222 protein-coding genes, 1 tRNA gene, 1 other RNA gene and 2 pseudogenes (2 of these 226 running past the window's edge) are annotated in these 227,523 nt (G+C 66.3%); 116 read left to right on the forward strand and 110 right to left on the reverse strand.

Annotated features, from left to right (window positions below; translation table 11 throughout):
• From C1A30_RS13905 to ssrA, 8 genes are all read left to right on the forward strand, one after another.
• Positions 1 to 387 carry the 3' end of a mechanosensitive ion channel family protein gene (locus C1A30_RS13905; RefSeq protein ID WP_101948852.1) on the forward strand. 594 nt of this gene lie to the left of the window's left edge, so 387 of the gene's 981 nt are visible here — the last part of the coding sequence; its start codon lies off the left edge, out of view; its stop codon occupies positions 385 to 387.
• Positions 384 to 830 carry a hypothetical protein gene (locus C1A30_RS13910; RefSeq protein ID WP_101948853.1) on the forward strand — a complete coding sequence of 149 codons (447 nt, stop codon included), beginning with the start codon at positions 384 to 386 and terminating at the stop codon, positions 828 to 830. Before C1A30_RS13905 ends, C1A30_RS13910 begins: the two co-directional genes overlap by 4 nt.
• 46 nt (positions 831 to 876) lie before the next feature.
• Complete coding sequence (ftsE, locus tag C1A30_RS13915) at positions 877 to 1,566, forward strand: cell division ATP-binding protein FtsE (protein WP_101948854.1); 690 nt, start codon at positions 877 to 879, stop codon at positions 1,564 to 1,566.
• Positions 1,567 to 2,463 carry a permease-like cell division protein FtsX gene (ftsX, locus tag C1A30_RS13920; protein ID WP_101948855.1) on the forward strand — a complete coding sequence of 299 codons (897 nt, stop codon included), beginning with the start codon at positions 1,567 to 1,569 and terminating at the stop codon, positions 2,461 to 2,463.
• Between the two features lie 2 nt (positions 2,464 to 2,465).
• Positions 2,466 to 2,963 carry an SsrA-binding protein SmpB gene (gene smpB / locus C1A30_RS13925; RefSeq protein ID WP_101948856.1) on the forward strand — a complete coding sequence of 166 codons (498 nt, stop codon included), beginning with the start codon at positions 2,466 to 2,468 and terminating at the stop codon, positions 2,961 to 2,963.
• Positions 2,963 to 3,814, forward strand: a complete 852-nt coding sequence (locus tag C1A30_RS13930; RefSeq protein ID WP_200828354.1) for an EamA family transporter — start codon at positions 2,963 to 2,965, stop codon at positions 3,812 to 3,814. Before smpB ends, C1A30_RS13930 begins: the two co-directional genes overlap by 1 nt.
• Before the next feature lie 56 nt (positions 3,815 to 3,870).
• The gene (locus tag C1A30_RS13935; protein ID WP_101948858.1) at positions 3,871 to 4,704 is read left to right on the forward strand and encodes a maleylpyruvate isomerase family mycothiol-dependent enzyme; all 834 of its coding nucleotides are present in this window, start codon (positions 3,871 to 3,873) and stop codon (positions 4,702 to 4,704) included.
• A gap of 93 nt (positions 4,705 to 4,797) precedes the next feature.
• Positions 4,798 to 5,166, forward strand: a transfer-messenger RNA (tmRNA) gene (gene ssrA, locus C1A30_RS13940).
• Positions 5,167 to 5,217: 51 nt separating this feature from the next.
• Here ssrA and C1A30_RS13945 read toward each other — a convergent pair.
• Entirely contained in the window at positions 5,218 to 5,475 is a 258-nt protein-coding gene (locus tag C1A30_RS13945; protein ID WP_101948859.1) for a hypothetical protein, read from the reverse strand.
• Positions 5,476 to 5,480: 5 nt separating this feature from the next.
• Positions 5,481 to 5,615, reverse strand: a complete 135-nt coding sequence (locus C1A30_RS36345; protein ID WP_255413218.1) for a hypothetical protein — start codon at positions 5,613 to 5,615, stop codon at positions 5,481 to 5,483.
• 290 nt (positions 5,616 to 5,905) lie between these two features.
• On the opposite strand from C1A30_RS36345, the gene C1A30_RS13955 reads away from it, so the two are divergent.
• From C1A30_RS13955 to C1A30_RS13965, 3 genes are all read left to right on the forward strand, one after another.
• Entirely contained in the window at positions 5,906 to 6,433 is a 528-nt protein-coding gene (locus C1A30_RS13955) for a helix-turn-helix domain-containing protein (RefSeq protein ID WP_101948861.1), read from the forward strand.
• 188 nt (positions 6,434 to 6,621) lie between these two features.
• Positions 6,622 to 7,146, forward strand: a complete 525-nt coding sequence (locus C1A30_RS13960; protein ID WP_101948862.1) for a DUF302 domain-containing protein — start codon at positions 6,622 to 6,624, stop codon at positions 7,144 to 7,146.
• A gap of 22 nt (positions 7,147 to 7,168) precedes the next feature.
• Complete coding sequence (locus tag C1A30_RS13965; protein ID WP_101948863.1) at positions 7,169 to 7,579, forward strand: hypothetical protein; 411 nt, start codon at positions 7,169 to 7,171, stop codon at positions 7,577 to 7,579.
• A gap of 26 nt (positions 7,580 to 7,605) precedes the next feature.
• Here the strand turns inward: C1A30_RS13965 and C1A30_RS13970 are convergent, their stop codons facing one another.
• From C1A30_RS13970 to C1A30_RS13980, 3 genes are read right to left on the reverse strand one after another with little or no spacing between them, the layout of a single operon-like run.
• Positions 7,606 to 8,358 carry an enoyl-CoA hydratase/isomerase family protein gene (locus C1A30_RS13970; RefSeq protein ID WP_160112742.1) on the reverse strand — a complete coding sequence of 251 codons (753 nt, stop codon included), beginning with the start codon at positions 8,356 to 8,358 and terminating at the stop codon, positions 7,606 to 7,608.
• Between the two features lie 19 nt (positions 8,359 to 8,377).
• Positions 8,378 to 9,190 carry an SDR family NAD(P)-dependent oxidoreductase gene (locus C1A30_RS13975; protein ID WP_101948865.1) on the reverse strand — a complete coding sequence of 271 codons (813 nt, stop codon included), beginning with the start codon at positions 9,188 to 9,190 and terminating at the stop codon, positions 8,378 to 8,380.
• 24 nt (positions 9,191 to 9,214) lie between these two features.
• Positions 9,215 to 10,036, reverse strand: coding sequence for a fumarylacetoacetate hydrolase family protein (locus C1A30_RS13980; protein WP_101948866.1), 822 nt, complete (start codon positions 10,034 to 10,036; stop codon positions 9,215 to 9,217).
• Between the two features lie 192 nt (positions 10,037 to 10,228).
• On the opposite strand from C1A30_RS13980, the gene C1A30_RS13985 reads away from it, so the two are divergent.
• Positions 10,229 to 11,083 (forward strand): SDR family oxidoreductase, encoded by an 855-nt coding sequence (locus C1A30_RS13985; protein ID WP_101948867.1) that lies wholly within the window; start codon positions 10,229 to 10,231, stop codon positions 11,081 to 11,083.
• Positions 11,084 to 11,458: 375 nt separating this feature from the next.
• Positions 11,459 to 12,562, forward strand: coding sequence for an alpha/beta hydrolase (locus C1A30_RS13990; protein WP_369974157.1), 1,104 nt, complete (start codon positions 11,459 to 11,461; stop codon positions 12,560 to 12,562).
• Here C1A30_RS13990 and C1A30_RS13995 read toward each other — a convergent pair.
• Positions 12,559 to 13,992 carry an MFS transporter gene (locus C1A30_RS13995; RefSeq protein WP_369974158.1) on the reverse strand — a complete coding sequence of 478 codons (1,434 nt, stop codon included), beginning with the start codon at positions 13,990 to 13,992 and terminating at the stop codon, positions 12,559 to 12,561. The genes C1A30_RS13990 and C1A30_RS13995 overlap by 4 nt on opposite strands.
• A 116-nt stretch (positions 13,993 to 14,108) precedes the next feature.
• Between C1A30_RS13995 and C1A30_RS14000 the strand changes: the two genes are divergently transcribed.
• Genes C1A30_RS14000 through C1A30_RS14010 form a run of 3 tightly spaced genes read left to right on the forward strand, consistent with a single transcriptional unit; the run spans position 14,109 to position 16,871 of the window.
• Positions 14,109 to 14,429, forward strand: coding sequence for a DUF732 domain-containing protein (locus tag C1A30_RS14000; protein WP_101948869.1), 321 nt, complete (start codon positions 14,109 to 14,111; stop codon positions 14,427 to 14,429).
• Positions 14,430 to 14,488: 59 nt separating this feature from the next.
• Entirely contained in the window at positions 14,489 to 15,682 is a 1,194-nt protein-coding gene (locus tag C1A30_RS14005) for an acyl-CoA dehydrogenase family protein (protein WP_101948870.1), read from the forward strand.
• Entirely contained in the window at positions 15,675 to 16,871 is a 1,197-nt protein-coding gene (locus C1A30_RS14010) for an acyl-CoA dehydrogenase family protein (RefSeq protein WP_235009888.1), read from the forward strand. Before C1A30_RS14005 ends, C1A30_RS14010 begins: the two co-directional genes overlap by 8 nt.
• A gap of 3 nt (positions 16,872 to 16,874) precedes the next feature.
• Here C1A30_RS14010 and C1A30_RS14015 read toward each other — a convergent pair whose 3' ends face one another.
• Positions 16,875 to 17,390: a nuclear transport factor 2 family protein gene (locus C1A30_RS14015; RefSeq protein WP_101948872.1), complete on the reverse strand. Its 516-nt coding sequence runs from the start codon at positions 17,388 to 17,390 to the stop codon at positions 16,875 to 16,877.
• Positions 17,391 to 17,449: 59 nt separating this feature from the next.
• On the opposite strand from C1A30_RS14015, the gene C1A30_RS14020 reads away from it, so the two are divergent.
• Entirely contained in the window at positions 17,450 to 18,388 is a 939-nt protein-coding gene (locus C1A30_RS14020; RefSeq protein ID WP_235009890.1) for an alpha/beta fold hydrolase, read from the forward strand.
• Here the strand turns inward: C1A30_RS14020 and C1A30_RS14025 are convergent.
• Positions 18,328 to 19,395 (reverse strand): DUF2855 family protein, encoded by a 1,068-nt coding sequence (locus tag C1A30_RS14025; protein WP_101948874.1) that lies wholly within the window; start codon positions 19,393 to 19,395, stop codon positions 18,328 to 18,330. The two genes, C1A30_RS14020 and C1A30_RS14025, sit on opposite strands and share 61 nt — an antisense overlap.
• A gap of 9 nt (positions 19,396 to 19,404) precedes the next feature.
• Positions 19,405 to 21,120 (reverse strand): serine/threonine-protein kinase, encoded by a 1,716-nt coding sequence (locus C1A30_RS14030; protein ID WP_101948875.1) that lies wholly within the window; start codon positions 21,118 to 21,120, stop codon positions 19,405 to 19,407.
• A gap of 93 nt (positions 21,121 to 21,213) precedes the next feature.
• On the opposite strand from C1A30_RS14030, the gene C1A30_RS14035 reads away from it, so the two are divergent.
• Complete coding sequence (locus C1A30_RS14035; protein ID WP_101948876.1) at positions 21,214 to 22,584, forward strand: FAD-dependent oxidoreductase; 1,371 nt, start codon at positions 21,214 to 21,216, stop codon at positions 22,582 to 22,584.
• Here the strand turns inward: C1A30_RS14035 and C1A30_RS14040 are convergent.
• Both C1A30_RS14040 and C1A30_RS14045 read right to left on the reverse strand, forming a co-directional pair.
• Positions 22,577 to 23,707: an ABC transporter substrate-binding protein gene (locus C1A30_RS14040; RefSeq protein WP_101948877.1), complete on the reverse strand. Its 1,131-nt coding sequence runs from the start codon at positions 23,705 to 23,707 to the stop codon at positions 22,577 to 22,579. The genes C1A30_RS14035 and C1A30_RS14040 overlap by 8 nt on opposite strands.
• A 67-nt stretch (positions 23,708 to 23,774) precedes the next feature.
• Positions 23,775 to 24,620, reverse strand: coding sequence for a mycofactocin-coupled SDR family oxidoreductase (locus C1A30_RS14045; RefSeq protein ID WP_101948878.1), 846 nt, complete (start codon positions 24,618 to 24,620; stop codon positions 23,775 to 23,777).
• A 71-nt stretch (positions 24,621 to 24,691) separates the two neighbouring features.
• Between C1A30_RS14045 and C1A30_RS14050 the strand changes: the two genes are divergently transcribed.
• Positions 24,692 to 26,062, forward strand: a complete 1,371-nt coding sequence (locus C1A30_RS14050) for a wax ester/triacylglycerol synthase family O-acyltransferase (RefSeq protein WP_101948879.1) — start codon at positions 24,692 to 24,694, stop codon at positions 26,060 to 26,062.
• Positions 26,062 to 26,787 carry a TIGR02206 family membrane protein gene (locus C1A30_RS14055; RefSeq protein ID WP_101948880.1) on the forward strand — a complete coding sequence of 242 codons (726 nt, stop codon included), beginning with the start codon at positions 26,062 to 26,064 and terminating at the stop codon, positions 26,785 to 26,787. Before C1A30_RS14050 ends, C1A30_RS14055 begins: the two co-directional genes overlap by 1 nt.
• Positions 26,788 to 27,049: 262 nt before the next feature.
• Here C1A30_RS14055 and C1A30_RS14060 read toward each other — a convergent pair whose 3' ends face one another.
• From C1A30_RS14060 to C1A30_RS14095, 8 genes are all read right to left on the reverse strand, one after another.
• Entirely contained in the window at positions 27,050 to 28,246 is a 1,197-nt protein-coding gene (locus tag C1A30_RS14060) for an MFS transporter (RefSeq protein ID WP_142392603.1), read from the reverse strand.
• Positions 28,243 to 29,436, reverse strand: a complete 1,194-nt coding sequence (locus tag C1A30_RS14065; RefSeq protein ID WP_101948882.1) for an ATP-grasp domain-containing protein — start codon at positions 29,434 to 29,436, stop codon at positions 28,243 to 28,245. The genes C1A30_RS14060 and C1A30_RS14065 overlap by 4 nt, the downstream gene beginning before the upstream one ends.
• Entirely contained in the window at positions 29,433 to 30,092 is a 660-nt protein-coding gene (locus C1A30_RS14070) for a GNAT family N-acetyltransferase (RefSeq protein ID WP_142392604.1), read from the reverse strand. The genes C1A30_RS14065 and C1A30_RS14070 overlap by 4 nt, the downstream gene beginning before the upstream one ends.
• Positions 30,076 to 32,502 carry an acetyl-CoA carboxylase biotin carboxylase subunit family protein gene (locus C1A30_RS14075; RefSeq protein WP_160112743.1) on the reverse strand — a complete coding sequence of 809 codons (2,427 nt, stop codon included), beginning with the start codon at positions 32,500 to 32,502 and terminating at the stop codon, positions 30,076 to 30,078. Before C1A30_RS14075 ends, C1A30_RS14070 begins: the two co-directional genes overlap by 17 nt.
• Before the next feature lie 2 nt (positions 32,503 to 32,504).
• Entirely contained in the window at positions 32,505 to 33,956 is a 1,452-nt protein-coding gene (locus C1A30_RS14080; RefSeq protein WP_101948885.1) for an FAD/NAD(P)-binding protein, read from the reverse strand.
• A gap of 102 nt (positions 33,957 to 34,058) precedes the next feature.
• The gene (locus tag C1A30_RS14085) at positions 34,059 to 36,365 is read right to left on the reverse strand and encodes an ATP-binding cassette domain-containing protein (RefSeq protein WP_101948886.1); all 2,307 of its coding nucleotides are present in this window, start codon (positions 36,363 to 36,365) and stop codon (positions 34,059 to 34,061) included.
• A gap of 63 nt (positions 36,366 to 36,428) precedes the next feature.
• Positions 36,429 to 36,755 carry a GNAT family N-acetyltransferase gene (locus tag C1A30_RS14090; RefSeq protein ID WP_101948887.1) on the reverse strand — a complete coding sequence of 109 codons (327 nt, stop codon included), beginning with the start codon at positions 36,753 to 36,755 and terminating at the stop codon, positions 36,429 to 36,431.
• Complete coding sequence (locus C1A30_RS14095; RefSeq protein ID WP_101950189.1) at positions 36,752 to 38,371, reverse strand: cyclic nucleotide-binding domain-containing thioredoxin-disulfide reductase; 1,620 nt, start codon at positions 38,369 to 38,371, stop codon at positions 36,752 to 36,754. The genes C1A30_RS14090 and C1A30_RS14095 overlap by 4 nt, the downstream gene beginning before the upstream one ends.
• 120 nt (positions 38,372 to 38,491) lie before the next feature.
• On the opposite strand from C1A30_RS14095, the gene C1A30_RS14100 reads away from it, so the two are divergent.
• The gene (locus tag C1A30_RS14100; protein ID WP_235009892.1) at positions 38,492 to 39,343 is read left to right on the forward strand and encodes a PHB depolymerase family esterase; all 852 of its coding nucleotides are present in this window, start codon (positions 38,492 to 38,494) and stop codon (positions 39,341 to 39,343) included.
• Between the two features lie 3 nt (positions 39,344 to 39,346).
• On the opposite strand, the gene C1A30_RS14105 is transcribed toward C1A30_RS14100, so the two are convergent.
• Genes C1A30_RS14105 through C1A30_RS14120 form a run of 4 tightly spaced genes read right to left on the reverse strand, consistent with a single transcriptional unit; the run spans position 39,347 to position 42,520 of the window.
• Positions 39,347 to 39,700: a VOC family protein gene (locus tag C1A30_RS14105; protein WP_101948889.1), complete on the reverse strand. Its 354-nt coding sequence runs from the start codon at positions 39,698 to 39,700 to the stop codon at positions 39,347 to 39,349.
• Positions 39,701 to 39,702: 2 nt separating this feature from the next.
• The gene (locus C1A30_RS14110) at positions 39,703 to 40,578 is read right to left on the reverse strand and encodes an alpha/beta fold hydrolase (RefSeq protein WP_101948890.1); all 876 of its coding nucleotides are present in this window, start codon (positions 40,576 to 40,578) and stop codon (positions 39,703 to 39,705) included.
• Positions 40,575 to 41,336 carry a DUF1906 domain-containing protein gene (locus C1A30_RS14115; protein ID WP_101948891.1) on the reverse strand — a complete coding sequence of 254 codons (762 nt, stop codon included), beginning with the start codon at positions 41,334 to 41,336 and terminating at the stop codon, positions 40,575 to 40,577. The genes C1A30_RS14110 and C1A30_RS14115 overlap by 4 nt, the downstream gene beginning before the upstream one ends.
• Positions 41,330 to 42,520, reverse strand: coding sequence for a thiolase family protein (locus C1A30_RS14120; protein ID WP_101948892.1), 1,191 nt, complete (start codon positions 42,518 to 42,520; stop codon positions 41,330 to 41,332). The genes C1A30_RS14115 and C1A30_RS14120 overlap by 7 nt, the downstream gene beginning before the upstream one ends.
• Before the next feature lie 101 nt (positions 42,521 to 42,621).
• Here C1A30_RS14120 and C1A30_RS14125 point away from each other — a divergent pair, with 101 nt between their 5' ends.
• The 5 genes from C1A30_RS14125 to C1A30_RS14145 all read left to right on the forward strand — a co-directional run bounded on the left by C1A30_RS14125 (position 42,622) and on the right by C1A30_RS14145 (position 46,079).
• Positions 42,622 to 43,029, forward strand: a complete 408-nt coding sequence (locus C1A30_RS14125) for a Zn-ribbon domain-containing OB-fold protein (RefSeq protein ID WP_235010068.1) — start codon at positions 42,622 to 42,624, stop codon at positions 43,027 to 43,029.
• Positions 43,026 to 43,457 (forward strand): VOC family protein, encoded by a 432-nt coding sequence (locus C1A30_RS14130; protein ID WP_101948894.1) that lies wholly within the window; start codon positions 43,026 to 43,028, stop codon positions 43,455 to 43,457. Before C1A30_RS14125 ends, C1A30_RS14130 begins: the two co-directional genes overlap by 4 nt.
• A gap of 23 nt (positions 43,458 to 43,480) precedes the next feature.
• Positions 43,481 to 43,873 (forward strand): DUF4267 domain-containing protein, encoded by a 393-nt coding sequence (locus C1A30_RS14135; RefSeq protein ID WP_101948895.1) that lies wholly within the window; start codon positions 43,481 to 43,483, stop codon positions 43,871 to 43,873.
• 112 nt (positions 43,874 to 43,985) lie between these two features.
• The gene (locus tag C1A30_RS14140) at positions 43,986 to 45,197 is read left to right on the forward strand and encodes an HNH endonuclease signature motif containing protein (protein WP_369974159.1); all 1,212 of its coding nucleotides are present in this window, start codon (positions 43,986 to 43,988) and stop codon (positions 45,195 to 45,197) included.
• Positions 45,198 to 45,287: 90 nt separating this feature from the next.
• Positions 45,288 to 46,079 (forward strand): maleylpyruvate isomerase N-terminal domain-containing protein, encoded by a 792-nt coding sequence (locus tag C1A30_RS14145; RefSeq protein WP_101948897.1) that lies wholly within the window; start codon positions 45,288 to 45,290, stop codon positions 46,077 to 46,079.
• A gap of 113 nt (positions 46,080 to 46,192) precedes the next feature.
• Here the strand turns inward: C1A30_RS14145 and C1A30_RS14150 are convergent, their stop codons facing one another.
• Complete coding sequence (locus C1A30_RS14150; RefSeq protein ID WP_101948898.1) at positions 46,193 to 46,630, reverse strand: hypothetical protein; 438 nt, start codon at positions 46,628 to 46,630, stop codon at positions 46,193 to 46,195.
• A 138-nt stretch (positions 46,631 to 46,768) separates the two neighbouring features.
• On the opposite strand from C1A30_RS14150, the gene C1A30_RS14155 reads away from it, so the two are divergent.
• Positions 46,769 to 48,112 (forward strand): adenylate/guanylate cyclase domain-containing protein, encoded by a 1,344-nt coding sequence (locus C1A30_RS14155; protein ID WP_101948899.1) that lies wholly within the window; start codon positions 46,769 to 46,771, stop codon positions 48,110 to 48,112.
• 7 nt (positions 48,113 to 48,119) lie between these two features.
• Here C1A30_RS14155 and C1A30_RS14160 read toward each other — a convergent pair whose 3' ends face one another.
• The 4 genes from C1A30_RS14160 to C1A30_RS14175 all read right to left on the reverse strand — a co-directional run bounded on the left by C1A30_RS14160 (position 48,120) and on the right by C1A30_RS14175 (position 52,256).
• On the reverse strand, positions 48,120 to 49,058 hold the full coding sequence (locus C1A30_RS14160; protein WP_101948900.1) for a R2-like ligand-binding oxidase: 939 nt from the start codon (positions 49,056 to 49,058) through the stop codon (positions 48,120 to 48,122).
• A gap of 19 nt (positions 49,059 to 49,077) precedes the next feature.
• A complete protein-coding gene (locus C1A30_RS14165; RefSeq protein WP_101948901.1) occupies positions 49,078 to 49,746 on the reverse strand; it encodes a TetR/AcrR family transcriptional regulator in 669 nt (222 codons plus the stop codon).
• 242 nt (positions 49,747 to 49,988) lie between these two features.
• Entirely contained in the window at positions 49,989 to 51,383 is a 1,395-nt protein-coding gene (locus C1A30_RS14170) for an amidohydrolase family protein (RefSeq protein WP_235009894.1), read from the reverse strand.
• Positions 51,384 to 51,536: 153 nt separating this feature from the next.
• Entirely contained in the window at positions 51,537 to 52,256 is a 720-nt protein-coding gene (locus C1A30_RS14175; RefSeq protein ID WP_369974125.1) for a TetR/AcrR family transcriptional regulator, read from the reverse strand.
• A 57-nt stretch (positions 52,257 to 52,313) separates the two neighbouring features.
• Here C1A30_RS14175 and C1A30_RS14180 point away from each other — a divergent pair, with 57 nt between their 5' ends.
• From C1A30_RS14180 to C1A30_RS14195, 4 genes are read left to right on the forward strand one after another with little or no spacing between them, the layout of a single operon-like run.
• A complete protein-coding gene (locus C1A30_RS14180; RefSeq protein WP_235009896.1) occupies positions 52,314 to 53,156 on the forward strand; it encodes an alpha/beta fold hydrolase in 843 nt (280 codons plus the stop codon).
• Positions 53,153 to 54,046, forward strand: coding sequence for an alpha/beta fold hydrolase (locus tag C1A30_RS14185; RefSeq protein WP_101948902.1), 894 nt, complete (start codon positions 53,153 to 53,155; stop codon positions 54,044 to 54,046). The genes C1A30_RS14180 and C1A30_RS14185 overlap by 4 nt, the downstream gene beginning before the upstream one ends.
• 3 nt (positions 54,047 to 54,049) lie before the next feature.
• Positions 54,050 to 55,624: an FAD-dependent monooxygenase gene (locus C1A30_RS14190; RefSeq protein WP_101948903.1), complete on the forward strand. Its 1,575-nt coding sequence runs from the start codon at positions 54,050 to 54,052 to the stop codon at positions 55,622 to 55,624.
• A complete protein-coding gene (locus C1A30_RS14195; protein ID WP_101948904.1) occupies positions 55,621 to 56,853 on the forward strand; it encodes an MFS transporter in 1,233 nt (410 codons plus the stop codon). Before C1A30_RS14190 ends, C1A30_RS14195 begins: the two co-directional genes overlap by 4 nt.
• 153 nt (positions 56,854 to 57,006) lie before the next feature.
• On the opposite strand, the gene C1A30_RS14200 is transcribed toward C1A30_RS14195, so the two are convergent.
• From C1A30_RS14200 to C1A30_RS14210, 3 genes are read right to left on the reverse strand one after another with little or no spacing between them, the layout of a single operon-like run.
• On the reverse strand, positions 57,007 to 57,711 hold the full coding sequence (locus C1A30_RS14200) for a TVP38/TMEM64 family protein (RefSeq protein ID WP_101948905.1): 705 nt from the start codon (positions 57,709 to 57,711) through the stop codon (positions 57,007 to 57,009).
• Between the two features lie 38 nt (positions 57,712 to 57,749).
• Positions 57,750 to 58,238, reverse strand: coding sequence for a universal stress protein (locus C1A30_RS14205; protein ID WP_101948906.1), 489 nt, complete (start codon positions 58,236 to 58,238; stop codon positions 57,750 to 57,752).
• A gap of 41 nt (positions 58,239 to 58,279) precedes the next feature.
• The gene (locus C1A30_RS14210) at positions 58,280 to 58,474 is read right to left on the reverse strand and encodes a hypothetical protein (RefSeq protein WP_235009898.1); all 195 of its coding nucleotides are present in this window, start codon (positions 58,472 to 58,474) and stop codon (positions 58,280 to 58,282) included.
• A 163-nt stretch (positions 58,475 to 58,637) separates the two neighbouring features.
• Between C1A30_RS14210 and C1A30_RS14215 the strand changes: the two genes are divergently transcribed.
• The 3 genes from C1A30_RS14215 (at position 58,638) to C1A30_RS36055 (ending at position 61,690) form a co-directional block, all read left to right on the forward strand.
• Positions 58,638 to 59,456 (forward strand): methyltransferase domain-containing protein, encoded by an 819-nt coding sequence (locus C1A30_RS14215; RefSeq protein ID WP_160112744.1) that lies wholly within the window; start codon positions 58,638 to 58,640, stop codon positions 59,454 to 59,456.
• Between the two features lie 43 nt (positions 59,457 to 59,499).
• A complete protein-coding gene (locus tag C1A30_RS14220) occupies positions 59,500 to 60,387 on the forward strand; it encodes a LysR family transcriptional regulator (protein ID WP_101948908.1) in 888 nt (295 codons plus the stop codon).
• A gap of 82 nt (positions 60,388 to 60,469) precedes the next feature.
• Positions 60,470 to 61,690, forward strand: a complete 1,221-nt coding sequence (locus tag C1A30_RS36055) for an MFS transporter (protein WP_101948909.1) — start codon at positions 60,470 to 60,472, stop codon at positions 61,688 to 61,690.
• Positions 61,691 to 61,764: 74 nt separating this feature from the next.
• Here C1A30_RS36055 and C1A30_RS14230 read toward each other — a convergent pair whose 3' ends face one another.
• Entirely contained in the window at positions 61,765 to 63,342 is a 1,578-nt protein-coding gene (locus C1A30_RS14230; protein WP_101948910.1) for a PTS transporter subunit EIIC, read from the reverse strand.
• A gap of 95 nt (positions 63,343 to 63,437) precedes the next feature.
• Here C1A30_RS14230 and C1A30_RS14235 point away from each other — a divergent pair, with 95 nt between their 5' ends.
• The 4 genes from C1A30_RS14235 to C1A30_RS14250 are packed head-to-tail and all read left to right on the forward strand — an operon-like array spanning position 63,438 to position 66,169.
• Entirely contained in the window at positions 63,438 to 63,908 is a 471-nt protein-coding gene (locus C1A30_RS14235; protein WP_101948911.1) for a PTS glucose transporter subunit IIA, read from the forward strand.
• Positions 63,909 to 64,694 (forward strand): glucosamine-6-phosphate deaminase, encoded by a 786-nt coding sequence (gene nagB, locus C1A30_RS14240; protein ID WP_101948912.1) that lies wholly within the window; start codon positions 63,909 to 63,911, stop codon positions 64,692 to 64,694.
• Positions 64,695 to 65,837 (forward strand): N-acetylglucosamine-6-phosphate deacetylase, encoded by a 1,143-nt coding sequence (nagA, locus tag C1A30_RS14245; protein WP_101948913.1) that lies wholly within the window; start codon positions 64,695 to 64,697, stop codon positions 65,835 to 65,837. It begins immediately after the preceding gene.
• A 41-nt stretch (positions 65,838 to 65,878) separates the two neighbouring features.
• Positions 65,879 to 66,169: a hypothetical protein gene (locus tag C1A30_RS14250; RefSeq protein ID WP_101948914.1), complete on the forward strand. Its 291-nt coding sequence runs from the start codon at positions 65,879 to 65,881 to the stop codon at positions 66,167 to 66,169.
• Here the strand turns inward: C1A30_RS14250 and C1A30_RS14255 are convergent.
• Positions 66,157 to 66,714 (reverse strand): TetR/AcrR family transcriptional regulator, encoded by a 558-nt coding sequence (locus C1A30_RS14255; protein ID WP_101948915.1) that lies wholly within the window; start codon positions 66,712 to 66,714, stop codon positions 66,157 to 66,159. The two genes, C1A30_RS14250 and C1A30_RS14255, sit on opposite strands and share 13 nt — an antisense overlap.
• Before the next feature lie 167 nt (positions 66,715 to 66,881).
• Between C1A30_RS14255 and C1A30_RS14260 the strand changes: the two genes are divergently transcribed.
• The gene (locus tag C1A30_RS14260) at positions 66,882 to 68,117 is read left to right on the forward strand and encodes a cytochrome P450 (protein ID WP_101948916.1); all 1,236 of its coding nucleotides are present in this window, start codon (positions 66,882 to 66,884) and stop codon (positions 68,115 to 68,117) included.
• On the opposite strand, the gene C1A30_RS14265 is transcribed toward C1A30_RS14260, so the two are convergent.
• The gene (locus C1A30_RS14265; RefSeq protein ID WP_101948917.1) at positions 68,076 to 69,902 is read right to left on the reverse strand and encodes a DUF1214 domain-containing protein; all 1,827 of its coding nucleotides are present in this window, start codon (positions 69,900 to 69,902) and stop codon (positions 68,076 to 68,078) included. The two genes, C1A30_RS14260 and C1A30_RS14265, sit on opposite strands and share 42 nt — an antisense overlap.
• Before the next feature lie 62 nt (positions 69,903 to 69,964).
• Between C1A30_RS14265 and C1A30_RS14270 the strand changes: the two genes are divergently transcribed.
• Complete coding sequence (locus C1A30_RS14270; protein WP_101948918.1) at positions 69,965 to 70,555, forward strand: TetR/AcrR family transcriptional regulator; 591 nt, start codon at positions 69,965 to 69,967, stop codon at positions 70,553 to 70,555.
• 184 nt (positions 70,556 to 70,739) lie between these two features.
• Complete coding sequence (locus C1A30_RS14275; protein ID WP_067807906.1) at positions 70,740 to 71,003, forward strand: hypothetical protein; 264 nt, start codon at positions 70,740 to 70,742, stop codon at positions 71,001 to 71,003.
• Between the two features lie 14 nt (positions 71,004 to 71,017).
• Here C1A30_RS14275 and hutH read toward each other — a convergent pair whose 3' ends face one another.
• From hutH to hutU, 5 genes are read right to left on the reverse strand one after another with little or no spacing between them, the layout of a single operon-like run.
• Complete coding sequence (gene hutH, locus C1A30_RS14280; protein ID WP_369974126.1) at positions 71,018 to 72,562, reverse strand: histidine ammonia-lyase; 1,545 nt, start codon at positions 72,560 to 72,562, stop codon at positions 71,018 to 71,020.
• Complete coding sequence (hutI, locus tag C1A30_RS14285; RefSeq protein ID WP_101948919.1) at positions 72,559 to 73,755, reverse strand: imidazolonepropionase; 1,197 nt, start codon at positions 73,753 to 73,755, stop codon at positions 72,559 to 72,561. The genes hutH and hutI overlap by 4 nt, the downstream gene beginning before the upstream one ends.
• Positions 73,752 to 75,098 carry a formimidoylglutamate deiminase gene (locus C1A30_RS14290; RefSeq protein WP_101948920.1) on the reverse strand — a complete coding sequence of 449 codons (1,347 nt, stop codon included), beginning with the start codon at positions 75,096 to 75,098 and terminating at the stop codon, positions 73,752 to 73,754. The genes hutI and C1A30_RS14290 overlap by 4 nt, the downstream gene beginning before the upstream one ends.
• The gene (locus tag C1A30_RS14295) at positions 75,095 to 76,321 is read right to left on the reverse strand and encodes an allantoate amidohydrolase (protein ID WP_101948921.1); all 1,227 of its coding nucleotides are present in this window, start codon (positions 76,319 to 76,321) and stop codon (positions 75,095 to 75,097) included. The genes C1A30_RS14290 and C1A30_RS14295 overlap by 4 nt, the downstream gene beginning before the upstream one ends.
• On the reverse strand, positions 76,318 to 77,979 hold the full coding sequence (gene hutU / locus C1A30_RS14300; protein ID WP_101948922.1) for a urocanate hydratase: 1,662 nt from the start codon (positions 77,977 to 77,979) through the stop codon (positions 76,318 to 76,320). The genes C1A30_RS14295 and hutU overlap by 4 nt, the downstream gene beginning before the upstream one ends.
• A gap of 120 nt (positions 77,980 to 78,099) precedes the next feature.
• Here hutU and C1A30_RS14305 point away from each other — a divergent pair, with 120 nt between their 5' ends.
• The 3 genes from C1A30_RS14305 to C1A30_RS14315 are packed head-to-tail and all read left to right on the forward strand — an operon-like array spanning position 78,100 to position 79,896.
• The gene (locus C1A30_RS14305) at positions 78,100 to 78,891 is read left to right on the forward strand and encodes an IclR family transcriptional regulator (protein ID WP_101948923.1); all 792 of its coding nucleotides are present in this window, start codon (positions 78,100 to 78,102) and stop codon (positions 78,889 to 78,891) included.
• Between the two features lie 47 nt (positions 78,892 to 78,938).
• Positions 78,939 to 79,382: an SRPBCC family protein gene (locus tag C1A30_RS14310; protein WP_101948924.1), complete on the forward strand. Its 444-nt coding sequence runs from the start codon at positions 78,939 to 78,941 to the stop codon at positions 79,380 to 79,382.
• Positions 79,366 to 79,896: a helix-turn-helix domain-containing protein gene (locus tag C1A30_RS14315; RefSeq protein ID WP_101948925.1), complete on the forward strand. Its 531-nt coding sequence runs from the start codon at positions 79,366 to 79,368 to the stop codon at positions 79,894 to 79,896. Before C1A30_RS14310 ends, C1A30_RS14315 begins: the two co-directional genes overlap by 17 nt.
• On the opposite strand, the gene C1A30_RS14320 is transcribed toward C1A30_RS14315, so the two are convergent.
• Both C1A30_RS14320 and C1A30_RS14325 read right to left on the reverse strand, forming a co-directional pair.
• Positions 79,893 to 80,294, reverse strand: a complete 402-nt coding sequence (locus tag C1A30_RS14320) for a hypothetical protein (RefSeq protein WP_235009899.1) — start codon at positions 80,292 to 80,294, stop codon at positions 79,893 to 79,895. The two genes, C1A30_RS14315 and C1A30_RS14320, sit on opposite strands and share 4 nt — an antisense overlap.
• Entirely contained in the window at positions 80,291 to 80,575 is a 285-nt protein-coding gene (locus C1A30_RS14325; protein WP_142392606.1) for a hypothetical protein, read from the reverse strand. The genes C1A30_RS14320 and C1A30_RS14325 overlap by 4 nt, the downstream gene beginning before the upstream one ends.
• A 168-nt stretch (positions 80,576 to 80,743) precedes the next feature.
• Between C1A30_RS14325 and C1A30_RS14330 the strand changes: the two genes are divergently transcribed.
• The gene (locus C1A30_RS14330) at positions 80,744 to 81,049 is read left to right on the forward strand and encodes a hypothetical protein (RefSeq protein ID WP_101948927.1); all 306 of its coding nucleotides are present in this window, start codon (positions 80,744 to 80,746) and stop codon (positions 81,047 to 81,049) included.
• A 79-nt stretch (positions 81,050 to 81,128) separates the two neighbouring features.
• Here C1A30_RS14330 and C1A30_RS35380 read toward each other — a convergent pair whose 3' ends face one another.
• The 5 genes from C1A30_RS35380 to C1A30_RS14355 are packed head-to-tail and all read right to left on the reverse strand — an operon-like array spanning position 81,129 to position 86,237.
• Positions 81,129 to 81,371, reverse strand: a complete 243-nt coding sequence (locus tag C1A30_RS35380) for a hypothetical protein (RefSeq protein WP_142392607.1) — start codon at positions 81,369 to 81,371, stop codon at positions 81,129 to 81,131.
• A gap of 29 nt (positions 81,372 to 81,400) precedes the next feature.
• Positions 81,401 to 83,827, reverse strand: coding sequence for a phosphoenolpyruvate--protein phosphotransferase (gene ptsP / locus C1A30_RS14340; protein ID WP_101950195.1), 2,427 nt, complete (start codon positions 83,825 to 83,827; stop codon positions 81,401 to 81,403).
• Between the two features lie 5 nt (positions 83,828 to 83,832).
• Complete coding sequence (dhaL, locus tag C1A30_RS14345) at positions 83,833 to 84,465, reverse strand: dihydroxyacetone kinase subunit DhaL (RefSeq protein WP_101948929.1); 633 nt, start codon at positions 84,463 to 84,465, stop codon at positions 83,833 to 83,835.
• On the reverse strand, positions 84,466 to 85,464 hold the full coding sequence (gene dhaK, locus C1A30_RS14350) for a dihydroxyacetone kinase subunit DhaK (RefSeq protein WP_101948930.1): 999 nt from the start codon (positions 85,462 to 85,464) through the stop codon (positions 84,466 to 84,468).
• A gap of 11 nt (positions 85,465 to 85,475) precedes the next feature.
• Positions 85,476 to 86,237 (reverse strand): MIP/aquaporin family protein, encoded by a 762-nt coding sequence (locus tag C1A30_RS14355; protein ID WP_101950196.1) that lies wholly within the window; start codon positions 86,235 to 86,237, stop codon positions 85,476 to 85,478.
• A 119-nt stretch (positions 86,238 to 86,356) separates the two neighbouring features.
• Between C1A30_RS14355 and C1A30_RS14360 the strand changes: the two genes are divergently transcribed.
• Positions 86,357 to 87,103, forward strand: coding sequence for an IclR family transcriptional regulator (locus C1A30_RS14360; RefSeq protein WP_101948931.1), 747 nt, complete (start codon positions 86,357 to 86,359; stop codon positions 87,101 to 87,103).
• An 18-nt stretch (positions 87,104 to 87,121) separates the two neighbouring features.
• Positions 87,122 to 87,949, forward strand: coding sequence for an oxidoreductase (locus tag C1A30_RS14365; protein ID WP_101948932.1), 828 nt, complete (start codon positions 87,122 to 87,124; stop codon positions 87,947 to 87,949).
• Between the two features lie 73 nt (positions 87,950 to 88,022).
• Here the strand turns inward: C1A30_RS14365 and C1A30_RS14370 are convergent, their stop codons facing one another.
• The 3 genes from C1A30_RS14370 to C1A30_RS14380 form a co-directional block, all read right to left on the reverse strand.
• Positions 88,023 to 88,886: an endonuclease domain-containing protein gene (locus C1A30_RS14370; RefSeq protein ID WP_101948933.1), complete on the reverse strand. Its 864-nt coding sequence runs from the start codon at positions 88,884 to 88,886 to the stop codon at positions 88,023 to 88,025.
• Positions 88,887 to 88,974: 88 nt separating this feature from the next.
• Positions 88,975 to 89,505: a YbaK/EbsC family protein gene (locus C1A30_RS14375; protein WP_200828261.1), complete on the reverse strand. Its 531-nt coding sequence runs from the start codon at positions 89,503 to 89,505 to the stop codon at positions 88,975 to 88,977.
• Positions 89,502 to 89,696 carry a hypothetical protein gene (locus C1A30_RS14380; protein ID WP_101948934.1) on the reverse strand — a complete coding sequence of 65 codons (195 nt, stop codon included), beginning with the start codon at positions 89,694 to 89,696 and terminating at the stop codon, positions 89,502 to 89,504. Before C1A30_RS14380 ends, C1A30_RS14375 begins: the two co-directional genes overlap by 4 nt.
• A gap of 19 nt (positions 89,697 to 89,715) precedes the next feature.
• Between C1A30_RS14380 and C1A30_RS14385 the strand changes: the two genes are divergently transcribed.
• From C1A30_RS14385 to C1A30_RS14395, 3 genes and pseudogenes are all read left to right on the forward strand, one after another.
• Positions 89,716 to 90,075 carry a DUF488 domain-containing protein gene (locus C1A30_RS14385; protein WP_101948935.1) on the forward strand — a complete coding sequence of 120 codons (360 nt, stop codon included), beginning with the start codon at positions 89,716 to 89,718 and terminating at the stop codon, positions 90,073 to 90,075.
• 8 nt (positions 90,076 to 90,083) lie between these two features.
• Positions 90,084 to 90,440, forward strand: a pseudogene (locus C1A30_RS14390) (LLM class flavin-dependent oxidoreductase); the annotation flags it as partial.
• Between the two features lie 152 nt (positions 90,441 to 90,592).
• Positions 90,593 to 91,195, forward strand: coding sequence for a GNAT family N-acetyltransferase (locus C1A30_RS14395; RefSeq protein WP_101948936.1), 603 nt, complete (start codon positions 90,593 to 90,595; stop codon positions 91,193 to 91,195).
• Between the two features lie 6 nt (positions 91,196 to 91,201).
• On the opposite strand, the gene C1A30_RS14400 is transcribed toward C1A30_RS14395, so the two are convergent.
• From C1A30_RS14400 to crcB (C1A30_RS14410), 3 genes are read right to left on the reverse strand one after another with little or no spacing between them, the layout of a single operon-like run.
• Positions 91,202 to 92,257, reverse strand: coding sequence for a DUF190 domain-containing protein (locus C1A30_RS14400; RefSeq protein WP_101948937.1), 1,056 nt, complete (start codon positions 92,255 to 92,257; stop codon positions 91,202 to 91,204).
• Positions 92,254 to 92,619, reverse strand: coding sequence for a fluoride efflux transporter CrcB (gene crcB / locus C1A30_RS14405; RefSeq protein ID WP_101948938.1), 366 nt, complete (start codon positions 92,617 to 92,619; stop codon positions 92,254 to 92,256). Before crcB (C1A30_RS14405) ends, C1A30_RS14400 begins: the two co-directional genes overlap by 4 nt.
• A complete protein-coding gene (gene crcB / locus C1A30_RS14410) occupies positions 92,616 to 93,014 on the reverse strand; it encodes a fluoride efflux transporter CrcB (RefSeq protein WP_101948939.1) in 399 nt (132 codons plus the stop codon). Before crcB (C1A30_RS14410) ends, crcB (C1A30_RS14405) begins: the two co-directional genes overlap by 4 nt.
• Before the next feature lie 71 nt (positions 93,015 to 93,085).
• Between crcB (C1A30_RS14410) and pgm the strand changes: the two genes are divergently transcribed.
• The 3 genes from pgm to C1A30_RS14425 all read left to right on the forward strand — a co-directional run bounded on the left by pgm (position 93,086) and on the right by C1A30_RS14425 (position 96,121).
• Positions 93,086 to 94,732: a phosphoglucomutase (alpha-D-glucose-1,6-bisphosphate-dependent) gene (gene pgm, locus C1A30_RS14415; RefSeq protein ID WP_101948940.1), complete on the forward strand. Its 1,647-nt coding sequence runs from the start codon at positions 93,086 to 93,088 to the stop codon at positions 94,730 to 94,732.
• The gene (locus C1A30_RS14420) at positions 94,729 to 95,991 is read left to right on the forward strand and encodes an MFS transporter (protein ID WP_101948941.1); all 1,263 of its coding nucleotides are present in this window, start codon (positions 94,729 to 94,731) and stop codon (positions 95,989 to 95,991) included. Before pgm ends, C1A30_RS14420 begins: the two co-directional genes overlap by 4 nt.
• Positions 95,992 to 96,048: 57 nt before the next feature.
• A tRNA-Ala gene (locus C1A30_RS14425) sits at positions 96,049 to 96,121 on the forward strand.
• A gap of 186 nt (positions 96,122 to 96,307) precedes the next feature.
• Here C1A30_RS14425 and C1A30_RS14430 read toward each other — a convergent pair.
• The 3 genes from C1A30_RS14430 to C1A30_RS14440 all read right to left on the reverse strand — a co-directional run bounded on the left by C1A30_RS14430 (position 96,308) and on the right by C1A30_RS14440 (position 99,336).
• Complete coding sequence (locus C1A30_RS14430; RefSeq protein ID WP_160112745.1) at positions 96,308 to 96,865, reverse strand: TetR/AcrR family transcriptional regulator; 558 nt, start codon at positions 96,863 to 96,865, stop codon at positions 96,308 to 96,310.
• Positions 96,811 to 98,127 carry an MFS transporter gene (locus C1A30_RS14435; protein ID WP_101948943.1) on the reverse strand — a complete coding sequence of 439 codons (1,317 nt, stop codon included), beginning with the start codon at positions 98,125 to 98,127 and terminating at the stop codon, positions 96,811 to 96,813. The genes C1A30_RS14430 and C1A30_RS14435 overlap by 55 nt, the downstream gene beginning before the upstream one ends.
• Positions 98,128 to 98,253: 126 nt before the next feature.
• Positions 98,254 to 99,336, reverse strand: coding sequence for a dipeptidase (locus C1A30_RS14440; protein ID WP_101948944.1), 1,083 nt, complete (start codon positions 99,334 to 99,336; stop codon positions 98,254 to 98,256).
• A gap of 163 nt (positions 99,337 to 99,499) precedes the next feature.
• Between C1A30_RS14440 and C1A30_RS35385 the strand changes: the two genes are divergently transcribed.
• The 11 genes from C1A30_RS35385 (at position 99,500) to C1A30_RS14490 (ending at position 109,708) form a co-directional block, all read left to right on the forward strand.
• Positions 99,500 to 99,730 carry a hypothetical protein gene (locus C1A30_RS35385; RefSeq protein ID WP_142392608.1) on the forward strand — a complete coding sequence of 77 codons (231 nt, stop codon included), beginning with the start codon at positions 99,500 to 99,502 and terminating at the stop codon, positions 99,728 to 99,730.
• Between the two features lie 115 nt (positions 99,731 to 99,845).
• Positions 99,846 to 101,240, forward strand: coding sequence for a DNA-binding protein (locus tag C1A30_RS14445; protein WP_101948945.1), 1,395 nt, complete (start codon positions 99,846 to 99,848; stop codon positions 101,238 to 101,240).
• A 27-nt stretch (positions 101,241 to 101,267) separates the two neighbouring features.
• Positions 101,268 to 103,493, forward strand: a complete 2,226-nt coding sequence (gene katG, locus C1A30_RS14450) for a catalase/peroxidase HPI (RefSeq protein WP_101948946.1) — start codon at positions 101,268 to 101,270, stop codon at positions 103,491 to 103,493.
• 300 nt (positions 103,494 to 103,793) lie between these two features.
• Positions 103,794 to 104,255 (forward strand): MSMEG_3727 family PQQ-associated protein, encoded by a 462-nt coding sequence (locus tag C1A30_RS14455; protein WP_101948947.1) that lies wholly within the window; start codon positions 103,794 to 103,796, stop codon positions 104,253 to 104,255.
• A gap of 14 nt (positions 104,256 to 104,269) precedes the next feature.
• Complete coding sequence (locus C1A30_RS14460) at positions 104,270 to 105,955, forward strand: PQQ-dependent dehydrogenase, methanol/ethanol family (RefSeq protein WP_101948948.1); 1,686 nt, start codon at positions 104,270 to 104,272, stop codon at positions 105,953 to 105,955.
• A gap of 28 nt (positions 105,956 to 105,983) precedes the next feature.
• Positions 105,984 to 106,100: a pyrroloquinoline quinone precursor peptide PqqA gene (gene pqqA / locus C1A30_RS14465; RefSeq protein ID WP_101948949.1), complete on the forward strand. Its 117-nt coding sequence runs from the start codon at positions 105,984 to 105,986 to the stop codon at positions 106,098 to 106,100.
• Between the two features lie 83 nt (positions 106,101 to 106,183).
• Positions 106,184 to 107,074, forward strand: a complete 891-nt coding sequence (gene pqqB, locus C1A30_RS14470; RefSeq protein ID WP_235010071.1) for a pyrroloquinoline quinone biosynthesis protein PqqB — start codon at positions 106,184 to 106,186, stop codon at positions 107,072 to 107,074.
• A 20-nt stretch (positions 107,075 to 107,094) separates the two neighbouring features.
• Positions 107,095 to 107,778 (forward strand): pyrroloquinoline-quinone synthase PqqC, encoded by a 684-nt coding sequence (gene pqqC / locus C1A30_RS14475; RefSeq protein ID WP_235009900.1) that lies wholly within the window; start codon positions 107,095 to 107,097, stop codon positions 107,776 to 107,778.
• A complete protein-coding gene (gene pqqD / locus C1A30_RS14480) occupies positions 107,762 to 108,052 on the forward strand; it encodes a pyrroloquinoline quinone biosynthesis peptide chaperone PqqD (RefSeq protein ID WP_101948952.1) in 291 nt (96 codons plus the stop codon). Before pqqC ends, pqqD begins: the two co-directional genes overlap by 17 nt.
• Positions 108,045 to 109,172 carry a pyrroloquinoline quinone biosynthesis protein PqqE gene (pqqE, locus tag C1A30_RS14485; RefSeq protein WP_101948953.1) on the forward strand — a complete coding sequence of 376 codons (1,128 nt, stop codon included), beginning with the start codon at positions 108,045 to 108,047 and terminating at the stop codon, positions 109,170 to 109,172. Before pqqD ends, pqqE begins: the two co-directional genes overlap by 8 nt.
• Complete coding sequence (locus C1A30_RS14490; RefSeq protein ID WP_101948954.1) at positions 109,169 to 109,708, forward strand: manganese efflux pump; 540 nt, start codon at positions 109,169 to 109,171, stop codon at positions 109,706 to 109,708. Before pqqE ends, C1A30_RS14490 begins: the two co-directional genes overlap by 4 nt.
• A 221-nt stretch (positions 109,709 to 109,929) precedes the next feature.
• On the opposite strand, the gene C1A30_RS14500 is transcribed toward C1A30_RS14490, so the two are convergent.
• Both C1A30_RS14500 and C1A30_RS14505 read right to left on the reverse strand, forming a co-directional pair.
• Positions 109,930 to 110,340: a YkvA family protein gene (locus C1A30_RS14500; protein ID WP_101948955.1), complete on the reverse strand. Its 411-nt coding sequence runs from the start codon at positions 110,338 to 110,340 to the stop codon at positions 109,930 to 109,932.
• Positions 110,341 to 110,508: 168 nt separating this feature from the next.
• Positions 110,509 to 110,847 (reverse strand): hypothetical protein, encoded by a 339-nt coding sequence (locus C1A30_RS14505; protein WP_101948956.1) that lies wholly within the window; start codon positions 110,845 to 110,847, stop codon positions 110,509 to 110,511.
• 278 nt (positions 110,848 to 111,125) lie between these two features.
• On the opposite strand from C1A30_RS14505, the gene C1A30_RS14510 reads away from it, so the two are divergent.
• Both C1A30_RS14510 and C1A30_RS14515 read left to right on the forward strand, forming a co-directional pair.
• Positions 111,126 to 111,683, forward strand: coding sequence for a hypothetical protein (locus C1A30_RS14510; protein WP_235009902.1), 558 nt, complete (start codon positions 111,126 to 111,128; stop codon positions 111,681 to 111,683).
• Positions 111,680 to 113,053: a hypothetical protein gene (locus C1A30_RS14515; protein ID WP_101948957.1), complete on the forward strand. Its 1,374-nt coding sequence runs from the start codon at positions 111,680 to 111,682 to the stop codon at positions 113,051 to 113,053. Before C1A30_RS14510 ends, C1A30_RS14515 begins: the two co-directional genes overlap by 4 nt.
• Here C1A30_RS14515 and C1A30_RS14520 read toward each other — a convergent pair.
• From C1A30_RS14520 to C1A30_RS14530, 3 genes are all read right to left on the reverse strand, one after another.
• Positions 113,050 to 113,445 (reverse strand): hypothetical protein, encoded by a 396-nt coding sequence (locus C1A30_RS14520; protein ID WP_142392609.1) that lies wholly within the window; start codon positions 113,443 to 113,445, stop codon positions 113,050 to 113,052. The two genes, C1A30_RS14515 and C1A30_RS14520, sit on opposite strands and share 4 nt — an antisense overlap.
• 94 nt (positions 113,446 to 113,539) lie before the next feature.
• The gene (locus tag C1A30_RS14525) at positions 113,540 to 114,142 is read right to left on the reverse strand and encodes a hypothetical protein (RefSeq protein ID WP_101948959.1); all 603 of its coding nucleotides are present in this window, start codon (positions 114,140 to 114,142) and stop codon (positions 113,540 to 113,542) included.
• Between the two features lie 82 nt (positions 114,143 to 114,224).
• Positions 114,225 to 114,911 (reverse strand): hypothetical protein, encoded by a 687-nt coding sequence (locus tag C1A30_RS14530; protein ID WP_142392611.1) that lies wholly within the window; start codon positions 114,909 to 114,911, stop codon positions 114,225 to 114,227.
• 28 nt (positions 114,912 to 114,939) lie between these two features.
• Between C1A30_RS14530 and C1A30_RS14535 the strand changes: the two genes are divergently transcribed.
• Entirely contained in the window at positions 114,940 to 115,599 is a 660-nt protein-coding gene (locus C1A30_RS14535) for an HAD family hydrolase (protein WP_160112746.1), read from the forward strand.
• On the opposite strand, the gene C1A30_RS14540 is transcribed toward C1A30_RS14535, so the two are convergent.
• Positions 115,588 to 116,640, reverse strand: coding sequence for a pyridoxal-phosphate dependent enzyme (locus C1A30_RS14540; protein ID WP_235009904.1), 1,053 nt, complete (start codon positions 116,638 to 116,640; stop codon positions 115,588 to 115,590). The two genes, C1A30_RS14535 and C1A30_RS14540, sit on opposite strands and share 12 nt — an antisense overlap.
• A gap of 106 nt (positions 116,641 to 116,746) precedes the next feature.
• On the opposite strand from C1A30_RS14540, the gene C1A30_RS14545 reads away from it, so the two are divergent.
• From C1A30_RS14545 to C1A30_RS14595, 11 genes are all read left to right on the forward strand, one after another.
• Entirely contained in the window at positions 116,747 to 117,661 is a 915-nt protein-coding gene (locus C1A30_RS14545; RefSeq protein ID WP_142392612.1) for a LysR family transcriptional regulator, read from the forward strand.
• A 42-nt stretch (positions 117,662 to 117,703) separates the two neighbouring features.
• Positions 117,704 to 118,462 (forward strand): LamB/YcsF family protein, encoded by a 759-nt coding sequence (locus tag C1A30_RS14550; protein WP_101948963.1) that lies wholly within the window; start codon positions 117,704 to 117,706, stop codon positions 118,460 to 118,462.
• Positions 118,459 to 119,097: an allophanate hydrolase subunit 1 gene (locus C1A30_RS14555; protein WP_235009906.1), complete on the forward strand. Its 639-nt coding sequence runs from the start codon at positions 118,459 to 118,461 to the stop codon at positions 119,095 to 119,097. The genes C1A30_RS14550 and C1A30_RS14555 overlap by 4 nt, the downstream gene beginning before the upstream one ends.
• Positions 119,094 to 119,960, forward strand: a complete 867-nt coding sequence (locus C1A30_RS14560; protein WP_101948964.1) for a biotin-dependent carboxyltransferase family protein — start codon at positions 119,094 to 119,096, stop codon at positions 119,958 to 119,960. Before C1A30_RS14555 ends, C1A30_RS14560 begins: the two co-directional genes overlap by 4 nt.
• Positions 119,961 to 120,090: 130 nt before the next feature.
• Positions 120,091 to 121,044, forward strand: a complete 954-nt coding sequence (locus tag C1A30_RS14565) for an LLM class flavin-dependent oxidoreductase (protein ID WP_101948965.1) — start codon at positions 120,091 to 120,093, stop codon at positions 121,042 to 121,044.
• The gene (locus C1A30_RS14570) at positions 121,041 to 122,006 is read left to right on the forward strand and encodes a CoA transferase subunit A (protein WP_101948966.1); all 966 of its coding nucleotides are present in this window, start codon (positions 121,041 to 121,043) and stop codon (positions 122,004 to 122,006) included. The genes C1A30_RS14565 and C1A30_RS14570 overlap by 4 nt, the downstream gene beginning before the upstream one ends.
• Positions 122,003 to 122,848 carry a CoA-transferase subunit beta gene (locus C1A30_RS14575; RefSeq protein ID WP_200828262.1) on the forward strand — a complete coding sequence of 282 codons (846 nt, stop codon included), beginning with the start codon at positions 122,003 to 122,005 and terminating at the stop codon, positions 122,846 to 122,848. Before C1A30_RS14570 ends, C1A30_RS14575 begins: the two co-directional genes overlap by 4 nt.
• Complete coding sequence (locus C1A30_RS14580; protein ID WP_101948967.1) at positions 122,845 to 123,753, forward strand: xanthine dehydrogenase family protein subunit M; 909 nt, start codon at positions 122,845 to 122,847, stop codon at positions 123,751 to 123,753. Before C1A30_RS14575 ends, C1A30_RS14580 begins: the two co-directional genes overlap by 4 nt.
• Positions 123,750 to 124,241, forward strand: coding sequence for a (2Fe-2S)-binding protein (locus C1A30_RS14585; RefSeq protein WP_101948968.1), 492 nt, complete (start codon positions 123,750 to 123,752; stop codon positions 124,239 to 124,241). Before C1A30_RS14580 ends, C1A30_RS14585 begins: the two co-directional genes overlap by 4 nt.
• On the forward strand, positions 124,238 to 126,625 hold the full coding sequence (locus C1A30_RS14590) for a xanthine dehydrogenase family protein molybdopterin-binding subunit (RefSeq protein ID WP_200828263.1): 2,388 nt from the start codon (positions 124,238 to 124,240) through the stop codon (positions 126,623 to 126,625). The genes C1A30_RS14585 and C1A30_RS14590 overlap by 4 nt, the downstream gene beginning before the upstream one ends.
• The gene (locus tag C1A30_RS14595) at positions 126,622 to 127,227 is read left to right on the forward strand and encodes an SRPBCC family protein (protein ID WP_101948969.1); all 606 of its coding nucleotides are present in this window, start codon (positions 126,622 to 126,624) and stop codon (positions 127,225 to 127,227) included. Before C1A30_RS14590 ends, C1A30_RS14595 begins: the two co-directional genes overlap by 4 nt.
• 3 nt (positions 127,228 to 127,230) lie before the next feature.
• Here C1A30_RS14595 and C1A30_RS14600 read toward each other — a convergent pair whose 3' ends face one another.
• Positions 127,231 to 128,889 (reverse strand): PucR family transcriptional regulator, encoded by a 1,659-nt coding sequence (locus C1A30_RS14600; RefSeq protein ID WP_160112747.1) that lies wholly within the window; start codon positions 128,887 to 128,889, stop codon positions 127,231 to 127,233.
• Positions 128,890 to 129,067: 178 nt separating this feature from the next.
• Here C1A30_RS14600 and npdG point away from each other — a divergent pair, with 178 nt between their 5' ends.
• On the forward strand, positions 129,068 to 129,754 hold the full coding sequence (npdG, locus tag C1A30_RS14605) for an NADPH-dependent F420 reductase (RefSeq protein WP_200828264.1): 687 nt from the start codon (positions 129,068 to 129,070) through the stop codon (positions 129,752 to 129,754).
• Between the two features lie 2 nt (positions 129,755 to 129,756).
• On the opposite strand, the gene C1A30_RS14610 is transcribed toward npdG, so the two are convergent.
• The 4 genes from C1A30_RS14610 to C1A30_RS14625 all read right to left on the reverse strand — a co-directional run bounded on the left by C1A30_RS14610 (position 129,757) and on the right by C1A30_RS14625 (position 132,748).
• Positions 129,757 to 130,251 carry a RidA family protein gene (locus C1A30_RS14610; protein ID WP_101948972.1) on the reverse strand — a complete coding sequence of 165 codons (495 nt, stop codon included), beginning with the start codon at positions 130,249 to 130,251 and terminating at the stop codon, positions 129,757 to 129,759.
• Positions 130,252 to 130,368: 117 nt separating this feature from the next.
• Positions 130,369 to 131,025: a GntR family transcriptional regulator gene (locus C1A30_RS14615; RefSeq protein ID WP_160112748.1), complete on the reverse strand. Its 657-nt coding sequence runs from the start codon at positions 131,023 to 131,025 to the stop codon at positions 130,369 to 130,371.
• Between the two features lie 65 nt (positions 131,026 to 131,090).
• Positions 131,091 to 132,041 carry a PDR/VanB family oxidoreductase gene (locus C1A30_RS14620; RefSeq protein ID WP_200828265.1) on the reverse strand — a complete coding sequence of 317 codons (951 nt, stop codon included), beginning with the start codon at positions 132,039 to 132,041 and terminating at the stop codon, positions 131,091 to 131,093.
• A 14-nt stretch (positions 132,042 to 132,055) separates the two neighbouring features.
• The gene (locus tag C1A30_RS14625; protein ID WP_101948975.1) at positions 132,056 to 132,748 is read right to left on the reverse strand and encodes a hypothetical protein; all 693 of its coding nucleotides are present in this window, start codon (positions 132,746 to 132,748) and stop codon (positions 132,056 to 132,058) included.
• A 202-nt stretch (positions 132,749 to 132,950) separates the two neighbouring features.
• On the opposite strand from C1A30_RS14625, the gene C1A30_RS14630 reads away from it, so the two are divergent.
• Both C1A30_RS14630 and C1A30_RS14635 read left to right on the forward strand, forming a co-directional pair.
• Positions 132,951 to 134,381: a cytosine permease gene (locus tag C1A30_RS14630; RefSeq protein ID WP_160112749.1), complete on the forward strand. Its 1,431-nt coding sequence runs from the start codon at positions 132,951 to 132,953 to the stop codon at positions 134,379 to 134,381.
• A gap of 70 nt (positions 134,382 to 134,451) precedes the next feature.
• The gene (locus C1A30_RS14635) at positions 134,452 to 135,255 is read left to right on the forward strand and encodes a mycofactocin-coupled SDR family oxidoreductase (RefSeq protein ID WP_101948977.1); all 804 of its coding nucleotides are present in this window, start codon (positions 134,452 to 134,454) and stop codon (positions 135,253 to 135,255) included.
• On the opposite strand, the gene rnhA is transcribed toward C1A30_RS14635, so the two are convergent.
• A complete protein-coding gene (gene rnhA / locus C1A30_RS14640) occupies positions 135,256 to 135,723 on the reverse strand; it encodes a ribonuclease HI (protein ID WP_101948978.1) in 468 nt (155 codons plus the stop codon).
• Positions 135,724 to 135,804: 81 nt separating this feature from the next.
• On the opposite strand from rnhA, the gene C1A30_RS14645 reads away from it, so the two are divergent.
• Complete coding sequence (locus C1A30_RS14645) at positions 135,805 to 136,611, forward strand: crotonase/enoyl-CoA hydratase family protein (RefSeq protein ID WP_101948979.1); 807 nt, start codon at positions 135,805 to 135,807, stop codon at positions 136,609 to 136,611.
• On the opposite strand, the gene C1A30_RS14650 is transcribed toward C1A30_RS14645, so the two are convergent.
• Genes C1A30_RS14650 through C1A30_RS14660 form a run of 3 tightly spaced genes read right to left on the reverse strand, consistent with a single transcriptional unit; the run spans position 136,608 to position 140,298 of the window.
• Positions 136,608 to 137,027: a hypothetical protein gene (locus tag C1A30_RS14650; RefSeq protein ID WP_101948980.1), complete on the reverse strand. Its 420-nt coding sequence runs from the start codon at positions 137,025 to 137,027 to the stop codon at positions 136,608 to 136,610. The genes C1A30_RS14645 and C1A30_RS14650 overlap by 4 nt on opposite strands.
• Positions 137,024 to 139,858: an RND family transporter gene (locus C1A30_RS14655; protein WP_200828266.1), complete on the reverse strand. Its 2,835-nt coding sequence runs from the start codon at positions 139,856 to 139,858 to the stop codon at positions 137,024 to 137,026. Before C1A30_RS14655 ends, C1A30_RS14650 begins: the two co-directional genes overlap by 4 nt.
• Positions 139,855 to 140,298 carry an MmpS family transport accessory protein gene (locus tag C1A30_RS14660; protein WP_101948982.1) on the reverse strand — a complete coding sequence of 148 codons (444 nt, stop codon included), beginning with the start codon at positions 140,296 to 140,298 and terminating at the stop codon, positions 139,855 to 139,857. Before C1A30_RS14660 ends, C1A30_RS14655 begins: the two co-directional genes overlap by 4 nt.
• 276 nt (positions 140,299 to 140,574) lie before the next feature.
• Here C1A30_RS14660 and C1A30_RS14665 point away from each other — a divergent pair, with 276 nt between their 5' ends.
• Positions 140,575 to 142,251, forward strand: coding sequence for a serine/threonine-protein kinase (locus C1A30_RS14665; RefSeq protein ID WP_101948983.1), 1,677 nt, complete (start codon positions 140,575 to 140,577; stop codon positions 142,249 to 142,251).
• A 3-nt stretch (positions 142,252 to 142,254) separates the two neighbouring features.
• On the opposite strand, the gene C1A30_RS14670 is transcribed toward C1A30_RS14665, so the two are convergent.
• The 4 genes from C1A30_RS14670 to C1A30_RS14685 form a co-directional block, all read right to left on the reverse strand.
• Positions 142,255 to 144,099 (reverse strand): serine/threonine-protein kinase, encoded by a 1,845-nt coding sequence (locus C1A30_RS14670; protein ID WP_235009907.1) that lies wholly within the window; start codon positions 144,097 to 144,099, stop codon positions 142,255 to 142,257.
• A gap of 66 nt (positions 144,100 to 144,165) precedes the next feature.
• Positions 144,166 to 146,094 carry a serine/threonine-protein kinase gene (locus C1A30_RS14675; RefSeq protein WP_101948984.1) on the reverse strand — a complete coding sequence of 643 codons (1,929 nt, stop codon included), beginning with the start codon at positions 146,092 to 146,094 and terminating at the stop codon, positions 144,166 to 144,168.
• Between the two features lie 52 nt (positions 146,095 to 146,146).
• Complete coding sequence (locus C1A30_RS14680) at positions 146,147 to 146,830, reverse strand: response regulator (RefSeq protein ID WP_101948985.1); 684 nt, start codon at positions 146,828 to 146,830, stop codon at positions 146,147 to 146,149.
• Positions 146,812 to 148,500: a sensor histidine kinase gene (locus C1A30_RS14685; protein WP_200828267.1), complete on the reverse strand. Its 1,689-nt coding sequence runs from the start codon at positions 148,498 to 148,500 to the stop codon at positions 146,812 to 146,814. Before C1A30_RS14685 ends, C1A30_RS14680 begins: the two co-directional genes overlap by 19 nt.
• 411 nt (positions 148,501 to 148,911) lie before the next feature.
• Between C1A30_RS14685 and C1A30_RS14690 the strand changes: the two genes are divergently transcribed.
• From C1A30_RS14690 to C1A30_RS14700, 3 genes are all read left to right on the forward strand, one after another.
• Complete coding sequence (locus tag C1A30_RS14690; RefSeq protein WP_101948986.1) at positions 148,912 to 149,931, forward strand: alpha/beta fold hydrolase; 1,020 nt, start codon at positions 148,912 to 148,914, stop codon at positions 149,929 to 149,931.
• Positions 149,932 to 150,065: 134 nt separating this feature from the next.
• Positions 150,066 to 151,004, forward strand: a complete 939-nt coding sequence (locus C1A30_RS14695) for an alpha/beta fold hydrolase (protein ID WP_369974127.1) — start codon at positions 150,066 to 150,068, stop codon at positions 151,002 to 151,004.
• Positions 151,005 to 151,084: 80 nt separating this feature from the next.
• Complete coding sequence (locus tag C1A30_RS14700) at positions 151,085 to 151,336, forward strand: hypothetical protein (RefSeq protein ID WP_101948988.1); 252 nt, start codon at positions 151,085 to 151,087, stop codon at positions 151,334 to 151,336.
• 68 nt (positions 151,337 to 151,404) lie between these two features.
• Here C1A30_RS14700 and C1A30_RS14705 read toward each other — a convergent pair whose 3' ends face one another.
• The gene (locus C1A30_RS14705) at positions 151,405 to 154,344 is read right to left on the reverse strand and encodes an RND family transporter (protein ID WP_101950206.1); all 2,940 of its coding nucleotides are present in this window, start codon (positions 154,342 to 154,344) and stop codon (positions 151,405 to 151,407) included.
• Positions 154,345 to 154,644: 300 nt separating this feature from the next.
• Between C1A30_RS14705 and C1A30_RS14710 the strand changes: the two genes are divergently transcribed.
• The 3 genes from C1A30_RS14710 to C1A30_RS14720 all read left to right on the forward strand — a co-directional run bounded on the left by C1A30_RS14710 (position 154,645) and on the right by C1A30_RS14720 (position 159,438).
• A complete protein-coding gene (locus tag C1A30_RS14710) occupies positions 154,645 to 156,099 on the forward strand; it encodes a condensation domain-containing protein (protein ID WP_101948989.1) in 1,455 nt (484 codons plus the stop codon).
• 30 nt (positions 156,100 to 156,129) lie between these two features.
• Positions 156,130 to 157,476 (forward strand): hypothetical protein, encoded by a 1,347-nt coding sequence (locus tag C1A30_RS14715; protein ID WP_101948990.1) that lies wholly within the window; start codon positions 156,130 to 156,132, stop codon positions 157,474 to 157,476.
• Positions 157,477 to 157,680: 204 nt separating this feature from the next.
• Positions 157,681 to 159,438, forward strand: coding sequence for a cellulase family glycosylhydrolase (locus C1A30_RS14720; protein ID WP_235009909.1), 1,758 nt, complete (start codon positions 157,681 to 157,683; stop codon positions 159,436 to 159,438).
• On the opposite strand, the gene C1A30_RS14725 is transcribed toward C1A30_RS14720, so the two are convergent.
• Genes C1A30_RS14725 through C1A30_RS14760 form a run of 8 tightly spaced genes read right to left on the reverse strand, consistent with a single transcriptional unit; the run spans position 159,439 to position 166,090 of the window.
• Entirely contained in the window at positions 159,439 to 160,041 is a 603-nt protein-coding gene (locus tag C1A30_RS14725; RefSeq protein ID WP_255413221.1) for a TetR/AcrR family transcriptional regulator, read from the reverse strand.
• Positions 160,042 to 160,046: 5 nt separating this feature from the next.
• Positions 160,047 to 161,222, reverse strand: a complete 1,176-nt coding sequence (locus tag C1A30_RS14730; RefSeq protein WP_101948992.1) for a lipid-transfer protein — start codon at positions 161,220 to 161,222, stop codon at positions 160,047 to 160,049.
• The gene (locus C1A30_RS14735; protein ID WP_101948993.1) at positions 161,219 to 161,659 is read right to left on the reverse strand and encodes a MaoC family dehydratase; all 441 of its coding nucleotides are present in this window, start codon (positions 161,657 to 161,659) and stop codon (positions 161,219 to 161,221) included. Before C1A30_RS14735 ends, C1A30_RS14730 begins: the two co-directional genes overlap by 4 nt.
• A gap of 12 nt (positions 161,660 to 161,671) precedes the next feature.
• A complete protein-coding gene (locus C1A30_RS14740; protein ID WP_101948994.1) occupies positions 161,672 to 162,775 on the reverse strand; it encodes an acyl-CoA dehydrogenase family protein in 1,104 nt (367 codons plus the stop codon).
• Positions 162,776 to 162,784: 9 nt separating this feature from the next.
• On the reverse strand, positions 162,785 to 163,195 hold the full coding sequence (locus C1A30_RS14745; protein WP_101948995.1) for a Zn-ribbon domain-containing OB-fold protein: 411 nt from the start codon (positions 163,193 to 163,195) through the stop codon (positions 162,785 to 162,787).
• Positions 163,195 to 163,731, reverse strand: coding sequence for a MaoC family dehydratase N-terminal domain-containing protein (locus C1A30_RS14750; RefSeq protein WP_101948996.1), 537 nt, complete (start codon positions 163,729 to 163,731; stop codon positions 163,195 to 163,197). The genes C1A30_RS14745 and C1A30_RS14750 overlap by 1 nt, the downstream gene beginning before the upstream one ends.
• Positions 163,728 to 164,924, reverse strand: coding sequence for an acyl-CoA dehydrogenase family protein (locus C1A30_RS14755; RefSeq protein WP_101948997.1), 1,197 nt, complete (start codon positions 164,922 to 164,924; stop codon positions 163,728 to 163,730). Before C1A30_RS14755 ends, C1A30_RS14750 begins: the two co-directional genes overlap by 4 nt.
• 2 nt (positions 164,925 to 164,926) lie before the next feature.
• The gene (locus C1A30_RS14760) at positions 164,927 to 166,090 is read right to left on the reverse strand and encodes a cytochrome P450 (RefSeq protein ID WP_200828358.1); all 1,164 of its coding nucleotides are present in this window, start codon (positions 166,088 to 166,090) and stop codon (positions 164,927 to 164,929) included.
• A gap of 190 nt (positions 166,091 to 166,280) precedes the next feature.
• On the opposite strand from C1A30_RS14760, the gene C1A30_RS14765 reads away from it, so the two are divergent.
• A complete protein-coding gene (locus C1A30_RS14765; RefSeq protein ID WP_101950208.1) occupies positions 166,281 to 168,632 on the forward strand; it encodes a CaiB/BaiF CoA-transferase family protein in 2,352 nt (783 codons plus the stop codon).
• Between the two features lie 3 nt (positions 168,633 to 168,635).
• Here C1A30_RS14765 and C1A30_RS14770 read toward each other — a convergent pair whose 3' ends face one another.
• Complete coding sequence (locus C1A30_RS14770) at positions 168,636 to 170,147, reverse strand: PE-PPE domain-containing protein (RefSeq protein ID WP_160112750.1); 1,512 nt, start codon at positions 170,145 to 170,147, stop codon at positions 168,636 to 168,638.
• Between the two features lie 296 nt (positions 170,148 to 170,443).
• Here C1A30_RS14770 and C1A30_RS14775 point away from each other — a divergent pair, with 296 nt between their 5' ends.
• Together C1A30_RS14775 and C1A30_RS14780 are read left to right on the forward strand one after the other, a co-directional pair.
• The gene (locus C1A30_RS14775; protein WP_101949000.1) at positions 170,444 to 170,848 is read left to right on the forward strand and encodes an MmpS family transport accessory protein; all 405 of its coding nucleotides are present in this window, start codon (positions 170,444 to 170,446) and stop codon (positions 170,846 to 170,848) included.
• Positions 170,845 to 173,703, forward strand: coding sequence for an RND family transporter (locus C1A30_RS14780; protein ID WP_101949001.1), 2,859 nt, complete (start codon positions 170,845 to 170,847; stop codon positions 173,701 to 173,703). The genes C1A30_RS14775 and C1A30_RS14780 overlap by 4 nt, the downstream gene beginning before the upstream one ends.
• On the opposite strand, the gene C1A30_RS14785 is transcribed toward C1A30_RS14780, so the two are convergent.
• Positions 173,664 to 174,128: a hypothetical protein gene (locus C1A30_RS14785; protein WP_101949002.1), complete on the reverse strand. Its 465-nt coding sequence runs from the start codon at positions 174,126 to 174,128 to the stop codon at positions 173,664 to 173,666. The two genes, C1A30_RS14780 and C1A30_RS14785, sit on opposite strands and share 40 nt — an antisense overlap.
• Before the next feature lie 116 nt (positions 174,129 to 174,244).
• Between C1A30_RS14785 and C1A30_RS14790 the strand changes: the two genes are divergently transcribed.
• Positions 174,245 to 175,408, forward strand: coding sequence for an LLM class flavin-dependent oxidoreductase (locus tag C1A30_RS14790; RefSeq protein ID WP_101949003.1), 1,164 nt, complete (start codon positions 174,245 to 174,247; stop codon positions 175,406 to 175,408).
• A 3-nt stretch (positions 175,409 to 175,411) separates the two neighbouring features.
• Here C1A30_RS14790 and C1A30_RS14795 read toward each other — a convergent pair whose 3' ends face one another.
• The 4 genes from C1A30_RS14795 to C1A30_RS14810 all read right to left on the reverse strand — a co-directional run bounded on the left by C1A30_RS14795 (position 175,412) and on the right by C1A30_RS14810 (position 180,054).
• Positions 175,412 to 177,724 carry a xanthine dehydrogenase family protein molybdopterin-binding subunit gene (locus tag C1A30_RS14795; RefSeq protein ID WP_101949004.1) on the reverse strand — a complete coding sequence of 771 codons (2,313 nt, stop codon included), beginning with the start codon at positions 177,722 to 177,724 and terminating at the stop codon, positions 175,412 to 175,414.
• Entirely contained in the window at positions 177,721 to 178,200 is a 480-nt protein-coding gene (locus C1A30_RS14800; protein ID WP_101949005.1) for a (2Fe-2S)-binding protein, read from the reverse strand. Before C1A30_RS14800 ends, C1A30_RS14795 begins: the two co-directional genes overlap by 4 nt.
• A complete protein-coding gene (locus C1A30_RS14805; RefSeq protein WP_101949006.1) occupies positions 178,193 to 179,059 on the reverse strand; it encodes a xanthine dehydrogenase family protein subunit M in 867 nt (288 codons plus the stop codon). The genes C1A30_RS14800 and C1A30_RS14805 overlap by 8 nt, the downstream gene beginning before the upstream one ends.
• A 101-nt stretch (positions 179,060 to 179,160) precedes the next feature.
• The gene (locus C1A30_RS14810; protein WP_101949007.1) at positions 179,161 to 180,054 is read right to left on the reverse strand and encodes a DMT family transporter; all 894 of its coding nucleotides are present in this window, start codon (positions 180,052 to 180,054) and stop codon (positions 179,161 to 179,163) included.
• 18 nt (positions 180,055 to 180,072) lie between these two features.
• Here C1A30_RS14810 and C1A30_RS14815 point away from each other — a divergent pair, with 18 nt between their 5' ends.
• Entirely contained in the window at positions 180,073 to 180,537 is a 465-nt protein-coding gene (locus C1A30_RS14815; protein WP_101949008.1) for a YbaK/EbsC family protein, read from the forward strand.
• A gap of 82 nt (positions 180,538 to 180,619) precedes the next feature.
• Here the strand turns inward: C1A30_RS14815 and C1A30_RS14820 are convergent, their stop codons facing one another.
• Both C1A30_RS14820 and C1A30_RS14825 read right to left on the reverse strand, forming a co-directional pair.
• Positions 180,620 to 181,729 carry an acyl-CoA dehydrogenase family protein gene (locus C1A30_RS14820; protein ID WP_101949009.1) on the reverse strand — a complete coding sequence of 370 codons (1,110 nt, stop codon included), beginning with the start codon at positions 181,727 to 181,729 and terminating at the stop codon, positions 180,620 to 180,622.
• Positions 181,730 to 182,968 (reverse strand): acyl-CoA dehydrogenase family protein, encoded by a 1,239-nt coding sequence (locus C1A30_RS14825; protein ID WP_101949010.1) that lies wholly within the window; start codon positions 182,966 to 182,968, stop codon positions 181,730 to 181,732.
• A gap of 244 nt (positions 182,969 to 183,212) precedes the next feature.
• On the opposite strand from C1A30_RS14825, the gene C1A30_RS14830 reads away from it, so the two are divergent.
• On the forward strand, positions 183,213 to 183,575 hold the full coding sequence (locus C1A30_RS14830) for a PAS domain-containing protein (protein ID WP_200828360.1): 363 nt from the start codon (positions 183,213 to 183,215) through the stop codon (positions 183,573 to 183,575).
• Here C1A30_RS14830 and C1A30_RS14835 read toward each other — a convergent pair whose 3' ends face one another.
• Both C1A30_RS14835 and C1A30_RS14840 read right to left on the reverse strand, forming a co-directional pair.
• The gene (locus C1A30_RS14835) at positions 183,576 to 184,235 is read right to left on the reverse strand and encodes a ScbR family autoregulator-binding transcription factor (protein ID WP_101949012.1); all 660 of its coding nucleotides are present in this window, start codon (positions 184,233 to 184,235) and stop codon (positions 183,576 to 183,578) included. It lies immediately after the preceding gene.
• A 59-nt stretch (positions 184,236 to 184,294) separates the two neighbouring features.
• Entirely contained in the window at positions 184,295 to 184,975 is a 681-nt protein-coding gene (locus tag C1A30_RS14840) for a TetR/AcrR family transcriptional regulator (RefSeq protein WP_101949013.1), read from the reverse strand.
• Between the two features lie 568 nt (positions 184,976 to 185,543).
• On the opposite strand from C1A30_RS14840, the gene C1A30_RS14845 reads away from it, so the two are divergent.
• Positions 185,544 to 186,473, forward strand: coding sequence for an FAD-binding protein (locus tag C1A30_RS14845; protein WP_101949014.1), 930 nt, complete (start codon positions 185,544 to 185,546; stop codon positions 186,471 to 186,473).
• On the opposite strand, the gene C1A30_RS14850 is transcribed toward C1A30_RS14845, so the two are convergent.
• The 3 genes from C1A30_RS14850 to C1A30_RS14860 are packed head-to-tail and all read right to left on the reverse strand — an operon-like array spanning position 186,420 to position 191,159.
• Complete coding sequence (locus C1A30_RS14850; protein ID WP_369974160.1) at positions 186,420 to 188,249, reverse strand: putative bifunctional diguanylate cyclase/phosphodiesterase; 1,830 nt, start codon at positions 188,247 to 188,249, stop codon at positions 186,420 to 186,422. The two genes, C1A30_RS14845 and C1A30_RS14850, sit on opposite strands and share 54 nt — an antisense overlap.
• 58 nt (positions 188,250 to 188,307) lie before the next feature.
• Entirely contained in the window at positions 188,308 to 190,422 is a 2,115-nt protein-coding gene (locus C1A30_RS14855; protein ID WP_101949016.1) for an Rv1355c family protein, read from the reverse strand.
• Positions 190,422 to 191,159, reverse strand: a complete 738-nt coding sequence (locus C1A30_RS14860; RefSeq protein ID WP_101949017.1) for a hypothetical protein — start codon at positions 191,157 to 191,159, stop codon at positions 190,422 to 190,424. Before C1A30_RS14860 ends, C1A30_RS14855 begins: the two co-directional genes overlap by 1 nt.
• 500 nt (positions 191,160 to 191,659) lie before the next feature.
• Here C1A30_RS14860 and purU point away from each other — a divergent pair, with 500 nt between their 5' ends.
• Together purU and C1A30_RS14870 are read left to right on the forward strand one after the other, a co-directional pair.
• Positions 191,660 to 192,565 carry a formyltetrahydrofolate deformylase gene (purU, locus tag C1A30_RS14865; protein WP_369974161.1) on the forward strand — a complete coding sequence of 302 codons (906 nt, stop codon included), beginning with the start codon at positions 191,660 to 191,662 and terminating at the stop codon, positions 192,563 to 192,565.
• Between the two features lie 19 nt (positions 192,566 to 192,584).
• Positions 192,585 to 193,037 carry a MaoC family dehydratase gene (locus C1A30_RS14870; protein ID WP_101950210.1) on the forward strand — a complete coding sequence of 151 codons (453 nt, stop codon included), beginning with the start codon at positions 192,585 to 192,587 and terminating at the stop codon, positions 193,035 to 193,037.
• 19 nt (positions 193,038 to 193,056) lie between these two features.
• Here the strand turns inward: C1A30_RS14870 and C1A30_RS14875 are convergent, their stop codons facing one another.
• A complete protein-coding gene (locus tag C1A30_RS14875) occupies positions 193,057 to 193,878 on the reverse strand; it encodes a mycofactocin-coupled SDR family oxidoreductase (protein ID WP_101949018.1) in 822 nt (273 codons plus the stop codon).
• Positions 193,875 to 195,041 carry an acyl-CoA dehydrogenase family protein gene (locus C1A30_RS14880; protein WP_101949019.1) on the reverse strand — a complete coding sequence of 389 codons (1,167 nt, stop codon included), beginning with the start codon at positions 195,039 to 195,041 and terminating at the stop codon, positions 193,875 to 193,877. Before C1A30_RS14880 ends, C1A30_RS14875 begins: the two co-directional genes overlap by 4 nt.
• A 178-nt stretch (positions 195,042 to 195,219) precedes the next feature.
• Between C1A30_RS14880 and fabG the strand changes: the two genes are divergently transcribed.
• From fabG to C1A30_RS14900, 4 genes are read left to right on the forward strand one after another with little or no spacing between them, the layout of a single operon-like run.
• The gene (gene fabG, locus C1A30_RS14885; protein ID WP_200828268.1) at positions 195,220 to 195,960 is read left to right on the forward strand and encodes a 3-oxoacyl-ACP reductase FabG; all 741 of its coding nucleotides are present in this window, start codon (positions 195,220 to 195,222) and stop codon (positions 195,958 to 195,960) included.
• Entirely contained in the window at positions 195,960 to 197,174 is a 1,215-nt protein-coding gene (locus C1A30_RS14890; protein ID WP_101949020.1) for an acetyl-CoA C-acetyltransferase, read from the forward strand. The genes fabG and C1A30_RS14890 overlap by 1 nt, the downstream gene beginning before the upstream one ends.
• Positions 197,171 to 198,364, forward strand: coding sequence for an acyl-CoA dehydrogenase family protein (locus C1A30_RS14895; protein WP_101949021.1), 1,194 nt, complete (start codon positions 197,171 to 197,173; stop codon positions 198,362 to 198,364). The genes C1A30_RS14890 and C1A30_RS14895 overlap by 4 nt, the downstream gene beginning before the upstream one ends.
• A gap of 1 nt (position 198,365) precedes the next feature.
• The gene (locus C1A30_RS14900; protein WP_101949022.1) at positions 198,366 to 199,034 is read left to right on the forward strand and encodes a GntR family transcriptional regulator; all 669 of its coding nucleotides are present in this window, start codon (positions 198,366 to 198,368) and stop codon (positions 199,032 to 199,034) included.
• A 52-nt stretch (positions 199,035 to 199,086) separates the two neighbouring features.
• On the opposite strand, the gene C1A30_RS14905 is transcribed toward C1A30_RS14900, so the two are convergent.
• From C1A30_RS14905 to C1A30_RS14930, 6 genes are read right to left on the reverse strand one after another with little or no spacing between them, the layout of a single operon-like run.
• Entirely contained in the window at positions 199,087 to 200,577 is a 1,491-nt protein-coding gene (locus tag C1A30_RS14905; protein ID WP_101949023.1) for a class I adenylate-forming enzyme family protein, read from the reverse strand.
• Positions 200,570 to 202,054 (reverse strand): class I adenylate-forming enzyme family protein, encoded by a 1,485-nt coding sequence (locus C1A30_RS14910; RefSeq protein WP_101949024.1) that lies wholly within the window; start codon positions 202,052 to 202,054, stop codon positions 200,570 to 200,572. Before C1A30_RS14910 ends, C1A30_RS14905 begins: the two co-directional genes overlap by 8 nt.
• Entirely contained in the window at positions 202,044 to 203,465 is a 1,422-nt protein-coding gene (locus C1A30_RS14915) for a class I adenylate-forming enzyme family protein (protein WP_101949025.1), read from the reverse strand. Before C1A30_RS14915 ends, C1A30_RS14910 begins: the two co-directional genes overlap by 11 nt.
• Positions 203,465 to 204,250: an enoyl-CoA hydratase/isomerase family protein gene (locus tag C1A30_RS14920; protein WP_101950212.1), complete on the reverse strand. Its 786-nt coding sequence runs from the start codon at positions 204,248 to 204,250 to the stop codon at positions 203,465 to 203,467. Before C1A30_RS14920 ends, C1A30_RS14915 begins: the two co-directional genes overlap by 1 nt.
• Positions 204,247 to 205,044, reverse strand: coding sequence for an enoyl-CoA hydratase/isomerase family protein (locus tag C1A30_RS14925; RefSeq protein WP_101949026.1), 798 nt, complete (start codon positions 205,042 to 205,044; stop codon positions 204,247 to 204,249). The genes C1A30_RS14920 and C1A30_RS14925 overlap by 4 nt, the downstream gene beginning before the upstream one ends.
• Before the next feature lie 2 nt (positions 205,045 to 205,046).
• Positions 205,047 to 205,820, reverse strand: a complete 774-nt coding sequence (locus tag C1A30_RS14930) for an enoyl-CoA hydratase/isomerase family protein (RefSeq protein ID WP_235009912.1) — start codon at positions 205,818 to 205,820, stop codon at positions 205,047 to 205,049.
• Between the two features lie 99 nt (positions 205,821 to 205,919).
• Here C1A30_RS14930 and C1A30_RS14935 point away from each other — a divergent pair.
• From C1A30_RS14935 to C1A30_RS14955, 5 genes and pseudogenes are all read left to right on the forward strand, one after another.
• Positions 205,920 to 206,569, forward strand: a pseudogene (locus C1A30_RS14935) (hypothetical protein).
• Entirely contained in the window at positions 206,569 to 207,351 is a 783-nt protein-coding gene (locus C1A30_RS14940) for a FadR/GntR family transcriptional regulator (protein WP_101949028.1), read from the forward strand. Before C1A30_RS14935 ends, C1A30_RS14940 begins: the two are co-directional and overlap by 1 nt.
• On the forward strand, positions 207,348 to 208,211 hold the full coding sequence (locus C1A30_RS14945) for an enoyl-CoA hydratase/isomerase family protein (RefSeq protein ID WP_101949029.1): 864 nt from the start codon (positions 207,348 to 207,350) through the stop codon (positions 208,209 to 208,211). The genes C1A30_RS14940 and C1A30_RS14945 overlap by 4 nt, the downstream gene beginning before the upstream one ends.
• A gap of 83 nt (positions 208,212 to 208,294) precedes the next feature.
• Positions 208,295 to 209,470: a thiolase family protein gene (locus C1A30_RS14950; protein ID WP_101949030.1), complete on the forward strand. Its 1,176-nt coding sequence runs from the start codon at positions 208,295 to 208,297 to the stop codon at positions 209,468 to 209,470.
• An 86-nt stretch (positions 209,471 to 209,556) separates the two neighbouring features.
• Positions 209,557 to 210,771 carry a branched-chain amino acid ABC transporter substrate-binding protein gene (locus C1A30_RS14955; protein ID WP_101949031.1) on the forward strand — a complete coding sequence of 405 codons (1,215 nt, stop codon included), beginning with the start codon at positions 209,557 to 209,559 and terminating at the stop codon, positions 210,769 to 210,771.
• Here the strand turns inward: C1A30_RS14955 and C1A30_RS14960 are convergent.
• On the reverse strand, positions 210,768 to 211,526 hold the full coding sequence (locus C1A30_RS14960) for a TetR/AcrR family transcriptional regulator (RefSeq protein ID WP_101949032.1): 759 nt from the start codon (positions 211,524 to 211,526) through the stop codon (positions 210,768 to 210,770). The two genes, C1A30_RS14955 and C1A30_RS14960, sit on opposite strands and share 4 nt — an antisense overlap.
• A 199-nt stretch (positions 211,527 to 211,725) precedes the next feature.
• Here C1A30_RS14960 and C1A30_RS14965 point away from each other — a divergent pair, with 199 nt between their 5' ends.
• The 8 genes from C1A30_RS14965 to C1A30_RS15000 all read left to right on the forward strand — a co-directional run bounded on the left by C1A30_RS14965 (position 211,726) and on the right by C1A30_RS15000 (position 220,322).
• Positions 211,726 to 212,523 (forward strand): SDR family NAD(P)-dependent oxidoreductase, encoded by a 798-nt coding sequence (locus C1A30_RS14965; RefSeq protein ID WP_101949033.1) that lies wholly within the window; start codon positions 211,726 to 211,728, stop codon positions 212,521 to 212,523.
• A 10-nt stretch (positions 212,524 to 212,533) separates the two neighbouring features.
• A complete protein-coding gene (locus C1A30_RS14970; protein ID WP_101949034.1) occupies positions 212,534 to 213,538 on the forward strand; it encodes a dihydrodipicolinate synthase family protein in 1,005 nt (334 codons plus the stop codon).
• Positions 213,539 to 213,617: 79 nt separating this feature from the next.
• The gene (locus C1A30_RS14975; protein WP_101949035.1) at positions 213,618 to 214,436 is read left to right on the forward strand and encodes an enoyl-CoA hydratase; all 819 of its coding nucleotides are present in this window, start codon (positions 213,618 to 213,620) and stop codon (positions 214,434 to 214,436) included.
• On the forward strand, positions 214,433 to 215,635 hold the full coding sequence (locus tag C1A30_RS14980) for an amidohydrolase family protein (protein WP_101949036.1): 1,203 nt from the start codon (positions 214,433 to 214,435) through the stop codon (positions 215,633 to 215,635). Before C1A30_RS14975 ends, C1A30_RS14980 begins: the two co-directional genes overlap by 4 nt.
• A 7-nt stretch (positions 215,636 to 215,642) precedes the next feature.
• Positions 215,643 to 217,250: an acyl-CoA synthetase gene (locus C1A30_RS14985; RefSeq protein ID WP_101949037.1), complete on the forward strand. Its 1,608-nt coding sequence runs from the start codon at positions 215,643 to 215,645 to the stop codon at positions 217,248 to 217,250.
• Positions 217,247 to 218,083, forward strand: coding sequence for an amidohydrolase family protein (locus C1A30_RS14990; protein ID WP_101949038.1), 837 nt, complete (start codon positions 217,247 to 217,249; stop codon positions 218,081 to 218,083). The genes C1A30_RS14985 and C1A30_RS14990 overlap by 4 nt, the downstream gene beginning before the upstream one ends.
• The gene (locus C1A30_RS14995; RefSeq protein ID WP_101949039.1) at positions 218,083 to 219,120 is read left to right on the forward strand and encodes an acyl-CoA dehydrogenase family protein; all 1,038 of its coding nucleotides are present in this window, start codon (positions 218,083 to 218,085) and stop codon (positions 219,118 to 219,120) included. Before C1A30_RS14990 ends, C1A30_RS14995 begins: the two co-directional genes overlap by 1 nt.
• An 8-nt stretch (positions 219,121 to 219,128) precedes the next feature.
• Entirely contained in the window at positions 219,129 to 220,322 is a 1,194-nt protein-coding gene (locus tag C1A30_RS15000) for an acyl-CoA dehydrogenase family protein (protein ID WP_101949040.1), read from the forward strand.
• A gap of 65 nt (positions 220,323 to 220,387) precedes the next feature.
• Here the strand turns inward: C1A30_RS15000 and C1A30_RS15005 are convergent, their stop codons facing one another.
• From C1A30_RS15005 to C1A30_RS15015, 3 genes are all read right to left on the reverse strand, one after another.
• Entirely contained in the window at positions 220,388 to 221,533 is a 1,146-nt protein-coding gene (locus C1A30_RS15005) for a thiolase family protein (protein ID WP_101949041.1), read from the reverse strand.
• A gap of 51 nt (positions 221,534 to 221,584) precedes the next feature.
• Positions 221,585 to 221,962, reverse strand: a complete 378-nt coding sequence (locus C1A30_RS15010) for an NYN domain-containing protein (RefSeq protein ID WP_101949042.1) — start codon at positions 221,960 to 221,962, stop codon at positions 221,585 to 221,587.
• A gap of 93 nt (positions 221,963 to 222,055) precedes the next feature.
• Positions 222,056 to 223,270: a CaiB/BaiF CoA-transferase family protein gene (locus C1A30_RS15015; RefSeq protein WP_101950213.1), complete on the reverse strand. Its 1,215-nt coding sequence runs from the start codon at positions 223,268 to 223,270 to the stop codon at positions 222,056 to 222,058.
• Between the two features lie 183 nt (positions 223,271 to 223,453).
• Here C1A30_RS15015 and C1A30_RS15020 point away from each other — a divergent pair, with 183 nt between their 5' ends.
• Positions 223,454 to 224,917 carry an aldehyde dehydrogenase family protein gene (locus C1A30_RS15020; protein WP_369974162.1) on the forward strand — a complete coding sequence of 488 codons (1,464 nt, stop codon included), beginning with the start codon at positions 223,454 to 223,456 and terminating at the stop codon, positions 224,915 to 224,917.
• Here C1A30_RS15020 and C1A30_RS15025 read toward each other — a convergent pair.
• Together C1A30_RS15025 and C1A30_RS15030 are read right to left on the reverse strand one after the other, a co-directional pair.
• Positions 224,914 to 226,110 (reverse strand): cytochrome P450, encoded by a 1,197-nt coding sequence (locus C1A30_RS15025; RefSeq protein WP_101949044.1) that lies wholly within the window; start codon positions 226,108 to 226,110, stop codon positions 224,914 to 224,916. The genes C1A30_RS15020 and C1A30_RS15025 overlap by 4 nt on opposite strands.
• Positions 226,111 to 226,200: 90 nt before the next feature.
• Positions 226,201 to 227,523: the 3' portion of an acyl-CoA synthetase gene (locus C1A30_RS15030; RefSeq protein WP_101949045.1), read on the reverse strand. 336 nt of this gene lie beyond the right edge of the window; only the last 1,323 of its 1,659 coding nucleotides appear in the window; its start codon lies beyond the right edge, outside the window; its stop codon occupies positions 226,201 to 226,203.

Here is a 227,523-nt window from a genome sequence, read left to right on the forward strand (position 1 = left end):
TCCAAGGACTGGGCACGCGCGGTGATCGACATCCCGGTTCCCGCCTCGGCCGACCTGAACCAGGTGAACGACGTGCTGCACGGGGTAGCCCAGAAGGCGATGCAGGATCCGAGCCTCGAGGCGCTGCTGTTGGACGCGCCCCAGTTGATGGGCGTGGAGAGCATCGAGTTGAACACGGTGAACCTGCGGATGGTGGCGCGCACGCTGCCCGGTAAGCAGTTCGAGGTGGGACGGCGGATCCGGGTGCTGGTGGTGCGCGCGCTGCGCCGTGCAGGCATCGTGTCACCGAGTGACGGCCACACCCCGCTGGTCGAGGCCATCGTGCATCCCGCGACCGCAGGCGGTGCGGAGGAAAGCCAAGCGCCGCCGGAGCAGGCTAAGTCATGAAGTCGTGGTTCAGCGCCCGTCTCGGCCGGATGCGGGTCTCGACGATCGTGCTGGTCGTCGCGTTCGTGGCGCTGTTCTGGGTCTACCACAACTTCGAGCCCCAGCCGACGCAGCCGCAGGCGCCGCCGACCGCGGTCGTGCCCCCGGGGTTCGTGCCGGACCCGAACTACACCTGGGTGCCGAGGACCAACGTGCGCAGGCCGAAGGAGCCCGAGTACACCACCACGACGACAACCACGACGACGACGCCGACCACCACCAGCCCGACGGACACCACGACACCGTCGCCGGAGGACACCAGCCCGCCGCCGCTCACACCGACCACGACGGTGGTGCCGGGGCCGTTCGGTCCGCAGACCATCACCCAGACGCCGACGCTGACACCGGCTCCGCCCTTACCGGGGTCAGGACCGGCGCCGACGACGCCGGCGCCGCCGAGTTAGCGTTGAGCGGCTTACAGACCGGTCACCGCTACACTGGCGTGCCGTGATGATCACCCTCGACCATGTGTCAAAGCAGTACAAGTCGTCGGCGCGGCCGGCGCTCGACAACATCTCGGTCAAGATCGACAAGGGTGAGTTCGTCTTCCTGATCGGTCCGTCCGGATCGGGCAAGTCGACGTTCATGCGGCTGCTACTGGCCGAGGAACATCCGTCGTCGGGCGACATCCGGGTGTCCAAGTTCCACGTCAACAAGCTCAGCGGGCGACACATCCCGAGCCTGCGTCAGGTGATCGGCTGCGTCTTCCAGGACTTCCGGCTGCTGCAACAGAAGACGGTGTTCGAAAACGTCGCGTTCGCACTGGAGGTCATCGGCAAGCGCGGTGAGGTGATCAACCGGGTGGTGCCCGACGTGCTGGAGATGGTCGGGCTGTCCGGTAAGGCCAACCGGCTGCCCGGCGAACTGTCCGGCGGCGAGCAGCAGCGCGTCGCGATCGCCCGCGCGTTCGTCAACCGACCGCTGGTGCTGCTGGCCGACGAGCCGACGGGCAACCTGGACCCCGAGACCAGTAAAGACATCATGGATCTGCTCGAGCGGATCAACCGCACCGGGACCACGGTGCTGATGGCCACCCACGACCACCACATCGTTGACTCGATGCGTCAGCGCGTCGTCGAACTCGAGCTCGGCAGGCTCATCAGAGACGAGCAGCGCGGCGTCTACGGAATGGACCGCTAAGTGCGCTTCGGCTTTCTCGTCAATGAAGTTCTGACCGGACTTCGCCGCAACGTCACCATGACGATTGCGATGATCCTGACCACCGCGATCTCGATCGGGCTGTTCGGCGGCGGGCTGCTGGTGGTGCGGCTGGCCGATCAGTCGCGCAAGATCTATCTCGACCGCGTCGAGAGCCAGGTCTTCCTGACCAACGACGTGTCGGCGAACGACCCCACCTGCGACGGCGATGCGTGTAAGGCGTTGCGCGCGAAGATCGAGGCCCGCGACGACGTGAAGTCGGTGCGGTTCCTCAACCGCGACGACGCCTACAACGACGCGATCCGCAAGTTCCCGCAATACAAGGACGTGGCGGGTAAGGAGGCATTCCCGGCGTCCTTCATCGTCAAGCTCGACAATCCCGAGCAGCACAAGGACTTTGACGAGGCGATGGTCGGGCAGCCGGGCGTGCTCAACGTGCTGAACCAGAAGGATCTGATCGACCGGCTCTTCGCGGTGCTGGACGGCATCAGCAATGCGGCGTTCGCGGTGGCGTTGGTGCAGGCGGTCGGCGCTGTGCTGTTGATAGCCAACATGGTTCAAGTCGCGGCCTATACACGTCGCACCGAGATCGGCATCATGAGATTGGTGGGCGCCACCCGCTGGTACACCCAGCTGCCGTTCCTGGTGGAGGCCATGCTGGCCGCGTTCATCGGGGTGGTGATCGCGATCGTCGGCCTGATCGTGGTGCGCGCGCTGTTCCTGGAGAACGCGCTCAACCAGTTCTACCAAGCGAACCTGATCGCCAAGGTCGACTACGCCGACGTGCTGTACTTCAGCGCCCCGTTGATGTTGTTCCTGGGCCTGGCGATGTCCGGCATCACCGCCTACGTCACGCTACGTCTGTACGTTCGAAGATAGCCATGGCCAAGGCAAAGAAAGCCGACCCGTCGAGGTCCAACAACAAGGTCGTCGCGACGAATCGCAAAGCGCGGCACAACTATTCGATCCTCGACACCTACGAGGCCGGCATCCAGCTAGTGGGTACCGAGGTGAAGAGCCTGCGTGAGGGGCAGGCGTCGCTGGCCGACGCGTTCGCCACCGTCGACGACGGCGAGATCTGGCTGCGCAACCTGCACATCCCGGAGTATCACCACGGCACCTGGACCAACCATCCGCCGCGGCGCAACCGCAAACTGCTGTTGCACCGCAAGGAGATCGACAATCTGGTCGGCAAAGTCCGCGACGGCAACCTCACGCTGGTGCCGCTGTCGCTGTACTTCACCGACGGCAAGGTCAAGGTCGAACTCGCGTTGGCCCGCGGTAAGCAGGCCCACGACAAGCGGCACGACATGGCCAAGCGGGACGCTCAGCGCGAAGTGACACGAGAACTCGGGCGCCGCGTCAAGGGCATGCGCTGATCGGCCTCGAGGGGCCGGCTTTCGCGCTGACCTCGGCAGTCGGTTACGGCGTCAGCGATTTCATCGGTGGTTTGGCGTCCCGTCGGGTGGCCGCACTGCGCGTGGTGCTGGTGTCCTATCCGCTCGCGCTGCTGATTCTGACGGTGTTGGCGACGATCGTCGGCGGACACATCGACCACCGCGCGGTGTTCTGGGGCAGCCTGTGCGGTGTCAACCAGGCGTTCGGCATCTGGTGGTTCTACGCGGCGCTCGGCTCGGGGCCGATCTCGGTGGTGTCGCCGCTGACCGCCATTCTGGTGGCGGGCATCCCGGTCGGGGCGGGCCTGGCGCTGGGGGAGCGGCCCGGCCTGACCGCGGCCGCGGGTGTGGTGGTCGCACTGGTCGCGGTCGTGCTGGTGTCGCGGCAGGCCACCGACGAAGACGCGACGCCGCACCGGTTCACCCCGACCGTGGCGTGGCTGACCGTGGGATCCGGTGTCGCGTTCGGCCTCAACTTCGTGATGATCCACCAGGCGCCGGTCAGCGCCGAGTTGTGGCCGTTGGTGTTCGCGCGCCTTTCGGCCAGCGTGGTGATGTTCGTGATCGCCGCCGTCAGCGCGAATCTGCGCCCGCCGACCGGCACCCCGTTGAAGCTCGCTGCGCTGGCGGCGGTGCTGGACGCGACGGCCAACATCGCGATGTTGTTGGCGCTGCATGCGTCGTTGTTGTCGTTGGCAGGCGTGCTGATGTCCCTGTATCCGGCGGTGACGGTGATGCTGGCGATCGTGGTGCTGCGCGAACGGGTGACGTTCTGGCAGGCGGTCGGGATGGTGCTGACGGTCGTCGCGGTCGCGATGATCGCCATCGGTTGACGCTCCCTTGCTTCTTGCCTTGCTTGCCGCGAGCCGCGAGGGCTACGTTCTGCCCAATGAGCCCCCGACACGTCACGACTCTCGACAAGTCCGACGTCCTTGCCGGCCTGTTCGCGGTGTGGGAGGAGATCGACACGGTCCTCGCCGGCCTGGCCGACGAGCAGTGGCGAGCGCACACCCCGCTGCCCGGCTGGACGGTTCACGACGTGACCGCGCACCTGATTGGCACCGAGTCGATGATGCAGGGCGCCGCGCCGCCGGAACCCGACATCGACCTGTCGACGCTTGACCATGTCCGCAACGACATCGGCGCATTGAACGAGCGGTGGGTCCGCAAGCTGCGCGGCGTTGGCCCCGCCGATCTGCTCGAGATGTTCCGCACGACGACCGGCCACCGCCGCGAGCAGTTGACGGCGATGAGCGACGACGACTGGAACCAGGTCACCGTGACGCCTGCGGGCCCGGACACGTACGGGCGGTTCATGCGGGTGCGGGACTTCGACTGTTGGATGCATCTGTACGACGTCCGCGACGCCCTCGACCAGCCGGCAGCGGATCCGACGGGCCCGGCGTCCTCACTGGCGCTCGACGAGCTGGGCGCCAGCATGGGCTTTGTGGTCGGCAAGCTCGGCGGGGCGCCGGAGGGGTCGCGGGTGGCCATCGAGCTGACGGGTCCGCTGGCCAGGACGATCAATGTCGCCGTCGAAGGCAGGGGTCAGGTGGTCGACGACTTCGAGGGTCGGGATCCGACGGCGACCATCACCTTGGATGGCCTGCTGTTCACCCGGTTGGCCGGGGGTAGGACGGCCGTCGACCATGGCGCGGTCGCGTACGGCGGTGACGAGGCCCTGGGCAGGCGCATCGTCGAGCACCTCAATTTCGTGATCTAGGTGGGATTATTTAATCGCTGGCCTGCGTTGTAGCGCCCGGTAGAATGGAATGTCCTGCCGAGAGTCGGCAGGGTCGCCCAAAAAATCAGACAGGGGGCTGAACGGTTTCGACTTCGCGCATCGAATCAAGGGAAGCGTGCCGGTGCAGGCAAGAGACCACCGTAAGCGTCGTTGCAACCAATTAAGCGCCGATTCTCATCAGCGCGACTTCGCACTCGCTGCCTAAGCGACTGTGAGTCCGTCAGTCCGGGAACGCCCTCGACCCGGATCCTGGCGTCATCTAGAGGGATCAACCGATGAGTTCGGTCGCGGGACTCATCGGGACACCAAACAGCGACTGGGATCGTCATCCTGACTTGTTCGCGTGATCAGGAGATCCGAGTAGAGGCATAGCGAGCTGCGCACGGAGAAGCCTTGAGGGAATGCCGTAGGACCCGGGTTCGATTCCCGGCAGCTCCACCAGAGAAGGCCCAGATCATGATCTGGGCCTTTCTTTGTCAACTCGGATGCTGATCACATTCGCCCAAACTGGTTCGCCGATCCGCGCCGGGACCAACAGCTGAGGCACACGCCGCCGGTCAGCACGAGTTGATTCAGGTAGCGCCATTCGCGGCATTCCATGCAGCGACCACGTTCCATGGCGTCCTCGGCAGGCAGGTCGGTGTGTTGCTGCCATTGGCTGAGCATGGCCCGCAGCAGCAGGTAGGTGAGCAGACCGGCGACGAGAATGGCGACGGCAACGCCGACAACAAGGCGGATCCCCTCGCTCACGTCTGTCAGCGGTCCTCGTCATATTCAGCCCAGTCGTCGTACGGATCGTGTCCGTACGTCTTCACGGCGCGTATCGCGGCCAAGGCCCGGAACGGCGTCGTTACGGCAAGCTCTACAGCGCGTATCAGGACAGTGACCATGTTTCCTCGCTCTTTGCTCAGAACCGGCTCCGCGCTTCGGTGGCTCACTTTCGACCTACGGAAACTCCACGATCGAGCCGGGTTTGCATCTGAGAGTGACGTGAGCCGATCATGATCACATTGAGGCTGGCCGCAATTGTCGACCCCCTGCTAGCCGGAGGCTGGCCATCCAGGCAGGTGAGCTGACCGCTGGCGGCGCAGGCACCCCGACCGCCGCAGAGATGCGGCCCCCTTCGTCTCACCAGCGCGTCCGGTTCGGTGAATGAATCATCGGCCCCTACACTTGTAGCATGGCCTTGAAGCGCGAGTACGAGAAAGAGATGTGTCCCGTCGCACGCACACTCGAAGTCATCGGCGAGCGATGGACACTGCTGATCATCCGGGACGCGTTCTACGGGGTCGTACGGTTCAGCGACTTCCGCACTCACCTCGACATTCCACCGGCCGTCTTGACCGAACGCTTGAGGCTGCTCATCGAGCACGAGATCATGACGACGTCGATCGGCGCAAGCGGTAGAGACGAGTATTCGTTGACCCCGAAGGGGGAGCAGCTGTGGCCGATCGTGTGGTCAATGATGCACTGGGGCAACGAGTACTACGTGACCGAAAAGTTGCGTCGGCCGATCGTTCATCACGGGTGCGGCGGTGAACTGACCCCTCTTGGAAACTGCGGACGTTGTGGCACTGTGCCCAGGCCGCGTGACCTCGAGGTGCACCCGCGAGCGTCCAGGTCCGCGGATTCCGATCGCGATGACCGGATAAGCAGGCTGCTGACGCGTCCACACCGAATGCTCGAACCGTTCGCCGACGCAGCCTGATCTGCTGACCCCGCCTCGCGTGCCTCGTCACAGAAAAACTTCGGAACTTCTTATAGAAGTTCATTCACTGAACTTGTACGGTGAAGTTGATAGGCCCGTACGCCCAAGACATTTCGACGTGCGGCTCGGTATGTGGTGGATCAGCCATGCTTCGCCACACGAATGCTCGCGGAAGGAGTACACGAAGAATGGGACAGGTAAATCTCACCGAACACCTGATACGGCGATTACATCTGCCACTTGGCCGGGCGTTCGACGACGCCATCGCAACCTTCGAACGCGTGGTACCGCCGATCGAGCCCGAACGCTTCCACTCCTTGGAAAGCTGGTCTGAGAACATCGCGCTCTTCGACACCCTTGCGCCATTGGGACTCATGCGGTTCGGCTCGATTGATGCACGGGCGTATATGCGCACATCAGGCACCGACCGGCCGGGCGTCGAGTACCTCATGGGCAATCACACGATCGCCGAGCGGATGTATCGCCGCGAGCCCGCGGCGATGCTGTACGCGCCCCTACGGCTGTTCATCTACGCCGACGACGACGGTCAGGGCGTATTGGTCATCGACCAGCCAAGCATGCTGTTCGGCAGCTTGGGCAGCAGAGTAGAAGTCGCCGCAGTCGGACGAGAACTGGACCTCAAGGTCGCCGCGGTGTTGTCCGCAATGGGCGTCGACGTGCCACGAGTTCTGACGCACATGCCGACCCCCTGAAACCGAACCGAAGGATCTGGTGATGCATCCATTACGCGCACTGCGCGAACGGGGAAACAACACCCCAGAGGAAGTTTCAGCTCTGCTGTCCGACGACATCGAGTTCCACACTCCGATCTTGACAAAGGTCGTCACCGGCCGCGAACTCATCGGCCGCATCTGGGCGCTGTCGTCGCACGTCCGCTCCGGCCACTACGTGCGCGAAGACAGACTCGACGAAAGCACTACGTTCTTGCAGTGGCAGGGCCAGATCGATGGGCGCGACCTCGAAATCCTGGAACTCATCGAGGACGACGACCACGGACTGATCAGGAAGCGGATTGCTGCATATCGGCCGCTACCAGCGGTCGAAGCGTTCCGCGCGGCGATGTACCCCACCGTCAAGGACTGGCTGGGTCCCGAGTACTTCAGCTATCCGCCCGAAAGGCCGTGACACCCAAAGGCAGTCCGCACATCCGATCATGTCTTCCGGCCGGGTCGATATTGCGCAATAGCCTGCAGCGTTGCCGGGTGGGCGAACACATCAGCGAAAACATCGACGCTGGTGTCGATTCCATGCTGTAGACCGTAGTTGAGCCAGGTCTCGAACAATCCTTTCTGCGCCGCCATCACCTGCGGTGTATACGAGCCCAGCTGGTTGGCAAGTTCGAGTGCCGTCGCACGCAGCTCGGACAGAGCGACGATGCGGTTCGCGATTCCGGTGTGCGCCAGGTCCTTCAACGGATACATGTCGCCGGTGAGGATGATCTCCTTGGCCTTGGACAATCCCACGAACTGCTGCAGCAGCGCCGCGTCCACAACTGAGGGGATGCCGAGCTTTATTTCGGGGAGGCCGAATTGCACTTCTGGGTGCGCGACCCGAAGGTCGCACGCCAAGGCCATCTCGAAGCCCGCCCCCAGGCAGTATCCGTTGATGACGGCGACCGTGGGTCGCGGACACAGTCGGATGGCGCCGAGGCAATCACGCACCCGCGTAATGCTCGTTCGCGCACTCTCCGGTGTCGCATCGGCGAAGGTGTCCACGTGCATACCCGCCGAGAAGGCGCGATCTCCCGCGCCGGTCAGGACGATCGCGCGAAGATCCGGTCCGGCCGACCGAACCGCCTCGGCGATATGGTCGAGATCCTCGACCTGCAACGCGTTCCGGATCTCGGGCCGGTCGATGGTGATCCAGCGGATCCCGTTGTCGTCATCGATCAGCGGCAGTCCCATTTCGAGCTCCTTCCGTCGCTCACCCGCCCGCCGGTCCGAGCACGTAGTCGCCGCTGTACGGATGGTGATACCACCCCGACGCCGCCTGCGTGCCGCCGTCCACATGGATCGTCTGCCCCGTGATGTAGCTCGACAGATCCGACGCGAGAAACACTGCCGCACCGGCCATCTCGTCGACATGGCCCGCGCGTCCCATCGGCACTGTGCGGCCGAACCGGTCTTCCGACCCGACAGGGGCCATCGCGATGATGCCTTCGGTCAACGTGATGTCGGGTGCCAGCGCGTTCACCCGGATGCCGTGCGGCGCAAGCTCGAGCGCCGCTGTCTTGGTGTAGTTGATGACGCCGGCCTTGGCCGCGGCGTAGGTCGCGTAACCCGGTGCGGCCCTGACCCCCTCGATCGATGTCACGCTGATGATGCTTCCCGGCAGCTTCTTCGCGACAAGCTGTCGCGCCACTCGCTGGCTGCACAGGTACACGTGGCGTAGGTTCGCCTTGTACATTGCGTCCCAACCGTTCTCGCTGGTGTCGAGCAGTCCGGAGTGAAACACCCCACCGGCGTTGTTCACCAGGATCGTCACCGGGCCCAATTGCTCGACGGTCCGCGCAAGCGCGTCATCGACCTGCGCACCGTCCCTGACGTCGACCGGGATGCCGAGCGCGCCGATTTCGTCGGCAGCGGCCGCGCAGGTTTCGGGGTTTCGCTCCCAGATCGCGACGTTGGCGCCGAAGGCCGCCAGGCCTGCCGCGACGCCGCGGCCGATGCCCGCACCGCCGCCGGTCACAACAGCGACGCGGCCCGTCAGCAGGATCTTCGAGGGGTCGATGCTCATGGCACGACCCTATAAAGCCCCGCCCTATTTGATGATCGTCTTGTTCCTGACGGCGCCGAGCCCCTCGATGCTCACCTCGACGGTCTGCCCGTCGCCGATGTAGCGAGCGGGCTTACGCGCATGCCCGACGCCTCCGGGGGTGCCGGTGACCACGACGTCGCCGGGCCGCAGCGTGACGATGTGGCTGATGTAGGACACCAGCGCCTCGGGGCCGAACACCAGGTCATCGGTGGTGGCGTGCTGCATGACCTCGCCGTCGAGGCGGGCCTCGATCGTGGTGCCGAGTTGATAGTCTGTGACCAGGAAAGGTCCGAAGCCACTGGCCTTTTCCAAGTTCTTGCCCTGATCCCACTGCAGTGTGCGGAACTGATAGTCGCGCATCGTGTAGTCGTTGAACACCGAGTAGCCGGCGATGTAGTCGGCCGCATCGGCCTCGGCCACCTGGTAGGCGGTCTTGCCCATCACAAACGCCAGCTCTGCTTCCCAATCCAGTTGCTGCGCAGCGTATTTGGGCACCACGATGTCGTCGTACGGGCCGGTCAGGGCGTCGGCGAACTTCGCGAACAGCGTCGGATACTCCGGAAGTTCGAGACCCAACTCCTTGATATGGCTCGTGTAGTTCAAGCCGACGCAGACGATCTTGCCGGGGCGCGGTACCACCGCCGCATACTCGACCGAGTCGAGGCTCACCGAATCACCGTCGGCCTGGTCGGCGATGGTGCGCCAGTTGGGCTCATCGAGCAGTGCGGAGAGGTCCGCGTAGCGGGGAATGACGGTGGCGCTCTCGGCGCTGTCGACCCGTGCGGCGACGGTGCCGCCTGCGGTGCGCAGGGTGGCTAGTTTCATATCGGGCTCCTTGGCGGATGTGGGCGGGCACGGGCGACCGAAGCGCTGTTCGAGTCGTTCAACGGTATCCGTCAAACGAAACTTCCCTTTGCCGACACACACCCCCGGCCGCCGACCGGTGGCAGGTCCGTTTGCCCGCGTCGATACGCTCCCGACGACGCTGTCGCGTCAGCAACGAGAGGGGACAGGGGAATGGGCGTGTACGCGGTCACCGGATCGGCGTCGGGCATGGGGCGGCAGGCCGCCGAGAAGCTGAAGGCCGCGGGCCACACCGTGATCGGCGTCGACGTCAAGGAAGCCGACGTCGTGGCGGATCTGTCGACTCCCGACGGTCGCCGATCGGCGGCGGACGCGGTGCTGACCGCCGCGGGCGGCCGACTCGATGGCGCCGTGTTGGCGGCCGGTATCGGGCCGACACCCGGCCCGGACGGCCCGCGCCGCATCTTCGAGGTCAACTACCTCGGCGTGGTGGACCTGCTGCAGGTGTGGCGGCAGGCGCTGGCCGCGACCGGGCGCGCCAAGGTGGTGGTGATCGGCAGCAATTCAACGACCACGACCCCGGTTGTCCCGCGGCGGACGGTGCGCGCGTTGCTCGCAGGCGATGCCGACAGGGCCGCGCGCTCGGTACGGCTGCTCGGGCCCGCCGCACCGTCGCTGTCGTACGCGGCGTCGAAGATCGCGGTGTCGCACTGGGTCAGGCGCACCGCGGTGACACGCGACTGGGCAGGCCAAGGCATTCGACTCAACGCGCTGGCGCCGGGCGCCATCATGACGCCTCTGCTCGAGAAACAGCTGTCGATGCCGCGCGAGGCCAAAGCCGTCCGAGCGTTCCCCGTCCCGATCGGCGGATTCGGTGACCCGGGCCAGCTCGCCGACTGGATGCTGTTCATGCTGTCGGACGCCGCGGACTTCCTCTGCGGCAGCGTCATCTTCGTCGACGGCGGATCCGACGCCTACTTCCGCGCGAACGATTGGCCGCGAAGTGTCCCGGCGCGGCGCCTGCCCACCTACCTGTGGCGGTTCGCCAGATCCGCCCGCTCGAACTGACACCGGCGCGGCCGCCAGCGTCTTCCCAGGAAGTGCTCCGAGACTGGCGGAGTGCCGCCGACCGGTCCCTCGATCACGCCTCCGACGCCGACCCCGATGCCGCCGCTACCCGACCCGGATTTCAGCAAGTTCGGCCACGGCGTCTCGCTGTTGGCCGGTTGGCTGCCCCTGACCGTGGAAATCGTCGCGGTCGTCGTGCTGGTGATCGCGATCGGCTGGCGAACCCGTCGGTGGCGGATCATCTGGGTACCGGTCGCCGCCGCCGTCGGGGTCGCGGTGGCGCTGGGAGCCCGCGCATACATGAATTCCGAAGGGCTTTCCTCGGATCCCGCGCCGTTGCGGCTGTGGGTGTGGACGGCGGTGTTCGCGGCGTCGATGGCGGTGGCGCTGTTGGGCTTTCGCGGTGCGCCGTGGTGGCGCCGGGGCGTGTCGCTCCTGGCGGTTCCGTTGACGCTGCTGTGCGCCCTGCTGGTGCTCAACAACTGGGTCGGCTATTACCCGACCGTGCAGAAGGCGTGGGGAGACCTGACGTCCGGTCCGCTGCCGGACCAGACCGACGTCTCCGCACTCGCAGGCCTGCGCAACACGCACCCTGACACGGGGAAGCTTGTCGGCGTAGACATTCCCGACGACGCAAGCGAATTCAAACATCGCCGCGAATTCGTCTACCTCCCACCGATCTGGTTCGCAGGCGCGGCACCGCCACAGCTTCCGGCGGTGATGATGATCGCGGGCGAGTTCAGCAACCCGACCAACTGGATGCGGACCGGCAACGCGATATCGGTGATCGACGACTTCGCCAAGGCCCACAACGGCGCTGCCCCTGTCTTCGTCTTCGTCGACTCCAGCGGGAACTTCAACAACGACACCGAATGCGTCAACGGTCCGCGCGGCAACGCCGCCGACCACCTGACCAAAGATGTTCGCCCGTACGTGGTGTCGCACTACGGCGTCTCGCCGGATCCCACCCGGTGGGGCGTGGTGGGCTGGTCCATGGGCGGCACGTGCGCCATCGACCTCACCGTCATGCATCCCGACCTGTTCACCACGTTCGACGACATCGGCGGCGATCGCGGGCCCAACTCCGGTACCAAGCAACAGACGATCTCGCGACTGTACGGCGGCGACGCCGCGGCATGGGCGGCGTTCGACCCGCGCACCGTGATGGCCAAACACGGACCGTACACCGGCATCGCGGGATACTTCGACGACTCGCAGGAGCCTGCCGACGACAAGACGAAGAACCTGCCCGATCACCACGTAAAGCGCGACGCCCCAGTGGGATTCGGCGGCCACGACGACGCCGACGTGTTCCGGGAGAAGGGTGCGTTACCGGATCTGTGCGCTGCCGCGGTCGCGGTGAACATCGGATGCTCGTTGCGGGTGTATCCGGGCTATCACACTTGGCAATTCGCCGCCACGGCCTTCTCCAACGCGTTGCCGTGGCTGGCGCAACGAGTGCACTCGCCAGGGGCCTAGGCCGAGACGTCGGCCGCGTGCGGCGGTGTGCGCGGCATCGCCAGCACGGCGACGGCGGTGGCCACCGCGACAACGAGCACGCCGGCGAACACCGCCGCCGAACCCGCCTTGATGGCCGCCGGGCCCACCGAGTGCACATCGCCGGGGCCGAAGATCGAGTTGGCGATCGCGCCGTAGACGGCGACGCCGACGGCGCTTCCCAGCGAGCGGGCGAACATGTTGTTACCCGTCACGACGCCACGCTCACTCCAGTCGACACTGGACTGGGCCGCGATGAGGGTCGGCACGGCAAGCAGACCCATGCCGCAGCCGATGACCAGACACACCACTGCCGCGACCGCCACGTTCGGTCGGTGTGCCGCCGCCGCGAGCACCGCTGCTCCGATGATCACCAGCACGGCCCCGAGGACGGCGGTGTTCTTGAATCCCCACCGCAGATAGAACCGGCCCGCGACGCTCGCCGCTGCAGGCCACCCCAGCGTCAACGCGGCAAGGGCCAGGCCGGCGATCACCGGTTGGACCCGCAGCGAGCCCTCCAGAAACGTTGGCACATATGACGTCAACCCCATCAGGATGGCCCCGACACCGAACGCGACGATCGTGGTCGCGCACAGCAGCCGACGGGAGAAGACCCACAGCGGCAGTATCGGCTCGGCAGCCCTTCGCTCCACGATGACGAACGCCACCAGCAGCACCGCGCCCGTCGCGAAGGCGGCGATGCTGGGCGCCGACGCCCACGCCCACGTCTGGCCGCCGCCGAGGATCGCCAGGATCAGCGCCGTCATCGCGCACGCCGACAGCACCGCGCCGACGACGTCGACCTTCCGACGGCGGTGGGCGACCTGCTCGCGGAAGTGCCTGCTGAACATCCACGCCGCCAGCAGACACAGCGGGATGTTGATCAGGAACACGCCGCGCCACACACCCAGTTGCGAAAAGATGCCGCCGAGAAGCGGACCGATGACCGACGAGATCGCCCACACGCTCGCCAGATAGCCCTGCACCCTGGCCCGCTCGGCCACGGTGTAGATATCGCCGACGATGGTCATCGCAGTGGGCTGGACCGCGCCCGCGCCCAGACCCTGAACGGCTCGAAAGACGATCAGCGCGGGCATGTTCCACGCCGCCGCGCACAGAATCGACCCAGCGAGGAACAGCGCGATCCCCAACAGCAGGATGGGCTTGCGGCCGAAGATGTCGGAGAGCTTCGCGTAGACCGGCACGGTGACCGCCTGCCCCAGCAGGTATGCCGAGAACAGCCACGGGAACTGACTGAAACCACCCAGTTCACCCACGATGGACGGCACCGCCGTTGCCAGCACAGTCGAATCGATGGCGACCAGACCGGTGCTCAACATCACCGAGATGAGAACAGGTCCCCGTTCGGAGCGGAAGCCGACAGCCTCCTTCCCGGGGATGTCACTCTTCAGAGACAACGCCGAGGTCCCTTCCACCAGTAAGCCGAAGCGCTCAGCCTAGTGCTCGTTACCTGACGGTTTCCTGGGCGGCGCAGCCGTTGGGGCGGGCCGCGAATTATGGTGTTCCCGTGAAACGCGTGTTCGTATCGTTCGTGGCCGCAGCGGCCATGGCGCTGGCGTTCGCGGGACCGGCCAGCGCAGATGCCACTGACGACAACTACCTCGGATTGATCAAGTCCAGCGGGCTCGGATGCGGCCAGGGGCCGTTCGAATGCCCGACCGGCGACAGCGACATGATCCAGATCGGGCGCGCGATCTGCCGACAACTCACCCATGGCAACTCGTCGATCGCGGTGTCGCAGGCGATCCTGCGCCAGAAGCCCGGTGTGCAGCCCGAAGTGGTGGCCCGTCTGGTCGCCATCGCCAAGGCCAGCTATTGCCCTAGCTGATCACCGCTACCTGGGGGCCGCTGATTCTCGACGGGTGTCGAGTTTCTATCGTGACTGGCATGAGCAACGATGCTGATGCCGAACGGGTCGCCGAGCTGGCGCGCACGGTGGTCGCGGATCACGACCCCAAGAAGGTGCCTGTCCAGGAGTATCTGGGCGCCTGTTACGACGCCGGGCTGTCCTGGGTGCACTTTCCGGAGGGACTCGGCGGGTTGGGGGTGTCGCGCGGTCTGCAGGCGGTCGCGGACCGCGTCCTGCAGGGCGCTGGTGGACCGGTGCCGCTCGGGCTCAACCCGATGGGATACGGCATGGCCGCGCCGACGATCCGCGAGCACGCCCAGAGCGAGGACGTGAAGCGGCAATGGCTGCGGCCGCTGGCGACCACCGAAGACCTGTGGTGCCAACTGTTCTCGGAACCGGGCGCCGGGTCCGACCTCGCCGGGCTGGCCACCTCGGCGGTCCGTGACGGGGACGAATGGGTGGTCAACGGTCAGAAGGTGTGGACCAGCCTCGCCCACCGCGCGCGCTGGGGACTGTTGCTCGCGCGCACCAACCCGGATGTGCCCAAGCACAAGGGGCTGACCTACTTCGTCATCGATATGCACGGCGCGGGCGTCGAAACGCGGCCGCTGCGCCAGTTGACCGGCCAAGCCGAGTTCAACGAGGTGTACTTCTCCGACGCTCGCATCCCGGACAAACACCGCCTCGGCGACGTGGGCAACGGCTGGAACGTGGCGATGACGACGCTGATGAACGAACGAACCGCCCTCGGCGGCAGCGGCAGCCGTCGCGGTGCGGGGACCATCGCCGACGCCACCGCGCTGTGGGCGTCGCGCCCAGAACGGCGCACACCGGTGCTGCGGGACCGGCTGACGCAACTGTGGCTGCGTTCGGAGGCGCAGCGCCTGACGTCGGAACGCTCGCGCGCGGCTGCGACGGTCGGCGGACCCGGTCCGGAGGGCTCGATCGGCAAGCTGGTCGGGGCCGAGCTGAATCAACACATCTACCAGTGGTGCATGGATTTCCTTGGCCCAGAAGGACTTCTGTATCGCGGCTATGGGCAGGGCAGCGCTACCGGCGAGCGCGACTGGCAGGGGCCCATCCAACAGAAGTATCTGCGCAGCCGGGCCAACACCATCGAAGGCGGCACATCCGAGGTGATGCGCAACATCCTCGGCGAACGCATTCTCGGACTGCCGGGCGATCTGCGCGCGGATGCCGGGATGCCGTGGAAGGAGATCCCCCGTGGCTGAGAAGCTTGCGAATCAGCCCAATAGCTCGGCTGATTCGGCTGAGTTCAGGTTCACCGACGAGCAGCACCAACTGCGTGACGCGGTGCGCAAGTTCAGCGCCGAGTGCTTCGCGGAAGAGAAGATCCGGCGGCTGATGGAGTCCGACCCACCGTTCGACCCGAAGGTGTGGGCCCGACTCGGCGGCGAACTGGGTGTGCTCGGCCTGTCCGTACCCGAGGCCGACGGTGGCGTCGGCGGCACCCTCGTCGACCAGGCGGTGGCCATCGAGGAACTCGGCGCCAAGCTGGCGTGTGGGCCGCTGTTCGGCACGGTCTACCTGGCGATTCCCGCCCTGGTCGCCGCGTCGCCGGGCGCCGAGCGTGACCAGTTGCTCGGCGACTTGGTCGAAGGGCGGCGCACCGCCGCCGTCGCGGCGGCCGACAACGGCGGGGTGTTCGATGCGGACGCGGTGACCGTGACCGCCGACGGCGACGCGCTGTCGGGCACGGTGACGCAGGTGGTCGACGGTGGCATCGTCGACGTCTTGCTGGTCGCCGCCCGCGGGTCCGACGGTGTCGCCCTGTACGCCGTCGACGCCACCGGCGAAGGGGTGCAGCGCACCGCGCTGGCCACCCTCGACCTGACCCGGTCGCAAGCCAGCATCACGCTGTCCAACGCCCGCGGTGTGGTGATCGCAGATCCGGCCGAAACCGCGCGCGTCGTCGATCACGCGCTGCAGGTGGGTGCCGCGCTGCTGGCCGTCGAGCAGGTCGGCGCCGCGCAGCATCTGCTGGACCTGTCCGTCGAGTACGCGAAGTCGCGGCTGCAGTTCGGCAGGCCGATCGGATCGTTCCAGGCGGTCAAGCACCGGCTGGCGGATCTCCTCGTCGACGTCGAACACGCCAGATCGACTGCCTACCATGCCATTTGGGCGTTGACCGACGGCTCCGACGATCCGGCGCTTGCGACAGCCATCGCGCAGGCGGTCTGCTCGGCGGCCTTCAGCCATGTCGCCACCGACACCATCCAGGTGCACGGCGGCATCGGCTTCACCTGGGAACACCAGGCGCACCTCTACTACAAGCGCGCCGCCACCGACGCCGTGCTGTTGGGTGGCGCCGAGCAGCATCGGGACCGGGTGGCGGCGATGGTGCTCGACGACGCCACCGTGGACCGCGTGCCATGGGTGGCCGACGGCGTACGGGTCTGATCGCTAGAGCAGCGAAAAGAACTGGTGCGACGGATCATCGGGCCCTGGACTGCCGTGCAGTGTGCCCCTGGTGATCGGATGGCTCAGGTCGACTGACGACGGGTCGTGCACGTGTGCCCAGTCGGTCACGATGGCCCGTTCGAGGATCTTCCAGACGCCGTCGCGCTTCGCGTACTTGTCGAGGTAGCGACCGCCGACGATGACCTCGACATCGCGGTCGCCCGCCGCGAACGTGTGCGTCGCGATCGTGTAGATCTCGCCCTCGGCGCGGGCACCGTCGACGGCGAAATTCACGGTGGTGATGTGGTGCTGCATCGAGCGCAGGTGCGGGCGGGACGCCTCGAGCGTGGCGAGGAACGCGTCGACGGACCCGGTGGAGAACGTGCCGTGCGCATCCTGGGCGTCGCGATGGTAGAGGCCGCGTAGCGTCGCGAAGTCGCCGCGATCGACCGCGCGGCAGTAGGAGTGGACGAGTTTCCGCAACGCGAACTCGTCGAGCATCTCGTCGGTCGCAGGCATCTCGTCAGTCAAGCAGGTCAGGGGCGGCGACCCGTCGACGGACCGTAAGATTGCCGCTCGTGGAAGCGGGATCTGGCATCGAGCCACCCGTCGACCGGCGGGTGCGCCGGGCGTTGGGGCTGCTCGAGCGGTTCGCGCCCGCGATCGGGTCGCGGTGGGCCGTCGGGGTGTGGTGCACCCCGCCGGACGTGGACGCCAGTCTGCGGATGCCGCCGGGGGTGCCGCCGAGTGAACCCGTCGAGGCGACGTGGTCGGGCCACCGGGTCGCGGGGGAGGCCTGGGGTGAAGGCCCGACGGTGTACCTGGTGCACGGCTGGGGTGGGTGCCGCGCGCACCTCGGTGTCTTCGTCAAGCCGCTGGTCGAGGCGGGGCACCGGGTCATCGCCTTCGACCTGCCCAGTCATCACGACTCCGCGCCCGGTGACCTCGCGCCAGGACGCACGACGATCGTCGAGTGCGCCGAAGCGGTGAAAGCCGTTGTGCGCGCGCACGGACCGGCGCGCGCGATCGTCGGCCATTCCCTCGGCGCCAAGGCGGCCGCGTTGGCGGTGGCTCGCGGCACCGAAGCCGAACGCCTGGTGTTCCTGGCGCCGATGGGCGACTTCTCCTGGTATCTGGACATTTTCGCCGACCGTCACGGATTCGGCCCCCGCATTCTCGGCGGCCTGCACCGCCGCCTCGACCGACGGCTGAACATGCCGCTGTTCGACACCGACATCGCACGCATCGCGGCCACCCTCGACGATGCGCCGCCGCTGCTGGTGGTCCACGACCCCGACGACCCCGACAGCCCGTATGACATGAGCGAAAAGATCGTTCAAGCCTGGCCCGGCGCGAAACTCGTCACCACCCGCGGGCTGGGCCGGTTGGCGCACTACCGCATCCTGCGGCATAGGCCGGCGATCAACGCCGGCCTGCAGTTCATCGGGCGCGCGGCTCACACCTCGACGATGCAACCCGAGGCAGGGTCCACCTTACCGTCGAGCAATTCGAGGTAAGCCCGCTTGATATCGTCTTCGCTCGAAATCCTCTCGACGCGAAGCCAATTCGACGACCAGGCGGCGAAGGGTTGCCACGCCTCGGCCAGGCTCTGATCCAGGCGCGCCGGACCCCAATCCGCGCCGCGCTTGACGATGCGGTCGGGTGCGAAGAAGAGCACGGGGCTCGGCCCGACGAGTTCGCCTGCGCCGGCGCCCATCTCGGTCCAATGGGTCGCGCCGACGATGGCGCTGTGGCCAAGACGGTCGCCGTACCGCGTATGGACGGCCGCGCGGACCGTGCCGCTGCCCGAGATGTCGATGTAGACCGCACGCTCGCCCGGCAGCGCCGAAATGTCGTCGTACACCATCACCGAGTCGTAGACGTCCAAACTCTCGACGAACTGTTTGTTGCCCGCAGAAGTCAGTCCGACGGTTGTCACGCCGTCGCGCTTCGCGAGAAGGTAGGCCGCGATGAGCGCCGTCTTGGCCGAGGCGCTGGAGATCACCACGGTGTCCGCACCGAAGAAGTTTTCGTCGGCGAGGAAATCGTCGATCAGGAACGCGGTGAAGAACAGCGGGAAGAACACTAGGTGCGCGGCCTCGTGGTCGGCCGAGTAGAAGGCATCGGCAGCGAGGTTGCGGTAGCCCTGATACACCGACGGAAGGCCGGCGCGGTGCGGGGCGGCGTCGACGAAACCCTTCTCGTCGACCCGGTCGGGTTGTACGAGCAGATGATCCCCACAGGGCAGATACCCGTAAACCCGCGTGCCGGTCGGCAGATCCGGATGCCGGGAATCCTCGACGTGGGCATAGCCCCACACGTTCAGCCTGCCCCAGTCGGATTCGGAAGCCGGGAAGAAGTCCCAATACCTCATCGCCTCGCCGAACACCGCGTAGGTGATGTTGTTCGACGTCAGTCCGAAGGATTCGATGCGCAGCAGAGCCTGCCCGTCCGCGGGCGTCGGCGCGTCGTTGTGCAGGAACCGGGTCTGATGCAAGTCCTTGCGGTGCAGTTCGAGGATCACCCGTCCAGCCTATTTGGCGGCCTGCAGGGTGATCTCGGAAATCGAGGTCCTGCTCTGGCCGTCGGTGGTGCCGAGTTTGGTGATCCACACCAGCACATTGGACGTCTGGGTGTCGTCGTGCACTTCGATCCGGTTGTGTCCCGGTTGCAGGGGCGTGGTCGGCGTCAGTTCGGTGGTGTCGGCCAACTTGGCGGGGTGTTCGGACTGCGACGCGCGGATCTGCACCTCGGTACCCGTGCTCGACAAGTCGATCGTCACGGCGCTGAGCGCGGTGGGCTGTTCCAGGTGCAGCAAAAGCCCTTCTCCCTCAATGAAAGTCGGGAAGGGCACCGGGTCGCGATAGGTGACGGTGGACCACGCGGTGTCCGGATTGCCGTCGATCGCCAAGCCCGCCTTGTCGGGATTGTCCGGTGCGCCGCTCGGCGAGAACACCGTCGCACTCACCGGTTTGACGATCGGTCCCGGGCCGCCGGTCCAGAGGCCGAAGCCATTCGTGAGCCACAACGCCACGGCCAACGCCACCACGAGCACACCGGCGAGCGCGGCGAGCGCGATAGTGCGCATTCTGCCGCGATCATGCGACCGCGTCGGACGCTTGCCCGCCGAGACGTTGACGACGGTGTCCGCGTCCAGGGTGCCGCCGTCCCAGACGCCGCTGACCTCGACTTGATCCCCATCGGCGAGTTGGCCCGAGACCAGCTGGGTGTGTATCTCGACGGGGATCGGGGCGCTCGGCGTGTCGATCGAGTCGTGCGGCACGACATGAAACGACAACGTCCCGACCTCGCCGGGTGCGCCCGCGCGCTCGCGGATCCCGCGGGCGGTGCCGTGCAGCACCACCCGCTCGAGTCGCTGGGTGACTGGGCGGTCACCCGGGCTCGGCGCCGCACGCGGCGGCTGCTGGGTGAGGGCGCGGGCGAAGTCCAGGCACGTCGGGTACCGGTCCGCGGGGTCCTTGGCCAGCGCCCTGGCCAGCACGGCATCGAGGTGGGCAAGTTCGGGTCGCCGCTGCGAGATCGGCGGCGGAGGCGTGAACAGGTGGTGGCTGATGACGACGGCGCGATTGGAATCGACGAACGGCGGCGCGCCGGTCAGCAGGTGAAAGGTGGTTGCCGCCAGCGCGTACTGATCCGCCCGCCCGTCGAGCGTCTTGTTGAGAAGTTGCTCGGGGGCGATGTAACTGATCGTCCCCAACGCGACGCCGTCGTCGGTGAGGTTGCTGACGTCGTCGATCCTGCGGGCGATGCCGAAATCCGTCAGCAGCACCCGGCGCCGGTGCCCGTCGGACGCGGCCACCAGGATGTTCTCCGGCTTGACGTCGCGGTGCAGCAGACGGCGTTCGTGGCCGAAGTCCAGCGCATCGGCCACCGCGGTGACGATCTCCGCCATGTCCTGTTCGGGCATACCGCCGGGATAGCTCTCGCGAATCAACCGGCCTGCGTCGGTGCCGTCGACGTATTCCATCGAGATCCACAGCCTGCCGTGGAACTCGCCGCGATCGAGAACACCGACGATATGCGGGTGCCACAGCGACGCCGCCAACTCGGCCTCGCGATTGAATCTGGCCCTGAATTCGTCGTCGTTGCCGGTGGCCGACAAGATCTTGAGCGCGTCGTATCGCGGCAGCCGGGGATGCTGGGCGAGGTAGACCTCGCCCGCACCGCCTTTTCCGAGCATCCGCTGGATGACGTAACCAGCGAAAACCTCGCCGCTGTTGAACGGCATCCCCGCAGCCTACAAACCGGCGAGGCGAGGCCGCGAATTCCGCTCTCGACGGCGACACCGACCGGACACGCCGCCTGGTTAAGATCCCGCTCCATGTCGGCACCCCGAACCATCACCGAGCCAAGCCGCGAAATCGACGTCATCCACGAGACCGACGTGCTTGTCGTCGGCTCTGGCCCCGGCGGCCTGGCCGCTGCGCTTTCGGCCGCGCGGGCCGGTGTGGACGTCGCGCTGGTCGAGCGCTTCGGCTGTTTCGGCGGGAACATCACCGCCGTCGGCGTCGAGGGATTCGCCTGGTACCGCCATGAGCAGACGGTGGAAGCAGGCGGCATCGGATGGGAATTCGAGCAGCGCGCCAAAGAGATGGGCGCAGCGGTGCCCGAAAGCCAGTCGCTGTCATATGAACTCGACTCCGAGGGATTCAAGCTGGTCGCGGACCGGCTGGTCGAGGAGGCGGGCGTTCATCCGATGCTGCACCGGCAGTTCGTCGCACCGTTGATGGACGGCGACGAAATCATCGGCATCGTGACCGAATCCAAGGCGGGCCGCGAAGCGATCCTGGCGCGCCGCGTTGTCGACGCCACCGGTGACGCCGACGTCGCGACGCGCGCGGGCGCGCCGGTGCACAAGACACCGGTCGAGCAGATGATGGCGGCCTCGGTGATGTTCCACCTGGCGGGTGTCGACAAGACGGCGTTCCTGGCCGGTGTGGCAGAGGATCCGCAGACGTATCGCGATTGGGCCGCAGGCGAATTCGCCGCCGACACCGACGCCAAGGATGCCGACCTGTATTCGCCCTACCTCGGCAAGCCGTTCGCGAAAGCCATTGCCGACGGTCTGCTTCCTGACCACCTGAATACCATCGGCGGCACCTGGGGCGCGATGCACGACACCGGTGAACTGACGTACATGAATCTGGTCCACCTCTCAGGCTGCGACGGCACCGACCCCGACAGCCTGACCCGCTTCGAGATCGAGGGCCGCAAACAAGCCATGCTCGCCATCGAGGCGCTGCGGCGCTACACACCGGGCTGTAAAGGCGCGCGCCTGCGCAACTTCGGGATGACCATCGGCATCCGCGACACCCGCAAGATCGACGCGGTCTACAACCTCACCGAGGCCGATGTGCGCGGGCAGGGCCGATTCGACGACAGCATCGGCATCTACCCGGAGTTCATCGACGGCTACGGGGTGCTAGTGCTGCCGACTACGGGCCGCTACCTGCAGATCCCATACCGGTCGTTGCTGCCGCAGACGGTGCGCAACCTGATCGTCGCCGGGCGCGCGACCGGTGGTGACCGCATCGCGCACGCGGCGACCAGGAACATGTCCGCCTGCGCGGTCACGGGTCAGGGCGCGGGTGTGGCGGCCGCGTTGTCCGTCCGCGCGAACCGCGCCCTCGACGACGTGGACATCTCCGCGGTGCAGGCCGAACTGACCCGTCAGGGGGTCCGGATCAGCTGATCACCTTCGACCAGTTGGCGCCGAGGTACTCCGCCATCTTCTTGCTCTGCGCGTCGGTCGGCAGTACGGGCGTGCCCTGCACCGACGGGAGCGCGGCGAGCAGGTTCTTGTCGACGGTGCCCGCCTTCTCCATGGCGTCGGCACGCACCGGCCTGGCGAGACCCTTGAGGTAGAGGTTCTGCCCCTCGTCGCTGTAGAGGAACTCCTGCCACAGCCGTGCCGCGGCCGGATGCGGTGCGTCCTTGTTGACGGCCTGGAAGTAGTAGCCGCCGACGAGCGCGTTGGACGGGACGAACACCCGCCAACTCGGCAGCTTCTTGGTCTCGGCGGCATTCAGGTAATCCCAGTCGACGACGACCGGTGTCTGGCCGGATTCGATGGTCGCGGGTGTCGGATCGACCGGGACGAAGTTGCCCGCCTGCTTGAGCTTGACGAAGAAGTCGACGCCGGGCGCGATGTCGTCCACCGATCCGCCGTTGGCGATCGCGGTCATCAGCACGCCGTTGGCCGCGGCGCTCGCCGTGGTGGGGTCACCGTTGAGCGCGACCTTGCCCTTGAACTCGGGCTTCATCAAATCGTTGAGGTCTTTGATCTCGGGCACCTTCGACGAGTCGTAGCCGACGGACATGTAACCGCCGTAGTCGTTGACCCAGGTGCCGTTCGGGTCCTTGAACTGCGCGGGGATGTCGTCGAACGTCGCCACCTTGTACGGCGCGAACATCGCGGTGTTGGCCAACGCGATGGCCTGACCGAGGTCGAATACGTCCGGTGCGGTGCTCTTGCCCTTCTGCTGGTTGGCGGCGTTGATCTCGTCCTGGCTGTTGGCATCCGGTTGCGCCGAGTTCACCTTGATGCCGTACTTGCTGGCGAAGGTGTCGATGATCTCCTTGTAGTTGGCCCAATCCGGCGGCAGCGCAATCACATTGAGCTCACCCTCGGCTTTGGCGGCCTTCACCAGACCGTCCATGCCGCCGAAATCGGCGGCTGAGGTGGCCTCTTTGGCGTTCACACCGGATTCCGTCTGGCCGCCGCTGTCCTTCTTTTCGGGCGGGGCGCATCCCACCAGTCCGATGACGACGAGAGCGGATGCTGCTGCGGCTGCGAGGAGCCGTGATGTGGTCATAGCCGAACCTTCCAATGGCAGAGGCACCGTGGCGTTGGAACACTATCGCGACGACTGCATGCAGGCGTCAGAATTTGGCGACTGCTCCGGCGTCGACCGGCAGCGCCGCTCCCGTGATGTACTGCGACTCGTCGGAGGCCAGGAACAGCACCGCGTTGCTGACCGCGCGCGCCTCGATGATCGGCTTGGGCAGCATGTGGAAGTGCCCGATCACCTGTGTCGCGTCGGCCATCGTCGGCTCGGTGAGGTCGGGTCGCACGGTGCGGCGGAAGTAGTCGTTGTCGATCATCGGTGTCAGAATGTTGCCGGGATGGATGGAGTTCACCCTGATCCACTGCGGGGCAAGCTCATTGGCCAACGAGTTCATCAGGCCGACCACGGCGTGTTTCGCCGACGCGTAGCCGGCCATGTAACCACCGCCGCGTAAGCCAAGCATCGAGCTCACCAGGATGATCGAGCCGCCCCGGCCGTCCGACATGTGCGGTAGTGCCACCTTGACGGTGTGCATGACACCGGTCAGGTTGATGTCGAGCATTGTCTGCCAAGCGGTTTCGTCGATCATCGAGGCAGGTGCAGGCGATCCGGAGATGCCGGCATTGGCGATGACGATGTCGGGTCTGCCCAATGCGTCGACGCCCTGCTGCAGCGCGGCGCGCAATCCGTCGAGGTCCCTGACGTCGGCCCGTGCGGTGACGATGCGCCGGTCCAGCTTCTCGACGAGCGTCGCGGTTTCGTCGAGATCGGCTTCGGTGGCGCCGGGATAGCCTGCGGCGTCGATGTCGGCGCACACGTCAACGGCGATGATGTCGGCGCCTTCCTCCGCCAACCGGACCGCGTGTTCGCGGCCCTGGCCACGCGCTGCGCCGGTGATGAACGCAACTTTGCCCGCCACCCTGCCAACTGTGTTCGTCATCGTGACCTTTCGCGCGCGGAGTTTTGGCTTCTATATCTTGCGCGAAGTGATGCCCGGGTAGCGTCGCATCGATGGAGCTGATTTCGCCGACCGATTCGATGTTCCTCATCGGCGAATCCCGGGAACATCCGATGCACGTCGCGGGCCTGCAACTCTTCGAACCGCCGGAGGGCAGCGGCCCGGACTTCGTCCGCGATCTGCACCAGACGATCGTCAAGAACGACGACTTCCAACCGACGTTCCGGAAGCACCCCGGCAGGCTTCTCGGCGGCATCTCCACCGTGGCGTGGGCGTTCGACGACGAGGTCGACATCGACTATCACCTGCGCAGGTCGGCGATTCCGCGGCCGGGTCGCGTCCGCGAGTTGCTCGAGTTGACGTCACGCTGGCACGGGACGCTGCTCGATCGGCACCGACCGCTGTGGGAGACGCACCTCGTCGAGGGCCTCCAGGACGGCCGCTTCGCCATCTACTCCAAGATCCACCACGCGCTGCTCGACGGTATCTCCGCCCAGCGGCTCACCATTCGGTCGATGTCGCCGGATCCGGACGACCGTGAGATCCGGGTGCCGTGGGCACTGGGCCCGAAGCGCAGGAGTAGGGACGCCGCAGCGCAGCGGTCCGTCCTGCAGACGATCACCGGGGCAGTCGGATCGGTCGCTTCGCTGGCCCCTTCGACACTGTCGGTAGCCAGGGCCGCGCTGCTGGAACAGCAGTTGACCCTTCCGTTCCGGGCGCCCAAGACCATGTTCAACGTGCCGATCGGGGGAGCGCGCCGCGTCGCGGCGCAGTCGTGGCCGCTGACGCGCATCCGGGCGATCAAGTCCGCGGCGGGTGTCACCGTCAACGACGTCGTGCTGGCGATGTGCTCGGGTGCGCTGCGCGCCTATCTCCTCGAATTGGATGCGCTACCGGATACGCCGTTGGTGGCCATGGTTCCGGTCAGCCTGCGCGCCGAGGACGAGCAGGATGCCGGCGGCAACATGGTCGGCACGATCCTGTGCAACCTCGCCACTGACACCGCCGATCCCGCCAAGCGGTTGGCCGCGATCAACGCGTCGATGCGCGACAACAAGCAGGTGTTCGCCGAGTTGCCCCGTACCCAGGCGCTCGCGCTGTCGGCGTTCCTGATGTCCGGTATCGCGCTTGGACTGCTGCCCGGGTTCGTGTCGTCGGCGCCGCCGCCGTTCAACATCGTCATCTCCAACGTCCCGGGTGCGCGAGAACCGTTGTACTGGAACGGCGCCCGCTTGGACGGCAACTACCCGCTGTCCATCGCGCTGGACGGACAAGCCATCAACATCACGTTGACGAGCAACGCCGACAACCTCGACTTCGGCCTGGTGGGATGCCGGCGCAGCGTTCCTCATCTGCAGCGCCTGCTGACGCACCTGGAAGACTCGCTGAGCGATCTGGAACAGGCCGTCGGAATCGCGAACTGATGCTGTCGGCCTCCGCCCAACGGGAGTTCACGGCCTACGGCCCATCACATCTGGTGGTGCTCACCGTGTTCGCGGTCGGCGCGGTGCTGCTCGTCTGGATCGGACGGCGACAGACCCAGTCGCAGGCGCGGCTACTCGGCCGCGTGCTGGCGGTGCTGCTCGTCGCGGCGTTCGCGGTGGCGTTGGTGTACAAGCTGATCCGGCCGGACATTGCGACCTCGGTGCCGCTGCAGTTGTGTGACGTCGCCGAACTCACCGCCGCCTACGCCTTGTGGTCGCAACGGCATTGGGCTTTCGTGCTCGCCTACTACTGGGGCTTGGTGCTGAGTTCGCAAGCGTTGCTGACCCCCGATGTCGGAACACCGGAGGAGGGTGCACCGGATTTCCCGCACCACCTGTTCCTCACGTTCTTCACGCTTCACGTTCTGGTGGTGTGGGCCGCGATCTATCTCACGTGGGGGCAACGGAATCGGCCGAGTTGGCGCGACTACCGCTTCGCGGTCATCGTGACCCTCGGGTGGGCGGCGTTCACGTTCGTCTTCAACGTCATCGCCGGCACCAACTACGGCTATCTCAACTCAAAGCCGCCCACTGCGTCAGTGCTCGACGTATTGGGCCCGTGGCCGATCTATCTGTTCGCCGAGATCGCGATCGTGCTCGTCGTGTGGGCGCTGATGACGTGGCCATGGGAACGGCGACGGGCAACCGACTTCTCAACAACCTGAACACCCGATTGCGGCGCAGAGTCGTCCCCGCGATCAGTCCGGCCAATACACCCAAGAGGAAGTACCCGCGAGCACGCTTTCGCCGACGCAGCATCACCGCCGCGGCGATGAAGCCAGCCATCGCGCCCGCGCCAGCAGTCGCCGCAAACAAAATCAGGTGCAGCGTCCCGGCCGCGGTCATGGTGCCCGATACAACCACCGGCGCCATCGGACCGGAAGTGCTCGCGGCCTGTCGTGACCAAACCGAGGGCGCGGCGTTACCTCACGCGACCGCGACCCTTTCGCGGCGCGCAACACCGATGTTCACGCCCAGTCCCAGCGTCAGGACGACGACGACCGCGCCGCATGCCGCCGCGAGATCCTTATCGACCAGGTGGCCGACCACCGGCAGCGTCAACGCGGTCGTCAGGCCGATGACTGCTTGCCGCAGTGCACCGATCCTGCCCAGTGTCGACGATTTGGCGCCGACCTGAAGAATGCTCACCTGTTCGCTCGATGACACCGCTACGCCGAGGCCCAGCAGCACAGCGCCGACGGGAACCGCCGATTGGCCTGGCGTACCGCCGAATCCAAGACCGATCGCGATGGTCGTGAAGCCCAGGATTTGGGTCGCGAAGCCCGCTGTGACGCTCCCTCTGCTCGATACCCGCGACGAGTACCGTCCCCACACCGCAGGCGCGGCTATCGCGCCGACTGCGAAGCAGACATCCAGGATGCCCAGCCAGCTTTCATTTCCGTACAACTCGTGCACGAGCGGCGCCAGCGCGACGTTGAACGCGGCGATCGTCAGGAAGTCGACACCGAGGAGCAACAGGGAAAGCACCGACCACGGGCTGTTGAGCGCGTCGCGCAGTACGGAGATCCAAGTGTCTTTGGCGGCGTCGTCGTCTTCGTGCAACGGCGACACCGCCGAACGCGCCGACGCCAACGCATATGCCGCGAGCGCGTACGCCGTCGCGGCGGCGAAGAACGCCCACTTGGGTCCCGTCGCCCACAGGAACGCGCCTGCCACCGCGCCGCCGGTGATCTGTCCGGCCTGCACGGACACGGTCCACCGCATGTTGTACCGGGGCAGATCAGTCTGATGCAGGGAGCGCGGGCCCACCGCGAAGATCCCGGCGCGGTAGAACGGGCGAATCAGGTTGACGATCAGGCCGACCGCGATGCCCATCACCATCAGACCCGCGGGCGCGACCAAATACCCCATCAGCGCCAGCCCGGGAACGATCGATGCGACCGCGCAGACCACCGCCGGGTTGACCCGATCGGCCACGCTCCCGGCGAGCGCCCCGAGCAGTACCGGCACCAGGTATTCGATCACCACCACACCGGTGAACGCCGACACCGAACCAGACCTCTCGAAAAGCGCCTGCCCCAAGGTGATCGTGAAGCAACCCGACGCCAGATTGAACAACATCGAGCCCGCTAGTACCCGCATCCCGGGCCAGTGGGGAATCACACGGGCTCCAGCATCGGCATCGGTGTCAGCGCGGCGGCACGGGCCCGCTCGCAGGCCTGCTGCGGATCGGGGGCGTGGGCCATCGCGCCCACCGAACGGCCGTAACTGGAATTGACCTGCGGCACCAGATGGTCGCCCTGATTGAGAAGGGTGGTCACCGCATCGACCCCCGGCATCAACCGCGCTGCCTCGACTCCGTCCCATCCGGCGATGACGCCGAACTCGACGGGAAACACGAATTGGCTACTGGCATAACCTCGTTCGGTCGCCGCGGGGATGTGCTCGAGACCTTCGATCAGATCCAGGACGAACAGTTCGGCGAGATCAAGACCGGTGGCTGACCGCACCAGGTCGAGAATCATGTCGCCACCGCCGCGTAGATGTGTTTCGACGATGTGAGCCGTTCCGGTGTCGTCGAGAATCACCTCGGTGTGCAGCAGTCCGCGCCGGATACCGAGCGCCGCGATGCACGCGGTAGCGGCGGCCACGATGCGTGTGCGCTCGTCCTCGCCGAGCGGTGCCGGGTGCAGGTGGCCGGACTCGACCGCACCGATGGTGGTCTTGGCCGTCACGCCGTGCCACGAGGCACCGGACCGCACGATCAGCGATTCGACACTGAACTCCCTGCCGAACTTTCGCTCCTCTGCGAGGTAGCCTTCGAATTCGCCGGGACGGGTGTCGAGCCAGTCCTGGAGTTCGTCGGCCGACCGGTGGAATGTGACGCCCCTGCTGGCGCGCCCGTCGACGGGCTTCAACACGATCTCCGAGGCCGGGGGTGCGTCCGACCATTCGACCCTGCCGTCGACGACGACACCGTGTGCGACCGAACCCAAGCCGGCACTGGCCAGTTGGGTTCGCATCGCCGACTTGTCGACCGTTCGATGCGCCACGTCGGGACTCGCGAAGTCCACTCCCAGTTTCTGCGCGATCAGCGCGCCGAGTTCGACGGCCTCGTCGTGCAGGCAGAGCATGCCGTCGAAGTTCGTGCCGTCGACGGCCCTGATCACCCGCTCCGCCAGTATGATTCGGTCGGTGGCTTCGATGCCGGACACGTCGACTATTCGTGCGTACGCGTCTTCGGCGAGCATCGTTTGCGTCGGTATCGTCTTGACGAGCGTCAGTTCCGCGCCGAGTCGGCGGGCGATGTCGTGGACCGTCGCGATGCCGCCGACCACAAGAAGATGCGTCATGCCGCCGACCCCCTGGCACCGACCACCATCAGCGCGCTGGCGCCGACCGGCAGCAGGCGATGCCCCGCCCTGGCGGCGGTGAGTTCGCGGGTGATGCCACCGAAGTCGTTCATGTCGACCAGCGCGACGTCGTCGATAGGTGTCGTTTCGACGTCGCTGACGAGGTCGCGTTCGAGCAGCAGTCGACGTCGGCCGTCGGGATACGTCACAGCCTGTGTGCAGCGGAAGCCGTGAGAGAAGTAGTTCCGAAGCGAGCGGTGGTTACGCGGTGAGATCTGGGCGAACCCGCGACGAGCGCCGAGTTGTCGCGCTATCGCCACATGGCGGGTGATGCCGGCACGATGCAACGACCGCCCCTGATGCGACGGCAGCACCATCGCGGCGGCGAACACCACATCGGTGGAAGTCGGCGTGCACGCTTCGAATTCGACGTCCTCACGGGAGGTTGCGAGGTCGGTGGTCAGCGCGAGGTAGGCCACCAGGTCGTCACCGTCGAAGTAGCCGATCGACTCGCCGAAGACGTTGAGGTGTCCGCGAACGAACATCTCCTCGTCGTCCTCACGGACGTAGTTGTCGGGGTGCGCGAGGTTGCCGAGCACGACATCGCGCAGCGCGACCACCGCCTCGTAGTCCGCCATGTCAAGCTGACGCCACATGGTCCAGTTCCTTCCATTCGGTCGTTGTGTTGATGTGGTGCAGGAGTTTCGAGATGGTCGAGAGGCCAGACTCGACTGAGTCGGCGCGGAACACGACGCGAGCGAACTCGGCGTTGGTGTGCGTCATCGCGGAGAACCGCCTGCCCGGTTCGGCGATCTCCGAGAGCACTACGTCCGGGTGCTCGAATCGGTCAGGAGCGTCGGCGAGCAACCCGGGCAGGGGAGAGATGTTGAGCTGGCCGGCCAGGCTGCGCTGCGTCACCGCGCCGTGCCGGAACGGCACGCCGCGCTGGGCCAGGATCGACTCCTCGACGAGGTTGACCCCGTAGGAGAACTCGACCTCTTCGGGGATCGATCCGCCACCGATCCGCGATCCGACTTCGCTGAAGACCGGGCCGTCGGGGGTGAGGAACGCCTCCAGGTGGAACCCGCCGTCATATCCGGGGAGGGCGTCTTCCATTACCGCCCTTGCCAGTTCGCCGATGGTGCGCGCCTCGCGACCGTCGGCGGGAAGCATGACCGAGCCCATGTGACCGCCGCCGAGGAAGTCCAGGTGTGTGTTGACGTACAGCGCGACAGCGGAGAACACGACGCGGCCGCCGCGGCATATTCCGTCCACCCGGTATTGCTCGCCGGACTGGAACGCCTCGACCAGCCACGGATAGGTACGTCCCTGGTCGCTGAACGGGCCGGTCCGCAGGAAGCTGACCAGCTCTTCGACGTTGGCCAGCACCGACACTCCGGACGAGCCGCGGCCGTGTGGGGGTTTGACCACGCACGGGTAGCCGAACTCGGCGACGGCATCGTGCAGTTCGAGGGCCGAGGTGACCTCACGGTGCGGGGCCACCGCGATGCCCGCGCCGCGCACCGCCCTTTTCATCAGTGTCTTGTCGCGGAAGTGCAGCGCCTCGGCGGGCAACTGTCCGGGGATCGAAAGCCGGGACCGGATTTCGGCTGCGCGCAACACATCCGCTTCGGCCAGCACGACGATGCGCTGCAGCCCATGCCGGACCACCGCTTCTTCTGCGATGAGCGGGATCTCGTCGTTGGTCGTGTATTCGGGGACCTCGATCAGGTCGACCAACCGGCAGGCGTCGACGTCCACCGGCCCGGATGTGATCAGGACTGATCCTTGTGGAACCACGGAGGCGAACCGTTCGCGCCCGAAGTGGTTGATCACTTTGGCGGGGCTCATCACCAACACCGGCGCGTCCCCCTTCGCCGTTGCGCTCGCCCCCTCCGCGCGCGACCAGGCCTGCGTCATGTTGACGCCGACGGTCAGCACGTACCCGTTCAGGTCGGAGGAGTCCGTGATCGCGGTGACCTCCTCACGCCTCTGCCGGGTGGGGGCGGACACCCGCACCACACCGGTTCGACTGCGCGCTGCGTCGAGGTGAACGGGATTGGCCCAGTCCAGCTTTCGCATCGCGGCCGCGCCGTGCCGGACGCCGGGCTCGGGTGCGGGCCGGTCCAGGAGCGCGAAGATGGTTTCGGTGGCGAAGTGTCGCCCGGTCGTCAGTTGGGTGAGTTCCCAGATCTGGTCGCCGCCGAAGCGGGTGTGGGTCTCGACGACCCCAACCGTCAGCCCGTCGACCATCACCTCGGTGTGACTCGGTCCGGTGCGGTGCCCGATCGCGTCGAGAACCTCGACGGTGCGGTTGAGCACCGCCTCCCGTTGATCGGGGCGTAACACCGCGGGCTGCCAGTGTCCGAGTTCCACGAACTCCGGTTCGCCGGTGGTGAGCTTGCCTGTGACCGCCAGGATTTCGTGGCGCCCGGCGACGCTCATCGCTTCGACGCTGAACTCGTCACCGGTCAGCACCGCCTCGGCGATCACCGAGTGGTCCGGATTGTCCAGCAGTGCCCACCATTTCAGCCCGCTGATCGAGTCCCATGCAGCGTGCAGGTCGGCGTCGTCGCGGATCAGACGCACACCCGCACTGCCTGCACCCGTCACCGGCTTGACCACGATCGGGGCGCCCGCCAGCGCATCGCGGAACGCGAGCACATCGTCGAGGCTGCTGCACAGCCGCCACGGTTGTTGAGGGACACCGTGGCGTTGCAGTGCCAGGCGGGTGAGCGCCTTGTTTTGGGCGGTGCGGACAGCGTCGAGCGGATTCGACGGAATGCCAAGTGCGTCGGCGGCAACCGCTGCGGCCAGGATGGCGGATTCCAGGAAGCACGCCAGCGCCGTGACGGGTGATCGCCTGCGAATCGAACCAAGCAGATCGATCAGGGTGTCGGCCGAGATCTCGGGCACCTCGATGAATCGATCCACCGAACGACGCTGGAAATCGGTTGCCCTGTCCGGGGTCTGGATCAGTGTGATGACCGTGTCCGACGGACGCACGATCGGAAGGCTGGAGTCGTTGCCGCTGACGATGACGACGTGTGCGGTCGGTGTATTCACGTTCAGGCTGCCTTGCTGGCCACCGGGACACGGCGGCCGGTTCGAGTGGTGATGAAATCGGCGACGGTCGACGCCGCGTTGCGGGCCTGCTGCACAACGACGTCGAGCGCGGATACGGTGAAGTAGCTGCCCGCCGACACCTGGCCGACCAGCAGCAGGTCGTCGCGCGGATGGCCTTCTGGCGTGAGCGCCCGGCATGTCGCGGGGTCCACCAGACCCCGGCCCGCCTCGTCGCAGCCCACCAGACCCGAAGTCGCGAGGGCGGCAACCAGTTCCGGGCCCTCTTCCAGGTCGGTCGATTGCCCGATCGCGGGGATCACCTGGTCGGCGCCCAGGTCGGTGAGGATGTCGCCGAGGCGTCCGTCGCGGGCGTCCACGCCACCGTGCACGATCAGTCGGCCGTCGGCCTGCATCGTGCGCAGTTGGCGCCACCGGCTCAGCGGCACCCGCACCCGGTAGCGAAACCATCTGGGTCCCAGCGCCTCACGCAGTGCGGTCCGCTCGCTGTCGGACAGCAGGGTGAACGCGGTGTTGAGCGCGTGGTTGGTTCCGCTCAACGTGTGGTGGCAGGCGAGGTCGGCCGGATCGGCCAGCGGATCCGACCAATGCTCGGCGTGCGCGGCGTCGTCGAAGATATCGGATCGGGTGAAGCCGAACCGCGCGAGTTCGCGGTCGAGCAGTGTCAGCACGGAGTCGGCCGTCAGCTCGGTCCACACCGCAAGGCCGATGACGGCGTCCTCGGTGAGGTGTTGGGGCGCCTCAGCATTGGCGGACTCGACCTGGACACGCGGCAGCGTGCCGGACCGCGACAGCAGATGGACCCGCTTCTCGCCGTCGTCGAGTGCGCACGCCACGTCCACCGCGGAAAGGCCGGTGCCGAGAACCGCGACCGAGCGCTGCTCGGCGACCCGCGTCCGCAGACCGCTCAGCGGATAGGCGGCAACGGCGGGGTGGTTTATCGCGGGCCGAGGGGAGGACCACACGCCGGGCGCGACGACGGCGATGTCGGCTGCGGGCACATCGGCGGTCTCACCGAGCACCTCGATGCCGTCGAGGCCGGGCCGCAGCGATTTCGCGTGCATCGGTGTGAAGCGGACGCGGACGCCGCAATTCCGGAGACGGTCGATGGCCTTGCCGAGGGTGGCCGCCAGGTAGTCGCCGTACACCGACCGCGACATCGGTTGTTCGTCGAGACCGGTCCACCGGCTCCCGCCTTCCTCGAGCCAGCTGCGGAAGGAATGCAGTGACGGGGAGAGCGCCTCCAGCCGGTACTGGGAGGTGTTGACCGCGGCGGCCGCGATATCGCTGCCGAAAGCGCTGCCGCGGCCGAGGTTCTCCGGACGGTCGACGATGTCAAGGGTGGTGCCGCTCCACGAGCGGTCGGCCTGCTCCGCGAGCCGGCTGACCGTGAGGGTGCCGCCGACGCCGATGCCGACCAGTGCGATGCGTGCCATGACTTGAAATAGTCGTGATCAGCGACTTCCGCCGGAATCCTCGCGAAGCCAGATTCCGCTCCGAAAAGGGAAGGGTTTTCTATCCCTTCGGTAAGGGACCGGCTACGCGGCGGCCTTCAGCCGCAACCGCCAGCGGACAAACGCGGCGAACACCAAGCCGAGCACCGCGAGCATCGCCATGTTGGCCAACCACCGTGACGCGCTGTGCGCCCAGATCGGATCTGTCGCGGCCGGAACCAGATTCGGTAAGTCGATGGTCGATGCCATCGCCGCGACTCCCCAACGCGCAGGCGTGAGGGCGGCGATCGCCTCGAGCACCGGGCGACCCGTCACCGGAATGACGCTGCCCGCGAGGACGAGTTGTGCGGTGCAGACGACCGCCAACAGCGGGATGTACTGATCGCTTGACCGGCACACCGAGGAGACCACCAGGCCGAGGATGACCGCCACCACGGCCGTCGCCGCCACGTCGACGAACAATTCCAGCATCGGGCTGCCCAGCACCGCGGCGGTCGACGGCCCAGGTTTCCCGATCACCGGCGCCGTGACGACCATGACCAGCAGCACCGACTGAAGCGTCGCGACCGCGCCGAACACCACGATCTTGGCCAGCAGGTACGCCGAGGCCGACAATCCCGCAGCCTGTTCGTGGCGGTAGGCGGGCCGCTCGTTGATCAGATCGCGCACCGTCAGCGTGATGCCCATCAGGATCGCGCCGAAACTGAGTAACACGATGATCTGGCGCGGTTCCATCGGCGCCGCCGTACCCGGTTGCGGCTTCCCGAAGCCCGCACTGCCGCCCACCGTCAACGGCAGCAGACCGACGAGAACCGGTAGCGCAAGCAGGAACACGAAATAGCGACGGCTGTTCAGCAGGAGTCGAACCTGTCTGCGGGACAACGCCGAGAACTGCCGCCACAGGCTGGTGCGCGCGGGCTTGCCGACGTTGACGAACGGCACGGACGGGGCCGAGCGCTCGGCCGCCGCACCGTGGCGTTCCAAGTAACGCCGTTGCGCCCCATCCGGATCGGTGGTGAGGCTGGTGAAGATGTCGGCCCAATCGGTGCTGCCCATGACCTGACCGAGCGCCTCGGGCGGTCCGCAGTACGCCGGCTTGCCGCCGGGCGCCAGCAGCAACACCTGATCGCACTCGCTGAGAAACGCCAGCGAGTGGGTGACCACCACGACGACACGGCCCGCGTCGGCGAGCCGCCGCAGCATGGTCATCACCTGGCGATCCAGCGCCGGGTCCAAACCCGTTGTCGGCTCGTCGAGTACGAGCAACGACGGTTCGGTCAACAGCTCCATGGCGACCGACACGCGTTTACGTTGCCCGCCGGACAGCTGGTCCACCCGCTTGTCGGCGTGCGCGGTCATATCGAGTTCTGCGAGCACCCGCGAGACCACCTGCTGGCGGTCGGTTTTCGACGTGTCGGGCGGCATCCGCAGTTCCGCGGCGAAGTTCAGCGTTTCCGCGACGGTGAGTCCGCGGTGCGCGACGTCGTGCTGCGGCACCATGCCGATGCGGCTGCGCAGCGCGGCGTAGTCTGCGTGCAGGTCACGGGCGTCGAACGACACCGAACCGCTGCTCGGGCGGGCAAGCCCCACAACGGTTTTCAACAATGTGGTCTTGCCGGACCCGGACGGGCCGATCACCGCCGTCAGAGTGCCTGGCCTCGCGGTGAACGACACGCGGTCCAGCAGGGTCACGGCGCCGCGCTTGAGGGTCACCCCGACACCGTGCACCTCGAGTCCGCCGGTCGTGGTGGCCGGGGCGGTGCGCGGGACGAGGGTGCCGCCTGCAAATACCAGGTCGATGTTGCCGATCGTGACGACGTCGTTCTCGCGCAGCATCGTGTCCTTGACACGTTGTCCGTTGACGAACGTGCCGTTGATGCTGCGCATGTCCTGGATCCGCGTGCCGGACGGCGTCGGCAGCAGTCGGGCGTGGTGGCGCGATGCCAGCATGTCGGCGACGACGATGTCGTTGTCCGGCGCGCGTCCGACGGTGACCGCGTGCGGTGCTGCCGGTCCTCGCCGCCGTGGGCGTAACGCCGTGATGGCCTGGGTGGGCGCGGCGATGACGGGCCGCTTCGTTTGCGCCGTGGTCCGGTTGTCCGGTGCGACAGCGAGTTCGAACGTCAGTCGCGGCCCGTCGGGGTCGCCGAGGTTGATGCTCAGCCCGTCGGTCGCGGCGGTCGATTGGATTCGTTGTGCGCCGAGGAAGACCCCGTTGCGGCTGCTGTTGTCGATCGCGATCCAGAAGCCGTCGTGGTACCGCAGGATCATGTGTGCCCGCGAGATGGCCGGGTGCGGGATACGCAGATCGGCTCGGACGTCGCGGCCGACGATCACGTCGCGGCCGGGCGGGAACGTGCGCCGCACACCGTCGGAGCTGACGGTGAGCATGGGCGGGGGAGGCTGACTCGGACCGCCTGCCTCGTTCACCGGCTCACGATAACCAGCGCAGCGTCATCCTTTCGGGTCCAACGCAAACATCGCGCGCCGGTTCGCGGGTACCAGGTCGAGGTATTCGGGGTGCCGCTCGATGAAACGCTGGACGAACGGGCAGTAGGGCTGCACCGCCAAACCCTGCGCGCGCGCAGCATCCAACGCGGCCTTGACGAGCAACGTGGCCAGCCCGGCGCCCGCACGTGACGGGTCGATCTCGGTGTGGATCAAGGAGATCACGCCGGGGCGGCGCCGATACTCCACAAAGCCGGCGAGGTCCCCGTCGACTGCGATCTCGAAGCGCCGCCGCGCAGGCACATCCGTGACGGTCGGGGTCGCGGTGGTCATGGCTGCGCCTGCAGTAGGTAGCGGTGCACCATCGCGATGGCCACCCCGCCTTCGCCGACGGATGCCGCGACGCGTTTCACCGAGCCCGAGCGGATGTCGCCGACGGCGAAGATCCCGTCGGCGCTCGTTTCGAGTGCGAGGGGTTCGCGATCCGCGCTCCACTGGCCGGCCTTCATCGCGTCACTGCCCGTCACGACGAAACCGTGTTCGTCGCGCAAGATCTCGGGCGGAAGCCAGTCGGTGGCGGCCTCTGCGCCGATGAGCACGAAGACGACGGCGGCATCGCGGCGAGACGTCGTGCCGGTTCGGTGATCGATGATGTCGATCGCTTCGAGTTGTTCGTCGCCGTGTACGGCGACGACCTCGGAGCGCGTCTCGATGCGGATGTTGGCTTTCGTCGCGATCTGCTTGATGAGGTAGTGCGACATGCTTTCGGCAACCGACTCACCGCGGACCAGAAGCGTCACCGACCGGGCGTGCGTGGCGAAGAAGATCGCGGCTTGCCCGGCCGAATTGCCCGCCCCGATCAGATAGACGTCCTTGCCCTGCGCCAGTCCGGCGTCGCTGCGCGCCGCGCCGTAGTAGATGCCGGAGCCGACGAACCGTTCGACGTCATCGACCTGAAGTCGCCGCCAGTCCACGCCCATCGCGAGCACGATCGACTTGGTTCGCAGGACATCGCCGCCGTCCAGCCCGACGGTCATCGCCGAGGGGTCGATGGTCTCCACCCGCCGAGTCACGATGATCTCGGCGCCGAGCCGCTTCGCTTGCTGCAGCGCGCGGCTGGCCAGGTCGTCACCGGAGACGCCGAACGGGAATCCGGTGTAGTTCTCGATGCGGGTCGACGTTCCTGCCTGCCCGCCAGGAGCGAACGACTCGATGAGTGCGGTCTGCAGGCCCTCAGACGCGGCGTTGACGGCTGCGGTCAGTCCGGCGGGCCCGCCACCGACGATGACGACGTCATAACGGGACCGGCTTGGGGCGACCGTCAGTCCCGCGACCGTCGCCACGGCACGCATGGTCGGGTTGATCAGCCGGGTGCCGTCGCGCAGCATCACCACCGGATACGGCGGCCCATATGCATCGTCTGGATCCAGGTGCTCGTACGGAATCTGGTTGCGACGCAGGAAACTGTCGCAGGTGTGCATGCCCGCGTCGAGGCGCGGGCCGATCACGAAGACCGTCGGTTCCGGCGGCTGCGCGGTGGCGGCGCGCAGCATCTCCATGCGCTCTACGGCGGCGGCGCCAACCGACGCCGCGATGTCGGGCGCCATCGCCGCGAGGGTGTGGAAGTCCTCGACGGTCAGCTTCAATACGCGGGACGGGTCGACGGCCCGCATGCTGGCGGGCAGCGGCGTGCCGAGCGTCATCGGGACCTCGCCGCCGAGTTCTCCCGGTCGCCGCACGCCGATCACCTGTTCGACGCCGTTGACCACCTTGGTCAGCTCCGTCGTGCCCTCGACCACGACGGCCAGGAAACGGCCGTCCCCCTCGTGGGCCACATACTCCCCGGGGACCAGGTGGATGTCTTCGACCGCGCCGGCGAGGAACTCCAACTCCTTTTCCCCGAGCGCCGAGAACAGCGGAATCGTGGCCAGTTCGTCGATAGTGAACATGATTGCCTCCCAACCGATGCGGAAATGGTCGGCCCGGCACAGGCGTCGGCGCATGGGGCATCGGCCTCATCTTCCGAACTACAGATGCGAGTTCGCCAAGTCCTTTACTCTGGCGAACTAGTGCTGAATGGGTACGCAAGACGCATTGCGGCAGCGGCAGCTGTCGTCGTCAGTTCTGTCGTTTTCGGCCATTCCCACGCGTCGGCGTTGCCCGGCGATGCCCCTGGTCAGCTGGTGATCGGCGGGTTGCCTCGGACGTATCAGCTGCACGTCCCACCGGGTCCGCCTGCCGGTCTGGTGATCAACCTGCACGGCGCCGGGCAGAGCGGCGGTGAGCAGGCCGCGATCACGAACTACAACGCCGTGGCCGACCAGCACGGCTTCGTGGTGGCCTATCCCGACGGCATCGACTTCAGCTGGGCCGACGGCCGGAGCGCGTCGGTGCCCGACCGCCAGGGAGTCGACGACGTCGGCTTCCTCGCGGCGCTGATCGCTCAACTCTCCCGTGATCACGGCATCCCACCGGGGCGGGTGTTCGCCACGGGCCTGTCGGCGGGCGCGTTCATGGCGAACCGACTGGCGTGCCAACGCGCCGACCTGGTCTCCGCGATCGCCCCAGTGGCCGGAACGCTCGGTGCCGCGTATCCGTGCGCGCCGTCCCAGCCGGTCTCGGTGCTGCAAGTGCACGGCACCGCCGACGCCGTCGTGCCGTTCGGCGGCGGCACGATGCTCGGTCGCGGCGGGCACAGCGACATCGTGGCGGCGCCCGCGCTCGCACAGCGGTGGCGCGAACTCGACGGCTGCCCCGGTGCGCCGGTCGAAGACGCCGTCGGTGCCGTGCACCGGTTCACCGCCGCGGGATGCGCGGGCGGGACCGAGGTCGATTTCCTTCAGGTCGACGGCGGCGGTCACGCCTGGTTGATCGATGCATCGCAAGCGAGTGCGCAGTTCTTCGCCACGCACGGCAGGTGACCGCTACGCCCGGTGTTGCACGATGTTGATCACGTTGCCGTCGGGCGCCTTGACCATGAACCGGCGCACCCCCCACGCCTCGGTGGTCAGCGGGTACACCACCTCGTAGCCGAGTTGCCGCGCTTCGTCGTGCGCGGCGTCGACGTCTTCGGCGTGCACCGAGATGACAGGCAGCAGGTGCGCATCGAGGTCACGTGTGACGAGTTGGACGTGGGCGCCGGTCTCGGGTGCGGTGTAGCGGGCCACCCAGCCCATGTTGAACTCCTCGTCGCGCAACCCGAGATAGTCGGTGTAGAAGCTCTTGGCGGCATCGACGTCGGCGACTTGAAGATTCGCGGTGATGCGCTCTGCTCGCATGCTCAGTCCTTGTCGGCGTGCTCGGTGAGGAATTCGACGACGGCGTCGGCGAACAGGTCGTTGCGATCGCCCGCGACCATGTGCCCGGCGCCGCCCACGTCGACGAAGCCGATGTCGGGGAAGCGAGCGATGAACGCGTCGGCACGCTCGGCGGTGACCAGGTCGCTCATCTGGCCGCGCACCAGAAGCATCGGCACGCCGGTGCGAAGGATCGACTCGACCGCGTTGTACATCCGGTCCACCTCGGTCACCTCGATCGGGGGGAGCGCCGAGGTGCCGTCGATGAACTTCGGGTCCCAATGCCAGTACCAACGGCCGTCGCGCTGACGCAGATTCGTTCGGAGGCCGTCGAGATCGGTCGGCCGGGGCCGGTGCGGGTTGTACTCCTGGATCATGTCGGCGACCTCGTCGAGCGATTCGAAACCCGACTCCATCCGGTCGTACATGAAGTTGTGTATCCGCGACGCCCCTGAGGGGTTCATGTCGGGCACGATGTCGACGAGCACCACGGCGCGCACCGTGGCCGGTGAAAGCTCGCCTGCCAGAAGCATCGACGTGAAACCGCCCAGCGACGCACCCACCAACACGGGGCGTGGCGGAAGCAGGCGCAGCACTTCGAGCACGTCTTTGGCGAAGGTGGTGACGCGGTAGTCGCCGTCGTCCGACCAGTCGGATTCGCCGTGGCCGCGCAGGTCGACCGTGACGGCCTGCCAACCGCGTTCGGCGACCGCGGCCGCGGCGCGGCCCCATGACCGACGGGTCTGACCGCCGCCGTGCAGGAACACCACCGCTGGGGCGGCGGGATCGCCGTAGCGGTCTGCGACGATGCGGACACCGTCGATTCCGTTGGCGCTGAACGACACCGGAGCCGTCGTCATCGCCGTAGGTCCCACTGTCCGAAATCGGGTGCGAGCACGTCGTCGACGTCGAGGCTGATACCGCCGATCACGACGCCGGGGTCGGACGGGGTGACGACGACCGACTGGTACAGCACCGCCCCTGGCGCACGTTCACCGTGCGACCATGCCTTGGTCTGCCACGCCCACCAGTGGCCGGGGGACGTCGATTGCCCGATGACACCGTCGTCGATTGCCCATCCGCACGCTTGCGCGTGACCGTAGATACCTGTGCGGTTCACGCCGAGCACCGAGTTGATTCCGCGAAGCCATTGGACCGCAGTGCTTTTCCAGGTGTCCCGGTCGATGTCCTCGTCGACGCTGAAGAAGATGGGTGCGGTGTCGGGGCCCCCCGCCGCGCCGTGCCACCGCAGTGCGGTCTGGGCGTCGGCGACGCCGCCGTCGAAGCCGCGGGTGTAATCCGACGGTGTCGGCCAACCGGGTTTGCCGTACTGGTAGCAGCTGACGACGTGAAGACCGTTGGCGTGTAACGCGTCTGCGTACTCCCGGGTCACCGGTTTGAAGTCGAAGTCCGCGCCCGGCCGCAATTCGGACACGTACACCAGCGCACCGTCGAAGCCCGCCGACTTGATCGCCTCGGGCGGAACCAACCGGTGCGTGAAGTCGATCAGCCTGAGGTTGGCCGCGGAAGCCGGTGGCGCCAGTGCGCCGAGGCCGAGGACCACCGGTGCGGCGGCGGCCCACTTGAGGGCTTGGCGTCGGGTAACGGGGTTCAGCATGTCAGCACCATGCATCCTGCGATCGGTCCGCCTCCTGCTGCGGCGACCGCGACTTGCGGTCGCTGTGTCACCTGCCGGTCGCCGGCCTGCCCGCGCAACTGCAGACACGCCTCGTGCAGCAGCCAATAGCCGTGCATGCGTCCTGCCGACAGTTGGCCGCCGTAGGTGTTCAGCGGCAACTCGCCGTTGAGGGCGATGCGTGTTGCGCCCTCGATGAACGGCCCCGCTTCGCCGTCGGCGCAGAAGCCCAACGCTTCCAGCCAGGCGAGCGTCAGAAAGGTGAAGCCGTCGTAGATTTCGGCCACGTCCACATCCGCGGGTGTCAGATCCGTGCGTGACCACATTTCGGCCGCCGCTTCTACCGACGCCATCTTCGGGAAATCGTCGCGATGGAACCATCCTCCCGAACCGTACGCCCCGCCGATGGCCTCGACCGCGACGGCCGGGTTCGGGCAATCCGGTGCGTATTCGGCATGCGAGACGACCAACGCGATGGACCCGTCGACCGGCACGTCGCAGTCGAACAGTCCGAACGGTGTCGACACCGGCCGCGCCGCCAGGTAGTCGGCCATGCTCATCGGATCCCGGTAGGCCGCACGCGGATTCAGTCCGGCGTTGCATCGGCTGTGGATGGCGAGCCAGCCCAGTTGTTCTTTGGTCGTTCCATACAGATCCATGTGGCGGCGGCAGTGCATCGCCAACCAGTTCGCCGCCGAATAGGAATGCGCGGCCAACAGTTCGTCGAGGTCTTCGAACGGTTTGAGTTTGCGCCGGGTGCCGGGTTGGCGGGGTTCCACGGGAGGCGAGGCCAGCGGGTTGAGCATGGGCGACCCGGTCTGATTCACGGCGCCGCCCAGCATCGCGACGGTTCGGTACACCAGCACGTGACGCACCCGGCGCTCGGAGACCGCGCGGAACGCCGACATGACCGGGATGAGCACGCCGCCGGTGTCGAAGCCCGACGTCTGGTCGGTGGTGTCGATGCCCAGCGCGTCGAGCACCTCGCTGGGGGGCGTGTCGCCCAGGGTGCCGATGCCGTCGATGTCGGCAGGCGTCAGACCGGCGTCCGCGATGGCGGCGCGGGCCGCCTCGAGGGTGAGTTCCAGACCGGGGATGCCCGTTCGGCGGCCGATGCGCGAGATGCCCAGGCCGCTGATGATCGCGTCCTTCTCGAAATGGCTCACCGGCAGTTCTCACCTCATACGTCTATTTTTGTAATGACAGCCTTCTGGAATGTACTTTGCTTGTCATGCCCGACGCCGCCGTACCCGCGAATCCGGCGCGGATGCTGCCCAAGCTCGACGAGCGCAATCGGCCGTTCTGGACCGGTGGCGCCGACGGGCAACTCCTCATCGACCGATGTACGCAGTGCGCGCTGTGGGTCAGTCCGCCGGCAGCGGACTGCCCGGAGTGCGGCGGCACACTCGTCGCACGCCCCGTCTCCGGGGACGGCACCGTCTTCACCTACACCGTCAACTATCAGCCGTTCAATCCGGCTGTGCCGGTGCCGTACGTGATCGCGATCGTCGAATTGGCGGAACAGGCCGATCTGCGCATCGCGTCCAATATCGTTGACTGTGAACCGGACTCGGTGCACATCGGCATGCCCGTCGAGGTCCGGTTCGAACGCCATGAGGCCGACGGCGAGACGACCTTCGTTCCGGTGTTCGTCCCGCGAAAGGACAAGGCATGACCGGCGATTGGACGCCAGACATCACCGGGATCCATCACGTCTCCGTGACGGTGCGCGACCTCGAAACCAGCGTCGCCTGGTATCAGCGGGTGTTCCGCGCTGACCGGGTGCCCATGACGTTCCCGCACTATGAACGCGAGGACACCGGCTACGGCGTATTGCTCGTCGATCAGCGTTCGGGCCTGGTGATCGGTCTGCACACCAATGTCGGCAATGACGGTCGGGAATTCGATGAAGCGCGTACAGGACTGGACCATGTGGGGTTCAATGTCGCCTCGCGTGCGAAGTTGGAGGCGTGGGCGGCGTGGCTTGACGAACTCGGTGTCGAGCACTCCGGGATCCGTTCGGGCGATCAACCGTTTCCGTTCGCGACGTTGGTGTTTCGCGACCCGGACAACATTCAGCTCGAATTGTTCACGGTCTGCTGAGACGGCACCTTAGGCTGCAGGCTATGCCGATCGATCGCGCCGGCGTTGTGGCCGGCTGTATCCGACTCGCCTCGGGCATCTCATTTCTCGTCGACCCGGTGCGTGCGAACAAGCTGTGGGGTGACCCGGATGAGCCTGCGCCGACGGCGCGACTGCTGTTGCGTTCAATGGGATATCGCGACGCGTTGATCGGCGGTCTGCTGGCGACGGCGGCACTGCGCGGCCGCGATACCCGGGGCTGGTTTCTGGCGTCGGGTGGTGCAGATGCGGCCGACCTACTCGGCGGCATGAGCGTGCACAGCGAGATGAAGCTGTCGCAGCGGCTGATCGGACTTGGCGGCGCGGCCGTCGGAATCGGAGTCGGGCTGTGGGGCGGGACGCGGCGTAGGCCGCGGCCAAAATACCAGGCGCCGTAGACATTTGCCCGCGTTTATCCCCAGGCCCGAATTCATCCACAGATCCGGCCGGTTCGGGCTTTTGGTCGCGTGCGGTGTCATTGCTCGTGGTGATGATGGGGTTATGTTTCCGATTCCGTCTGCTGCTTCTTTTGACGGTCCTGCGGTGTCTCGCAGCGACCGTCTGGAGGTGCTGTTTGAGGAGTTGGCCGAATTGGCGGGTCAGCGCAATGCCATTGATGGGCGCATTGTGGAGATCGCCGCGCAGATCGATCGGGACAACTTGTGGGGGGCGACGGGGGCGCGGTCGGTGGCGGCGTTGATGGCCTGGCGGTTGGGGTTGTCGTCGACGACTGCGCACACGATCACGACGATCGCTGACCGCAGTGAGGAGTTTCCGCGCTGCACGGCGGCGATGCGTGAGGGCCGGTTGTCGTTGGATCAGGTCGGGGTGATCGCCGCCCGCGCGGGCGAGGGATCCGATGCCCATTATGCGGAGTTGGCGGCGGTGGCCACGGTGAGTCAGTTGCGCACGGCGGTGAAGTTGGAGCCGCGCCCGGATCCGGATCCCGCGCCGGCGCCGGCGGCGTCGTTCAGCAAGACCGCGGACGAGACGTGCACGAAGTATCGGATCACCCTGCCCACTGATCAGGCCGCGACCTTTGATGCGGCGCTGGCCTCACACCGGGATGCGTTGGTCAACGAGTACAAACACGACCACAGCGACAGCAGCGAGGAAGCCCGCCCGCCGTTGCCGACGAATTCACAGGCCTTCATGCGGTTGGTGGAGGCGGGGTGGGATGCCGATGTGGCGGCCCGCCCGCACGGGCAGCGCACCACGGTGGTGGTGCATGTGGATGTCGAGCAGCGCATCGCCAACCTGCACCTGGGGCCGCTGCTCTCGGATGCCGACCGCCAATATTTGACCTGTGATGCCACCTGTGAGGCGTGGTTCGAACGCTGCGGACGGCTCGTCGGCGCCGGGCGCACCACGCGCACCATCAACCGGCGACTACGGCGGGCGTTGGAACACCGTCATCCGACTTGTGCGGTCCCCGGCTGTGGGGCCACCCGGGGTTTGCATGCCCATCACATCATCCATTGGGAGGATGGCGGGTTGACCGAGTTGGACAACCTGGTGCTGGTTTGTCCGTACCACCACCGGATGCATCACAAGGGCGAGATCACCATCACCGGGCCCGCCGAGCGGCTCGTCGTCACCGACAGTGACGGCGACCCACTGACCTCACGGTCGCTGGCACCCTGGACCGGGCCGCTCGGCGAACGCGCCGACTGGTGGTGGTACGACCCCTACGAACCCCAACCACCACCCAGCGACAACTAACTCAAAGTCGCTCGTAGCCGGGCACTTTCAGATAGCAGGACACTGCCACCGCGCGGCACGCGCCTTGCGGCGTCTCTACTATCGCTGGGTATGGCCTCGCGATCGCCGAATACCGAAAGATCGAGCTGGCTGAGCCACGAGGAGTACATCGACGCCTTGCAGGAGCAGGCGCTTCGGTTCGCTTCGGCGTTGCGCGAGATCGCTTTCGATTCGCGCGTACCTTCATGCCCGGACTGGACTGCGCTGGATCTGGCGCGGCATGTCGTGCAGGTGTACGCCCACAAAGCGGCGGTCCTGCGGGCCGGCGAGGCCGTTTCAGGCCGCGATGTCGACGCTGCCGGCGAGGCGCCGTTTCCTGAGGCGCTTGAGCGACACGATGCGGTGGTCGCCGACCTTGCGGGTGTGCTGGCTGGCCTCGATCCCGAGGATGCTGCCTGGACGTGGATGGAGGGTGCAGGCGAGTCCACGGTCGGGGCGTGGGCACGGCGGATGGCCCATGAGGCACTGGTGCATCGCGTCGATGCCGAGCTCACCGCGGGCATGGCGATCAGTTCGGTCGATGACGCACTCACGATCGACGGGGTGAATGAGGTACTGACGTGGATGGCGGGTGACCCGGACGTGATCGCGGAAGAAGCGGGCACGTCGAGTTCGTCGGGCACCGTGCTGCTCGATTACGGCGAGGCCGCCTGGCTCGTCGAACTCGGCGACGGCAGGCATCTTGTCACTCCGGCACCCACCGGGTCGCAAGCAGGTGCGCGGATCAGCGCAGATCCGATGGCGCTCGACTTGCTGTTGTGGGGTCGGCCGTCGTCGGCGACGTGGCCGGCGATGGCTGAGGTTGACCGACTGCGCGCGCGCCTCGTGAAATCCCTTCAGTAGGAGCAGTCTTGGCGAGGACACATTCGTGATGTGCCCACCTCCGAGCGACAAAGTCGGCGGCGGCGTCACTGTCGCTCAGAGGTGGGCAATTCGGCGGCTCCAACCCCGCCGACCTACAGCGCCGCCAGCACCGCCCGCAGTTCACTGCACAGATCGCCGCTGCCGCGATGCCGCAGCGGTCCGTTCCAGTCGGCCAGCAGCCGGCGCAGTCGCGCGGTGCCGCGCGGGCTGACGCTGCGACGGCCCACTAGTCGCTTCTCCACCCGCTCGATCAGATCCGCCGCGTCCCACACGGCGGGGACCTTCGCGCTGGGCGCCGACATCACGCGGTCGCACAACACCGCCGTGCCGCGTCGCCGCAATTCGGCGGCGAGGAATTCGCGGTGCCCACGAGAGACCAATCGCTGCACGTGCACGGCCAGCGCGCTGCCTGCTTCGGTCCCGGCGCCGGACAGCACCAGGCGGTCATAGTGGCGCGCACCCAACCGAGCGGCGACCCGTGCCAGGACCGACGGGGCGGCGGCGACTGGGATGTCAATCGTGATCGTCATGCCATGAGTATTTCCCGCCGACCACCCGGCGCGGTTCCGGCGATCTGCCCTTTCACCGGGGGATTCGCGCATCCCCCGATCGGTGGACAACGGTCGAAAACTGCTCGGTCAACCGCCTCGCGGGTGCACGATATTTCTATGATCGACGGGGGAGTGCATTACGCGCGCAACGGGGACGTCCGCCTCGCGTATCGCATCCTTGGCGACGCCGACAACACGCTGGTATGGGTGCCGGGATGGGTCAGCAATGTCGATATGCTCACCGATCCCGATCTTCCGTTCACGCCGTTCTTCGAACAGTTGGCGCACGGCACCCGCTTCGTCGCCTGGGACAAGCGCGGCACCGGGCTGTCGGACCCGGTGACACGGGTTCCGCCGCTCGACGAGCGGATGGACGACCTGCACGCGGTGATGGACGCGGCAGGCGCGGACTGTCCCGCGCTCTGGGGAGTGTCCGAGGGCGGACCGATGAGCATTCTGTTCGCGGCGACGTTTCCCGAGCGGGTGCGCTCGCTGATCCTCTACGGGACACTTCCCCGGTTCACGCCCGAACCACCGGATTACCCGTGGGGTTTGTCCAAGGAGATGGTGGCCGCGTTTCGCGACGAGGTCGAGTCTGCTTGGGGCGAAGGCGCTTTGGCGACCGCGTTCTTCGGCCCGATCGCCGACGTGCCCGGCTTCCGCGAAATGTACGGCAGGCTCCAGCGCGTCTCGGCGAGCCCGATGATGGCGAGGATGCTGTGGGAAGCGGTCGCCGACATCGACGTCCGGCCGGTTCTGCAGAGCATCCGCACACCCACGCTTGTCCTCGGCAGGCGCGGCGACATCGTCTCACCGCCAGAGGCCGCCCAAGCGTTGGCGGATGCCATCCCCGGCGCCGAATTCCGGGAACTGCCGCCGGGACCGCACGGGCTGTTCGACGACGCGATGGCGTCGACCATCCTCGAATACGTCTGCGACACACCGCAAGAGGAACAGGGCGAGCGGGTGCTGTCGACGGTGATGTTCACCGACATCGTCAGCTCGACGGAGTTGCTCAGCGCTCACGGTGACTCGCACTGGCGCCACGAACTCGACGTCCACGACCACCTGGTCGACAGGATGCTGTCCAAGTACGGCGGTCACCGGGCCAAACACACGGGGGACGGTGTGTTCGCGCTGTTCGACGGGCCGACCAAGGCCGCCCGCTGCGGGCTCGAACTGGTGCCGACGCTGGCCGGACTCGGCATGCACGTCAGGGTCGGCGTGCACATCGGTGAATGCGAGAAGCGCGGCGACGAGTGGAGCGGCATGGCGGTCCACGTCGGTGCGCGCATCGGCGGCATGGCGCATGCCGACGAAGTGCTCGCCAGCAGGACCGTCCGCGACCTGTCGGCGGGCTCCGGATTGCACTTCGAAAGCCTTGGCGTGCAGCGCCTCAAGGGCCTGGCCGAGGAGACTGAGGTGTTTCGGGTCAGCAAGCCGGTCGGCGTGCCGTTCTGAGGTCTCGCTAGGCAGACGCCGCCAACGCCTTTCGATCCTCGTCGGCGAACGTGTCCTCGAGTTGGAGCGGCGTGTAGTCGAGATCGATCTCCTCGACCGGACGACCGCGGGCGCTGCTGATCGTGCCGAAGCGGCGCATCCCCTTGTCGGTGGCGTACTGCTGGAACTCGTCCTTCTCGAGGCCGAACGGGATCACCTCGTAAAGGGCGTAAGCGTCTTCGGTGTTCTGCAACGCCAACGGGATGAGCTGGTTCATCCGGGTTTCGAAGACACCCCAGAGTGAGTCGTCGGCGGCCACGTGACGTCGACAGGTGAACGTGCCCCACGCCATGTGCCGTCGCTCGTCATCACCGATCCGCTTCACCAGTTCCTGCATCCCGGGCAGGATGCCGCGGTCCACGCAAATCCGGTGCCACGCATAGTATCCCGTCAGCGCCATCATGCCCTCGATGACGTGGTTGTACGTGGCCGAAGCGCGGACCTGAGCCGCCGGCGACGGGTCGGTCGCCAGGGCATCCAGCGATTCGGGGAGTTCGTCGTAGAAGATCGTCCGATACGCGGGCAGGTCGTCGAGGAAGTGCTGCAGATCGCCGGTCATGCCGACGGCGTCGAGCCACATCCGGAACACTTGCGTGTGCTTGGCCTCTTCGAACGCGAACTGGGTCAAGTACATCTCGTCGCCGAGCCTCCCCTCGGCGCGCATCGCCGCCATGAACGGCTGGATGTCCTGGGTGACCGCTTCCTCGCCCGCGATGAACTGCGCGCACAACCGGGTCGCCCACTCGCGCTCGAGTTCGGTCAGCGACTCCCAGTCTTCCCGGTCGCGGGAGAAGTCGATATCGGCCGGATCCCAGAACTTGGCATTGCCGCCCGTGAACAGCTTGAGCGGCAGGCTGTCCCAATTGAGTCCGCCCGCGGCGAGCGACTGTGACCGTGTTCTTGTCATGGCAATGACCTCCTGTCGATCAAGCGGTGGTAGATGTCACCGACAGCGATGTGGCGAACGCGCTCCGCAGCACCGCGACCAGCCTGCGCACGGCCAGCGCCGGCTGTTCCGGGGTCGGCTCGTCGAGGCCGAGAATCGGGTCCATCCCGCGCACATACGGCGCCAGGGCCAGGTGCGGGAAGATCAGCAGCAGCAGCGACAGCAGCGCGTCGGTGTCCGCCTCGGCCGCGAGGTCGCCGCGGATCTGGGCGTCTCGCACCAGCGGGCGCAGCACTTCCAGATAGTGACGATGGATGACGCTGCGCACGCTGACGCGCGCATCGGTGTCGACCTCGAAACTCGCCGCGGCGTGCAGCGACCGTTCCTTCGGATGATCGGCGAAGTACGCGACCCAGGAATCCATCAGATCGGTCAGAAACTCGAAAAACGGCCTGCTCGGGCCGAGTTCGGCGATGCGGGTCTCCATATAGGTGCGCACCCGCTGGCTACCGACATCGGCGATGAATGCGTAGAGATCGCGCTTGTCCGCGAAGTATTGGAACAGGCTGCCCTTGGCGACTCCGGCGCGCCGTGCGATGACGTTCAGGCTGCCGCCGGAGAACCCATGCGCCCCGAACTCCGCCTCGGCGGCCTCGATCACCGCTGCCCGACGAGCCGGGTCAAGTCGCGCCCACGTCACTGTCGGCACAGGCACCTCCTCGCGCCGTGTATGACCACTGGTCATATTACTGTGAGGGCCGTCACAGTCAAGGCCGGAAACTGCCTAGGCTACTTGTCGAGATGCAACGAAAATTTACAAGCGGCACCCTGTTGTTTAACTGGAGGTCGTGTTAAAAGACTCGGCTGCTTCGACTGGTCGGATGACTGGTTTCTTCTCAGAGTTCGACGCTGCTCACCATGGCGGAATCCTCGGGCGCAGACAGGCTGTTGCTAACTACCGGACCTCGTCTGGCGACGAAGGTGCCGGCGCACGACAGTTCGCACGACGCGGCGTCGTGTGCGGGCAAGCGGACCGGTCGCGCGGATCTTGTGGGCGAATCGTTCGCCCGACTCCTGCAGCCGGTCTTTGACTTCGTCGATGTCCGTGTCGACCAGGGTGTGGTGGCGCTTGCGCCAGTGCCCGGCGATCATGACCGCTTCGATGTTGGCGATGCTGGCCTGCAACGCCGCGGCGATCGGATCGTGGGCCGGCCACAGGTTCAGTGCTCGGGCGTCGATGACGACGACATCGGCTTGCATCCCGGGGGCGAGGTGGCCGACCTTGTCGGCCAGGCCGAGCGCGCGCGCGCCGTGCACGGTCGCCCACGACAGCGCGTGCTTGCTGGTGAGCGCCGCGGTCGGTGCGCTCAGCCCGGTGCGGTAGAACTCCTGCTCGTGGGTTAGGCCTCGTTGGCAGGCCAGGGTGATGCGGGCGGCGGTGAGAACTTCGCCGGATACGGCCGTTTCGGTGTCGGTACCGAGTGACGGGGCCGCGCCGGCGCGCAACAGTTGTTCAGTGATTGCCGTGCAATGCCCTTGACCCAGTTCGTTTTCCGGTGTGGTCGTGAAGGTGACTCCGGCGTCGGCGAGTTTCTTGACCCATTCGTCGGTCAGCCCGGTGCCGTGGACGATGTTGGCGTGTGGACCCCACAGGCCAGCAGCGCCGACGGCATTCCAGCAGTGTCCGGGCGTTCCGGCGCTCTGGTGCATCGATGCAATCACGCCGCGTTCGAGGGCGGCCCGTAGGTCCGCGATCACCACGTCGGGAGCTGACAGTTGCGGACCCTTGATCGCCATTCCCGCGGTAAGCAGTGCGCTGTTGGCGATGGGTCCGTCGAGGAGGCGATCGATCTCGCGCACGTCGTGAGGTTTGGTTGGGCCGCCATGGGGCGTGCCGTGCAAGAAGACTGCTCGGATACCGGCGGTGGTCAGTGCGTCGATGGCGGCGTCGGTATGGTCAGGTGTCAGGCAGTTGTGACACCAGTCACCGAGTGTCGTTGTACCGCAGTTGATTTGGTTCAGCGCACCGGCCAATGTCCCGATGTGCATGTCGTGGTGGCTGTATCTGCGGGCGACGTGACCGTGGGTGTGGGCCAGGTATTCCAGCAGTGACCAGTCTCCGCCGGCGAACCGTAGCGCGGTCTGCCAGGTGTGCAGGTGGGCGTTGACGAGCCCGGGAATGACGATGCGGTAGGTGAGGTCGACGACGTCGGCACCGGTTGGGTCAAGGTACTCGCCCATCGCGGAGATGCGATCGTCCTCGATGAGGATGTCAACCCGTTCGCTATCGGGCCGATTCGGCGCCAGGCTCACCACCTGCGCGCCGCGCAACAGAATTCGGGTCACTGGTTGTCTCCTGTCACCCTGCACGGGTCGCCACCCGCATTGGTCCGGCCGCCATTATCGGATACATCGTATCCGATAATATGAGCATGCGTCAACGCCCCCGAGCCGGCGTCTAGGACGGGACGGCCGGGGCTGCCCAATCCCTTGCTTGATCTAGCCGCGCCGAGGGCGTCGATTGGACGCGCGTTTGCCGTCGTGGTGCGCAACCTGGTTCAAGCCGTTGATGAGGAGTTCCAGGCCGAAGGCGAACTCTTGCTCCAGCGGTACGGGCAGATGGTCGGCCACGCTGGCGGTAGCAGGGAATGTCTGAGGGTCCAGGGTCTGCCACACCTCGTCCTCGTCCGTAGCGCTGGCCCCCGGCGGGGACAGTTGCGTGGCGAACCCGAGGACGTAGCGCGCCAGCGTGGCGCACGCTTGCGCGGCCAGCGATGGCGAGAAGCCCGATTTGAGTAGCAGCGCGATCATCTGTTCGCGCTGAGCCATCGCATTGGGCCCGGTCGGCATCTGTTCGACCAACAGGGGTGCGACGTGGGGGTGGCGTCGGAACACATCAAATAGGCTGCGTGCCAACGCTTGACAGGCTTGCTGCCACGTCATACTGGCAAGTGCCTCGTCGTCGACATGCGCGTCGGCCAGCACGCTGTCGACGACCTGGGCGACCAGGTCCGCTCGTCCGGTGAAGTGCCTGTACAACGTCGCAGTACCCGAGTCCAGGCGCTGGGCCAGGTTGCGCATGGACAGGGCGTCGGCGCCTTCCTCGTCCAGGAGTGCGGTTGCGGTCGCGATGATCCGGTCCAGCGGCAGCCGTGGGCGGCCCCGGGATCGCCGCGGGCTCTGCTCCACTAGCTCAGGCCCCAAAGGTGACGTGCTCACGCGCTCAGTATGACCACTCTTGACAGCCACCACAATAACGGCAACACTGTATCCATTATGATGGTTCACGATATCGATGTGCACTCGGACTCGCAGTTCGCCACCGTCGACGGCATGCGGATCCATTACCGACGGTCGGGGAATGGCCCGACGGTGGTGCTACTGCACGGCAGCGCGTCCTCGCTGTACGGGGTGGAGGCCGTCGCCCAACGGCTGTGGGGGTCCTTCGACGTGATTCGCCTGGACCTGCCTGGTTTCGGCGTAACGGGGCCTCGCCCCGACCGCGACTACCGCGTCACCACCTACGCCGGGACGCTCGCACGATTCTTGGACACCATCGGCGTCGAGCGATGCGCCGTGGTCGGTAATTCGTTGGGCGGCAACATCGCCTGGAATCTTGCCCTCGATCACCCCGAGCACCTGCAGCTGACCGGTTTGGCGTTGATCAACGCGACTGGCTATCCGGATAAGGAACTGCCCGCCGCGATGGCATTGGCGCGCAACCCGGTAGTCGGGCAACTGCTACGGCGGTTCATGCCCCGGCGCGCCGTCGAGCGCAGCCTGCGGCAAGCCGTCGGACCGAACTCCGACACTGTCGACGACGCGATGGTGGATCGCGCGCACCGGTTGTGGAACCGGGCCGGCAACCGCTCGGCATTCGTGGATTTCCTGACCACCGACCAACCCGACCGCAGCGGTGAGATTCCCTACATCAGCGTGCCGACCCTGGTGCTGCGCAGCGCCGGCATGGATGGCCAACACTTCACCCGCGACATCGCAGGCAGTGTCGAAAAGGTCCATCCCGACGGCGGACATCTGCTGCCCGAGGAAGACCCGGCCTGGGTAGCGGACGCGGTCAACGACTTTCTGCACTCCCGTCCAGCAAGGAACGCCCAATGAAGTACTTCGTCGCAGCCGGAGAAGACCGCCGACTGGACGCCGCCACGCGGGGTCGTCTTCGCGGTAGTTACATTCAATTAAGCGATGGTGTAACGCATTACGAGCTGACTGGGCCTGACGGCGGTGACGTCGTCGTGCTGGCCGGCGGGCTGACCATTCCGTTGTTCTACTGGGACGAGCTGGCTGCCGAGCTACATGCCCGCGGACTGCGCACACTGACCTACAGCGGCTACGGGCGCGGCTACTCCGACCGCGTCGTCGCCCGCTATGACGAGGCGCTGTTCGTGCGCCAACTCCGCGAGCTCGTCCAGCATCTCGACCTACCCGCATCCAAGCACGTGGTGGGCACGTCGATGGGCGCGCTGATCGCCATGGCGTATGTGAGTCAACACGTCGGCAGCGCGGCCACCCTGACCCTGGTAGGCCCCGCCGGGCTGAGCCGTCAACCCGTTGCGCAGAAACTGTTGCTGGGCAACGACATCACGGCCAGCGTCCTCGCCAAGCGGTTCGGGCGACGTGTCCTCGAACAGCATCTGGGACACAATGTGGCAGACGCCGACCGTGCCGCCGCCCTGGCGGCCATGATCGGTGACGCCTCACGATACGAAGGTTCGATCTACGGCTTCTTCGAGACACTGCAACACTTTCCGTTGTTCAATCGCGCCGAGCTCTACCGGCACACCGGCACACTTCACCTGCCCACACAACTGATCTGGGGCCGTGACGACCACGTCACCCCGATCAGCAGCCTGGGCCAGGTCCGCGAACTGCTCCAGCCCAGCCAATGCCACGTCATCGATGACTGCGGCCATATGGCGCCGTTCGAACGTCCCCTCGTCGTCGCCGACCAACTGGCGACTTTCTACGACACCTTCCACAGATCGGCTTGACCCATGACAACAACGACCATCACCGACGTCTTGATCGTCGGCGCAGGGCCCGCCGGCACCGCGCTTGCGATCGACCTCGTGCGCCGCGGCGTGGCGGTACGCCTCATCGATAAGGCGCCACATGCCTTCGACGGTTCCCGCGCCAAAGGCATCCAGCCCCGCACCCTCGAGGTTCTCGACGATCTCGGCGCCTTGCCCGACATCGTCAACCAGGGCGCCCTGTACCCCCCGATGGGAATCCATCTCGGCCCAATCACGATCCCTTTCAGGATGATGGCCAAGGGAAAGCGCGGTCCCGATGTCCCATACCCCGATACCTGGCTGATCCCGCAGCACCGCACCGACCGGGCGCTGCACGCCCGGTTCGAATCCTTAGGCGACCGTGTTGAATTCGACACCGAGTTGATGGAACTCACCGACCACGGTACGCATGTCACAGCACAAGTCGCGACCTCTGACGGCGCCGAGGACATCACCGCGCGTTACCTTGTCGGCGCCGACGGCGGCGCCAGCCGGGTCCGCAAGATCCTCGGCGTCGAGTTCAGCGGCTCCACCGACGAGGCCGACCGCATCCTCATCGTCGACGCCGCCGTCTCGGGTGGATTGTCCCGCAAGTACTGGCACGTGTGGCCCGGACTCAAGGGACGCTTCGTCGGCGCTTGCCCGCTGCCACACAGCGACACATTCCAGTGGATGATCCGGCTTTCGCCCGACGAACAACCGCCGCAAGACCTGGCGCAGATCAACGCGCGCATCCAAGCCCACACCCACAACAAACGGCTCGCACTGCATGACATTCGGTGGCAGTCGGTGTTTCGCCCGAACATCCGACTGGCCCAGAACTACCGCCGCGGCCGCGTCCTGCTGGCCGGTGACGCCGCCCACGTCCACACCCCCGCCGGCGCCCAGGGGCTCAACACCGGGATCGGCGACGCCTACAACCTGGGCTGGAAACTCGGCCAAGTCCTGGGAGGAGCAGACGATCGACTCCTCGACACCTATGAACAGGAACGGCAACCGATCGCCGCAGGCGTGCTCGGGCTATCGACCAAGAAGTACGAAGGGATCGGAAAATTCGACCCGTCGAGCATCCGACGCGGCAAGGACGAGAAGCAACTAGGCCTGACTTATCACGGCGGCCCACTGGCGCCCCTGGCCGCCGATCACACCAAGACCTTGCGTGTGGGCGACCGCGCGCCCGATGCCGACCTCGTCACCGCGGACGGCCGCCGCGTGCGGGTGTTTGACGCTTACCGCGGACCGCATTTCACCGCGCTGGCCTACGGTCCACAGGCCGCCGACGGGTTGGCGGAACTCGACTGGCCCGCCGCCGGCGCGGAACTCACGCGTGTCATCGTCGACACCGACAGCAAGGGCGACCTACCCGAGGGCGTGCTCACCGACCCGACCGGACAATTCGCCGAGATCTACGGGTTGTCCCGAGACACGGTGTTGCTGATTCGGCCGGACGGCTACATCGGCCACATCGCCATCCACAACATCGCCGAAACAATCAGCGCCGCTGCGCAAATTATGACGCCGCACATCGTGACATCAGCGCCGTCGAAGCGGTCATGATTGCAGAGGCGCTTACCTCGGCGGGTCCAAACTCAAGGCGCCGTGGCGGCGTGGCTACCGTGCTGCTGGCATACGCGTTCGCCGTGATCATGGCCGGCACCACGTTGCCCACCCCGATGTACGCGCTCTACGCCACCACGATGCACTTCACGGTGCTCACCACCACGATGATCTACGCAGCCTATGCCGGTGGGGTATTGGCGGCGCTGGTGGTCTTCGGACGCTGGTCCGACGCGATCGGCCGACGCCCTGTTCTGCTCGGCGGCGTCGTCGTCGCGGTGGCCAGCGCCGCGATGTTCCTGCTCGCCGACACGGTGCTCGATCTAGTAGCCGCGCGCGTGCTGTCCGGGCTGTCGGCCGGTGTCTTCACCGGCACCGCCACCGCAGCGATCATCGAAGCCGCACCGCCGAAATGGCGCACCGCGGCCCCCGCGATCGCGACCATCGCCAACATTGGTGGGCTGGGCGCCGGACCCTTGCTGGCCGGTGTTCTCGTCCAGTACTGCCCCGCACCGCTGCAGCTGGCCTTCGTGATGCACATCGTGTTAGCGGTGGCGGCTGGCCTTGCCGTCATCGGCGTGCCCGAAACATCAACAAAAACCGGATACCTCGGGATGCAGCGGCTGCGACTTCCTGCCCAAGTGCGTGCCACGTTCGCACTCGCGGCGATCGGGACGTTCGCGGGATTTGCGTGCGTGGGACTGTTCGCCGCGCTGGCACCATCATTCCTTTCCACCATGATCGGCATCGACAACCACGCTGCAGCCGGGGTCGTGGCCAGCTGCGCCTTCCTCGCCTCAGCAGTGGCTCAGGTAGCGGTTAAGCGGATACAGCCCCAACGCGCGATGGCATTGGGCTGCGCAACACTGGTGATCGGCATGATCACCTTGACGGCGGCACTGGTCAGCACTTCACTCGCCGGACTCGTCGTGGCCGCAATGACTTCCGGTGCGGGACAAGGCATCAGCTTCAGCCGCGGCCTGGCTTCCGTCACCGAGGCCACGCCAGCCGATCGGCGGGCCGAAGTCAGTTCAGCACTGTTCGTGGTGGCTTACATCGCCATCTCCCTACCCGTCATCGGCGAAGGCCTGGTCGCCGACCGCTGGGGTCTACGCAGCGCTGGCATCGGCTTCGCCGTCAGCGTCGGTGTACTCGCCGCCGGCTGCCTCATCGCGCTACTAACTCGGCAGCCGCGCCGCCAGCCAGGCCCCGCGCGAAGCTGGTGTTAAGGCCGCACCCTTCGCCGAGGGCGGCGGAAGCCGAAGTGGGCTCCGTCGTCGTGAACTGCGCGTTTGCAACGAGGATTGTCAAGCTCTCGCGACACGCCGAAGTCTTGTCAAAGTAGCCAGGCGAGTCCTGTCAATCTTCGCTGCATCTCGACACTACTGCGTGGCGTCGGGTTCCCGGCGCCGGTCACGCCACTTCACGTACCCGCGGTGCGTGACGAAAGCGCCGACGACGGCCGTCACGCACCAGACCGCGACGGCGGAGTAGGCCAGCGGCGAGGACAGGTCCCCGATCGACGCGCCAAGCGCGGTATAGACGAAGGCCCGCGGCGCCGCCCCGATGAACGCTCCAACGGCCATCTGCCACAACGGAACTCCGAACGCCCCGAACGCATACGAGGCCAGCGCGTCGGAGACGCCGGGGATGAATCGCTGACCGACGACGGCCCACAGGCCTCGACGGTCGATCAGTCGGTCGAGACGGTCGGCGCGGTCCGCGCCCAGCAGCGCCCGTGCGCTGTCCCGGCCTGCGCGCCTGCCGATGAGGCTGGCGATGATCGCCGTACCGACCGTCGCGCCGAGTGTCACGAACACCCCCAGCACCGGGCCGAACAACACACCGCTGCCTGCGGCCAGGATCGGGCCGGGGACGAACAGGGCGGCGAGCACGGCCGCCACCACGATGTAGGTCAGCGGCGCGGCGGGGCCGGTGGCGGCGACCGTCTGCCGGATGTCGTCGACGTCGATGACGTGACTGACGGCGACCAGATAGAACAACCCGAGCAGGAATCCCGCGAACAGTGCCAGTCGCACGATGTGGCGGCGCCGGCCACCTGCGGCGGGTTCCTCGATATCGGTCATGCTGGCTGCGATTGTCCCGCACCAGCGCGGTGTGCCTGCTAGCCGGCGGTGTGCACGATCAGGATGTCGATCTTCGATTTGCGCGCGACGTCGGCGGGCACTGAGCCGAGCAACCGCCCTGCCACCGAGTTGAGGCCGACGTTGCCGACGACGATCAGATCCGCCTTGACCTCTTGAGCCAGGTGGATCAGGGCGTCGACCGGTGCGCCCTCGATGGCGCGTTCCTCGATGTCGTGTGCGCCCGCGCCTTTTGCCTTGTCGCGTGCGTCGCGCAGGATGGCGTAGACCGGCGCGTCGCCGTGCACCATGTAGCCCTCGCGGCCCAGGGTGTCGGCGGCACGCGGGTCGGCGACGTGGTCGTGCGTGGGCGCGTGTGACCAGCTACCCCTGTCCACGTGCGGGATGTGCGCGCTGGCGATGATCAGCTTCGCGTTCTCCTGCGCCGCGAACGCCCCCGCCCGCTCGACGGCCCGCATCGACGAGTCCGACCCGTCCGTGCCGACGATCACTGTCCGATAGCCGCTCATGTCGGGTCATTAAACGCTTGCCGGAGCGGCCGCGGATCGGTTTAGGAATCGAAGTCGGTAGAGGCGGTCAGGTTTTCCCACTTCGCGATTTCGTTGGCACGGGCTGCGGCGACGTTTCGGTAGGTGGCGAGCGCGTCCTGGCCGAGCAGCAGGAATGCCGGCGGTTCATCCGATTCGACGACGGTGATGATGGCCGCTGCCGCTTTCGCGGGATCGCCTGGCTGGTCGCCGTCCATCGTGTCGTTTTCCTTGCGCCTCCGCAGTCACCTGTGGCGGGTCGGTCACGTCGAGTGCCCGGTCGGGTGCGGTCGAGCAACCGCCCAGTCCGCGATCTGCGGCGAGATCCACCCTCTCACGGCGGTGGTTGGGCAAGAATTGACGACGAAGAAGGGGGCCACCATGACCGACGACCTTGCTTCCGGTTTCCAGAGCGTCGACCGCGCCCCGGATTTCGAGATGTTCTCGCGATGTCTGACGCTGATCGACTCGCTGCCGTTCTTCGCGGAATGCAAACGCGAAAGCTACGAATTGCTCGGGGCAGGCCCTGGCCGCCGGATCCTGGAGGTGGGCTGCGGGCTCGCGGACGACGCCGCGGCGCTGGCCAGACTTGTCGTCCCGGGTGGTTCGGTGGTCGCCGTCGACGGCAGTGCGGCGATGATCGACGCGGCGCGCGCCCGCCACGGCGACGTCGAGGGGCTGTCCTTCTGCGTCGCTGATGCCGCCGAATTGCCGTACGACGACGCTGATTTCGACGCCTGCCGAATCGATCGGGTGCTTCAGCACATCGCCGATCCCGCCCCCGCTGTCGGTGAGATGGTTCGCGTATTGCGCCCCGGCGGTGTGCTTGTCGCCTACGACAACGACTGGGAGACGTTGACGGTCGACTCGGCCGATCGCGTGACCACTCGCACCATCTTGAACGCCTGGTGCGACCGGTTCCCGTCCGGTTGGATCGGGCGCCAGCTTGTTCCGCTGTTTCTCGACGCGGGCCTTGCCGACGTCGTCGTCCACCCGAAGACGCTGGTGCTGCGCGAGTTGGGAGTGGCCGATCAGTTGTATCTGTTCTTCTCCACCGCAAACAGGCTCGCGGAGGCGACAGTCCTCGATCGCGCCGATGCGGAGCGCTGGTCGGATTCGTTGCGCACCGCCGACGCCGAAGGTCGATTCTTCAGTTCGTACACCGGCTTTCTCGTGTCAGGAACCCGCACCGGCCCGTGATGGCTGCCCGCTGAACTTCATGCAGTTTCGTTATCGTTTGTGCGTGCATCTCGAAGAATTGGAATGGTTCGTGGCGCTCGCCGAGATCGAGCATGTCACCGAGGCGGCTGCGGAGTTGGGCGTGAGCCAACCGACGTTGTCGCGGGCGCTGGCGCGTTTCGAGGCGCAGGTCGGCGCCCCGCTGTTCGACCGAGCCAATCGCCGGTTGCGCCTCAACCCGTACGGGCAGATCATGCTCGAACATGCCCGCCGCAGCCTTGCCGAGATGCAGTCCGCCGTCGACCGCATCGGTGCGCTTCGAGATCCGGACACCGGTCGGGTCCGACTGGCGTTCCTGCATTCGCTCGCCAGTTGGTATGTGCCGGAACAGCTTCGGCGGTTCAGAGAGTCAGCGCAACGAATTTCGTTCGATCTGTTTCAGGGCCCCGCGCGGGAAATCGCCCAACGGGTCGTCAACGGTCAAGCGGACATCGGGATCACGTCACCGCGGCCCGAGGGGCCGGAACTGGTGTGGCATCGACTGTATGAGGAGCGGTTGTGTCTGGTGGTACCGCGCGGGCACCGGTTGGCGTCGCGCGCTCGTGTGCGGTTGTCCGCGGCGGCGTCAGAGCCCTACGTGGCGCTGTTCCGGCAGGCCGGCTTGCGTCAACTGACCGACGAACTCTGGGCAGAGGAAGGCCTCGACCCGGACATCGTCTTCGAGGCAACCGAGCTCTCCACGATCGAGGGCCTCGTCTCGGCGGGCTTCGGCGTCGGGGTCGTCCCGGTTCCCCGGGTCGCCGACGAATCGCAGGTCGTGCACGTCCCGCTGACCAATGTCGGCGCCAAGCGGGAGGTCGGGTTGGTGTGGGACAGAAATCGGGAACTCGCGCCGCCGGGGCAGCGCTTCGTCACATTTCTGAAGTCGGCGGCGGGCTCACCGCCGCGGTGAAGTCGGGTGATGCGCGCTGAACATCAACCTAGCTCTATCTATGTATTAGACACATGATGGTACTGCCCTTAGCGTCCGCAGGATGTCAACCGAAAGCGCAGCTGCCCCGGTTTGGAACGGCCACGCGCGCGGCTCGTCCGCGTACGGGCGACTGCTCACCGCGCTGTTCTGCGCGGGCGTGGCGACGTTCGCTCAGCTCTATTCGCCGCAAGCCGTACTGCCGCTGATCGCTGCCGACCTCGGTGTCGGCGCGGCGGGCGCGGCGTTGATGATCTCGGCATCCACCGTCGGTCTCGCCATCGGCGTGATCCCGTGGTCGTCGCTCGCCGACCGGATCGGCCGTGTGCGGGCGATTTCGTTCTCGGTCATCGGAGCGACGACGGTGGGCGTGCTGGTGCCCTTCGCGCCGAGCTTTGACCTGCTGCTGGCCGGGCGTTTTCTCGAAGGTCTGCTCGTCGGGGGCGTGCCCGCCATCGCGGTCGCATACCTCACCGAGGAGATCGATCCCGCGCATGCCGCGCGGGCGGCGGGAACCTTCGTCGCCGGAACCACCATCGGCGGATTGGCAGGCAGGTTGGTGTCGAGTCCCGTCGCCGAGATCGCGGGTTGGCGTGTCGGTGTCCTCTCGGTCGCAGTGCTGTGCGGGCTCGCGGCGGTGGGCTTCGTGAAACTGGCTCCGCCGCCCCGCGGCTTCGTCCCCGGCAACCGGACGCACGCCAACGCCGAAGGGAGCCTGGCTCATCGGTTGTCGGCCAACTTGCGGTCGCGCCGCCAACTGACGCTGTTCGGCCAGGCGTTTCTGTTGATGGGTGCATTCGTCGCGCTCTACAACTATCTGGGCTTTCGGTTGGCAGGGGCGCCCTTCTATTTGCCGCCGTTCGCGGTCAGCCTGGTGTTCGTGGCTTACCTGGCCGGAACGTGGGCATCGGCCCGCGCCGGAGGGGAGGCGTCGCGGTTCGGCCGCAAACGGGTGCTGCTGGTGTCGGTGGCGATCATGGTCGCGGGCATCGCGATCACGTTGAGCAACAACATCATCGCGGTACTGGCTGGTCTGGTCATCGCCACCGCGGGCTTCTTCGGCGCCCACTCGATCGCGGCAGGATGGGCAGGCCGGTCGGCACCCATCGGTAAAGCGCAGGCCTCATCGCTGTACAACCTGTTTTATTACGGCGGTTCGAGTGTCATCGGGTGGCTGGGCGGACTGGCATTCGACGGATACGGTTGGACGGCTGTCGCGGTGCTGATTTCGGCGCTGGTCCTGATCGCCGCCGCTGCCGCCGCGGTGTTCCTCCCCGCCGACTAGTTGCGCCGAAACGGTATTCCAGCACGTCCGCACTCGAACTTTCCGTGCGAAGATGCAGTCTCGGCGAAAAACGACTAGCGAATCTCGTTGATGTCGTTCTTCAACGCCTCCGCGTCCGTACCGAAGACGGCTTGCACGCTGTTGCCGACCTCGATCACGCCCGCCGCGCCAAGACTCTTCAGTCGCTGCTGATCTACCTTGCTCGGGTCGGCGACCTCCATCCGCAACCGGGTGATGCACGCGTCGACATTGACGAGGTTGTCCCGGCCGCCGAACGCGGCGATGACCTGTTCTGCCTTGCTGTCGACCGCTGCGGGCGCTGTCTTCGTCGCGGTGGCCGCCCCGCCGGTCGTCACCGCGGTCGCCGATGTCGCGCCCTCGCCGAGGTTGGCGGCTTCCTCAGCCTCGAATTCGCTTTCCGGTTCGCGCCCAGGCGTTCTCAGGTTCCATCGCGTGATGGCGAATCGGAACAACACGTAGTAGACGACGAAGAAGACCACGCCCATGACCAACAGCAGCCAGATGTTCTTGGCCGCAGGCGCTCCGCCCCACAGCAGCAGGTCGATCAGGCCCGCCGAGAACGAGAAGCCGAGGTGGATGTCGAGTAGGTAGGCGATCGCCAGCGACAGCCCGGTCAGCACCGCGTGGATGACGTACAGCGGGAACGCCACGAACATGAACGCGAACTCGAGGGGTTCGGTCACGCCGGTGAGGAACGCGGTCAGCGCAGCGGCCGCCAGTATGCCGACCGCGACCTTGCGTTGTTTCTTGTTGGCGACGTGGATCATCGCCAGCGCCGCGGCGGGCAGCCCGAACATCAGAATCGGGTAGAAGCCCGACGTGAGGTGGCCGCCGGTGGGATCGCCCGCCGCGAAGCGGGTCAATTCGCCGGTGACGACCTTGCCGTCCGGCGCCTGATAGTCGCCGTAGAGGAACCAGATGTAGGAGTTCGGGATGTGGTGCAGGCCGAACGGAATCAGCATGCGATTGACGAAGCCGTATACGAACGCCCCCAACGCGCCCGAACCGCCGATGAACTTGCCGAGACCGGTCAGGCCCGCGTCGAAGATCGGATAGAAGTAGCTCATCGCGAACGCCAGGAACAGGCAGACCAGTGACACCACGATCGGGACGAACCGCCTGCCGCCGAAGAAGCCGAGATAGGAAGGCAACTGGATGGTGTGATAGCGGTCGAACAGCCACGCGGTGACGAGCCCGACCACGATGCCTGCGAACACGCTGTAGTTGATCTGGGCTTGGTCGCCCGCCTTGTCGACCTGACCGGCGAGCACGATCGGCGACATCGTCTTGAACACCGCCTGCACCACGAGGTAGCCGACGACGGCCGCCAGTGCGGTCGAACCGTCCGCCTTCTTGGCGAATCCGATCGCGACACCGACGGCGAAGAGCAGAGCGAGGTTGCTGAACAGCGCGTCACCGGCGGCGCTCATCGCCTGGAAGAAGGAGCTGATCACCGGCGCTTGGATCCTGCCGAGCACGTCGGGCTGGCCGAGTCGCAGCAGGATGCCCGCGGCGGGCAGCACGGCGATCGGAAGCATCAGGCTCTTGCCGAGTCGCTGCAGTTGCGCGAAGCCGGGGATGCGCCGACCCGACTTTGCCGTCGTCCCTTCGGGTTTCGCTGCCTCGCTCATATCCTGTGGACCTCCTTCGCCGAAGCTGACCGGAAGCCTAGACGAGAACCGGTGAACTTGAGACCGTCTTGCCCGCACGCTCGTATTGTTGGTGCGTGAGTACGACGTCAGTCCTTGCCCCGGTCGCGGGCCGCGCCGTTGCCCTGCCCGACGTTCCCGATCCCGTCTTTTCCCAGGGCATGGTGGGTTTCGGTGCCGCCGTCGATCCGCCGCGCGGGGTGGTCGAGGCCGTCGCTCCGGTCAGCGGGAAGATCTTGAAGTTGATGCCGCATGCGTACATCGTCATGACGGCGGACAACGTGGGTGTCCTGGTCCACTTGGGGCTGGACACCGTCGGGCTTCAGGGGGAGGGCTTCACCACGCATGCGAGTCAGGGCGATGAGGTCACGGCGGGGCAATTGATCATCACCTATGACGTCCCATCGGTGGAAGCCAAGGGGCTCAACCCCATTGTCCCGGTGGTGGTGATGGACGAACGCGAATCATCGAACATCACCCCGTCGGATGCGGTCTTCGAGGGTGCGCAGATTGCCGCAGGGGCAATTCTTTTCACCGCGAACAAGTAGATGGAAGTCGTAATCCTGCCGGACGCCGGACAGATCGGCGCGGTTGCGGCCGACGCCATCGGCGAACTGCTGGCCCGTAAGCCGGATGCCGTGCTAGGCCTCGCGACCGGATCATCGCCGCTGATGATCTACGACGAATTGGCGGCGCGCTGCGATGCCGGTTCGATCTCGTTCGCGAAGGCGCGGGGCTTCACTCTCGACGAGTATGTCGGGCTACCCGCCGACCACCCGGAGCGCTATCGCAATGTGATCGACCGGGTGTTCGTCTCGCGGGTCGACTTCGCCCCCGGTGCGGTGCTTGGACCGGACGGCCTGGCCGACGACATCCCCGCCGCGTGCGCCGAGTACGAGAACGCGATACATCAAGCGGGCGGCGTCGACCTGCAGATCCTCGGCATCGGCACCGACGGCCATATCGCGTTCAACGAGCCAGGGTCCTCGCTGGCTTCGCGCACCCGCATCAAGACGCTGACCCGGCAGACCCGAATCGACAACGCTCGCTTCTTCGGTGGCGACGTCGAGGCCGTGCCGACGCACTGTCTGACGCAGGGCCTGGCGACCATCATGGAGGCCAGGCACGTGATCCTGGTGGCGACCGGCGGCGGCAAGGCCGAAGCCGTCCACCATCTGGTCGAGGGGCCGGTGAGCGCGATGTGGCCAGCGACCATCCTGCAGCATCATCCGCACGTCACAGCGCTGCTGGATGACGCTGCGGCGCATCGGCTTCAGCTTGCCGGCTACTACCGCGAAACCTACCGCGCCAAGCCGGATTGGCAGGGCATCTGAGTGCTATTGGCTGCCGAGACCATCCTGACGGGGCGAGAGATGTTGCGGCCCGGGTGGATTGAGGTGTCGAACGGGACCGTGGCCGCGCTCGGCACAGGCGCCGCGCCGCGCGACGCCGATCGTGACCTCGGCGCGGTCACCGTGGTGCCCGGCTTCGTGGACACCCACGTCCACGGTGGCGACGGCGCGAACTTCTCGACCGCCTCGCCTGCGGACACGGCGACCGCCGCGACGCTGCATCGAAAGCACGGGACCACGTCGCTGGTCGCCTCGTTGGTCACCGCGGGTCCGGACGAATTACTGCGCCAGGTAACGGGTTTGGCCGAGGACGTGCACGCAGGCGTCATCGCGGGCATCCACTTGGAAGGACCGTGGCTGTCCGCCAAGCGGTGCGGCGCGCATCAGCCGTCGCTGATGCGCGACCCTGACCCCGCCGAGATCGACCGGGTGCTCGATGCCGGCCAAGGCGCGATCCGGATGATCACCGTGGCACCGGAGCGCGACGGTGCCCTCGCCGCGATCGAGCGGATCGTCGACCGCGGCGTGGTGGCCGCTGTCGGCCACACCGAGGCGACCTACCAGCAGACGCGCGCGGCGCTGACGGCGGGCGCGACGGTGGGGACCCACTTGTTCAACGCCATGCGGCCGATCAACACCCGCGAACCGGGTCCGGTCATCGCGCTGCTGGAAGACGCCAGGGTGACAGTCGAAGTGATCACCGACGGCGTGCACGTCGACCCTGCGCTGTACCGGCACGTCGCGCACAGCGTGGGACCCGATCGGGTGTCGCTGATAACCGATGCGATGGCGGCGACCGGGAAGCCCGACGGGGCCTACCACCTCGGGCCGGTGCGAGTGGACGTCGTCGACGGCGTCGCCAGGGTGGCGGGTACCGACACCATCGCGGGCAGCACCGCGACCATGGACCGGGTGTTCCGATTCGCCGTGGCGCACAGCGGATTACCACGCGACGAGGCGCTGATGCTGGCGGTGCGCCAAGCGACGGTCAACCCGGCGCGCGCGTTGGGCCTGCCGGATGCCGGAATCGTCGCGGGCGGTGCCGCCGACTTGGTGGTCCTGGACTCGAATCTGGCCGTCGCCTGCGTGATGTATCGCGGTGTGTGGGAGGAGCTTCGCAGCTGAAACGCAGGCGTTCTCCTGGTTGCGCGAGCACCGTGGACGGTATGGCAAAACGGTTTCCGGCCGCGACGACAGCGGTGGTCGGCTGCGCGCTGGCGCTCGCGCCGGCCGCCGCAGAACCCGTCGACACCGGGGGATCGGCCGAGTCGGTGGTCGGTGATTTGAAGTCGCAGGGCTACAACGTCGTCATCAACTGGTTGAGCGGCTACGACACCGTGCCGTTGTGGGCGTGCACGGTGCAGGACGTCAACAACCCCGACACAGCTCCGCCCACACCCGGTACGTTCTCGACGGTGTACGTCGACGTCACGTGCCCGAATCATCAAGACGAATGAGCGGCGAACGCGGGAGCGACGAACCGTTGCAGCATGGTGTGTTCCGCAACGGGATCGGAATCGGGCAGCAACAGTAACGACAACACCAACCGCAGGATCCATCTCGCGGCCTGCGGGTCGTCGTCGGCGATGCCGGTGAGTTCCGTCGCGAACGCGGTCACCGCGTCTGAGGCGGCCAACCAGTTCCATCCGCCGCTGCGTGCGGAATCGACGAACAGTTGGCCCGCGGGGTCGCCGCGGATCTCGGCGACAGCCACCTCGATGGCGGTCAGCACCCGATCAGACCCGGTGCGCCCCTCCACGCTGGCGCGAACGGTCTGCACGATCCGGGTCGCGGCACGGGCCAACACCGCTTCCCTGATGTCCTTCTTGCCGCCGACGTAGCGGTAGATCGTGGCGCGCGAGCAGTGGGTCCGCGCGGCCAATGCGTCGACGCTCAGCGCATCCATCCCCTCCCGGTAGATGAACTCCGTGGCCGCGGCGTAAATCCGCTCCGCGGCGGCGGACCTGCGCCCCTCATCGAACAGCCAGTCATCGCGGGACATGGACGCAAAGCTATCTCAGTGGTGAGACAAAATCGTGGAAATTCTCAACCGTTCTCGCTGGTCGCGGGGAGGTCGTGAGACACGCGCTACCACCTCGCTGCCGGGGCGCGTTTCGACTGTCGCCCGACCCGTTGACCACCTCCGTTTGCGCTGGCCAACCTGTACACATGACGGTGCTGCAGGATCCGCTCGCGTTCTTCGGTGCTGAGGCGCTGCAAGATCCGTATCCGCTCTACGACCGGTTACGCGCCGAGGGACCGGTGCATCAGGTCGGTGACTCCGGCTTTTATCTGGTGTGCGACTGGGCGGCGATCAACGACGCTGTCAACCGGGCCGACGACTTCTCGTCGAACCTGACCGCGGCCATGACGTTGTCCTCCGACGGCACCGTCGTCCCGTTCGAACTGGACCGCCTCGGCGGGCCCACCCAGATCCTCGCGACGGCCGACGACCCCTCGCACGCCCTGCACCGCAAGATGCTCGTACCGCAACTAGCCGCCAAGAAGATCCGTTCGATGGAGGCGTTCATCGGACAGACCTTCGACCGCTTGTGGAGCGACGGCGTGCGCGACGGACGAATCGAATGGATGAGCGCACTGGCGAACAAGCTGCCGATGATGGTCGTCGCGCGCTTGATCGGTGTGCCTGCCGAGGACGTCGACAAGTTGATCCGCTGGGCGTGCGCGAGCACCCAACTGCTCGACGGCTTGGTCGATCAGGAGCAGCTGACAGCCAGCGGTGTCGCGGCGATGGAACTGGGCACCTACATCCAGGGTCACTTCGCCGACGCGGCGGCCGACCCGCCGGACAACCTGCTGGGTGGCCTCGCGAGTGCTTGCACGGCAGGCGAATTCGATCAACTCACCGCCCAGCTGATGATGATCATCTTGTTCAGTGCCGGCGGAGAATCGACTGGCTCTCTGCTCGGCAACGCGATGGAGATCCTGGCCACGCAACCGGAGATCCAACGCCAGGTTCGGCAGGATCCGAGCCTGTTGGGACCGTTCATCGAGGAGGCGCTGCGGTACGAGCCACCGTTCCGCGGTCACTACCGCCACGTCGTCAGGGCGACGTCGCTGGCGGGCACCGACCTGCCCGCCGGTTCCCGGTTGCTGTTGCTGTGGGGTGCGGCGAACCGCGACCCTGCCAAGTTCGACTCACCGAACGAGTTCCGGCTGAACCGGCCAGGTGGCAAGGGCCACATGACCTTTGGGAAAGGTCTGCACTTCTGCGTCGGCGCCGCGCTGGCGCGGCTGGAGGCGCAGATCGTCCTGCGTGGGGTACTCGACCGCACCTCCTGGATCGACGCGATCGACGCGGGGCCGTGGCTGCCGAGCGTGCTGGTCCGGCGCCGCGAACAACTAGGGCTGCGGGTACGGCGCAAATCGCCTGTCGAAACCTGACTTTCGCTGCGCAAGTTGGTCCTGCCGGACCACCGCGTCGGCAGGGACCGTGCCCACGGGCAGCACACCGGGCAACTGGTCGAGCGACACCACCTGCGAACTGACGGTCGGCAGATTCGTCGGGTTCTCGGGCAGGTCCTGGAACCGGATCGAGATGGTGCCCTGATGCAGGCCGCCTGTGGACACCCAGTTCCAGATCTGCGGATCCTGCGGTGACACCACGATGGTGTACGTCCCGTCGTCGTTCTTCTTGGCCTGCGCGATGTTCAGGCTGGTCTGCTGCTCCCAGTAGTTGTCGGTGATCGTCCAGTCGTTGGTGACCGGAACCACGAAGTAGCCGGCGTCGCCGGGATTGATGGTCAGCACGAGCGCCTGGTTGTCGTCGAGTTGGAAGTAGCCGGCGCTCTGCATCTGTGTCGAAAGGAATTGTGCGTTCCGCGTCGGGTTGGTGAACACGTTGGGCTGCCTGCGTTCACCGGTCGTCGGGTCGATGGTGGCGACCTTGATGTAGGTGGATTCCATCTGCAGACCCAACGCCATGATCACCGCGGTGACCGTGCCCCGCAGCAGTGGCGGCATCACCGGCAGCGGCGGCACCAGCGAGACGAGCGTCGTCAACAGGGGACTCTTCGTCACCGTCGGTCCGATGAATGGGATGGCGAACCCGCCCAGTTGGGCGAACAAGCTGTTCGGGGGACCGCCGGTCCGTTCGATCGCCAGGCTCATCGGATCCTGGGTGTTCCAGTCCGACAACGTGTTTCGCACTGCGATCAGCGTGGTGTCGTCGGTGATCTGGATATGGTTGGGCCCCGGTCCGGTGGGGGCGCCGCTCACGGTGATGGTGAAGGAGCCGTCGGGGTCGCGCACCAGATCCTTGCCGTTGAGGATCGACGCGGTGTTACCGGACAGCCCGGTCAGCACGCTGAAGGTGGTTTCGGCCGGATCCTCGCCGGTGAAGCGGCCGGTGATCACATATGTCGAGGTCTTGTTGACCGCCATGAAGCGGTAGATGGTGTCGGGGTTGTCGTAGAGGATGCGGGACCCGTCGACGTCGCGGCCGTACCAGGTGTGCGGCGGAGCGACCTGCGTGACGGCCGTCGGGGTCATCGGATTGAGCAGTTGCTGTTGGAATGCCGCACCCATGGCGTATTCGTCGACCGCTTGGTGAAGCGCAGCGAGGTTCGCTTGGTCGGGTCCGCCGACCAGCTTGAATTGTTGTTGAGCAGTTGAGCGCCAGCCGAATTGCAGCACGAGCTTCATCAACTGCACGGGCAGCGTGTTGACAGTTTCGGCGGCGCGCCGTTCGGCGGCACGTTGTTCGGGGGTGCCGAGCGGGCTGACTGCCAGTGTCTGTGTCGCGGACTCGTCGACGGCGGCCTTCGTGACCGGCTTGGTGACTTCGCGGCTTGCGGTGCCGACGGTGGATGCCGCAGCCAAGGTCTGTGCCGGCGCGTCGGGTTTGGGCGCGGGCTCGTCGGCGGTGGCCTTCGCCGACACCGCATGTGACTCCGTCTTGGGTGTCTTCTTTTTCTTCTTGGGCGGGCGCGTCGGTTTGTCGGCGCTCGAGATCGACGTTTCCGTCTTGGCTGACGGTTTCTGATCGCCCCCGTCGTTGTGCGTTGTTGACGCAGTGGTCGACGTCCCGCCGTCCGAAGTGCCCGATTGGCCTTCGTCGGCGGACGCGATTGCGGCGCTGTTGGCGATCGCCGCCCCGATGCCCAGTGCGACCGCCAGGCCGCCGACCCTGCCGATGAACCGACCATAGGTGAATGGCTTCGTTGCCACGGAGCGAGTCCTTTCGCAGGGCGTCCGCTGACCGCAAACGCCTTGCTCGGTACCGTAGTCACATGACTACAGCCGGGGCAAGGGTTGGCGCAACACCCGCGAATACGCCGCTGGGCAGGACAGAAGTCGTCGCAGCAGTGCTGGAGTCCGCCGCGGACCTGTTCGCCGAACGCGGGCCTGCGGCAACGTCGGTGCGCGACATCGCGGCGCGGTCGCGAGTGAACCACGGCCTGATCCACCGGCACTTCGGAAGTAAGGACCGACTCGTCGCGGCGGTCCTCGATCACCTCGGCGAGCATCTCGCCAGGCTGTTGGCCGCAGAAGCGGACGGCGCGGCGGTCGGTGCGGCGGTCGACCGGCAGCTGCGAGTGATCGCCAGGACGTCGCTCGACGGCTATGCGATCGGCGAACTCCAGAACCGGTTTCCGACGATGGAGATCCTGCTCGACAGTGTCCGCGGGCGGCACGCGAGCGAGCTCGACGCCCGGTTGGCCGCGGCGCACACCGTGGCGCTGCAGCTTGGTTGGGTGCTGTTCGGCGACTTCCTGCGCGCGTCGACGGGACTGGAGGACGTCGACGATCGCGTCTTCGCCCGTTCGGTTGGCGATGTCGTCGGGCGGATTCTCGACACTGGGCCGTCAGCATCGTCGTAGGACTTGTTTCGCTATTCGGACTCTTTATCGCTCGCGGCCCAGCTCGTCAAACTAACGCACCCGAAATCGGATTTTGCCGCAAGCGATTTTGACGCTATTGCTAAGTCATTTCACATGCAAAAAATACATATTGGTTTCGCCGAAGGGATTTGCAGGGTCGGTCAATCGGCCTAACGTTGATCAGATGAATGTCCACGTCGTTGAGGCGCGGCGCTGTCCCTTCTGCAAGCACATCGTGAACACCTATCGCGATCCCCGAGATCCCGAGAACACACCCCACGACGGTGACATCTCGGTATGCGGGAACTGCAGCGGACTGTCTGTTTTTGAGGGGAGTGAACTGCGCCTGCCCACACCCGAGGAACTGGCCCGGTCCATGCGCGACAAGAATCTCCTCCGCACCATCAAGGAGCTTCGAGCCGAGCAGTACGGGTGGAGTGTCTTCTGATTCGTCGGTAGTACTCAGGCCAACGGGCCGGTGACCGCCTCGGCGGCCGCTACCAACGCGCCCGAATTCGCCAGGGTGAGGACTGCGTCGATCTCCGGCGCCAGGTATCGGTCGGTGCCGGGGCCGGGCACGCATGTCCTGACCGCGGCGATGACGGCCGCGGTGGCGGGCGACGCCGCCAGTCCAGCGCGCAATTCGATGCCGCGCGCCGCGGTGTACACCTCGATGGCCAGCACCCGGCGTAACCCGTCGACGGCCCTGCGCAGTTTGCGCGCGGCCGACCACCCCATCGAGACGTGGTCCTCCTGCATCGCCGACGACGGAATCGAGTCGACACTGGCCGGATTGGCCAACCGCTTGAGTTCCGAGACGATGGCGGCCTGGGTGTACTGCGCGATCATGTGGCCGCTGTCCACGCCGGGGTCGTCGGCCAGGAACGGGTTGAGGCCGTGGCTGCGGGCGACGTCGAGGAACCGGTCGGTGCGTCGCTCACTGATGCTGGCCACGTCGGCCACCGCGATCGCGAGGAAGTCGAGCACGTAGGCGACGGGCGCGCCGTGGAAGTTGCCGTTGGACTCGACGCGTCCGTCCAGGGTGACGACGGGATTGTCCACGGCGCTGGCCAATTCGCGGCCCGCAACGGTGCGGGCGTGCTCGACGGTGTCGCGTGCCGCGCCCGCCACCTGGGGCGCACACCGCAGCGAGTAGGCGTCCTGGACCAGCGAGCAGTCCGGCCCGCTGTGGCTGGCCACGATCGGCGAGTCCGCGAGTACGCGACGCATGTTCGCGGCGGCCGCCGCCTGTCCCGGGTGCGGGCGCATGGCGTGCAGATCCTCAGCGAAGACCCTGACGGTGCCGAGCAGTCCTTCGACGCTCATGGCCGCCGCGATGTCGGCGAGTTTCAGCAGCCCGTCCAGATCGCGCAGCGCGAGCACCAACATGCCGAGCATGCCGTCGGTGCCGTTGATCAGGGCCAGCCCCTCCTTCTCGGCGAGCACGACGGGTTCGATGCCGTGTCGCGCCAGCGCGTCGGCGGCAGGCAGGAGTTCACCGTCGGCGGTGCGCACCGAACCTTCGCCGATGGCGGCGAGTGCCACATGCGCCAGCGGCGCCAGGTCGCCGGAGCAGCCGAGGCTGCCGTACTCGTACACCACGGGGGTGAGCCCGGCGGACAGCATCGCGGCGTAGGTCTGCGCGACCTCGGGCCGCACACCTGTGCGGCCGGTCGCCAGCGTCGACAGCCGCAGCAGCATCATGGCCCTGACGACCTCACGCTCGACCTCGGGACCCGAGCCGGCGGCATGTGAGCGAATCAGGCTGCGCTGCAACTGTGTCCGCAGTTCGTGCGGGATGTGTCTGCTGGCCAGCGCCCCGAAGCCGGTGGACACCCCGTACACCGGCTTGGGGTCGTGGGCCAACTCCTCGATGCGGGCGCGACTCTTGGCGATCGCGTCCAGCGCCTCGTCGGCAAGCGTCACCGCGGCACCGTCGCGGGCGACGGAAACGAGTTCGTCGAAGCTGACGGGGCCGACACCGACGACGACGGTTTGAGTACTCACGATCGTGACTCCACATTCTCGAAGAGGCGCAGGCCCGCCCGCACCACATCGCGGACGAGCGGCACACCGGGGCGGTAGGCCAGATGGATATAGGACGGGGCGTCCAGCAGGACGAAGTCGGCGCGCCGCCCTACGGTGAGCGCCCCGACGTCGTCGCGGCGCAGCGCGGCCGCGCCGCCCGCGGTGGCGGCCCACAACGCTTGCGCCGGAGTGAATTTCATGTCCCTGACGGCGACGGCGATGCAGAACGGCATGCTGGTGGTGTACGAGCTGCCGGGATTGCAGTCGGTGGCCAGTGCCACCGTCGCACCCGCGTCGATCAATCGACGGCCGTCGGGATACTGTGCGCGCGTGGAGAATTCGGCGCCGGGCAACAGGGTGGCGACGGTTGTGTCAGCCGCCGCCGCGAGGGCGTCGACGTCGTCGTCGGTGGCATACGTGCAGTGGTCCACCGACGCCGCGCCCAGTTCGACCGCCAGTCGGATGCCCGCGCTGGGGCCGAGTTGACCGGCGTGCAGTCGGGCCTCGAGACCGGCGGCGATTCCCGCGGTGAGGATGTGCCTGGTCTCGTCGACGTCGAATGCCCCGCGGTCACAGAACACATCCACCCAGCGGGCATGCGGGGCACATGCCCGCAACATGGGTCCGGTGATCAGGTCGACGTACGCCGCGCGGTCGTCACGGAACTCGGCCGGAACGACGTGTGCACCAAGGAAAGTGGTCTCGTCGGTGACGGCCTGCGCGATGCGCAGCGAGCGGGCCTCGTCATCGACGGTCAGGCCGTAGCCGCTCTTGCATTCGAACGTCGTGACACCGCTCCGCAACAGTTCACCGGCGAGACGCTCGACACCTTTGAGCAGGTCGGCGTCGGTTGCCGCCCGGGTAGCGGCCACCGTGGAGCCGATCCCGCCCGCGCCGTAGGGTTCGCCGCTCATCCGCGCCGCGAACTCGGCAGAGCGGTCGCCCGCGAACACCAGGTGGGAATGGCTGTCCACAAAGCCGGGAATCACGCTGGAGTCGCGGCAACTGAACCGCTCCTCGGCGTCGGGGGCCTGCGCGCGCGGGCCGACCCACGCGATCTGCTCGCCGTCGACCACGATGGCGGCGTCGGAGATGATGCCGAGCGGATCACCGTCGGCGTTCGCCGGGTCGTTGGTGACGAGTTCACCGATGTCGGTGTAGAGGACGGTCATCGGACCTCCATCAGATCGGCGATGACAGAACCCAGTTCGGCCTCGACATCGGGCACGTTGGCATGCTTGCGGTCGACGACGACGGCGCGACCGTCGACCACCACGTCGGTGACATCGGGTGCGGCCGCGGCGAACACGATGTTCTCCACGGTGGCGTCGCCGCCCGCGGTGCGGACCGAATCCGTCTGCACGGCAACGAAGTCGGCACGTGCACCGACCGCGAGTTCACCCGCGTCGGCCCAGCCGAGAGCGCGGTGGCCGTCGTAGGTGGCGGCCCGCAACAGCCGGTCGGCGGAGATGACGCCGCGCTGCCGGGAGGCGAGGCGTTCGTTCAGTTCCACCGCGCGGGCCTCCTCGAACAGGTCGATCACCGCGTGGCTGTCGGAGCCGAGACTGAACAAGCCGCCGCCTGCGAGCAGTGCGGGCGCCGGGCCGATGCCGTCGCCGAGGTCACGCTCGGTGGTGGGGCAGAAGCACACGCCCGTCGAGGTGCGGTCGATGTCGGCGATGTCGTCGGCGGACAGATGGGTGGCGTGCACGGCGGTTGTTCGCGGCCCCAACGCGCCGGCGTCCCGCAGCACCGCCGTCGGCGTGCGGCCATGTGTCGCCAGGCATTGCTCGACCTCGCGCATCTGCTCCGAGGAGTGCACATGCAGCGGAACAGCGTGCGTGGCAGCCCATTCCACGACGGCGGGCATGTGCTCGACGGGAACGCCGCGCACGGAATGCATGGCCGCGCCGATCACGACGGACGGACTGTGTGTCTGCCGACGCAACGCCTCGACCCGCTCCGCCCACCCGTCGCCGCTGCCGTCGCCGAACCGCTGCTGCGGTCCGGCCAGCGGCGCACCGTCCGGCGCTGAGCTCAGATAGCAGGTGTCCAGCAGCGTGAGTCGGATGCCGGCGTCGGCGGCGCCGTCGATCACGGCGTGCCCCATGGCGTTGGGCTCGGCGTAGCGGGCGCCCCCGGTGTCGTGGTGCACGTAGTGGAACTCGCCGACGCACGTGATACCGGCGAGCGCCATCTCGGCGTACACCGCGCGCGTCAAACGGCGGTAGCGGTCCGGGTTCAACCGCTCGGCGGCACGGTACATCAAGTCACGCCAAGTCCAGAAGGATCCCCGGTCGCGCTGGGTGCGTCCGCGCAGTGCGCGGTGAAAGGCGTGCGAATGCGCGTTGGCAAGGCCGGAAATGATCAAGCCGCGCAACCGATGTGAGCCCGGCTGCGCGACGGTGTCGGTTTCGATCGCGGTGATCCGGCCGTCGGCGACCGTGAACAGCACACCGGCGGCGACCGAATCGCCGCCCAACCAGGCGTATTCGCACCACCAGGTGTCGGTCACGACGACACCCAGTCCGCCATCACGTCGGCCAGCGCCACCGCTCCAGTGTTGCAGTCGTCGGGTTCGGCGAACTCCTCCGGCGAATGCGAAACGCCGGTGGGGTTGCGTACGAACAGCATCGCGGTCGGTACCACCGCGGACAGGATGCCTGCGTCGTGGCCTGCCTGGGTCGGCAGCACCGGGATGTCGCCGAGATGGGCGAGCGCGCGTTGCAGCCTGGCCCGAGGTGCTTCGGGGAATTCGACGATGGGGGTGACGGATTCGGCGCTGACGTCGAGGTCGATGCCGTCGGCGGCGGCGTGCTGACGGGCTTCGGTGCTGATCTTGTCGACCAGCGACCGCAGCGTCGCCTCGTCGGCGGCCCTGGCGTCCAACCACGCATGCACGGAGGATGGAATCGCGTTGGCGCCGTTGGGTGCGACGATCACCTTGCCGAACGTCGCGACCGCGTCGTGCGCGGCGGCCAGCGACCGCGCGGTGTGCACGGAAGAGGCGAACGCCAGCATCGGGTCGCGCCGGTCGACCAGGCGGGTGGTGCCCGCATGGTTCGCTTCGCCGCAGAAGGTGAATTCCCAACGGCCGTGCGGCCAGATCGCCGACGCGACCGCGATGGGGCGGTCGACGAGATCCAGCGCGCGGCCCTGTTCGACGTGGAGTTCGACGAACACGCCGATGCGGTCTGTGAGGCGCGGGTCGGCGCCGAGATGCTCGGGGTTGCGGCCGGCCTTGGTCATCGCCTCGTCGAGCGTGACGCCGTGGACGTCGCGCAGACCCCGGGCGCGGTCGGCCGTCAGTGCGCCGGTGGACAATTGGGACCCGACACACGCCACGCCGAACCGCGCACCCTCCTCGTCGGAGAACGCGGCGATCGCGACGGGGACGCGCGGCACGATGCCGCGCTCGCGGACGATGTCGACGGCCGCGAATGCGGACACCACGCCGAGTGGACCGTCGAAGGCGCCGCCGTCGGGCACGGAATCGAGGTGCGACCCGGTCACGAACGCGTCGGCCGGATCCCCGGTCCAACCCGGCGGCATCCACCACGCCCACAGGTTGCCGTTGCGGTCCTCTTCGACGTCCATCCCGCGCTGCGCGGCGCATCCGGTGAACCATTCGCGCAGGGTCAGATCGGCGTCGGACCATGCGTAGCGGCGGTAGCCGCCGGTGGCGGCGTGCCTGCCGACACCCTGGATGGTCGTCCAGAGGGCGTCGAAGCCCGTCATAGGTTCTCCTGCATGGGGATTCGTACGCCGCGCTGGGCGGCGACCTCTGCCGCGTGTTCGTAGCCGGCGTCGACGTGGCGGATCACGCCCATGCCGGGATCGTTGGTCAGCACCCGGGTGAGTTTCTCCGCAGCAAGCGCGGTGCCGTCCGCGATGGTCACCTGTCCGGCGTGGATGGAGCGGCCCATGCCGACGCCGCCGCCGTGGTGAATCGAGACCCACGTCGCGCCGGATGCCGTGTTCACCAACGCATTCAGCAACGGCCAGTCCGCGATGGCGTCGGAGCCGTCGAGCATCGCCTCGGTCTCGCGGTACGGCGACGCGACCGATCCGGAGTCGAGGTGGTCGCGGCCGATCACGATCGGGGCGGACAGTTCACCAGAAGCGACCATTTCGTTGAATTTCAGCCCTGCCAGGTGCCGCTCACCGTAGCCGAGCCAGCAGATGCGGGCGGGCAGGCCCTGGAAGGCGACCATCTTGCCTGCCATCTCGATCCAGCGGGTGAGGTGCTTGTTGTCACCGAACAATTCGAGGATCGCGCGGTCGGTGGCGGCGATGTCCTTCGGGTCGCCCGACAGCGCGGCCCACCGGAACGGCCCAAGGCCCTCTTCGAACTGCGGCCTGATGTAGGCAGGCACGAAGCCGGGGAAGTCGAAAGCCCGGTCGTACCCGGCTTTTCGGGCCTCGTCGCGGATGGAATTGCCGTAGTCGAACACCTCGGCGCCGCGGTCGGAGAAGCCGACCATCGCCGCGACGTGCTTGGCCATCGACTGTTGGGCCTGCTCGGTGAAGTAGACGGGATCCTTCTCGGCCATCTTCTTCATGTCGTCGAAGTCGACGCCGATGGGCAGGTATGACAGCGGGTCGTGCGCCGAAGTCTGATCGGTGACGATGTCGATGGGCGCGTTGCGGCGCAGCATCTCCGGCAGCACCTCGGCGGCGTTGCCCAGCAGTCCGATCGACAGCGGACGTTTGGCGTCGCGGGCCTCGATAGCCAACCGCAGCGCGTCGTCGATGTCGACGGCCTTGGTGTCGAGGTAGCGGTGTTCGATGCGGCGGTCGATGCGGGTTTCGTCGCAGTCCACGCAGATCGCGACGCCGTCGTTCATCGTGACGGCCAACGGTTGCGCTCCGCCCATGCCGCCGAGTCCGGCGGTCAGCGTGATCGTGCCCGCCAGCGTGCCACCGAACCGCTTCTTGGCGACCGCTCCGAACGTCTCATACGTGCCCTGCAGAATGCCCTGGGTGCCGATGTAGATCCACGAGCCCGCGGTCATCTGCCCGTACATCATCAGCCCGTCGGCCTCGAGCTTGCGGAACTGCTCCCAATTCGCCCAGTCACCAACGAGATTCGAGTTCGCGATCAGTACGCGCGGCGCCCACTCGTGGGTGCGGAACACGCCGACCGGCTTGCCGGACTGCACCAGCATGGTCTCGTCGGCTTCTAGGTTGCGCAGTGTCCGGACGATCGCGTCGAAGGCCTCCCAGTTGCGTGCCGCCTTTCCGGTGCCGCCGTAGACGACGAGGTCCTCGGGGTGTTCGGCGACTTCGGGATCGAGGTTGTTCATCAGCATCCGCAGCGCGGCCTCCTGTGGCCAACCTTTACAGGACAACTCGGTGCCGCGCGGGGCGCGGACGAGGCGCGCGGTGGACGTCATGGTGCTCTCTTTTCGCTGGTCCAAACTCCGTGGTGCTATCAGGACACCGCACCCGGCGCGCTTGCGGTAGGGACAAACGCGGGATACCGTCTCGTATCCGAGACACAGGGGAGGGATGCCGTGTCCAGCACCTCACCAGCGGTCGGGCGGGCGCTCGACGTGCTGCTGCATCTTGCGTCGCGGCCGGGGCCCGTGCAGGGGTCGGCGTTGATCAGGGAGATCGGCATGCCGCGCTCGTCGGCCTACCACCTGCTCGAGGTGTTGATCGACCGCGGGTTCGTCGTGCATCTGCCCGATCAGGGTGCCTATGCGCTCGGGTTCTCGGCGTTCGAGGTGGGTTCGGCGTATCTGCGGCACGAACCGCTCGAGCACATCGCGCGGCCGATCCTCAAGCGATTGGTGGCGACGGTCGGCGAAACCGCCCATCTCGGAATCCTGTACGGCGCCGAAAGTGTGTACCTGCTCAAGGAGCAACCGCAGACCGCCGGCGTGCCCGTCACCCTGGTCACCGACGTCGGCGTGCGGTTGCCCGCACATCTGACGGCGAACGGGCGATCCATCCTCGCGCATCTGTCGGCCGCTCAAGTGCGGGCGTTGTTTCCGTCGTCGGCGTCGTTCATCCGCCGCACCGACCGCGGGCCCAAATCTTTGGCCGAGTTGCGGCGACTGCTGCAGACCGAACGTGAGCAGGGCTGGGCCGAGGAAGCGGGGATGATCACCGAGGGCCTGCACTCGGTGGCGGCGTGCGCATTCGACCATTCCGGCCGACCGATCGCCGCGTTCAGTGCCACCCGTCGCGAGGACCGGCCGAACACCGCGCTGCCGACTCTGGTCGAAGCGGTGCGCAATGCGGCGCGGCAGTTGACGCGGGCACTGTCCGGCCGCGCACCCCAGGGCTGGTTTTCCTCCTGACGCGAGCAGTCTGTTCGCGGCTCGAATTTGGATGTACCATCTGGTACATGATTACTGAATGCGGCGTCACGATCGACGCGCAGGCGGAGGTCGTCTGGGAGGTGTTCAGCGACGTCGAGCGGTGGCCGGAATGGACACCGTCGGTCACCCGGTTGGTCGCACTCGACGGACCGGGCCTGGCGGGCGGTAAGCGCTTCGAAATCAAGCAACCGCGGATGTCCAAGCTTGTCTGGGAGGTCACTGAGTTGACCCCGGGCAGTGCGTGGACGTGGGTGCAGCGCTCGCCCGGTGGTCTGACGGTGGCCCGACACGAGGTCATCGCCGAATCCGATGGACGCACCCGGGTTCGGCAACAATTGGAGCAGCGAGGGCCACTCGGCTCGCTGGTCGGCCTGCTCATGCGTGGAATGACAAGGCGCTACCTGGATTTGGAGGCGGCCGGCCTCAAGGCCGCAAGCGAGCAGCGGCGCGTCGATGGCCCGACCGCCTGATCTGGTCCGGCGTCAGGAGTTACTCGACGCAGTCGTCAAAGAGTGTGCGGAGCGCGGTATCGGCGACCGGCCGCTGCGCGACATCGCCGCGGCCGTCGGCACCAGCCACCGCATGCTCCTGCACCACTTCGGCTCACGAAACGAACTGCTGCTGGCGATCGTCGAAGAGGTCGAGCGGCGTCAGCGGGCGCTGTTACCCACGCTGCCAACCGAACCCGCGGCAGCGATCGCGGCGATGTGGGCTGATTTGAGCCGGCCTGAACTGCGCCCGTTCGAGCGGCTGTTCTTCGAGTGCTACGCGCGCGGCGTCCAAGGCGAGCAGCCGTTCTCCAGCATGCTGCCGGGAGCCGTCGACACCTGGCTGACAGACACCGCGGGCGCGGACCCGGCGCTGGCCCGCCTCGGATTGGCAGTCATGCGTGGTCTCCTCCTCGACCTGGTGGGCACCGAGGACCACGAAGGCGTCGACGCAGCCGCCGACGCCTTCGTGGAACTGGTTCGACGAAGCGGCTAGCTGCCCGAACCAGAACTCGACGCCGCAGCCGCCTCGGCGGCCCGGCCCTCAGGGCTTGCGGCCGAATTGCCCGGCGTGGTCGCGGTTGCGACGCCCGCCTCACAGTTCAGCGACACCAGCATCTCGTTGGTCGCCGAACCGCTGCTGTTCGGCGGCGGCTGCACCGTGCGCTTCTGCGCATGCGTCACTACGCAGTCGGGCCACGACTTCTGGTCCCCGACAACGGTTTCCACGACTGGCTTCAGGCCGGCACCGCTGAGCGAACTCTGCGCGTCTGAGTATTTCTGACCTGTCACATCGGTGTCGGCCGCAGCGGCGCCACAGAGCGAAATCGCCAGGCCCACAAGGCCTGTGACGACGACGCTCATGCCGACGACCGGACGAATCAAACGAATCATGAGCCCGCCTTGACCGGCGGAACGGCTTCGGTCGTCGGTTCGACCGTGGCGGGCGTGGTGAAGGTGGCCGTGGCGCCCATGTTCATACCGGCGACGGTGGGCTGGCTGTACACCCCGCCGGACGAGCCGTCCCCAGATCCGGCCAGGGTAGCGACATTTCCGGATTCGGCATTGTCGATCACGACGGTCAAGACGCCCGCCCCGATCACTGCTGCTGCGGCGCAAGCGGCTCCCACCAATTTCACACCGCGACGACTGGTCGTCTTCTGTTTCGTGTTCATAGTGGGATCGTTGCCTCCGGACCGTAATGATCACTGGAACGCTTCTGTGAGCTGTCTGATTTACGGATCGGTCATATAGGCGTTTTTTCAGCAGTCGTGCGTTTAGTTCTCAGGAATAGGTGGGTAGCCCACAGCATTTGGCGCAGTCCTGACAGGAGGGAGTCACCGATGAAGGTGCAACGCGCTGCGGCCAGGGCAACAGTGTTCGGCGCTGTGACCATTGCCGTGGCCGGTGCGGGTATCGCACATGCCGACCCGCCGGTCCCGACACCGCCCGTTCCGACACCCCCCAGCCGAGACGTCGTACCCCCTCAGGGGCATGACGGCCCGCTGCCGCAGGACGCAGTGGTCCCGATGTGGGCTCCGCCCGCCCCGCCGCCGCCGTTCTGGGCGCCGTGGCTGCCGGTCGTGTGGAACACCGACCTCAACGCATGGGGCGTGTGGTGGAACGGCGATTTCGTGAAACTGCCTTAGCCATTTCGAGTAGTCACCTACTCGATACATCCTTGTCGATCGAAACTACTGTCACGATTACCGCAGGCTTGCGGGGCCATCACAGTAGGGGGTTGAAATGGCTGGTGAGTCCAAGCTGACTGATGACCAGATGAAGATCGTGGACGAAGTGGGCGACCGCATCGACCGCGCGTTTGACGAGGCGCGCGAGCAACTCAGAACCGTGAGCATCTTTGACGGCGACGACGACGCAGGCACACATTGCCTCGTATGCAGTTGTCCTGGTTACGTGTTCCCTGGTGCGCGGCAACCGGCCAGGTGCGACCGCAACGGGTGTGGTCACTCGTTCACCAGACACAACGTGTTCTGACCTCAGCTCAACTGATCTCTGACGGCCGTGGCGCTGTCGGCCGCCAGCAGCGTGTTCACCACGCGCTGTGCACTTCCTGTGTCCGTGTCGCGGACGGCCTCTTTCGTGCCGGGTATCGCCGGGGGAGTGACGCTCAGCGAGTCGACGCCCAATCCGAGCAGCAGTGCGACGGCCCGCTCATCGGCCGCGAATTCGCCGCAGACCGATACGGACGCGTTGCCTGCCGCTCCTTGGCAGGTGGCTTTGATGAGGTGCAGCAGGGCGGGATCGAACGTGTCGCCGATGGACGCCACCGCATCGTTGTTGCGGTCGGCGGCCATGGTGTACTGCGTCAGGTCATTGGTGCCGATGGAGAAGAAGTCGACGTGCCTGGCGAACGCGGCCGCCTTGAGAGCGGCCGCCGGCACCTCGACCATCATCCCGACCTGCAACCCGGCGGGACGTTCGCCGCCCGCGCGACTGATCGCCGTGTCCAAAAGCTCACGGGCTGAAAACAATTCGTCGAGTGTGGCGATCATCGGGAACATGATGCTGACGGGTGTCTGCCGTGCTACGAGCACCATCGCCAACAGTTGATCGGTCAACAGGTCCGGATGTGCCAGCGACAGCCGGATGCCGCGTACGCCGAGATACGGATTCATCTCGGCGGGCGCAGGCAGGAACTCCAACGGCTTGTCACCACCGACATCCAACGTGCGCAACGTGATTCGCCGTCCATCCAGGGATTCGGCGATCTTGCGATAGACAGCCAGCTGCTCCTCCACATCCGGTGCGTCCTGCCTGCCCAGGAACAGGAACTCGGTGCGGACAAGGCCGGCAAGATCAGCGCCGTGCGCGGCGGCGGCGCGCGCGTCGTCCACCGAACCAACGTTGGCGCCGACCGCGACCGTGACGCCGTTCCGAGTGATCGCGGGTTCGGCGGCACGTGCTTGCGCCTGGTGCTGGCGCTGCGCGAGTACGGCCGCCTTGTCCTGGAACTCCCGCCGGACGTCCGGTGCCGGGTCGACGATGAACTCGCCACGACCACCGTCGACCGCGACAACTGTGCCGTCGGGGATCGACAACACCGACGGGCCCGCTCCGACGATCACGGGAATACCTTTGGCCCGCAACAGGATCACGTTGTGGGCATGCGGGCTGCCGAACGCAAGTAGTACCGCCGCCACGCGGGTGGGGTCGAGGTCGGCGGCCTCGGCCGGTGTCAGGTCGGCCGCGACCACCACGCCTGTCGGCCCCGGCGAGTTCTCCGCAGCGCCCATCATCGCCCGCAGCACCTGATCGCCGACCGCGCGCACGTCGTCGGCCCTGGCCTGCAAGTAGGGATCAGGCAGCACGGCGAACTCGGCGGCCAGGTGCTGGACGGCGGCCGACCACGCCGAGGGCGCGGACGCCCCTTCGTCGATCCGCCTGCGCGCACTGTCGAGCAATGCGGTGTCGTCGAGCAGCAGCTGGTGGGCGTCGAAGATGGCCGCTTCGGTCTCGCCCACGTCACGCGCGGTGCGGGTGCGCAGTTGGCTGATCGTGCGCCGCACTGACGCGATCGCCTTGCTGACCCGGCGCCACTCGACGGCGGGCTCGTCAGCGGGCGTGTCGGGAATGTCGACGGGGCCCGACCGTGCCGGGTGGGCGGGTCCGATGCCCAATCCGGCACCGGCACCGATCGGCGCCGGACGCGTCGTCGGCTGGGCGATGGGCGCCGCCTCGCCGGGGGCCTCGTCGAAGTTGCGGGCGGCCAACGCCAGGATGTGGTCGAGCGATTCGGCTGCCTGACTGCCGGAAACGCGCACTTCGACTTCGTCGCCTGACCGCACACCGAGGGTGGCGATCTTCGAAAGGCTGCCCGCGTCAACCCATTCGGATTCGGTTCGGCGGTTGCGGATCCGTGCGTGTGCGTCGCGACGGCGCACCTCTTGCACCAGTCGGGCGGCGGGACGGGCGTGCAATCCGTGCGGATTGTTGACGACGAAGGTGCCGACGAGTTCGTCGGCGTCGAGGTCGTTGTCGGGGGTGGCCGTCGGCGCGGACCCGAGGTGGCCGATCTTTCCCGCCAACGCACCTGCGGCCTCCGCGGCCACCTCGCTGCTGTCCGCGCCGTTGGCCGCCGCCACCGCCGCGACCACCAGGCCCTCCACCAGCGGTGCTGGACAGAGCACCACGCGGTCGCGGATCTCGTCGTCGAGAAGTTCGAGCGCCAACTCGGCCGACAGCACCGCACTGCCGAGGTCCATCAACACCACCACGCCCGCGCCCTGGTCCGCGGCGTTGATCGCGTCGACGATCTGCGCTGCGTCCGTCCCGAACGTGGTGTCGTCGAGGCCCGCGGCGACGGCGATGCGAATCTGCTTGCCGTGCAACATCTCCTGGGCCAACGCCACCGCCGCCCTTGCCAGCGCACGGCTATGCGACACGACGACGATCCCGACGGTCACCGGACTCACCCGCCTGTCGCGAAGGCCGAAGCCGCCGCCGCGATCAGCATCGCCGCAGACGTGGCGCCAGGATCGACGTGGCCGACACTGCGCTGACCGAGGTAGCTGGCACGGCCCTTGCGGGCAACCATGGATTCGGTGTCGTCGCGCCCCTTTTCGGCTGCCACGGTGGCATCGGCGAGCGCGACCGCGAGGCTCTCCCCGGACGCCAATGCCGCGTCGAGCGCGTCCAGGCCGGGCGAAAGAGCGTCGAACATCGTCTTGTCGCCGGCTTCGGCGCGACCACGCTGCACCACACCCTCGATACCGGCGCGCAAGGCCTTTGCGAACGTCGCCGCATCGACACTGTCGTCGGTGCCGAGTGCGCCTGCCATGCGCAGGAAGAAGGTGCCATACAGCGGGCCGCTGGCGCCGCCGACCGACTTCACCAGGGTCATGCCCACCTGTTTGCACAATGCGGACATGTCGGAAGGCGCGGCATCGTCGAGGGCCGCCGACACGGCCGTCATGCCGCGTTGCATGTTGATGCCGTGGTCGGCGTCGCCGATGGCCGCGTCCAAATCGGTGAGCGCTTGCGCGTTTTCGTCGATGACGCGTGCGTATTCACGAATCCAAGCGGTGAGCTGCGCCAGGTCCATTCAGCATCCCCTCCGCAGTGCCGGCGTGTTGACGGGATGGTCCCACAGTCGCAGCAACTCGTCGTCGGCGCGCAGCAGCGTCACCGAACAGCCCGCCATGTCGAGGCTGGTGATGTACGGGCCGACCAGTGACCGGGCGATCCTGACCCCCGCCTTGTCGAGGATCGCAGCGAATTCCGCGTACATGACGTACAACTCGATCAGCGGGGTGGCGCCCATGCTGTTGACGAAGAGGATCACGCCGTCGTCTCCCGCGAAGTCGAGGTCGGCGAGCACCGGGTCGAGCATCAATTCGGCCACCGCCCGCGCGGACTGCATGGGCATCCGCTGCCGGCCCGGCTCACCGTGAATGCCGATGCCGACCTCGATTTCGGTGTCGGACAGGTCGAACGTCGGATGCCCGACCGCGGGCACCGTGCACGAGGTCAGTGCGACACCCATGCTGCGGGACGCCGCGTTGACGCGCCGTGCCACGTCCGCGACTTCGGGCAGGCTGCGTCCCTGATCCGCTGCGGCACCGGCGATCTTCTCCACCAGCACCGTCGCGCCCACGCCGCGACGCCCCGCGGTGTAGGTGCTGTCTTGCACCGCGACGTCATCGTCGACGACAACCGATTCGACCGTGATCCCTTCCGCGTCGGCCAGTTCGGCGGCCATCTCGAAGTTCATCACGTCGCCGGTGTAGTTCTTCACGATGTGCAGCACCCCGGCGCCGCCGTCGACGTTCTTGGTCGCCTCGAGCATCTGGTCGGGCACCGGCGAGGTGAAAACCTCACCGGCACAAGCGGCGTCGAGCATGCCTCGGCCGACGAAGCCGCCGTGCAGCGGTTCGTGACCCGATCCTCCACCGGAGATCAGCCCCACCTTGCCGTCGACCGGCGCGTCGCCGCGGTAGACGATCCGGTTGGCGTGGTCGATGCGCAGTTCGGGGTGCGCTGTGGCCATCCCGCGCAGGGCCTCGGCGATGACGTCGGCGGGATCGTTGATGAGTTTCTTCATGTTCGGGCTCCTCAGGCGGCAGTGGTGGCTTCGGCGGGAACGGCGACAGCGGCCGGTGCGTCGTCGGCCCTGGTCCTGGAGATCGCGACGTAGGCGAACGCGGCGAGCACACCGGCAAGGCATTCGGCCGCGAGGTAGACCGGCAATTGGCTCCACGAGACCGAGCCACCCGCGATCTGCTGGACGAGCATGGGGCCGAACGTGCGGGCCGGATTGATCGACGCGCCCGTGGTGGGTGCCACCGGGATGATCGCCGCGAACACCACCAAACCGATGGCGACACCGGCGAAACCCGCCGAGGCCTTGCGGTGTATCACGCCGAAGACGGTGAACACGAGAATGAACGTACCCACGAATTCGGCGAAGAAGGCCTGTACGGGAGAGACGCTCGCGGAATACGTCGCGACTCCCAGTCCGGCATCGCGGGCGGCCGTGCCGAGTACGCCGAGGATCGCCCCCGCGCCGGCGACCGCACCGACGACCTGCGCGGCGATGTACGCGGGCACGCGGGACCACGGGAAGTTGCCCGTCGCCGCGAGGCCGAGGGTGACGGCGGGGTTGATGTGGTTTCCGGAGATGTGCCCGAGCGCGTAGATCGTCGCCACCACGACGGTCGCGAACGCGAACGAGATCATGCCGAGATCGGCCATGGTGAACGGTGCGTCCCCGTTGACGATGATCGTGGCGGGCACCGATCCGACGCCGATGAAGACCAGGAACGCGGTGCCGAAGGCTTCGGCCGCGAGTTTCTGGATGAGCGAGGGTTCGTCCATGACGTTCTCCGTCCGGTGGTCGACTATCTCGGATAGCATTCGATAATGTCGAATGTGATCTGGACCATACGCTTATGCTTCGGTCACCACAAGAGGTCATTTCCAGGAAAGGTGGACGCATGATCCAGGCGGTGGATCGCGCGCTGCGCATCCTCACGGTGCTGCAAGGCGGCCGTCGGATGAGCCTCGGCGAGATCGCGGCCGCCATCGACCTGGCGCCGTCCACCGTCCACGGGCTGGTGCGCACCCTGTTGGCACACGGCATGGTGCAGCAGGAACTCGACTCCGGTCGCTACCGGCTCGGGCCAGCCACCTTGCGGCTCGGCAACGTCTACCTGGACACCCTCGAACTGCGTTCACGGGTGGCCATCTGGGCCGAGGGGCTGGCCCGACGGACCGGCTGCGCGGTGCGCACCGCGGTGCTGCTGTTCGACGAGGTCGTCGTCGTCGCGCATGAGCCAAGGCCCGACGGCACCCGGCAGATGCCCGAGGTCGGGATCGTGATTCCCGCGCATGCCAGCGCATTGGGCAAGGCGCTGTTGGCGTTTCAATCCGACTACAAACCGGACGAGCTGCGCAGCATGACGGGGGAGACCGTCACCGACCCCGCGGTGCTGGCCGACCAGTTGGAGCAGATCCGCATCTCCGGGATAGCGACCGAGGTCGAAGAGGCTGTGCTGGGTGAATGTGCTGCCGCCGCACCGGTTTTCGACTCATCGGCAGAGGCGACAGGTGCGATCGGGCTGGTGGTGCCCGCCGCGCGGTGGCCGCTGGATCCCGAAGCCATCGACGCGCTGCGTGACACCGCCCGCACGGTGTCGCGCGAACTCGGATCTCCGGTGTGGCCGCCACGCCGGTCCTGTTGATTGACGGAAAGAGGTGCCATGAGCGTCTGGTTTGTCACCGGTGCGAACCGCGGATTCGGAGCGGAGATCGTCGAGAAGGCCCTTGCCGCAGGGCATTCGGTCGTCGCGACCGCGCGGAACCCGGCAGGGGTCAGCGCACGGTTCCCCGATGCTGGTGACCGGTTGCTGCCCGTGGCGCTCGACGTGCTCGACGAGGCGCAGGCGGCCGCGGCGGTCGAGGCGGCCGTAGAGCGATTCGGCCGCATCGATGTCGTGGTCAACAACGCGGGCCGCGGCCTGTTGTCGGCGGTCGAGGAGGCCAGCGACGCCGCCGCGCGGGCGGTGTTCGACACCAACGTCTTCGGCATCCTCAACGTGCTGCGCGCGGTCCTTCCGACGCTGCGGGCACAACGGTCGGGCCGCATCGTCAACCTGTCCTCGATCGGCGGGTTCAGGGCGTCGGCAGGCTGGGGCGTCTACTGCGCCACGAAGTTCGCGGTGGAGGCCATCTCCGAAGCGCTTGCGGGCGAAGTGGGTCCGCTCGGTATCGACGTCATCATCGTCGAGCCCGGCTACTTCCGCACCGACTTCCTCGACGCGTCGAGCCTGGACACCGAGGGCACGGTCATCGACGACTACGCCGAGACCGCCGGTGCGGTCAGGCAGCATGCCGCCGACGCGAACCACGCGCAGCCAGGCGACCCGGTGAAGGCGGCGGCGGCGATCGTGGAGATCGCGTCGGCCGAGCGGCCGCCACTGCGTATCCAATTGGGTCGCGATTCGTTCGGCGCCGTCGCGGAGAAGCTTCAGTTCGTGGCCGAGGAGCAGAAGGCGTGGCGGGAGTTGGCCATTTCGACGGACATCTAACCCCTTGGGCGCCGAACGTGAGCTCACGCTCGACTTTTTCGCGATTTTTCGTGCATAAGCTCACGTTCGGCGGCTAGACGGGAGCCCCCGCCGCGCATAGCGCCGCGCGGGTGCGCGTGACTATGGTCTGGCGTCGATAACGGATCATGTCAGAGCTGACACGGACGATGCGCCAGCCGAGAGCTACCGCCTCCGCGTGCCAGTCGATGTCGTTGGCGCGTATGCCCGGTTCAGCCCAATGTTGAATGCCGTCGTACTCAACCCCGACCTTCCAGTCCTCCCAACCCATGTCGATTCGGTGGACGAATTCGCCGAAGTCATCGAAGATGTTGATCTGCGTGCGATGCGGCCGCAGTCCGGCATCGGTCAGGATCAGCCGCGTGCGTGTCTCCTGTGGTGACTCCGCGCCGGCGTCGGCCAAGTTCAGCACCTCGCGTAACTGCACCGTCCCGCGTGCCCCGAGGTGGCGGCCCGCGATCGATTCAATCTCTCCGGTCTTGACGTCGGTGGCTTGCATCAGCGCGTCGACTCGGATGACGGCCATCGTTTTGCCGCGACTCCGACCGAGGTCGAAGCCTGTGCGTGCCGGTGACGTGACGGATATTCCGCGTACGAGGCAGGTTTCGTCGTCGGCCAGCGCGTCGCTGTGCAGGACGATGCCGTTGGTCTTGTGTCGACTCGGCTGATTCAATTCGGCCGGCGCTTTCGCATCGATCCACCGCGAACCGAGCAATGCGGCTGCTGAGAGTCCGGCCACTGTGGCCCGACGCCCCGACCAAAGCCAGGCGGCAACTGCCTTGTCGGCAGCGGTCAGCGCCTGGCCTTTCGGCACGTAGACGTTGCGAAACACCGCGTCATACTGTGTGCCTAGCTGGTAGCGGTTGACCTCGCCACGAGCCAACGCTTCGGTGCCCAGAAACGGCCAGTCGAATGCCACCTCTGATATGACGGCGCGACGCTCGCCACGGTTCCCCTGCCGAACGTGAGCTCATCCCCGACTTTTTCGCGATTTTTCGCGCATAAGCTCACGTTCGGCGCAGCGTGATGTCCAGCACCTCGGCATTCGGCAGCGTCGCCAGCACGCTGGTGTCCGCGAGCAGCTTGGAACCGCGAATGCCGCTGCCGATGACCACCCGCTGCTGATCGACGACGTTCGCATCGACCAGTATCGGCCAGTCCGCAGGCGACCCGACGGGCGTGATGCCGCCATACTCCATCCCGGTGAGGGCCACTGCGTCGTCCATCGACGCGAATGAGATCTTGCGTGCCCCAAGGTGTTTGCGGACGACACCGTTGACGTCGGCGCGCGTGGTCGCGAGCACGACACACGCGGCGTACCACACACGGTCGGCCCGCCGCGCCTCCACGACTACACAGTTGGCCGAGACGTCCAGCCCGATGTCGTAGTGGTCGCAGAACGCCGCGGTGTCGGCCAGGTCGGGGTCGATGGCACTGACCCACAGCCCGTCCCGCAGGTGTGGCCGCACTGCGTCGGCGACGAGGTCGGGCGCCTCGCCGGCCGCAACGAACTCCAGCTTCCCGAGCGTCACCGTCATTCCGCGCTGCTCCACCGGTCGCCGATGAAGGCCAGCAGCGCGGGATCGTCGGAGGTGAACCGGTCGACCTCCTCGCCACCGTCACAGCGCAACAGCCCGACGGTGATGCGGTCTTCAGTGCGGGAAATGACCTGCCACACGGCGCCGGAGTCCTGCCAGCGCTGCAGTTCCGCGGTCCGATCGATGTCCATGGTTCTACGATTCCATCTCATGGGTGCCCGTCGCCGCATCAGGGTCGCGCGCGTGTACGACGCCCCCGAACCCGACGAGGGTCAGCGCGTCCTCGTCGACCGGCTGTGGCCGCGCGGTTTCCGCAAGGACGATCCGCGGGTCGGCCGGTGGATACCGAAGGTCGCGGCGTCCACCGAACTGCGCAAGTGGTACGCCCACGACCCGGCACGGTTCGACGACTTCGCCGCCCGGTACGAAGCCGAGTTGGCGACGGGGGAGAGCGCCGCAGCGCTGGCGGAACTGCGCGACGTCGTGCGCGCCGGCCCGGTCACGCTGGTCACCGCCACCCGCGACCTCGAACTCAGCCACCTCGCGGTGCTGGCGCGGATTTTGTCGTAGTAGGCGGCATGCGGCTGGGATTACACGCCCTTGGCATTGGAGCGGGTTCGACCCGCGCGGTCATCGACGCCGTCGCGGTGGCGGCCGAACAGTCCGGCTTCGCGACGCTGTGGTCGGGCGAACACGTCGTGATGGTGGACCGCTCGTCGTCGCGCTATCCGTACTCCGACGACGGGCAGATCGCGGTGCCGGCCGAGGCGGACTGGATCGATCCGCTGATCGGGCTCGGCTTCGCAGCCGCCGCCACGTCGACGATCGGCATCGCGACGGGGGTGCTGTTGTTGCCTGAGCACAACCCGGTGCTGGCCGCGAAACAGGCCGCCACGCTGGACATGCTCTCCGGAGGCAGACTCACCCTCGGCGTCGACGAACTGGTCATCGTCGACGGTCCGCCGGGCGACGCCGGTGCGGCCGCGGACTGGGTGTCGGCGCTGGCCGAGAAGTGGATCGTCCGTTAGCCGACCCGGAGAGAGGGAGACGACCCGAGGCCGGATTTCTGCGGTAGCCTCCGCGGGAAATGACTGATATCGAGGCGCCCGCACCCGTTCTGCCGCGCGAGCTCACCGACATTTCCGACGTTGTCCGCGCGGTCGGCGCACCGCCGACGCCGAAGTTGGCACCTCCGTACGCCATCCGCGTAGCGGATCCCGACGCCGACGCAGCAATGGTCTCGGAGTGGATGAACCGCCCGCATCTGGTGGAGGCGTGGGAGTACGACTGGCCGCCGGCGCGCTGGCAGCGTTATCTGCGCGCGCAACTCGATGGCGAATACTCCAGGCCGTTTATCTGCGGTGTCCGCGGCGAGCCGTTCGCTTACCTCGAGCTGTACCGCGCAGCCAAAGACTCCATCGCCTCCCGTTATGACGCCGACCCCCACGACATCGGCATGCATGCCGCCATCGCCGACCTGCAATTCGTCAACCGAGGTATCGCGCCGATCGTGTTGCCGCGCTTGGTCGACAGCATTTTCGAACTCGAACCCCGTTGCGGGCGAATCATGTTCGATCCTGACCGTCGCAACGCCAGCGCGCGGAGAGTGTGCGAGCAGGCCGGATGTGAGTTCCTCGGTGAGCATGAGATGTCGAACCGCAGGATGGCGCTGTACGCATTACCGCGATGATTTAGCTCAGTAGTCGTAACTCGCCAGGGCCGTCGCGCCCCGGCGCTCGCCGTCGTCGATCGAAACCAGGGCAGGCACCAACTCGCTGGTGATCAGTCCGTGCCGCCCGGTCAGGTCGTCGATGATGTCGAAGCTCGCGGCGATGCGCTCTGGACTGTCGACGACGATCGTCGTCACCGGCACTTGCCGGGTGAGCTGAATCACCTTGTCGCCGTGGGGTTCATGGTCGCCGTGAAAACCCCAGATGCCACGCAGCACAGTCGCGCCGGTGGCGACATTGGTGTCGAACAGGCGCTGCACGATGGCGCGGTGGATGGGTACGCCGTCGTGCAGTGTCGCCTCCGACGTGTGCACCATCAGCTTCTGCCACAGCGCGCGCCCGTTGTCATCGGTGGCGGGCAGCGCGGCCGGGCGCGTCAGAAGCTCACCGTCGCGTTTGCAGAGCTGCACGCGTTCCAGCGTCACCAAAGGGTTTCGCAGCACAGCATCGATCTCGGGGATAGCGGCGGTGGCCTGTGCGCCGGTGCCGACCGCGATGATCATCACGGGGACGTCGGCATTGCGACTGAAGAACTTCGCCCGCCGCCGCTGCCCGCCTCTGGTGCCGTCGACGCCGAGAAGCACTGCGGCACCGGCGAAGCCGTGCCGGTGAAGGACAGCGCAAACGGCTTGGTGGGCGGGTTGTCTCGACACCCGTTCCTGACGCCCGAGGTAGACGGTGAGCTTGACGGTGTCCGGCGACTCGTCACCGATCAGTCGCGCGCGCTCGAGGGTGACGAGCCCGCGGGTGGTCATCGCCACGGCGCGGTCGGCAAGCCCAGCGATCCGTTCGGCGCGGTCGACCGCGGCAATCGCGATCGGCGAATCCTCCGATGCGCTCAACGACTGATCGCTGCGCAACTCGTGGTGCGGGCCGAAGCTGGCGATGCCGCGGAGCACGATGCTGGTGTGCACGGCGCTTTCCCCGAAGAGGTCGAGCAGAGCGTCGGCCAGGAAGCGGTCGCCGGTGCGCAACCGCTCAGCGAAGTAGGCGGTCAGCTTGAGGTAGTCGTCGGCGCTCACAGCCGGCCTCCGATCCAGACGCCCAGCCAGGCCGCGGCCAACCCCACCACGATGCTGACGACGATGTTGGCGACCGCGGGGCGCAGTTCGCGCTCCTCGGCCAACCGCTGCGTCTCGAGCATCCACGTCGAGAAGGTGGTGTAGGCGCCGACGAACCCGGTGCCGACGAGCAGCGCGAGGTTCGGGCTCAGCGCGAGGCCCGACAGCAGGCCGAGCAGCAGGGCGCCGCTGATGTTGACGACGAAGGTGCCGTAGGGGAACGGTCCGCCGATCCGGCTCGACACCGTGCGGTCGACGACGAACCGCAGCACCGCGCCGATGCCGCCGATCAGCGCGACGCCCGTCCACACCAGTGCCGTCACGCGCGGATCCTGGCGCGGCGGACCAGCGCGGTGGCGAGATACAGCGCGAGCAGTCCGGTGACGATGCTCGCGACGGTGTAGCCGACGGCGAGGCCGTAGCGGTGTTGCTCGAGCATCTTGACGATCTCGACATGCATGGTCGAGAACGTGGTCAGGCCGCCGCACACCCCGGTGCCGAGAAGCGGTCGGCGATAGCTCGACACCGGCAGCCGCTCGAGCAACCGGGTGGTGAAGTAACCCAACAGGAACGCGCCGACGATGTTCACGGTGAACGTCGCCCACGGCCAATGGCCCGGCTCGGCCCCGGCGACCGTCTCGAGTGCCGCGCGGGCGAGTGTGCCCACGGCGCCACCGGCGAAGACCGCGGCCAACTCGCGGCGGTCGAAACTGATCATGAGCCAAAGTATCGCCGCCGAGCATCCGCTCCGGCGTACGACCCGGCGTCGACAGGAGCAGAATCGGGGACATGGCTGCGAACCCACGTGCCGGCCAGCCGGCGCAACCAGAAGACCTCATAGACATCGCGCATGTTGTGACGGCCTATTACGCCGTCGAACCCGACCCGGACAACGTCGATCAGCAGGTGGTGTTCGGCACGTCCGGGCACCGCGGGTCCAGCCTGGATGCGGCGTTCAACGAGGCGCATATCGTGGCCACCACGCAGGCCATCGTGGAGTACCGGGCAGCGCAGGGCACCACCGGGCCGCTGTTCATCGGCCGCGACACCCATGCGCTGTCCGAGCCGGCGTGGACGTCGGCGTTGGAGGTGTTGGCCGCCAATGACGTTGTGGCGATGATCGATTCGGCTGGCCGGTATACGCCGACGCCCGCGGTCAGCCACGCGATCCTGACGTTCAACCGGGACCGTGACGGTGATCTGGCGGACGGCATCGTGGTCACTCCGTCGCACAACCCGCCGCGGGATGGCGGTTTCAAGTACAACCCGCCCAACGGCGGACCGGCCGACACCGACGCGACCGGGGTCATCGCCAAGCGCGCCAACGAGATTCTGCGCGACGGGCTCAAGGGCGTGAAGCGGGTGCCGCTGGCGAGGGCGCTGCAGACCGCGCAGCGGCACGACTACCTCGACGCGTACGTGGCGGACCTGCCGAACGTGGTCGATCTGCACGCGATCAGCGCGGAGGGCATCCGCATCGGCGCGGACCCGTTGGGCGGAGCCAGCGTCGACTACTGGGGCGCCATCGCCGAGCGGCACAACCTTGCTTTGACGGTGGTGAATCCTCTCGTCGATGCGACGTGGCGGTTCATGACACTGGACACCGACGGCAAGATCCGCATGGACTGCAGCTCACCGAATGCGATGGCTGGGCTTCTCGAAAAAGTGATCGGCCATCCTGGGACATATCAGATCGCCACCGGCAACGACGCCGACTCCGACCGGCACGGCATCGTCACACCCGACGGCGGACTGCTCAACCCGAACCACTACCTGGCGGTCGCCATCGACTACCTGTACACCAACCGGCCGGAGTGGCCGGCGGCTACGGCGGTGGGCAAGACCGCGGTCAGCTCGTCGATCATCGACCGGGTGGTCGCCGGGCTGGGCCGCAAGCTGGTCGAGGTGCCGGTCGGGTTCAAGTGGTTCGTCGACGGATTGATCAGCGGCACAATCGGTTTCGGTGGCGAGGAGAGTGCGGGGGCGTCGTTCCTGCGTCGCGACGGCTCGACGTGGACCACCGACAAGGACGGCATCATCCTGGCGCTGCTGGCCTCGGAGATCCTGGCCGTGACGGGGCAGACCCCGTCGCAGCGATACGCGGAGCTGGCCGAAAAGTACGGCGCGCCAACCTATGCGCGCATCGACGCGCCCGCCGACCGGGAGCAGAAGGCGCGGCTGGCGAAGCTGTCGCCCGAGCAGGTGACCGCGACGGAGTTGGCCGGTGAGCAGATCACCGCGAAGCTGACCACCGCACCGGGCAACGGTGCGGCGCTGGGTGGGCTGAAGGTGACGACGGAGAACGCATGGTTCGCGGCGCGGCCGTCGGGCACCGAAGACGTCTACAAGATCTACGCCGAGTCGTTCAAGGGCCCCGAGCATCTGGCAGAGGTACAGGAAGCGGCGAAGGAAGTGGTGAATAAGGTCATAGCGTGAGCTCTGTCGCGGAGGGTGAGTGTTCGGCTGAGGTAAAGCCGAAGCTGCCCGGTGAAGTCTGGGTGCTGATCACCGCCAATGTGGTGGTCGCCCTCGGCTATGGCGTCGTCTCGCCGGTGCTCCCGCAATATGCCCGCGACTTCGGGGTGAGCATCAGCGCCGCCACCTTCGTGATCACCGCGTTCTCGCTGATGCGGTTGGTGTCCGCGCCGGCCAGCGGCCTGTTCGTCCAGAAGATCGGCGAGCGCCGCGTCTATGTCAGCGGGCTGTTGATCGTCGCGGTGTCGACGGGTGCGTGCGCGTTCGCGCAGACGTACTGGCAGCTGCTGTTGTTCCGGTCGCTCGGTGGCTTCGGGTCGGCGATGTTCACGGTGTCCTCGCTGGGGCTGATGATCAGGATCTCGCCGCCCGACGCGCGCGGCAGGGTGGCGGGATTGTTCTCCAGCGCGTTTCTGGTCGGCTCGGTGGGCGGGCCGGTGCTGGGCAGCCTGACTGCGGGCCTTGGTTTGTCGGCGCCGTTCGCGATCTACGGCGTGGCGCTGCTGATCGCCGCGGCCGTGGTGTTCTTCTACCTCCGGCATTCGACGTTGGCGGCTCCGGCCACGGACGCCGAAGACCCGGTCACGTTGCGAATGGCATTGCGCAACAGGGCGTATTGGTCGGCGTTGTTCTCGAATTTTGCGACGGGCTGGTCGGTGTTCGGCTTGCGGATCGCGTTGGTGCCGCTATTCGTCACCGAGTTGTTGCACCGGGGTCCGCGGGTCGCCGGGTTGGCGTTGGCGACCTTCGCGGCCGGCAACGTAGCCGCCGTGATCCCCAGCGGCTACCTGTCGGATCGCATCGGGCGCCGCACGCTGCTGATCGTGGGGTTGTCGGTGTCCGGGGTCGCGACGATGGCGGTGGGGCTGGCGTCGTCGCTGACTCTGTTCTTGGCGGGCGCGCTGGTGGCGGGCGCGGCCGCGGGCATGTTCACGTCCCCGCAGCAGGCCGCCGTCGCGGACATCATCGGCAGTAAGGCCAGGGGAGGGACGGCCGTGGCGACGTACCAGATGATGGCCGATGCCGGTGCGATCGTCGGGTCGCTCGCGGTCGGGGAGATCGCCCAGCACGTCTCGTTCGGCACCGCGTTCGTGATCAGCGGCGGGATTCTGCTGGTCGCGGCCCTCGGCTGGGTGCTGGCGCCGGAGACCCGGCTGCGGCCCAGCGAGCACACCCCGGCCCGCGCGCTCGGCCCTGAGGTGGGTGGCGAGCTGCCGTGACCGGCCGTTTTGAATGCGAACCCGCAGGTGGTGTAACTTCGATGAGCACAACTTCACGGGGCTATGGCGCAGCTGGTAGCGCACCACACTGGCAGTGTGGGGGTCAGGGGTTCGAGTCCCCTTAGCTCCACTTAATAACCGCAGATCGGGGCCGCCTTTCAGAGGTTCCGAAAATCTGCGTCACTGACGTCTGATAGGCAGCTGAACTAGGCATCAGGCCAAGCCGGCGCCTGGCGGCCCGTCGCGGCAGAGGAACACCGCGGTCCTAACGGCTCGACCGGGCGATCGGAAACTTCGTCGCGACAACATGATTGGGCTATTCCTCGAGGCGGTCCCGGCCCTCGGCGTAGTCGACCAGCGCGGCACTGATCCGCTTGTTGAGTTCGGGATCGCGAAAGGCGTTGACGAACATGGCGTTCCACCACAGCCCGTCCGCTGCCAGCCGGGCGATCTGCGCGCGTAACGGGTAGCGGTCCACCCCCGGTTCCGGCCACATCCACGCCTCGAACGCTTGCGCGATCGGCCCTTGCATCTCCGGTTCGGTGCTGGCCGCCAGAATGACCGCCCACCGGCGCAGCACCCGGTCGGCGTCGGCGGTGGTCAGGCCGTGACAGGTTGATGCGATGTATGCGCGGGTGTACGAGCCGGGTTCGCCGTCGTCCCACTGCGCGTAGTTGGCGTTCGTATCGTCGACCAGCCGCTCCACCAGCCCTCGAACCAGCTGACTCTTGTTCGAGAAGTGGTACAGCAGCCCACCTTTGGACACGCCGGCCTCATCAGCGACGGCCTGCAGGGTCAATGCCTGTGGGCCGCCTCGAGTCAGCACCTGCTCGGCGGCGTCCAGCAGTTTGTCTCGTCGGTCCCCTCGTGGCACTGAGCACTCTCGTCGTCTGCCTCGTGAGAGGCGTGGATATCCGATGTGTCGCGGTCAACATTAACCCGCGCCAAGGTTGGTAACGGGGCGATCGTCACCGTCGACTTTTCCGCCGAGAATCCGCGGACCGGACCGGCCAACCGCGCGACCAGCGGGCTGACCGCCGCGCCGACGGCCAGGGCCGTGGCCACGACATATGATCCCCCTGGTCCCCATGCGTCGTTGAGAGCACCCGACAGTGCGGTACCGGCCGCGCCGCCAGCCAGTGCACCTGTGTTGAGCCACCCAAAGGCTTCGGCGGCAACGTTTTCAGCGACTCCGCGAGAGACGGCGTGATACAGGACTGCCATCGCGGGCGCGAATCCGAATCCGGCGGCGAACAGCGCCACGAACTGCAGAGGGCCGGTGACGAGGCCCGTTAGTGCTGTCCCTGCCATGACGACAGCCATCGTCGCCACCAACGCGCCGAGCCCAAGTCGGCGGTGGCCGAGTAGCAGGCCGCCGATCAGTGAGCCAGCGCTCGACACCGAGATCGCGACACCGGCCATTGAATGCCCCAGTTGAGCGACCACCCCGACCTCCATCGCCATGAACGATGCGACCAGAGCAAGGTTGGCGACGAAGGCGAGCAGAACCTCCTGGCGCGCCAACACCCGACCGAATGATGAAGTGTTACGGGCGATCCGGGGCCGTCGGAGTTGCAGACTCAGCACAAAAGCGATGGATCCGGTCAGCGTGATACCCGCCGCCGCGAGCAGCGGAACGGCAGTGGAGATCAGTGAGGTCAACACGGTCACCACGACCGGGCCTGCAACCCAAATCAGTTCTTGTGCGGTGGTGTCGAACGCGAACAACGCACGCACCGTGTCAGCAGGGACCATTCTCGGGTACAGCGCGCGCACTACGGGCATCAACGGTGGGATCGTCGCTCCCACAAGGGTTCCCAGCGCGGCCAGCAAGACCAGGTGCGCAGGAGCGAGCGCCAACGCCAGAAAACCGACGCTGTTCATCGTCGCCGCCGACAACACCACGGGTGTCACGCCGAATCTCCCGGTGAGCCGGGCGCTGACAGGCATCGCGACCGCTTCGGCAAGACTGACACAGGCGACGACGAGACCGGCCTGCCCGTATGACCCGGTCGTCTCCGAGAGGTGCATGAGGATGGCCAGCGACAGCATGCCGAGCGGCAGTCGCGCGAACAGCTGAGACACGGTCACCCGGAACAAGCCAGGCGTTCGGAGTAACCGCAGGTACGTGCCCACGGATCCTCCTTGGATGGGCAAAGAAACAGATGCAGTGAGCCTCGTGTCAGGCGAGGGTCGCGCATCGATGACCGCGTTACTGTACCGTCCGGACGGTACAGTAACCAACTCATTAAACGCGAGAACTCAACGGTCAGCGACGTCCTCCGCCGCTCTGAGAACGCGCAGGATGTTCTCGCCTGCGAGCTTGGCCAGGTCGGCATCCGACCATCCGCGGCCGGCCAGGGCGTCGAGCAGCCGCGGGTACCCCGACACGTCCTCGAGGCCCTCGGGCATCGCCTCTCCTCCCATGTAGTCACCCCCGATGCCGACATGGTCGATGCCTGCGACGGCACGCACGTGCTCGATGTGCGTCACGACCTCGGCCAGGGTGGCGACCGGCGGTGGTGACTGCTCGGCGAGCCTTGCCATCAGTTCGTCGTACGCCGGATCGTGCTTCTCGATCCCGCGGCGTCGGGCTTCGGCCTTCGCATCCGCGTGCCACCGGGCTACCGACGGTGAGATGAAGGCGGGCAGGAAAGTCACCATGCAGACACCGTCGTTGTCCGCCAATGCCGCCAAGACATCGTCGGGCACGTTGCGGGGGTGGTCGCAGACCGCACGGGCGGACGAGTGGCTGAAGATCGCCGGGGCGGCCGTCACACGCAGCGCGTGCCGCATCACCTCGGCGGACACATGCGAGAGATCGACGAGCATGCCGAGGCGGTTCATCTCGCGAACGACGTCCTCGCCGAACGCCGACAACCCGCCCAGCGCCGGGACATCGGTCGCCGAGTCGGCCCAGGACACGTTCTTGTTGTGGGTCAGCGTCAGGTACCGCACGCCCAACGCGCGCATCATGCGCAGGACCGCCAGCGATCCGTCGATGCAGTGGCCACCCTCCATGCCCAGCAGTGATGCGATCCGGTCGCCGGCGGACTCGACGTCGTCGGCGCTCGTCGCCAGCACCAGCCGGTCGGGATAGCGGGCCACGAGGCGTCGAACGAAGTCAATCTGCTCCAACGTGGCGCACACCGCGGCGGGCCCGACGTATTGCTCCGGGGACACATACACCGACCAGAACTGCCCGGCGACGCGGCCGGCCGCCAGCCGGTTCAGGTCGGTGTGCAGATCCGGCGCCGAGGTCAGGTCGACGGCGTCCAGATCGGCGCCGTACTGCTGGCGCACCGCCCAAGCAAGGTCATTGTGACCATCGATCAACTTCACCATCGAGTCTCCTCAAATCATCGCAGCGAATCACGGCCGCGGCCTCGATCCGATCGTGTCCAGGCGCGCAGGTGGTAGTGCATCGGCACCCATACGAACCAACCAGCCGGCAACGCACCGCGCCGTGAAACTTCGCCGAATCCCTTGCATCAGGCAGGAATAACGAATGATCGAACTTCTCCGGCCATCGCACAAGATTGCTGGTTCAGAAGGCGATTGCGCGCCGTCTCGTGGAGCGCCGCGGCAGCAACGTCGTAACTGCCAAGGAATCGTGGTTGCTCGCGTCTGTCCGCGCAAACAGATCATCAACCGGCTGAACCGATTTGCCGCGCGCATCGGGTCACCCGATCCTCTCCCTTCCTGTGACCGCATCGCGAAAACGCTTGAAGCCGTGTAGATATGTAAGAAATATCATTGATTGTGGCTAGTGGTGGGCGGGGTCACACCCGGGGTTACTCGCTCAGGCACCCGGGTGTCGTCCACCGCATCGAGCCGACCAAAGGCGGTCTTCAATGTCAGGTAGTCAGCGACTGGAGTCGGCACCCCGCAACGGGAGCGCGACCGCCGTGTACGGCGCATGGGAACGGTTCGTGGAGGGCAATGACGACATCCGCGGGGTTCGGCCCGAAGTCGCGATCTCCTGGCATCGATGTCGCGACCAGTACCGTGTCGACCCTTATCTGACGGAAGCGCCGGTCGCGGTGGCGGAGGTCGCCCATCCGCTCGAACACGACGCCATCTTTGTGGACCTGGGCTTCCGCACCGCCGCCATGGCTCACGAAGTGGCCAACTTCGGCGGCATCGTGACAATCGCCGACGCCGGCGGCAGGGTCTTGGCCGAGTGGGGCGACAAGGCCACGCGTGCCATTGCCGCAGGGGCCAGCCTCGCGCCGTGGTACTGCTGGTCGGAGAGCGCGGTGGGTACCAACGGCATGGGCACCGCCCTCGGCACACACCACCTCGTGGTGGTCCGGCGTGAAGAACATTGGTGCCAGGCCTTTCACGGCTGGACCTGCATGGCCGTCGCGGTGCGCGACGTGGTGAGCAAAGACCCGATCGCGGTCGTGAACATCTCGTGTTGGCGCACTGAGCTGCCGCCGTCCGCGGGGGTGTGGCTGTCCAACGTCGCCGACCACGCCCAGAGCGTCTTACGCACACGCGCCCGCGATGGCGGCACCCACCTGCTCGCCGCGTACAACGACGCCCGCGTGCGGTCCAACGAGCCACTCGCCGCTGTCGACACCTCGGGCAAGGTGGTGATCGCCGACGACAATGCGAGCGTCCTCCTCGGCGTGCCTGGCAACGCCCCGGCAGTCAACCCGGCGGTGCGCTGGAATCCCAGGCTGCCCGCGTTCGTCGACGCTGCGCGGTATGCCAGCAAGCAGGCGAGCCACAACCCGGCCTGGGTCGGATCGACGCAGATCTTCACTCACCTCGCTGACGAGCCGTCGCCGATCAGAATTCGTCCGGTCTTCCAGTACGGCAACTTGATCGGCCACCTGATCGCCTTCGGCGTCTCCGAGGGAGAGGCGTTGCCGGAGACGGAATCAGCGGCGCCCTTCCAGAAACAACCCCGCCGGGTGGTCGGCCTACGGGAGAGCCGGATGGTGCTGCTGCGATTGCCGGAGGTCACGTTGGCCGAGGCGGACGGCAACGAGGTGTGGCTGCAAACGGATCAGGGCAGGTTGAGGGCCGCTTCGCCGGGCCTCGACAAGCTGGACGACGAACTGACCAACGCCGGGTTTTTGCGGGTCCACCGTCGCTACGTGGTGAATCTGAGCCGTGTTCGGGAGGTCGAACGTCGGGACCGTGGCGAGTTGGTGCTGGTCATGGATGACAAGGCGAACACGATCGTGCCCGTGTCACGGCGCAACGCTCGCGCGGTACGCCGCGTGTTGGGCGTGTGAGGTTCGGGACCGGCCGGGAGGAGTGCTATGCCGGGGAATCCCGACACTTACGTCGACAGGACATATGACCAGACCGTCGGAGTGTTGAGGCGGCGCAAGAAACCGGCGGCGACTGGCGACCAACCCGATTGGTGGCCCGACCGGCTCAACCTGAGGATCCTGGCTCAGCCCGGCCGCGCCGCGGATCCGTGGGGCGAGGACTTCGACTACGCCAAGGAGTTCTCCTCACTTGATCTCGACCAACTCGCCCGCGACGTGGACGAGGTCCTGACCACCACGCAGGATTGGTGGCCCGCCGATTTCGGCCACTACGGACCACTCGTGCTGCGGATGGCCTGGCACTGCGCAGGCACTTACCGCGTCGGTGACGGTCGAGGAGGCGCCAGCGCGGGCATGCAGCGTTTCGCGCCGTTGAACAGTTGGCCGGACAACCGGAACCTGGACAAGGCACGCCGGTTGCTGTGGCCGGTGAAGCAGAAGTACGGGCGCAAGATCTCCTGGTCGGACCTGATGGTTTTCGCGGGCAACCGCGCGCTGGAATCGATGGGCTTCACGACGTTCGGATTCGCTGGTGGCCGGGTGGACGTGTGGGAGGCCGACGAGACCTACTGGGGTCCGGAAGACAGCTGGCTTGCCGACGAACGCCACAGTGGCGTCAGGGATTTGGAGGATCCGCTGGCGGCCACCGAGATGGGGTTGATCTACGTCGATCCGCAGGGGCCGGCCACCGTGCCGGACCCGAGGGCCGCCGCGCGTGACATTCGTCAGACATTTCGCCGGATGGGGATGACCGACGAGGAGACCGTCGCGCTGATCGCGGGCGGGCACACGTTCGGCAAGAGCCACGGTGTGGCCGACCCCAGTAGGTGGCTGGGTCCCGAACCCGAAGGCGCGCCGCTGGAAGCGCAGGGCCTCGGCTGGACAAACCGGTTCGGTACCGGCAACGCTGCCGACACCATCACCAGCGGGCTCGACGGCACCTGGACGCCGACCCCGACAAAGTGGGACAACACCTTCCTCGAGACGCTGTTCGCATACACGTGGGAGGTGGCGCTCAGCCCCGCCGGGCTGTGGCAGTGGGTGCCGAGCGACGGTGCAGGGGCCGGCACCGTTCCGGACGCCCACGACCCCGGCAAGACCCATGCCCCGACGATGCTCACCACCGACCTTGCGTTACAAGAGGATCCGGTTTACGAGGCCATCGCGCGGCGCTTTTTGGACAATCCGGACCAGCTGGCGGGCGCATTCGCACGGGCCTGGTTCAAGCTCACGCACATCGATATGGGCCCGATCCAGCGCTACCTGGGGCCGCTGGTCCCGACCGAACGACTGATCTGGCAGGACCCGGTGCCGGAGATCGACCACGAGTTCGTCGACGCCGACGACATCGGTGAGCTCAAGGCCCAGCTGCTCGATTCGGGTCTTTCGGTAGCGCAGCTCGTCTTCACGGCGTGGGCGTCGGCGTCGACGTTCCGCAACAGCGACAAGCGCGGTGGGGCCAACGGAGCGCGCATCCGTCTGGAACCACAGCGAAACTGGCCGGTCAACGATCCAGCGACGCTCGTACCGGCGCTGGCGACGATGGAGGGAATCCAGAAGCGCTTCAACGACTCTCAGCGGGGCGCCAAGTTGATCTCGCTGGCCGATCTGATCGTGCTCGGTGGGTGCGCCGCGGTCGAACAGGCGGCCGCCAGGGCCGGTCACGTCATCGAGGTCCCCTTCCGGCCTGGACGTGCGGACGCAACGCAGGAGTGGACCGACGTCGAATGGTTCGCTTCGTTGGAGCCGATCGCAGACGCATTCCGCAACTACGTCCGCGAAGGCACGCGGCTGGCGCCGGAACACCTGCTCATCGACCGCGCGAGCCAACTGACCCTCACCGCACGAGAAATGACAGTGCTGGTGGGCGGTCTGCGTGCGCTCGGCGCCAACCACGGGCAATCCGCGTTGGGCGTGCTCACCACGACACCGGGCGCGCTGACCAACGCCTTCTTCATCAACCTCCTCGATTCGGAAACCGAATGGGTACCCGGGGCGGACTACGCCGAGACGGCGACCTACGAAGGCCGCGATCGGCGCACCGGCGAGGTCAAATGGACTGCCAGTCGCGTCGACCTTGTGTTCGGCGCTGACTGCGAACTCCGGGCAATCTCGGAGGTCTACGCATGCCAGGACGCCGGGGAGAAGTTCGTCCGCGATTTCGCGTCAGCGTGGGACAAGGTGATGAACCTCGACATGTTCGGTCACGCCTGAGTACGAGCGGCGCATTTCGACGGATGAACGGCACCGTGTGACGGTCTGGCGGTCATGCCTGTACGCACAAGATCAACCGGCATAAGGTATTCAATGTCGCAGGCTCGAACCAGACTCCCGAGCCAGCGAATTGCTCTGTGATGTCTAGGATTTCGCAACAAATCAGAACCTGAATAGTTAGTCCACCCCAACATTCCCGAAGGTGCAAAGGGAGTGAAAGCGAACGCAGCCAATCAAATACGTCGCTGAATGGCTTTCGCACACCACGGGGAGATGTCTCTGAGAAGGAGGTCAGATCCAATGACGATCGCTGAGGAACGAGCCGACCTACTGCGTGAGCTCGGCTTGGATAAACAGAACCACGCGGCCCTTGGCCGCGTTCTGGGTACTGGCTCCATAGCTGAAGCCACCGAGCGGGCCGACGGCACCATGGAGGCCACGATCCGGATCAAGGAGGACGAAATCGCCTGGGATCCTGCGATTCTGGTCATGCCGCACGGTGGTGATCTCGAGCTTACGGTCATCAACGACGACAAGAACACGCACGCGGCATTGTTCCCGAGCAACGGTGACCGGAAGTTCCTCTGGCTGCTCAACCACTCGAAGGGCCGCGCGAAGCTGAACCTGGATGGCCCGGGCTACTACTGGTACAGCTCACCCGGCGGCAATGACGAAGGCCGGGGACTGACTGCCGCCATCGTCGTGCTCGGCGAGGTGCCGCCGGAAGCCCGTCTCGATCGTCCCGATCAGCCGCGTCCGTAGGAGGAAAACCAAGGATGACAATCGAATACGTAGACGCCGGCGAGGCGATCAACCAGTCGGCGCTGAGCCCCATCCCCAACAGTGCACCCGCGGTGGTGACCGACGTCAACTACGAGCGTCTGCTCAACGCGCGGTCGGAGTCCCACAACTGGCTCACCTACTACGGTGCCTACGACGGTAAGCGCTACAGCCTGCTTGACCAGATCAACACCGAGAACGTCAAACGCATCGGTCCGGCGTGGGTCTTCCAGGCCGGCGCCTCCGGGCACATGGCGGGTGCGTCGACCTATGCGTTCGAGACCACTCCGATCGTGGTCGACGGCGTCATGTTCGTCACCGGCTGGGACGGCTGGTTCTGGGCGCTCGACGCCAAGACCGGCCAGCAGCTCTGGCGTTACAAGCACGCGGTGCCGTTCGACGTGTCGCTCTGCTGCGGCAACGTCAACCGTGGCTGCGCGGTCGCCAACGGCAACGTCTACTTCGTGACGCCCAACGCGCACCTGATCGCGCTGAACGCCTCGACCGGAGAGAAGGTCTGGGAGAAGACGATCGGCGACGTGCGTGCGGGGGAGAGCGCCTCTCTTGCTCCCCTGGTCGTCAAGAACACGCTCATCACCGGCAGTGCCGGCGGCGAGTTCGGTGTGCGTGGCCACATCGACTGCTGGGACCTCAACACCGGCGAGCACCTGTGGCGGACCTACACCGTGCCGAAGCCGGGCGAGCCGGGCTCGGAGACCTGGCCCGCCGATGGTGAGGCATGGGCCCGCGGTGGCGCCAACCACTGGGTCACCGGCACGTACGACCCCGAGACGAACCTGTACTACGCGGGCACCGGCAACCCGGCCCCCGACTTCGACGGTGCCGTGCGGGAGGGCGACAACCTCTACACCGACAGCGTCGTCGCGCTCGACGTCGACACCGGTGAGATCAAGTGGCACTACCAGTTCACGCCGCACGACCTGTGGGACTACGACTCCACGATGGAGATGACGCTGTTCGAACGCGACGGCAAGAAGCTGCTCGGACACTTCGACAAGAACGGCTACTTCTTCGTGCTGGACCGCACCAACGGTGAGCTGCAGCACGTCACACCCTTCGTGGACCGGATCGACTGGGGCGTTATCACCCGCGACGGCAAGGTGACTCCGCGCAAGTACCCGGACAAGGAGGGCGAGCCCGTCCACTTCTACCCCGGCCCGGCTGGCGCGAAAGAGTGGACGCACGCGGCCTACAGCCCGAAGACGGACATGTTCTACGTCCCCGTCGCCGACGTGGGCGCCACCGCCACCCGTCGTCGCCGCGAATTCCGGGAAGGCATCCCGTACTGGGGTGCCGCGGTCCAGGTGGACATCGACGACATGGCCGGTTCGGTCAGCGCTTTCGACTCGCACGGTGAGGAGAAGTGGCGTTGGCGGCTCGACTACCCGATGGCCGCGTCGGTCCTGGCCACCGCGGGCGACGTGGTGTTCGCCGGCACACCGACCGGTGAGTTCGCCGCATTGCACGCCCAGACCGGCGAGAAGCTGTGGGAGTTCAACTGCGGCAGTGGGCATCACGGCAGTTCGTCCACCTACATGGTCGACGGCAAGCAGTACGTCGTGGTGCCGGTCGGCTGGGGTGGCTGGTTGGAGGGCATCATCCCCGGCATGCTCGGCGCGGGTCACGGCAGCGCGCTGATCGCATTCTGCCTGCCCGACTGAATCCGAAAACCGAAAGAAAGAGGAAACCATGGAACGACAGAACGCTGACGGCACGATGCAGAAGTGGGAGTCCCCAACGGTCACGCAGATCCGGGTGTCCGCCGAAGTGACCGCCTATGCGGCCATTTGGGGCGACGTCAACTAGTCGATCACGATGGGGCGCCGGGTTTTTCGACCCGACGCCCCATCGGCGGCCCGTGGAGGAACAGATCTGTCGTGTGGGTGCGAGTGTTGGGCTCGGCAGCGGGCGGAGGGTTCCCCCAGTGGAACTGCACCTGCCCGGGGTGTCGCGCGGTGCGGACCGGTTCGCGGCCCGCTGTTCCACGCTCCCAGTCGTCGATCGCAGTCAGCGCCGACCGGAAGCACTGGTTCCTGTTCAACGCCTCACCGGACATCCAGTCACAGATCGAGAGCTTCGGCGACCTGCATCCCGACGATGGTCGGGTGGTCCGGCTGAAGGCGGTATTGCTCACCGACGCTGAACTCGACCACACGCTCGGCCTGCTGTTGATGCGGGAGGGCCGCGGCCTCGAGGTGCATGCAACCGAATCGGTGCACGAAACTCTGACCACTGGGTCCGGGGTACTGAGGACGCTCGAGGCGTACTGCCCGGTGAAGTGGCAACCGGTGCTGCCCGGTGCCGAGGTACCACTCGGCGATGGGCCAAATAGGTTGTCGTATCGGGCGTTCAACGTTGCCACCGACAAGCCGATGCGGTTCCCCGCGGCGGCGGCCCATGGCCGAGTCGTTGGCTATCGCATCACCGACACCCACAGTGGCCGAAGCCTGGTCTACCTGCCGTGCGTGCAGCAACTCACCCCCGACGTGCTCGACGAACTGGCCGACTGTTCCGTATTGCTGATCGACGGGACCTGTTGGCGGGACGACGAGATGCCTCGTCTCGGTCTGGCAAGCAAGACCTCACGCGATATGGGGCATGTGCCGATCGACGGTCCCGTCGGCAGCCTGAAGCTGTTGTCGCCGCTGCCTATCGACCGCAAGGTCTACATCCACATCAACAACACCAATCCGATCCTGCTCGAGGATTCTCCGGAGCGGCGGATCCTCGACCGGCATGGCATGGAGGTCGCCAAGGACGGGCTGGAGTTGCAGATTTGAGGAGCGAAATGACAAAACCGTTGGGGCCCGATGAATTCGAGGAAGCGCTGCGTGCGCACGCCAAGCACTACCACCACCAGCATCCGTTCCATCGGCGGATGAACGAGGGCGGATCGAGTCGTGAGGAGATCCGGGGTTGGGTCGCCAATCGCTTTTATTACCAGGCGAACATCCCTCGGAAGGACGGCGCGATTCTCAGCAGTTGCCCGGACAGGGAGGTGCGCCGCCGGTGGGTCCAGCGCATCATCGACCACGACGGCACAACCGAAGGATCCGGAGGGATCGAGTCGTGGCTGCGTCTCGGCGAGGCGGTCGGCCTGACCCGCGACGAGATCGAGGATGAACGGCACCTGCTCCCAGGCGTGCGCTTCGCCGTCGATGCCTACGTCACATTCACGCGGACCCGGCCCTGGGTCGAGGCGGTCGCCTCCTCTCTGACCGAGCTTTTCGCGCCTGACCTGATGGCCGACCGGCTTGCGGCATTCGAACGTCACTACACCTGGATCGACCCTCACGAGCTCGCCTACTTCCGGTCGCGAATTACCCAGGCGCCCAAAGACTCCGAACACGGTCTCGAAGTGGTGCGCAAGCACTGCACCACGGAAGAGACGCAGGCAGCGGCGCTCGCGGCGCTGTCCTTCAAGTGCGACGTGCTGTGGAGCATGCTTGACGCCATCGACCAGGCCTATGGCACACATCGATGACTCCGCGCGGCCCCGCCTGGCGCCGCATGTCCGGATGAGGTATGACGCGGCGCGCGGACAACACGCGCTGCTGTCGCCGGAAACAGTCTGGGTCGTCAACGACACCGGCGCCGCGATCGTAAAGCTGTGCGACGGCCGGCGGACCGTCGCCGAGATCCAGTCCGAACTGCAGAGTCGGTACGGCCAGGTCGCCGATGCGCGCATCAACGGGGAAGTCGGCCGGTTCGTGGCAGATCTCGTCGCCAAACACGGCATGGAGGTAAATCATGGATAGACCGTTCGCATTGCTCGCCGAGCTCACCTACGCCTGCCCGCTGCACTGCCCCTACTGCTCCAATCCGCTTGCGCTCGACGAGTATCGCGATGAGTTGACGACCCAGGAATGGCATCGGGTTCTTGTCGAGGCCGCCGAACTCGGCGTGCTGCAGGTGCACCTCTCCGGCGGAGAGCCGATGCAGCGTCACGACATCGTCGAGCTGGTGGGGTACGCCAATGAGCTTGGGCTGTACACGAATCTGATCACCAGTGGGCTGGGCTTCTCCACCCGTCGCGCGGAACAACTGCGTGACGCGGGACTCGACCACGTGCAGGTCAGCATTCAGGCCGACGAAAAGGCCGTGTCCGACCGGATCGCGGGCACTGCATCGTTCGAACGCAAGTTGGTGGCCGCGCGGCTGGTGAAGAAGCTCGGTTGGCCACTCACCCTCAACGTCGTCCTGCACCGCATGAACATCGACCGGATCGGCGAAATCCTCGACATGGCCGAGGATCTGGACGCCGACCGGATCGAGCTCGCCAACACGCAGTACTACGGCTGGGCGGGGACCAACCGAGCCGAGTTGCTACCGAGCAGAGACCAGCTGCGGCAATCGCAGTCGGTCGTCCTGGCCGCCAAGGAGCGGCTCGGGGACCGAATGGAGATCATCTACGTCATCCCCGATTACTACAGCCGGTACCCCAAGCCCTGTATGGACGGCTGGGCCCGCCGCCAGCTCACGGTGGTGCCCAACGGTGATGCGCTACCGTGCCCGGCCGCCCAGGAACTGGTCCGCGGCAACGAGTTGCCTCGGGCCAGTGTGCGCGAACACACTCTCGAGTGGATCTGGGCCGAGTCGCCGTTGTTCACACGGTTCCGCGGCGAAGAGTGGCTGCCGGATCCGTGCCGCAGTTGCGAACGTAGGAGCATCGACTTCGGCGGCTGCCGGTGTCAGGCGTTCGCGCTCACCGGCGACGCTGCCCGCACCGACCCCGTCTGCCACCTCTCCGCCGACCACGGGCTCGTCGCGGCCGCGGTGGCCGAGGCCAACGACCCGAAACGTACGGCCGGCGTGCTGATTCCGCGGCCGAATCCGGGCCGCAAGGGGTCGCTCGCGGCGCCGGGGGTGGGGGCATGAACTCGCTGTTCGCGCTGATCCCGATCGCGTTCGTGCTCAGTTTGGACAACCTCCAGTCGTCCATCGGGCTGGGGACGACCAAGCCACCGTGGCGCCGAATCGTCCAGGCCGCCTTCGTGTTCAGCTTCTTTGACGCATTGGCGCCGCTGATCGGTGTCTACCTCGGCAACCTCGTCGGCGACCGCATCGGCGACACGGCGGAGTACATCGGGGCGGCCGCGCTGGGCGCCTATGCGCTCTATCTGGTGATCCACGCCATCCGGACCGACGAAGCCGGTGACCTCGACCATCCGGTGGCGATCCTCGGGATGCCGTTGCCGCTGAGCCTGGACAACCTCTTCGCCGGGGCCAGCCTCGGCGTGGTGGGCGCGACGCCGTGGCTTGTCGCCGTGGTGTGCGGGTCGGCCACCCTGATCATGTCCGGAGTTGGCTTCACGTTGGGCAGACTCGCCGCCAGCAAGGTGCGGATCCGCACGGATCTGTTCGGCGGCGTGGTGCTCATGGGGTTGTCCATCCTGATGGTGGTCCGGGCGTGAGGCCGAATGGCATTGCCTCAGAACAGGATCGCGACACCGCCCGCCCACCGTGCTACCACTGTGGCGAGTCATACCTGGCCCTCAACGATGCCCGACACACCGAGCCGGTGAACTGCTCGGGCTGCCCGCGCTGTAAGGGCATGCCCGGCTGCTACACGTGCCGGAACATGTACTGCGGCTGCGAGGTTCACCAATACTGAGGACGGCCAACACGATTGGTGTCAGGCTTCGGGTAGGCCGGTGAGGCGTCGGACGGCGTGCAGTCCATCGGGAGTGCCGGGCCAGTGCTTGTCGAGGGCGTCGGGTCCGGCTCGGCGTGCGGCAGAGCGCAGGGCGACGACGACGACGATCGCGTCGTCGGCGTAGCCGAGGACGGGGATGAAGTCCGGTACGACGTCGATCGGCATGATCAGATAGAGCAGCATCAAGAGCAGACGGACCCGGACACCGCGCGGCAGTTGCGGATCGGCGGCGAGGCGCCGCAGCAGGACCACCATGTCGGGTAGCAGCCGTAGCGACTCCGTCACGCTCATGTTCTTCGGCCGTGCCGCCGCAAGAGCGATCAGCAGCGCGACCCAGAAGATGACAAGGCCGACCGCGACCGCGATGAGCGTGCCCCAGAGTTCCGTCAACAGGGTCCCACCGTAACGGGCATACGTACATCGTCGTCGATTGCAGTGCCGCGTGGGGTCGCGCGCATAGGTTTCTTTGGCCTAGCGCCTCGTGGTCGCACAGCTGCCGTCCACCTGCTTCTGGCAGTTTGGGGTCAGCCGGTGTTTCGCAGGTCGGCCAAGCAGGTTTCAGTTGAAGTTGATTGGCGTGAATCCACCGGGGTCGGTGTAAGTCGGCGGCAGCCAGCCGGGTTCACCGGGGACCACGGTGTCGTCGGTTACCGGATACTTCACCTTTTCGAAGACCTGCTCCTCCTGGAAGTAGCCGCCGGTGGTGGTGCAGCTGTAGCTGCTGCAACTGGTGCGAAGTGGCACGTTGTGCGCGGGCACCCACACCATGCGATACCGGATCCAACTCCCGTCGGCGGCCCGCGGCCCGTCGCAGATGGTGCGCGTTTGGCTGCCCAGGAATCCCCACAAGTCATTTTGGCAGCCAGGGTTCACATCTGCGTTTGCCAATGGTGCCATTCCAACGGTCGTAGCAGTGACTACCGCTGCGGTAACAAGCAAATCTCAGAATCATCGTTTTTCCTTCCCCGACACAGAAGGAAACATAGCAAGCTACTCCGACAAGCTGAGGTTGCTTTCGCAACCAATGCTGTTGGCTGTGTTAGCTGTGGTGACTGAAGTTGCCGCAGTGACTGGTGGGAACCCGCGATGCTCGCTGACTTGTCACAGCGCTTGCCAAGCGACAGCCGATGGGATTGCCGTCGGCGCACAGGCTGCCGCAATGCGAGACTGGCACGGTGAACCATGTTCTGCGAGCAGGTGTTCTAGGGGATCTACCGGCGCGGGACTTCGTGGTCTCGCCTGGCTTCGCCGGCGTAGTCGCGCTGTTGGCGGCGATCATCACAGCGGGTGCCGTGCTCTACGCGTCTCGACGCGCCAGGCTACGCTTCGAGCAGCAGCGTGAGCAGGAAGAACGCCGCCAGGAGCAGGCACGTGATGACGCCGCGAACGCCCTGGCCTGGGAGCGCTGGCAGTGGGTGGTCGACACAGCAGGCATCGAACCGGCCGCCAGCGAGGGCGCCACCCTTGGCCTCGGACCCGCGGTGACCCTCGAACTGCTGGGCGGGCTGCTGCGCGAAGCCGAGCGCCTCGGTGATGAGACGCTCGCCAAGGCCGTCGCGGTGTACCAGGAGCAGCTGCTGCTGGTGCTGGCACAGCAGGCCGGTCCCGTATCCGACATCGCGAAGACGCCGACACCCGACGGCAAGCATGACAACAAACCCGTCGAAAAGCCCTCCGCAGCAACAACTTCCGAACCTGTGCCGGAGAGCCGGGGAGGACGACGGCGCCGATGACGACCACCAGGCAACACATCGAAGACCTCGACGCCGACCGGTGGGCGGCAGTGACACGACGGGCGGCCGCGGAGTCGGTCGCGGCCGCCGAGCGGTTGGGCATACAACCGCGCGCCGAAACAGTCGCACTGGCGAACATGACCGAGCACGAACTCGTCCAACATCGTCAACGCAATGGGCCACCCGTGCCGCGCCGGTCGCTGCCGATGCAACTCGTCGATGCCGACCACCAACGCCGGGTCGCCGAGGAGCACGCCCGACAGGCCTATCAGGGCAGGCTGGACGCCGAGGCGTCGGCCTCGCTGGCTCGTGAGGAAGCCACAGAGTCCGCGCGTATGGCCGCGGCGGCGCGTGAGCGGGTCCGCGCGGTGGAGGCCGAGGCCGCGCGCAAGGACGCCGAGCGGGCAGCGGAGCGGGAGGCCGAACAACGCGCCAGGCAGCAACTGCAGGCCGAGATCGAACGGATCCGCGCACAGGCGGCTGCCGACGTGGCGGCCGCCGAGGAGAAGGTCCGAGCCGCGGAGGCCCGTGCGGCGGAGCGGACCACCGAACGGACCACCGAACGGGCCGCGGCGGAGAAAACCGTGCAGCAACTGCAGGCCGAGATCGAACAGGTCCGCGCGCAGACGGCTGCCGAAGTCGCCGCGGCCGAGGAGAAGGTCAAAGCCGCGGAGGCCCGTGCGGCGGAACGGACCACCGAACGGACCGCCGAACGAGCGACGGGGGAGGAAGCGGTACAGCGGGTGCGCGGCGAACTGGAGAAGGTGCGCTCGGATTCGGCCGCCGAAGTGGCTGCGGCGCAAGGGAAAGCGAGCGCTGACATCGCTGCCGCCCGCGAAGCCGCAGCCGCCGAGATCGCCGCCGCGCGGGAGGCCGCAGACGCCGAAGTCGCGCGTTGGCAGGCCCATGCCAGCGATATGGAGCGGTGGGCACGAGCCGAAGTGTCGACTCAACTGTTGACGATTCCCGTCCCACCGATGGAGGTGCGCACCCGGATCGGATCTGTGGAAACCACGATCGACGCGCTCTACCAAATCGATTACGTGCTCGAGGTCGGGCTGGCCGAGGACGGGGAATCGCACTTCGTGCCCGATCTCGAGTTCACCCGCAATCTCGTATGGAAGGTGCAGGAGCAGGCCAAGGAGCTTTCTCGTGAATTGGCCAACCTATCGGCTTGGTACTCCGACCAATCCCATTCGGAAACCGCCGCCGGCTACCCCGCCGCCGCCCACGACGCCTATCGCGCGCTGTGTCAGCGCATCGACACCGCGCTCCAGGCCCTGGGTCGACGCTTCCACAGCCCCGACGCCGACATCATCGCGGCTGTCACGGCCATGCTCACCGACCTTCGGGCTCAGGGTCTTTACTAGTCCCGCAGCGAGCCGGGCGGCCAATCAACACCGATCTCATCGCAGATCGGCGGGATGATGATCAGCGCCCCGCGTGGGCTGCAGAACGGTGTGCCGGGCGGCGGCCCGGACGGCGGAGGCGGCGGTGCGAACACCGGCGCCGGAGCGTCCGCAAGAATCCAGCTGTCGATCGGATCCCCGTTCAGCGCAACCATTTTCACGTTGCCCTGACCAGAGGGGACCGCATACCAGGTGTGGCACATGTTCATGTCCCACCGAATCATCGGGAATGGCAGAGCCTGTCCCGGACACCAGGTGTCGGCTTGTGCCACACCCACACCGAGCGTCAGACCGGCCGCCGCTACGGCGCTAGCCGCGACGACAGTCGACGCGAGCCGTGCGGTTCTGTTCATCGTCAGTCCCTTCGTTGCGCGCCAGTATGGCGCGTTGACTGACGTCGAGTACACGGTTTCGCGTTTGCTACCGATCCCAACAATGTCGGGCAAGTCAGGCGCACACTCCTGAGCCCCGGATGCCATTGGCGTACAAGTTGGTCAGTCCGATGGAGATGTTGTTGATCGCCGAGGGGTTGTGGTTCTTGATGCTGGTGCTGATGTTGGATTGTTGCTGCCAGACGTGTACGAAGGTATCGCCTTTGTAGATCGGGATATAGGTACTGCAGTTGTTGTCGGAATCGCAGTCTTCTTCCCGATTGAACGCCCGAGCCCGAGGGGCGAGATAGTCCTCCGACTGATCGATGTTGGCGGTGACTGCGTCGGCTTGTTGCTGTATGTCAGGTGCGGTGTAGTCATCGTGGGCGGCAGCGAGATTGGCGTTGAAGGTGCTGATCTGATCCATCAGGATGTCGAACTGGGCGTTGAACCATTCACACATCTCGCGCTCCGCGGTGATGTCGGCATCGGTGACCTGCCGCTGATGAAGATTGTTGGGGAACGCGAAGTTTGGTCCCCAGTTGGTCGGTGTCGGGGTGAACACCGGCAGTGGTGGTGCAGGCGTGCTCGGTTCGGCCTTGGCGCCGACGGTCATCGTGATCGTTGCCGCTGCGGCCAGCGCGAGGCACGCGGCGGCCACCCTGAACACACGTGTCATCGGTCTCCCGTTCGACGCTTACGCCTACCCGCTAAAACCGAACGCGATCACAGACCGGTGTATTCAGTCCAACGGGTGACGGCTACGAGTTGTGTGCGTTTGATCCGTCGCCGTAACCGACCAGAACCTGAATGTCGCGGTCCCAGCCGCGGTATCGCAGGCGGTCAAAAAGGCGGCGGAGCAACGACACCGCCCAGCCTGTCAGGGCCGCGACCATCAGCCACAGCATCAATCCCGCGCCGATGCCGCCCGCCCGGGCATCGGCCGCGGTGCGCGGCGCGGCGGTGAGATCGCCGGCGTCGGTCTCCCAGACCGGAGTCCGGTCCCCGGCCTTCATGGGATGCGGAACCTTGACGGTGTCCTCGTGCGTGGCAGATCTGTCGAACCATTGCAGGCGGGCCCAGTACGTGGTCGCCGTGCCCCGGGTTTTCGCCTCGCTGGGGGCGACGGCGACGGCGTCGACGATATGCCGCGTCGCCGCGGCGGCCTCGATCGTCTTAGCCTCTGAGGCCTGCATCGTCTGCGCGAAGTCGACGGAAACCGGAACCGCACCGATCACCACCGTCATGGCGACGCCGACCGCCCAGCCCTCCACCCGATCGATACGCCGGGTAAGGGGATTGCTGGTGAATGCTCTCAACAGCCACCACCTGCGACCATGACCCATCACGGCGTCGCCGTCGCATTGCGGCCAGCTGAAAAACACACCCTTTGATCGTCTCGTACCGTGGACCGTGTCTCCAACTTGATAACGGGCGACGTTGGTCACAAGGAGGTGCAGTCAGATCCCCAGGTACGTGTTCTTCGACTTCTTCGGCACCCTCGTCGACTACGACCCGTCGATTTTTCCGCGCTACAACGCGCCGTTGGCGTTCGCGCGCCGCGCCGAGTCGGACCTGTCGGAAGCCGCGTCGGACGCCCACTGGCAACACGCCTGGGACACCCTCGACGCCGAGGCTGCCCGTTCGGGTCGGGAGTTCTCGATGTACCAGGTCGCCCGAAGATATTGGCGTGCAATCGGTTCGCCGTCACTACCCGCGAACGCCATCGAGACATTGATCGCTGAATATCTTGACGCCTGGTCGGCCGGCGTGGTCCCCGCCGCACACGCCGTCGACTGCGTGAGCGATCTCGCGTCGGATCACACGCTGGCCGTCGTCAGCAACACACACGCCCCCGGCTTGGTCCAGGGCCTGGTTCGGCGCTTCGGCCTGCATCGGGCCATCGACCGTGTGATCACGTCGGTGGACGTCGGTTGGCGCAAACCGCACCGCGGCATCTTCGACGCGGCGCTGAAGAGCTACGGCACGACGGCGGCCGACGTGGTGTTCGTCGGCGACAACTGGGAGGCCGATGTGGTGGGCCCGCGTGAGATGGGCATGTCGACGGTCTACGTCGGCCGGCCGGGCGTGTCGTTGAAGGAGCTTCCCGCGGTCGTCCGGTCGCTACGAGGCTGACCCGGATCCCTCCGTATTGAGCAGCAGCACAGACGATTCCGGACCAAGGCGCAGATGCGACCGGGCGGGTTCGGCAGCCAGAATCCGCAGTCCGGCCAACGACGCCGCGCCGCACGGTCCCGCATCGACGCCGTGCGCGGCGAGTTCGTCCACGGCGGTCGCGGCCGCCCGGTCGTCGACGGCGACCGCGCCCGCCAGTCCCGTGACGAGGTCTGGCCACGCGAGGTAGGACGGTGTGCCGCAGTTCAGTCCAGCCATGCTCGTCTCACCGGTCGGCACCGACGCCAGCGCGCCTGCGGCCAGGCTGGCGCGCACACAGTCGGCCACGTCGGGTTCGACCGCGACGACCCGACAATTCGTCCGGGACCGCGAGAAGAGCACAGCGGCATGCGCCAGCGACCCGACGCCGGCCGGTACCACGATGAGATCGATGTCGGCGCCAAGCGCTGCGGCCTGGTCGGCGGCTTCGTCGAACAGGGTTGCGTAGCCGTCGACGATCCATTGCGGCACGTCCTCGTAACCGGGCCAGGACGTGTCCTGGACGAGCAATGCGTCCCGATCGCCGTCGGCCAAGTCGGCCGCGTGGCGCACCGCGTCGTCGTACGGCATGTCGACGATGCGCACGTCGGCGCCCTCGGACCGGATCAGCGCGATCGCGACGTCCGAAACGCCTTGCGGTACAACGATGGTGGCACTCAGGCCGAGGTGTTTGGCCGTCCGAGCGACGGCGCGACCATGATTGCCGTCCGTCGCGGTGATCAGCCGCGGCCGAGTTCGGTCGGTCGACCGCAACGCGACGTGTACCGCCCATGACGCGCCGAGCATCTTGAACGCCGGTAGCCCCAATCGCAGCGACTCGTCCTTGACGAGTACCGAGCGCAGGTCGAGTTCGGCGGCCAGCGACGGCAGCGATGCCAATCGAGTGACGGCGTAGTCGGGAAGGCTCTCGTGGAACCGGCGGATCTCGTCGGTCCGGCGGGTCTCGGCGGCACCTCCCGGGGACCACCGCGGGTTGAGCAAGAACGGTTCGGTCGTCAGCACGGCGCACCTCCTAGGTCCGAACACTAGGCATGTCGAGGCGACGGCAACACCGCCGATTCCTGCCGTCGACCCGGCAGCGAAACTGAAGGTTTTCTAGTATCGGGTGATGTTGGACGTCCGGCGCCTGCGCTTTCTGGTCGAGTTGAGCCACCGCGGCACGATCGCCGCGGTCGCCGAAGCGCTGCACATGAGCCCGTCGGGTATCTCGCAGCAGCTTGCGCTTCTCGAGCGTGAGGCAGGAGCGCCGCTGCTGGAGAGGATCGGCCGGGGTGTTCGCCTCACCGAGGCGGGGCATCGGCTCGCCGACCGGGGCGCCGACATACTCGCCTCGCTGGAACGTGCGCAGGCCGAACTGCGCTCCGGGGAGGAACCCCCGACGGGCACGTGCCGGGTCGCGGCGTTCGGCAGCGCGGCTCGCACACTGGTGCCCGCGCTGCTCGACTGCCAGCGCCGGCACCCCGGACTGCGGGTCGAACTCGTCGAATCCGAGCCGGAAATCGCCGTGCCCGCGCTGGTCAGCGGGGAATTCGACCTGGTCGTCAGCGAGGAGTATCCGGCCGGTACCGGCACGCTGCCGCGCCACCTCCATCGCGAGGTGCTCGCCTCCGATCCGTTGGAGGCCGTGGTTGCGGCGTCGCTGCTGCGGGGGCGCGACTTCGCGACGGCGGCCAGCGCACTGCCGTGGGCGCTGGAACCTGTCGGTGCCGCCTCTCGCGCGTGGGCGGTGCAGCACCTGCTCGGGCTGGGTTTCAGTCCGGCGGTGCAATACGAGTCCTACGACCTCGACCTGCTGCTGCTGCTGGTCCGCCAGGGCGCGGCCGCCAGCATCCTGCCGAGGCTGGTGCTGCCGCCGGAGCGCGAGAACGCGATGTTGATGCGGTTCGAGACGGGTTGGTCGCGCACGCTGGTCGCCCTGTCGCGGCAGGCCAGGACGGACGACCCGTCGGTGCGGGCCGTGCGCAAAGCGCTGCACGGGCGATTCGGCGACTCGGCAGTTTCGGTGACGGATCAGCGTCAGTGACCGGAGCTATTCGGATGGCCTGCGTGCAGGGATACTCGGACTATGCCGCAAGTAGCGTTGACGACGGATATCGGTGAGGGATTGGGCCGCTGGAGCCTTGGCGATGACGATGCTCTGCTGGAAATCGTCACCAGTGCCAACATCGCCTGCGGTTTCCACGGCGGCGACCCCGGCATCATGCGACGAACGTGCGCGCTTTCGGTGAAGAACGGTGTCTCCATCGGCGCTCAGGTGAGCTACCGAGACCTGCACGGGTTCGGCCGCCGGTACATCGCGATGCCGGGCGCCGACCTGCGTGACGACCTGCTGTACCAGATGGGTGCACTGGAGGTATTCGCCCGATTGGCAGGCGGCAAGGTCGATTTCGTGCGCGCGCACGGTGCGCTGTGGACCGTCGTCACCAAGAACACCGAGCATGCCCAGGCTCTGGTGGACGCCACCGTCGAATTCGGCGGGGATCTGCCGTTGCTCGCCTCCCCGGGCACCGAGGTGTGGCGGCTCGGCGAAGAGGCCGGGCTGAGAATGGTGGCCGAGGCCTTCGTCGACCGGGCCTACACACCGGAGGGCCTGCTGCAATCCCGCCTCGAACCGAACGCGTTGCTTACCGACGCCGACGCCGCCTCGGCGCGCGCAGTGCAGATGGTGCAGGAAGGCCACCTCACCGCCAACGACGGCAGCGAGGTCGACGTCAAGGCGGACGCGCTGCTCGTGCACTGCGACACCCCCGGCGCCGTGGACATCGCTCGCAAGACCCGGGCCGCACTCGAGGCTGCGGGAATCGAGCTGATCCCGATTCGGTGATCCGCGAACCGGCGTGTGCGCCCGCGCTGAGGCGCTGCGGCGAACATGGCTGGCTGCTGGACCTCGATGACAACCGGTCGGTGCACCGATGGGCCGCGGCGATCCGCGCGGCGAACCTGCCGGGAGTGCAGGAGGTCGTCCCGGGACTGTCGACGCTGCTGGTGACGGTCGACTCGGAGCGCACCACCGCCGATGCGTTGCGTGAGGCGCTGGAAAACGTATGGCCGGCAACCGAATCCGTCGCCGATCAAGCACGCCACATCATCGAAGTGCGTTACGACGGTGCAGACCTCGCCGAGATCGCGCGACTGACCGGGCTCACCATCGCCGAGGTGGTGGCCGCGCACACCGGAACGCCGTGGCGCGTCGCGTTCTGCGGATTCGCTCCCGGGTTCGCCTACCTGGTGGGCGGCGATCCTCGGTTGCGTGTGCCGCGGCGCGACGAAGCGCGCATCCGGGTGCCCGCGGGTGCCGTCGCGATCGCGGGCGGTTTCGCGTCGGTCTACCCGCGGACGTCTCCGGGCGGCTGGCAACTCCTTGGTCACACCGACGCAGTGCTGTGGGACAGCGCCGCGGATCCGCCGACGGTGTTGCAGCCAGGGGCGGTGGTCGAGTTCCGCGACGTCGGCCGATGAACAAGCTCACTGTCGAGTCGGTCGGAGTGCTGGCCTTGTTGCAAGACCGTGGCCGACGCGGTCTGGCGCATCTCGGGGTCGGGCAATCCGGTGCCGCCGACCGAGCCTCGTTCGGCCTGGCGAACCGGCTGGTCGGAAACCAGCCAGGGGCGCCGTGCATCGAGCTCACCCTTGGCCGCATGTCGTTCCGCGTCGCGGAACCGGCGTTGATCGCGGTCACCGGCGCCCCGACGCCGATCAGTTGCGGGGGCCGACAGTGCGGCCCCAACGCGGCGTTCGTGGCGCGCGCAGGCGACAGCGTCACCATCGGCGCGGCAACCGACGGGTTGCGCACCTACGTCGCTGTACGGGGCGGACTCGTCGGCCAGGCGGTACTCGGCTCGATGTCCTGGGACACCATGGCCCAGCTCGGAACGCCACCGCTGCAACCTGGCGACGTCCTGGAATTCGGTGAAGCGCAAGATCATTGGCCTGCAGTCGATTTCGCGCCGACTGCGCGTATGTGCACACGCGTGTTGCGGCTGCCGCTGCTGCTCGGTCCGCGAGACGACTGGTTCACTGATGCAGCGCTGGCGCGGCTGGCCTGCGGCGAGTTCATCGTCACCTCCGACACCGATCGCGTCGGGATCAGGCTGGATGGGCCGGATCTGCCGCGGCGCAGAACCGGGGAACTGGCCAGCGAGGGCGTCGTGCTGGGCGCGTTACAGGTGCCGACGAGGGGTAGGCCGACGCTGTTCCTGGCGGATCGTCCCGTGACCGGTGGGTACCCGGTCATCGGTGTGGTGCCGGAACGGGCCGTGGACGCGGCGGCGCAAGCCGTTCCCGGCTCGCGCATCCGCTTCGCGCCATACCGTCTTCGGTAATGGCGATCGGTGACAAACAGCGGAGCTCCAGTTGGCTGTCGATGACATGGAGCGGGGTGCGGGATTCGCCTAACGTTGGCGCCTCACCAGCCCTTGAACGCTACTGAGATGCAACGGAGAGGACGGCGCGATGTCCGCGACCTTCGGGCTGGCCGTGGAGAATTTCACCTCGGCCGAGAAGACCCCCCGGATCGACGAGTTGCTCGCCACGGCCTCGCGGGCCGAGCAACTCGGGTTCACCTCACTGTGGGCATGGGATCACCTCTTCCTCGGCAGCCGTCAACCCTTCCCTCAGCTGGAGGCGCTGACGACACTGGCGGTTCTGGCCAGCCACACGACCACGATCGAATTGGGCACGGGTGTGCTCGTGCTGCCCATTCGCGACCCGGCACTGCTGGCGAAAACCGCGGCGACTATCCAGGCGATCTCCAATGGACGACTGCGCCTGGGTGTCGCCGCCGGCTGGTACGAGCGTGAATTCGACGCCACGGGAACACCATTCAAGGGTCGGGGGCGACTCTTCGAACGCAATCTCGAGATCTGCATGAATCTATGGACCGAAGACGAGGTGACGGGTTCCTGGGACGACCTGTCGTTCCGCCGGGTGCGAATGCTGCCGAAGCCGCAGCCGCGACCGCAGGTGCTGATCGGCGGTTACGTCGATCGGGTACTCAAGCGCGCCGCCACGCTCGGCGATGGCTGGCTGACCTACTTCTACACACCCGAGGCCTTCACCGAATCCTGGGCCAAGATCCGGCGTTTCGCCGAGGAAGCAGGCCGCGATCCCGCTGAGTTGCACACGCTCAACCAACTGCCGATCTGCATCGGCTCGTCGAAAGAAGAGGCCAAGGCACGCACCGGCCCGTGGCTGGCCTCGTACTTCGACACCCCGGAGTGGAGCAACGCGACGCCCGACAGCGCGATCTGCGGAACCCCGGATGACTGCGCCGAGCAGATCGCGGCCCACCTCGACGCGGGCGTCGACGAGATCTGCCTCGTCCCGCACGCCTACGACCCCGAGCAGGTGGAACGCTTCGCCGCCGAGGTCCGTCCGCTGTTGGGCAGTCTGGTGGGTGCGGCATGAGCGGTCGGTTGAGCACCCCCGGAGTGACGGCCGCGCGCAGGGAACTCGAAGGCCTCGACCGCGCGGGCGAAGACAAGGTGATCACGGCCGCCGAAGCCGTGCGCCGGTTCGTGCCCAACGACGCGGTCGTCGGGGTGGGCGGCACCAACCACGCGCGCACGCCGATGGCTCTGCTGATCGAGGTGCTGCGGCAGGGACGCACCGGGTTGACGATGACGAGGCCGCTGTCGTGCTTCGAGGCCGAACTCATGCTGGCGACCGGTGCCGCGGACCGGATCATGACAAGCTGGATCGGGATCGGGCACGGCTGGGGTCTGGCACCGGTGGTGCGGCACTTGGTCGAAAGCGGCCGCGAGGTTTTCGAGGAGTGGAGCCATCTGGGCATCGGGCTTCGCTACAAGGCCGGAGCCATGGGAGTGCCGTTTCTTCCGACGCTGAGCATGCTGGGATCCGACATCGACCAACAACTCGGACTGGAGAAGGTGAAATGCCCCTACACCGGGCAGTTGCTCAACGCCGTTCCCAGCCTCAACCCCGACGTGGCACTGATTCACGTCCAACGTGCGGACGTACTCGGCAACGCTCAGATCGACGGTTACCAGCTGATGGATTCCGATCTCGCGCTGTCCGCGCGACGTGTCGTCGTGACGGCCGAGCAGATCGTCGACACCGACCAGATCCGCCGTGATCCCGCCCGCACGGTGATACCGGGATTCGCCGTCGACGCGGTGGTGCACCAACCGATGGGCGCCTACCCGCACGAATGCTACGGCCACTACGAGGCCGATCTCGACGAATTCACGGCGTACATGGGCAACGTGAAGGCGCACGGCATCGACGGAGCGCGGTCGTACGCTTCGGAGTTGACGGCGCACGCCGACCACAACGCTTATCTCGCCTCGATCGAGCCTGACCGACTGAGGGCGCTACGGCGCACCGCTGAGGAGATGTTGCCAAGATGACCCATTCCGTGACCGATCAGTCGACCGGGCGGGACATCCAACCGAGATCGCTTGCGCCGCAGCATCCTGACGCCAAGCCGGATGAGGTCATGACGATCACCGCCAGCCGGTTACTCGAAGACGGCAAGGTGTTGTTCGCGGGCATCGGTCAGCCACTGGTTGCCGCGGCGATCGCCAAGCGTCGTCAGGCGCCGCAGCTGACGGTGCTGCTGGAAGGCGGAATGATCGGAATCGATTTGCTGCCCGGCGAGCTTCCGGCGTCGACCAACGAAGTTCGCGCCGCGGTCGGCGCCCAGATGCTCACCGGTGCCACCGATATCTTCCTGATGGCGCAGCGTGGCTTCTTCGACTACGGATTCATCGGCGTCGCCCAGGTCGACCAGTACGGCAACGTCAACACCAGCATCGTCGGCGACCCGGCGCGGCCGTCGGTGCGCCTGCCCGGCCCTGGCGGAGCCAACGACATCGCATCGATGTGCAACCAGGTCGTCGTGGTCACCCAACACGAGCCGCGCCGGTTCGTCGAACGAGTGGACTTCGTCACCAGCCCGGGCTACCTGACCGGGGGCAACAGCAGGAGCCAGAATTGGCTGCTGTTCGGCGGGCCACGCTGGGTGGTCACCGATCTCGCGCTCCTCGACTTCGAACCACAGTCCCGCCGGATGCGGGTGCGCGCCCTTCAGGCCGGTGTCACGCTCGAACAGGTCAAGGACGCAACGGGTTTCACATTGCTGGTGCACGACGACATCGAGGTGCTCGCGCCGATCGAGGACTCCGAACTGCAATTGCTCCGCTACCTCGTCAACGGCGACGACCGGAACGGTCGGGAGGTGACGGGATGACCGTACCCGAGACGATGCCGTCGCAGGGCGGGCGCACCGCGCCGACGTGCTTCGAGTACCAGCGCGCCGAATCATGGTCCGACGCAGTCGAATTGCTGGAGCTGTGGAACGGCGAGGCGAAGATTCTGGCGGGCGGCCAGAGCCTCATCCCGATGTTGAACCTGCGCTTGGCCTTCCCTGAAGCGCTGATCGACGTCAATCCGATCCCGGCCGGTGCGCCGTACGTCGATGACGGGCACCTCGTCATCGACGCCAACACCCGCCATCGTGTTCTGACGACCTCCGACGCGGTGCGCACCCACGCGCCACTGCTGGCCCACGCCGTGCAGTTCGTCGGCAACGTCCGCGTGCGCAACCGGGGTACGTTCGGCGGCACCCTGGCGCACGCCGACCCCACCGGTGAGATCGCGGCCGTCACCATGGCGATGGGCGGCGAGGTGCTGGTGCAAGGCCCCGCAGGGACACGGAGCATCCCCGCCGACGAGTTCTTCCTCACCTACCTCACCACTGTGGCGGAACCGAACGAGGTGATCGTCGGGGGACGCATTCCGGTCGCGGGCCAGAGTCGTTGGGGTTTCCACGAAGTCGTGCGCCGTTACTCCGATTTCGCCACCGTCAGCGTCGCGGTCATGGCCCGTCCTTCGGCAGCAGGAGCGATCACACTCCGGATGGTGCTCGGCGGCGTCGCCGACCGCCCGCTGCTCGTCGACGACGAACTGCTCGTGCCCGCACTGTCCGACCCCGGTAACCCGGACCGCGCACGCGAGAGCGCACAAGCCATCGCAGCGTCAGTTGACCCCGACACGGATCTGCACGGCACCGCCGACTACCGGCGGCGGCTCGTCGCCGTACACGCCCGTCGACTGCTGGAGCAGGTGCTCGCTCAGGAGGATCGGACCCCATGATTCGGACCCAGGTGGTGCTACGCGTCAACAACCGCGATCACGAGGTGTGGGTGCGCAACGACCGCACGCTGCTGGATGTCCTGCACGACGATCTGGGCATGCCGGACGTGCGGTACGGGTGCGCTGAAGGCGTGTGCGGCACGTGCACTGTGCTCATGGACGGCGATCCGGTGAGCGCGTGCTGCGTATACGCCGTGCAGGCCGAGGGCCATGAAATCGTCACGCTGCGGGGCTGGTCGGATCCGCGGGAGGACGCCCACCCGTTGCAGAAGTGCTTCCTCGAACGCGGCGCCTCCCAGTGCGGTTTCTGCACCCCGGGCATGCTGCTGACAGCGGCCACACTGGCCGAACGCAATCCGGACGCGACGCGCGAGGAGATCCGGCACGAACTGGTCGGCAATCTGTGCCGCTGTACCGGCTACCAGGCCATCGTCGACGCGGTAGAGGACTACCTGCACGCGCAGGCAGAGACGGGAGGTGCCCAGTGACGACCGTCGAACCAGGAACAACACCCGACACCACCGAACCACCCGGCGCGCCAGCGGAATTCGATCCCGACGCCGATTCCGGCCCCGAGGAGCGGGAACGCGACTTCCACGTGGTGGGACAGTCGCCCGCGCACCACGACTTCGTGAACAAGGTGCGCGGCACGCTGCTGTACGCCGCCGACTGGAAACTGCCGGGAATGATCCACGGCAAGGTTGTTCGTTCCGATACCGCCCCGGCCAGGATCGTCAGGATCGACACGTCGGCGGCGGAGCGCCTCGAGGGCGTGGTGGCCGTGCTCACCGCCGCCGACATTCCGCACAACGCGATCGTCGAACACGCCAGCGGTGGGCTCGGCGAGATCACCGTCGAGCAACCGGTGCTTGCCCGCGACCGGGTCCGGTATGTCGGCGAACCCGTCGCGGTGGTGGCGGCGGAAGATCCCGAGACCGCGGCTGAGGCAGCCGATCTCGTCGACGTGGAATACGAGCCACTGCCCGGCGTCTTCAGCACGGCGGACGCCCTGGCCGACGACGCGCCGTTGGTGCACGACGAGGGCAACGTGCTGGTCAACTGGCATCTCGAACGCGGTGACATCGACGCTGCCTTCGCCGAGGCGGACGTAATCATCGACCGCACCTACCGCAGCCAGGCCGTCGAACACGCCTATCTGGAAACCGAGGCAGGCGTCGGGTGGATAGAGAACGACGTTGTGACGCTGCGGGTCTCGACTCAGGTGATCGAGCATGCGGTGGAGATCGCTTCGATCCTCGGGCTGCCGCAGAGCCAGGTGCGGGTCATCGCGTCGTACATGGGCGGTGGCTTCGGCGGCAAGGAGGACATGACCGTCGAGCCGTATCTCGCGCTGCTGGTGTGGCGCACTCGGCGACCGGCGCGGATGGTGTGGTCGCGCCAGGAATCGATCCTGGCCAGCACCAAGCGGCACCCGTTCACCATGCACTACCGCACCGCGGCCACCCGCGAGGGAAAGATCCTCGCGCTCGATGCCGACATCGTCGGGGACGCCGGGGCCTACCCCTGCCTGAGCGCACGCGTGCTGTTCGCCGGCGCCGCGTTGTCGCCAGGCCCCTACAAGGTGCCCGTGGTCCGCATCCGATCGCGGGCCGTCTTCACCAACAATGTGCCAACCAGCGCGTTCCGCGGCTTCGGCGCAATGCAGGTGACTCTCGGCTACGAATCCCAAATGGATGCGCTGGCAGCCGAATTGGGCCTCAGCCGCGAGGAGGTGCGCGACCGCAACTACATCGAGAAGGGTGACCTGCTGGCCGGCGGTGAGCCGATCACGACTGCCGTCGCGGTGGGGGAGACGCGGCAGACGGCGCTGGAACTGCTCGGCGAGCCAAGCCAACCCAGTGGTCCGTCCAAGGTGGTCGGGCGAGGCTTCGCATGCGGCATGCAACCCTATGGCCGCTCCATCTGGTTCCGCGATCACGCCGCCGCGTGGGTGACGCTGCAGGCTGACGGCACATTGCTGATCCGTAGCGGCGTAACCGATCTGGGGGCAGGCCAGGCCGCCAGCCTGTGCCAGATTGCCTCGGAGATCCTCGGCGTCGCGCTGGCTGACATCAGTGTCTACATCGGCGACACCGCACTCACTCCGCCGGCAGGCGGCACCTTCGCAACCCGCCAGTTGTACATGTCGGGCAACGCGATCCTGCGCGCGGCGCGCAAGCTGCGGAACCAACTCACGCCCGTCGCCGCGAAGGAACTCGGGGTACCCGAGGACGCACTGGTGTGGGTCGACGGAATGGTACGCACCGAGAACGGCGAAACCGGGCTGAGTCTTCCCGAACTCGTTCGGGCAGCCAACGACGCGCGCGTGGACACGTCGGTCCTTCACACGTGGCGCGCCCGCTCAGGCGGCTTCGATCCGCAGAAGGGCCAGGGCCACACCTACCCCGACTACACGTTCGGCACGCATGCTGCCGAGGTCGAGGTCGATGTGGAGACCGGCGATATCCGGGTGCTCAAGTACGCCGCCTGTCACGACGTCGGCCGCGCGATCAACCCGACCAGAGTGCTGGGCCAGATCATCGGCGGTGCCGCGCAGGGCATCGGCTACGCGTTGACGGAGGACTGTGTCACCGATGCCGGCCACCCGCTGTCGGCGCTGTTCGCCGACTACCTCATTCCGACATCGATGGACCTGCCCGACATTCAGGTCGCCATCGTCGAAAGCGGTGAGGGCCGTGGGCCGCTGAACGCCAGGGGCATCGGCGAACCGCCGATCGCGCCGCCCGCGGCCACCCTCGCCAGCGCGGTCGAGGCCGCGATCGGTGTCAGGCCCACGGAACTACCGATCACCGCGGAACGGGTCCTCGCCATGCTGGACCAACGCGAACACGAGAAGGGGAAGAGCGCGTGAAGCTCAAGCACCAAACCGAAGTCGGCGCGCAACCCGACGACGTGTGGGCGTTTCTTCAAGACACCGCCGCCGTGGTGGACTGCATGCCGGGCGCCGAACTCGTCGATGATCTCGGCGACGACCGGTACGAAGGCGTGCTGCGGGTGGCGATCGGTCCGCTGAAGATGAACTACGCGGGACGCGCCTCGGTCGTCGAGCGGGATGCCGGCTCACGACGCATCGTGCTCGACGCTTCCGGTCGCGACAACCGCGGATCGGGTTCTGTGAAGGCACATGTCGCGCTGGCCGTCGCGCCGGCCGATGCGGGCAGCCGCATCGACGTCATCTCCGACATCGACCTGACGGGCAGGATCGCATCCCTTGGCCGCGGGATACGCGACGTGTCCAACCAGATGTTCGTCGAGTTCGCAGGAGAGCTCGGCAACCGCATCCAACATCCGGGCCGGCCGGTCTCCGTCGCGACGGCTGCGCCCAAGCTGCGTGCCGCCGAAAGGCCGGCTGGGGGAAGCGAAATCAAAGTGCTGCCGCTGATCTGGGCAGTCACCCGCAGCCGCCTCGCCGACTTCCTGTTGCGGCTCAGCTCCCGGGTACGCCCGGACTGACCATCAGTTCGGCCGCTTCGCGAGGATCTTCTGCATCTCGTTGATCTGCATCGCCACCCCGACCTGGATGGCCACCGGAGTGCTGGTGCTGAACGGGCCGAGCAGCCGCTCGAGTTTGGCCAGCCGATACCGCAGGGTGTTGTAGTGATAGTGCAGGTGCCGCGCGGCCTCGGCCATGTTCATGTTGTGTTCGATCAGGCTGTCCAATGTCTGGAACATCTCCGATCGCTCCGGCTCACTCATGGAGAGAACGGGTCCGAGGGTTTCCTCTGCGAACGCACGGAGGTCCTCGTCGTCGACCTGTGCCAACAGCCGGAACAAGCCGAGCTCGCCGTAGGCGGTCACCGCGCTGGCGCCTGACACCCGCGGTCCGAGACGCAGCGCAGTCCGTGCCTCTCGGTAGGCCGTCGAGACGCCCGCAGGCCCGGGGTACCGTCGGCTGACGCCAATTGCATACTGACCGTTGGTGAATTGCGCGACCTCGTCCTGGACGCCCCGGGCGACGGCGAGGACATCCTGGTCGGCGCCGATCACCGCCACCAGTTCGGACCCCAGGCCTGCGGCGGCAGCCGACCTGTCTCTCCCGCGTACCGCCGACGCCCAGAACTCGATTGCCCGATCATCCGCCAGCCGGGACCGTCGCTTGGGGGGATCGGCGTCGTGGGTCGTGCCCTCGCGGCGGCCCACGAGCACGACGATGTCGCGTTCGAGGTCCCATCCGAAACCTGAACCCAGCGAAGCGAATTCATCGGACTCCGATTCGGTGCCCGAAATGAGCTCGAACAAGGCGTTGGAGGAGAAGCGTCGCTCAACCGCGCCGACCGCGAGGTCGCGGGTCACCTCCAGCGCGGCGACGACCGCTGCCTGTTCGACCGCTACCAGGCTGAACTCACCGAACGGTCGTTGTGCCTCGACGGCGACGACGAAACCGTGATGAAGCCGACCCGCCCGGATCTCGCGCGAAACCCATCGCGTGCCGGTCTTTTCGTTGGTGTGCAACCCGGCCGAGCTTAGATGCAACACGTCAGCGCGCGCGGCGTCCAGGAGGTGCAAATCAGCCAACGGCGCCTCGTCACCTGCTTGCGCCAGCGGCGTGCCCTGCTGATCGGTGATCACGACGCTGGCCTGTCCGAGCAGACCCGACAGACTGTTCGCGAGTTCGGAAAGGCCTCCGCCGGACAGTGTGATGGCGAGGAACGAGTGGTGGATCTCCTGCGCCTTGGCGAGCGCCGACGCCTGGCGGTTGACGATGATGGCGAACGCCCGAGTCAGGATGTCGTCGAACCGTATTCGTTCCGGGATGACGACGAGCGGTAGCCCGAGGTGCTCGGCGGCATCGATCATCGCCTGCCCGAGTTCGGGGAGGTAGCGGTCGAGTTTGATGCCGATGCCCGCAAGCCCGAGGCGATGCAGATCCGTCAGCAACCGACCTTGGTCCGCCTCGTCGCGGGGGAGTGGGAACCCGGTCGCGAGCAGAAACTCATCCTTGCGAACCCACCGATCGATATCGGGAACAGTCATCACGTTCACCGCACTGATCGGCCGGTCCAACCCTGATCGTCCCGCGATGAGCTCGGCGCCGACCAGCACCTCGTCATCGAGCAATTCGCTGAGTGTGAGTGTTCCGCTCGCATCCGGCGTCACGGCGTCCGGCGTGTCCATTGGCGGCAAGCCTAGCTCCGATCGACAACTATTTCGAAGTTCTTTGGCATGAGCAGCCATGGGTCGCCATGTCGACTGTTCCTATGGTTTGTCCAACCGCAGCACGTCGGCGTGCGGACAGTCGAGGAGGTCGGCCAGCGTGGTACCACCTGCACATCCGGCAGTCGAAGGCGAGACCGTGTCGATTCTCGGTGGCACCGGCAATCTGGGTTTCGGCCTTGCGATGCGGCTTGGCGTCGCCGGGTACACCGTCTGTCTCGGCTCGCGTGACGCCGACCGCGCCAGGCGGGCCGCCGAACGGGCCGGCGAACTCGTCGATCGCGGCGCATTCACCGGCTGCCTGAACAGCGAAGCGGTGGCGCGGGCTGATCGCCTCGTCGTCGCCGCCGTCCCGTTCGCCAGCCACGTCGAAACGCTGAGATCCGTTGCGGGCCAGTGGCGGGCGGGTCAGGTGTTGCTGGACACCACGGTTCCGCTCGCCACCGCGGTCGGAGGACGCCCCACGCATCTTGTCGAGCCTTGGCACGGATCCGCCGCCCAGCAGGCCCGGTCGGCGATCGACGAACGGGTGGCCTTGGCGTCCGGCTTGCACACGATCAGCGCGGCAGCGCTGCGCGACCTCGCAAAGCCCCTCAACCAGGACACCCTGATCTGTGGTGATGTGGCAGCCAAGCGGGTCGTCACCGCCGCAATGCAACGCATCGCGGGCCTGCGCGTCGTCGATGCGGGGTCGCTCGAAATGAGCCGTCTTCTCGAAGGACTCACCCCGGTTCTGATCGGGATCAACATCCGGCACAAGACACACGCCGGCATCCAGGTGACTCACCTGAACACGCAGTCGTCCGAAGACGTCATCCCGGCTTGACGTCACGTACTTCGGATTTCGACGATCATCTCGACCTCCACGGGTGAATTCAACGGCAGCTCGGCAACTCCGATGGCAGAGCGTGCGTGCTTGCCCGCATTGCCGAACGTGGCGACCAGCAGATCACTGGCGCCGTTGATCACCGACGGTTGCTGATTGAATCCCGGTGCGGAGGCGACGAACCCGACGACCTTCACCACTCGGACGATCGAATCGAGGTCGGCGAGCGTACCGATCGCAGCCAAGGCGTTCAACGTGCAGATCCGTGCGGCGACCGTCGCGTCATGCACCGACACGTCGGATCCGACCTTGCCGGTGTGGATGAGCGAGCCGGAATCGAGCGGCAGCTGGCCCGAGGTGTAGATGACGTTGCCGGCACGGACCGCGGGCACGTAGCTGGCTACTGGAACTGCGGCGGATGGCAACGTCAGACCGAATTCGGCCAGCCGCTGCAGCGTGCTCTTGTGCCGGTCAACAGTGGCTATCGACTCAGTCATCGTCGTCCTCTCGCAGAATGGCCTCTGGCCATGCTGATCTGAGGACCGGTCGGCGGTCCAGTGGTCAGTTCTGAACTGTGCTAGGCATTTTCACTGATGTGTCCCGACGTACACCGCTCAGCTCGGCGCGGTGTCACCGGGAACTTGTGCGTAGTTCCATTGGTGCTGGCGCGCCAGTTCACACGCGGCGTCGATACCGCCGTCGGTCAAGGAGACGAGAAGAGCCTGATGATCGTCGGCGATGGCGTGCAGGTCCGGTGCGCTCGCCATGATCGTCACTGACGTCCGCGCCTCGATGTGCAGGTTCTCCCACGAGCGTCTGATGAGTTCGTTGCCAGCGGCGTTCACGATGTGTCGGTGGAATGCCACGGTTTCCAAACCCACAGCGTCGGTGTCGTCTCTGCCCGCCGCGCCCCGCATCCGCTCGACGGTCTCGGTCAGCTCGTCGAACGGCACCGTCGAAGCCATCAGCACGAGCCGTGTCGCCGTCTCCTCGAGCGCAGCGCGAAGGACATAGCTCTCGTGCAATGTCTCTCGCACGAAGGACCTCACGAACGTGCCGCGCCGTGGCCTGATCTCGACAAGTCCGAAGGTCTCCAATTCCCGCAGGGCCTCCCGGACCGGGGCCTGGCTGGTGCCGAACATGGCGGCGACCTTGGTTTCGACCAGTCGTTCGCCCGGTTCCAACTCTCCCGAGACGATTTGACGCACCAGCGTGTCGCGGATCTGATGGCTCAGTGTTTGGTGCAGAACCGGGTGTTGACGCGCGGCCATAGTCCGAAGATACGGAGTCGCGCCCGCTACCTCCCCGCGAATGGCTGCAGGTGTCGACATGTCCGCTACAGATCGACGGTCAGCACGGGAGTCTTGGACCTGGAGACGCAGGGCAGGATGACGTCGTTCGAATCTCTCTCCTCGTCGCTCAGCACGTCGTCGTTGTGCTCGGGGATGCCGTCCGTCACCGCCAGCTCGCACGTGCCGCATATCCCTGCGCGACATGAGTTGTCGATCGCGAAGCCGGCATCTTCGAGGACTTCGAGAAGTGTCCGATCGGCGGGCACGCGCAGACAGTCGCCTGTGGAAGCCAGGCGCACGTCGAACTCACCGTCGGTGCCGCCTGCCCGCGGCGCGAAGCGCTCCACATGCAGTGCACCGGCGGGCCACCGTTTGCATTGCTGCTCAACGGCATCCAGCAGTGGGCCAGGTCCGCAGCAGTAGACGGCCGTGTGAGGCTGAGGCGTACCCAGAAAGCGGTCGAGGTCCAAGAGGCCGAACTCGTCTTCGGGCATCACGTGCAAGTCGCCACCGGGTACCGCGGTCAACTGCTCGACGAATGCCATCGAATCGCGGGTTCGACCGCCGTAGACAAGCGACCACGGTCGGCCGCGGCGCGCCACTTCGTGCAGCATCGGCAGGATCGGGGTGATCCCGATACCTCCTGCGATGAACAGATAGCGGTCGGCGTCGACGAGGGCAAAGTTGTTGCGCAGCACTCGGATTGAGAGTGCGTCGCCCGGCCGCACACTGTCATGGATCAGCTTCGATCCGCCTCGGCTGGCACGCTCGCGCAGTACGGCGATCCGCCATACATAGGGGTCGCTCGGACTTCCGCACAGCGAGTAGTGCCGCACGATTCCTTCCGCCAGTTCCACCTCGATGTGCGCGCCGGGAGTCCACTCCGGCAGTTGTGACCCGTCAGGCGAACGCAATTCGAGACCGAGCACACCCTCGGCGTGGCGGACGACTGCCGAAACCCGCAGGCGTGATTGAAGAGTCCTACCTTCGAGCATCTCAGGTGAGGTCCCTAGCTGGTCAGCAGTCGGGTTGCCGCTTCGGGGGAGAACATGTTCGCAGCGATGTCGCGCATCCCGCGCATCGCACGCAGGATCTCGTTTCGGTCGTCGTCCGTTTTCGCGTAGCGCGCGAGAATCTGCCGTCCGAGTCCGACGTGGAACTTCTCGTCGATCTCGATCTTCCTGTGCACGCGGACGACCTCGTCAAATCCGTGGCGCTCGGCTGCGAGGAAGGTCGGCTCGAGGCTTCCGGTTGCCGACGTCTCCGAGGCGTTCCACGCGGCGACCGCCGCAAGCGGATGGCGGTCGAGGCACTCCCAGAGGAACTCGCTCCAGATCCGCGAGTCCGCAGGCACACTCGTGGGTGCGGTGCCGCCAAGCGACTCCACCGCACCGCTGACCGCTTCGTAGTGCTCGGCCTCCTGAAAGGCCTGTTTGGCCAACAACGTGATGTGCTTGCGCTCGAAACCCAAACCCCAACGGCGGATCTCCTCGTTCAGCAGAAAGACGTAGTCGATCTCCCGCCACGCCCTCGTGGCCAACCATTCCGCCAGGATGATGGGCTCCGGGTTTTTGGCGAACGAGTCGAAGAACTCCTCGCTGGTGCGCTTGGCGTTGTCGAAGATCGAGTCGAGGATCTCGTTGACCTCGTCCACGATCGGGTCGAGCCCCGATCCTCCTCTGACGTTCCTGACGTTGACCATGAGATCCCTCTCGATCAATTGATTATCGATAATCGATGCTAGGGAGCGATCTGAGTCACAGTCAAGGCAGCGACACCTCGCTTGGCACCTCCTGCCAAAGCGCGCCCATCGACATTGGCTATCGGCCATGTGTGCATCCGGGCCCGCCGACCCTAGCGTGATGGCCCTCACAATTTTCCTGTTCGGGAAACGAGGAAACTGCATGAACGACCGAAGCACGCAGGCCAGCACCAGGATGGGGCAGTCGCCTCCGGTGAAATCCCCGGACAGCACGTTGGTGCCCGAGCGTCGCGGCATCGCGCACGTCCCGGTGAGCCAGCGGTACGGAAACCCCCGCAACCAGTTCACGGTGCGCTTCGCCCCGGTGATCTATCTGGCCGGCATCTACCTCGGCGCCAGCGGCGGCCCGCTGGGGCTGGGCTTCACGGGCAGCGTCAGCGCGATCGTCCTCGCCAACATCTTGGGCTCCATCGTCACCGGGCTGTGTGCGGTGATGGGCCCGCGGCTCGGAATGCCGCAGCTGCCGATGGGCCGGGCGCCCTTCGGATATTTCGGAAATTACCTGCCCGCGTTCCTCACGCTCCTGATGTGCATCGGCTACTACAGCGTCGGAACGGTTCTCGGCGCCAAGTCGCTTGCCGACCTGCTGCACACCCCGTACGCCGCCACAGTCGTGGTCGTCGCGGCGGTCAGCATCCTCATCGGGATCTTCGGCTACAAGATCCTGCACACGCTGGGCAAGGTCATCACCAACGTGAGCATCGTCGTGCTCACCGTCGTCTCGGTCGTGCTCATCTTCCGTGGCGGTGGCCCCGGCACCGCGGCCACAGTGTCCGGCACCGACTACTGGCTGGCATGGTCTGTCCTCTTCACGGCGGTTTTCGGGTACACCGCGAGCTGGGCTCCCTACGCTTCGGACTACTCCCGCTACCTGCCGGAGAACAGCAGCCCGAAGTCGATCTTCACCGCGGCCACCGCCGGTCTGTTCGCATCGACCACATGGATGATGTGCCTGGGCGCGGGACTCATCACGCTGCTCCCCGACGGTGATGTGCTCGACACGTTCGGTCTCGCGCTACCGGACTGGCTGCGTTACGTCGTCCTGCTCACGCTCGGGCTGTCGGCCATCCCGCACAACTCCGTCAATCTCTATAGCGGAGCGATGAATTCGTTGACGTGCGACGTGAAGTTGCCGCAGTGGGTCACCGTGACGGTCGCCGGTCTCATCGGACTCGTCATCGCCTTGGTGTTCGGCGGGGACCAGTTCCAGGCGAACTTCCTGCTCTTCCTGCACGTGCTGTCCTACTACATCACGCCATGGGTTGCGGTGCTGATCGTCGACTACTACGTCGTCCAGCGGTCAGGACGCAACACACCCGCCGTCGAGAACTACTACACCCCGACCGGCGTGTTCGGCCGTTACAACGCGGCAGGACTCGCGGCACTCCTCGTCGGCGTGATCGTGTCAATACCGTTCATGGCCAACGATTTCTACACGGGGCCAGTAGGACACGCGCTCGGCGGTGCGGATCTGAGTTACTTCGTCTCGGGCATCGTGGCGGCACTGCTCTATCTCGGCATCCGTCGCCGCACCGCACCGCACGGCATGCTGCCGCCGACCAGCGTCGCTTGACCCTGCTGAGCAGTCGGCGTCGGAACGCAATGGGCTGTGCGCTCTGCGCCCTGGATTAGGGTGATCATCCATGGGTGCGCTGGATGGTCGGGTCGCGTTCGTCACCGGAGGGGCCAGGGGGCAGGGCCGCGCACATGCGTTGGCGCTGGCCGCCGAGGGCGCCGACGTCGTCATCGCCGACGCGCCAGCCCCGATGACTGATCTGACGTATCCGCTCGGCACCGAGGACGATCTTCGTGACACCGCCAAGCAAGTGGAAGGGCTTGGCGGCGTTTGTCTTCCACTGGCGGCCGATGTGCGCGACCCCGCCGCGGTCGCCGCAGCCGTCGAGGAGACGGTGAACCGGTTCGGCAGTCTCGACATCGTGGTGGCCAACGCCGGGATCGTCAGCACCGGGCCGCTGGAAGAGGTCACCGACGTGATCTGGCGCCAGCTGGTGGACACCAACCTGACGGGCGCCTTCCACACGCTGCGCGCCGCGATCCCGGTGATGCGACGGCAGCGGTTCGGCCGCATCGTCGTCACGTCGTCGATGGGTGGCCGGATGGGCATTCCGGAACTGGCGGCCTACAACGCCACGAAGTGGGGCGTCATCGGGCTCGCCAAGTCGGTGGCCCTGGAGGTCGCCAAGGAGGGCATCACGGTCAACGTCATCTGCCCGACCACGGTGCACACCCCGATGGTGCAGCCAGTGGGCGGCGACGACGTTCCCGACGATCTGGTCCGCCGGATGATGAAGGGAAACCCGATCCCTGCGCCATGGATCGAACCCGAGGATGTCAGCCGCGGACTGATGTACCTCGTCACGGATCCCGGCGTGATCACCGGCAGCGTGCTGGAGATCGGCCTCGGCGGCAGCGCCAGAATCCACTGATCACTTGGTCGCCAACAGGGCGATCGCTTCCTGCATACCCCGTGACGCCAGCCTGTCGGCGAGTTCGTTGTCCGCGACCCCCGCGTGACCCTTGACCCAGAACCACTCGACGCGATGCAGCGCGCAGGCCGCTTGCAGCCGCTGCCACAGGTCGACGTTCTTCACCGGTTGTTTGGCGGCGGTCTGCCAGCCGCTGCGCTCCCAGCCGCGTACCCACTTGGTGATGCCGTTGCGGACATACGTGCTGTCCGTGTAGAGGTGCACCGACACCGGCCGGGTCAGCGCCTCCAGCGCCATGATCGGCGCGGTCAGTTCCATCCGGTTGTTGCTCGTCGTGTCGGACTCGCCGCCGAACATCTCGCGCACGTGGTGCCGGTGGCGCAGCACCGCGCCCCAGCCGCCGGGCCCTGGGTTGGGTCTGCAGCCGCCGTCGGTGTGAATGACCACGACGTCCTCGGGCTCGGTCATGCGCTGAGGATAGGCACGTCGTCGGACGACGGTGCTGCGACTCGCGGAGCACCGCCTGGGCGGAGCGGTAGATTGCCACGCGTGAGCGAAGACAGAGTGCGTGTGCAGATCGGGTCCGACGGCGTCGCGACGGTGACCATGGTGCGTTCGGACAAGCACAACGCGCTCGACCGGGCGATGTTCGAAGGGTTGGTGGCCGCCGCTGAGCAGGTGGCGGGCGATGCGTCCGTGCGCGCGGTCGTGCTGCACGGTGAGGGCAAGAGCTTCTGCTCCGGCCTGGACGTCGCGAGTTTCATGTCCGGTGAAGGGGGCACCGGCGTCCTGTTGAGCCGCGACGAGGGTCGGGTAGCCAACCTCGCGCAACGCGTGGCCTACGACTGGTCGCTGGTGCCGGCGCCGGTGATCGCCGCGATCCACGGCAACTGCTTCGGCGGCGGTCTGCAGATCGCGCTGGGCGCCGACATCCGGATCGCGGCGCCGGACGCCAAGCTGTCCGTCATGGAGGTCAAGTGGGGACTGGTGCCGGACATGGGCATCACGCAGACACTGCCGCGGCTGGTCCCGATCGACGTCGCCAAGGAGTTGACGTTCACCGGCCGCATCGTCTCCGGCAGCGAGGGTTCCGACCTCGGGCTGGTCACCAGGACCGCCGACGATCCGTTGGCCGCCGCACTGACACTGGCGCAGGAGATCTCGCAGAAGTCCCCGGACGCGGTCCGCGCGGCCAAGCGCCTGTACGACCAGACATGGGTCAGCGATGACGCCGCGGCGGCGCTGGCACTGGAAAGCCAGTTGCAGACCGCGCTGATCGGCAAGCCCAACCAGATCGCGGCCGTCGTCGCCGGAATGTCAGGGGAGCGGCCCACTTTCGTCGACCCGAGCTCCTAGCGCTTCAGGCGCCGTCTCAAGCTGGCGCTGCGCAGCATCCGGATCGCCAAGTTCGTCGACGTGAACATCGGGATCACGCCCAGAAACGTGCGTTCGGACGGGGTGGCGCCGTGCAGGTACTCCAGGCTGCCGAAGACGTAGAAGCAGCCGATGCTGAATATCGTCGCGGGAATGCACAGCGCCATCCACGATCCGCGATCCGAAACCGCCTGCCGCGCAACGACCAACTCCTGCTCGGTCAACGGTTCACCCTTGCGTACCTTGCGCAGCACCGCGGGCACGCCCCCGACCTGCTCACTGATCGGAAGCGTCGGTCGGCGGACCAGTCGCATCACGAACACGGACGCAATGGCCGCGAAAAACACCACAGCCGCCAGCGAGACCATCGTCAACACCGCCCACAAGCCGAGAGTCATTGCTGCACTCCGACTTTCGATGACTGTCGGAGCGGGCGAGACCGCACCAGCGTCGGCCACCAGAACCACGGCCCCAGGATCCGCAGGATGCACGGCACGATGAACGAACGCACGATCAGCGTGTCGAGGAGCAGGCCGATGCACACGGTGGTGCCGACCTGACCGATGGTCCGCAGATCGCTGGTCAGCATCGCCAGCATGGTGAAGGCGAACACCAGGCCCGCCGACGTCACCACGCCGCCAGTGCTTCCCAGCGCGCGGATGAGTCCGGTGTGGATGCCTGCACCCAATTCTTCTTTCACCCGCGCGATCAACAGCAGGTTGTAGTCCGAACCGACCGCCACCAGGATGATGAACGTGATCGGCAGCACCAGCCAGTGCAGGTGCAGTCCGACCAGGTGCTGCCACACCAGAATCGACAGACCGAAGGCGCCGGCGAACGAGAACGCCACCGTGCCGGGAATGACCAGCGCGGCGATCAGGCTTCGGGTGATGAACAGCATGATCAGGAAGATCAGGATGAACGCGGCGATCGCCACGATGAGCAGATCCGACGCGGCGTACTGCTTGATGTCTTTGTTGTTGGAGCCCGCGCCCCCGATGTAGATCCGCGCGCCCGCCAACGACGTCTCTTTCAGCGCGATCTGGATGGCTTGCGGAAAGGCGTCGACGTGTTCGATGCCCTCGGGGCCCATCGCGTTGCCCTCGTGGGTGACGATGAAGCGGGCCGCCTTGCCGTCCGGCGACATCAGCAGTTGCATACCGGTTTTGACGTCGTCGTTGTCGAACGCCTCTCGCGGCATGTAGAAGAAGTCGTCGCTGCGGGACTTGTCGAAATCGTTGCCGACGTTGATCAGGTCGTCGTAGGTCTGGTCGGTCTGCGTGGACTGCAGGTGCGCCGGCCCGTACGAGTTGACGATGACGGCTTGCAGCGCCTGCGTATCGTCTCGCATGATCTTCAGTTGCGTGGTCAACTGGGGCAGCAGCGCGTCGACGGCCTGAAGATCGGTGACGGTGTGGGCGATCTCGACGTCAAGGGCGTCGATGCCGTCGAGTCCGTCGAACAGCGACCGGAACGCCCAACATATCGGGATGTCGAAACAGTGTGGCTCCCAATAGAAATAGTTTTTCAGCGGCCGAATGAAGTCGTCGAGATTCGAGATGTCGTCGTTGATCATGTCGGTGACCTGTTGCAGGTTCTCCGCGGTCAGCACCGTGGCGTGCAGGTCGTCCGACAGTTTCTGGGTCAGGTCGATGGTTTGGCCGAGCACCTCGATGGTGTGCGCCTGGATCTGCGCCTGCTCGTCGGTGTCGGCGTTCTGCTCTTGGTTGAACGGCAGTTGTTGACCGCTTCCGCTGCCCTGCGTGGTGAACAGGTAGGGGATGGTGGCGCGGTCGAGTGGTCGGCCAAGGGGCCTGGTGATGCTCTGCACCATGGCGACACCCGGTACTCGGATGAGGGCCTTGGCCACCCGGTCGAGGGAGATGAAATCCGCCGAGTTGCGCATGTCGTGATCCGACTCGACCATCAGCATCTCGCTGAACAGCTTGCTCGGCGGGAAGTGCCGGTCCGACGCTTGAAAGCCTTGATTGGCAAGGCCGTTCGTCGGCTGATACTGACGGTCGTCGTAGTTCACCTGATACGACGGCACGAAGATGGCCCCGAGCAGGACGACGGTGCAACTGGCCACCAGTATCGGCACCGGCCAGCGCACCACGCTGGCCGCGATCCGGCGGTACAGGTGCCCCCTCGCCGCGCGTTTCGGGTCGAAGAGCCCGAAGATGCTCCCCACCGTCAGGATGGCGGGCCCCAACGTCAGCGCCGCCGAGATGGTCAGCAGCATCCCGATCGCGACCGCAGGGCCCATCGTGTGGAAGTAGTCGAGTCGCGCGAAACTCAGGCAGAAACCGGCGCCCGCGATGGTCAGACCCGACCCGATGATGATCGGGGAGACGCCCCGAAAGGCGGTGTAGTACGCCTCTTCTCGAGTCTCGCCGGCCTGCCGGGCTTCGTGGTAGCGGCCCAGCAGGAAGATGCCGTAATCGGTGCCTGCGCCCAGCGTCAGTGAGACGACCATGTTGATAGCGAACGACGAGAGCGGGATGACGCCGAAATGCCCCAACGTCGCGACCACGCCCTTGGCGATCAGCATCTCGAACAGCACGCTGGCCAGCGGCACCAGCAGCGTGCTCACCGAGCGGTAGACGAGCAGCAGCATGAATGTGATCAGAAAAATCGTGACGATCGTGATGTTGTTCAGGCTGGCGTTGGCGATCGACAGCGTGTCCGACGCCAACGGTGCCGCGCCGCTGACATAGACCTTCAGCCCCGGCGGCGGTGTGTCGTTCGCGATGATGTGCCGGACGGCGTCGACAGACCTGTTCGCCTCGATCTGCCCGATATCCCCGGCCAGGCGCAGCAGCACGTAGGTGGCCTTGCCGTCGACGCTCTGCGCGCCCGCAGCGGTTATCGGCTTGCCCCACAAGTCCATTACGTACTGCACATGCTGCGTGTCGTTCTTCAACCGCCGCATCAGGTCGTCGTAGTACTGGTGGTCCTTCTCGTCCAACGGCCTGTCGGCTTCCAACACGACCATGGTCAGGCTGGTCGAGGTGGACTCCTGGAACTTCTCGCCGATGTGCAGCATCGCCACCTGTGACGGCGCGTAGGTCGGAATCATCGGGCCCGCGAGTTCGGCGGCCACGTCTTCCACCTTCGGGATGAAGGTGTTCGTCGAGACGGCGACCAGGCCCCAGAAGACGATGATGGGAATGGCGAGAAGTCGAACCGTGCGTGCGAAGACAGGTCGACCGGCGCGGTGTTCGCTCACGCCGATTTCACTCGGCAGGTGACGTCGGCGTCCTGACGCGTCGCCGACTGTTCGTCGCGGACAACACCATTCACCAGCATCCGGCAGTGCACCTCACCTCCGTGCACCTGCGCCGAAATGCTGCCGGAGACGACGGTGAGCGTGGTGGTTTCGGTATGCGACCACGGCAGCGACGCGAGGTCGACCTTGTGCGGATGTCCGTCGATGTCGACGTAGGAGAGCATCCCTGTGTCGCCGAGGTCGCCGTCCAGTTCGTAGGTCAGTTGTTTGGGCACGAACTCTTCTGGCGCCTGCGGGCCGTTGACCGCCAGCACAGGCCCAGGGGCAGACGCCTGATGCACCTTCCACATGCACAGCGCACCCACCAAGACGGCGACGACGGCCACCGACGGTAGCCAGACTCGCGCCAGCACGGTTCTCCCGACGGAACGAGGGCTCACTGAATCACCTTTCGAAATCCGCTACCCAGGCTGCGTTTCTCGCTCGATCTCCGGCATTCGCGCGCGGCGGCGAGTGTGGCTGTATATCAACAAGATTGATATAGCGCCGTAGAAACGCTACCAGGAACCAGTCAGAAAACGAACCGCGCTCACAGCGTCAACGCCATCCGGCCGGCCTGTCAGCAGCGGCGAGGGGCCAAGCTGTCAGTCTGCTGGGAATTTCGGTGCACCACGGATCTGCTGCCAGTTAAGGCCACTGCCTTTTATGGTTAGCCGGTGGATGGGACCCCGTTCGGCCGGTATCGGTTGGTGGAGATGCTGGGCCGCGGCGGTATGGGCGAGGTCTGGAAGGCCTACGACACCGCCATGAACCGGGTGGTTGCCCTGAAAGTGCTGCCGTCCAACCTCGCCGACGATGCGCAGTACCAGGCCAGGTTCCGCCGCGAAGCACAGGCCGCGGCCAGCCTGGACGAACCGCATATCGTGCCGATCCACGACTTCGGTGAGATCGACGGCCGGCTCTACGTCACGATGCGGCTCATCGACGGCAAGACCATCAACGAACTGGTCGTCAACGGTCCGCTGCCGCCGCCGCGAGCCGTCTCGATCGTCGAGCAGATCGCCGCGGCCCTCGGCGCAGCGCACCGAATCGGGTTGGTGCACCGTGATGTCAAACCGTCGAACATTCTGGTGACCGAGGACGATTTCGCCTATCTCATCGACTTCGGTATCGCCCGCGCCGCCGACGCGACCAAGCTGACGAGCACGGGCGCCACGATCGGCACGTTGGCTTATATGGCGCCGGAACGGTTTACCACCGACCGCGACGATGCCCGCGCCGACATCTATGCGCTGACGTGTGTCTTGCATGAATGTCTGACCGGGTCCCAACCGTTCCCCGGCGACAGCCTCGAGCGTCAGATCACCAACCACCTCACGATGCCGCCGCCGCGGCCCTCGACCATGCAACCCGGGATCCCGCCGCAGATGGACCAGGTCATCGCGATCGGGATGGCCAAGGACCCCGACCAGCGCTACGCGACGACGAAAGACCTGGCGGTTGCCGCCCGGGCCGCGCTGGCCGGATCCGTATCGCCGAGTCCGCCCGCGGCCGTCGTCGCACCGCAGGCGCCGGGCTGGCCTGCGTCGGTCCCGTATCCCGACACCGGGCCGCGCACACACGCTGCCAGTGTCGCGCCCACCCAGTACGGCGCACCCGGACCGCCTCCGACGTGGTCACCACCCGGCAGCCCGCAGCAGCCCCAGTCGTCGTCCGCATGGTGGCAGAATCCGGCGGTCTGGATTCTCGGCGGCCTCACCGTCGCGGCCGTCGTCGTCATCGCGGTCGTCGCCGTCATCCTCTGGCCGGACGGGAGTTCGTCCGATCGGCCGACAACGCGGGCCCAGCCGACCCAACAGGGGCTGCCGTCGGCCCCGAGCACGAAACCTTCGCCGCCGAGCACGAACTCGACCGCACCGACGTCCGCGCCGGCCTCGACTCAGTCCGCACCGAGCGGACCGTCACAGCTGCAGACCGCGGACGGGTTGAAGGGACTGCTCGACACCATGCGCAGCCACTTCGGTGACACCATGGGATTCCAGTTGGTGATCTATCCGGAATATGCTGTGCTCGAGCGTGTTTCGCCGACCAACAGCCACGTCGAACAGGACTTCATGTACCGGGGCGGCCAGTGGAGCAGTTGGGGAACGGACACCACGACATCGTCGTTCGATGTACTCGCCGACCTCAGCGCATTCAACGCGGATGCGGTTGCGGGACTGTTGGCAGGCGCGCCGCAGACTCTCGGTGCCCCTGACGGCAGCCAGACCTACCTGATCGTCTCGGGCGCCGAAGGCGGGGTCCTCGAACTGGCGATCCACTCGGCATCTCCCGGCACCGGCTACATGCAGGTCAACCCCGACGGAACCATCAAGAAGGTGTTCCCGCCGTAACCTTCAATCGCCTGTGCGCGTGAAGGTTTCGCTGATGTCGAGGTTGACGGCGCACGATCCCGTCTGCACCCACGTGCCCTGCCCGCGCAATTCCGCGATCGGATTCTGCGGTGGCTGCGGCAGCGGGAACACCGCATTGGCGCTCAGGTGCGACATGTCGCCGTTCGGGCACGGGCCGTCCGTCTCGTCCTTCCAGGTCCAATTCCCGCCCTCGAAGATCAGCGGCAGATCTCCTGCGGCGACGGAGAAGTAGCTCATGCACCGGTCGCCTGCGCGTAGACAGTAGGTGGTGACCGAAGAGTCGCCGAGCTGTTGGGTACCCATGCCCGAGTACGTGCGCGCGATGCGGTACCGGCCGCGCAACGCTTCGGCGGGCGATACCACGCGGGGCGGCAGCTTGTCGGGATCCGGAAGGCCCTTGAAGTCGGCGTCGACGTCGACATCGCCTGTGCGGGTGAAGGTTACGGCTCGCTTCTCTTGGCACTGGTTCGGGGTGAGCCGGATGAACTCACCGGCGAGTGAGCCGTCGGGTTGCGGCTGCAGGGTGAACACCTGCCACGTGTCGACGGTGGTGTTCTTGCATGGGCTGGGCGCCAGGGCAACCGCCAGCCAGCTTGGCCCGACCTGATCGAACACCATCGTCGGTGCGAATGCGACGTCACCTTTGAACTTTGAGGCGGTTGCGACGCAGCCTGCCGGGCGGCACACCGAGCGCAACCCGTAGGTGCCGGTCGACGGCGCCGCGTTCGGATCACCGACCCCGTCCAACCGCGTCGCGCGGCCGAAATCGACGCGGTAGATGCCGGTGAAGGGGCCGGTGTTCGGTGTGCGGGTTGGCGTGTTCGGTGCGGCGGTGGGTGTCGCAGCCGTCGACTTGTCGTTGCCGGACATGTTCACGGCCGCGATGATGCCGCCTGCGACCAGTACCGCGACGGCGACAAGGGCGCCGATAAGCACCCCTCGGCGCCGGCCCGGTTTCCCGGTGGACGGCGGTGCCGTCGGCGCAGGCTGCGTAGGCTGGCCGGCACCGAACGGGTCTGTGTGCAGCGCTTGTTGAGCCGCGGCGGCCATGTCGATGGTGGTGGTATAACGGTCGGCGGGTTGCTTGGCCAACCCGATCTCGACGACACGGTCCAGAGCCGTCGGCACGGTGCTGTGGTCTTCCGACGGCCGCGGCGGTGGCGCGACCATGTGTCCGACAGCGACTTGTTCCAGGGTGTCGCCCGGGTAGGGCGGATGTCCGGTCAGACATTGATAGAGCACGCACGCCAAGGCGTAGACGTCCGAGGCCGGTTCGCTCTCGCCACTGCGGAAACGTTCAGGCGCCATGTAGGCCCAGGTGCCGATGGTGGTGTTCGCCGACGTCAGAGCGGTGTCCGAAGCGCTTCGTGCGATGCCGAAGTCGATGAGGTAGGCGAAATCGTTGTCGGCCAGCAGGATGTTCGACGGTTTGACGTCGCGGTGCACCAGCCCGGTTTGGTGGGCGCAGTTCAAGGCCGAGGCGATCTGTTCGACGATGTGCACCGCCCGCGCGGGGTCCAACGGTCCCGCGTCGAGCAGCGTCTGCAGATCGGTGCCGTTGATCAGACGCATGGTCACGTAGAGGCGGCCGTCGATCTCACCGACGTCGTAGATCGGCACGATGTGCGGGTCGTCCAGGCGTCCCGCGGCGCGGGCTTCGCGCAGGAAGCGCTTCTCGAAGTCGGGATCCTTCGCATAGTGGCCGAGCAGCATCTTTATCGCGACGATGCGGCCGATCTCAGTGTCGTTGGCGCGCCAGACTTCGCCCATCCCGCCGCGGCCCAGCAACTCCAGCAGCTGGTAGCGGCCAAAAGGCGTGCCCTCCACCGGCTCACGATAAGGTCAACTGCCCGGTGTGTGGGCGTGAATGCCCGTTTCGTGTGCGCCCAGGTGCTAATCGCCGGTGCGCGTGAATGTTTCGTCGAACACGATGGTGACCGGGCAGGGCTGCGACTGCTCCTGGTTGCCGTGGCCGGTGAGAAGCGTGATCGGGTTCTGCGGCGGTTGGGGCAGGGGATACTGCCCGGTCTTCTTCACCCGCATCGAGCCTCGGCCCGGACAGGTCGATTCGAAGTCAGTGGCCAACGACCACGCGCCGTCGGCGAACACCAGAGGTTCGACGGCTCCCGAGGATTCGTAGAAGAAGCTCATGCACCGGTCGCCTGCGCGCAGGCAGTCGGTGTTGACGACGAAGTCCGTCTCCTGCTTCTGCCCGTTGGTGAAGGTGCGCGCCTGGTGGTAGCGGCCGAAGAGGGCCTCGGCGGGTGACACCACCCGGGGAGGCAGGTTGGCCGGGTCGGGCAGACTCTCGACGTCGACATCGCCTGTGCGGGTGAACGTGACGGTGTGCTTCGCCGAGCAGGAGTTGCCCGCGGTTGCGGTGAATTCGCCGGTGAGGGTGCCGTCGGGCTGCGGTTGCAGCTTGAACACCTGCCAACTTTCGGCCCGCGGGTTCTCCCGGCACTCCTGTGAGGCCAGCGACACTGACAGCCAGATCCCGTTCACCTCGTCGAATTCCACCGTCGGCGCGAACGACGGATCGCCGCTGCGCCGCGACCCGGTGGCCACGCAACCCGTCGGCCGGCACACCGACCGGAACCCATAGGTCGCCTTCGACGACGTGCCGCCCGGGTCTGCGACGCCGCCGAGCGTGCTGATCGGTCCGAAGTCGGCGCGGTAGGTGCCGGTGAACGGGCCGGTATTGGGCGCTGCGGCTACGGATGTCGGGGTGTTCGAAGGGGCGGCGGCAGCGGGCTGGTCGTCGTCGGAGAGGTTCGCCGCCGCGATGACGCCGCCAACGACGAGCAATGTCACGGCAGCCACCGCCCCGATCACGATGCCGCGGCGACGAGCGGGTTGTCGCACCGGCGGTTCGGCGGTATCGGGCTGCGGGGCAGACGGCCACGGTACCGCTGGCCCCGCATAGGCCGGATCGACTTGGGGGACAGCTTGATTGGGTAGCCACGGCTGAGTCTGGGCGGCGTCCGACCATACGGCGGGCGCAGTGTCATCGACAGCACGGCGGGCGGCGGCGGCCATGTCGACGGCGGTGGGGTAGCGGTAGCGGTGGGCGGGTTGTTTGGCCAGCCCCGTGGCGATCACTTGATCCAACGCCGCCGGCACGGTCGCGTTGTCTTCCGAAGCGCGCGGCGGTGGGGTGACCATGTGTCCGACGGCGACTTGTTCGAGGGTGTCGCCCGGGTAGGGCGGGTGACCGGTCAGGCACTCGTAGAGCACGCACGCCAGCGCGTAAACGTCGGAGCTGGGTTGGATTTCGCCGCTGCGGAAACGTTCCGGGGCCATGTAGGCCCAGGTGCCGATCGTGGTGTTGGCCGAGGTGAGCGCGGTGTCGCCGGTGCTGCGGGCGATGCCGAAGTCGATCAGGTAGGCGAAGTCGTTCGCGGCCAACAGGATGTTGGAGGGTTTCACGTCGCGGTGCACCAGCCCGGCCCGGTGCGCGCTGTTCAGCGCCGACGCGATCTGATCGACGATGTGGACAGCGCGGGCGGGTTCGAGCGGCCCGGCGGTGAGAACCGTTTGCAGATCGGTGCCGTTGATCAGCCGCATGGCGACGTAGAGGCGGCCGTCGACCTCCCCGACGTCGTAGATCGGCACGACATGTGGGTCGTCGAGGCGGGCTGCGGCGCGGGCCTCGCGACGGAATCGCTTGTCGAAGTCGGGATCCTGGGCGTAGTGGGGAAGCAGCATCTTGATCGCCACCACTCGGTCGATGGTGGTGTCGTGAGCGCGCCATACCTCACCCATCCCGCCGCGGCCAAGCAATTCGATCAGGCGGTAGCGGCCAAAAGGCGTGCCCTCCACCGGCTCACGATAAGACCCGCTGGCTGAACGTGGGCCAGAACCGCAGGACAGTTCAGCGAGCGGGCCGACCCGGTGGTTTGTCCACGGCCACGAACTCTTGTTCGGGACGGCCCGTCGTGCCGTAGCGGAGTTGGATCCTGACCTCGCCGGCGTTGGCCAAGGTGGACAGATACCGCTGCGCAGTGGCTCGTGACACGCCGATCTCCGCGGAAAGCTCCGCCGAGGACATCGGCTGACCCGACGCGCGAAGGGCCTGCAGCACCAACTGCTTCGTGGGCGACGCCACCGCGGTCGGGGACGGTGCGGGCGCGATGCGCGGACGCAGCGCGTCCATGGCCGAGTCCACTTCCTTGCCGCCGAGGTTGGTGCCTGCCAGTATCTTGCGGTAGCGCGCATAGCCCGAGAGGCGGGCCACCAGATCTGCGGGAGCGAATGGTTTGACGAGGTAGCTCAACGCTCCCGCGGCAATCGCGGCGCGGATGGTGGGGGCGTCCGTCGCAGCGCTCAAAACCATGCTGTCGCAGCGCAACTCACGGACGAAGTCGATACCGGAACCGTCGGGAAGATAGACATCGACCAAGGCGAGGTCGACGGGGTCGGCCTTACGGGCAGCCGCGAGCGTCGTCGCGGTGGTGGTCACAGTGAAACCCGGCAGCGCGTTGACGATGCCTGCGTGCATGTTGGCGACGCGGAAGTCGTCGTCCACCACGAGCACGGTCAATTCTGTGCCACCCATTGGGCTTCCTCCTCCACCATCACGCCCGGCAACCGGGCGATGAACTCTGCGCCGCACAACTCCGCGTCAGGATTGCCGGGACTCGACAACCGGATGTCGCCGTTGAGCGCGCGGGTGATCTGTCGGGACAGCGCCATTCCGATACCGCGACCGCCCGGTATCCCGGAGTCCGGCTTGGTCGACTTGCCTTCGGAGAACACATGCTCGACGAAGTCGGGCGGCACCCCGTCCCCGGTGTCGGCGACCGTGATGTGCAGTGTCGAACCATCCTGCAGCAGTTCGACTTCCACCATCTTCACGTCGTTGGCGCCGGTGCGTGCGGCGTAGATGGCGTTGTCCAGCAGATTGCCGAGCACGGTGGTGACGTCGACCGGCAGCGCGAGTCGCCCGGGCACCCAGGTGTTCTCGCCGATGGTCAGCGTCACTCCGGCTTCGCGTGCGGCGGCGGCCTTGGCCGCCAGGAAGGCCTGCAGGAACGCATCGCGGATGGCGTCGATGCCCGGTAACGCCGAACCCAGCGGGCCCGACCCCAACAACTCCTCGACGTACTGCGCGGCCTCGTCGACGTGGCCGCTGTGTAGCAGGCCGTTGAGCAGGTGCAGTCGGTTGGCGAATTCGTGACGCTGAGCGCGCAGGACCGTGCTCATCAGTTGGACCGCGTCGAGTTGGCGGGTCAACGATTCGACGTCGGTGCGGTCGCGGATCACCAAGACGGTGCCAAGATCCCGCCCCTCGTGCGCCACCTGCCGCGCCGACACGACCACGATCCGATCCCCGACGGTGGCCAGCGTCGGCGTCGGATCCGCCGACTTGAACACCTCGAGGACACGTTGCGTCAGCCCGATGTCCTCCACGGAGGCGCCCGGTTCGTTGCTGACCTCGAGCAGCCGGCACGCCTTGTCGTTGACAAACGTTGTCTTCCAGTCGGTGTCGACGGCGAGCACGCCCTCGTCGATTCCGTGCAGCACCGCCGCCTGGCCGCGGATCAATTCGGCCATCTCGGAGGGCTGCAGCCCCATCGTCAAACCCCGCCACCGCCGGGCCAGGAACACCGAACCGACGACGCCGATGAGAAGTGCCACGCCGACCAGGACGGCCGCCGTGCGCACGTCGGTCCACAGTTGACGGTGGACGGCCGCGGTGGAGATTCCGATGCTGACCTCGCCGACCACCCGATCCGAATTCGGCGCAAGAATCGGCACTTTCGCACGGACCGACGACCCGAGCGTGCCGGATTGCCTCGTCACCACCTCGTGGCCGGCCAGCGCCTCGGAGGGATCGGTGCTGACATGTTTACCGAGCTCGTCGCGGTTCGGGTGCGAAAGTCGAAGACCCTGGTTGTTGGTGATCACCACGAACAGCACACCGGTGCGCCGCTGAATCTCGGTGGCCAACTGCTGAAGCTGCCCGTCGGCCAACTGGGCGGTGAGCGCGGGGCCAGGTGTCAGCGGCGTCGCGTCGTAGCGCGCAACGTCGGCGCGCACGGCGGGGGCAAACGCGATCGCGCGTGCCATGTCCAACGACCGGTCTTCGTATTGGGCGGCGAGGCGCTCGTGACTCATGAAGGCAAGCAGCCCACCCGCGATGCCCAACGTGAGCGTCACGACTGCGACCTGAAGCAGCAGTACCTGGGTAGCGAGGCGCACGTCCACACGCAGCCTTCTCGCCATGGGCCGAGCGTACGCGTTCGCCTGAGCAGAATGAGCAAAACCGGTCATGTCGGGTTGATTTCGTCGACGCCGATGTCGCGCAGCGCATCGGCGGATGGCGCGGTGTGAGTAGTCATCGCCGACGACCATATGGAGTCGCTGACGCACCGGCGCGGTTGTGCGCACAACCCGCGCAGTGATCATTGTGGCGGTTTTGCGCATTGTGCTCAGGGCTGCGTGGTGTTGGCCAATAGTGCTGCGCGGCAACAACTTCAACTCGTGGAACGCGCTGAGCAGAATGCGCAGAAGGTCAAGATCGCCGCTTGCGCGGGTTGTGCGCACAAGCGAGTGCCCACCCGGATGTCGACCGTAGCTTCTTGGCATCAGCGAGCCGGGACCGTCCCGGCATCGGCATCTACCGAGGAGTCCGCCATGTCGGTTGCGCCCGATTCGGATCTGACACCCGCCGCATTTCACCCGACGTCCTCCGTCGGCGACGGCCCCGTCGAGCGCACCGTGACGACACAAGACGGCGTGCGAATCGCGGTGACCGACCACACCGCCGAGCGCGCCGACGCGCCCACAGTCGTTCTGCTGCATGGCCTTCTGCTCTCGCAAGCCAGCTGGCAGATGCAGGTGTGCCAGCTGCGGCGCCGGTACGGCCGAGCTATCCGGGTGATCACCTACGATCACCGCGGCCACGGTCGGTCGACGGGCGCGCCGATGCCGACCTACGAAATCAGCCAACTGGCAGCCGATCTCGCGGACGTCCTGGCCGCCATGCGGATCACGGGTCCGCTCACGCTGGCAGGCCATTCGATGGGCGGCATGACGGCGCTGGCGTACTTTTCCCGCCCGGCGGCCGAGCGCCCAGTTCAACCGCAGGGCCTGGTTCTGGTCGGCACCGCGGCGGGCAGCCTCGCCGCGCGGGGCATCGGTCGCCTGATCGCAACACCAGCGACAGAAGCACTGTTCGGGCTGGTACACCGGATGCCGCAACGCGCGGCGGACAAGGCCGTCCAAAGACTCATCCAGCCACTCGGTGACGTGCTGAGCAGATTCGCCGGGGATGGCACCGCGGTGGCGGCGGTCGCGGCGACAGCCATCCGCACCACATCGTTGACCACGGCGGCAGGGTTCCTGCCGAGCCTGAAGCGCTACGACGCATACCGGGCGCTCGAGTCCATCACCGCCAAGACGTTCATCATCAGCGGCGGCACCGATGTGCTGACACCGGCCTCGCATTCGCGCGACCTGGCCGCCGCCATCCCTGGCGCCGTGCACTACCACCACCCGACTGCCGGTCACATGTTGCTCCAGGAAGCCGCCGAGTGCGTGAGCAATGCGATCGGCCGGGCCATGGGCATGCGTCGGGGATCCCGTCGTCCGGTGAGCGCGCGCAGGTCCAGAAACCGTTCCTCCGCAGCGCAACTCGCGCTCGTCGTGTCCTGAACAGTATGCGCAGAACGCGGCGATCGTCGCTTGTAGTGACTAGTGAGCACAAGCGAGAAGCGTTGCGACACAAGCCATAACGTATGAGGTAGTAACCGTCAACGTCAGTTCACCGGAGCCACCTCATGAACGCCATGAAGAGTCTGTTTGTCGGCGCGGCTGCCTGCGCGGCCCTCGCCGCCCCCGCCGTCGTCTCCCGGCCAGGCCGTGACTCGGTTCCAGACACCACGGCCGCCGACTCGAACCTCAAAACCATCACGTTGCACGGTGATCGCGTCGCGTATCGCGACGAGGGCGCCGGCGAGGTCCTGTTACTGGTGCACGGCATGGGCGGAAGTTCAGCGACGTGGAGCGGCGTAATACCGGTGCTGGCCACCAAGTACCGCGTCATCGCCCCCGATCTGCTCGGCAACGGCGACTCCGACAAGCCGCGCGGCGACCATTCGGTGGGCGCCTTCGCTGTCCTGCTTCGCGACTTGCTGGACGCGCTCGGCGTCTCGCGCGTCACGGTCGTCGGGCACTCTCTCGGTGGCGGCATCGCCATGCAGTTCGCCCATCAGCACAGCCAGTACTGCAAGCGCATCGCGCTGATCAGCAGCGGCGGGTTCGGCGGCGACGTCGGCCGCGTGCTGCGGCTGCTGTCCCTGCCCGGTTCTGAACTCCTGCTGCCGGTGATCGCGTCGCGGCCTGCCATCGTCGCGGGCAACGCGGTGCGGGCGCTGATGGGCTCCGCCGACCGCTTCAAGGCCCGCCCGTCGCTGTCGAACCGCGACCACCGGCAGGCCTTCCTGCGCACACTGCGCTCGGTCGTCGACTTCCGCGGACAGGCGGTCACCGCGGTGAACCGGCTGACCTTCAAAGAAGTCGTGCCCGCACTGATCATCAGCGGTGACCAGGACCGCGTCATCCCGGTGGACCACGCCCTGGCCGCCCACCGGACCCTGCCGAACAGCCGGCTGCACATCATGGCAGGCGTCGGGCACCATCCGCCTACGGAACGGGCCGAGGCGGTCGCGCGTCTGATCGACGATTTCGTGGCCACCACCACCGACCACGCCCCTCGGGCCGCCTAGTACGAATCCCTGGTCGCGTTTCCGCCCTTGCAGGTCAGCCCCTGTGCTCTACTGATTCGAGGGAGTAGAGGGGGCTCAAGGTGGCAAAGGGCGGTAAGAACGGCAAGACCGGCGACGAAGAGGCCGGGCTGGCGGTCAATTCCCCGGTCCTGGTCTATCCCGAGACCGACAAGCAGCAGGGTGGCGTCATCCTCGAGGATTTCGGGCCGTCAGCAGGTCTGCCCGTCGAAGTGGGCTCGAACCAGATCGTCGGCGCCGCGCGGCGGTGGGCGGTGCGGCTGAACTCCGGCGACCTCGTCTTCGTCGACAGCGAGCAACTCCGGGCGCTCTGACAAACAGCGATTTGCGTGCGAACAGGAGCGGTGAGCGCTCCGGAACGCACGCAAATCGCCGGCTGCGGCTACCTGGCCGCGGGCTTGCGTGACCTCGTCGGCCACCAATTGGCGCGCCCGATCATCGCGGCCAGTGCGGGCACGGTGATGGTGCGCACCACGAAGGTGTCGATCAACAGGCCCGCGCCGATGATGAACCCGATCTGCAGCATCGTGGAGACACTGCCGAACATCAGACCGAACATCGACGCCGCGAAGATGATGCCTGCCGAGGTGATCACACCGCCGGTCGAGTGCACGGCCCGGATGATCCCTGAGCGGATGCCGTTGCGGGATTCCTCCCGGATGCGGCTGATCAGCAGCAGGTTGTAGTCCGCGCCGACCGCGACCAACACGATGAAAGCGGTGGCAGGCACATTCCAGTAGATGTGTTGGTGGCAGATGAACTGGAAGAACGCCACCCCGAGCCCCAGCGCCGACAGGTACGAGACCACCACGGAGGCAATCAGATACAGCGGCGCGACGATCGCGCGGAGCAGGGCGACCAGGATCAGGAAGACGACCACCAGGGTCAACACGATGATCAGCCGCAGATCATGGTCGTAGTAGCTGCGGATCGCGCTGTACATCGGGGTGGTGCCGACCATGGAGATCGTGGCGTCCGACAGCGTCGTGTTCGGTTGCGCACCCCGCGCGGTGTCCAGAATCGTCTGCACCTGGTCCATCGCGTCGGTGCTGAACGGATCGAACTTCGTCTCGACCATGTACCGGGCGCTGTGCCCGTCCGGCGAGATGAACACCTTCGCGGCGTTGCGGAAGTCGTTGGTCGTCAGCACCTGCGGCGGCACGTACATGCCCGACATCGACGGTGACGACGCGTCGTGCTTGATCGACAGCAGCAGATCGGCCGCCTGGTTCAGGCCTCCGCCCATCTTCTTGGTCTGATCGACGAGCACCTGGACACCCTGGGCCAGTTGCGCGCTGCCGTTCGCGAGCGCGTCGGCGCCCTGCTGCATCTGCGCGATCTTCGCTTGCGCGCCCTGCGGGCTGTTGATCCCGGCCGAGCGCAGGCTGCTGCCCGCCGACTGCATCATCGAGGTCAGCTGCTGGACCGAGGACAGCATGCGCTGCGCAGGCGCCGCGTCGTAGCCCGACGAGGACAGCTGCTGCAGCTTGGCGCGGCCATCGCTGCACACCGGGTCGGCGTCGCACTGCGGATTGTTGTTCAGTGCGTTCAGCATCGCCGACGCGGAGTTCGCGACCCCGGTCATCGCCTGCTGATCGCCGCCGACGGTGTTGGCGTAGGTACGGACGGTGTTCAGCATCTGTGCCGTCTGCGGATTGTCGAGCTGGTTCTGCACCTGGCTCAACGTCACCGTCATCGCCGTCATCGAGCGGCCGGCGCCGTTCACCTGGTCGCGCACCTGGGCAAGGCTGCTGGCCAGCTGGTGAGCGCCGCCGCTCAACTTGTCCAGATCGCTTGACTTGTCCGCGATCTGAGACGACGCGTCATGCAGTTTCGAGCCGACCGCCCCGGCTTGATAGCTGACCTTGGTCTGCTCGATCGGCTGGCCCGTCGGACGGGTGACGCCGCGCACCGCCGCAACGTTGGGCAACTGCGCCACCCGCTGCGCCATCTGCTCCATATCGGCCAGCGACTGCGGATTCCGCAAATCGCGAGGCGAGTGGATGTAGATGTACTCCGGCAGCAACGCGCTTGTCGAGAAGTGGTCTGCCATAGCGGAATACCCCAAGTTGCTTTCCGCCGAGCCCGGCAACTGCATGCGGTCGTTGTACGTCGGGTTCATGAACAGTGCGCAGGCGCCGAGTGCGATCAGGATGGTCAGGCTGACCACCAGATGCGCCTTGGGTTTGCGGACGATGTGGATCGCCGAGCGCTGCCACAGCCGGTCGGTGAGCGGTCGTCGCGGCGCGATCCATCCGCGCCTGCCCGCCAGCACCAGCACCGCGGGCAACAGCGTGACCGCCGCGAGGAACGCCACCGCGATCGAAACCGCCAGCGCCGGACCCACACTGGTGAACGCGGGCAGTTGGGTGAAGATCATGCCAAGGAAGGTGACGGCCACGGTGGCCGCCGACGCGCCGATCACCTTGCCGATCGAGGTGAGCGCTTTCTGCACGGCCACGTCGGAATCCATTCCGGCGCGGATGTACTCGTGGTAGCGGCTGATCAGGAACACCGCGTAGTCCGTTCCCGCACCGACGATCATCGCCGTCATCAACACGATGGTCAGGGCCGAGACGCTCATCCCGATCTCGGTGAACGCCGACACCAATCCCTGCGCCGACGCGACGGAGATCCCGATCGTGATCAGCGGAAGCAGCACTGTGACGGGGCGCCGGTAGATGACCAGGAGGATCAGCAACACCAGTGCGGCGGTGGCGATCTCGATCACGTGCATGTCGTGGGCGGTGACGATCGAGAGGTCTCCGATGACGGCAGCCGATCCGGTGACGTGGGTGGTGAGGTCGGCGCCGGCGGTGGCTTGTTTGACCATTTGGGTGATGTGTTGGTATGCCGCCGACGATTCGGGCGATCCGGGTGGCGCCTTCAACGTCACGGCCAGATAGAACGCCTGGTTGTCCTTGCTGACCATCAACTGCCGCAACGGGGGAGTGCTGACGAAATCCTGCACGGCGGACACGTCAGTGGTGTCGCTGCGGAGCTTGTCGGCCACCGCGCGGTAGGTGTCGTTGTCGGCGGGTGTCAGGCCGTGCTTGTTGGTCATGACCACGACGAGGATGTTCTGCGTCGACTCGTGAAAATCCTTGGCCATCTGGTCGGTGGCCGTCATTGCCTGCGACGGCAGCGGTTGGATCGTCTGGTTCTCGACGACCTTGGTCAGCGCCGGGAAGGTCATGAACAACACGACCACCAAGGCGATCCACGCGGAGATGACCAGCCAGGGCAGGCGCACCACGGTGCGCCCCAACAGCGAGAAAACATCGAAATTTTTCGCGGTCTGCGGGGTGGCTTTCTTCAACACGGTGGCGTCCTTCAAATGAGAATTCCTGATGCGGGCATCGCTGAAGTTACGGAGGCATTTCTGTTGCCGCGCTCTTGTGCGCACAACCCGCACAAGCGGCGATTCAGCGCCTTTTGCGCGTTCTGCTCAAGGCGGCCCGCGGCGTGAAACCCCTGGTCAGGGGCTGAGCAGAATGCGAAAAACTGGGTAAATCGCTCACTTCGCCGGTAGCGAGCACAACCGAGCCTTTTCGCCGACGGCGCCATAACTTCGGTCGCAACGAGATTCGGCACCCGAATACAAATACAAAGGAGTCTTGAAATGGTCGCACTCGGTCCCATTCATTCATGGCAGCCGGCAGCGGGCACGGTCACCACGTGGACCGCATCGCCTGCCGCGCGGGAAAGCGCCGCCAGGGCGACCCGAAGCGATCTGCCCGCGAGCTTTCAGCAGGCCGCGCATCTGCGGGGCGCCTTCTACGGCAAGGCGCTCGGGCGGGAACTGCCCCGGCTGATGGTGGTCGCCTGGGACATCCCCGGCGTGTGCGACATCGCGCTGATGACCGAGGCGATCAACGCCCATCTGCGCCGTCACGACACCTACCACAGCACGTTCGAGGTCGAGAACGGCAACATCTACCGGCGAGTCATCGACGACCCCAGCGAAATCGATTTCGTCCCAGCCTCTTTCGGCGTTATGGAGCCCGAGCAGATTCGGACTCATGCGCTGGCGACGACCGCGCAGACCCTGCAGTGGGACTGCTTCAGCTTCGGCGTCATCCAGAACGACGACCACTTCACCTTCTACGCCAGCGTCGACCATCTGCACATCGACGGCATGTCGGCGGGCCTGATCTTCGTCGACATCCACCTGATGTACCAGAACCTGTCGCAGGGCCAGCCCGTCGCCCTTCCCGCGGTCGGCGGTTACGCCGACTACACCGCCCGTCAGCGCGAGAAGGTTGCCGCCATGACCCTGTCGTCGCCGGAGATCAAGGACTGGATCGACTTCGCCAAGAGCACCGACGGCGACTGGCCGAGCTTCCCGCTGGAACTCGGCGACACCTGGGCAAGCAGCAAGGGCGACTTCGTCACCGTCGAGTTGTTGAACGAAGACGACACCGAGGCGTTCGACACCGCATGCCGCGAGGCCGGCGCCCGGTTCTCCGGCGGCGTGCTGGCATGCGCGGCGTTGGCCGAGCACCAACTGACCGGCAACACCACGTATCACGGGTTCACCCCGTCGGACACCCGCACGGCGGACGTCGACACCATGAGCGTCGGATGGTTCGCCAGCCTCTTCCCGGTCACCGTGCCGATCGGCGACGGCGAGTTCGCGGGCATCGCTCGCGCCGCACAGGACTCGTTCAACGCGGGCAAGTACCTGGCGAACGTGCCGTTCGAACGGGTCCTCGAATTGGCGTCGGTGGACGAACTGCGCATCAAGCTGCCCACCAAACCCGGAATGATGGTGTCGTTCCTCGACTTCCGCAAGATCCCGGTCGCCGAACTGTGGGAGCAGACCGGTTACGGCATCTACGGCGACAACCTCTCGCACGGCGGGATCAACATGTGGATCAACCGGCATGCCTCACGCACCACGGTGACGATCTCGTTCCCGGACAACCCGGTTGCGCGCAAATCCGTGCACCGCTACGTCGCGGCGCTGAGCAAGGCCTTCGCCGACGTCGCCAAGATCACCGCGGACTGGATCGAAGAACTGGCCCACCACGCGAATTCGAGCACGTCGTGCGTGGTGTGCGCCTCGAGCCGATGACGGAAACGACCAACAGAACGGAACGATGAAATGACGAACATTCTCGACCTGACCGACCAGGCGCTGTTCCTCGGCGAGCGGGCGACAGGAACCACCAGCGCGATTCAGTGCATCTGGATCTACAACCGGCCGATCGACGTCGCCGGCCTGCGCCGCTTCCATCACCATTTGCAGCGGGGCCGGTTGGCCCGTCGCATCGAACGGTCGCCGTTGCCTTTCGGCAGGCATCGCTGGGTGCGGGCAAGCGATTCATCCGATCTCGAAGTCAGCCAAACACCGCGTCCGCGCGACGAATTCGACGACTGGCTCACCGAGCAGGCGCACACGCCACTCGACGCTGAGCACGGCCCGGGATGGCACCTAGCCGTGCTGCCGTTCACCGACGGCGGTACAGGTGTGAGCCTCGTCGTCGCGCATTCGCTGATCGACGGGGTCGGATTGGCAATGGCGTTGGCCGAGGCCAGCTCCGGCGTCGACAGCGCGCTCACCTTCCCGCCCGCCAAGTCACGTCGGCGCTGGCGCGCTGTGCGCGAAGACGCGCGTCAGACCGCGCGCGATCTGCCCGCCGCCGGCCGCGCCGCGCGGGCGGCGATTCGGATGGCACGCCGTCGCGGCGGCGCGGCCGCCCCGCAACGACTCCGAGGGTCCGATGAGCGGCTCACGCTGCCGAGCGCGACCGCATTCATCGACGCGGGCGAATGGGATGCCTGCGCCAAGGCGCTCGGCGGCACCAGCAACGCGCTGCTCGCGGGTTTGGCCGCCGACGCAGCACAACGGATGGGCCGGGTCGCCGGCGGAACCGTATTGCTGTCGATTCCGGTCAGCGAGCGCACCGAGGGCGATACCCGCGCCAACGCGGTGACCAACGTCGACGTCACCGTCGATCCCGCGGGCGTGTCCAACGATCTGCGCGGGCTCCGCGCTGCGATCAAGCAGGCGCTGATCAACCACAACTCGATGCCCGACGAGCGGGCGGCGCTGCTGCCGATGGTTCCCTTCGTGCCCAAGCGGTTGATGAGAAGGATGCTCAGCGTCGCGACCGGCGATGCCGCGAGTGTGGTGTCGTCCCACATCGGTGCGATGCCCGCGGAGGTCGCCCGCTTGGACGGCTCCGACGCGGACTACTGCACGGCACGCTCGGTGTATCCGGGTGCGACCACGGCGACGATGCACCGTACCGGTGGCGTTCTCGGATTCGTTTGCGGCCGCGTCAACGGCAAGGTCGGGATCTCGGTGCTGTCATATCAGCCGGGCCAAACCAACTCGAATGCCCAACTGCGGCAGACACTTGCCAGCACCTTCGCCGCGTTCTCGCTCGACGCCACCATGCAGTGGGGGACGCCTGCCACCTTGCGCCGAAACTGTATTCCGGCATGAAAAGTGCGAATAGAGGCGTGCTGGAGCGCAGTTTCGCGGCTGGGGCCGTATAGATCGTCGGTTGCTTGCGTAGGCAAACTCAGCACACACGACACACCGGCCACATCCGTCACATGCGCGGCTTTGTCCGTCAAGATCATCGCAGAGCAAAGATCGGGTGGATGTTGAACTCCGCTTCGCGCGGACCGACCTCAAGGGTGGACCGTGGGCCTGAGCAGACGTCGCGGCTACCGGCGGGCTTTTCTGACCACCACCATGGCCGTGATCGTCGGGCTGGTGTGCACCACCACGATCAGCCGCGACCTCGTGCACAACCGGCCCCGCGACGTGTTCGTCACCGCCACCGCGACCATCAACCCGGCAGCCACGACGACGGCCATCGCCGACTCCGATGTGTGGGGGCTGGATCAGGCAGGCGTGGACAAGACCATGGACATGATCAAGGCGACGAACGTCTCCGCGGTGCGCTTGATGATCCCCTGGGCTGCTGTCGAAACCACCAAGGGCACGCTGAACTGGAGCAGCATCGACAAGACGGTGAATTCGGCCGCGGCGCGCAACATCGCCGTCGTGGGCATGGTGAACGCGACACCGCGGTGGGCGGTGGTGAGCGGCGGGCAGTACCTCAGTTCACGGCCGGCTTCGACCGCCGCCTACGCCGACTTCGTGGCGAAGTTCGTGGCGCGCTACGCGGGCAAGATCGCGGCCGTCGAGATCTGGAACGAACCGAACTCGGTGACGTTCTGGACGCCGACGCCGGACCCGGCCGCCTACACCGAACTGCTCAAGGCCGCCTACCCGAAGGTCAAAGCGATCGATCCGTCGGTAGTCGTGATCAGCGCCGGGCTCGGCGCCATCCAGAGCGTGGGGTCGCTGACGATCAACCCGGTCGCATACGTGACACAGATGTACGCCGCGGGCGCCAAACCGTACTTCGACGCGTTGTCCTTCCATCCGTACCTCTACACGCTGAAGTTCTCCGGCGGGGTCGGCAAGGCGAATTCACCGCTGCAGCAGTTGATGGACGTCCGGAAAGTGATGATCGCCAATGGCGATGACAACAAGAAGATCTGGGCGACGGAGTACGGCCAGCCGTCCTCCAGCGGTGGCGAGGCCAGAGAGAACGAGTACATCGCGGACATCCTGTTGAAGTGGCAGGAACTGCCCTACGCGGGGCCGATGTTCATCTACACCACCCGCGACCGCGCGACGGGCAGCGTCAGCAGTCAATCCACGTTCGGCATCTACCGAACGGACTGGACGCCGAAGGCCGCGGCCCAGACGGTTCGGGCGGGCGCCTCGGGGACCATTGCGAAATCAGCCGAATATCAGCAGTTCTCGACCGTCAATGATGCGGCGCTGGGCACCGTGCTGTCGCCGGTCTACCAGACCACCGACGGCAAGTGGGCGCAGGTGCGCACCGTCAGCACCGTCTTCCAGACCGACGGCGGGTTCGTGAGCTCACCGAATCCCGTTGCCGCCAAGGCAGGTTCGTACCTGCTGTCGCCGACGACACAATTCACCAACGGCTACCAGGACTTCAACAAGTCCACCGGGCTGCGGGTCTGGTACTCGGAGGCCACCGGTGCGCATTCCGCTGCCGGGCACACCGCGAAGGTATGGGTACCCGAACTCGGCCTGGCCACCACCGACGAAACCGGCGGTCCCACCGGCACGTACACCTCTTTCGAGTACGGCAAGATCACCTGGAACCCGTTGACCGGCGCGAAGGTCATCTGGGCCGACGGTCATGGCCCAGGGACCACGCCGACGTCCACGACCACCACCGCGACCACCATCCCCACCACGACGCCACCCCTTACCACGACCCCACCGGTCGCCACGACCCCACCGGTCACCACGACGCCGCCTCCCACCACGACGCCGAAACCGGCGGGAAATCCGATCGTCGCGGTGTTGACGTTGCTCAGCGGCCTGCTCGGCTCACTGGGCGGAAGGTGACTACCGCGACCGGCCTGCACGCTCGGTGCTGAAGCCGCGAACCGCATACGTCCGCACGAAATCCGCGACCACCCGGTCGTCGTCCATGTCCAGATGCGACGACGGTGTGCTGAACAACGAGAACAGCATGCGGGCGAACCACTCACCCGCAGACACCACGTCGAGGTCCTTGCGCACCTCGCCGGTGAGCTTCGCCGCGGCGAGGTAGGGCGCGAGGAACTCACTGCATTCCCCTAACAGCACCGCAGCGTTCTTGGTGAGCAGCAAGCTGACTTCGTCAGCGTCGAAATACACTTCGGGCTCGACGAAGCGGCGGGCCTTGGTGACGAACACCGCGGCAAGCGTCAGCTTGTCCTCGAGCGATTCGCCCCTGGCCATCGCCCGCGCCATCTCGCGGTAGAACCGCTGCGACGAGTGCTCGGCGCAGGCCTCCACGATGTCGGACTTGTCGCGGAAGTATTCGTACACCGTGCTGCGCGACACGTCGGCCGCGCGAGCGATGTCGACGACGGTGGTCTTGGTCAAACCCTGTCTGCCGAAACAACGCATCGCGGCGGCGATGATGGCCGCACGGGTGTCGGTCGCGGTGGTTTCGACGGTCACAGGGGTCAGCTTCTGTCGTCCGGCGCCAGGATCAGCGCACTGGTCGGCACGCCGGTGCCCGAGGTGACCAGCACGTGCTCGACGTTCGGCACCTGGTTGTACGACGTGCCGCGCACCTGACGTACCCCTTCGGTGATGCCGTTCATCCCGTGGATGTAGGCCTCACCGAGGAGTCCGCCGTTGGTGTTGATCGGCAGTTCCCCGCCGAGCGAGAGCCTTTCGACGGTCGCGAAGTCCTTCGCCTCGCCGCGCCCGCAGAACCCCAACTCCTCGAGTTGCGCGAACACGAACGGGGTGAAGTGGTCGTAGAGGAACGCCGTCTGGATGTCAGCAGGCTTGAGTCCGGAATCGCGCCAGAGCTTTTCGGCGACGACGCCCATTTCGGGAAGTCCGGTGATGTCGTCGCGGTAGTAGCTGGTCATCATCTCGCCCTCGGCGGCAGCGCCCTGCACCGCGGCGGTGATCACGGCGGGCGGGCGAGGCAGGTCGCGGGCGCGTTCGACGGTGGTGACCACCAGAGCCACCCCGCCGTCGCTTTCCTGGCAGCAATCAAGAAGGCGCAGCACGGGTTCGACGACCCACCGCGAATTCTGGTGATCTGCCAGGGTGATCGGGCGTTCGTAGAACCACGCGTCGGGATTGCGGGCCGCATGGGCGCGGTCGACGACGGAGATGCGGCCGAAGTCCTCGTTGGTGACGCCGTACGTCGACATGTACCGCTGCGCGTGCAGGGCAACCCACGCCGCGGGCGTCAGCAACCCGAACGGTGCGTAGTTCGCCATGAACGGCGGTGTATCACCGGTGGGTCGTGCCGTCGCGCCGCCGAACCGGAATCCGGACCGTTCGTTGAATGCGCGATAGCACACCACTGCGTTGGCTGTGCCGGTCGCGACCGCCATCGCCGCCTGCACGACGGTGCCCGCTGCCGCGCCGCCGCCGTGGTGCACGCGGGAGAAGAAGGTCAGATCGCCGATGCCGACGTTGCGCGCGATCTCGATCTCATCGCTCGTGTCCATCGTGAAGGTGACCATCCCGTGGACGTCGGCGGGCCGTAGCCCCGCGTCGTCGATCGCGGCTTTGACTGCCTCACAAGCCAATTGCAGCTCACTGCGGCCTGACTCCTTCGAGAACTCGGTCTGCCCGATGCCGACGATGGCCGCCTTCCCGCCCAGATGCGTCACAGCAGGCTCAATGTCGCCGTACCCGACACGTGGTCGCCGAGGCTGTTAGAGCCCTTGAACGTGACCTCGACGAAGCCCTCCCCGTCGGCGCCTTCGGACTTGCCGGTCACACTGCCGGTGAAGACGAGCGGATCGTTGGGGAAGGACGGCACCCCAAGCCGGATCGCCAACTTGGTCACCATGGCTTCGGGGCCCGCCCAGTCGGTGAGGAAGCGGACGCACAGGCCGTTGGTGGTCAGGATGTTCATGAACATGTTCGGCGAACCCTGTTTCTGCGCGAACTCGGGATCATGGTGGACCGGCATGAAGTCGCGCGATGCGATCGCTCCCGCGACGATCACGGTTGCCGTGACGGGCACCTCGAGTGGCGTGACCGCGTCGCCGACGTTGATGTCGCGCCAATCCAGCGTCGTTCTGCGGTGTTCGGTTGTCGTCATCGTTCTCCTTCGTCAGTACGTCGCGCCGAGCCGAGCCAGCTGTGCGGGCGCCGAACCCAGCATCAGTTCGTTGTGCTTGGCCCACAGGAAGTAGCGGAACAGGGGATAGGTGATGTCGATGCCGATGCCCCCGTGCACCTGTTGAGCCGTTGCGGCGACCCGCGCGCCAGCATCCGCCGCCCAGAACTTTGCAATCGCCGCCTCGCGCCACGCGGGCCGGCCCTGGGAGAGCAGCCATACCGCCTGCCACGTAGTCCACCTGATCGCCTCGACATCGATGAACGCATCGGCCATCCGCTGCTGGACGGCCTGGAAACTCCCGATCGGCCTGCCGAACTGCTCTCGTTCGGTCGTGTACGCCGCCGCGATCCGCAGCGCACGCTCGGTCACCCCCAGTTGGATCGCACACAGGCCCGCGAGCGCGCGGGTATGCAGCGACTCGATCATCTCCGCGCCGTCCCCTGGCAGCCGGTCATCAGCGGAAACCACTGCGCCGTCGAGGAATACGTCGCCGTACGGCTCGCCGTTGGTGGTGCTCGCCGGCCTGACGTCGACACCGCCGACGCCGGCATCGACCAGAAACAGCCCGACATCGCCGCCCCCGACGGCGGCCGGAACCAGAATCGTGTGGGCGATCTGGGCGGCGGGCACCAACTGCTTGACCCCGTCCAGGCGCCAGCCGTCGCCGTCGCGGCGCGCAGTGGTGGTCATTGCGGTCGGCGCGGAGCGACCCGGCTCGGTCAACGCCGCGGTGAGCAGGTGAGCGCCGCTGACCACGTCCGGCAGGTACCGCCGCTGCTGGGCCGCGTCGCCGTGCCTGGCGATGGTGTCGGCACCGAGCAGGAGGGAGGCGTAGGCCGGCACCGGGGCCACGCTCCAGCCGACCTCAGCGAGGACCAACGCCAACTCGAGGAAGCCCTGCCCGCTGCCACCGACGTTCGCGGGCAACGCGATTCCGAGCAGGTCGGCCGACGCGAGGTCACGCCAGAGCGTGGCGTCGTAACGTACGTCGCCGCCTTCGAGTTCGGTGAGGTGTTCGGGCGTCGCGCGGTGTTCGAACAGCTGCCGGGCGATCTTCGCGATTGTCTCCTGCTCCTCGGTGAACGTGAAGTCCATGGGTTGCGCCTACCGGGCCGGCCGGAACTGGTGCAGGACGAGATCCTTGCCGTCCAGCGTGTCGAACGTTTGGTAGAACACCTCGACCGGCATGCCGACTTCGACGTGGTCAGGCGCGATCTCGCACAGGTTCGAAACCAGCCGGACGCCCTCGTCGAGTTCGACCAGCGCGACGATGTACGGGTACTCCATCAGCGGCATCGGCGGATGCTGCGGCATCACGTAGCTGTAAACGGTTCCGCGGCCGGTGGACTCGACGGTGTCCCAGTCCAGTGAATTGCACATCGGGCACATCGGCCGCGCCGGTTGGCGAAGCGCCTGGCACCCACCGCATCGTTGGATCAACAGCTTGTGCTCACGCAGCCCGTTCCAGAAGAACTCGTTGTCCCGGCCGATCGCGGGCGCCAGTCTGGTCGCCATCAGGCGTTGGCCTTGAATCGGAAGACCCGGAACCGCTGCCTGCCGAGCACCTCGCCGTTCTGGTCGGTGTACGTCGACAGCCACGTGATGAAATGCCCCGTGCCGAGAGAGGTCTTCTTCTCGTCGGAGATGTCTTCGAACACCTGCGTCACCGAGATGACGTCGCCGAGGCGGGGATAGCGTTCGATCTCGAACTCGGAGTTGGTCGCGACGATGCCGGTGAACCCGGCCTCTTCGATGAACGCCGCGGGATTTCGGCCCGTTTCGACGGGCACGCCGCCGCGTTCGGCGATGCCTTCGATCTTGGGTGCGGGCATCGTCCACGTCTGCAGCATCACCGGTGGCGACACGATGCCGCCGAACCGCGAGTTCTCCGCGAACTCGGGGTCGAGGTAGACGGGGTTCATATCGCCGAGCGCATGTGCCCAGTGCCGAATCATCGGCTGGTTCACCGGATCCGGTGCGACGGTGGGCTTTTCTGACCCGCCGGTGGGCTGGCCGATGAGCGCGTCGAGTTTTTCGCGGAAGTCGTTCACTTGTTGTCCCCATTCTGTGAACCCCGAAGGTCGCGTGGCGCGCGTGGCATGAAGAGCCCTGCCATCGCGATGATGTCGCGCTGCAGTTCGTTGGCGCCGCCGCCGAAGGTGTTGATCACGGCGATGCGGTAGGCCGTTTCGAGCGCACCGCGCAGGGGCGCGTCCGCGCCCTTGCGGATACCAGCGGCGTCGAGCACCTCGAGCAGTTCGCGCGCCACCTGCTGGGTCAGTTCGGTGCCGAATACCTTGACTGCGGACGCTTCACCCATGCCGAGCGCGCCTTTCGTCATCGCCGCGTTGACTCGCAGGTTCATGATCTTGTACGCGGCGACCTGTGCCTCGATCCTGGCGAGTGAGTGCCGTACCCACGGCTGATCGATGACATGGCCGCCGTCGAGTTCGGTGGTCTGCGCCCAGTGCAGCGTCTTTTCGAACAGCGGCTCCGGCGCACCCATGTTGCCAAGTGCGGCCCGTTCGAAGTTCAGCTGCGTGGTGATCAGCCCCCAGCCTTCGTTCTCACCGGCGACGATGGAACTGGCGGGCACCCGCACGTCGTCATAGAAGGTGTAGAACGTGGACACACCCGGCATGGTGTGCAACGGTTTCCAGGAAAACCCCGGCGACGACGTCGGCACGATGAAGATCGAGATGCCTTTGTGTTTCTTGGTGTTGGGGTCGGTGCGGGCCGCCAGCCAGATGTAGTCGGCGTACGCCGCGCCGCTGGTGAACATCTTCTGGCCGTTGATGACGTAGTGGTCGCCGTCGCGCACCGCCGTGGTCCGCAGCGACGCCAGGTCGCTGCCCGCCGACGGTTCCGAGTAGCCGATCGCGAACTCGACGGTGCCGTCGAGAATCGCAGGCAGGAACGTCTGCTTCTGCTCGTCGGTGCCGCGCTGCGCGAGCGTCGGCCCGACGGTGTTGAGTGTGACCAGCGGAATGGGTGCGTTCACCCGCTGCGCTTCTTCGTAGAAGATGAACTGCTCGAGCGCGGTGAAGCCGCGCCCGCCATACTCTTTCGGCCATCCGACGCCGAGCAGGTGCGCGGCGCCCAACGCGCGCACGCACTCTTTCACCACGTCGCCTTCCATCCGACCGGCTACCGCGGCGCTGCGCTCGGGTGTCATCACCGCTGCCAGCGACGCCCGGATGTCGGTGCGCAGTTGCTGTTGTTCCGGGGTGAAGTCGAGGTACATGCTCAGCCCTGCGTTCCCAGCCGTACCGGCATCCGCTTGACGCCAGGCACCATCGTGGCGCGCATCCGGTCCACGTCACCGACGAGTTCGAGCCGAGGGTAGCGGCCGAGCAGCACCTCGAAGAAGACGCGGGCTTCGAGTCGCGCCAGTTGCGACCCGATGCAGGAATGTTCACCGCAGCCGAATGCGATGTGGGGGTTGGGATGCCGGGTGACCTTGAACTCCTCGGCGTCGTCACCGAAGATCTCCTCGTCGCGGTTGGCCGAGCCGTACAGCATGACGACGATGTCACCCTCGCGGATGCGCTGCCCGCGAATCTCGACGTCTGTGGTGGCCGCGCGCGCCATATGCGTCACCGGGCTGGTCCAGCGCAGCATCTCCTCGACCGCGGCAGGGATCAGGGTGGGATCCGCGGTCAACTTCGCGGTCTCTTCCGGATGCGCGATGAGCGCCAGGGTGCCGAGAGCGATCAGGTTCCTGGTTGTCTCGTTGCCCGCGACGAGCAACAGGAAGGCGAAGTTCAGCAGGTCGTCGTCGGTCAGTTTGGCGCCGTCGATCTCAGCGGTGGTCAACACCGACAACATGTCGCTGCGCGGTTCGGTGCGTCGTGCGGCGATCAGCTGCTGGAAGTACTCGAACAGCTCGCCGATCGCGCTCAACGAGTCCAACTCGATCTCGGGGTCGGCGTTGCCGGTGCACGCATCCGACCACCGACGGAACTTCTCCCAGTCATCGGGTGGAGCGCCGAGTAACTCGGCGATCATCCGTGTCGGCAGCGGTGCCGCCAATTCTTCGGCGAAGTCATGGGTGGCACCGGTCCTGGTGCCGTCGAGCACTCCGTGCACGATCTGGCGCACCTTGGGTTCGAGCATCGCCACCTGCCGTCGGGTGAACCCGGTGTTGATCAACTTACGTAGCTGACGGTGCCGCGGCGGGTCGGTGAAGATGAGGTTGCCCTCTTGAACGGGGTTCGGCAGCACGGGGTCGGGGATTGTGATGCCCTTGGTGGAGGAGAACTTGTCCGGGTTGGTTGAGACGTATCGGATGTCCTCATACCGCAGCAGGGCCCAGAACTCGGTGTCGTCGTTCCAGCACACCGGCGCGTTCGCGCGCAGCTCCCGGTACGCCGGGTAGGGGTCACCGGCGTAGAAGTCGGGGGAGTGCAGCGGGATTGAGGTTCGCAGCGCGGCCTCCCTCGAACCGTGGTGATCGAACAGATCAGCTTGATATGTCCGATTACTCCCTGTGTCTACTTGACGCGCCCACGGCTGTCAATAGCCGCAAATACGGCATCGTTCAATCGAGTTCAGCGTGAATCGATTGACGCGCGCTGTCCGACAGGTGTACATCATGTGTGTGACGTCGGCGCTGGCGGGACTGCGAGTTGTCGAGGTCGCGGGCGACATCGCAGGCCCGTATTGCACCAAGTTGCTTGCCGATCTCGGCGCCGAGGTCACCAAGATCGAACCTCCGCAGGGCGATTCACTGCGACGGTGGGGACCGTTTCCCGGCGGGGTGCCCGATGTCAACCGTTCGGGTCTGTTCGAGTACGTGAACGCGGGAAAGCGCGGCGCCACAGTCGATCTCGATGTCGACATGGGCGCTGTCCGCCGACTGATCGCTGATGCGCACCTGCTCGTCGACGGCCTCGCGCCGGGAGCGCTCGAACGCCTCGGCCTCGACGTTCCTGCACTGCAAGCGCTGCGCCCCGGCCTCGTTGTCGTCCGCATCTCGAACTTCGGCCAGTCCGGACCACTGCGCGACCGGGTCGCCACACCGCTGACCATGCAGGCGGCCTCGGGCTGGATACACAGCAGGGATCCGGATCGACCCCCGGTGCAGGCGGGCGCGCGGATCTCCGAGTATGTGGCGGGCGGCTACGCCGCGCTCGGCGCTCTCACCGCGCTGCGTACCCGCAGTGCCGACACCAACGATGTTGTGGTAGTGGATGTTTCGGTGCTCGAGTCGCTGCTGTCGACGCTGCCGTATCCGATGTTGATGGCCGAACGGATGCGCAGGCTCGGCCTGCCGAGCAACACGCGCGCCGCGCTGCTGTTGGGCATCGTGCGCGCCGCCGACGGGTGGATCGGCATCAACTGCCTGACCGGCCAGCACTGGCTGGATGTGTGCAGCATGCTCGAGTTGCCGCAGTACGGCGAGCACCAGGTGTCGATCATGATGGGTGGTCCCGAGCGTGCGCAGTTCTTCGCCGACGCCGAACCCTGGCTGGCGGCGCGGTCCGTCACCGAGATACTGGAGTTGAGTCAGGCATTCCGCATTCCCGCGTCGCCGGTCAACGATGGCGCGACGGTGTTGCAGTGTCCGCAGTACGTCGAGCGCGGGTTCTTCGTCGACGCCGGCGGCGCGGATTGGTCCTTTCGCAGGCCGGGCGCGCCGTTCCGGCTGTCGCGCACACCCGTCCTGGCACCGCGTCCGGCGCCCAGGTTCGGCGCACAAGCCGACCTGCAACCGGCAGGCGACGACGACTGGCGGCGTGGCGGCGCGTGCGCAGATCCGTTGCTGCCGTTCGCAGGACTGAAAGTTCTCGATCTGACCACGTTCTGGGCAGGCGCCTACCTGACGTGTTATCTGGGCGCATTCGGTGCCGAGATCGTCAAGGTCGAATCCGTGCAGCGACCGGACGGCCACCGGTACTCGGGCGCATGGTCTTCCGAGGGCGACCGCTGGTATGAACGCAGCGCCATGTGGCAGGGCACCAACCTCAACAAGCGCGGCGTCACGCTCGATCTGACGTCGCAGCGCGGACTGGAATTGGTACGTCTGCTCGCCCGTGACGCGGACGTCGTCATCGAGAACTTCTCGCCGCGGGTGGTCGAGCAGTTCGGGCTGGACTACGAGTCCCTTGAGGCGATCAACCCCGGCGTCGTCATGGTGCGGATGCCGGGATTCGGCTTGCAGGGACCATGGCGTGACTATGTCGGCTGGGCGCTCAACTTCGAACAGACGTCGGGGATGTCGGCCGTCACCGGCTATCCCGACGGTCCGCCGTGCAACCTAGCGGGTCCCGCCGATCCGATCGTGGGCGTGCATGCCGGTGTCGCGCTACTTGCCGCACTGGAACATCGGCGGCGGAGGAGACAGGGACAACTCGTCGAGATCGCCCAGATCGAGGTCGCGGCGTGCGTCGCCGCCGAACCGGTCATCGAACATTCGATGAACGCGGTGGTGGCGGCACGCGAAGGTAACCGATGCCGCGATCACCTGCAGGGGGTGTACCGCACCGCCGCTGACGACCAGTGGGTGGCGTTGTGCGTGCGCGGCGACGCCGACTCTGCGGGCCTGACCGCTGCGATGGGGGTCTCGGGCGCCCTGCCCGGTGACCACGACGAGTTCGACGCCCTCGTCGCGCGGTGGACGCGAACGCACACCGCCGGCGAGATCGTCAAAATCCTTGAGGCGCAGGGTGTCCCGGTTGAGCAGGTGCTGACGCCGGACCGGATGTATGACCTGGCGCAGCTCGACGCGCGCGGCTTCTACGACGAGATCGAGCACCCGCTCACCGGGAGACATCGTTACCCGGGCTGGCCGTTCAGGATGACGCCGGGCCCGGCCCGTCATCACCGGTTCGCGCCGCCGACGCTCGGCCAACACAACGACGACGTGCTGGCCGAACTCGGCGTCAGCGCTGCAGAGATCGCCGATCTGCGCGCACGGCAGATCATCGGTGACACCGCGCTCAACGCGTAACCGTCAAGCGGCGTCGGGCGTCGATTCCTGCGACCCTGGCTCGTTCTGTGCGGCCTCCGTCGGATCCGATTTCGTCGGCGCCTTCGGAACGCGCTTCTTGGGGCTGAAGAACTTGTTGACCGACTCGGCCAATTGGGTCAGCGGGTTCTTCTTCTTCGGCGACGTCGTCTTGCCGGGAGTACCGGTTGTGGTCTTGTTGCCGTCCTTGATCAGCTCTGAGACCGTCGGGCCCGGATCCGACTCCGTGGACACTGGCTGCTCAGCCGTCGGAGTCTCCGGCTCGGGCAACTTCTGCTGGTCTTCGGATTCCTTGTCGCCCGACTTCTGCTCCTCCTGCGGCACCGACTTCGCGTTGATCGACGGCGAACTGGTCGGGGCCAGTGGCGTCGGGATCGAACTTGGCAGCGACCCGACCCCGCCGACGAGGTTGGACACACCCTGGCCGAGCGCACCCGGCACCCCAAGGACAGCCTCGAGCACCTTGCCCGGCGGCGTGATCAACGAGAACTGCACGTGCTTCTCGGGATTCAGGTTCTGGCGATCGGTATAGCCCATGTCGACGATCAACCGGACCAGCGGTTCGATGGCGCCGAGCAGCGGTTCGGTGAAAGGCGTCAACTGTGCCATCCCCGCGACCTGTCGCAGCGGTGCGAACAAGGGCAGGTGCTCGGCCTTGACGAAGACATAGGTGTCCTCGACATCTTCACCGTCCACGGTGTGTTTCACCGTCTTGATCAGCACATTCGGATCATCCGACGTGCGTTCGATCGGGTCGTAATCGACCGGGTCGTAGTACGCGTCCGGGTGGACGTAGAAGACGGCGACCAGGCTGTTCGCCAGTGACAGCGGGTTGAAGTACGCGGGGAAGTCGGCGTACGTGTCGTACTCGTTCGTCACGTACTGGGTGTCGTACGGCGAGGATGCGGCGGGGCCGTTGGACGTGATGAGGAACGGGATACCCCATCCGGCCGGGAACCGTGCGGCCAGGCCGCCGTTGGGCAGGTTCGGCGAGGCGATCATGAGGAATTGCAGATTCCCCGTCGAAGGGGCACCAGGGTCAGACGGATCGAGGGTCCGCCGTACCCGCTCGGCGACCAGCGACCCCTCGGAATAACCGACGACCAACAGGAACTGGGGCACATTGTTTTCGTCGAGCGTGTTGTCCGCGATCGCGGCACGCAGCACCGGGACACCGACGTTCACGCTGTTGTCGATGTCGTAGCCCGCTGGGTACTGGACGCCTACGTAGCGGGGGTACATGGTGCCGAATGGCACGACCTTTCCCTGCAATTTGTTGGGGATGTTGACCGCGGCTGGGTCGCCGCGACCGCCGATGCCGATCGTGGCGGCCGCGAGCTCGATCTGGGCACTGTCCGGCGTCGTGTTGGTCGCGTGCCCCAAGACCAACGCGGCTGACAGCGCGACGGCGGTGGAGCCGGCGAGAAACAGGGATGGCGACTGTCGCTGCCTCGCCGCTGAACGACGACGCCCCTGCGCCCTACGATGCTTTGCCACGAACCACTCCTCCCCGTCGCCGCGATCAGGCAGCGCGCGTCGAACGCTATCGCATGACCTTGAACTCGGCGCATATTTCGGCCCGAAACGACCGCGCATCGCCTTTAGCTGAGGCTGCTCGAAGCGCTTCGCTCCGCGGCTGTGGGCGACGGATCCGCCCGCGCGTTCGTGTTGTGGTGTCCGCTGACGTGTCGTACCGTCGTCGACAAGTTGATTAGCCGCACTAGGGAATTTCGAGCCCAGAAGGAGTTCCTATTCATAGGGTTTCGTTCACTCGGCGACTCAGCCGGCGCTGGATGGTGCTGGTGGCGGTTGCGGTCGTCGCGCTGGCGGCTTTCGCTGTGTATCGGCTGAACGGAATCTTCGGATCGCAGGACGTCACGTCGACTTCCAGCGGCGCCGCGGACGAGATCGTCCCATTCAACCCAAAGCACGTGGTGATGAACGTCTTCGGTCCGCCCGGCACCGTCGCGACGATCACCTATATGGACGTGAACGCCCAACCGCAGCGCGTCGACGCCGCGAGATTGCCATGGACCTACGACACGACCACCACTCAACCCGCAGTGTTCGTCAACGTCTCGGCCCAGGGCGACAGCGCATCGATCGGCTGCCAAATCAAGATCGACGATGTGGTCGCCGATGAGCGATCGGTGAACACGATGAACGCCTTCACCTACTGCCTGGACAAGTCCGGATGAACGTCGGATGGGTGCCTGACTTCATCCGGCGATATTCGGTCCTCATCGCGGTGTTCTGGCTTGGCCTGGCGGTGGTGACCAACGTCTTCGTCCCGCAGTTGGAGACCGTCGCCGAAGCGCACAACGTGTCGCTCAGCCCGCAGGACTCGCCGTCGCTGCTCGCCAGCAAGCGCATCGGCAAGGTGTTCAACGAATTCGATTCCGACAGTTCGGCGATGATCGTGCTGGAGGGCGACGAACCGCTCGGGGCCGAAGCGCATCACTACTACGACGGCTTGATCGCGAAGCTCGAACAGGACACCAAGCACGTCCAGCACATCCAGAACTTCTGGGGAGACCCGCTAACGGCGGCGGGTTCGCAGAGTGCCGACGGCAAGGCCGCGTTGGTGCAGTTGTACCTCGCAGGTAACCAGGGCGAGTCGCTGGCCAACGAGTCGGTGGATGCGGTGCGCGACATCGTCGCGCACACCGCGCCGCCACCGGGCATCAAGGCCTACGTCACCGGGGCCGCGCCGCTGGTCACCGACCAGTTCGAGGTGGGCCGCCAGGGCACCCTGAAGACCACCCTGATCACCCTCGGGGTGATCGCGGTGATGCTGTTCTCGCTCTACCGCCGTCTGACGACGGTGTTCTTCGTGATCTTCACTGTGATGATCGAACTGACCGCCTCCCGCGGCGTCGTCGCGGTGCTGGCGAACGCAGGCATCATCCAGCTGTCGACATATTCCACCAATCTGCTGACGCTGTTGGTCATCGCGGCGGGCACCGACTACGCGATCTTCATCCTCGGCCGTTTCCACGAAGCGCGTTACGCCGGGCAGGACCGGATCACGGCATACAACACGATGTACCACGGCACCGCGCACATCATCCTGGGTTCGGGGCTGACCATCGCGGGCGCGGTGCTGTGTCTGACCTTCACCCGGCTGCCGTACTTCAACAGTCTCGGCGTTCCTGCCGGTATCGGCGTCCTTGTCGCGGTCGTGGCGGCGCTGACGCTGGCGCCTGCGCTGCTGATGGTCGGCCGTCACTTCGGCCTGTTCGAACCCAATCGGCGCATGCAGACCAGGGGGTGGCGGCGGATCGGCACCGCGATCGTGCGCTGGCCCGTGCCCATCCTGATGGCGACGGTCGCCATTGCCCTCATCGGTCTGCTCGCCCTGCCGAACTACAAGACGAACTACGACGCCCGCGGTTACCTGCCTGCCGACGCACCGGCCAATGTCGGGTACGCCGCCGCGGAGCGCCACTTCTCGCAGGCGCGACTGAATCCGGAACTGTTGATGGTCGAAGCCGACCACGATCTACGCAATCCGACCGACATGATCCTGCTGGAACGGGTGGCCAAGGCGGTCTTCCACACCGACGGCATCGCGCAGGTGCAGTCGATCACCCGCCCACTCGGCACACCGCTGGACCACACGTCGATCCCGTTCCAGATCAGTGCGGGCAGCGCGTCGCAGATCAACAACCTGCCGTTCCAACAGGCGCGCGGCGCCGATCTGCTCAAACAGGTCGACGTGATCAACAACTCGATCGACATCCTGCGGCAGCAGTACGCGCTACAGCAACAGTCCAGCGCCGCCACCGACGCCCAGACCAAGGCCTTCCAGCAGACCGTGATCACGGCGCAGGAGCTACGCGACAAGATCGCCGATTTCGACGACTTCTTCCGGCCGCTGCGCAACTACTTCTATTGGGAGCCACACTGTTTCGACATCCCGGCGTGCGCCGCGCTGCGATCGTTGTTCGACGCGCTCGACGGTATTGATGCGCTGACCGATCAGTTGACCAACGTCTCCGCGAGCATCGACAAGCTGGATCAGTTGCAGCCCAAGCTGCTCGCTCTGATACCGCCGCAGATCCAGACTCAGCAGGCCAACCGCGATCTGACGCTGACCAATTACGCCACCACCTCCGGGATAGACGACCAGACGGCGGCGGCACTGCAGAACTCGACCGCGCTGGGGCAGGCGTACGACGCGTCGAAGACCGACGACTCGTTCTACCTGCCGCCCGAGGCGTTCACCAATCCGGAATTCCAGCGCGGACTCAAACTGTTCCTGTCGCCGGACGGCAAGGCCGCCAGGATGATCATCACACACGACGGCGATCCCGCTACGCCCGAAGGCATTTCGCAGATCGACGGCATCAGGCATGCCGCCCAGGAAGCCGTCAAGGGCACTCCGCTCGCCGGCTCGAAGATCTACATCGCGGGCACTGCCGCCACCTACAAGGACATCCAGGACGGCGCCAAATACGACCTCATGATCGCCGGGATCGCCGCGCTGAGCCTGATCCTGCTCGTGATGATGTTCATCACCCGCAGCATCGTGGCCGCATTCGTCATCGTCGGCACCGTGGCACTGTCGTTGGGTGCCTCGTTCGGGCTCTCCGTACTCATCTGGCAGGACATCTTCGGCATCGAGCTGTTCTGGATCGTGTTGGCACTGGCCGTGATTCTGCTGTTGGCGGTGGGGTCGGACTACAACCTGCTGCTGATCTCCCGCTTCAAGGAGGAGATCGACGCGGGCCTGAACACCGGCATCATCCGGGCCATGGCCGGGTCCGGCGCGGTGGTCACGGCCGCGGGTCTGGTCTTCGCCGCCACCATGGCGTCGTTCATCTTCGCCGACTTGCGGGTCCTCGGTCAGATCGGAACGACGATCGCGCTCGGTCTGCTGTTCGACACGTTGATCGTGCGGTCGTTCATGACGCCGGCGGTCGCGGCCCTATTGGGCCGCTGGTTCTGGTGGCCGCTGAAGGTGCGTCAACGCCCGGTGCCCCAGCCTTTCAGCGCACGGCAGACGGCCCGTCAACTAACGCTGTGGGACGACGCCGATTCGCGGACCTGAGAAACCGGCAGCTTCCCATTCAGCCTGGCGACCCTGCGCAACTGCGCGGCGATGTTCATCGACGTCAGCATCGGGATGCCGCCGACGAATGTCCGGAACGACGGATGGCCGCCGTCGAGATGGAGCATGAACAGACAACCGACGACGTAGAAGAATCCCATGCCGAACAGCGCCGCGGGGATCGCGTACGCCAGCGGTGAACGAGCATCCGCTATCAATTCCCTGGCGTAGTCCACTTCGTCCTGGGACATCGGTTCGCGCTTGCGGACCTTGGCGAGCACCGCCTTGTGGGCGCCGACCGTCTCACCCAACGGATGCGACGTCCGTCTCTCCATCCGGCTGACGTAGACGAATACACAAGTGGCGAAGACGATCTCCATCACCGCGGCGAACACGGTGAGATCACCCCACGGACCCAGATTCACCCTGAAAAGGTTACCTGATCTAAGTTATTGCCGCGAAGGAGTGCGGACCTGGCGCCCGAAACGACGATCACGTGCGAAAGTGGTCTGACGGACAGGCTCGCGCAAGGAGGCGCTCAATGCCCAGGTTGAGGTTCGGCTACTTCATCGCACCGTTTCACCGTGCGGGTACCAACCCGACGCTGGCGTTACAGCGCGACCTGGAATTCGCCGAGCATCTCGACGCTCTCGGCTTCGACGAGGTCTGGTACGGCGAACATCACTCGGCGGGCAGCGAGATCATCAGCTCGCCGGAGATCTTCATCGCCGCTGCGGCCGAACGGGCGAAGCGGATCCGGTTCGGCACCGGGGTGATCTCGCTGGCCTATCACAACCCGCTGTGGGTCGCCGACCGGCTGATGCTGCTCGATCACCTGACCCACGGCCGCGTCATCGGGGGAATGGGACCGGGCTCGCTGCCCAGCGACAGCGCGATGATCGGGCTGACGCCGACCGACACCCGTGAACTACTGGAGACCAACCTGGACATCGTCGTGCGCCTGCTGGCGGGGGAGACGGTGTCGGCGAAGACGCCCACGCACGAATTGATCGACGCACGACTGCAATTGGCGCCGTACTCCGACGGCGGCATTCCGTTGGCGGTGGCGGCCGTCGCGTCACCGACAGGCGCCCGGCTGGCGGGTAAGCACGGCATCGGTCTGCTGTCGATCGGGGCGACATTGGTGGTCGAAGGGTTCGACGCGCTCGCGTTTCACTGGGGCATCGTCGAGGAGCGGGCGGCGACGTTCGGCACGCGGGCCGACCGCAACACTTGGACGCTGGTCGGGCCGATGCACATCGCCGAGACCGAGGAACAGGCCCGCGCCGACGTGCGATTCGGCATCGGGCCGTGGTTCCGGTACTTCCAGAAGGTCGCCGCCTTCCCGCAGATGACGATGCCGGGGGACCAGATCGACGAGATGATCGACATCATCAACGACGCGGGGGCCGGCGTCATCGGCACACCCGATCAGGCGCGGGCACAGGTGCAGCGGTTGTGGGATCAATCGGGTGGCTTCGGCTGCTTCCTGCAGATGGGTCACGAATGGGCGAATCCCGCGGCGACGAAGCGGTCCGCTGAACTGTTCGCCGCCGAGGTGATGCCGCACTTCCAGGGCCAGGCGCAACCGACGCTGGACGCCGCCGCGCGCGCCAGCGAGGTGCGTGACGACCTCGCCCAGACCCAGCTTCAGGCGATCGACCACATGACCAAGAAGTACCAGGACGAAGTCGACGCGAAATGAACCTCAGTGGCCTGCCGCGGCGATCAGATCGAGAACCTGCTTGGGCCCCAACGGCGACCCGGACACCGCGACGCCGAGCGGCGCCAGCGCGTCGGCCACCGCGTTGACCACCGCCGCGGGTGATGCGATGGCGCCGCCTTCGCCCATCCCCTTGACCCCCAACGGGTTCGGCCCCGGTGACTCGATGTGGCCGATCTCGATGGTCGGCGCCTCGGCCGCCGTCGGCACCAGATAGTCGACGAAGGTGCTGCTGAGCGGGTTGCCGTCGTCGTCGTACACCATGTGCTCGTAGAGCACACCGCCGACGCCCTGTACCACGCCGCCGCACACCTGGCCCTCGACCACTTTCGGGTTGATCATCCGGCCGCAGTCCTCGCTGACCACGTAGCGCAGGATCGCCACCCGTCCGGTGTCGACGTCGACCTCGCAGGTGCAGATGTGGCACGCGTTGGAGAACGTGAACGGCGGCGCCTTGAATCGATGTGAAGCCTCCAGCCCCGGCGCCGTGCCCGCAGGCAGCATGTCGTGCCCGACATAGGCCAACTGGCCGACTTCGGTGAAGCTGATGCCCTTGGTCGCCGTGCCGCGCACGAACACGCGACTGTCGTCGACCTCGAGGTCCTCAACGGCGGCTTCCAGTGCGTCGGCGGCGATTTCGAGTAATTTCGACCGCAGTTCGATGGTCGCCTGGGCCACCGCGTTGCCGCAGAGCACCGCGGTGCGGCTGCCCCCGGTGCCCGCGCTGTACGGGGTGGCGGCGGTGTCGCCCTGGATGACGGTGACGTCGTCGGGCGCGCAGCCCAGGTGCTCGGCGACCACCTGCTTCATCGTCGAGACGATGCTCATGCCGGTGCTGCAGCTACCCAGCAACACCGTGACCTTGCCGCGGTGGTCCATGCGCACCACCGCGGCCTCGGTACCAAGTCCGCCGACGGCGATCGCCGACGGCTCAACGCACAGGCTGATACCGATGCCGAGGTAGCGCCCCTGCTCGCGAGCCGCCGACTGTTCGGCACGGAAGCCGTCGTAGTCGATCATCGACGCGGCCTGCTCGAGCGTCTCGGCCGGGGTGATCGAGTCGAAGCACATCCCGCTGGGCAGTGTGTACGGCAGGTCCTCGGCACGAATCACGTTGCGGCGACGCAGTTCCAGCGGGTCGACGCCGACCTGGCGTGCCGCGGTGTCCATCAACTGCTCGATGCCCACCGCATACATCAGGAACGGGCCGCGGTACGGGGCCTTGCCGCAAGTATTCGTGTACACCGCCGCACCCGCGAAACCGGTCGTGGGAATCTTGTAGGCGTTCGACAGAAACGGCGCCACGAAGGCGGCCATGCCCGACGATCCCATGGTCTGGTAGGCGCCGATGTTCTCAACGTATTCGCCGCGGATGGCGGTGATGGTCCCGTCCGCGTCCAACGCCATCGACAGGTCCATCTTCTCGTCGCGGGCGTGGGCTGCGGCCGTCAGGTTTTCGCGGCGATCCTCGAGCCAGCGCACGGGACGGCCAAGCAGGGTAGCGGCGAGCACGACCGCCCATTCGTCGCGGCCCAAGGCCATCTTCTGGCCGAATCCGCCGCCGACATCCGGTTGCATCACCCGTATCTGGTTGCTGTTGATATCGAGCAATCCGGCGAGAAAGGCCTGCACCTCGTGCGCGCTCTGGGTGGCACTCCACACGGTCAGGGTCTGCCCATAGGGTTCCCAGTCGGCGATGATGCCGCGACATTCCATCGGCACCTGCACGTAGCGGTGCATCACGATGGTGTCGCGCACCACGTGTGCGGCGTCGGCGAAAGCCTGCTCGAGTTCGGGGGCGCCGAAGAACGGAATGGAGGCCGGGGTATTGGTGCCGAGTTCCGGATGCACCAGCACGCTGTCGTCGGTGCGTGCGGCGTCGAGGTCGACCACCGGATCCTGGGGCTCGATGTCCAACTCGATCAGTTCGACGGCATCCTCTGCGAGGTAACGGTTCTCGGCCACGACGATGGCGATCGGGTCGCCGACATAGCGGACGTCGTTCTCGGCAAGGCAGTATTTCGGCGGATACGGTGCTTCCGGCAGGGCGGCCAGGGAGGTGTTGTGCACGAGCGGATTCAGGTCGGCGGCGGTGTACACGGCCCGCACACCCGGCGCCGACCGGGCCGCCGTCACATCGAGTCCGACGATGCGGCCGCGTGCCACCTCGCTGCGCAGGAACGCGGCATCCGAGACGCCGGGAACCACCACGTCGCCGATGAAGCGACCGCGACCGGACAGCAGCCGCGGATCCTCCGAGCGGGCGATGGCCTGCCCCATGAATCGCCCGGCGGTCACGACGGACTCCCGTTGTTCGCTGCGCGTTTCACCGCGGCGACGATGCCCTGATAGCCGGTGCAGCGGCACAGGTTTCCCGACAGCGCCTCCCGGATCTCCTCGTCCGACGGGTTCGCATGCTCTTTGAGGAAGGCGTGCGCCGAGACCACGAAACCCGGTGTGCAGAAACCACATTGCAGCCCGTGTTCGGACTGGAAGGCCGCCTGGATCGGGGTCAGTTCGCCGTTGCGTTCGGACAGGCCCTCGATCGTCGTCACCTCAGCGCCGTCGGCCTGGGCTGCGAACATCAGGCAGGAGCGCACCGCCTCACCATCCAGCAGCACCGTGCAGGCCCCGCAGACCCCGTGTTCGCAGCCGAGGTGGGTGCCCGTCAGGCACAGGTCGTCGCGCAGGAAATCGGCCAATGTCCGCCGGGCTTCGACTGTCCGGACACATCGTTCACCGTTGACGGTCACGGTCACTGCGACTTCACGCATGCTTCGCCTCGTCGATCGCGGCCGCAAGCACTTGCGGGACAAGTGTTTTGGCCATTCGTTTGCGTTGCTGGCCCGATGCGTGCAAGTCATCGGGCGGATCGAGGGTGGATGCCAGTTCGGCGCCCAGTTCGGCGAGGTCCAGGTCGTCCACCGTCGACCCGGTCATCGCCGCTTCTACGGTCGAAGCCCGTATCGGCACACTGTCGACGCCGAACAGCGCCAGCGCAGCTCTGCTCACCCGCTGGCCGTCGAGTTGGACACCGCACACCGCGCCGCACATCGCGAAATCGCCCGCGCGGCGAGCCACCTCAGCCACGGCCCAACCACAGCGTCCCAACCACACCGGGAATTGCGCCGCCACCAACACCTCGTCGGGTTCGATGGCCGTCGTCCACGTCGACCGGAAGAAGTCCGAAGCCGGGATGCTTCTGCGGCCGGTCGGGCCCGCGACCTCGAGTGAGGCGTCGAGCGCGAGCGCCACCGCGGGATACTCCGCGGCCGGGTCGGCATGTGCGAGTGAGCCGCCGACCGTGCCGCGGTTGCGGATCTGGTAGTGGCCGATGTGCGAGGTGGCCTTGGCGAGCAGTGGCACCGCGGCGGCGTCGTCGCTGCGGGCGAGGGCGGACTGCGTGGTCATGGCTGCGACGCGCACCGACCCGTTCTGCGCGGTGATGCCGCGCAGGTCCGCGATCGCCCGCATGTCGACGAGGTGCTCAAAGCGCGAAAGCCGCAACGAGAGCAGCGGAATCAAGCTCTGACCGCCCGCGAGGACCTTGGCTTCGTCGCCGTGCTGCCCTAGCAGCCCGATCGCCTCGGTGAGATCTCCCGGGCAGTGATAGTCGAAGGCCGCCGGCTTCACAGAGTCCCCCCAGGTTCCCCTGGATAACGAATCGATCCACGCCCGAGCGAAGCATCGCACATCCGCGACGGCCAGGTGCACAGATCGCGAAGGTCGTCAGCTCACCGCGGCGCGGCGCTCGCCTCGGTCACGATGTCGGGTTCGCGCTCCTGGTGTCGTCGGGTGGCCAGCAGACAACCCGCCATGATGAGGGCCAGCGCGGCGACGTTGAACGCCGTCAACGGCTCGTGCAGCACGATGACGCCCGCCGCCAACGCAACCGCAGGGTTGATGTAGGTGAACACCAACGCGCGGGCCGCCCCGACCTCGCGGATGAGGGCGAAGAACACGATGAACGCCAGCGCCGTGCAGATGATCGCGAGCCCGGCGAGCGCCAAAAGCACACGCGTCGACGGCATCTCGTCCGGCCAGGTGGCCGCCGCAGGCCCGGCGTAGACCAGGGCGGCGAAGCCGAGGCAGACCGCGGTCATGGGCAGCGCAGGCACGTCGGCGAGATGGCGGGCGGCGATCAGCGGCGCGATCGCGTAGCACGTCGCCACCAGGAGCACCTCGATGATCGGCCAGGTGCTGCCGCCGATGTGGGGGCCTGCCAGTACGGCGACGCCCGAGATGCCGACACCGAGGCCGATGATGCGCTTGTAGCCGAGGCGCTCACCGCCGGTGAACCGGTCCAGCACCGCGGCGATGATGGGTGAGGCGGCGATCAGCAGACCGGTCATCGAGCTGGTCAGGTGGCGTTCGGCGTCCGAGAGCAGCCACCACGCGGCGATGATCTCGAAGAACGCGAACCCCAGCAGCGCCTTCCAGTGGTTCCGCACGATCGTCACGGTCTGCCGCGAGAACGCCAGGGGCAGCAGCACCGCGGCGCCGACCGCCGTTCGGGCCAGCACCAGCACCGGCACCGAGACGCCTTCGACGGCGATCTTGATCATCAGGTACGGGATGCCCCAGATGACGCTCATCGCGAGGAACAGGATCCAGCCGCGCGAGCTCACGTAGTTACCCTACGAAACGTGGACAAGCGAAATTCCCGCGTGGCCGACGCGGTGGCCGCGGCCGGCATCGAGCCCAATGTCAGGATCCTCGATGCCGACGCGAAGACCGCGGTCGCGGCGGCAGCGCAATTGGGCTGCGAGGTCGGAGCGATCGCGAACAGCCTGGTGTTCGACTGCGACGGCGAACCGCTGCTGGTGATGTCCAGCGGCGCGCACCGCGTCGACACCGACCTGGTGGCCCGTGCGCTCGGCGCCGTCGCGATCCGCAAGGCCGATCCACGGTTGGTGCGCAGCGCGACCGGCCAGGTGATCGGCGGGGTCGCCCCGACCGGGCACCCGAGCCCGCTGCGCACCGTTGTCGACGAGACGCTGGCGCAGTATCCGGTGATCTGGACCGCGGCAGGCACCGCCGACTCGGTGATGTCGATGACGTATGAACAGCTGCTGGTGCTGACCGACGGCAAGGCGATGCCGGTGCGCTGATTGGTGCGCTGATTGTTGCGCGAACGTGGGTTACCCGCACGCTTGAGGCGCAGAAAGTGTGCGGGTAACCCACGTTCGGCGCTCAGTTTTTGGTCAGCTCCGCGTAGCGCGCGACGTGGTAGTCGGTCGAGCCGAATTCGTACTGCAGCGCGGTGAGCCGTTTGAAGTAGTGGCCGATCGCCAGTTCCTCGGTCATGCCCATCCCGCCGTGCAACTGCACCGCCTGTTGACCGACGAAGCGCGCCGCCCTGCCGATCGTCGCTTTCGCCGCCGACACCGCCTTGGCGCGCGTGTCGACGTCCGCCTCGAGGTTCAGCACCGCGAGGTATACCGCCGCGACAGCCTGTTCGACCTCCATGTACATGTCGACCATCCGGTGTTGCAGCACCTGGAAGCTGCCGATCGGTTGGCCGAACTGCTGGCGCTGTTTGCAATATTCGACGGTGTCGGCCAACACTTTTTGCATCAAGCCGACAGCTTCGGCGCAGACCGCCGCCGCGCCCTCGTCACGTGCCTGCGCCAGCGACGGCCACGCTTGTCCCTCCTCGCCGAGCAAGGTTGCTGGCACACCGTCGAACCGGAGGTCGGCGGCGCGCCGGTCGTCGACGGTCCGATAGTGGTGCGCCTCGATCGCTGACCAGTCGGCGTCGAGGAGGAACAGCGACAATCCGCCTGGTGTGCGCGCGGTGACCAGAAGGTGCGTCGCCAGCGGCGCGCTCATCGCGACGATCTTCACACCGCGCAAAGACCATGTGGCCCCGGTCTTTTCGGCGACCGTCGACACCTGTTGCCAATGGTCGCCGGTGTCGGCCTCCGCGGCGGCCAACGCCACGATCGCGGTCCCGGCCACCACCTTCTCCAGCAGTGCCGTGGCCGCCGCGCCACCGGCGCGACGCAACAGACCGCCGGCCACCACGACCGTGTCGACGTACGGCTCGACCACCAGCGCGCGCCCCAGCGCTTCGGCGATCACCATGACTTCGACTGGGCCACCGCCTATTCCGCCCATCTCTTCCGGCAGTGCGGCACCCAGGATGCCGAGCTCGTCGGCGAATCCGCGCCAGATGTCGGGCTGCCAGCCTGCGCCGGTCTTGGCGGCGGCGCGACTCTTCTCGAGGTCATAGCGCGTCGACAGAAACTTGCCGAGCCCGTCGCGCAGCAGTTCTTGTTCCTTGGTCAGATTGAAGTCCATTTACAACCCCAGGGCCGCTTTGGCGAGAATGTTGCGCTGAATTTCGTTGCTGCCGGCGTAGATTGAGCCAGCCCTGTCGTTGAAGTAACGAAGTGGTGCCACCGCCTGCCATGGCTCACCGCTGACATAGCCGTCGGGTGGCGGCTCGTACTCCGAGATGGGACCACCGGGCCATGTCGCGTGCGGTTGGTAGACCCGTCCGCGCGGACCGGCGGTCTCCATCGCCAGCTCGGTGAGTGACTGACTCAGCTCGGTGGCCAGCACCTTGAGCATCGACGCGCCGGGTCCGGGATGGCCGCCTCCGGCAAGCGCGGCCAGCACCCGGTATTCGAGGATTTCGAGGACCTCGGTGCGGATGCGCGCATCGGCGAGCTTGCGTGCGAACGCCGGATCGTCGATCAGTCGGCCACCGCCAGGCGCCGGCTGATCGGCGGCCTTCGTCGCGATCTCCTCCGCCATCACCTGCAGCGCGGGCGACGCTGCGCCACCGCCTCTTTCGAACTCCAGCAGATACTTCGCGACGGTCCAGCCGTCGTCGATCCGGCCGAGCACGTTCGCCTTGGGCACCCGCACCTCGTCGAAGAAGACCTGATTCTGGATCTCCTCACCGGACGTCATCACCAGTGGCCGGATCTCGATGCCCGGTGTGGTCATGTCGATCAGGATGAACGTGATGCCCTGCTGCTTCTTCTGTGTTCTCGACGTGCGGACAAGGGCGAACATCCAATTCGCCTCACCCGCGTGCGTCGTCCAGATCTTGCTTCCGGTGCATATCAAGTCCCCGGCCGCTTCATCGACGACCGCGGCCATCGACAGCGCCGCAAGATCTGAACCCGCCTCGGGTTCCGAGTAGCCCTGGCAGAAGAACACCTCGCCGGTGAGGATCCGGGGCAGGAAGAAGTCCTTCTGGGCGTCGGTGCCGAACTTGATGATCGCGTGGGCGACCATCCTGATACCCATCGGGGACAACGAGGGCGCCCCGGCGAGTTGTGACTCACGGCTGAAGATGTAGTGCTGGGTCAGGCTCCAGTCGCAGCCGCCGTATTCGACCGGCCACGCGGGCGCCGCCCAGCCCCGCTCGTGCAGGATCCGCTGCCACTGCATGCTCGCATCGTGGTCGGCGTACACGCTGGTCATCAGGCGGCCTGCCTGCCGCAGTTCGGGCGTCAGCTTTTCCTTCAGGAACGCGCGCACCTCGTCGCGAAACGCCGAATCGCTCGCCGACCATGTGAGGTCCATGGCTCTCCCTTGTCTGTCGGAGGACTGCAGACAGAGTAAACCTAGTTAGTTATGTGGGCTACGTGGGGTGGTGGCTAAGTTAATGACCGTTCACGTGTTGCGTCGCGTCGGGGGCGCGAGATCTTGTTGGCAGGCGGATGGTCGGGTGCGGGTTAAACCCCGATCACGGTGACGGCGTCGGTGTGCAACGGCCATAATCGGGGGCGTGGAGCGGCGCCGAGAGGACCTGGACGGTCAGGATCCGATGACGCTGCTCAGGGAGCTACCGGCCTTGGTGGTGCTGGAGCGGTTTCCGGTCCCGGTGCTGGCCATCGCCGAGGACGGCGCCATCCTGTTCGCGAACGCGGCGTTCGCCGACATGCTCGGCTACCCGGCCGAGGCGGTCACGGCGTTGAAATTCCGCGAGATCTTTCACACTCTGCCCGCCGACGATTCCGCTGTTTCGGTCGTGCGCGCACACGCGAATCTGATTGTCGAACTAGTCCATTCCGACCGGTCCATCGTGCGCGCGCGGATGAGCAAGTCGGCCCTGTTGCGCGGCGACGATCCGGTGGCGCTTGCCACCTTCCAGGATCTGACCGAGCGACTGTGGGCCGAGGAACTCTAGTCAGTCAGCCACTGGATTAGGGGAGCGGCGCATCACCTCGCGCGCCAGGTACTCGGTGAAGTACGGCAGCGAGTCGGTAGTCACGATCCCCGGCAACAGCACCTGCCACACCCTGGTCACGCGGATCAAGACGTCGGCCCCCGCCGTGATGGCACTGGCCAGCAGTTCGGCCCCCAGCAGCGCGCCGATGATCGTCTCGCCGACCGCTTGCGGATCGGTGTCTGCACGTACGTCGCCTTCATCGATCGCCTGTTGCGTGTACCGCGTCATCTCGGTTGTCCAGCCGGTGTAGGTGCGCGCCGCGACGTCGTTGAACTCCCCGAAGGCCCGCAGGAGTTGCGTTCCGCTGCGGGCGATCTGGTCGGCAGCCATCAGGTCCGCGACGACGAAGACGCCGTGGATGATGTTCTCCAGCGCCGGCGCAGACGAGCTGGTGATGCTGCGAAACGCCTCGGCGAGACGGGCGTTGCCCTCCATGATGATCGCGGTGGCCAGCGACTCCTTGGATTCGAAGTGGTAGTACAGTGCGCCTTTCGTCATCTCGGCGCGTTCGATGATGTCGCCCAATCCCGCGGCCGGGTAACCGATTTCGTTGAACACCTCGACTGCGGAGGCGATGATTCGTCTGCGGGTGGCCTCGGACCGCGCTTGGCGCACCATTGTCCGAGTACCTCCAGAAACTCCGTCGACCGTCCTGGATCGGCCTGGCCTAGGGCATCCTAACCTAGAACAGTTTCCTCGATCGGTGTCGCGTTCTTCTGCGCAACGGCGGTGCGCCGCTTGAGGAACTGAAGCAGGTAGTCGATCCGATCCGGCTCGGCGAATCCGTTCAACGCCAGCACCCAGAGGTTCTCCAGGTCACTCAAGAACTGCGCAGGCTGTGCCAGGCTGCTGGTCTGACGCAACCCCAGGTACATCGACACCAGAAGCTTGGCGATGCTGCGCGGGTCGCGCCCTTCGATGATGTCCCCGTCCCGGATGGCTTTTTCGGCGATCGCCGTGAACGCGTCCGCCCACTGTCCGAGGACGTGGGCCTGCAGGCCGTCGCTGCGGCCGACGGACTCGAGCAGATTCAAGCCGGCCCGGGCGACCTCGTCCCCGATGTCTTCGACGGCGACCAGATAGACGATGTCGATCAGGGTCTCCAGCCCCGACAGCTTGCGGGCCAGCAGGCCGTCGACGGACGCCGACGCCAGCTCGAACCGGTGCTCGACGATCGCCGCCGCCAGCGCGTGCTTGGACCGGAAGTGGAAGTACATCGCACCCTTGGTGACCTCCGCGTCGGCCAGAATGTCGTCGAGGCTGACCAGGCTGTACGACTTGCGCGCGAACTGTCGAGACGCCGCGCGGAGAATCTGTTGCCGCGTGGTGTCGGCTCGCCTGTCGAGCTGTTCGGTCACATCCCAGCCTCGAAATCTGGACGGTGGCTCCGGTCGAGTAATCGTGCTTTCCGTAAATAGGTCAATTCTGTCGATTCTTTCACCCGATGCGTATTACCCGCAGGTTCGGGCGTCCCGCTTTTGCAGGGCAAACCCCTCAACGACCCTCCTCGGCGAACTTCGGATGTGCTGACGGGGCAAAGCTGACGGTCAATACTTTAAGTCATTTGTAGGACTGCATATCAGCCAAAAAGTATGTAAGGTACACATTGTGATGACTGGCGGTCCGGTCAACGGGGGGCGGCTCCAAAGGGTTGATCCCAAGGTCAGCGCGTGCGTTTACGCGCCCATAACGCTATCGCCGAGCAAATCCCGGTGGTATTTTCGTCCCGTTGCCATAGTCCGCGTTGGCAAACCCCCTCGAACCCCTGCGCGGGCTGTGGCAACTTCGTGTCGGCCGTTTGCACTACCCGCAGGATTTGTCGAGCGTGTCCGCCCGAACTCAACGGTCATCACCTCCCAAACCGCAGCGGAGCACTCGCCGGCGGTGCAGATATCGACCGATTTAGCAATACCGAGGTAATTAACGGTGAAGTGGGACTTAGAAGTCGACGTGGTGTGTACCGGCGCAGGGGTTGCTGGGCTGGCGCACTCGGTGGCGGTTGTCGACATGGACGGCGAGGTGTTCGTCGCCAGTGCCGACGACGCCCGATCCGGCGGGACACCGGTAGCGGTCCGGTCGCGTGTCGACCGACTGCACTGGCTCGATCTGCACGTTTCGGATCCGGAGACCAACGAATACTTCGCCGCCTTGTCATCCGACCTGGGTCCGCTGACCAGGTTCGCGGGAGACGTCGACCTGCCTATCCGCGTGGTGGAGCAGGCCCAACCGGTGCAGGCACGCGGCGCCGTCCCGCCCTTCGTCGGGGCCAGGCTGCGCGACTGGGCGGCGCGTTGCCTGGTGTCGCCCTACGGTTATCTCTCCACCCGGGTGGTGGACTGGCAGTCGACCACGTTGCGCACTGCCGACGGTGAGGCGATCGAGGTCGCCGAGATCGGATCGATCGCGCCGGATCCGGACAACGTCGGTGGCTCAGTGATGGAGTGGCTCACCGCCAAGGCGCGTGACCGCGACATCGAGGTCTCTCACGCGACGTCACTGGAGCGCATCGTCTTCGAGGAGGGCGAGGTGCTCGGCGCCGAGTTCATGACGCCTGACGGTCGACTGGCCGTGCGTGCGCGGCATGGTGTGACGGTCGCCGCAGGCGGGCCGCAGGCCGCCACCGGTGCCGGTCGGCCGCTACCCGCCGACGCCGCTCTGCGTCTGTGTCTGGTCAGCCGACCCGCCAGCCGCTTCGGCCGTCTGGAACTGCTGAGCTCTGAGCCGCTTCCCAAAAGTGTCGCCTCCACATGCCGCGCAATGAGCAGGCGGTTGCCCGCGAACATGCGCGAGGCGCACACCCGCCTACAGACGTTGCGCTGCGGAAAAGTCGACGGGTATCCGGCCCCTGGCCAGTAGGGATTCCATCACGTCGCCGGCTACCGGCCGCGACAACAGGAACCCCTGCGCCCGGTAGCAGCCGTGCCGAAGCAGCGTGAGGGCGGCCGTCTCGGTCTCCACGCCCTCGGCGACCAGTTGCAGCCCGAACGCTTCCGCCAATGCGATGATGGCGCGCACGATCGCGAGGTCTCCCGGGTCGGAGCCCAGATCGCGCACGAAACTCCTGTCGATCTTGAGCGTGTCGACCGGAAGTGACTTCAGGTGCGACAGCACGCTGTATCCGGTGCCGAAGTCGTCGATCGCAACCTGCAGGCCAGCCCGCTTGAGGCCGGCCAAGGTGATGCGGGTGGTCTCGATGTCCTGCACCACAACGCTTTCGGTGATCTCCAGGCAGACCGAGCCACCGTCGAGCCCGAATTCGGCGATGATGTCCGCGACGGTGTCGACGAAACCGTCGGTGACCAGTTGAACCGGTGACACGTTGATGCGCAGCACCGCTTCGTGTCCCACTCCGCGCGAGCGCCACTGGGCAAATTCGGCGCACGCTGCGCGCATCACCCAGCGGCCCAATTCGCCTGCGAGATTTATCGATTCGGCAACGCCGATGAACGAGTCCGGGGACAGCAGCCCGCGGGTGGGGTGCTCCCACCGCACCAGTGCCTCGGCTGCCAGGATCTCACCGGTGCGCATGTCGACCTCGGGCAGGTAGTGCAGCATCAGCAAGCCGTTCTCGATCACACTCTGCAGGTGAAGCTCGATGTCGTTGCGGAACTCGCTGTCCAGCGACATCTGGTCGGAGAACACCGCGACTTTGTTGCCGCCGGAGTTCTTGGCCGTCAGCACTGCCTGGTCGGCGCGCCGCAGCAGATCCGAGGTGGTGTCGCGGCCCGGAACGCCAAGCGCCACACCGATACTGACCGTGCGAGTGAGCATCTCACCATCGATGGCGACCCGTTCGCGCAGCGTCGACTGCAGGCGGTAGGCCAACGCCTCCGCCGTCTCGGCGTCCATCGGTGCGGCGGGCACCACGACGAATTCGTCGCCTCCGAGACGGGCGATCAGAGTGGGGCCGTCGACGCCTCCGCGCAGCCGTTCGGCGAGGACGCGAATGAACCAGTCGCCTGCGGTGTGGCCGAGATAATCGTTGATGGCCTTGAGCCGGTCCAGGTCGAAGAACAACGCTGACACCGGCCCTTGCTCTCCCGGGGCGAGCCGGGCGTCGAGATGCGCCAACAAGGCGCGGCGGTTGTGCAGTCCGGTCAGATCGTCGTGCTCGGCGAGGTAGCGGAGTTGTTCTTCGGCAAGCACCCGGGCCTGCACCTGTGCGAACAACGAGGCGATCGCTTTGAGCGCGTTGAGTTCTTCCGGCGACCAGTCACGGTCGCCGAATTTGACGAACCCGAGCACGCCGGTGGTGACGTCACCGGACAGCAGCGGCACACATGCCATCGAGGTGGCCGCGACCTGTCTGCTGTCGTTGATGGTGCGCTGGTAGTCGTCGGTGGCAGGCTCCGGGCGAAAGACGATCGGTTCCTTTTGATGCTCACAGAGCGCGAAGACCGGGTCGGCGTCGGCGAAGTAGACGACGGCGAGGGGATCCGGGTCGGGGATACCGGGCCGGACCGGCCACTCGGCGACGAGGATGGACGCGCGGATGCGGTGATCATTGCGGCGCAGGAAGCTGACATCGACATCGAAGTACGCGACGAGATCGGCGAGCACCTTCTGGCTCACCTCGACCGACGTGGCGGCGTTGACTCCCATCAATTCGGTGGCCACTGATGTGACGACCATGTCCAGGTTGCTCGGCACCTGATCCTCCGTATCGGCGTCAGCCCCGCGGCGACGAAATTTAATGCAGCCCGCGTCGCCGGCTTGCCACCGACGGTCGCGGTGCGCGACTGAACCTGAGTACCAACACCTGTGACTCGCCCGCCGCGGTGTTGGCCAGCTTGCGGAAATTGTATTGCAGATCTTGAAGCTCCCCGGCGAAAGCGGGGGACAGCACGCGGAGGTCCTCGTCATCGTGCGCATAGAGAAACGGTGGCGAAACCGGTTGAACGGCAAGGTCGTGCTGTTGTGCTGCAATCCACACCGATTCGACGGCCGATCCGCCGCGCGCATAATCGGTCAGGCTGTGGCCATCCACGGACACCACGGCGAGCGCGGCGCACTCGCGCACGCGCTGACAGGTGTCGTCGCCCAACGCGAATCCGGCGTTCCACGCCGCGAGGTTGGCCATCACCTCCGGCCGCCGCAGGATGTCGAGCATGACCAGATCCGCGGGGTCCAGTTCGAGGCTGCGGACATCGATACCGGAGTCCGGCGACGGATCACCCGGCATGCGCAGTTCCGCGAACATCTCCGCGTGCAACCGTGGCGTCAGGTACCGGATGCGGTCGGCGGCGGCGAGGATGGTCGCGGCTCGTTCGAGGTCTGCTGTCTGGCTGAGGATTTCGAGGCGCGCACCTTCGTTTCGGGCGGCCGTCCCGAGCGCTTCGACGGTGTGCTCGGCGATGGGCACGCGATCGCCGCGGTGCCGGTTCGTCTCCCTGCTCAACATGGCGTCGTAGAGCGGTGCGAGTTCGTGGTCGTCACCCGGCGCGAGATGGAGAACCGCGATCAGTGGCGACGCCTCGTCACCGGGTTGAAAGTTCACATCGCCGACCAGACCGTGCGCGGTCGCAGCCACGCGTGCATTGAAGGTCGCCGCCCCCACCGCGACGGCGCTGGCCCGGTAACGCACGTCCATCGCCGTCGTGTGCTCGGGGGCCAGTTTGATCGTCAGCGTGTCGGCACCCGCCTGGATGTGCCATGGCTGGGCATTGCCGCCCGAGGGTGCGCGGGCGGCAGCAGCGGTGATGCTCTCGGCGGGTCCTTGCGGTGCAACGTCGATGGCAGGCTCGTCGGTTGGCTGCGGTTCAGCAACCACCGGTTCGGTCAGCTTGTCGAGTGCTGCAGCGGTGTCGATGCGCACGCGACCGGAGGGCAACGGCTGGCGTAGTCCGATCCGTTTGACCGCTTCGGCAACCGCGGCGACATTGAGCGCGACTTCCGATGCGAGTTGCGGCCAGGTCGACAGCGTCTTACCGACCTCGACGAGTGAGGCCGCCATCCGCGGGGAGACTCTGGTGGCGTCCGTCATGCGAAGCGCATACGGAAGTTTGTCCTTACTGCTCAGGCCTGCAAGTCGCGAGGCATCAAGATCACCGACCAGGCCGTGCATGATGGGCCGTGCCGGGTCGAGGTCGAACCGCTCCACGTCCAGCAGGCCCCGGTCGCTGGTGGCCATCAGCACCGGCAGGCGTCGTGCTCTGGCGGCTTCGCGGACAAGGACTTTCGCGTCGAGCGAATCGCATTCCTCGATGAGGATGTCGATGTCGTCGAGGAAATCGTCGACCGTCTGCGCGGTGATGCCTGCCGTCATGACCGCGACAGGCAGATACGGGTCGAGTTCGGCGATTCTCCTGGCGCACACGACGGCCTTGTTCACTCCCAAGTCGAGGAGTGTCGCGGGCACGCGGTTGAGGTTCGACAGTTCGACGTCGTCGAAGTCGGTGAGTCGCAGTTCCCCGCAAAGCCCTTGTACGGCAAGGTTATAGGCGATCGCATGCCCGACGCTGAGGCCGACGACGCCGACGCGAAGCCGGCTGAGGCGGTCAAGCTCGTCGGTCGTGATCAGATTCCTGTTGCGGTCGAGGCGAACCAGCCGGAAGGCCTTGGGCCCGAGCGCGCTGACGACGGTCCTGCGCCACGGATAGTAGACCCACCTCGTGGCCTCCTCGGCCACCTCGGGTGACGGTGCCGGCCTGAGCCGGTGCAGCGCGGCCAACTGTAGCGGCGCGGTGTCGAGGAATTCGGTACTGCGGTCGGCTCGAAGTTCGGCCAGCATCGCATCGGACGCCGGATCCCCGACGCTGAGCACTATTCCGTTGCACTGCTGGCCGTCATCGATGCCAGAGGTCATCACATGGTTCCCGCGGTGGCGACGTCGGCGACCTGTGTGGCGATCTCCTTCTGCTCGGTGAAGAACATCGAAAGTTGTTTCGGGTCAGCATGGTTGGCGAAGGTCGCCCGGTCCCACCAAGCCAGCTTGGTTTGGTACCGCTCATCGGGATACGGTGTTGCCGGAATCTTGGTCGCCAACTGTCCGCCGGACGAAAGCCATCGCTTGAGCACATACTCCGCCGCGGTCGCGACGATGAACTGGATATCGAGAAGGTTCAGCGCATGAAGCGGGGTGCGGGAGATCGCGCTGGTGAGTTGTCTGCCGCGATCGGGATCGTCTGCCACCCATGCGGTTTTCATCTCGACGACGCCGAACGGCAGTCGGTCGGCCACCATTTTGCGTACCGCGTCCTGACCCGGTTGGCCGTTCCATTCGAGCAGTGCGTGGCATTCATCGGCGGACCCGTAAGGACCCCGTCCTCTCAGACCGGCGACGACGCGACCGGCGTCGTTGACGCAGGCCGCGAAGATCACCGTATCCTCGCCGCTTCGCAGCGCTTCCATGTCGAGCGCCCTTTCGACACCGTGTTTGCGGTAGCTCTGGCACGCACCCCGCACATAATCCAGCCAAAGTTCTCGCTCGACCGAAGGCTGCGCGAATACGATTCTGCACTCACTGGCTGGATCCCAGCAGCTCGGGCTTCGCTCTAGACTGACGAATTTGCGGCAGGTAGACGCGGACTGGGGAACGGTCATTCTTGTCCCTTCCTAGGGAAGCCTGTCAACAAAGGTGTTGTGGCTGGCTGACGCAGATCAGTATCACGCCACGAGTAACTCGGATTCCAGCTAGCAATAAAAACTTTTCCTGCGAGTTGATGTGGTGACACCAATTCCTTGCCAGTCTGCACCCGGGTGGTGCTCTGGTGGCAATCACGGATTGAGGAATTCGTACTGGTAATCACCTTATCGTGAGGTGATTGGCGAAGTTGGCAGGCAGTGTCATAATTTGGGCCGCCGGGCGGGTAAGACATTCCGAGATTCTTTCGCTATACGTTCATTGAGCCAGTGAAATAGCCCGACAACAGCTGTGCGCAGCCGGTCAGGCGGCGTGGCGAACTATTCCTTGGACGGGGTACCCGCACCCCGCCTCCGGCTCGCCTGCGGACGCTCTTGTTGCCCGGACGGCGGATCCTTGCTGGCGGCTATCGCCGCGATATGTGCTGATTCCGCGTCCGGACCGGTATTGGGGTGACACCCTGTCACACGTGGAGGAGGAGTACCCGACCGCAGGTCCCGGGGGTTTGCCAGTGAAGGATGTGGGCAGGCTTTTACTGCGGTGCGCCGACCGGCCAGGCCTGGTCGCGGCGGTGAGCGCATTCCTGACGGGCGCAGGCGCCAACATCGTGTCGCTGGATCAGCACTCCACCGAACAGTCCGGCGGCACGTTCATGCAGCGGACGATATTCCACCTGCCCGGGCTGACGGCAGCACGCGACGGGTTGGAGCGCGATTTTCGCGAACAGGTGGCTGGGCGGTTCGATATCGATTTCCGATTGACCGAAGCGGCCAAGCCGAAACGGGTCGCAATCATGGCGTCCAAGGAAGACCACTGCCTGCTCGACCTGTTGTGGCGCAATCGGCGCGGTGAACTCGACATGTCGGTTGTGATGGTGATTTCCAACCATCCCGATCTCGCCGATCAAGTGCGCCCATTCTCCGTGCCATTTCTGCACGTGCCCGTCAGCAAGGAAAAACGGGCGGAGGCCGAGCGGCGCCAACTCGACTTGTTGCGCGGAAACGTCGATCTGGTGGTTTTGGCCAGGTACATGCAGATTTTGAGCCCACAATTCCTCGCCGTAGTCGGGTGCCCGTTGATCAACATTCATCACTCATTTCTGCCTGCTTTCATCGGCGCCGCGCCGTATCGGCGGGCGAAGGAGCGTGGCGTCAAACTCGTCGGCGCGACAGCGCATTACGTGACCGAGGACCTCGATGAAGGGCCGATCATCGAGCAGGACGTGGTGCGGGTGGACCACCGTCACGGCGTCGACGATCTCGCGCGGCTGGGCGCGGATGTCGAACGCCTTGTTCTGTCGCGAGCGGTGCTGTGGCACTGTGAGGATCGCATCATCCGATACGGCAACCAGACGGTCGTCTTCTAGGCGGTTAAGGAGAGAAGTGGTGAAGAAGTTCAGTGGGCTGGAAGAGTTCGCCGCTGCCCAGGGCAGCCAGCTCGGTCCCACGGATTGGCTGGAGGTGACTCAGGATCGGGTCAATCTGTTCGCCGACGCCACCGACGATCACCAGTGGATCCACGTCGATCCCGAACGCGCGGCCAACGGCCCCTTCGGCGGGACGATCGCCCACGGCCTGCTGACGCTGTCGCTGCTACCGCACTTCACCTCGCAGATGTACACCGTCAGCAACATCGCGATGGCGATCAACTACGGCTACAACAAGGTGCGCTTCATTACGCCGGTGAAGGTGGGCGCCAAGATCCGGGCCCGCGCTGAGATCACCAACGTCGACCAGCTCCAGGGGGCGGTGCAGGCGACGCTGACGACGACGGTGGAGATCGAGGGCTCGGACAAGCCTGCGGCCGTCGCCGAGTCGATCGTCCGGTTCATCGGCTGACGCTTCTTCTGGCGAAGGCTCAGTACTGCGTCATACCCTGATCGATCGAGATTGCCGCCGCGGTAACGTTTTTCGACTCGTCGCTGGCCAGCCAGCACACCGCGTCGGCGATATCCTCCGGCTCTGCGGCCCACGTCGGCAGGAACGGTGTGATCATCTGCGCCAGCTGCGGATAGGTCTCGATGGCGCGGCCGAGCGAGCCGATCATGTCGCCGCTGCCCATCAGGGTGTTGACCGCCCCGGGATGCACGCTGTTGACGCGGATGGAGTACCTGCCCAATTCCGCTGCGAACGCGCGCGCCATCCCGGTGACCGCATGCTTGCTCGCGGTGTAGTGCACCATGAACGGCTGCATCTTGATGCCTGCGGCGGAGCTGATCAAGATGATCGAGCCGCCGCGGCCGCCGTCGATGATCTTCTGTGCGCCTGCCATCACGGTGTTCCAGGTGCCGGTCACGTTGATGTCCATCACGTCGCGGAAGTCGTCGGCGGTGATCGCATCCCACGTCTGCGGCGCCGATACCCCGGCGTTGGCCACGATGATGTCGAGTCGGCCCAACGCGGCGACTCCGTCGTCGACGGCGCTGCGGAGTCCGTCGGTGTCGCGGACGTCGACCACCGAAGCCAGGATCTTGCGACCGGTGGCCTCGACGAGGCGGACCGTCTCTGCGAGATCGTCCGGCGTGGCGGGATCGTAAGGGACGCAAGGGGGAAGCTCGCCGGCGATGTCGACGGCGATGATGTCGGCACCCTCGTTTGCCATCCGCACGGCGTGGGCGCGGCCCTGGCCGCGCGCCGCGCCGGTGATGAATGCGACCTTGTCCGCAAGCCGCCCGCTCACCTGGCCTCCTTCTGGGCCGCCTTGACCAGATTCGAGCCGATGATCAGTCGCTGGATCTCGCTGGTGCCCTCATACAGTCGGAGCAGGCGCACGTCGCGGTAGATCCGCTCGACGGGAACCTCGCGCATGTAGCCGCTGCCGCCGTGCACCTGGACGGCGAGATCGGCGACCTTGCCTGCCATTTCGGTGCAATACAGCTTGGCCGCCGACGGTGCGATTCTGCGATCCTCGCCGCTGACCCAGAGCCGGGCGGTGTCGCGGACCAGTGCCCGACCCGCCATCACTCCGGTCTGCATATCGGCGATCATTGCCTGCACCAGTTGGAAGTTCCCGATCGGCGTGCCGCCCTGCGTCGCAGTGGCGGCGTAGGTGACGGATTCGTCGAGGGCGCGCTGCGCGATGCCGACAGCCAGTGCCGCAATGTGCACCCTGCCGCGCGCCAATGACGTCATCGCGGCCCGGTAGCCGATGTCTTCGCTGCCGCCGATCAACGCCGCGTCGGGCACGCGGACGTCGTCGAAACTGACGTCGGCGGTCCATGCGCCCTCTTGGCCCATCTTCGCGTCCTTCGCCCCGACGACGACACCCGTCGCGTCGGCGGGCACCAGGAATACCGCGATGCCGGGGCCGTCGTCGTCGGCGGGCCTGGTGCGGGCGAAGACGATGAACAGGTCTGCCATCGGCGCGTTGGTGATGAAGCGCTTCTGCCCGTTGATGATCCAATCACCGTCCTCGCGTACGGCTTTCGTGCGCAGACCGGACGGATTCGAGCCGGCTCCCGGTTCGGTCAGTGCAAAGGAGGCGATGAGCCCCGCGGCCATCGGCTCGAGCCAGCGCGCCTTCTGCTCGTCGGTGCCGAAGCCGACGAGAACCTGGCCCGCGATGCCGTTGTTGGTGCCGAACATCGACCGCAGCGCCAGCGATGTGTAACCGAGTTCCATCGCCAACTCGACATCCTGGGCGAGGTTGAGACCGAGGCCGCCCCACTCCTGCGGGATGGCGTATCCGAACAGTCCCATCTTCTTGGCGTGCTCACGCAGGTCGTCGGGAACGCGGTCCTCGGTCAGGATCTCCTGCTCCCTGGGAACCACTGCGGTGCGGACGAAGTGGCGGGTCTGCGCCAGGATCTCCCGGAAATCGTCGTCGCTGACTTCGGCGGTCATTGCGCTCCTCTTTCTCGGCTCTTTCGGCGCGAGCAGACGTAAAAGGTCCCGACACGCCAGGAAAAGGGAACCTTTTGCGTCTGCTCGCGGGGCCCACGGTTTCCAGGATCATATATGAAATATGATGTGTGATTGACGGGGCCCTCAGTGGGCCTTGACAGCAAAAAGGGGTGATCAGGTGTCGTTGTTGGCCGGTCAGACCGCGGTCGTCACGGGCGGTGCGCAGGGTCTCGGATATGCCATCGCGGAGCAGTTCATCGCAGCGGGGGCGCGGGTGGTGCTGGGTGATCTGGACCTCGGCGCCACCGAAGCCGCGGCCAAGCAGTTGGGCGGCGACCAGGTGGCGCTTGCCGTGCGCTGCGACGTGACCAAGGCCGACGAGGTCGATGCGCTGGTGGCCGCCGCCGTCGACCGTTTCGGCGGCCTGGACATCATGGTCAACAACGCAGGCATCACCCGCGACGCGACACTGCGCAAGATGACCGAGGACCAGTTCGATCAAGTGATCGCCGTACATCTGAAGGGCACCTGGAACGGCACCAAGGCGGCCGCGGCGATCATGCGCGAGAACAAGCGCGGCGCGATCGTGAACATGTCGTCGATCTCGGGCAAGGTCGGCCTGGTCGGGCAGACCAACTACTCGGCGGCCAAGGCGGGCATCGTCGGCATGACGAAGGCGGCCGCCAAGGAACTCGCGCACCTCGGTGTGCGGGTCAACGCGATTCAGCCGGGCCTGATCCGGTCGGCGATGACCGAAGCGATGCCGCAACGCATTTGGGACCAGAAGCTGGCCGAGGTGCCGATGGGCCGAGCGGGCGAGCCCGCCGAGGTGGCCAAGGTCGCGTTGTTCTTGGCCAGCGATCTGTCGTCGTACATGACCGGCACGGTCCTCGAGGTCACCGGCGGAAGGCACATCTGATGCGTGAAGTTGTTGTCTGCGAACCTGTTCGGACACCGATCGGCCGCTACGGCGGCATGTTCAAATCGCTGACCGCCGTCGACCTCGGCGTGGCCGCACTGAAGGGACTGCTGGAGCGCACCGGGATCGAGCCGGCAGCGGTCGACGACGTCATCCTCGGGCACTGCTACCCCAGCAGTGAGGCGCCCGCCATCGGACGCGTGGTGGCGTTGGACGCCGGGCTGCCCGTCACCGTGCCTGGCATGCAGGTCGACCGCCGGTGCGGTTCGGGATTGCAGGCCGTCATCCAGGCCGCGCTGCAAGTCGCCAACGGCGACAGCGACGTCGTCGTTGCCGGCGGCGCCGAAAGCATGAGCAACGTGACGTTCTACTCGACCGACATGCGGTGGGGTGGCGCTCGTAGCGGGGTGAAGGTGCACGACGGCCTCGCGCGCGGGCGCACCACCGCAGGCGGCAGGCACTACCCGGTTCCCGGCGGCATGCTCGAGACGGCGGAGAACCTGCGAAGGCAGTACGGCATCACGCGCGCCGAACAGGACGAACTGGCGGCGACCTCCCATCAACGCGCGGTCGCCGCGCAGAAGGACGGCATCCTCGCCGAGGAGATCATCCCGGTTGCGGTGCGCACCCGCCAGGGTGAGGAGCTGATCGACACCGACGAGCATCCGCGTGCCGACACCTCCGTCGAGTCACTGAGCAAGCTCAAACCTGTTCTGCTGGCTCAGGATCCAGACGCGACGGTGACAGCGGGCAACTCCAGTGGACAGAACGATGCCGCATCGATGTGTCTGGTCACAACGCCGCAGAAGGCCGACGAACTGCAGCTGACACCGATGGTCCGGCTCGTGTCGTGGGGCTCCGCGGGCGTCGCGCCCAACATCATGGGCATCGGCCCGGTATCCGCCACCGAAGTGGCGCTGGGAAGGGCCGGGCTGAAACTGTCGGACATCGACCTGATCGAACTCAACGAGGCTTTCGCCGCGCAGGCGCTCGCGGTGATGCGGGAGTGGCAGTTCGGCCCGGCCGATCTCGACCGGACGAATGTGCATGGTTCGGGAATCTCGCTGGGGCACCCGGTCGGTGCGACGGGCGGCCGGATGCTTGCGACGTTGGCGAGGGAGCTCAACCGGCGCGGCGCCCGCTACGGCCTGGAAACGATGTGCATCGGTGGGGGACAGGGCCTGGCTGCGGTGTTCGAGCGGGTCGGCGCATGACACGACTGGCGCAGACGCTCGGGCTCACCGAGTTCCAGACCGAGATCGTCGCGACGGTCCGGCAATTCGTCGACAAAGAGATCATCCCGACCGCGCAGGAACTCGAGCACACCGACACCTACCCGCAGGCCATCGTCGACGCGATGAAGGAGATGGGGCTGTTCGGGTTGATGATCCCCGAGGAGTACGGCGGGCTCGGTGAGTCACTACTGACCTACGCGTTGTGTGTGGAGGAGCTCGCCCGCGGCTGGATGAGCATCTCGGGTGTGATCAACACACACTTCATCGTGGCGTACATGATTCGCCAGCACGGCACCGATCGTCAGAAGCAGCATTACCTGCCCCGGATGGCCACCGGCGAGACCCGCGGCGCGTTCTCGATGTCCGAGCCGGAACTGGGCTCCGACGTCGCCGCGATCCGCACCAGGGCCACGCGTAACGACGACGGCACCTACACCATCGACGGCCAGAAGATGTGGTTGACCAACGGCGGCAGCTCGACCTTGGTCGCCGTGCTGGTGCGCACCGACGAAGGCGCGGACAAACCGCACCGCAACCTGACCGCGTTCCTGATCGAAAAGCCCACGGGCTTCGGCGAAGTCGCACCAGGGATGACGATTCCCGGCAAGATCGACAAGCTCGGCTACAAGGGCATCGACACGACCGAGTTGATCTTCGACGGCTACGTCGCGAGCGCCGACGACATCCTCGGTGAAGCACCCGGCCAGGGTTTCTTCCAGATGATGGACGGTATCGAGGTGGGCCGCGTCAACGTTTCGGCCAGGGCGTGTGGCGTCGGCATCCGCGCATTCGAACTCGCGGTGCGATATGCGCAGCAGCGCCAGACGTTCGGCAGGCCGATCGCCGACCACCAGGCCATCGCGTTCCAATTGGCGGAGATGGCAACGAAAATCGAGGCCGCGCACCTGATGATGGTCAACGCCGCCCGGCTCAAGGACTCCGGGGAGCGCAACGACGTCGCGGCGGGAATGGCGAAATACCTGGCGAGCGAATTCTGCGCCGAGGTCACTCAGCAGAGCTTCCGCATCCACGGCGGCTACGGGTATTCGAAGGAATACGAGATCGAGCGGTTGATGCGCGACGCGCCGTTCCTGTTGATCGGCGAGGGCACCAGCGAGATTCAGAAGAACATCATCAGCAAGCGACTGCTCGCCGACTACCGGATCTGATATGTCCGCACCCGAGTTCGCGTTCCGGCCACAGTTGGCCGAGGACGTCGCGCGCTATGTCCGCAGGCGCATCTTCGACGGCACATATGCTGCGGGCCAATACATCCGGCTGGATCAGCTGGCCGTCGAACTGGGGGTCAGCGTCACGCCGGTGCGCGAGGCGCTCTTCGTGCTGAGCGCGGAAGGGCTGCTCGCCCAGCAGCCCCGGCGCGGCTTCGCGGTGGTCCCGGTGACCGCTCGGGATCTGGCTGACGTCGCGAACGTGCAGGCCCACATCGGCGGCGAACTCGCCGCGCGGGCCGCCGCGAACATCACCGAGGCGCAGATCAGGGAACTGGAGAAGATTCAGACCGAACTCGAAGACGCCTACGTCGCCGACGACGACGAGCGCGCCGTACGGCTGAATCACGAGTTTCACAAGGCGATCAACGTGGCCGCCGATTCGCCCAAGCTCGCCCAGTTGATGTCGCAGATCACCCGCTACGCGCCCGAGTCGGTGTTCCCGACCATCGCGGGCTGGCCGGAACAGTCGACCGACCATCACCGGAAGTTGCTGGCCGCGCTGGAGGCACACGACGAGACCCTCGCCCGCACCGCGATGTCCGAGCATCTTGCCGCCGGTGCGGCGCCGTTGATCGAGCACCTCACCGCCCGCGGGGTGGTCGACTAATCGCGGCGAGCAGACGCAAACTTGCCCGTTTTTCGGCCAAATTTGTGCGAGTTTACGTCTGCTCGCGCAACAAAGCCCGCAACTTACGCGCGTCGACCTTGCCCGTTGTGCCGCGTGGCACCTCGTCGTCGGACGACAGCAGCAGCCACACGGTGGGAACCTTGAAGGCGCTGAGCCGTTTTCGCGCCTCGGCGCGCAGTTGCTCGACGCTGCTATCGGTCACCACGACCGCGCCGACGGCCCCGGCCACCTCGGTGACATAGGCGTTCTGCACGACGTCGATACCCCGCAGCGCCTGCTCGACCTCGCTGGGGTAGACGGTGGCGCCGCTGACCTTGAACATGTCGTCGGAGCGGCCGTGGTAGAACAGGAATCCGTCGTCGTCGAGGTGGCCGAGATCGCCGGTGGGGTAGTAGCCGTCCGCGGTGTACACCTCCTCGCGACCGCGACGGCAGATTCCCCGCAGCATGTGCGGCCCCCGAAGCTGGATCATGCCGATGGTCCCCGCGGGAACCGGTTCGCCCGTATCGGGGTCGACGATCCGCACCTGCATGCCGTCGAACGGCTTGCCGCAGCTACCCCAGGCCGATCGCGGCATGTCGGTGTCGGCGGGATAGCCGCAGTACGGTCCGAACGATTCGGTCATCCCGAACAGTTTCGCGCGCGCACCGGGTGGCGCGCGATGCTCCGGCGGCAACAGCGCCTCGAGGCTGCCCGTTCGCAGCGCCGACAGATCCGCATCGACGAAGGAGGATTTGCGTGCCAGCGCCTCGGCCTGATCGGGCCAGCCGCGAAACAGCGTGACGCGTTCGCGTGCCAGCAGTTTCAGCGTGCTCTCCGGCTGCGGGGTCTCCTCGGTCACCAGCGTCGCGCCGGCCAGCAGCGCCGACAGCACGCCGCTGCCGAAACCGCCCACCCAGAAGAAGGGCATCGGCAGGTACAGCCGGGTGTCGGCGTCGATGCAGCGCGCGGCCAGACCGGATCGCACCGCGGCCAACGCGTTGCCATGCGAGTGGATGACCCCCTTCGGCGGCCCGCTGCTGCCGGAGGTGAAGATGACGACCAGTGTGTCGCTTCCGGTCACGGCGGCGGTCACCGCGTCGATGCTCCGCTCGGAGTTCGTCAACTGCTCGGGAGTCCAGACTGCTTGCAGTGCAGGAAGTTCAGGCGTGTCCACGACGCCGGCGATGTCGTCGAGATAGCGGTGGCCGCGGAACTCGTCGACCGTGATCAGCAGCTGCACCGCGGCGGCCCGCAGTTGCAGCGCCAGTTCCGGCGGCCGCAGTAGCGTGCTCAGCGGCACCAGTACGGCGCCGATGCGCGTGAGCGCCATCGCGATCTGCACCCATCGCGCGCCGTTGGGCATGATCAGGCCGACGCGGGTGCCCTTGCCGACGCCTGCGTCGAGGAATCCGGCGGCCATCGCACGGCTGGACTGGTCCAGTTCGGCGTAGGTGAGCCGCAACTCGGTGTCGATGACCATCGCCTTGTCACCGAATTCCTCGGCCCGAAACCTCAGCAGCCGGTCGATGGTGTCAGGCATCGAACATCTTCTGCAGCGCGGCGAGGTCGACCTTGCCGCTGGACAGCACCGGAATGGTCGAGCGCGGCAGGGCGACAAACCGTTTCGGAATCTTGTAGGCCGACAGCTCGGCCCTCAGCCGGTCACGCACCGCTGCTTCGTCGAACTCGCCGTCGTCCTCCAGTGCGATCACGGCTGCGACCACCTGACCGCGCTCGGGATCCGGCAAGCCCACCACGTGCGCGACGGTTCCGCCGGTCACCTTGGCGATCGCACGTTCCACTTCGGCAGGCGCGACATTGGCTCCCGCGGTCTTGATCATCGAACCGCGCCTGCCGAGGAAGTAGACGAAGCCGTCGGCGTCGGTGCGCACCAGGTCCCCGGTGTGGAACCAGCCGTCCTCGTCGAAGCACTCCTCGCGGCTGAGTTTGTAGTACCGCTGCATCAGATACGGGCCGCGGATGCACAATTCGCCGTCGACGATCTTGGTGTCGAAGCCCAGTGCGGGCTTGCCGAACGAACCCCGCCGGTGCTCGGGCTGGTCGGACTCGTCGGCGCTTATCGTGATGACACTGCCGGCTTCGGTCATACCCAGCATGGTGTGGCGCAGTTCGGGATCGGCGGGGCGCACCTCGGGCGCCATGATCGGATACAGGTTGCCGCGCCGGATCGACGACAGGTCACGGCCGGGCAGGCTGGGGTGATGGGCCAGGTGAGCGATGCCCGCCACGAAACCGTTTGTCATCGTCGGTTTTTCGGCCTCAAGTAGGTCCAGTGTCTGCGCCGGGTCGACGGCATTGGAGCACAGCAGCGTGGAGCCTGCCAGCAGGGTGGCCAGCGCCGCGAACGCGATGCCGCCGATCCAGAAGAACGGGGAGTTGCAGAACAGCTTGTCGTCCGCGGTCAGCCCGCGGATCTCGTTGAGCACCCGCTGATGGTCGAGCAGGGAGAAGTGCGTGTGCACCACGCCTTTGGGGATGCTCGTCGAACCGGACGTGTACACGATCGCCAGCAGATCCGATTCCTCGACGTCGCGCTCCAGCGCCTCCAACCGCCAGGCCTCCGCCGTGTCGTCCGGTTCGGTGTCGATCAGCACATGCCGTAACAGCGGGGCGGCGTCCTTGACGGCGGCGAGGCGGTCACGGTAGTCATGTCCGCGAAACGCTGCTGCGGCAAGCAGGATTTCGGTGTCGCTGTGCGCCAATTGCGTCGCGAGTTCGGGCGCGGTGGCGAACGTCGAGAACGGGACGACGACGGCGCCGATGCGGGCGGCCGCCAGCATCGCGATGATCCAGTCGCCGCCGTTGGGGTACAGGACGCCGATGTGGCTGCCCTTGCCGGCGCCCAGGCCGATCAAGCCGCGGGCCAGCCGCGCGGAGCGGCGTTCGGCGTCGGCGTAGCTGAGGCGCTCGCCGTCGCACACCAGCAGCTCGTGCTCGCCGCGGGTGCGGGCCTGATGCTCCAGGACGGCACCGACGGTCAATGAGTCAGGTGGCATGTTCGACGTGCTGGGTGAAGAAGGCACGGACCGCGCTGAGATCAGCCTTGCCGGAAGGTGTTCGGGGGATCTGGTCGACGATCACAATGTCGCTGGGAATCTCGTAGCGTGCCAGCCTTGTCCGCAGGAACTCGATCAGCACGGCGGCCTCGACCGGTGTGCGCAGCTCCACCAACGCCACCGGCGTCTCGCCGAGACGGTCGTCTGGCCTGCCGACGACGGCCGCACCGCGCACCGCGGGATGGCTCTCCAGCGCGGCGCGCACGTCGTCGGGCATCACCTTGAAACCACCGCGGATGATCGCCTGATCGGCGCGGCCGAGGATCCACAGGAAGCCGTCGTCGTCGATGCGGGCCATATCGGTGGTCCGCATCCACACCGCTGACGGCCCCAGCTGCCCCGGTTTGACCTCCAGCAGGCCGGGCCGGCCAGCTGGCAGCGGGGCGCCGTCCTCGTCGACCACCCGCAGCTGTGCGCCAAGGCTGGCCCTGCCCACGCTGCCACGCTTGTCCCGCCAGTACCTCTGGTAATCGGTCAGCGTCCAGCCCGCCACCCCGCCGCCGAATTCCGTTGCGGCGTAGGACGTGAGCACGGGGATACCGAACTTGGCCGTGAACGCGTCGGCGTCGTCGGCCGACAGCGGCGCGGTGCCCGAGGTGACCGCCCGAATGCTTGCCAGGTCGTCGCGGGTCAAATCGGAGTGCAACACGGTGCGCAGCGCGGCGGGCACCAGCGATACCGCACGGGGCCGATGCCGCCGCACCGCATCGGCCCACTCGTCCAGCTCGAACCGATCGAGCAGCGCGAACGCCCTTGCCTCGCAGACGCACTGCAGCACCCGAAAGACGCCGCCGATGTGCACCATCGGGGCGCTGACGATCGCCACGCCGCGCCGCACCTCGGTGGGCATCGGCGACGTGATCACGCTGTGCGCCAACATGTCATATGTCAGGTCGATCCGCTTGGGCGGACCGGTCGTTCCGCTGGTCAACATCCGCACCGCGACACCGGTTGACTCGGCCGCGACGGTGGGCACACGCGGTGCGTCGTCGTCGAGACCCGCCAGCGGAACCCGAGCGGGCCCGTCGGGAACCAGCGACGTGAGATCGTCGGGTTGCCCGATCACGACCGGCAGGTTCAGCGCGGCGATCTCGGCGCGGGTCCGGTCGTCGCCACGGGACGGATTGATGGTGACGACGGTGCCGCCGCCAAGCAGAACGCCGAGGAACGCGGCGACCTGCGCGGGATCATTGCGCAGCAGCATGCCGACTTCGGCTGCGCCGGCGGCCGATATCCGATTCGCAAGCTCGCCGATCCGGCGCCAGGTGGACCAGCGACCGTGGTACTCGATGGCCGCCGCATCGGGTTGCAGCGCCAACACGTCGGCGATCCGCCGCCGCAGTGCGTGCATCAGCGGACCCTCGGGGTGGCGGTTGGGCTCGCACCTCCGGCGGCCAATTCGGCCTGCCCGAGCGGATTTCCAAGCCGGGTGTAGATCAGGTTCTGCTCGAGCGCCACCCGGTACGGCTTGTCCAGCGACTCCCAGATCGCCTTCACCGTGCCCTGCGTCGCCGACGGAGGTTTGGCGGCGATCGCCGCGGCGATCTCGTATGCGCGGGCCCACAGCCGGTCGCGTGCCACGATTTCGGACACCAGCCCGATCCGCAGCGCGGTGTCGGCGCCGACACGTTCGTCGTTGCCCATCAACGCCATTCGCAGTGATTCGCCAAGGCCGACCCGGCGCATCAACCCGATCGGTTCCAGGGCGCACACCAGTCCGGCGCTCACGTGCGAGTCGAAGAACGTCGCGTCGTCGGAGCAGATCACGACGTCGGACTCGTTGACGAAGTAGAACGCCCCCGCCGTGCACATACCGTGCACCGCGCACACGACCGGCTTCCACATCTTCTGCCACTTCGGGCTCAGCGCTTCGCCCGGATCCTCGTGATTCCAGACGTTGTCGGGCTGACCGTAGGACGCCTTGGTGTCCAGGCCTGCGCTGAACGCCCGGTCGCCGGCGGCGCGGAGCACGACGGCGTGCACCCGGTCGTCGAGCTTGACCACCCGCCAGGCCTCGGCCATCTCCTCGCACATGGTCCTGTTGAACGCATTCAGCGATGTCGGTCTGTTCAGCGTGATCGTCGCGACATGATCGACGGAATCCACGTCAAGCAGGATCGTCTCGAAGGCCGTCATCGGCACTGCCAGTTCGGCGGCCGCTTCTCCATGAACGCTTTCGGTCCTTCGAGGGCGTCCTCGGTGCGGACCACCCGCTCGCGGAACGTCTCGGCGAGTATTTCCGCCTCGTGCAGCGGAAGGTCGAGTGTCTTGTGGATAGCCAGTCGCGTGCCGCGCACTGCCAGCGGCGCGTTGGAGTTCACGATGTCGGCGATCTCGTGTGCGCGTTCGAGCAGCCTGTCGTGTTCGACCACCTCACTGATCATGCCCAGTTCGTAGGCGCGCTGGGCGGTCATCCGCTCGTGCTTGCCCATCAGCGCCATCCGGAGGGCGATGTTGCGGGGCAGCACACGGGCCAGTCGCACCATCTCGCGGCCGGCCACCAATCCGATGCTGACGTGCGGATCGAAGAACGTCGCCTTGTCGGAGGCGATGGCGATGTCGCCGGTGGTGATCCAGTCCAGCCCTGCGCCGCAACACAATCCGTTCACCGCGGTCAGCACCGGCTTGGCCATCCGCCGGAACGGCGGCGTGCCTTCCTGCGGCGCCTCCCACTGGTCGTAGGACGATAGATAGGGGCGCTCGTAGATCACCCTGCCGTCCTCTGGGATCTCGCCGACGTCGGCGCCGGTGCAGAATGCGCGCCCGGTGCCGGTGACGATCAGCGTCCAGATGTTGTCGTCGTTTTCGGCTTCGTCGTAGGCCGCGCGCAGTTCGGTGATCATCGCGGGGCTCAGCGCGTTGAGCGCATCCGGCCGGTTGAGCGTGACGGTCGCCTTGTGTCCGTCGACCTCGTACTTGATGTATCTCATGGTCACCTTCCACCGAACTCCGGTGCGCGCTTGTCACGGAACGCCGCCAGGCCCTCCCTGAAATCTGCGGTGCGACAGGACAACTCCAGGTTGAAGAGTTCCTGCGTCATGGCTTGCGGCAAGGTCGCATGCTGCGCATAGTTGATGGCCTGCTTGGCGAGTCCGATCGCGACGGTCGGGCCTGCCGCCAATCGGGCGAGCAGTTGTTCTGCGACGTCATCGACATCGGACGCGCACCGGTGGATCAGCCCGCAGGCCGCGGCGTCGCGCCCGCTGATCTGCTCGCCGAGCAACAGCATCTCCTTGGCCCGCGCCATCCCGATCAACCGGGGCAGCAGCCAGGTCGCACCCGAATCGGGGGAGAACCCGCGGCCGATGAACGGTTCCCAGAACACGGCGTCGTCGGCGGCCACGGTGAAATCCGCGGCCAGTGCCAGGTTGCAGCCGAGGCCGACGGCCCAGCCCCGCACACTGCACACCACCGGCAACTGCACGGTGTGTACCAATTCGATGACACGGTTGGCGGTGTGCGGGATCCTCCGCACCAGATCGCCTGTGCGAGGCCGCTGTCCGGCGCTGTTGGTGGCGACCCAGTCCGAACCCGCGCAGAAGTCGTCCCCCGCGCCGCGGATGTGGATGGCCCGCAGTGAATCGTCGGTGGCGGCGTCGCGCAGCGCGGCGGCCAGCGAGTCGGTCATGGCGTGGTCGAGCGCATTGCGTCGGGACGGGCGGTCGAGCGTGAGCCGCAGGACATCGCCGTCCCTGGTCGCTGTCACTGTGCCTTCGTCGGTCACGGTGAAAATCCCGCCAATCCAGAGCTATACGGTTAGGGCTACAGTATTGCTATCCTGTACAAGTTAGCAAGGAAAGGGCGAATGGCGGAAGACATCCCCGAGTACGGCGAGCGCCCGCTGCCGCAAACGGTGGCCGCGGCGGGTGCCATGCGGCGTCTGGCCGGGCTGCTGCTGTCACTCGAACACGAGCATCCGGCCGTGGACGCCATGATTGCCCAGTTCGCCGACTGGGAGGAGCAGTTGACCGCCGCTGCGGCGCCCGATCCGATGCCGCGGATAGGGACGGTGGGTATGACAAGCGCGTGTATCTGGACCACGCGTTCGACATCGGGGCATACAATCCCTGCTTCCCCGAGTACACGTTCGACCATCTCGACGACGAAACCGCCTCCGGCAGCGTCACTTTCCCGCTCGTCTACGAGGGGCCGCCCGGTCTGGTCAACGGCGGCTTCCTTGCGGTGTTCTTCGACTGCATCACCCAGCATCAGAGCTGCGCGGCGCGGCGTACCGGCAAGACGCGGTCACTGTCCGTGACCTACCGCCGACCGACGCCCATCCTCACCGAACTGCGCTTCGAGATCGAGCGGTTGGCAGAAGAGAACGAAGTGACGTCGACGGCGCGCCTGCTGTTGGGCGACGAGGTGTTGTGCATCGGCGAATCCAAGACGGCGGCCAGTTCGCCGCAGAAGCTGACCGGCTTCCGGTTCGGTAGACGGCGGGTCAAGGCCTAGTGGTGGTGCAGCGCATCCGCCAACCACGCGTCGCCGAGATCGTGGCGGCGCGGCTGCGTGAAGACATCTTGTCGGGCCGCCTCAAGGAAGGCGACGTGCTGCCCTCGCAGGAAAGCCTGTTCTCCGAGTTCGGGGTCAGCCCGCCCGCGCTGCGCGAGGCCATCCACATTCTCGAGACCGACGGGCTGATCTCGGTGCGCCGAGGTAACGTCGGAGGAGCGGTGGTGCATCAGCCCTCCGCTGAACGCACCGCGCACATGATCAGCATGGTGCTGCAATCGCGGTCGTCGACGCCTGCGGACGTCAGCGGCGCGCTGTTGCACCTCGAGCCGATCTGCGCAGGCATGTGCGCGGCGCGCGAGGACCGTGCAACGGAGGTGCTGCCCTACCTGGAAGCTGAAATCCGCCTGCAGCAAGAGCAATTCGACGACCTGACAACGTACGTGCCCAATGCCAGGCGATTCCATGAGGCGATCGTCTCGCGGTGCGGCAACGAGCCCATGATTCTGCTGATCGGATCGTTGGAGTTGATCTGGTCCGCGCATGAGTCCTCGGTGTGGAGCGACGAAACCGACCCGCTGAACCGCAAGACCATGCGCGCAGCGCTGCGCGACCATCAACGGTTGTTCGATGCCATCACCGATGGTGACTCGGCGCGCGCGGTCCGCCTCGCCCAGGGACATCTGGCTGCCGCCAGGCGCAACACGTTGGCTGTTGGAAACGACAGGACCATCGAGGCGAGATTGATTTCGAACGGCAACCATCAGGAGCTTGGCCGATGACCGACGAACGTGTGCTTTTCGACGTGGATACCGACAAGCGGATCGCGACGGTCACGCTCAACAATCCGAAGCAGCGCAACTCATACGACGCGGCGATGCGTGACGCGCTCGCGCGCTGCCTCGATCGGGTCGCCGAGGACGACGACATCACGGTGGTCTTGCTGCGCGGTGCGGAGGGCGTGTTCAGCACTGGCGCGGATATGAACAACGCGTACGCCTGGTACGGCGACAAGGACGCGCCGGAGGCCAAGCGGCGGCCGAGCCAACGGAGAAGGCTCGCTGTCGATCGTAAGTCGTTCAGCTTCTACCACAACCTCATGGGATTCCCGAAGGTCACGGTCGGGGAGATCAGCGGCTACGCGCTCGGCGGTGGCTTCGAGATGGCGCTGATGACCGACATCTCGGTGATCGGGCGGGACACCAAGATCGGTATGCCCGCGACGCGTTTCCTCGGCCCTGCACTCGGAAGCCTGCACCTGTTCTTCCACCGACTCGGCCCGGTGCTGGCGCGGCGGCTGCTGCTGACCGGCGACATCATCGAGGCCGGTTCCGTTGAGCACCTCGGGGTGTTTACCGAGACGTGCGAATCTGCCTCGGTTCCAGCCAGGGCGAGGTACTGGGCGGAGAAGGCAGCGAAGATGCCCGCCGACGGCGTGGTCATCGCGAAGGAAGCCTTCCGGCTCGTCGAGCAGAATCAGGCCTATCAGGGCGAGGAAGTCGCCAGTTACCTGTTCCACGCCTTCGGGACGAATCTGCAGTTCGCGCCGGGGGAGTTCAACTTCGTCAAGGCCCGGGCCGAGCACGGAACACGGGAGGCGTTTCGGATGCGCGACGAGCACTTCAACGTGCCCGAGCCGTGAGTGACGCCGGTCACCTACTGGCGGCAATACAATATCTGCTACTTTTGTAACGTCGATAACGCCCGAACCCCGAGGTTGAGAACATGTCCAAGCCTGTCATCGTCGGTGCCGTCAGGACGGCGATCGGCCGTTCGTTCAAGGGGACGCTGGTCAACACCCCGCCGGAGACGCTGATCACCACGGTGCTTCCCGAGGTGGTTCGCCGGTCAGGCGTCGACCCGAAGGACTTCGACGACATCATCTTCGCTGAATCCCATTACGGCGGTGGCGATCTCGCCCGCTACGCGGCCGACGCCACCGGCATGCAGGACGTTCCAGGACAGTCGGTGAACCGGCACTGCGCGGGCAGCCTGACCGCGATCGGCAATGCCGCGGCGCAGATCGGGTCCGGAATGGAGCGCGCGCTGATCGCAGGCGGGGTGCAGTCGCTGTCGATGACGCCTCTGGTGAATTGGCGGATCCCCGGCCCCGAACTGAAGTTCGAGGAGCGCTGGATGCCGCCCACCCACGTCGAGACGCCTGATGCGCCCTGCAAGGACATGTCGATCACCGTCGGATGGAACACCGCGCAGGCCGTCGGCATCACCCGCGAAGAGATGGACGCCTGGGCGGCCCGCTCTCATCAACGCGCCATCGCGGCAATCGATGCGGGCAAGTTCCTCGACGAGATCATTCCGCTGAAGGTGCAGCAGTTCGACGGGTCGGTGGTGGAGTTCAGCGTCGACGAGCATCCGCGCCGCGACACCACCGTGGACAAGTTGGCGGGCCTGGCGCCCCTGCACCCGGAGATCGAAGGGTTCTCGATCACCGCGGGCAACAGCAGCGGGACCAACGACGCGGCGGCCGCCGTCGCGTTGGTGGACAACGACTACGCCGACGCCAACAAGCTGACCAAGATGGCGACCGTAAAGGCATGGGCCGCAGCGGGTGTGCCGCCTCGCGACTGCGGACTGGGCGCGGTCAAGGTGATCGGCAAGGTGCTGGACCGTGCCGGACTGAAACCGTCGGACGTCGCGCTGTGGGAGATCAACGAGGCGTTTGCTTCCGTGCCGATCGCCGCCTGCTGCGAGTACGGCATCGATGAGGAACTGGTCAACTTCTCCGGAAGTGGTTGCAGCCTAGGCCATCCCATCGCCGCTTCGGGCGCGCGGATGGTCACCACGCTGGTCTACGAGTTGCAGCGACGTGGTGGCGGCATCGGGGTCGCGGCGATGTGCGCAGGCGGCGGCCAGGGCGGTGCGGTCGTCGTCGAAGTCTAGTTAGGAATTCGCTGGCAAGAAACTGTATCGAAGCGCGACGGCGCGACGTTCTCTCCGTGGGGCCACTCGAAACACGGAGGTAACGAATGCGTAGTCGCACCGCACGCGATGCGATTGCTCTTGGCAGTGCTGCGCTTGTTGCGCTGATGACTTCTGCTTGCAGTCAGGGTGCAGCGCAAGAGGCACCGCCCAATCTGAAAATCGTCGGCGTGACTCAGGTCGATGCGAACGGTGCGGCGGTCACGGCGAGTAGCGGCGATGCGCCCGCGGATCCGGCCGGGGACGGCAAGGCGGTGTGTCAGCCGGTCGCGATCGCGACGGCGGGCGCCTTCACCGGCGCGGACGCCGCGTTGGGAGCCAACATGAAAGACGGCGTGCAACTGGCCGTTGACCGGCACAACGCGGCCAATCCAGGCTGCCAGGTGCAGCTGAAGGTGTTCGACACCGAGGACGATCCGCAGAAGGCAACCGAAGTCGCGCCGCAGATCATCGACGACCCATCGATCGTCGGTCTGGTCGGCCCGCAATTCTCGGGCGAGACGAAAGCGACCGGGAGCATATTCGCCCAGGCGGGTCTGGTGGCTGTCACACCGGCGGCCACCAATGTCACGTTGTCACAGAACGGTTGGAAAACCTTCTTCAGAGGCCTGGCAAACGACGGCGTTCAGGGGCCTTCGATCGCGAACTATCTCAAGAACACGGTCGGTGCGAAGAAGGTGTGTGTGATCGACGACAGCACCGATTACGGACTCGGGATCGCGCAAGCGGTCACCCAGACGCTCGGGCCGATCGCAGCCTCGGACTGCAAGATCGAGGTGAAGAAGGGCGACAAGGACTTCTCGGCAGCGGTCACCCAGCTCAAGTCGGCTGCGCCCGACGCGGTCTTCTACGGCGGGTACTACACCGAAATGGCACAGCTCGTTCAGCAGGCACGCGACGGGGGCGTGAAGGCGACCTTCGCCGGGGGCGACGGCAGCAAGGATCAGCAGTTGGTGAAGCTGGCCGGGGAATCGTCCAAAGACGTAATACTGTCGTGTCCCTGTGCGCCTGCGAGTGGCCCGTTTGCCGATGACTACACGCGCGAGTTCAGTCAGGAGCCAGGCACCTACAGCACCGAGGCCTACGATCTCGGCACGATTCTCGTCAAAGGCATTGACTCAGGCGCGATTACCCGCCAGGCCCTGCTGAACTACGTGCGCGACTACAACGGCCAGGGTGTCGCGCGCAGGTACCAGTGGACGCCAACCGGTGAGCTGACGTCGAGCCTGGTCTGGATCTACAAGGTGCAGTGGCGGCGCTAGGAGCGGGAAGAAGCCTTGGCCCGCGTGCGTGCGGACTTAACGGGCTTCTTCCCGCCCGCGTCGATGAGCCGGCTGGCGTGATCGAGGATGCATTCGAGTCCGAACTCGAAGTTCTTGTCGTCGGCCGCGCCGATGTGGTGGCCCTTCGCGGTCACCTGGGCCAGCAGCGGCGTGCTGTCGGGGTCGATGGTCATCGTCTCCTCGAGATCGCTCGGCCCCTCCGCGTCGGCGGCGCGGTTCTTGTCCCGGAGTCGCTGCAGCACCACTGATCCGCGCACATGCACGGACACCGCGGAATACGTGTCGAACGCATCCTCGGCCGACAGGCCCGCCTCCACCAGGCTGGCGATCGCCTTCTCGACTTCTTGCACACCGACTTTGGCGGCGCGCGGCGAAAGCGCCGACCGGATGAGGATCAGATCGCACAGAATCGGGTTGCCCTGGAACGTCTTTCGCATGGTGCGCGCATGATTGCGCAGCGTCTCGCGCCAGTCTTTGGCCTCGACGTAGGGGGTGGCGAAAACGTACTGCCGAAGCGCACGGTCGGTCATCGCGTTGAGCAGATCGTCCTTCTTGCGGAAGTACCAGTAGATGCTCGTGACGCCGACGCCCAGGTGCTTGCCGAGCAGTGGCATGCTCAAGTTGTCGATGCCGACCTGTTCGGCGAGGTCGAAGGCGCCCTTGATGATGTCGTCGGGATTGATGGACCCGCGCTCGCGTCGCTGACGCTTCTCAGCGGTTGCTTGCTTGGCCACGAGGGCACCTCCATCGAGTGCTTGTCACTGAAATCTACCGGCGGTCACGCTCTGAACTGCGTCTTTGCCTGCGTGTCGCCGCTCGGCCGTTATCGACAACCTTACCGGCAGCCATCTTGTCGATGGCACCTTCACATTCTCCCGCTTCTACTGTAAGACCTATAGTAAGCATTTCTAGCGATTCGGTTCAGAGGTAGGGATGGACCTGGGACTCGAGGACGCCGCCGCCGTCGTCGTCGGCGGTGGCCGGGGAATGGGGTTCGCGGCCGCGCGCTGCCTTGCCGAGGACGGCGCCCGGGTTGCCGTCGTCGGCCGGACCAAGGAGGTGCTTGACCGGGCCGCAACGGAATTGACCGCCTCTGGAAGTCCCGATGCGCTCGCGTTGGTGGCTGACGTCGGCGACGCCGAGCAGGTTCAGCGGGTGTTCGACGAGGTGAGCGCGCGCTGGGGCGGAGAACTCAATGCGCTGATCAACGCGGTCGGTCCAGGCGTCGTCGGCACCTTCGAAGACCTCACCGACGAACAGTGGCGGCAGGCGTTCGACGACGGCGTGCTGGGGATGGTGCACTGCGTGCGTTCGGCTTTGCCGCTGCTGCGCAAGGCGAAATGGGCTCGCATCGTCAACTTCTCCGCGCACTCGACGCAACGGCAGACCGTCACGCTGCCCGCCTATACGGCCGCAAAGGCGGCTGTCACAAGCATTTCCAAGAATTTGTCGCTGTCGCTGGCCAAGGACGAGATCATGGTCAACGTCGTATCGCCGGGCAGCATCGCGTCCGAGGCGCTGCGCGGATGGGCGGCATCGGTCGGCGTCGACGGTGACGATCCGTACGCCTTGATGGCCGCGATCGACAAGCACTTCGGGCACCCCGCGCACCTGCCCCGGGCCGGACAGCCCGAGGAGATCGGGCCCGTCGTCGCATTCCTCGCGTCCAGACGCAACTCGTACATGACCGGCGCCAACATCAACGTCGACGGCGGTAGCGACTTCACCTGAGGAGTGAAATATGGCGACTGCCAACCAAGCTCGTGATTGGGCGCATGCGACGTTGCGCGGAATCGGCAACAGCCTCTACACGCCGTTCTGCGGTGTCGACGGTGACGACATCGACTGGGACGCGTACCGGACCCTCGTGCGCTACTGCGTCGGCGAGCTTCGCCACCCGATGCTGTGGTGCACCAGCGGCATTGCCGAGTTCTGGTCGCTGACGCTTGGCGAACGAAAGCGTCTGCTGGAGGTCGCAATCGAGGAGGGTCGGGCTGCCGATCCCGCCGTAGTGGTGCAGGCCTGCACCGCCGCGATGTCGGCCAAGGATTGTTTGGAGTTGACTCTGCATGCCCAGGAGGCGGGCGCCGACATCGTCTACATCCAGACGCCGATGATGGAGGCTCACGGCGGCGAGGGCGTGCTGAAGTTCTTCCGCTACGTCGCCGACCGCACCGATATCGCCTTGGGCATGTTCAACTCTCCGTCGTCCGGATATGTGCTGACCCCGGCCGAAGGCGCGCGAATTTACGACGAAATCCCCGCCGTCTGCGCCACCAAGGAGGGCGCGTTCCGGCCCGCGAGTAGCCGGCTGCTGCATGAGCTCGCACCCAACCTGGTGATCTGGGAGTGCGATACCACGGTCTATCGCGCCGGCTGGCTGCGTGCCGGAATCGTCGGCCCGGCTCAACTGGGCACGGCCGGCTATCTGTACGAAACGCCGCGGCAACCAATCCTTTCCGAGTACTGGCAGATGGTCTGGGACGGCAGACTCGTAGAGGCGATGGACTACGGCCAGAAGTCCGGGCTCGATCAATTCGGTGTCGACATGCGGTCCTGGTTCACCTGCTATCCGGGCCGAGGAGATTACTTCACGCACTGGGGCGGCGCGTTCAAATACGCCGCGTCGCTGGTGGGGCTGCCGATCGGTGACTATCCGCATTCCAGGCCGCCGCAAGCGGAATTACCCGACGATGGGAAGACGCAGATCCGAACCGCTTACCAGCGCTACGGGCTGATCGCCTGACCGGTCGCTGAAAGGGTTACCGTTAGGTGTACAGTATCGAGATACATCCAGCTCAGCCGTTTCGGAGGAGGTTCGCCGGGTGAGCCTGCCCGACCCGGTCTTGTACGAGGTTCGCGACGCAGGCGTCGCGGTGCTCACGCTCAATCGGCCCGAGCGGACGAACGGCTGGGGCGGTGGCCTCGCTGCGATGTTCTACGAGCGTCTCGACGACGCCGAAGCCGACCCGGCGGTGCGCGCCATCGTGGTGACAGGCAGCGGTCGCGCCTTTTGCGCGGGTGCGGACATGGGCAGTCTCAACTCGATCGGCACTGCGACGGTGGAATCCGCCGGCGAAACCGATGTCAGCAAGTTGGTTGGTTCGCGGCACCCGCACCACCTGATGACCATGCGCAAACCCGTCGTCGCCGCGATCAACGGTGCCTGTGCAGGGATGGGCATGACGATCGCATTGGCATGCGATGTCCGGTTCGCAGCACAGGGGGCCAAGTTCACGACGTCGTTCGCGCGGCGCGGGTTGATCGCCGAGTACGGCATCTCGTGGATCCTGCCGCGGGTCATCGGCCGGGGCGCCGCACTGGACCTGCTGCTGAGCGGACGGGTCTTCCTCGCCGACGAGGCGGCGCAACTCGGCGTGGTCAACGAGGTGGTGCTGCCGGATGAGCTGGTGCCGCGCGCGATCGCGTACGCCGAGGACATCGCCGCGAACTGTGCGCCCAGTTCGCTAGCGGTGATCAAGCAACAGGTGTACGCAGACACCATGCGCGATGTCTTCGAGGCCAGCGACCGCGCCGAAAAGCTGATGCACTCCTCGATGCTTCGGCCTGACTTCATCGAGGGCATCACCAGCTTCTTCGAGAAGCGTCAGCCCAACTTCCCGCCGTTGAAGGAGACGACATGACGCTCGGCTATAAGGCGATCGACGTCGACAACCACTACTACGAGACGCTGGATTCCTGTACCCGGCATCTACCCAAGGAGTTCAAACGTCGCGGCGTGCAGATGGTGCAGGACGGCAAGCGCACCCTGGCGGTGATGGGCGAGAAGGTCAATCACTTCATCCCGAACCCGACATTCGACCCGATCATTGAACCCGGCTGCCTCGACTTGTTGTTCCGCGGCGAGATTCCCGAAGGCGTGGACCCGGCGTCGCTGATGAAGGTCGACCGGTTGGCCGATCACCCCGAGTACCAGAACCGCGATGCCCGCGTGAAGATCCTCGACAAGCAGAATCTCGAAACCGTGTTCATGCTGCCGACATTCGCGTGCGGTGTCGAGGAAGCGCTCAAACACGACGTCGACGCGACGACGGCCACGGTGCACGCGTTCAACCTCTGGCTCGACGAGGACTGGGGTTTCGACCGTCCGGACCATCGGATCATCTCCGCGCCGATCATCTCGCTCGCCGATCCCGACAAGGCCGTCGAGGAGGTCGAGTTCGTGCTCGGGCGGGGCGCCAGGATGGTGCTCGTGCGGCCGGCCCCGGTGCCCGGCGTGGTCAAGCCGCGTTCGTTGGGCGACCCGCTGCACGATCCGGTGTGGGCGCGGCTGGCCGAGGCGGGCGTTCCGGTCGGATTCCACCTGTCCGACAGTGGATATCTGGCGATCGCGGCGCTGTGGGGCGGCAAGTCGACCTTCGAAGGGTTCGGTAAGAAGGATCCGCTCGACCAGGTGCTGCTCGACGACCGCGCCATCCACGACACGATGGCCGCGATGATCGTCCATCAGGTGTTCACCAGGCACCCGAAGCTGAAGGTCGCCAGCATCGAGAACGGGTCCTACTTCGTCTACCGGTTGATCAAGCGGCTGAAGAAGGCCGCCAACACCGCGCCGTACCACTTCAAAGAGGACCCGGTCGAGCAGCTGCGCAACAATGTCTGGATCGCCCCGTATTACGAGGACGACGTGAAGTTGTTGGCCGACACCATCGGCGTCGACAAGATCCTGTTCGGTTCGGACTGGCCGCACGGTGAAGGGTTGGCCGACCCGATGTCCTTCACCGCGGACATCCCGCAGTTCCCGGAGTTCAGCGCGGAAGACACCCGGAAGGTGATGCGCGACAACGCCCTTGAGCTTCTCGGCGTCAAGGTCTCGGCCTAGTCTGCCCATGAGTGAGTGGACCATTGGCGCGGTACTGGACGCCATCGCGGAGACCGTTCCCGACCGGCTGATGACGGTCTGCGGCCAGCGGCGCAGCACGTTCGGCGAGTCGGCGGAGCGCACCCGTCGGCTGGCGAACTTCCTTGCCGCGCAGGGGTTTGGCGCCCACCGCGAGCGCTCGGAACTCGCGAACTGGGAATGCGGGCAGGACCGGGTTGCGCTCATCATGCACAACGATCTCTATCCCGACATGGTGATCGGCTGTCTGAAGGCCCGCACCGTCCCTGCCAACGTCAACTACAACTACACGCCGCGCGAGGTCGCCGAACTGCTGGACTATCTGCGGCCGCGCGCCGTCATCTATCACCGTTCGCTGGGCCCGAAGTTCGCCGACGTGCTGTCACCCGAGTCCGCGGAGCTGTTGATATCGGTCGACGACGGAAGTGGCGTCGCCGAACTGGCGGGTGCGACGACGCTGGAAGATGTGTTGGCTAACGGCGATTCGAACCAGGACATCACACCGTCGCCCGACGACGTGCTGATGGTGTGCACGGGTGGCACCACCGGACGACCCAAAGGCGTCATGTGGCGGCAGTGCGACAGCTACGTGGTGTCCATGAACGGCGCCGACCACGAATCCGTTGGCGAGATACACGACAAGGTGCGCCGCGGCGGGCAGCCGTGGTTCGCCGTTTCGCCGCTGATGCACGCGGCGGGTATGTGGACGGCGTTCGCGGCATTGCTGAACGGGCTACCGGTGGTGCTGTTTGACCAGACGAAATTCGACCCGCCCGCTGTGCTCGCGACCGCGCAGCGCGAGAAGGTCGCGATGATGACGATGGTCGGCGACGCGTATGCGGGGCCGCTGGTGGAGGAGCTGAGGCGGGGCTGCTACAACCTGTCGTCGATGTTCGCCATCGGCACTGGGGGAGCGGCGACGAACCCGAAATACCAACGGGCGCTGCTGGAATTGTTGCCGCAGATCACCCTGATCAACGGCTACGGATCATCGGAGACGGGAAACGTGGGCTTCGGCCGCAGTCAGCGGGGTGCGGAGAAGGACACCTTCGAGCTGCGCGACGGTGCGGTGGTGGTGTCCGAGGACTACAGCCGATTCCTGCAGCCCGGTGACGCGGAAATCGGCTATGTCGCGCGTGCGGGCCGCATCCCGCTCGGCTATTTCGACGACCAGGCCGCCACTGAGAAGACCTTCCCGATCGTCGAAGGACAGCGCGTCGTGATCTCGGGGGACCGCGGAGCGCTGACGACCGACGGCACGATGCGCCTGTTCGGCCGCGATTCGTTGATCGTCAACACCGGCGGGGAGAAGGTCTTCGTCGAGGAGGTCGAAGAGGTGCTGCGCGCACATCCCGCTGTGGCGGACGCGTTGGTGGTTGGCAGGCCCAGCGAACGGTGGGGCCAGGAAGTGGTCGCGGTGGTGGCGCTGCGCGACGCGGCAGACCACGCGCAGCTGCACGACCATTGCACCGCGCACCTCGCCCGGTTCAAGACCCCCAAGGAGTTCATCATCGTCGACCAGGTCCGTCGGCTCGGCAACGGCAAAGCCGACTACCGGTGGGCGAAAAGCACTGCGGCACAGAAAGCCATGGCATGACCCAGCGAGCCATCGACTGCCTCGTCAACGTGCATTTCGGTGAGACCGAGAAGCAGCCGACCTGGATGCTGAAGGTGCGCGACGACTACTTCAAGGGCCCGGAGTCGATGTTCGCACCCGTCGACATGGCCGAACTCATCGACGAGATGGATGAACAGGGTGTCGCGAAGGCTGTCCTGATGGACAACCTCGCCAAACCGTCGGTGACGGCGCGTAAGTTCGTCGAGGCGAAGCCGGACCGGTTCGCGTTGGCGATGGGCGGTGTCAACCTGCTGCGTCCGATACCGGCGCTTCGGGAACTCGCCGCGGTCGCCACCGATCTACCGGTCGTCTACGCCGTTGTCGGACCGAGCTTCTGGGCCGACGGGCAATATCCGCCCAGCGACGCGGTCTACTACCCGCTCTACACCAAGTGCGCCGAGATCGAACTGCCGTTGTGCGTCAACACCGGTATCCCGGGACCGCCGATCCCCGGCGAGGTGCAGAACCCGATCCACCTGGACCGGGTGTGCGTGCGGTTCCCTGAACTCAAGCTGTGCATGATTCACGGCGCAGATCCGTGGTGGGACATCGCGATCCGGCTGCTGATCAAGTATCAGAACCTGCGGCTGATGACGTCGGCGTGGTCGCCGAAGCGGCTACCCGAAAGCCTGCTGCACTACATGCGGACCCGCGGAGCCAACAAGGTGATCTACGCCTCGGACTGGCCGGTGCTCAAGATGCGTCGCGTCGTGCCCGAGGCGGTTGCGTTGGATCTGCCTGCTGAGGTGCTGGACAACTATCTGTACCGCAACGCGGACGAATTCTTCTTCGGTCGGACAAGGGAGCAGTGATGGACCGCTACGAACTCCGCAGAATCGACTACAGCCTCACGCCCGACCATGACGCGCTGCAGGCGGCGTACAAGGACTTCTTCAAGACGCACTGCCCGATCGAAACCGTCCGCGCCGCAGAGGAGTCCGGATTCGACAAGAGCCTGTGGGAACGGCTGTGCGCCATGGGCGCGACCACCATGGCGCTGCCGGAGGCCGTCGGCGGGGACGGGGCAACACTGGTCGACCTGACGCTGGTGGCCGAGGAGATCGGCCGCTCGCTGGCGCCGGTGCCGTGGATCGACCACGTGTGCGCGGCCCGGCTGTTGGCCCGCCTGGGCGCGCTGGAAGCCGACGTCGTCAACGGCAAGCAGCTGGCGGCGTTCGACCCGCAGCACGACAACGTGTCCGGGGTGCGGTTGCTTCCCACCGGTTCGATCGCCGACCACATCGTGGTGCGCGACGGCGAAGAGATCGTCCGGCTGACGTTCGGCACCCGGCCTGCCAAGGTCGACAACATCGGCCGCTTGCCGATGGCGTGGGTCGACCCGACCGCCGCCGACACCCGGACTGTGCTGGCCGGCGGCGCCGATGCGCTGGCGGAATATCAACGTGCACTGGACGAATGGCGGGTGCTCACCGCGGCGGCGCTGGTGGGTTTGGTCGAGGAGACGCTGAGCATCGCCGCCGAGTTCGCCAAGACCCGCTACACGCTCGGTGTTCCGATCTCGACCCTGCAGGGCATCTCGCACCCGCTGGCCAACATCGCGATCACCGTGCAGGGCGGCCGGAATCTGGCCCGTCGGGCGGCGTGGTTTTTGGACAACGAGCCTGACGAGCGGCCCGAACTCGCGCCATCGGCGTTCGTGTTCATGGCAGAGGAAGCATCGAAAGCCGCGACGATGTGTGTGCACGTCCAGGGTGGTCTCGGCGTGTCGGCGGAAGCGGCGGCGACGGCGTATCTGGTGCGCGCACGCGGATGGTCGTTGGCGGGCGGCGACCCAGGTGCAAGCGCGAAGTACATCGCGCAGATCGTCTCCGCTCGGGAAAGCAGGTAAGGGGCGCAATGGATTTCTCACGGGTTCAGCTGTCCGCCGACGACCAGGCCTTCCTCGAAGAGGCGCGCGATTTCCTGCGCACGCACGTGACCGAAGACGTCATCCGGCGCGACCGCGAGACGGGCGACAACTTCGACGAGGGCGTGCACCTCACACTCGGCGCCGCTGGGTATCTGGTCAAAGAGTGGAAGCCGGAGTCCGAGGGCGGCTTCAACCGTGTCCGCCGCCGCATCTGGGAACTGGAGAAACGCCGCGCGCACGTGCCATGGGTGACGTCAGGCACCACCGCGATGATCGCGAGATCGGTGGAGAAGTTCGGCTCACCGGAACTGAAGGCCGAGGTGATGCCCGGCGTGTTCAGCGGACACATCCGGCTGTGCCTCGGCTACACCGAGCCCGAAGGCGGTTCGGACGTCGCGACATGCAAGACCCGCGCGGTGCGCGACGGCGACAGCTGGATTATCAATGGTGCCAAGATGTTCACCACCGGCGCGCACAACTGCCAGTACGTGTTCCTGATCACCAACACCGACCCCGACGCGCCAAAGCACAAGAGCCTGACCATGTTTCTGGTCCCGCTCGACTCGCCAGGCGTCGAGATCCAGGGCATCCGGACGGTGGACGGCGACCGCACCAACATCGTCTACTACAGCGACGTCCGCGTCGACGACAAGTACCGGTTGGGTGAGGTCAACGACGGTTGGACGGTGGTGCGTGAACCGCTCAATGTCGAACACGGTGCGGTCGATGCCGCTCCGGACGGGCTCCAAGACGTGTCGATCATGATGCATCAGGCCGGTTTCATGGCGGCGGCAGTCGACAAGGCCGCGGCCAAGGTCGTCGAACCCGATCCCAACGGCCGCCGCCTGATCGACGACGCATCGGTGGCATATCGACTGGGCCGCAGCGTGGCCCGGATGGAAGCGTCGCTGTCGGCGTCGTCCATCTTCGGCCGGGTGGCGCTGGCGCAGACGATGCGCGACATCTCGCCGGACCTGATGGACATTCTGGGGACCGCGGCGTCGCTGCCCGTCGGCACCGATGGTGCCGCGGACGACGGGGCGGCGGAATACGTCTACCGATTCGCACCGCTGGTTGGCATCTACGGCGGCACCCTCGAGGTGTTCCGGAACATGATCGCGCAGTATGTGCTGGGGCTGGGCAAGCCGGCCTACGCACCGCCCGCGCAGAAGGTTTCGTAGAGCGAGCAGTCGCAAAATGTTCGAAATCGTCGGCGTGTCGGTGCATTTTGCGTCTGCTCGCGGGATCAAGTCGTCAGGATAGTCGCCGCGGCGGTGCCGGGCGCGCCGTACAACTGGGTGAATCCGACCTTCGGGTCACCGGGCACCTGGCGATCGCCCGCCTCGCCGCGCAGTTGCCGGACGATCTCGTGGATCTGCCGCAGCCCCGACGCGCCGATGGGTTCACCGTTGGCGATCAGCCCGCCGTCGGTGTTGACGGGCATCGCGCCGTGGATCTCGGTGGCGCCGTCGGCAAGCAGCTTCTCCTGTTCGCCGTCGGCGCAGAAGCCGCACTCGGCCATGTGGATGATCTCGGCGCCCGCATCGGTGTCCTGCAGTTGGATGACGTCGACGTCTTCGGGTGCGACGCCGGCCTTTTCAAACGCGGCCTTGGCCGCGTACACCGTCGGCGACACGTCTTCGTCGACGGGTGCGAACGTCGTGTTCACCTCGTAGGCACCGTATCGGCGGGTGCGGACCTCGACGGCTCGCAGGTATACCGGCTTCGCGGTGTAACGGCACGCGATGTCGGCCCGGCACATGACCACCGCGGCGGCGCCTTCGTCGGGCGCGCAGAACATGTACTGCGTGAGCGGATAGTTCAGCATCGTCGAGTTGAGGATGTCGTCCTCGGCGATGGGCTTGCGCCGGAATGCGTTCGGATTGAGCGCGCCGTTGCGGAAGTTCTTCGCAGCGACCTTGGCGAGGGTCTGCTGCGAGATGCCGTGATCGTTGAGATATCGGTTGGCCTTCATGCCGAAGAACTGTGTGGTGAGGTACTGGCCGTTCTCGGCGTACCAGCGGGGCATGCCGACCAGGGCCGGATCTTCGGTGAACGCGCCGCGGGGGTGCTTGTCGAGGCCGACGGCGATGCCGATGTCGTAGTCGCCCAACCGGATTCCGTCGGCGCACGCCTTGGCGGCGCTGGCCGCGGTGGCGCATGCGTTGAACACATTGGTGAAGGGGATGCCGGTCAACCCGACCATGCCGACGATCGCATCAGGGTTGGCGACCGTCCAACTGCCGCCGGTGGCGAACTGGATGTCGCTCCACTGCACACCGGCATCCGCGACGGCGGCGAAGATTGCGTCGACCCCCATCTGCATCGCCGACTTGCCCCCGAAGCGACCGAACGGGTGCAGGCCGACGCCGATGATGGCCACGTCGTTCATGCGAGTCCTTCCTCAGAGCCGCTGGAGACGTCAACTGTAACCATTACAGTATCAAGTCTGCGGATCGATGAGACTCCGGAGCCGCTCGGCGGGGAAGACGCACGCGCCTGCCTGTTGTACGCGGGCCGCCAGCGTGCGATCGGAAGTGGCGACGCAGACCTGTTCGGGATGGGCGTCGGCGCACACCAGTCGGACGATCTCGTCATCAGCCGAGTTCGGCGCGGGCCGTGGCGCGTGCCGAACTGCGACCACCGACGATTCGATCGGTGGCGACGGCGGCTGCTCGAACACCACGGTCACGTCGGCATGTTCGGTGGCCGCCCATTGCTCGAGCCGTTCCACCAGAGTCGCCATCGCGCGGCGGCGGTCTCGCCACCATCCGTCGGGCCGCGACCCGATCACGTTCATGCCGTCGACGATCCACCGCACTCACCCAGGCTAGGCCGCCTGACTGCCCGCGAACGTTCCTTACCGCTCGAAAAATCGTCGATTTTTGGAGCGGTAAGGAACGTTCGGCGAAAACTAGGCAATGGCGCCGGAGTTTTTGAGCTCCTCGATCCGGTCCCAGTCCATGCCCAGATCCATCAACACCAACTCGGTGTGCTCCGACGCCTGGGGAGCGCGCGTCGTCTCGAGCGGTTCGTGGTTGAACTGCACAGGCCCGCGAACGACCTTGAACGGTTTCCCGCCGTCACCCGCTTCGACTTCGACGATCATGTCGTTGGCGATCGCCTGCTCGTCGGTGGCGAGGTCGAGGAAGCTCTGGAACGGCGCCCACTGCCCCTTCATCGTCTTCAGGTGCTGACGCCAGTACTCGAACGGTTTGCTTCGGATCTGCTCGGCAATGAGTTCGACTGCAGCAGCGGCGTTCTCGATCAACGGAAGCACGTCGGAGAACCGCGGATCGTCGGCGAGTTCTCCAAGCCCGAGATGTTCGAACGCATCACGGATATAGCCGGTCGGGCTGACGATGCACAGGTTGATCGTGCCGCCGTCCGACGTCAGATAGTTGGCCATGAACGGGTTCACCGTCGGACCCGTCGCGCCCGGCATCACCGAGCGCATCGTCTCGCCGGTCTCCATGCCCTGGGTCATGCTGGCGCCGCCGGCCCACCAGGCAGTGCTCAACAGCGAAACGTCCAGTTCGACCGCCTCGCCGGTGCGGTCCCGGTGAAACAGCGCCGCTGAGATCCCGCCCGCGATGAACATGCCGCCGATCGAGTCGCCGAACGCTGGAATGCCTTGTGACAGCGCGCCTCCCAGCTCCTCGGGCGTCAACGCGTGGCCGACGCCGCTACGTGTCCAGAACGCGGTGCCGTCGAACCCTCCGGTGTCGCGTTCGGGCCCCTTGTCGCCGTATGCGCTGCCGCGGGCGTAGATGATGTTCGGATTCACCGCGCGGATGTGTTCGACGTCGAACTTGTTCTTCTGCCGCTGGGCGGGCATGTAGTTGGTCAGGAACACATCGGCGGTCTTGGCGATTTCGTAGAGCACCTCCTGACCGCCTGGCGTCGAGACGTCGATCCCGACGCTGCGCTTACCGCGATTGGGGTGCTCGATCAGCGGATGCCGATTCGGATCCAGTTGGAAGCCGCCCATGTTGATGAACCCGCGCTGGGTGTCGCCGCGCACCGGATGCTCCACTTTGATGACGTCTGCGCCCCAGTCGGCCAGGATCGCACCCGCCGCAGGGACGAACGTGAACTGCGCGACTTCGAGGACCCGCACGCCCTCCATCACCTTGATCAAGTGAAGCCTCTCCCTGGTCGTTGAAGTAACCTACTGTAATGGTTACAGTTGATCGTCCCGCGGGCTCCGATTGTACGAGGTGACAGGGTGAGCACCACCGAGAATCGAGTAGAACGGACCGAGACCAGCGTCGAGGTGGGCGCCCGTGCCGCGACGCGCGCGGAGTCGAGAATGCTGATCGACGGCGAACTGGTGCCCGCCGCCGCAGGCGAAGAGTTCGACAATCTCAGCCCCGCGACAGGACGGCTGCTCGGGCGCACCAGCGCCGCTGGACCGCACGATATGAACCGCGCCGTTGCCGCGGCGCGACGTGCCTTCGACGACACCGACTGGTCGACCAACCGCGCACTGCGTAAGCGCTGTCTGCAGCAACTGCAGAGCGCCATCGAAGCGGACAGGGAGGTTCTTCGGGAGGAACTGATCGCCGAGGTCGGCTGTCCGGTCATGACCACCCAATCCGCGCAACTGGATTGGCCGTTGGCCGAGGCTTTGCGCTATCCCGGCCGGCTGATCGACGAGTTCGAATGGGAGCGCAGGCTCGACGGCGGTGGGCTGTTCGGCGAGCGGAACGTGCGCACCGTCGTCAAGGAACCGGTGGGTGTCGTCGCCGCGATCACGCCGTCGAATTTCCCGATCGAGGTCATCCTCAACAAACTCGGCCCCGCGCTGGCCGCGGGGAATACGGTTGTGCTCAAGCCGGACCCGAACACACCGTGGAACGCCACCCGCCTCGGGCGTCTCATCGCCGAGTGCACCGATGTCCCGGCAGGCGTCGTCAACGTCGTGCCGACACCGTCGAACGAGGTGGCTGCGGCACTCGGCACCGACCCTCGTGTCGACATGGTCTCGTTCACCGGTTCGACTGCGGTCGGCAAATCACTGATGCGCCAGGGCGCCGACACGATGAAGCGGATGTTCCTCGAACTCGGCGGGAAGTCGGTGGCGATCGTCCTCGACGACGCGAACCCGGCGGCGATCCTTGGCGCGGCGATCGGCGTGTGCGTCCACGCCGGGCAAGCATGTGCGGCGACCACCAGGATGCTCGTGCACCGGTCGCTGTATGACGAGGCCGTCGCGACCATCACCGCCGCATACGCGGCCGTGCCCGTCGGCGACCCGCTGCAACCGGAAACACTTGTGGGACCGGTGATCAGCGCAGCCCAGCAGGACCGTGTGCTCACCGCGATCGACAACGCGCGCCGCGACGGCGCCGAGATAGCCGTCGGCGGTCGAGAGGTCACCGACCTGCCGGCACACCTGCGAGACGGTCACTTCGTGGCGCCGACCGTGATCGTCGGTGTGCCCAACGGCGCGGCGATCGCACAGGAAGAGGTCTTCGGCCCGGTGCTCATCGTGATGCCGTTCGACGACGACGAGGAAGCGGTGCGCATCGCCAACGACAGCCCGTACGGCCTTGCAGGCGCTGTGATGTCGCGGTCAACAGAGCGTGGGATGAGCATCGCGCGCCGTGTCCGCACCGGGTCGTTCGGCGTCAACGGCGGCATGTTCTACGGCGCTGACGCGCCATTCGGCGGCTACAAGAACAGCGGTGTCGGTCGGCAGTGCGGAATCGAGGGTTTCCAGCAGTATCTCGAGACCAAGACCATCGGTTGCCGAACGCCTCGAAAGGGTTAGGCCGCAACGTCGAACGTCACCGGGATCGCCGTCGGCGACCGGAACGGATGCCCCCATATCTGCGGGTCGTCATCGCCTGCCAAGCGGATGTCCGACAGTCGGGTCAGCAAGCCCTCCAACGCCACCCTGGTCTCCATCCGAGCCAGGTGCAGGCCCATGCAGGTGTGCTCACCGGCTGCAAAGGAGATGTGCGGCAGCCGCTTTCGGAAGATGTCGAAATCCTCCGACCGCTCCCATCGGCGTTCGTCCCGGTTCGCTGATCCGATCGCGACGTCGATCACCGCGCCTTTGGGTATGCGCACCCCCTCGACTTCGGTTTCCTCCGCGGCGTACCGCTGTACCACCGTCAACGGCGTCTCGTAGCGCAGCCCCTCTTCGATTGCGGGCGCGATCAACCCGTGGTCGGCCTGCACGGCGCGGAACTGCTCGGGATGGGTGAGCAACAAGAACAGCAGGTTGCCCGACGAGCGATAGGTGGTCTCGAGGCCCGCGGGCAGCAGCAGCCGCAAGAACGAGTAGATGGCCTCGTCGCTGAGCTTCTCGCCGTCGATCTCGGCGGTGACCAGATCACCGATGATGTCGTCCGTCGGTTTGGAGCGGCGCAACTCGATCTGTTGGAGGAAGTAGTCTTTCAGCGCCGCGGACGCCTCGAAGGCACGCTTGTACTTGACGGTGTAGCTGATCAATTCGACCGCGCGTTTACGGAACCAGGGCAGGTCTTCTTCCGGCAGGCCGAGCAGCTTCGAGATCACCCTGGTGGGGAACTCCATGGTGAAGTCGCGGACCAGGTCCGCCGCACCGGCCTCGATGAACTCGTCGATCAGTTGATGGACGACGGGCCGGACGATCTCGGGTTCCCAGCGCAGCAGTGACTTCGACTTGAAGGCCGCGGACACCAGATTGCGGTGCTGCCAATGCGTTTTGCCTTCCATCGCGAGGATGGTGGGGCCGATGAAAAGGCCGATGGTGCTGTCGTAGATGTGGGAGTTGAACACCTTGCCGTCGCGGAAGACGCGGTTGACGGCATCGAAGGACATCGCCGCGTACAGCTGCTCGGGCATCATGGACTCCGGCGTCTTGGACCAGTCCATCACGCTGCCCTTGAACACGCCGGGTCCGTGCCGCCTCTCGGCGAACAGCGGGTACGGGTCACGAAGCAGATCGAACGTCTCGTCGTGCACCGGGCTTTCCACCGCTGATCTCCCGCGTCATCGAACGGACAGGCGTCCAGCTGATAATACTGTAAAGCTTACAGTATTGCGATCAGAAGCGGGAGCGAGCGGTCAGGCGTCGCCGCTGACGGCCTGCTCGCGCGCCCACCTGTAGTCGGCCTTACCCGCGGGACTGCGCTCGATGACAGGCCGGAACACCACGGCTTTCGGCAGTTTGTACCGAGCGATGGAAGCCGACGCATGCTCGATCAGCTCCTCGGCCGTCGCGCTGGCGCCGTCGACCAGCGCGACGATCGCGACCACCTCCTGGCCCCACCGCTCGCTGGGCCTGCCTGAGACGACAACGTCGGCGACCGAAGGATGCGACAGCAGCGCGGACTCGACCTCTTCGACGAAGATCTTCTCGCCGCCCGAATTGATGGTCTGCGATTCCCTGCCCAGCAGTTCGATGCCGCCCTCGGTCAGGTGGCGGGCACGGTCGCCGGGTATCGAGTAACGCACTCCGTCGATGACCGGAAAGGTCTTGGCCGTCTTGGCCGCATCGCCCTTGTAACCGAGCGGGACGAACCCGCGCTGAGCCAGCCAGCCGATGCCGTCATGACCCGGTTCGAGAATGGCGTCGAGGTTCTCCGCCGCCACCTTGGTGTCAGGCCCTGCGTTGAACTTGCCCGTGGACACCGCGCCCGGTGTGGACATGTGGCTCATCTGGATGCCGGTCTCCGAGGAGCCGACACCGTCCATCACGATCAGGCCCGGTTTGACGTCGATGAGTCGCTGTTTGGCGGTGGGCGTCAGCAGCGCACCGCCGTTGGCGACCACCGCCAGCGACGACACGTCGGCCGAACCGCGTTCGATCGCGTCAGCGAGTGGCCGGGCCATCGCGTCGCCGACCACCTGCACCGTCATGACCTGCTCGCGCTCGACAGTTCGGACCACCTCCTCGGCGTCGAAACGTTCTGGGGCAGAGGAAAAGACGACCGTCTGGCCCGTGGTGAGCGCGGTCATGACGGCCCACTGTGCGGCACCGTGCATGAGTGGCGGAAGAGTGAAGATCTTGGTGCCGGGGTTGCCCGCGACGCGGGCGGCGATGTCGTCGTAGGATCCCGCCACGTCACCCGTGTACATGTTCCGGCCGCCGAACGACGTCATGAAGATGTCGTGCTGACGCCACAGCACACCCTTCGGCATCCCCGTCGTGCCACCGGTATACAGCACGTACAGGTCGTCGGGGGAGGGCTCGACCGGCGGCAGCTTGACCGGTCCGGACGCCACGATCGACTCGTAATCCACTGCGCCGTGCACCAAGTCGTTGCCGGAGTCGTCCGCGATCTGGATGAGCACTCGCAGGCGGGGCAGGTTGGGAAGGACATCGGCGACCCGCGGTGCGAACGCCGCGTGATACAGCAGCGCGGTGGCACCCGAGTCGGCGAGCAG

It is taken from the genome of Mycobacterium sp. 3519A (assembly GCF_900240945.1).
Lineage (GTDB): Bacteria > Actinomycetota > Actinomycetes > Mycobacteriales > Mycobacteriaceae > Mycobacterium.

Coding starts and splice junctions, on each gene's coding strand:
- C1A30_RS13910 (WP_101948853.1), top strand. CDS start 384: ATGAAGTCGTGGTTCAGCGCCCGTCTCGGCCGGATGCGGGTCTCGACG.
- ftsE (WP_101948854.1), top strand. CDS start 877: ATGATCACCCTCGACCATGTGTCAAAGCAGTACAAGTCGTCGGCGCGG.
- smpB (WP_101948856.1), top strand. CDS start 2,466: ATGGCCAAGGCAAAGAAAGCCGACCCGTCGAGGTCCAACAACAAGGTC.
- C1A30_RS13935 (WP_101948858.1), top strand. CDS start 3,871: ATGAGCCCCCGACACGTCACGACTCTCGACAAGTCCGACGTCCTTGCC.
- C1A30_RS36345 (WP_255413218.1), bottom strand. CDS start 5,615: ATGGTCACTGTCCTGATACGCGCTGTAGAGCTTGCCGTAACGACGCCG.
- C1A30_RS13955 (WP_101948861.1), top strand. CDS start 5,906: ATGGCCTTGAAGCGCGAGTACGAGAAAGAGATGTGTCCCGTCGCACGC.
- C1A30_RS13960 (WP_101948862.1), top strand. CDS start 6,622: ATGGGACAGGTAAATCTCACCGAACACCTGATACGGCGATTACATCTG.
- C1A30_RS13965 (WP_101948863.1), top strand. CDS start 7,169: ATGCATCCATTACGCGCACTGCGCGAACGGGGAAACAACACCCCAGAG.
- C1A30_RS13970 (WP_160112742.1), bottom strand. CDS start 8,358: ATGGGACTGCCGCTGATCGATGACGACAACGGGATCCGCTGGATCACC.
- C1A30_RS13975 (WP_101948865.1), bottom strand. CDS start 9,190: ATGAGCATCGACCCCTCGAAGATCCTGCTGACGGGCCGCGTCGCTGTT.
- C1A30_RS13980 (WP_101948866.1), bottom strand. CDS start 10,036: ATGAAACTAGCCACCCTGCGCACCGCAGGCGGCACCGTCGCCGCACGG.
- C1A30_RS13985 (WP_101948867.1), top strand. CDS start 10,229: ATGGGCGTGTACGCGGTCACCGGATCGGCGTCGGGCATGGGGCGGCAG.
- C1A30_RS13990 (WP_369974157.1), top strand. CDS start 11,459: ATGGCGGTGGCGCTGTTGGGCTTTCGCGGTGCGCCGTGGTGGCGCCGG.
- C1A30_RS14005 (WP_101948870.1), top strand. CDS start 14,489: ATGAGCAACGATGCTGATGCCGAACGGGTCGCCGAGCTGGCGCGCACG.
- C1A30_RS14015 (WP_101948872.1), bottom strand. CDS start 17,390: ATGCCTGCGACCGACGAGATGCTCGACGAGTTCGCGTTGCGGAAACTC.
- C1A30_RS14030 (WP_101948875.1), bottom strand. CDS start 21,120: ATGCCGTTCAACAGCGGCGAGGTTTTCGCTGGTTACGTCATCCAGCGG.
- C1A30_RS14035 (WP_101948876.1), top strand. CDS start 21,214: ATGTCGGCACCCCGAACCATCACCGAGCCAAGCCGCGAAATCGACGTC.
- C1A30_RS14040 (WP_101948877.1), bottom strand. CDS start 23,707: ATGACCACATCACGGCTCCTCGCAGCCGCAGCAGCATCCGCTCTCGTC.
- C1A30_RS14045 (WP_101948878.1), bottom strand. CDS start 24,620: ATGACGAACACAGTTGGCAGGGTGGCGGGCAAAGTTGCGTTCATCACC.
- C1A30_RS14050 (WP_101948879.1), top strand. CDS start 24,692: ATGGAGCTGATTTCGCCGACCGATTCGATGTTCCTCATCGGCGAATCC.
- C1A30_RS14055 (WP_101948880.1), top strand. CDS start 26,062: ATGCTGTCGGCCTCCGCCCAACGGGAGTTCACGGCCTACGGCCCATCA.
- C1A30_RS14065 (WP_101948882.1), bottom strand. CDS start 29,436: ATGACGCATCTTCTTGTGGTCGGCGGCATCGCGACGGTCCACGACATC.
- C1A30_RS14070 (WP_142392604.1), bottom strand. CDS start 30,092: ATGTGGCGTCAGCTTGACATGGCGGACTACGAGGCGGTGGTCGCGCTG.
- C1A30_RS14080 (WP_101948885.1), bottom strand. CDS start 33,956: ATGGCACGCATCGCACTGGTCGGCATCGGCGTCGGCGGCACCCTCACG.
- C1A30_RS14085 (WP_101948886.1), bottom strand. CDS start 36,365: ATGCTCACCGTCAGCTCCGACGGTGTGCGGCGCACGTTCCCGCCCGGC.
- C1A30_RS14090 (WP_101948887.1), bottom strand. CDS start 36,755: ATGACCACCGCGACCCCGACCGTCACGGATGTGCCTGCGCGGCGGCGC.
- C1A30_RS14095 (WP_101950189.1), bottom strand. CDS start 38,371: ATGTTCACTATCGACGAACTGGCCACGATTCCGCTGTTCTCGGCGCTC.
- C1A30_RS14105 (WP_101948889.1), bottom strand. CDS start 39,700: ATGCGAGCAGAGCGCATCACCGCGAATCTTCAAGTCGCCGACGTCGAT.
- C1A30_RS14110 (WP_101948890.1), bottom strand. CDS start 40,578: ATGACGACGGCTCCGGTGTCGTTCAGCGCCAACGGAATCGACGGTGTC.
- C1A30_RS14115 (WP_101948891.1), bottom strand. CDS start 41,336: ATGCTGAACCCCGTTACCCGACGCCAAGCCCTCAAGTGGGCCGCCGCC.
- C1A30_RS14125 (WP_235010068.1), top strand. CDS start 42,622: ATGCTGCCCAAGCTCGACGAGCGCAATCGGCCGTTCTGGACCGGTGGC.
- C1A30_RS14130 (WP_101948894.1), top strand. CDS start 43,026: ATGACCGGCGATTGGACGCCAGACATCACCGGGATCCATCACGTCTCC.
- C1A30_RS14135 (WP_101948895.1), top strand. CDS start 43,481: ATGCCGATCGATCGCGCCGGCGTTGTGGCCGGCTGTATCCGACTCGCC.
- C1A30_RS14145 (WP_101948897.1), top strand. CDS start 45,288: ATGGCCTCGCGATCGCCGAATACCGAAAGATCGAGCTGGCTGAGCCAC.
- C1A30_RS14150 (WP_101948898.1), bottom strand. CDS start 46,630: ATGACGATCACGATTGACATCCCAGTCGCCGCCGCCCCGTCGGTCCTG.
- C1A30_RS14155 (WP_101948899.1), top strand. CDS start 46,769: ATGATCGACGGGGGAGTGCATTACGCGCGCAACGGGGACGTCCGCCTC.
- C1A30_RS14160 (WP_101948900.1), bottom strand. CDS start 49,058: ATGACAAGAACACGGTCACAGTCGCTCGCCGCGGGCGGACTCAATTGG.
- C1A30_RS14180 (WP_235009896.1), top strand. CDS start 52,314: ATGATGGTTCACGATATCGATGTGCACTCGGACTCGCAGTTCGCCACC.
- C1A30_RS14185 (WP_101948902.1), top strand. CDS start 53,153: ATGAAGTACTTCGTCGCAGCCGGAGAAGACCGCCGACTGGACGCCGCC.
- C1A30_RS14190 (WP_101948903.1), top strand. CDS start 54,050: ATGACAACAACGACCATCACCGACGTCTTGATCGTCGGCGCAGGGCCC.
- C1A30_RS14195 (WP_101948904.1), top strand. CDS start 55,621: ATGATTGCAGAGGCGCTTACCTCGGCGGGTCCAAACTCAAGGCGCCGT.
- C1A30_RS14200 (WP_101948905.1), bottom strand. CDS start 57,711: ATGACCGATATCGAGGAACCCGCCGCAGGTGGCCGGCGCCGCCACATC.
- C1A30_RS14205 (WP_101948906.1), bottom strand. CDS start 58,238: ATGAGCGGCTATCGGACAGTGATCGTCGGCACGGACGGGTCGGACTCG.
- C1A30_RS14210 (WP_235009898.1), bottom strand. CDS start 58,474: ATGGACGGCGACCAGCCAGGCGATCCCGCGAAAGCGGCAGCGGCCATC.
- C1A30_RS14215 (WP_160112744.1), top strand. CDS start 58,638: ATGACCGACGACCTTGCTTCCGGTTTCCAGAGCGTCGACCGCGCCCCG.
- C1A30_RS36055 (WP_101948909.1), top strand. CDS start 60,470: ATGTCAACCGAAAGCGCAGCTGCCCCGGTTTGGAACGGCCACGCGCGC.
- C1A30_RS14230 (WP_101948910.1), bottom strand. CDS start 63,342: ATGAGCGAGGCAGCGAAACCCGAAGGGACGACGGCAAAGTCGGGTCGG.
- nagB (WP_101948912.1), top strand. CDS start 63,909: ATGGAAGTCGTAATCCTGCCGGACGCCGGACAGATCGGCGCGGTTGCG.
- C1A30_RS14250 (WP_101948914.1), top strand. CDS start 65,879: ATGGCAAAACGGTTTCCGGCCGCGACGACAGCGGTGGTCGGCTGCGCG.
- C1A30_RS14255 (WP_101948915.1), bottom strand. CDS start 66,714: ATGTCCCGCGATGACTGGCTGTTCGATGAGGGGCGCAGGTCCGCCGCC.
- C1A30_RS14260 (WP_101948916.1), top strand. CDS start 66,882: ATGACGGTGCTGCAGGATCCGCTCGCGTTCTTCGGTGCTGAGGCGCTG.
- C1A30_RS14270 (WP_101948918.1), top strand. CDS start 69,965: ATGACTACAGCCGGGGCAAGGGTTGGCGCAACACCCGCGAATACGCCG.
- C1A30_RS14275 (WP_067807906.1), top strand. CDS start 70,740: ATGAATGTCCACGTCGTTGAGGCGCGGCGCTGTCCCTTCTGCAAGCAC.
- hutI (WP_101948919.1), bottom strand. CDS start 73,755: ATGACCGTCCTCTACACCGACATCGGTGAACTCGTCACCAACGACCCG.
- C1A30_RS14295 (WP_101948921.1), bottom strand. CDS start 76,321: ATGACGGGCTTCGACGCCCTCTGGACGACCATCCAGGGTGTCGGCAGG.
- hutU (WP_101948922.1), bottom strand. CDS start 77,979: ATGACGTCCACCGCGCGCCTCGTCCGCGCCCCGCGCGGCACCGAGTTG.
- C1A30_RS14310 (WP_101948924.1), top strand. CDS start 78,939: ATGATTACTGAATGCGGCGTCACGATCGACGCGCAGGCGGAGGTCGTC.
- C1A30_RS14315 (WP_101948925.1), top strand. CDS start 79,366: ATGGCCCGACCGCCTGATCTGGTCCGGCGTCAGGAGTTACTCGACGCA.
- C1A30_RS14320 (WP_235009899.1), bottom strand. CDS start 80,294: ATGATTCGTTTGATTCGTCCGGTCGTCGGCATGAGCGTCGTCGTCACA.
- C1A30_RS14325 (WP_142392606.1), bottom strand. CDS start 80,575: ATGAACACGAAACAGAAGACGACCAGTCGTCGCGGTGTGAAATTGGTG.
- C1A30_RS14330 (WP_101948927.1), top strand. CDS start 80,744: ATGAAGGTGCAACGCGCTGCGGCCAGGGCAACAGTGTTCGGCGCTGTG.
- dhaL (WP_101948929.1), bottom strand. CDS start 84,465: ATGGACCTGGCGCAGCTCACCGCTTGGATTCGTGAATACGCACGCGTC.
- dhaK (WP_101948930.1), bottom strand. CDS start 85,464: ATGAAGAAACTCATCAACGATCCCGCCGACGTCATCGCCGAGGCCCTG.
- C1A30_RS14355 (WP_101950196.1), bottom strand. CDS start 86,237: ATGGACGAACCCTCGCTCATCCAGAAACTCGCGGCCGAAGCCTTCGGC.
- C1A30_RS14360 (WP_101948931.1), top strand. CDS start 86,357: ATGATCCAGGCGGTGGATCGCGCGCTGCGCATCCTCACGGTGCTGCAA.
- C1A30_RS14365 (WP_101948932.1), top strand. CDS start 87,122: ATGAGCGTCTGGTTTGTCACCGGTGCGAACCGCGGATTCGGAGCGGAG.
- C1A30_RS14375 (WP_200828261.1), bottom strand. CDS start 89,505: ATGACGGTGACGCTCGGGAAGCTGGAGTTCGTTGCGGCCGGCGAGGCG.
- C1A30_RS14380 (WP_101948934.1), bottom strand. CDS start 89,696: ATGGACATCGATCGGACCGCGGAACTGCAGCGCTGGCAGGACTCCGGC.
- C1A30_RS14385 (WP_101948935.1), top strand. CDS start 89,716: ATGGGTGCCCGTCGCCGCATCAGGGTCGCGCGCGTGTACGACGCCCCC.
- C1A30_RS14395 (WP_101948936.1), top strand. CDS start 90,593: ATGACTGATATCGAGGCGCCCGCACCCGTTCTGCCGCGCGAGCTCACC.
- crcB (WP_101948939.1), bottom strand. CDS start 93,014: ATGATCAGTTTCGACCGCCGCGAGTTGGCCGCGGTCTTCGCCGGTGGC.
- pgm (WP_101948940.1), top strand. CDS start 93,086: ATGGCTGCGAACCCACGTGCCGGCCAGCCGGCGCAACCAGAAGACCTC.
- C1A30_RS14440 (WP_101948944.1), bottom strand. CDS start 99,336: ATGGTGAAGTTGATCGATGGTCACAATGACCTTGCTTGGGCGGTGCGC.
- C1A30_RS35385 (WP_142392608.1), top strand. CDS start 99,500: ATGATCGAACTTCTCCGGCCATCGCACAAGATTGCTGGTTCAGAAGGC.
- C1A30_RS14445 (WP_101948945.1), top strand. CDS start 99,846: ATGTCAGGTAGTCAGCGACTGGAGTCGGCACCCCGCAACGGGAGCGCG.
- katG (WP_101948946.1), top strand. CDS start 101,268: ATGCCGGGGAATCCCGACACTTACGTCGACAGGACATATGACCAGACC.
- C1A30_RS14455 (WP_101948947.1), top strand. CDS start 103,794: ATGACGATCGCTGAGGAACGAGCCGACCTACTGCGTGAGCTCGGCTTG.
- C1A30_RS14460 (WP_101948948.1), top strand. CDS start 104,270: ATGACAATCGAATACGTAGACGCCGGCGAGGCGATCAACCAGTCGGCG.
- pqqA (WP_101948949.1), top strand. CDS start 105,984: ATGGAACGACAGAACGCTGACGGCACGATGCAGAAGTGGGAGTCCCCA.
- pqqD (WP_101948952.1), top strand. CDS start 107,762: ATGGCACACATCGATGACTCCGCGCGGCCCCGCCTGGCGCCGCATGTC.
- pqqE (WP_101948953.1), top strand. CDS start 108,045: ATGGATAGACCGTTCGCATTGCTCGCCGAGCTCACCTACGCCTGCCCG.
- C1A30_RS14490 (WP_101948954.1), top strand. CDS start 109,169: ATGAACTCGCTGTTCGCGCTGATCCCGATCGCGTTCGTGCTCAGTTTG.
- C1A30_RS14505 (WP_101948956.1), bottom strand. CDS start 110,847: ATGGCACCATTGGCAAACGCAGATGTGAACCCTGGCTGCCAAAATGAC.
- C1A30_RS14515 (WP_101948957.1), top strand. CDS start 111,680: ATGACGACCACCAGGCAACACATCGAAGACCTCGACGCCGACCGGTGG.
- C1A30_RS14520 (WP_142392609.1), bottom strand. CDS start 113,445: ATGAACAGAACCGCACGGCTCGCGTCGACTGTCGTCGCGGCTAGCGCC.
- C1A30_RS14525 (WP_101948959.1), bottom strand. CDS start 114,142: ATGACACGTGTGTTCAGGGTGGCCGCCGCGTGCCTCGCGCTGGCCGCA.
- C1A30_RS14545 (WP_142392612.1), top strand. CDS start 116,747: ATGTTGGACGTCCGGCGCCTGCGCTTTCTGGTCGAGTTGAGCCACCGC.
- C1A30_RS14550 (WP_101948963.1), top strand. CDS start 117,704: ATGCCGCAAGTAGCGTTGACGACGGATATCGGTGAGGGATTGGGCCGC.
- C1A30_RS14560 (WP_101948964.1), top strand. CDS start 119,094: ATGAACAAGCTCACTGTCGAGTCGGTCGGAGTGCTGGCCTTGTTGCAA.
- C1A30_RS14565 (WP_101948965.1), top strand. CDS start 120,091: ATGTCCGCGACCTTCGGGCTGGCCGTGGAGAATTTCACCTCGGCCGAG.
- C1A30_RS14570 (WP_101948966.1), top strand. CDS start 121,041: ATGAGCGGTCGGTTGAGCACCCCCGGAGTGACGGCCGCGCGCAGGGAA.
- C1A30_RS14575 (WP_200828262.1), top strand. CDS start 122,003: ATGACCCATTCCGTGACCGATCAGTCGACCGGGCGGGACATCCAACCG.
- C1A30_RS14580 (WP_101948967.1), top strand. CDS start 122,845: ATGACCGTACCCGAGACGATGCCGTCGCAGGGCGGGCGCACCGCGCCG.
- C1A30_RS14585 (WP_101948968.1), top strand. CDS start 123,750: ATGATTCGGACCCAGGTGGTGCTACGCGTCAACAACCGCGATCACGAG.
- C1A30_RS14600 (WP_160112747.1), bottom strand. CDS start 128,889: ATGGACACGCCGGACGCCGTGACGCCGGATGCGAGCGGAACACTCACA.
- C1A30_RS14610 (WP_101948972.1), bottom strand. CDS start 130,251: ATGACTGAGTCGATAGCCACTGTTGACCGGCACAAGAGCACGCTGCAG.
- C1A30_RS14615 (WP_160112748.1), bottom strand. CDS start 131,025: ATGGCCGCGCGTCAACACCCGGTTCTGCACCAAACACTGAGCCATCAG.
- C1A30_RS14620 (WP_200828265.1), bottom strand. CDS start 132,041: ATGCTCGAAGGTAGGACTCTTCAATCACGCCTGCGGGTTTCGGCAGTC.
- C1A30_RS14625 (WP_101948975.1), bottom strand. CDS start 132,748: ATGGTCAACGTCAGGAACGTCAGAGGAGGATCGGGGCTCGACCCGATC.
- C1A30_RS14630 (WP_160112749.1), top strand. CDS start 132,951: ATGAACGACCGAAGCACGCAGGCCAGCACCAGGATGGGGCAGTCGCCT.
- C1A30_RS14635 (WP_101948977.1), top strand. CDS start 134,452: ATGGGTGCGCTGGATGGTCGGGTCGCGTTCGTCACCGGAGGGGCCAGG.
- rnhA (WP_101948978.1), bottom strand. CDS start 135,723: ATGACCGAGCCCGAGGACGTCGTGGTCATTCACACCGACGGCGGCTGC.
- C1A30_RS14650 (WP_101948980.1), bottom strand. CDS start 137,027: ATGACTCTCGGCTTGTGGGCGGTGTTGACGATGGTCTCGCTGGCGGCT.
- C1A30_RS14680 (WP_101948985.1), bottom strand. CDS start 146,830: ATGGGTGGCACAGAATTGACCGTGCTCGTGGTGGACGACGACTTCCGC.
- C1A30_RS14685 (WP_200828267.1), bottom strand. CDS start 148,500: ATGGCGAGAAGGCTGCGTGTGGACGTGCGCCTCGCTACCCAGGTACTG.
- C1A30_RS14690 (WP_101948986.1), top strand. CDS start 148,912: ATGTCGGTTGCGCCCGATTCGGATCTGACACCCGCCGCATTTCACCCG.
- C1A30_RS14695 (WP_369974127.1), top strand. CDS start 150,066: ATGAAGAGTCTGTTTGTCGGCGCGGCTGCCTGCGCGGCCCTCGCCGCC.
- C1A30_RS14710 (WP_101948989.1), top strand. CDS start 154,645: ATGGTCGCACTCGGTCCCATTCATTCATGGCAGCCGGCAGCGGGCACG.
- C1A30_RS14715 (WP_101948990.1), top strand. CDS start 156,130: ATGACGAACATTCTCGACCTGACCGACCAGGCGCTGTTCCTCGGCGAG.
- C1A30_RS14735 (WP_101948993.1), bottom strand. CDS start 161,659: ATGACGACAACCGAACACCGCAGAACGACGCTGGATTGGCGCGACATC.
- C1A30_RS14740 (WP_101948994.1), bottom strand. CDS start 162,775: ATGGACTTCACGTTCACCGAGGAGCAGGAGACAATCGCGAAGATCGCC.
- C1A30_RS14745 (WP_101948995.1), bottom strand. CDS start 163,195: ATGGCGACCAGACTGGCGCCCGCGATCGGCCGGGACAACGAGTTCTTC.
- C1A30_RS14755 (WP_101948997.1), bottom strand. CDS start 164,924: ATGTACCTCGACTTCACCCCGGAACAACAGCAACTGCGCACCGACATC.
- C1A30_RS14775 (WP_101949000.1), top strand. CDS start 170,444: ATGGTGCTGGTGGCGGTTGCGGTCGTCGCGCTGGCGGCTTTCGCTGTG.
- C1A30_RS14780 (WP_101949001.1), top strand. CDS start 170,845: ATGAACGTCGGATGGGTGCCTGACTTCATCCGGCGATATTCGGTCCTC.
- C1A30_RS14790 (WP_101949003.1), top strand. CDS start 174,245: ATGCCCAGGTTGAGGTTCGGCTACTTCATCGCACCGTTTCACCGTGCG.
- C1A30_RS14800 (WP_101949005.1), bottom strand. CDS start 178,200: ATGCGTGAAGTCGCAGTGACCGTGACCGTCAACGGTGAACGATGTGTC.
- C1A30_RS14820 (WP_101949009.1), bottom strand. CDS start 181,729: ATGGACTTCAATCTGACCAAGGAACAAGAACTGCTGCGCGACGGGCTC.
- C1A30_RS14825 (WP_101949010.1), bottom strand. CDS start 182,968: ATGGACCTCACATGGTCGGCGAGCGATTCGGCGTTTCGCGACGAGGTG.
- C1A30_RS14830 (WP_200828360.1), top strand. CDS start 183,213: ATGACGCTGCTCAGGGAGCTACCGGCCTTGGTGGTGCTGGAGCGGTTT.
- C1A30_RS14835 (WP_101949012.1), bottom strand. CDS start 184,235: ATGGTGCGCCAAGCGCGGTCCGAGGCCACCCGCAGACGAATCATCGCC.
- C1A30_RS14850 (WP_369974160.1), bottom strand. CDS start 188,249: ATGGTCGTCACATCAGTGGCCACCGAATTGATGGGAGTCAACGCCGCC.
- C1A30_RS14855 (WP_101949016.1), bottom strand. CDS start 190,422: ATGACCTCTGGCATCGATGACGGCCAGCAGTGCAACGGAATAGTGCTC.
- C1A30_RS14860 (WP_101949017.1), bottom strand. CDS start 191,159: ATGACCGTTCCCCAGTCCGCGTCTACCTGCCGCAAATTCGTCAGTCTA.
- C1A30_RS14880 (WP_101949019.1), bottom strand. CDS start 195,041: ATGACCGCCGAAGTCAGCGACGACGATTTCCGGGAGATCCTGGCGCAG.
- C1A30_RS14890 (WP_101949020.1), top strand. CDS start 195,960: ATGCGTGAAGTTGTTGTCTGCGAACCTGTTCGGACACCGATCGGCCGC.
- C1A30_RS14895 (WP_101949021.1), top strand. CDS start 197,171: ATGACACGACTGGCGCAGACGCTCGGGCTCACCGAGTTCCAGACCGAG.
- C1A30_RS14900 (WP_101949022.1), top strand. CDS start 198,366: ATGTCCGCACCCGAGTTCGCGTTCCGGCCACAGTTGGCCGAGGACGTC.
- C1A30_RS14905 (WP_101949023.1), bottom strand. CDS start 200,577: ATGCCTGACACCATCGACCGGCTGCTGAGGTTTCGGGCCGAGGAATTC.
- C1A30_RS14910 (WP_101949024.1), bottom strand. CDS start 202,054: ATGCCACCTGACTCATTGACCGTCGGTGCCGTCCTGGAGCATCAGGCC.
- C1A30_RS14915 (WP_101949025.1), bottom strand. CDS start 203,465: ATGCACGCACTGCGGCGGCGGATCGCCGACGTGTTGGCGCTGCAACCC.
- C1A30_RS14920 (WP_101950212.1), bottom strand. CDS start 204,250: ATGACGGCCTTCGAGACGATCCTGCTTGACGTGGATTCCGTCGATCAT.
- C1A30_RS14925 (WP_101949026.1), bottom strand. CDS start 205,044: ATGAGATACATCAAGTACGAGGTCGACGGACACAAGGCGACCGTCACG.
- C1A30_RS14945 (WP_101949029.1), top strand. CDS start 207,348: ATGACCGACGAACGTGTGCTTTTCGACGTGGATACCGACAAGCGGATC.
- C1A30_RS14950 (WP_101949030.1), top strand. CDS start 208,295: ATGTCCAAGCCTGTCATCGTCGGTGCCGTCAGGACGGCGATCGGCCGT.
- C1A30_RS14955 (WP_101949031.1), top strand. CDS start 209,557: ATGCGTAGTCGCACCGCACGCGATGCGATTGCTCTTGGCAGTGCTGCG.
- C1A30_RS14965 (WP_101949033.1), top strand. CDS start 211,726: ATGGACCTGGGACTCGAGGACGCCGCCGCCGTCGTCGTCGGCGGTGGC.
- C1A30_RS14970 (WP_101949034.1), top strand. CDS start 212,534: ATGGCGACTGCCAACCAAGCTCGTGATTGGGCGCATGCGACGTTGCGC.
- C1A30_RS14980 (WP_101949036.1), top strand. CDS start 214,433: ATGACGCTCGGCTATAAGGCGATCGACGTCGACAACCACTACTACGAG.
- C1A30_RS14985 (WP_101949037.1), top strand. CDS start 215,643: ATGAGTGAGTGGACCATTGGCGCGGTACTGGACGCCATCGCGGAGACC.
- C1A30_RS14990 (WP_101949038.1), top strand. CDS start 217,247: ATGACCCAGCGAGCCATCGACTGCCTCGTCAACGTGCATTTCGGTGAG.
- C1A30_RS14995 (WP_101949039.1), top strand. CDS start 218,083: ATGGACCGCTACGAACTCCGCAGAATCGACTACAGCCTCACGCCCGAC.
- C1A30_RS15000 (WP_101949040.1), top strand. CDS start 219,129: ATGGATTTCTCACGGGTTCAGCTGTCCGCCGACGACCAGGCCTTCCTC.
- C1A30_RS15005 (WP_101949041.1), bottom strand. CDS start 221,533: ATGAACGACGTGGCCATCATCGGCGTCGGCCTGCACCCGTTCGGTCGC.
- C1A30_RS15015 (WP_101950213.1), bottom strand. CDS start 223,270: ATGGAGGGCGTGCGGGTCCTCGAAGTCGCGCAGTTCACGTTCGTCCCT.
- C1A30_RS15020 (WP_369974162.1), top strand. CDS start 223,454: ATGCTGATCGACGGCGAACTGGTGCCCGCCGCCGCAGGCGAAGAGTTC.